Here is a 230,686-nt window from a genome sequence, read left to right on the forward strand (position 1 = left end):
TCCTACAGCTTCCACTTTAAAGGTATACAGTTTACCTTGTTTAAGGCCAGTAACCGTATAATGTGTTTCAGCGGTTGTCATTTCCGCATTAATTGGTGTAAATACAGCCCCATCAGGCTTAATGGCTTTTCCGTTTACATACACACGGTATCCGATGATCTTTTGGTTAATGGCGGCTGCCTTGTTCCAAGAAAGGGATACACTTGTACCATCCATCCCAATCTGAGCTTTTAGCCCGCTTGTAAAAGATGGAGCCCCTATAGCATACGGATCAGCTGTTTCGAGATTCAAAGGGGAGCCGTATTTTGTTTTATTGCCTGCAAGATCGACTGCCTCCACTTCTACTACATATTTGGTACCTGGCTGAAGTTCGGTTAACGTATAGTTGCTGGATTCAGCAAAGCCATGGAATTCTCCATTTGCGTACACATTATAGCCGGCAATACCGGTATCATCACTTGCTGATTCCCAGTCAAGCGACGCCCAAGTGAATCCAGGGTATACAACTTCTACTTCTTTGCCGCTGAACGTTTCATTTGCAGGTATGGTCGTGGTTGGTTCTTTAATCTTAGTATCACCTGGAAGTATTGGTGCCGTTACATCTGCTTCTCCCTTTGTCGTTATTTTCTTTTCAGGACCATCAGAAGTACGATTACCCATTGCATCCGTCGCTTCCACTTTGAATGTGTACTCTTTGCCAGGTGTTAAACCGTTAACGGTAAAGCTTGTGTTTTTGGTTGTTGTGTATCCTGTGTCCATTTTCTTTCCATCCTTATAAATGGTATACCCTGAAACTCCAACATTGTCAGAAGCTCCGTTCCATGTTAAGGTAACACTCTTTCCATCCTCTGACGATACAGCTTGTGCAGCGGCATTTTCTGACCATTGAGGTTTTTGTGCTGCATCATCAGGAGCTCCTGTTGTATTTTCAAAAACAAGTCCTGTAGAATTGGTAATTCTCCATGGGTTTCCACCATTATCTTTGACGTTTGTAAACGAAACATTTTTAAATTTGAAATCTTTGGCGTAATCCAGATTAGCGGAAAATACATGATCAAATTTAACATTTTCAAAGGTAATATTTTCGTGATAGACTTCCCCTACATCGTTATTTCCTTTTACCAGGATGGCTTGTTTCTTACTGCCCCCTTGATTGCGAACAGTGGTATTCTCAATCCGGATGTCCTTAAATTGAGAAATTTGCTGTGCCGGCTCATAAAGAATCGCGGCATTAGCATCTTCATAAGAAGAAGTGAATACAAACGGTCCATCCCCATCAATTCCTTCTAACGCATTATCCCTGAAAAGGATAGCCCTTGCTCCTCCGCCCATTGGTGTGTTCGTTTTGGCACGCAGTCCCACGTCTGTTTTATACATAATATTATCTTCCACTAAAAAGTTCTCAAACCAGCTGCCCGTATGGCTTCCAGTCACAACCCCGCCGTGGCCTTCGCGAATATAGTTATTGAAAATCCAAGCCTCTCCGGTAGGTTCTTCATCTGCAGCTGCCTGCCCCATACCTGCAGCAAAGTTAATCGCGTCATCTCCGGTATCCACAAAGTTATTGAAAACCATGATATGTTGCGAATCACCAAACTCAAACCCGTCAGCATTGTTGGCATCATATGTTTTGGCTGTTGTACCATTTACCACAATGTTTTTACTATGAAGGTTAACAATCCCGTGAAAGGAAGGATTAAGCTGCGTAATTCCTTCATAATACATTCCGTCCACTCCGCGTACTGTAATTAGATTAGAGCGGGTAGAATAGGCAGACTTTGCATTCATACCGTCTACCTGAGCTGCATATGTTTGAGCTGCTGCCAATATCCCATATGTTGAATCAGAAGCTGGATCTAATGGACTCATATGTCCATCTTGAACGGTTACATTACCTGTCACTTTTGTGTTACTGCCTGATAATAGGCGTGGAAGCTCATTTCCTGCTTCATCAATGGTGGGAGAATTAGGATCCATCTTCCATCCATTCCCATCAATTGTTCCTTTTCCTACGATACGAATATTCTTAAGGCTGCCGTAATCATAGGTATGGGCATTGATGAGAGAATAAGAACGTTCGTCTGTTGAATAGTCGTATACCCAGAAATTCCGGCTGTAATCTTCTGCATCTGGAGAACCTAGTAAATACCCATCAACCTGAAGCGTCATATCCGATTTAAGCCATATTTCTCCAGAAATAAATTTACCCTCTGGAATTAACACTTTCGCTCCAGGTGTAGCCGCATCAATGGCTGCCTGAATGGCTTTTGTATCCTTTGTGTCATCATTTGGTGTGGCACCAAAATCCACAATATTAAAAATCTCTGGTATAGCTGTTGTTTTTCCGGTAATTTTGTTAGATGGAGCCGATTCGATACCATCTGCATTTACGGAGGTTACATAGAATTCATAAGATTTATTTGGTTTAAGATTTTCAACGGTAAAATTATGAATAAGAATATCAACGTGGAAATTATCTTTATCAATATTTTTATAGAAATTATCTATATAAGCTTTTGCTGGGCCACCGTTATCCTTTAACGCACTCCCAATTTTCTTCCCATTCATATAGACATTAAAATCCACAATATCACGATAGTTCTCCGGCTTATCCCACACAAGGGTTATGCTGTCTTCATCATAAGCCAAGTTTGGAATCTGTAAGTTTACTGGCGATGCCGGTGCATTTGGAGCTGATAGGTTTTCAGCCAGCGCTGTTGCACCAAGTTGGCTGAATACTAGTAATGCTGCAAATATGATAGAGATACTGATTTTCAGACTCTTCAACTATGTTTCCACCTTTCTTATGTTTTTTTTGAACTTCCTCCCTTCTTGATATCCCATTATAGATGAGAACGCTTTCTTAGATAATATAATATTTTTAGATTTTTACATAAAATCTTTATGTATTTTTAGGTCATAGCATATTGGAAGCGCATCGAAAGTACTATCTCATTGGTAGTTACAATCCAATAATGAACACAGAAAGAACCCTCGAAGAAATCATGAATGAAGTTGGTTATCTAAATCATGGATTTTTTTATAGAATTTTCAGGAACGTTTTGGTTACTCACCTAAAGAATATCGGAGGGTGATTCAGGGGAATAAAGAATAGGAAATTATAACAGAAAAATAAGGTAAAGTTACAATAAATCATCCTGAAAAGGGCTGACTCTTAAAAAGTCGTTTTAAACGACCTTATGGGTCAGCCTCAGAAAAATATTCTGTTCAGCAAAACCTTTAAATAATGATTTATTTATTGGATAGCAAGTATTCGGCATCTCGGATGAGATAATCTGCATATTGTACAGAAATATGCTTGCCACTTTGAGCCTGAACTTCATTTAAAAATGCAGCCAAATTCTCCGCGTCCAGCTTGCTATCCAAACTATTAGCTGTGCCGTTACTATCTATCCATCCGGCTTCAGTAAAGATTGTAATCAATTCTTTTACGGATTGGATGCTTGTAGAAGTTTTGAACGTAACAACTTGATTTACCTTATTCCCAGCCAAATCGTATGCTGTTACGGTATACTCGTGCTGACCAAGCGGCAGATTATAAAGAGGAATTGTCTTCCCATCTTCTACGGTGTTTCCATCCAATGTTATTGTTGTTTTTGTTGTGTCAATGCCGGCCAAATTGTCTTTAAGCTCTATGACCGGATTCATATCCGCGGAATCGTTGTAACTATCACGCGCAACGCCACTCATATTGATAGTAGGAGCAGTGGCATCTAGATTAATAGAAACGTTTTGCTTGTTTTCCATATTTCCGGCATGATCCAATGAACGATAGCTAACATCATATTTTCCATCCTTATGAATTGTGATCGGTTCAGTGTATGTTTTCCAAGTGTTTCCATGATCCAAGCTATACTCCGTTTTAGCGGCACCCGATAGTTTGTCAGAAACGTTAAGACTCAACTTTACATCATGTATATACCACCCGTTCAGACCGTCCGGTTGTGCTGGGGTAACAGCTGCCGTAGTAACAGATGCCGTCTTATCAATCAGAACATGTTGATTATGAGCCTTTTCAATATTTCCTGCTTGATCAATAGAATAGAAGGATACTATATGATCCCCCTCGGAATCTATTGTAAAGGATGTTCCATTCACATAATCAGAGCCATCGATTGAATAGAAGGTTTCGGCAACACCACTCTCGTTATCGGAAGCGTCCAGTTTCACAGTTACGTCGTCTTTCGACCAATCTGTTGGAGCATTGGAGGTTGTGACTGGTACGGTATGATCAGCAGGTGCTGTTGTATCAGCTGATGTCACTTCAATACCGTCAACTACCAGTTTAATATCACTAAAGGTTATATCCGCATTACGTGCTACAAACATACCTACGTAAACATAATTTGGATCGATGCTTGTAAGTTTAAAATCAAACCCTCCAGTGATAGCTGCTTCATTTCCAAATTTAGTTGAATAGCCGTCTGAATTGCTTGTAATAGAAAGATTTACGGTGTCTCCTACAGATATTGGGTTAGCAGCTGTTCCACCTTGGGTAAGTACTCCACTCTTTCTTGCGAAACTATTCCAAAATCCTCCTGTCGCTGCCTTAGTGAGCTTTAAAGGTGCTGCTGCAACATAATCACCCATAGTAGTGTTTAGATAAGTATCGATATGCATTTCATCTCTGGCCATCAAACCAAAGGATACTTGATCATTCAAACTAAAGCCATTAATTTTCGCTTTAGCTGTTAGAGTAAATGTGCTGTTTGCAGGTACTTTATAGTAATACATGGCAAATCCATCGGTCCCACTGGCTATTTTCCCTTTATTATTTGCTACGGCGATATGCATATTTCCATCATTATCTGTTTCAAGGGTTTGATTTGCAGTGCTTGGATCACCGCCAACGTCACCAAATACTGTACCTTTCCAAATACCAGAATCTCTCCATAAAGTACTTTGCGGCAATTCACCGGTATACTCCGCTTCATGGTAGTTAGGATTTGAAACTAGTGTATCTGCTTTCGTCGGTGCTGCAGCATTGATCACATGTTCTGCAAGTCCGCTTACACCTAAATCTTTCATTGCCTTTGTTAGCAGGTATGCATTATACCTTCCGCCCCAGATATTGGTATGTGTATTATCCACACTTGCTGGTTTTGAAGAGGTCCAGGCATGGAGATACAGAGTTTCACTTGGACCCAGTTCGTCATATAGAGCTTTCGTTAAATTAGTCATATCAACTACCGGTATATTTAGCGCAATTCCCAAATCCCTTATGGCTTGCGGATAATCTCCGCCTGGAAACTCTCCGACAGTGTCTGTAATATGTAGATTGGAATTGCTCCAAACACCTGAATCCGTTCTTCTGACAATAGGAGTACAGAGGATTACTTGAGTTCCCGCCGCCTGAGCCGGTTTAATATAATTTTCATACAAGGAATTCGCAAATGATCCTTGATCTAAATAAGTTCCATTCGGATTTGTATATCTTTCCTGCTCTAGTTTTTCATCATTATGGCCAAACCCGATTAATAAATAATCCCCGCTCTTCATACCGCTGAGCAGCGTCTGATACTCAGGATCAGTTGTATAGCTTTTTGAACTTCTTCCCGACAAGGCAAGATTTTTTATGGTGAAGGAGCCATCGAGATAATTTCCAATTTGAGTGCCCCATCCATATCTTGGATAATAGTAATTATCCGTAAAAGAGCTTACGGTCGAATCCCCAACAATCCAAATGGTTGGAGTACCAGCAGTAGTTTTGGGTGATATTGTCTGGTCGTTAGATGTGTCACTGGCAAATGCAACAACAGCATTGTTAAATGCTAACGCCAAAAGCATGATGAAAGTCAGTAATGCACTAATCGGTTTCTTTGACTTAATTTTCATTGTTTAACCCCTCTCAACATTGAAGCTTATCACCCTTATATGAATAAATTAAATTACTCCAACGCATGGCTCTCTAAAGAAATACACGATTGAAGCGATTGTTAAAAATGACTGCATTCTTTCTTTCTTTCTTTCGCATATGTCAGCTCCCCCTTCATAAAAAAGGGGGAGCAAAATATGTCTGTTGAGCTAAACCTTTCATAAATGACTTATTTATTGGACAACAAGTATTCAGCATCTCGGATGAGACAATCTGCATATTGTACAGAAATATGCTTGCCACTTTGTGCCTGAACTTCATTTAAAAATGCAGCCAAATTCTCCGCTTCCAGCTTGCTATTCAAACTATTAGCTGTGCCGTTACTATCTATCCATCCGGCTTCCGTAAAGATTTGTAATCAATTCCTTTACGGATTGGATGCTTGTAGAAGTTTTGAACCTAACAACTTGATTTACCTTATTCCCAGCCAAATCGTATGCTGTTACGCTATACTCGTGCTGACCAAGCGGCAGAGTATACAGAGGAATTGTCTTCCCATTTTCTACGGTTTTTCCATCCAATGCTATTGTCGTTTTTGTTGTGTCAATTCCAGCCAAATTGTCTTTAAGCTCTATGACCGGATTGATATTCTCGAAATCGTTGTAACTATCATTCGAAACGCCACTCATATCGATAGTAGGTGCATTGGCATCTAGATTAATAGAAATGCTTTGCTTCTTTTCCATATTTCCGGCATGATCCAATGAACGATAGCTAACATCATATTTTCCATCTTTATTGATTGCGAACGGCTCAGTGTATGTTTTCCAAGTGTTCCCACCGTCCAAGCTATACTCCGTTTTGGCCGCACCCGATCGTTTGTCAGAAACGTTAAGACTCAACTTTACATCATATATATACCACCCGTTCAGACCGTCCGGTTGAGTTGGGGTGACAGCAGCCGTTGTAACAGGTGCCGTCTTATCAATCAGAACATGTTGATTATGAGCCTCTTCAATATTTCCTGCTTGATCAATAGAATAGATGGATACTATATGATCTCCCTCGGAACTTATTGTAAAGGATGTTCCATTCACATAATCAGACCCATCAATTGAATAGAAAGTTTCGGCGACATCACTCTCGTTATCGGAAGCGTCCAGTTTCACGGTTACGTCGCCTTTCGACCAATCTGTTGGAGCATTGGAGGTTGTGACTGGAGCGGTATGGTCCACAGGTGCTGCAGAAAGACGATCTATAACATCCTGCGTCTCACCCGTCCAATAATTATTTAGCTGACTTGTATAAACACCGCTTGCATCTGGGGTATATACATTTACTTTACTGTGTGCGTCCACTTCAAATTGTACGCTGTTCTTATTGTCTATACCGCCTACTCTTACTGGTGGAATAACATAGTTAGAGATGTTATATCCAAGGCCCCGTATTTCATTGGCAAGTAAACCGCCGTTATAAAAACCTCCAATTTTATTATTGTGAGTTGAATCTGCAGGATTCATGATTGCCTTTGCTAAAGGAGAGCTTCCATTACTTGCTGCAGGGTCATTCTTGTATGCTTTTTCAAAGGAATCTTTTGTTAAATCAAACAGATTAATCACTTTAACGCCCTGCTCCGTACCTAGCTGTTCAACGGCTCTTACATAAGCGTTATTGGAAGTTGTAATCGTTCCTGTTGTGGTATCCGTTGCATCATGATGAGGTTTTATGGTACCATCCGGATTAAAATATTGTCTTGAAACAGGAGTAACTAAAATAGGGGTTGCGCCTGCCTTTTTGGCTACATCAATATACTGCTGCAGATACCACTTAAAGGTACCGCTTGTATATGGATAATACTCTGCTCCGTACTGTGAAAGACTTGCCGGAGTTGCCTCTTTAACACCCGGAATGGAAGGATAAATACCATTTGCATCGGGTTCTCCCATGGAAACAAATCTGTCTAAGAGATATCCTGATTGATTTGATTCATCATTATGTCCAAACTGAACCAGTAAATAGTCACCAGCTTTAATGGTAGAAGCAATTTTATCAAGACTTCCCTCATTTATAAAACTTCTTGAGCTTCTGCCTCCGTTTGCATAGTTAACAACATTCACCTTATCCGAATTGAAAAAGCTCTGTAAATATTCTCCCCAGCCACCTGTATCTGAAGTTGGGCCGTATGTCTTAACCGTCGAGTCACCTGCTATATAAATATTTACACGCTGACCATCCGGAATTTCATTTCCTCCACCGCCGGATGTACCAACTCTCACCGGGTTGTCAAGCTTACTAGACATCGGAGTTCCCTTCAAAGGCGTAACAACAGCCTTGATATAATAGCCTGCATCGGCACTTGTCATTTTGTAAGTTTTTGAAATATACGCTGTTGTTGCATTGATCAATGTTTCAGTTCCATCCGGACTCACTCTGTACCACTGGATTAACGAACTGTCGTTTAGGTTATCATTTTTATTATCAAATTCATAACCTAGCCTAATGGTATTTCCGATGTAAGGCATATTGATGTCATCATCTGTTGTAAAGAAAGGAGCAATCTTAAATGTTGGAGCTGTATCACTGTCAGCTATAAAAGATGATGGTGTCCAACCTCCAAAATAATTGGCAACATTAATTGCGGCAGTTTGTGCCTCTGTTAAAACGGGTGCTCTTCTTTGGGATGTATCTACTGCTGAATGATTATACGTTGTATGGTATTCTGCAAAACGCGCATTTTCAGGTTGGCCACTCATATCCGTCCAGCCTTTGGGGTCTATGATAGAATCGCTCTGAAGCTTGGTATTTAAAAAGGTTACCCTTGCTCCTGCTCCCCAGGGTCTTCCGAAGAAACCTGAAGCCTGCATATTTTTACTGCCGGCTGTTACAGTACTGTTCCTAAATAGGTATCCATAGGATGCTGTATCCCTGGCTGCTGTTATATAACCACCTACAGCCTTATCACTGTAACCGGCGAAATTCAATGTAGCATTATCAAATACTGCATTTCCATCACCAAATATATAGTCCGTGTTACCCTCTATAAAAGAGTTTTTAAAATAACTGCTATTCGTACCGCTGCTACCGGTGTAAAGTGTGTCTTGGCTTCCAAGGAAACTACAATTAACAAACTCTGCTCGGTTTCCCTCGATAATCATAGCTGCAGCTCTTTCTGTCGCTGCTTTTGAAGTTACATCTGTAAAAGACTTTCTGTCTACATTTATTGGGCTTGCGGTTGGTATATTGGCAAGCTCTACACCATCTGCTAATTCCTCATCTGTCATGTATTTGTTGAAGGAATTTTCAAATACGATGTTTTGAGCTTTAAAGTCTGTTGCCGTACTAGTGAGATAGACAGTGCCTCCCCATTTACTGGCAATATTCTTGGAATACTTATCAAATGCATTTTCTGCATGATAGAAGCCGTCAGACCCCATGCTGTAATATTTATATCCAATACCGTAATACCAAGTAATTTTAACCTGTGTACTTGGATCGCTGGTTGGATTTGGATTAGAATTTACAAGTGTAATAAATGGAGTTTTTATTACAAGCTGTGACCTGTATACACCCGGCGCAATATGAATTGTTATTCTATGAGCTTCATCTGTTGGATTCATTCGGGCTGCTGTATCAAGAGCATCCTTAACAGTACTAAAATTATTGGTCTTCGAGCTGTCGCCAACATACAAATCTGGAACCCAAGCAAGAGGCTCTGGTGCAGTGTTGTTAACAAACAAAATATCCTTTGTGGTATCCTGCCCATTAATAACTACGTGAGAACTCGTGCTATAATTCTCGGAACAAACAGCTGTAACGTTATACGCACCATCTCTGAGGCTTACTTTGTACCCGCCATTTGAAACGGTCCCGGCATAAATGTATCCATCATCAACATTTGTAAATGTAATACTTGAAATTTTAGCTGTTGAGAATAATCCCTGGAATAAACCTGTTGCAGTGTGTACCGCTTTTTTAGCAACTGTAATATCCTGAACGGTGTCAGCGCTCACATTTATATAACCGCCATCCACAATTTCGTAATCGTTGACACCCGAAATAACGGCTGTATACGGTATGCCATCCTGAACATCAGCTTTAAATGTCTTATCATTTGTATTAACGTTAGCTGTAACCGGTGAGGCAAGGCTTCCCGCTGGAGGAGTAAATTTAATTTGTAATTTACTTACATCATAACCGCTGTCAAAGCCCTTAATATTGCCACTTATGTTGACAAGCTTGTTTGCTACAACATCAAAACTAGCACTTTTTCCCGCCAAAATATCGGAAGTCGATGTGCTTACGACCTTGGTTTCATCGGAAATTCTGTAACTGGCTATATTCTTTAAAGTGACTATAAAATCATAGCCCGTTGCCAGAACGGCATCAAAGGTATTGTCTGTCTTAACATTTACAGTTGTAGTATCGCCTGTTTTCTGATTCGTAAAATTTAGTGCATACCCTGCGGAAATATCACTGCCATTTAAATTCACAGATCCACTTAACTTAACTCCAGGAGTCCTCATCACTCTTTGGAAATAAGGTTTTCCACCTTTATCAGCTGAAACATAAATTTGATATGATCCGGAATATTGTGCTGTGAATTCAACCTTCTGTGCAGATGTAGTATAAGCGGCTGTACTATCCTGAACTTGTGTAGCATCCGGTTTTACGGTTACTGTTGTCCCGCTTACACTTACTGCTGCATGAACCAAGTGAATGGTTTCATCTCCATTGCTCGTTCCACCATAAACCGTAATTTTATCCCCGGCTACAACATTATCAAGGGTCAAAAACCTCCTCCCGGCACCACCCGTACCATTAGCGTAATAAACTCCGTTTGCATTATAACCGTCATCATAACTATACTTTTGAGTTCCCCAGAAACCAGAGGAATTAAGACCTACCGTAGAACCATCTGGCTCATAATAATATGACCTATCCGTTGTACTCGGATTGGCTAAGGTTAAATCCCCAAATGCAGTGGTTACAAACGTACCGGATTTTATTGTAGTTTTACTGTCAAGAACATCCGTTGTAATAATGTTGTTGTATAAATCTCCTGAAGTTTGGATTCCTCCAAAATCCCATATGTCAATTTTCCGGTCGTTGGATGTATCACTGGCAAATGCAACAACGTTGTTAAGTGCCGAGGTGAAAAGCATTATGAAAGTGAGTAAGGTGCTAATCGCTTTCCTTGACTTAATTTTCATTCTTGAACCCCTCTCAACTATTGAAGCTTCTTAGATAACTAGATTACTAATCATTAATAAAGTAAATTGTCTTACTCCTACGCATGTGTCAGTTCCCCGGTTAATTCATTTTGCGTCCTAGCTCATCTAGTGTTTTTTGTGCTAAATAAAAATTTATTCAGTTCTTGGCATCCATTTACCGAAGTATGCTTGTGGTGTATAGTTTATTGCTTGTTCATCAGTCAGTACGGTAACTTGCGGGTCAATATTTTGTGCGCCTGGGCCGTAGTTTTTGTATACAGAATAGCGAGCGTCTTGCCATCTAAAATAGGGGCTTGACCAGTCATGCCATTGTTGTGCGTTGATTGCTGCAGGCAATTCGGTATTACGGAAAGTTGTTTGGGCCACAGGGTTGATTGTTCCTGTATGTCTCCATGGGCGACCAAGATAAACGCTTCCTGCAGGCAAACTAGGATCGGCTTCAACTTTGCTGTTTGTAATCAAAAATCCGTGTTCCCGGGTCATTTCAGTATCAGCTGCTGTTATATAGCTTTTCGCCTTAACGTTAATCGTACAACGATCGAATACTGCAGTGGCAGAACCGAAAATGAAGTCGGTTGTACCCTCAATGTAATCGTCAACATAGTACTGTCTAGCTTTAAGTGATGGTTGTGGAACTCCCGGAGGGTTCACCGCTCTCTCTTTTATTGGAGACCATGACGGAACAGGATCACTGTACGAACTCGCGAACAGGGTGTCCTGTGTGCTGATGAACCGGTCATTTTGATATATGACTTGGTCTGAAACCGTCTTTACGGCAACTGCCTGTTTGTTCTTTAATGTCGTAGTTTTTGGGTCAAAGTCATTCTGGATTGTAATGTTCCGTGCTTGGAAATTGTCACCTGCAACAGTTAGAGTTGCACTGCCATCCGTATCATAAATGAGTCCGTTTGGCTGCAAAGTGTCATGTGCATGGTTTTCAACGATGACAACATCTTTCGGATCACCAGTGGAACCAACAAAGGAAATATTCGGTTTACTAGATGGAACCAAAACGGCACCACGGTACACACCAGGTTTAATCAAAATGGTGACGCGAGATCGTCCGTCCGGCTGTACAGCATTGACAGCATCCTGAACATTGGTAAAGTCACCTGTTCCATCCTTGGCGACAACCAATACCTTTCCTTCGACATGATTAACATCTGGTCCAATTGGATAAGCTGATCCTGTTGTTGCAGGAGCAGCAAAAACAGATGGAATGGCTAACGTTTGGGCCAGTATAATGGTACCCACAAAAGGGGCTAATTTTTTTCCGATTTTCATTTCCTATTCTCTCCCTCAAGTTTATATAAACATCTTATTGATTTCGCAAATCTTTTATTGAATCCTGAACAGTAGGTATGATGTCTTCGGCTGACAAGTTTGGAATATATCCTTTAGCAGCTAACCATTCATCTGCAAGAACAGTCCATAATTCCAGTGCACCACTCGCAGAACGTATGCCGAACCCGTGACCGCCTGTACGGAACTCATGCATTTCGGTATCGACTTGCGCTTGTTTTAGTGCGTTATAAAATGCAGTTGTAGCCTGAGTTGGCGCGGAAGTATCGTTACTAGCCTGCGCGATAAAGGTTGGAGGCGTATTAGCATTCACATGCAATTCGCTAGAAAACTGATCAATCAAATCCTGGCTTGGAGTACTGCCAAGTAACTTTTGCCTGGACGATACATTCGTGATTCCATTCTGCATAGAGGCAACAGGATAGCCGAGAATCATGAAATCCGGTCTTGCACTTAGCTGGTCAGCACTGTCCACAGGACTGTAAACTTGAGCCGAATATTTTTCACCCAATGTGGTTGCCAAATGCCCGCCAGCGGAAAAGCCTGCTATACCGACTTTAGTTGGATCAATGCCCCATTGGTCTGCATTTCCCCTAATAATTCTTATCGCCCTTTGGGCATCTTCGAGCGGTACATTATATCCATTAAGCCATCCTTCAGCTGGCAATCGATATTTCAGTACAAAAGCGGTGACACCGACTGAGTTAAGCCACTGTGCAACATCATATCCTTCTTTGTCGAAGGTTAAATGGTCATATGCACCACCTGGCATAACCAAAACAGCTGCTCCATTTGATTTTCCTTTGCTCGGGAAAAACGGGATGATACTTGGATTTAGAACACCGGTGATCGCGCGATCGTGGATTTGCGGGTCCTTGCTTCTTTCCGTAATTTTCTGCTTCAATTGTACACCATTATACCCAGGCGCATCCCCTGACCAAAGCCGGATTTCAGTTTGCGAAATTTCACTGTCCGGATACTTGTCCTTAATATTCGTGTCTGCTTTTGCCTGATTAGACGAGTAAAAAGCAGTTGCAGTTACCAGCAAAGCACTTGCCAGTGTAAGTGCGGTTTTTTTAAACCCCTTTAAGCCTGCCACTTGGACTCCTCCCTTTTTATTATTTCAACATCTTTAAATTGATGGCGTTAGCCATTGCTTGGTAACCAGCGTCATTCGGATGCAAAGAATCTCCTGAGTTATATTGAGGAAGGAAATATTCCGACTTAGCAGGATCCTGAGTCGCTTTGGCAAAATCAACAACACCATCAAATACACCGCTTGTACGAATCCAATTGTTTACAGCTTCCCGTGTTTGTTCAGCCTGCCGATTGTCGTACTTGGAACCTCCGATTGGAGTTAACGTTCCACCGAAAATACGCAATCCTTTTGCATGCACCCGATCAATAATTTGTTTCATTCCAGCTTCGACGGATTGAGGATCATAGTTTCCATGACCGATATCGTTAATTCCTAATAACATAATGACATCCTGTACCCCATCCTGGCTCAATACATCACGGTCTAACCGGTCAAGCGCCCTTTGATTGGCTCCGTAAATAGGGGAAGCATCCTGCCAAATTCGGTTGGCATTAATACCTTCGTCTAGTACAGACATGTTTAGAGTAGAATCTGGTTCAGTAATCCGGTTTGCCAAATAATCCGCCCATCTGTGGTTGGCATCAACAGTTGAATTGACACCATCTGTGATAGAATCTCCGAATGCGACGATCGATCCTTTGACGGATGGGTTGCTTAAAATCGATACGCCGTCTACCCAATACCAAGCACTCGTTGTCGTCGTTGAAGCGCTTGCAGTAATATCAGATGTATGGTCTCCTGTTGTGGAAAAAATATAGTTCGTCGACCGTGCTAACGGATGATATGTAACAGGTCCTGTTCCGTTCGGCATATAAATACTTATGGCAAGATCGTTGTCGGTGGTTACCTCAAATGGAAGAGGATCACTCCATACCTCCTGACCAGGCTGTACTATGACTGACGCTTGTCCACCATTAAATGTAACTTGGGTGTCTGAACCTGCTACGATGTCAGCCCCATTATCCTGTTGTGCCACATCGACCTTACCGAATGTTACCGGTTGGGTTCCAAATGTGTTCGACAGTCGAATTCGAATCTTTTCCCCTATTAAATGAGGGTGAACAATCATACGGATCGTCTGGTTGGTAAAGCCGGCTTTGGCCAGTCCGGAACCGTTAGAAGCTTGCGGGCTAGCAGCCCAAGCACCTACCCAATGAAATGGTCCCATTGGAAGTGAAGCTGGCAATACTGAAGCATTTGCTTTTCCTGTGGCGGCAAAAAACAAACCTGAAATCGCTGCCACTGATAATGCAGTGTGGATTCTTTTACGAAAAGATCGTTTCATTCTTACTCCCCCTTTGAAGAAGAAATATTTAGAGTTTTCTTGATTTTATAACACCGTCTCTTTCGAAAAATAACAACGTTATACTGCGCTCTAAGTTAGCGGGTTTTCAAAGCTTTTGAAAACATTTTATCCATAATATATTGGGGGGGAGCCCTCAGTAGAAATTATCTACTCTTGGGTCAACCCCTTTTTATTTGTCCTAAAGAAATGCGAATCTTATGTTCTGTTATTTCCCTGACTCATCGTGGGGTACCCGTACAATAACAGTAGTGACTGTCTGGTTTCCTGCCTTATCCAATGCTGTATACGTTATGCTATAGGTAAGATCAGCCTTTTTACTCGCTTTTTTAGCGAGTAATGTAAACGTCTTATCTAGCGTACCGTAAGTAGCATCTCCCACCAATTGTTCGGAAGCGTCATCAAGTTCACTTGGAATAATCGAGGACAGCACAACGGAATCAATCCCCGACAAACTGTCACTTGAATCAACGACCGCCGTTACTGAAACAGGTTTATTGTTGGCAGTCCTGAGTATCGATTGATCCAAATCGACCTGAAGCGAAGGTGCGGTTTTATCCCAATAGATCGAAACCGTTTTCTTCCCCTCTACATTACCTGCGTTATCAACACTCCAATAAGTGAGGCTATGAATGCCTTCCGCAGTAATTGTAACCGATTCGCCCGTTTGTGGAGCCCCGTTATCAATCGTGTAGTAAGTTGCTGCAACACCTGAATCCATATCCTTGGCCATAAAGTTCACCGTTACATCTTTATTGACCCAGCCATTCGGCGCATCGTCGGTGGTTACGGGTGCCGTCTTATCAATGTTATTGACGGTAGCAACAACACTTCCTGGATTCCCCGCCGCGTCTTCAAACGTAAAGGTAAAGCTTCCATTTTGGCTAAAAGTGTACTGACCTAGCCCATTATTGTTCGTTACCGTAACAGGCTCACTTGGTATAACAGTCACAATCACATCTTTGTTGGTCGGATTGACAGCACTATAGCTGATAGTGGCTGTAGGAGCAACGGTATCTGTTGGTTTTGTTGGTTCTGTTGGTTCTGTTGGTTCTGTTGGTTCTGTTGCGCCCTTATTGGCTACTTCCATATAAAATAGATTTGCAACATCAGCTTTCCTAATGGTATGTGAGCCAGGTACAAGAGGAACAGTTACAATGCCATCTGTCATTGCATAACTTATTCCATCTATGTTGACTTTTGATGTTTCTCCTGTATTAAACACTAAGGTTAAGGTTGAATCTAAAGTAGTCGTAAAGTCAATGCTGGTCGAACTCTCCATTTTTAAAGCTTGTGTTAGGGTTAGACCATTATAAACCACTGTTCCTTTACTTGTTGAAAGGTTCCCTTGAATCGTGAAGAAGTTGCTTTCTTTTCCATCTGTGGTAAAGTTTTGTACATTTACTACAGTTGAATCGGTTGGTTCTGTTGGTTCTGTTGAGCCGATTGGTTCTGTTGGATCTGATTGAATTGAATTACCCCCTATGGATACAAGTTGGGTTTTGTAATTTTTTATTTTAGACATTAGTGCTGAATTAAGGCTAGACGATTTATCATCAACCGCATCATCAAATTCCCATGTAAAGTCTCCATTATTTAGGCGGCCAGCTTCTGCAGTAACAATTTGTTCAACAAGGCTTACATCATCAATCTCAGATGCAGTTACGCCCAAATCGATGCGAGTATCAAAGTTATTATAAGTTGTTCCGCCTACTAAGGTTTTGTAAGAGCTTGGAACGGTTTCACTTCTTGACGAAGCTAAGTAAGCATCAAATGATGTTGCATTAGCTGGAGTTGTTCCCGCATCGGAATTAGCATAGATAAGACTTGCAGCATCCACAATCGTATTGTTGTATGCTTTAATCATTCCTCCATCTTCGCCCGAGAATGTACCTTCCCCTAAAGCGTCAGTCCCTTGCAAGGAACTCATCATTGGATATTTCGTATTTCTAAAATAGTTTGATTCTACAAAGGATGAACTTCCTGTTGTTACACCAACACCATATTTAGAGACTCCATCAAAGAAGTTATTGTACACATGAACAGTTCCTGTTCTTATTCGTGGATGACGAGAGTCTGAATGATCAAACCAGTTATGGTGGAAAGTTACAAAGAATTCTGATGATTCATTCAAACCGAGTAGAGAAGATTTTCCAGAATCCCAGTAGTGATTATAAGAGAGTGTAATATATGTGGATCCTCCTTTCAGGTCAGTGGAACCGTCACCTTTTGCTTGGTCGGCATCTCCTCCTGCAGTTCCATAGAAAATGTCATTATTATGAATCCAAACGTTAACATTGCCAGTATCCATAGAAATGCCATCATCTGGAAACAACGCCATACCCAAGTTTCTTACTTCTACATTACCGACATATCTAAGCAGGATTCCCCATCCATACGCATAAGTATCTTCCCCGATACCTTCTAATGTAATATTCATTTCCGAATAATTGGATTTACCTTTTACTTGAAGATATCCGCTGCTGTTAAGTTGTCCATACATGTCAGCATCTGTAATTTTTCCAATAAATCTGATTGCAAGCGGCGTTTTATCATAGCCTTTTTGTCTCAGGTTCAGAATATTACCTATACCCACACCTGTTGTTACAGCTCCTGAGCTGCTGGTTACCACATCATGAGTTACGGTTTGTGCATTCTTAGATGTTACATAAATAACTTGAGCGCCAGCCTTAAGTGTTCCATCATCATTATAAGCACCTGAACTTGTGCCGTAGGTTGAGTTTGATGCAAAGGCAAATCCTGATCTGTCATGTGCCGTTACGGGCAGCGTTTTAGAAACCATACTTACAATTGAATTATCTGACAGTACTGCGTCAACTTTCATAACATAATCTCCAGCTGCAAGCCCTAGAGCATCAGCTCTCCAATACGATCCGTAGCTTCGAATTAATTCAGTATCAATTTGTTTATATTGAGAATCTGATGCACTCGCAGGTTTAACATAAACGTTATATCCTGCCGCATCATCAACAGACGACCATTCTATATATGCAGTTTCATCCCAACCTCCACTGTTGATTATTGAAGGGCTAGCAGCATGTACCGTAGTGTTTGCGAATCCACCGAACCCGCCTGCTAGTAAAGATAGTACAAGAGAACATATAAAATAGATCCTTACTACTTTTTTTCCAACCATCTGTTCCTCCTTAGTCAATTTGTCCTAGGTATTTTGAAACCGCTTCCAATACACAGCTAGTTTAAATGCAGCAAACTATATAATTCTTAAACAAGTATCATATAGTGCTCCAACATCCCTTTTCACCCCCTACAACGAAAATCTTTATATTAAAAAGAGATAATGCATCTGACCTCAATACCTCTTTTAATAATCCATGTTTGAAATTACTAGATAAAAGAGCTTCTCCTCCTTTTGAGAAAAAGAAGAACATTTACCTTTGACACGTGAAAGAATGCAGGGAAATTTTATATGTACTAACATGTTAAGGAAATCAAACAGAATGGAGAAAAATTTTTCCAATATTTATAATAGTGGGAAATGTTCGATAAAGATATATAAAAATTTACTCTTTTTGTTTAATATTTTTAGGAAAAATATTATTTGACAGTCTTTCGAGCGTCAAATAGCCCACATCTGGTGATAAGATGTGGGCTGTGATAGCACTAGATCGAGGCTTTGCTAAAACTTCAGTTTGTTTGAAGTCCATAAATCGCCAAACACTTCAGACAGGGTCATCTTTTTGTTTAACCAGAATATACTTTTTGCCCATGCAAAAACACCTCCGACTTTAGTACTTAATTTCACTGTACCATTTCGAAGGTGTTTTATCGTGTCGCATTTTATTAGGTTAGTCATCCCGGGATAACGGCATTTTTCAAATTTCAAATACAATCTTGACCGAAAATTTTATCTTTTAGTCTATTATTTTTCTGTTGAAGAACCTTTCCATTTGGCATTTGTTAATATATCTGGAATTTTGTTAATATCCGAGGCGATTTTGTTAATATCTACTGGAATTTTGTTAATATCCTCGAATTTTTGTTCATATACCCCTAAAAATTGTTAATAAAGTATTAAAGCACTAAAGGATACCAAAATAATTAGCAGGAATCTTAATAATAATCCCCAAATGAAGTCATATTTTTACTAGAGACCATATTTTCCATCATGTTTATTTTTACAATTTAACTTTTTGTAAACGTAAGGCATTGAGTACAACCGATACTGAACTAAATGCCATTGCGGCACCTGCTAACCAAGGTGCAAGGAACCCAAGAGCAGCTACAGGAATACCTAGAGTATTGTAGGCAAGGGCCCAGAACAAATTCTGCTTAATATTACGGATCGTCTTCTTACTCATGTAGATGGCATCTGCAATACTATTTAAATCCCCGCGAATTAGTGTGATATCAGCCGCTTCCATTGCAACATCCGTACCAGTCCCAATAGCCATTCCAATATCAGCAATCGCAAGGGCTGGAGCATCGTTGATTCCATCACCAACCATGGCAACCTTTTTCCCTTCTGCCTGCAATTTCTTTATTTCATCGGCTTTACCTTCAGGAAGTACTTCAGCAATAACATGATCGATACCTACTTGTCCCGCTATTGCTTTTGCTGTCTGTTTATTATCCCCGGTAATCATGATTACCTCTATTCCCATTTCTTTAAGGCGGCATATGGCTGATTTAGACGTTTCTTTAATCGTATCTGCTACAGCAACCATTCCAGCATATTGGTTGTCTACCGCTACTAACATTGCTGTTTTCCCATCCTTCTCCAAATCATCCATTTGGTTATAAGCATCTTCTGCAGCAACATTATATTTACTCATTAATTTCCTTGTTCCAACTAGTAGTTCTTTTCCATCAACATTTGCTTTGATACCAAAACCAGGGATTGCTTCAAACTCAGTCGCGTCTTTAAAAGAAAGTCCTTTTTCCTTAATCCCCTGAACAATGGCTTGTGCTAGTGGATGTTCCGATTGTTTTTCGGCAGATCCAACTAATGATAAAAATTCATCTTCTACTTGATTTGGAACTGTGAATACGTCCGTTAAAACCGGTGTTCCGTTTGTAACCGTACCTGTCTTATCTACTACAACCGTAGAAATTTTGTGGGTCATTTCCAAATGCTCGCCGCCCTTAAACAGAATGCCATATTCCGCTGCACGGCCCGAACCTGCCATGATAGATGTTGGAGTGGCTAAACCTAATGCACAAGGACATGCTATAACAAGAACGGCGATCAATTTTTCTAGCGCTTCTGCGAAATCTCCAGGAGACACCCAAACATACCAAACGATAAAAGCTAGTACTGCAAGGGCCACTACAATAGGAACAAACACCCCAGAAATTCTATCAGCTAAACGTTGAATAGGTGCCTTAGAACCCTGTGCTTCTTCTACTACCTTAATAATTTGAGCTAAGGCTGTATCTCTGCCTACTTTGGTTGCCTTAATTAATAAGAAACCATTTTTATTAATCGTAGCTCCGATTACCTCATCACCAACGGCCTTATCAACCGGAACACTTTCACCCGTCAGCATTGATTCATCAATGGCCGAACGACCTTCTATTATCATTCCGTCTACCGGGATCTTTTCACCAGGCTTAATATGAACGATATCACCAACGGTTACTTCTTCAATTGGGATTTCCTGTTCTATCCCATCTCTTTCAACTATCGCTGTCTTTGCTTGGAGACCCATCAATTTTTTTATGGCTTCAGATGAGCGTCCTTTAGCCTTTGCTTCAAAAAGCTTTCCAAGAATAATCAGCGTAATAAGTATGGAACTAGTCTCATAGTAAAGTTCTACGGAATGGTTCATGCCTCCGATAGACAATATTGATAAATATAAACTGTAAAAATAAGCAGCAGACGTACCTAAAGCAACCAGAACATCCATATTGGCACTTTTATTTTTTAATGCTTTATAAGCTCCCGTATAAAACTGTTTCCCAATATAAAACTGCACCGGTGTAGCTAGGGCTAACTGCACCCAAGGATTCATAAACAGTTTCGGAACCCATATAAAGGAGGTGAATGAAAAGTGACCCACCATTGCCCATAATAGAGGGAATGAAAGGATGGCGGAAAAGATAAACTTCCTTGTTTGTTTTTCAATTTCCTTTTGTCGATGGTCACTCGTTTCTTTTCCATCTTCCTTTATTTGAGCACCATACCCTTGGTTTTCTATTCTGTTTATGATTTCACCTGTAGAAAGTACCGCACTATTGTACTCTACAGTTGCTTTTTCAAGGGCCAAATTGACATTTGCTTTTACGACCCCATCTAACTTATTTAAACCTTTTTCGATTCTGGCCGCGCAAGCTGCACAGGTCATTCCGGTTATGTCAAATTCCGTTTTTTCATACACCACATCGTAACCAAGATCTTTTATCTTTTTTTCAATGTCTGCAATATTGATTTGATCTGGGTCATATTTAACATTCGAACGCTCTAAAGCAAGATTCACATTTGCGGTTTGGACGCCTTCTAACTTATTAAGACCCTTTTCGATTCTTACCGCACAGGCAGCACAGGTCATACCTGAGATTTGTAAATTAGTTTCTTTCACATTTTGACTCATAAAGGCCAACTCCTTATACCCCATATGGGTATATTTTCGTTTGAAAAGAACGTGCTAGCAACTAGCACGTCATTTTCCTTATTTCACATCATAGCCTTGATCTTCGATAGTTTCTTTAATTTGCTCTAATGAAACTTCTTGATTATAAAATTCTATATCCACTTTAGCAGCCTTTAAATCGACCTTTACAGAGTTGATGCCCTTAAGAGCTCCAACACTTCCTTCTACTGCTTTTACACAATGACCGCAAGACATTCCTAGAACATTTAAAGTTACTTTTTCCATTTTAATACTCCCTCTCATCTATCAATTATTTTTTTATAAGTCTATGAATGGTAGTTAACAATTCATCTACAACTTCATGATCGCCCTCTTGAATTCTCTCGACCACACAACTTTTCATATGGCCTTCCAAAAGTATTTTCGCGACACTATTTAAAGCTGCCTGGGTGGCTGCAATTTGCGTAATCACATCATCACAATAAGTATCTTTTTCGATTAAACCTTTGATACCTCGAATCTGTCCCTCAATCCGATTTAATCTTGAAACAAGGTTTTGTTTCATTTTATCTGAATGATGACTTTTGCGCTCTGTTGTCATGAAACCACAGTGTTCATTAGAATGATTCAGGTTAACCGGCTCGAGATTATCCATTACCATCCCTCCTTTTATTTTAATTTACCATACCCCCCTACCCTATGTAAATAGGCGTACTAAAATATTTTTTATTTATCTATCCAACTTACAAAATTTGTCCATAAGTCCTTGTAATTGGTCAAAGTCGTTATTCTGACGGAACAAACCTTTTACAAAAGTAACTTTAACAGATAACTATAGAACTTTGCTTGAAAATAATCTTACAAAAATACTAAGTTCTATATAAGGCCTGCAAAACAAAACCAACGAACAAATATCGTTGGTTTTGTTTTATCTGTTTTTATAAAGACCAGTAGGTGATTGTATCAAAGATACCTAAGATTAACATTAGAGCTCCGGCAATTTTATGAATAACCATTCCAACCTTTCTTCCTTTTTTCAATACGACACCACTTCCGCCCAGATACCAAATAATTAAAATAACGACCAATAAGGGTATACCTGTTCCAACTGCAAAAATGGGGGGAAGAACAAACCCATAGGGGCTAGACAACACAACTGGCATCAATGTGACGAAAAATAATATAAACATAGTAGGACAGAATGCGAGTGAAAAACTAAATCCCAACATAAAAGTAGCAAATGGATTTTCATGTGTATAATCTTTTGATAGTTTTAATAAATTTAAGGTTCCCTTTAATTTAATGAATCCCAACATAAATAAACCAACGAAGATTAATAAAGGCCCGATCATTTTCCTAAGCCATGGAAAAAATAACGGCAGACTTTGTTCAAACCCTTTTCCTAGCAACCAAACCAATACACCTAATAACGAAAAGGATGCTATTTTCCCCAGTGTAAAATAAATAACATCCTTCCAAGCTACTTTCTTTTGAATGGAACGATTACCATAGAGTGTTACCGCACTAATATTCCCTGTAAGCTGGCAAGGCGCAAGTGCTCCTACTAGTCCCAGAATTAAAGCAAAGACAATAGGCCAGGATTCCAAGCTATTGGCCATACTAATAAATGGTTTACTTAGCACGGAACTTATTTGACTTAATAAACTGTACATATGATCACCTAACAGACTATTTTAATAGCTTAAGGTTACCATAAAAAATGGCAGAAAGTGTGGAGGTTTCCTGACAACTTATCTTAAACCTTACGATATTTACAGGAATTTGGCACTTTTCTCTCTTTTTTTAAACAATAAAAAAAGGGTTGCAACGCAGCCCTTTTCCTTGAACAACTATTTGCTTTTATTTAGCAGATAGTTCACTTTCTGTTACCCATTTATGATTTGTTACTTTCTGACCGCCAGTAGTTGATGTGTAATCAACCATATATACGGTTGTTTTTTCTGCTGAATCAATTGTTCCCGTTGCACCATTCATACCTTCCATGTGGTCTGCCTGTATCGTAACTTTTGTTCCAGGTTCTAAGGTTTTATCTCCGGCATCTTTGATTTCTTGTTGAATAACCCATTTGTGGTTTTTTACTGGATCTCCTCCAGTAGTTGGTGTATAGGTTACAGCATAGGCTATCGTATCATATGCACCAACAACAGTTGCTTTGGCACCGTTCATACCTTCCATATGATCTGATTTAAGAATGGCTTGGTCCCCGACTTTAAATTTTGGATTCTCTGCTACTTTTAATCCTGCAGGAACCTCACCTGAACCTGAATGATCCATATCATCCATGTCCATACTTTTATCAACCGAACTCGAATTCTTATCATCCATCTTCATGTTTTCATGATCCATATTTGAGCCTTTGTCAGAGCTTTTATCCGTACTATTACCTGAACAAGCAGCCAACATGAACATTAACACCAACGTGAAAATCCCTATAAACAGTCTTTTTGTTTTCATTTAACTCCTCCTTACATTTTATTACAAAATTCATCCTACTATAAAAGTTTGCAGAAAGTATGCATTTTGAGGAAAAAGTGAATGACTTTTTACTCTCAACTCACTGTTCAAAAAGCTCATAAAAAAATCCATCAAGTTCTTTTTGCCATCCTACAACAAAATTTATTCATACCATTTGAAACTAGCTTTAAAAATTTAAAAGTCTAGAATCCTAGTCGGAATCCAGACTTTCTTTATGGAAAAATATTAGACTGTTACTAAACGTAAAAATTAATCATTAAAGTAAATAATCTCTGAAAGAATCTTATGTCCTGAAATATTCTTAAACGCTTCTTTCGCTTCTCGTTCCGTTTTAAACTCATACATCGTTACGAATTTTCCCTTTGAGTATACCGTGATATTCCACATGGGAATTCCCTCCGTTAAACACAGATTAATATCAATCCTCTTTGTAGTTATATCTTTTTACAAAAGATGTCAATCATATCTTATAGTTACTAGAAATGAGGCAGTAAATTTAATAATAGTGCCATGACCAAACCAACTATTCCTATAATTGATTGGATAATGGTAATCGTTTTAAAGGTTTCACCCATTGACATACTAAATGATTCTTTTACTAACCAGAAGCCTGCATGATTAGCGTAGTTAAAGAATAATGAGCCAGCACCAATGGCTACTACCAGCAATTCCTTATTAATGCTCGGATCTGTTCCAACAAGTGGTGCCAACAAGCCTGTAGCTCCAACAATGCCAACAGTAGCAGACCCTGTCGTCACAGACAATAAAGCAGCAATCAGCCATCCGATGGCAATAGCAGAAAGTTTCATTCCGGTGGAAAGGTGGATGATTGCATCTCCGACATGGGAATTAACGAGTACCTTTGCAAAGGCACCCCCGCCGGCAATAATTAATAGAATACCTGCAATAGGTTTAAGACTTGCACCAAGTGAATCTCGAAGTTGTTTTGTATTTGCTCCCCTTCCATATCCCAATAAAATGATTCCTGCTATTAAACCAATTAACAAAGCAATAATGGGCTCTCCTATAAAACTTGTTATATTATTAAACAAAACTGATTTCTTAAATAATGTTTCTGCTACCGTACGGCTTAACATCATGAGCATCGGCAGCAAAATCACTATAAATGAAGCAACAGATGAAACGGGTGACTGCTCTACAGCTGCAGCCACTTCTGATTCTATTTCTGAAGACGCAGTATATTGATCTAGCAACAATTGGTCCGGACGAACGGTCATCCGTGGTGCTATAAATTTACCGTATACGGGGCCTGCTAGGATTGCTGCAGGAATGGCGCAGATAAGGCCATAAATCATGGTAATCCCCAAATTAGATTTAAACCCTGCAATAGCAACAAGCGGACCAGGATGGGGCGGTACCATTCCATGCATTGTTGCCAATGCAGCTACGACAGGTACCCCTATGAAAACAAATGCTGAACCTTTTATATTCCCTTGCTTCTCCACTTTGGCAGCAACAGAGAATACCAGTGGTAAAAGCATGATTAGCCCTACCTCAAAAAACATTGGGATTCCAATAATGAATGCCACCGCACCAATTAACCATGGTAAAGTTCGGTTAGTGGAATTCCTCAAGATTATTGAAGCAATTTTGTCCGTTGCTCCTGAATCGCCCAATAGTTTCCCTATCATCGCACCAAGTGCTACTTGTAGTCCAACCCCTCCCAGTGTCCCCCCGGCACCATCTTCAATTGAACTTACAATAGTTTTAGTATCAAGACCTGATGCAAACCCTACGCCAACAGACACCACTAAAAGTGCTAACATAGGATGGAAACGTAATTTTGAAACAATGAGAAAAACCAGTAACAAAATGCTGCATACAGCAACAACAAGCAATGAAATATCATGTTCAGTCATCAACTACACCTCTTATATAATCGTGATAAATTTTTATGAATGCGAGATTCATAATTTCCGAGCAAGAGAGCGCTCTCAATCCTCTCCAAAATTAAAGCAGATAACGCTTTCAAACCGTCGTTTGATTAAGCTATTAATATAAATGTACAGTGTAAAAAGAAAGATTTGAATATTATATAAATTAGTCGAATTAAAATAGTTAAATGATTATTTACATTTACTGTAAAAAGAACAAAGAACCATAGTAGACTGTATTAACCATAACCATGCATTTTTTTAGAAAAAAAAAGAGATTGGCTTTTTACCAATCTCCGGATCATCATTTCTTTTTCCATTTGTATTTTCGTTCCGGTCGCCCCACCGATCCATATTGGATATCGACTTCCATTTCATCAATCGATGAAAGATACTCTAAATATTTTCGGGCAGTTGAATCCGTGATTCCAAGGAGGACTGCTAATTCTTCAGCACTAACGCTCCCCGTTTCAATACGAAGTTTGTCCCGGACTCTCACTAGCGTAAATTTATCGATGCCTTTAGGAAGTTGTTTTTCCTGGGTTTGTTTAGGATTGGGATGGTCCGCTAAGGAGAAAAAGGTATCAATCTCCTTTTGATCCATCGTTTTTTTTATCTGAAGCTGCTCCATGGTTAGTTTATATCTGTTCAGCTCATCAGTGAATTTTTTCACATCAATCGGTTTGATTAAATAACTAAAAACTCCCCCGCGGATTGCCTCTGTTATTGTTTCCGCATCATTTGCCGCAGTTATTGGAATAATATCGATCCCTCGATACTTTATTCTGATTGCTCGTAATAAGTCGATGCCATTCATATCTGGCAGATAGATGTCTAACAGAATTAATTGGGGCTTAAAGTTTTGAAGATAGGCAAGTGCCTCTTTCCCTGAATTTGCAATGGCAGAAGCTTCAAAGCCTTCTATATTTTCGGTGAATTGCTTATAAATTTTGGCCCCGACCGGATCATCTTCAACAATCATGACTTGAATAGAGTTTCCTGCCATATACATCCTCCTTTTATTTTTTTGGAATCACAAGTGTAAATTTTGAACCGCCCAAAAAGCTTTTAGTAATATATACTTGTCCATTTAATTTAGCAAGGGAATTCTTGACTATGTTTAGACCAAGGCCGCGATTTTTCCCAGCTTTGGTGGTATATCCTTCCATAAAAATAGAGTTTTGTTTTTCATCTTGAATGCCTGGCCCGTTGTCTTGTATATCAAAAACAAGATCTCTGCCGATGTCAGTGAAGGACACAGTGACGATGGCCCCGGCTCTGTTTTTTTCTTTGGCTGCTTCCATCGCGTTATCAATAATATTGCCAAGAATAGATACAAGCAGCTTGGTATCCATTGAAACAGGTATATCAGATAAGCTGCTTTCCTCATCAATCTTTAAATCTACCTTTAACTCTTTTGAACGATTAATTTTACCTAGCAAGCAAGCGACAAGTAAAGGATCTTTAACCGCTGACATAAGAAATACGATCGTGCTTTGACGTTCTTCCACTTCACTTGAAATCAGTTCCCTTGCTTTATCGTATTCCTCAATGCTTAATAAACCATATATCGTGTTTAATTTGTTCAAAAATTCATGGTTCAGTGCCCTCATATTTTCAGAGTAAGATTTAATTTTTGATACCTCATCAAACAATTGCTCAATTTCAAACTCTGTTCGTATCGTTAACACGACTCCTGCAATGCAGTCCATTTGGGTAACCAGTGAAAAATCAATGACATACACTTGGTCACCGATAAAAATCTTTTTATTGACGCTCCCTTTTTTGGAATCAAAAACATCCTGAATCATTTCTCTTAAACGGCTGTTTTGTATAACATAATCAGTCAACGGGAAGTTTTGCATAAGCAATTCGCGGGTCCTTTTATTCATGGAAAGAACACGAAAATTTTTATCCACCGCAATAATTCCATCCCGAATCGATTCAAGTATCGCTTCCTTTTCTTTCAAAATATAGGAAATCTCCTCGGGTTCCAGACCAAACATTTTCCGTTTTATTCTCTTCGCAATGAAAAAAGAAGCTGCGACTCCGATTAGCAGCAACAATAAAGCGAGTCCAATAATTTCTTCTTTATAGGTAAAGATTCTTTTTTTTACATCCACCATTAGAAATCCGACTGAAGATACGCCAATTATGTTCCCTTTTTCATCCACAATTGGGGTTTTGGCTTTAATCGCAGGACCCGAGATCCCTTCGCCAAAATAGACAACGGATATATGCTGCTTAAAAACAGGCTCATTGCTCGTCCCCATTGATTTACCAATATATTTCGGATTGGGGTGGGAATAACGAATCCCCCATTTATTTCCGATAACGATATAACTTGCCCCTGTTAATTTTCTCATCTTTTCTGCAATTGGTTGGATTTCTTTAGAAGGGTTGTCACTTTTAAATGCACGGATAATCCTGTCATCCTCTGCAGCTAATTTTGCTACAGACATCGCTTCATGGCCGAGATACTGTGCGGAAAGATCGTCCATAATTCTCGTAAAAAAAATGGCTGCCAGAATGGAAGTAGCACAAATAACTATGGATATAAGCAGTACCATTTGGGTAAATAATTTCAATTTGATGTGTGGTAGTTTCATCAGTCTGTATCTCCAAAGTAAGAACGTTATATAGTCATAGTATATCAGATAGCATTTTACACGAAACGATTAATTTTTACTTGATTTTGGCAGCCGGCTTTTTTAGTTAGTTAGTATTTAGATTGGATTAATAGATTACAAATGCTATTTACTCTAGGGTTATTTTATGGTCTTTTATGTAGGGCATACATTCATCGTTATGCATATTCTGTTCCATATCAGTGTAAAAAAAAAGGGATACCCCACCGGCACCCTTTGATCACTTTTTTTCTATATTACATAATTACTTAGCTTACCGATCTTTTCTACTTCCACAGACACGAAGTCGCCTGTTTTCATTGGACAACTGCCAGAAGGGGAACCAGTAGCCAAAACATCACCTGGTTCAAGTGTCATAACTTTTGAAATCCAACTAATCAGAAAAGGTATGGAAAGTGACATCTGATTGGTATTACCCTCTTGAACGACTTTGCCGTTTAACTTAGTAACGATGCGTAAATTGGTTGGATCTATACCTTTCACAATCCACGGACCCAATGGGCCAAAAGTGTCAAAACCTTTTCCGCGTGTAAACTGGGGATCATTTTTTGTAAGATCTCTTGCAGTTACGTCATTAAATATAGTGCAGCCAAAAACATAATCCAATGCATCTTCTTCTTTTATATTTTTGCCTCGCTTGCCGATAACGAGTGCCACTTCCCCTTCCATCTCCACCTGATTTGTTAAATCACTTGACGGAAGAATAATATCCCCGCCATTAGGAATCAATGAAGATGTCGGTTTTAAAAACAAAAACGGCTCTTTCAGATTTGCCTTTCCCCCAGTCTCCATTGCGTGTTCCGCATATGTCCAGCCGAAATTAATCACCTTTGAGGGTGCTACAGGCTCCAAAATTTTCACATCACTAAAATTAACTTTTATTCCATCATAATATAATTCATTGTTTACAATTTCAGTAAAACTACTGGACAATTGTAAAATTTCATCATTCTCAACAATTCCATAATATATATTACCACTATGATTCTGATAACGAACGATCGTCTGTGTTTTTTGTAATAACCGCATTACCATATTCCAACTCCAACTACAAATTTAAATGGCATCTACCCGGTACTAGGAAGAATTCAATTCGCTACTAAATCGAAACATTGATCATTAAAGTAAACAATCTGTGTAAGAATTTTATATCCTTGAATAGTTTCGAAAAAATTTTTTGCTTCTTTTTCAGTGTTAAACTCATACATTCTTACACTTCTTCCATTTTTAAACACAGTGATATTCCACATATAAAAAATTCCTCACTTTATTACCATTTTTATGTTTGTAAGACAGTATTTCTATTCAAGATTGAACATAGGATGTTTTTCTTTACAACATAGTTAACATCAAATCTTAATTATATTTCCTGTGAAACTAACTCCCCTCACATGGCAAGGTTTGGATACATGAATTTCCCTAAGGATTTTCTTTATTCTATTCCCGCTCCCTCCGAGCTTGGGGCTATTCCTTTGTTCAGTCACTTTCATTTATAGAATTATAGATTGCTTACGATTAAGGATAATGCAATAATAGAAATAAATAAAATACCAATAAATTATATTTACCTATAAGAAATTTTTATATCGCATAAACAGGGTGTGAACAATGGAATACCGTGATTGGGAAATACTGAAAGTTCTTCATAGAGAAAAAAATTTAACAAAAGCTGCTAAGCTTTTGTTTATAACACAACCTGCATTAACCAATCGTTTAAAGCATATGCAAGAGGAATTAGGGACGACAATCGTAACGCGTGAAAGTCGGGGGATTCATTTTACCCCGCAAGGAGAGTACCTTGCCCATTGTGCTGAGGAGGCCCTTGCCCATTATCAAAAAATAAAAGAGAATCTTCTCCATATGGACAGTACAAAAGATAATGAAGTGGCAGGGATACTTAAATTGGGAGTATCCAATTTTTTCGCGAATTATAAACTGGCTCATATTTTGAAATTATTCAAAGAACAGTATCCTCATGTGGAATTCAAAGTGATCACAGGGTGGAGCAAAGATGTTTCTCAACTTGTGCATAACAATGAGGTTCATATTGGTTTTGTTCGGGGAGATTACAGTTGTCGGGGATTATTGAAACATCAATTATTTGAAGAAACAATTTGCGTCACCTCCAAAGAAGAAATTGTCATCGGTGATCTTCCTCATCTTCCAAGGATCGATTACAGAGGGGACTACTTATTAAAATCAGTAGTTGATAATTGGTGGGCCGAAAACTTCACACAACCGGCTTTTGTCAGTATAGAAGTCGATCAAGTGGATACTTGCAAAGAAATGGTTAAAAATGGATTAGGCTATGGTATTCTCTCTAGCAGGACACTTAACGGGATAGAGGATTTATATAAGATTGATTTAATTGATAATAAAGGAAATCCTATATTGCGACGAACATGGATTTATTATCATGAGAGGTCTTTGGAATTGAATGTGGTAAGAGCATTCGTACAATTTGTAAAAGATTTGGATTGGAAAGACATTTAAAATACTAGATTAAAGTTATTGGGCGGAATCATTGGCTTTTGTATATCGTTCTCCTTATAACTACTACAAAAGACCAAGCATTGCTTGGCCTTTTTGTATTAGGAATCCTCGAGTTATTCAATTTGGCGGGACTGCCTAGGAATTGAACCTAGCAGAGACGACAAGCGCCTCTCTAGCAGTTTTGAAGACTGAACTCCCTAATTGTAAATTAATTGCTGTTTTTTAAATTAGAACAATACCCTCCCAATCTACATCAAGTGCCCAAATCAAACAAAAATACCCGTTGGTTTAAGTACAATCCTTCACAATCTGTATGCAAAAGTACCTCCAAGTTAATCCCCTCTTATTCATCACTAAATTTAAATTGAACACTTTTAATAGGGAGATTTCTCTCAAGCAATCTCCCTATTTGTTGTTCTATCCCATGAGGTGTATTAGGCGGTTAAACCACCATTTTTTTCCTCCTGTTAGTCATTACTTACAGTAAGGTAATTTTGCATTTTTTAGATCTAGAAATTATCTGAATTCTTTGGCCAAAAATTCGGGGGAATGCTTCTTGCCTTCGTCCGTCCAGAAATTAGCAAGACCGATGATTAAAAGATAAAGGAGCCCCATTGCTGGGACTCCTTTTTAGGTCCATCACCAAATTCGGTGATTACATATTTGTTATGGATACGACACCTGCACTGATAGTGATTACTCTGGTTTTACCTGAGCTGTTCCATAAGTTTTTCGTTTTTACCTTGTTCATTGCGTCTGCTGTCGCAAATTCGAGAGTTTTGTCAACATTTTTGAATGGCTCCGCAGACACTATGAACTTGATGCCGGTCACATTGCTGTCGTCGCTTAAATCAATAGTTACTGTCTGCGAATCGGTATTGAACAATGCATTGAGCTGTTCTGCGTTTGGAGTAAATACTGCATTGCCGTTATCGTCGAGAGTGTAGTTGAGATTTGTCCCGTTAACGGCAACTTCGAAGTTGTTGTCGATGATTGTCAGTGGGACAGCCTTCGAAGCATGCAGGGTGGAACCGTTAAAAGCATCAACAACCATACTATATTGTCCGGATGCAGGAGCATGCGGGATCGTAATATTTGCGGTACCGTTGACAACTTGGAACTCATCGCTGCATTTTATTCCGTTCTTGGCTAAGTAAGCAACAACCTTGTAGTTACCTAGATCAGCGGCAGCAGCTTTAACCGTGATGTTGGCATGTAGACCAGCAACGATTGAGTTAGTGCCTGGCGTCGAGACAGACAGGTCATACAGTGAACGAGGCGCGAGTCCTTGTTTCACCAGATAGCCGCTCGGATCGAGAACAGCATAGTAAGCTTGTTTTGGAGCGTACATAGTGTCGAACAAAATAGGGCTAGATGTATTACGCCAACTCTGAGAGTCAGCTTTACCCCAAATGGTTACACGTTGGATGTGATCAGCATAAGCTTTGTAAATTTCAAACAGGTGAGCATAGTAGTTAGCCTGGGTTACCTGCTGCTCCTGAGTGAGTGTCGTGGAAGCCTGTCCGCCGTTCGATCTGTAGCCGGCATCTAGTTCCGACACACTGATCTTCACTCCAGCCTGTATGAAGCGTTTGATAGAAGTTTCGACCTGGGATGGATCCGGCCCAGAAGTATTATAATGAGACTGCATGCCTACACCTTCAATAAGCTTGCGGCTTGGGTCCGTGTTGCGCGAGTCAGTAAGCCATTTTGCATTAATATCTTCAACCATCTGCCCCATCGCTTCACGCTTCCAGGCATCGGTTTCGTTATAGTCGTTGTAATAAAGAGTCGCGTTCGGATCAGCCTGACGAGCGTAAATAAACGCGTCGTAAATATAGTCAGCACCGCTTTCGCCTTTGGTTGTGTCAGCACCGTTCGCATATGCCACATACCAAGGAGATTTTCTTGCTGCTGCTTTCCAATCCGTGATTGGGAGAGAGCCACCGTCAAGAGCTTCGTTGACAACGTCCCAAGAAATAACTTTACCCTTGAAATGTCCAGCGACATTGCTGATATAGTCCTGCAAGTTCTCGCGGGCTTCACTGCGTGAAAGCGGTGTTCCGTCCGTATTCTTGTTCAGCCAATTCGGTGATTGGTCGTGCCAAACTAATGTATGACCGTGAACTTGGATGTCGTTCTGCTGAGCCCAAGCGATGATCGAATCAGCGCCCGAATAGTTGTAAATGCCCTTCGCTGTGCTGAGCGAAAGCGGCTTCATGGCATTTTCAGGAGTCGTAACGTTATAGTAGGACTTGTACATGTTGGTTGTTTTTGTATCAAGCTGGGTTGGCTCGATGACATTACCAAACAGGAAGCTGCTCTTGTAAGTGTCTGCCAGTGATGGAATGTTCAGGTTCCATGTCGGGACTGGTTGGGGATCGCCAACCTGGCTGATTTCGATATGGTCGATATACCAAACGTCAGGGTGGTTAGCCGCATTATTGGTAACAAAGCGGAAGTCAACACTCGTAAGGTCCTCCGTCATGACAGGAGTGTTAATGTCAACAGTCTTCCATGTGTCCATCGCGATTGTTCCAGGATTTGCAGGAAGCTTGTACTGGTTGACGGCATACGCTCCATTTAACACTACCCCAGGTCCGGTAATCGTGGATTTGCCCTGGTTATCTGCTGAAGGAACATAGAACGATACTTTAATGTTGTAAACATATCCTGCCGGAAGGGACTGCGGTAATGCTAGATGAATTGCGTTGTTGGCAGCAGTGTAATCCGCACCAATATGTGTTCCTTTAAGCACATAATCGTCACCGGAACCAATGCTGCTGCCACTCTGCCAAGCAACCTGGGCCGCTGATGCCGCGGTAAACAAGGATTGATCCTTAGTTTGATCCGTTGGGTTGAAGTCATACGTATACATCGTTTTGACATCGGTGCTTGCGGCATATGCCGGGGCAATTGTCGAAACCGTATAGAGCGATCCTGATATAATGATAGTCGCAGTTAGCAGCGAAACTCTGCGTTTGATACTAAACTTCTTGTTCATAAGATGCCTCCTGTTTTAATAAATTTTAACTTCACCAGAATTTTCAGACTTTTTTTGCGGAGTAATTATATTAACCGCAATTTTGTTTATATACCCAACAAACTAAATATTTTTCTAAAGGTGGTGATAGATTCAGGTACATATGGTTATTAGACTTAATTCATTCCATTTTTAACTGCCAACTGTGTAAATTTCTGTTCACTTTGCCAATAGGTAATGAAAATAGAAATACTTGAAAAAAGGAAAATAAAGATAACGGGAAAATGTAAGGATAGAAAAAATAGCCCATAAAGACAAACCATGTTGATGAAGGTCAGATGAAATTTATATAAGGCAAGTTTCAAGGCATTGATCAGTAACTGTTTGCCTGTATAATAACCATTGACCATTAACGGAAACACATGTAAAACAACCGCTAAATAGAAAACCAACATTAAACAGAAAATCAAATATAAAAAGATCTTTATGTTTGAGTCAATTTTTGTGATGATATGGAAATCTCCATAAAGCAGCACACCAAATATGACAATAAAACAACCGGCAACCATGCTTTGTCTGAAATTTTCTTTAAATAATTGAATGTATGTAGTGATAATGGGCGGTTCTTTCTTTTTTATCCATTGTCTTGCAACACCAAAAGCAGCAGCCGTAGCGGGAAAAATGGTAATAATCGGTATACAGCTAATTAAAAATAAAAGGTTTAATAGGGTAAAGTGATAAATCCATGTACACGTGCGATATAACCAGCCGTCTATCTGTAACATCGTGATACACACCTTCTCTTATTTACTAATAAATTCTAAAATAGCATTATATATAAGTCTTAAAGTCGGTCTTTACCAGAATAACTCACGAACCTGCTTCGTATAGATTCCTTCTGGTTTTTCTACTAATCCATCAATATTTTTTTTTATAGGATTCATATTTTGCTTTATTGCAAAAGGAAACTGCCTCATAAAAGGCAGTTTCCAAACTGACAATGAGTTTATTATTTGTTATTTTGTGCCTTGTAATTCTTCACATATTCATCATTAACAGCCTGTCCGCCCTGAGTCATGTACTCTTTAACCAATGATTTGTACAAACTGCTTACTTCATTTGGCTTAGCAGCAATTAATTTTGCAAGCATCTGAGCAGAAAAATTCTTAAGTGAGGCATTGTATTTTGCATCGGCTGAATTCGGCGTTGAATAGTAATAAGGAGCATAGTAATCAACAGATCCAACCTTTAATGCATTCTCTACTTCACTTTCAAAACCAGGATATCCTGCCGAAACAGCTGCAACGTTCTTCTCTTTGTCACCAAGCTCGATACCATTTGAAAGAATATCATAGTCGAGGTTGTTTGCAACAGTCATCATCTTTTCGCCTGAATTTGTAGTTCCAGTCTGCTTTGGAACTCCATTGACCATGTTGTAATCTACACCTTCCTTACCATTCTGAAGGAAGAGGGTTACCTCTGGGTCAGACATCCAGTTAAGATATTTTATTGCAAGGTCAACGTTTTTACTTGATTTCGGTACAAGGATATACATACCATTAGGAGCATATCCTGGCTTAGGATGCTTACCTGCATCATTTGCCCAAGGATCAATAGGCACTAGTTCTGCACCAGGGACGTTCTTTTTAAGATTGACAAGGGTACCAGGAGCTGTCCTGTAAGGACCATCCCAGTTAGTGATAAATGCTCCAACTTTTCCATTGGAAAGATCTGCATCGAGCTGTTTTGAATCTTTGTCAGTAGCGAAACTCGGGCTAATCAAACCTGCATTATACATCTTGTTCATATATTGAACAGCTTGTTTAAATCCTGGTAAATTCCAGTTGTCCTGGTAACCTGGACTTGTCTGCAGCGTTGCAAACTGTTTTTCAGTCAGGTCTGATGGTTTAAAGGCTTCCGGAATGTTACCTACTCCTGGATAGGCTGGTTGAAGTGCATACCCAAAAGGAATGACTCCGCTCACATTTCCAGGATTCTTCTCTTTGAATGCAACCATAGTGTTATAGAACTCTTCTGCTGTTGTTGGAAGAGGAAGACCGAGTTTATCGAGCCAGTCTTTACGGATAAATGTATTCATGCCCAGTAGTACAGTTCTCTTACCTGGAATGGCATACTGCTTCCCGTTAAACTTACCATACTTTAATAAATCATCCCCAAGATACTTTGAGAGATGAGATCCATCCTGCTTAAGGGCTGAATTAAGGTCTGCCAATCCACCCTGCTGTACATAATTATAAACAGTACCCTGGTTGTAGGTGAAAACGATATCAGGGGCCTCACCTGATGCCATCAATACATTCAACTTGTCCACTTCCTGGGTTCTAGGAACTGGAACAAACTTAACGGTTGCATTATACTTCTTGCCGAATGTATCATTGATATACTTTGTCCAGTAGTTATTATTCAAATCCGGCTGACCGGGTTTTCCCCTGTCAAAAACTTCAACCGTCAATGTTCGATGCTCTTTTGTATTCCCTGATGACTTCTCTGTTGTACCACTTTGTTTGCCATTTGATGCTGAACTCTCACAACCGGCCAAAGAAGCAGCAAGTGCAACCGCAGTGACAGAAGCAAAGAAAGATTTTAGTATCTTCACCTTCATAAAATCCACTCCCTTAGTAAATTTTAATTATGAATATAAAGGCGCAAGTCAGATTAAAATGATTGATTTCATCCGCCTATATTAACCTTTGATTGCACCAATGGTAATGCCGGATACAAAGTATTTCTGGAGCCACGGGTACACAAGCAGAATCGGAACGGTACCAAACATAATGCTCGCCGCTTTCAGTGCCTCTGAAGGAAGATTTGTGTTGACATTCTCTCCCGCCATTTGTTGTGAAATATTGATCACATTGTACAGTTTAAGCTGGATGGTATACAGCTTTTCATCCGTAATATAGAAAAGAGCGTCCTGAAAATAATTCCACCTGAATACCGCGTATAATAAAGCGATGGTGGCAAGCGCCGGCTTGGAAAGAGGCAGCATGATCTTAAGCAGGATCTGCAGATCATTGCATCCATCCAGGTAGGCAGCTTCTTCTAGGCTTTCAGGTAGGTTCTCAAAGAACGATTTCAATATAATCATATTGAAAACACTCATTAAACTCGGTAGAATCAGTGACAATGAGGAGTTTAGTAGATTCAGATTTTTTACAAGCATATAATCCGGAATCAAACCACCGCTAAAATACATGGTAAACACCATCACTAACAAGAAAACATTTCTGCCCTTGAGCCTTTTTCTACTCAGTGCGTACGCTGCCAAAACGGTGACCGCCAATGAAAGGAGCGCATATACAAGGACCAGAATCACCGTGTAAAACAATGAGTACAGCATACTGCCATCAGCGAATACCACCTTGTAGGCTTCGATATTAAAGTCTATAGGGTATATAGTGACCAGTTGGGATACAATTGCCCGATTGGAACTAAGTGATTCAGATAGAACATAAAGAAAAGGAATCAGGCATATTAAAACCGCTATTAAAACAATCAATACAGCTGAATAGTCAAAAACTCTATTTTTCATTTTTTGTGACATTGTCAGTACCTCCTTACCATATTCCTTTCCCGCCTAATTTCTTAGTAATAAAATTGGAACCTAACAGAAATATTAAGCAAATAACGGATTGGAATAGACCTACGGCTGCACCAATTGAGAAATTTGCGGATTGAATACCTATACGGTAAACATAGGTGCTGATAACGTCAGCATAGTCCATAACAAGGTTGTTCTGCAGGTTGAATGGACGGTCGAAGTTAATGGCCATAATATGACCGAGCTGCAAAATCAGAAGGATTGCAATGGTCGGTCTTATCCCCGGCAATGTAACATGCCAGATTTTTTTTAGCCTTCCTGCTCCATCCACGTCGGCAGCTTCATACAGCTCTTTGTCAATCCCCGTCATAGCAGCAAGATACAAAATCGTCCCCCACCCAGTACTCTGCCATACTCCAACTAAAGAATAAGTTCCAATCCATGCAAATTTATTCGTTAGGAACGGTAATGCATCACCGCCCATACGGGTAATGAATGAATTGACCATTCCTGTAGGTGTAAGTAACTGAGCAACAATTCCGCCGATAATAACCCAGGAAAGGAAATGCGGCATATACAAGATGGTCTGACTGATCTTTTTAAACCTTTTAAATGCCAATTCATTGATCAGGATAGCTAAAATGATTGGTGCCGGAAATCCCACAATTAAATCCAAGGCATTGAGCATCAAGGTATTTCTAACAACCTCAAAGAATTGTGATGTGGCAAATATTTGCTTGAATGTTGCAAAATTATTCCAAGGACTCTCACTCAAACCCTGAAACATATTGTAATCCTTAAAGGCTATCAGGATTCCATACATGGATCCATATTTAAATATCAAAATATAGGCCACAGGGATAACCAACATGAGGTAGAGTAACAGATCACGTTTTAAATAATAAAGTAATCCCTTATTCGTTTTCAGTGGCTTTACCATGATATCGTTTTTATTCAGAGCAAGGTCACTATCCTTAACCTTCATACATTACCACCTCCGTTTTAACAAATCAGCTTGAGCGCTATGGAGTCTTTTTATAGATGAGCACTTTCTTCTCCCGTCGCAATTTGTGTCAAATACGACGATTGCTTATTTAACGAAGTCACTCCCATGTGCGACCTGCTCATACGTATGGTGTGCTGTCTCAATTTGCAAAGCCTGTTCTTGTGCTTCAATACATAATTCCGCAGCTCTGAAGGTATGCTCCTGTGTCATTGCATGCTCTGTTCCATTTAGGCAATCAAGGATAAATTCCCCAAAGAATGGATATCCGACCTTTCCAGATAATTGATAATGCTTTTCCCCTTGCTGGTTCACCAAATATAGATGATCTCCCTGTGAATCTCTTGCAATATCAATATACTTTCTCACTTCAATATAACCTTCTGTTCCTAAGATAGTGACACGGCCATCTCCCCATGTACCAAGACCATCCGGAGTAAACCAGTCGACACGGAAATAGAAGGTTGCACCGTTATCTGCGACTAGGGTTGCATCACCAAAATCTTGGAATTTTGGATATTGTTTAAAATGATAATTTCCTACCTTACTATGCAATACTTTTGCATCTTTGGCTCCAGCATAATGTAAAAATTGCTCAATTTGATGGCTGCCAATATCACAAAGAATACCGCCATAATATTCAGGATCAAAGAACCAATCGGGTCTGCTTTTCGGATTTGCGCGATGTGGGCCTGTCCCAATGACCTGAATGACACGCCCAATGGCACCTTCTTCAATTAATTGTCCTGCAAACATGGAACTTTCAGAGTGGAGGCGTTCACCATAGTAAATTCCCCATTTAAGTCCCGTTTCGGCTACCTTTTGTCTTGCTTGTTTCACCTGATTCAATTTTGTAAAAGCAGGCTTATCAGTAAAATAATGTTTTCCATGGTCAAGGGCACGAAGACCAAGCGGGCCGCGCTCTGAAGGGATATTCGCACTTGCAACCAGCTGAATATCTGGATTATTGAAAATCTCTTCTTCACAAGATGCTATTTTTGCCTGAGGATATTTAGTAATGAAATCATTTACCTTCTTAGGGTCCGGATCGTAAACTGCAGTGAGCTGAGCCCCTGCCTCAATTAAGCCGTTACACATCCCATAAATATGGCCATGATCTAAACCAATGGCGGCAAATTGAAACTCCCCTGGTTCCACGACGACTCGTTTAACCAAACCTTTTGGTGCATAATTCATTCCATCATTTCGATCCATATTACTCGCTCCTTTATATTTAAGATTGGAAGAAAAACAATTATTCGTATTTACCACCAGTAGAAATAACATTTTCGGTAAAATTAACAACATGGTTTTTCTTTTCATAAAAGTGGGTGGCGTTTTTCAATACTCCATCACTGGTATAGAACGGGCTGTTCTCATTTAATGGAAGCTTTACCGTTTCGCCAGTGCTTGCTGATTGGTAAATCGCTGTTATCAATTCAAGCGTTTGTCGACCTTGTATTCCATCCACTAATACTTGTTTTTTACCTTCAATGGCTGATAAAATATCTTCAATCTGTGCTGTATGACCGGTATATTCCAGGTCTGACAATTGGTCATATGCACGCTGAAGTTTTGCCTCCAGCTCTTCATCTTTTTCAGGGAAACCATTTTCTTTCGATTTTGATGCCGCGACTTTCCATGGAACAGATACCCTTGCATTTTTTCCTTGGAAGATCAATTGCTGCTCCTCTCCATGATGAACAACAGAACTTGTAATTTGCGCTAAACTTCCATTCGGATATCGGAAAATGGCAACCGATAAATCTTCTACTTCAGCATTATCATGTGATGTATTGCTTGTAATAGCTGTTACTTCTGAAGGCATTCCATTCATCCAATGAAAAATATCGATATGATGGACCGCATGGTTTAATGTACAGCCGCCGCCTTCTTTTTCATATGTACCTCTCCACCATAAATCATAGTAGCAGTAACCTCTCCACCAAAATGAATCCACCTGCGTATGTACAATTGGGCCCATTAGCTTTGTATCAAGGATTGCCTTAAGCTTCATCATTGGATCTGTAAACCGATTCTGAGAAACGATCGATAATATCTTGCCGCTTTGTTCCTGGGCCCGGTTCATGGCATCACATTCTTCTAATGATGAAGCCATGGGTTTCTCAACAAGAACATTTTTTCCTGCGTTTAAGAAGTCAATGGCAATTTCAGCATGTGTATATGGTGGTGTACAAACGGAAACCAAATCAATATCAGGTCGGTTTAGCATTTCATGGTAATCACTATAAATATCAGCGTTTAAGTTGAAATCCTTTACGGTCTTTTCAGCTTTTTCCGAATAAATATCGGATACAGCAACAATCTCACATCTGTCTGGAAATTGCAGGTACCCCTTGATATGTGCATTTGATATTGCACCAGTACCTATAATTGCGACTTTAATCATCCCGTTCCATCCCTTTCTGTTTTTAAATTTTTCCATTATAGAAATCAGGCTTTGCCTGTTACTACTGTAATAAGCTAAAAAATCCAGAAGTGAGTTTCATGAATGTTGTTCTTACTGCGCCTTGGCCACTAATAAGAAATTGTGTCTTTTTGTGTTTTTAGTTGTTCTTTCCCTAGCTGCCATTCCATCACCCCCCTAAAATTAAACCGCTTTCATTTTTGATTTTTAAAAAAAGGAACAAAATAATGTTATTCCTTTTCTCACATACTGGCGGAGCATCCTCTGTGTTTGCACGGTTCCATTCAATTATGCTACTTTCTCCATTCGAAATATTCAGAGTATTTTTTAATCAGAATATCTTGTTCAGATAGCATCAGCCTTAAGTGTTTAGACATAAGTATTTCTGCCTTTGTTTTATCCTTTTCACAGATAGCTTCAAAAATTTCTTTGTGGTGATCCATCACTACATCCCAATCAAAAACCTTGATATCGGTCAACCGCAACATTCGAAACCTATTTAAGTGTCCTGCCATGTCTTGTATCATCTTCCAGGTGCGTTCTTTCCCGGAACATACAAATTGAGCTTTGTGGAAAGCTTCATCTAATTCAAGGAATTTTTGGACTCCTTGGTTTCCTACCTTGATAGAGACAAGCTTTTCCTGCATTTTTAGGTTGACTTCTAAATTAAAAATCGTTTCATCTGTGGGATTTTCACAGCATAACCCGACATTTTTTGATTCAATGATTTCACGGACAAACCGTGCTTCTTCTGCACGATCCAAATTGATGAGTGAGACAAATGTTCCGCTCTGAGGGATGATCGTTAATAATTCTTCCTGGGCTAATTTTAAAAATGCTTCTCTGATTGGAGTTCGACTTACTTGTAAAAAGTCGGACATTAATTTTTCTGAGATTTTTGTACCAGGAATCAGTTTTAAATTTAAAATATCGGACTTTAGTGTTTCATAAGCAAATTCTTTGGCATTAACGAATGCACTTGGCATCGATTTTCCTCTTCTCATTGTTCCTTTTTCTAGTAATCCCCTTATTTAAGCAATAAGGAAATTAATTATCATACTACCATTCTAGTAGATTAATATACTAATATGGTAGATTTGTGTTTATTGTATCTCTTTTTGTAAAAATTTCAAGGAATTTTTTTCGACAATTAAGAAAATTCGTAAAATGGGTATCAACTTGACTTGAAATTTCTGAAAGTGGTTGATAAGGCTCCATTTCTAATCGATATTTTGCTTGCCAAGCCATCACAAACTCCATTAAGGTTAATCCTGTAATTTCCTTAAAAACATGAGACACGTAAGACTTGCTTAAATTTACTTCTTCAGCCAATCGGGCAGGAAACTAACTTTTTCAGAGAATCCTTCTATTTTCTTAAAACGTTCCAGAAACATCAAGAGTTAAATCTCTAACATTCTTTTTAAATGTAGAGTTATCTATTCTCTCTTTGAGCTTCTCATAGAACAAGTCTTCATCAAAAGGAATATCTACCCAACTATCAGTCCAAGCGGATAAATGCATTGCATTTGAAATGGTTAGACCCTTTATTCCCTCTACACCAGGAGCAATCAACTTGGTGTCATTTAAAATTGCACTAACCCAGTCCCTCATGATACCAATGTGCTGAGAATTTTCACCTGGTGTAGGAATTTCACATTTCCAACACTCAGGACTTCCAAAGCCGCCTTTATAATCTCTATTAAACTCTCTCTCCGATACACGCAGTCTCCAAAAACTTAACTTATCGTCTTCAATCACTATCTTCCCACGGTCACCAGTAACCTCTAACCGATTGGTTCCTGGTGCTTCCCCTGTGGTTGTTATAAACAGACCAGTAGCCCCATTCTCATACTCTACATAAGCTGTTACATCATCTTCGACTTCGATATCGTGATACTTTCCAAATGACATAAAGGCACGTACTCTTTTTGGCATTCCACAAATCCACTGCCACAAATCAAGTTGATGCGGATCTTGATTGAGAAGTACTCCACCACCTTCTCCTGACCATGTTGCTCTCCAATCCCCTGCATCGTAATAGCTTTGTGGCCGGTACCAATTAGTTATGATCCAGATGGACCTTTTAAGCTCGCCAAGTTCCCCCGATTCAATAAGCTCCTTAAGCTTTTTATACAATGGATTTGTCCTTTGGTTGTACATAATGGCAAATACCTTATCACTTTGTAACGCAACCTCATTCATCTCTCTTACAGCTTTTGTATAAACTCCCGCAGGTTTTTCAATAAGCGTATGATACCCGGAATTCAATGATTGTATGGCTAGACCAGGATGATCATAATGTGGAGTAACGATCATAACTGCATCAAAAGCTTTCGATTGAAAAAAGCTATCCGTATTGTCAAAGAGCTTAATACTGTCACCAAAGCTCTGTTTAGCCCATTCTAACCTTTCCGTTCTTATATCACATACAGCCGTAAGTTCTGCATTGGGAACCTTTCCTGCTATCAATTCTTGTGCATGGTTTGTACCCATACCTCCGATACCGATAATACCTACACGCACTTTGGTCATAGCGACTCCTCCTATTTATAGATTCAAATCATTTAATATTTTTTTCAATGCATGGACGGCAACCGCGAATCTTTTCGCTTCTCCCTCAGGTAAACCGTAACCAGGGGAATCTGGCTCAAGTAAAGAAAAGTCCGAATAACCCCATAAATGTGGCTCAAGAGATAAATAGCCTTCATAACCTTTACGATGTAATTCATTAAGAATCTCTACTACATCTCCATCTCCTTCCCCCGCCGGTACTACATGATGATCATTGGATATGGCGTCTTTGACATGAACATACACTATATGGTCCTGAAGCAATTCATAGGCATCTGGATAATTTTTTGCATTACATTGGACAAAATTTGCAAAGTCAAAGATCCCTTTAAAATAGTCACAATTCAACGTCTCCAGAAGATCCAAACATCTTTCTGGAGTATCGCCATAAATTCCTGATTCGTTTTCGTGAAGGAGAACCACTCCACTTCCTTCAGCAGCCTTTATAAAACTCCTCCACCTTTTGATAACTTCGTCCCTATAGTTTAATGGATCCTCTCCTTTGGGAATAAAAAAGCTAAACATCCTTATATACTTACATTCCATGATTTTAGCAATCTCTAAAGTATGCTTAAACAGCTCCAAATGGGGTTCAAAATCATCGGTAATTTTAATCTTTCCCAGCGGCGATCCAATTGCCGAAAGTTTAAAGCCTCTAGCATCAATCTTTTTCTTAATCTCTTTAACTTCTTCTAAAGTATAATGAACAAGTTGTTTGCCATTAACTCCTCTCATTTCAATAAACTTGATACCATGCTGGTCTAATACATCCATCTGAGTTTTTAAATCGGAATCAATTTCATCTGCAAATGCAGATAACACAAATTTACTCATAAAATAGTAACCTCTCTTGGGGGGCTGGTTTTTTATTCTCTAATTATTTATAATTTTATGACATCTCTAATTTTTAATCATGGTATTTCTTGCTTAACACATTGCAAATATTGCTTTTTCAATCGTTAATTTTCATATAAATTCTTGAAGAATTACAATATACTAAATAAAATATTGTTAAGAGGTGGATGTCATGGACAAACAAATCCTACAATACATAGGTAATAATTTCTTTATGAACCATGTGGTAACGGAATCCCCCATTGATGTGGCAACTCACATACATGACGGCTATGAATTGTTTTACTTTATTTCTGGAGATCTTACCTATTATATTGAAGGTCAGGCTTACAAGCTTTGTCCAAACGATTTGATTATAACGAACTCCCGAGAGCTTCATAGAATTATGTTTAACTCAAAGGCCTGCTATGAAAGAAAGTATATACATTTTAAACCTGAGTATATTTCTTCTTATCAAACTGATGGATATAACATGCTTTCATATTTAGAAAAAAGGAAGTTGGGTTATTTTAATCGAATACTAGCAAAAAATGTCCTTGAAGATGGAATAGATGAACTTTGGGGTAATATTGAAAAGGCTTCCCTGGAAAACACTCCGGAAAGCCCAATTCTGATTAAAACATTTTTTATACAAATGCTTATGACCATAAATAAAATCTTTTCAAAATATAATAATCCCGTTGTGAATAGTTATAAATATGATAAAAAAATAGTCACCATTTTAGATTTCATCAATAAAAACTTAAATGAAAAAATTACACTCGATTTGCTAGAACAAGAGTTTTTCGTAAACAAATATTACTTGTGTCATATATTTAAAATGAATACAGGTTTTACTGTTTTTGAGTATATAACGTATAAGAGAATTATGAGGGCAATGGAGCTACTTATGTCCGGAAATACAGCACTTGACGCAGCTCATGCTGTTGGATTTGGAGATTATTCAACCTTCTATAAAGCCTTTAAAAAAATTACTGGTTTTTCTCCTAATCAGTACAGTAGAAAGTAGTGTTAAGGCTAACCCTGTCCACTCATTATCGGATAGGGCTATATTTATTAAGTTTGTTTTAAGCTTCTTTAATGATTTTATACCCCTGCAACGTTAATCACGCTCTCTTTTCTTATCTTTTGCTGTCGTTAAACATAAAATGCTTATTATTCAAGACTATCAGTGGGGCAGATTAATCCATTATTTTAACCTACTTTTTTAATTGATATTATCAATTGTAACTTTAAAATTACCTTTCATACTTGCAAGCTTTTCAATACCAGATTCAATCTTCCCTAATTAATCAATCCATTTGCAAAACCAAAATCCCTATAAAATATAGCTATATTTCCCCAAGGAGCATAATACATAATATCTCCAATAGAAGCTTCGGTACCATCTGGAGAACCAGCAGTAGGCAATCTTTTGGGAAGTTCGCTAATCTTTTCCGTTCCCGCGTAGTCTTCAAGTGTTAACTTAAGAGGAAGAAGTGCTATAAAATCACTTGCTGCTTTACTGTCATTCAAAATAGCAGTATATACGTCTTCACCAACAGTTAATTTTATTTTCATTTATTTCACGCCTTTTATTTTACTGATTTTGTGGGACGAATTAGGATTTCGCTTACAGCAACAGATTCCGGTGTGCTGATTGCATAAGCAACTGCATCAGCAATATCGCTTGACTTTAATCCTAAACCTTCAATTTTAGCATTATTCTTGACCCGTTCACGATTTTCAGGCTCGTTAATCGTCGTATAAAGTTCTGTATCTACTAATCCTGGAGAGATAATGGTGCTTCGAATATTGTTTTCACGCTCTTCTTGGCGTAATCCCTCCATGATGGCTCGAACAGCAAATTTTGTCCCACAATATACAGCAGAACCAGGATAGACCACATGCCCTGCAATGGAGTCAGTCGCAATAATATGACCAGATTGCTGTTTTTTCATGACCGGCAAAACAGCAGCAATACCATTTAACACACCCATAATATTAATGTCTAACATTTGTTTCCATTCATCAAATCGTTTTTCTGAAAGTGGAGCAATTGGCATAACTCCAGCGTTGTTGTAAAGTACATCCACACGACCATATTTTTCGATTGCTAAATCTACAACAGCTTGAACTTCCTCATTGTTTGTTACATCTGCAACAGCGTATGATACCTTTTTTATAAATTATTGATAGCTTCATTTTCTTGATGGAATGCTTAAACGTTTACTCAACAAATCAACCAAAATTGTTGAGTATCTATAAAAGGTAACGCATCGATGTATTTGGCAATTAAAAAATGCTATAAACGGCAGTATCTTTTATGAATGTAAAAAGAGCCAAAATACGCAAGTAGTGCATAAAAACTTGCATATTCTAGGCTTTATATTTTTATTCCTTATTGTGCTAAAGCACCCAGTTACTTTAAGTGCAATCTCTCACAAAGTTAATATTTCAGTCGCTTCAAGTTCAATGTACGCACGATAGGTAAATTCGTTGTGCTTTTGAAATTGGGGAATATCCCCATTCAAAAGAATGGGGATATTTATTAAAACTAATATTTTAACAGCAATTATCATTTCCTAACATGACAAGTCCAGAACCCGAAGCAGTTTCCTGATAATCAAGGGTAATGGCTTCACTGTTAGCAAGAATATCTTTTTCAATTGCAACCTGGATTCCATTAATGGTTTCTACTACATCATTTTCCGAAGGCTCCTCCAGAGCCAATCCCATTTTGGGACCACTTCAGCCAACCCCAGCCATAAAGAGGCGAATTCCTTTGAGGTCATGTTGTTTCATGATTTCTTGGATAAATGTTTTTGCTGAGTCCGTAATTTGCATTGTTTTTTCACCTCCTTTATTTATTGGCTTTTAATGCTAATAACCTCATACTATTTAAAATGACAAGCAAAGCAGCTCCAGTGTCACTCATGACGGCAATCCATAGAGTGAGCCAACCAGGAAAAATCAGCACTAAGGCAATTACCTTAACAAGGATTGAAAACCAAATGTTTTGTTTAATGATTTGCATGGCTTTTCGGCTTAATTTCATCGTGTGTGGTAACTTTTCTAGATTATCTGCCATTAAAACAATATCGGCCGTTTCCATGGCTGTATCTGTTCCAGCACCACCCATGGCAATGCCAAGATCAGCTGTAGCAAGAGCAGGTGCATCGTTAATTCCATCTCCAACCATAGCAACAAGCTTTCCTTCATCTTGAAGCTGCTTAACAGCATTTACTTTATCTTCGGGAAGTAATTCGGCAAAATAGCGGTCAACTCCTGTTTGTTGAGCTATTTTCTTTGCTGTTCCTTCATTATCACCAGTCAGCATCACCACTTGTTCAATGCCAGCCTCTTTAAGTTCCTTTAAGGCTTTGACAGTGATTTCACGAACGGTATCCGAAACAGCGATTATTCCTAAAATTGTTGTTTTCGTTCCGACAATTACAAGAGTATTTCCTTCGTTTTGTAGCGTTTGAACTTGTTCTTTATAATTCCTAAGATCCATGCCTAACTCTTCAAATAATTTTGGATTTCCAGCAAAGAATTCGATGCCTTCAATTGTAGCTTGTGCCCCTTTACCAACAATGGCTTTAAACGATTCTCCGTTTCTTATCTCGATATTTCGATCCATTGCATAATTGCGGATGGCCAAAGCAATAGGATGTTTAGAATGTTCTTCAATCGTTCTTGCAACGCCAAGCATTTCTTCTTCTGTTCCTTCAAAAGTGATGACTTGGGACACTTTTGGTTTTCCTTCGGTTAGAGTCCCTGTTTTATCAAAAGCAATGGCTTTTAATGCTCCTGCTATTTCTAAGAACGAACCACCTTTAATGAGCACGCCATTTTTCGCTGCATTTCCTATACTAGATACAATTGCAACGGGTGTAGAGATAACAAGTGCACAAGGGCAAGCGACAACCAATAGTTCCAATCCTTTATAAATCCAATCTAACCATCCCCCAAAACCGAACAATGGTGGGAATACCATAATCAAAATGGCTAATGAAAAAACAATAGGTGTATAGATTCGTGCAAATCGATCAACAAAATCTTGTGTCGGAGCTTTTTTCTCTTGTGCTTCTTCGACCATATGAATAATTCTTGCAATCGCTGTATCCTCAACTAACTTGGTCACCTTAATTTCTAATGATCCACTTTCGTTGATGGTTCCTGCATAAACCGTATCCCCAATTTCTTTATCAACGGGAATGGATTCTCCAGTTATCGGTGCTTGATTAACGGTGGAGGATCCTTGAATCACTTCGCCATCCAACGGAATTTTTTCACCTGGCTTTACAACAATAATGTTTCCAATCGAGAGTTCTTCCACAGGTTTTCGGAATAACTCTTCATTTCGCTTCACCCATGCTTCTTGAGGGGCTAAATTGATCAAATTTCGAATGGAATTCCTTGTTTTATCTACTGATTTGTTCTGAAGCATGGTTCCAAAGGCAAACAGCCAAACAACAGTTGCCCCTTCGGACCACTGCCCAATCAGTGCAGCACCAATGGCAGCTGAAGCCATTAATACGTTCATATCAAGGGAACCACTTTTAATAGCATAAAAAGCATTTCTAGCTGGTTTGTAGCCACTAATGACAATTACTGTTGCAAATAATAGCGTTGTAATGATAGATGAGACTGATTCAGTAAACGAACCAAGAAATCCTAGTGCCAACAGAATACCAGAAATCGTAGTTAAGGAATCCTTTTTAGGTTCATTCGTTTGTGTATTTGTTTTTCGATTGGATATTAAAGAAGCTTGATACCCTACTTTGGAAACTTCTTTGAGCACTTCTTCAACATCCATCTCATGAGTAATTTGCATCTTACTAGTTGAGAAATTGACACTGACCTCTTTAACATTTGAAAGATTTTTCATATGTTTTTCGAGTGTTACCGCACAAGCTCCACAGTCCATTCCCTCAATTTTGAAAGTTTGCCCTTTCCCATTCTGTACAAGAGGCTCTACCGAAAAGCCAATTTTATTCATATGGCTCGGAATCGATTCAAGAACAGAATCATCTTCAATCGATATTTGCATTTTTCCAGTACTATAATTGACGTTTACCTGATTGATACCATTTACCTTACCCAAACTTTTTTCAATCGTCCGAGCACAGGCAGGGCAATCCATTCCCTGTACACGAAATTCATTGATTTTCCCTGTTAGGGGAGTAATGCTCTCAGTTCTTTCAGTTGGAACCTCTCCGCAACAGGCATCATCCTGGCAACACGAATCGGTCTTTGCGGGTGTTGGATTAATTAACATAATTGGAATACTTTTTTTAGAAGTAGATTCAATAGTTGAACAGCAAGCGTCAGTACACGCATCTTTTTCCTGCGGTTTCGATGAATTCAGAAGAGGAATCGGAATACTCTTTTTATTTGATTGCTCATGACTACATGAATCATCTGAACAGCAAGTCTTAGCAACTGACTCATTTGGAGCACAGCAAGCATCCGTACAAGCATCTTTTTTCATTGATTTTGTTGGATTCATGAGTGTAATAGGGATACTTTTTTTCCCTGGCTGCTCATGGTTGCATGAACCATCTGAACAGCAGGATGTATTTTCTTTTGGATTTGAAGTTTCTAATAGAGTTAGGGGAATGCTTTTTTTCTGTTTTTCAGCCATTACAGTTCATCCCCTCATTAGATAAGCATTGATCGTTTTTATCACAATCTGCAACCTGTTCTTCCACTTCTCCTAGAACCAAATCAAACATGCGGAGTAGCATTTTGACCTGTTCATCCCTAATGCTGTAGTACATGAACTTTCCTTCTTGTCGTCCAACAATAATCCCGCACCCTTTTAAACAAGCCAAGTGTTGTGAGATATTCGATTGATTTCCTTTTATATCTTCTACAATTTGAGAAACTGTCTTTTCTTGACTTTTAATCGATTCTAATATTTGTAGACGGGTTTTGTCCCCAAACCCTTTTATGAATTTTACTTTTAAATCCAATGCATCGAGTGCCATTTTTACTTCACCTCACCTAACGTATTAGTAAACACTAATATATACTATGTAATCATATTAGCGATTGCTAATATGTTAGTCAATTAATTTTACTTTCTTTTCCTATAAAATCCTTCCTTATGAATAATTTTATAAAAAATAGGCATAGATTTTTATCTATGCCTATCAATCGGTCATCCGAAAAACGTTTGAAACAGTAAATAAACATTTAAGCTAATAATGACGATTGCAACAATCCAAGCCAAAATTTTAAGCCATAATGGGTTGACGAACTCACCCATTTTCTTTTTATCGCTGGTAAATTTAATTAAAGGTACTACAGCGAACGAGAGTTGTAGGGATAATATTACTTGGCTCAAAATGAGAAGTTGAGCAGTTCCACTTTCTCCATAAAGAGCTGTTACAATAACAGCAGGGACAATAGCAATTAATCGTGTTATTAGTCTTCTTAGCCAAGCAGGGAGGCGGATATTTAAAAATCCCTCCATGACGATTTGGCCTGCCAATGTTCCCGTTAATGTTGAATTTTGACCAGAAGCCAGTAACGCCACTCCAAATAAGATGCTTCCTAGTGTGGTTCCAAGGATTGGGGTCAATAATCGGTATGCGTCATTAATTTCCGCAACATCTGTCATTCCTGCCTGGTGGAACGTGGCAGAGGAAACAATTAAGATAGCTGCATTGATAAATAATGCAAAGAACAGGGCTATAGTTGAATCCCAGGTTGCATATTTAATTGCCTGACGTTTACCCTTACTTGTTTGTGAAAATTTTCGAGTCTGAACAATGGAGGAGTGAAGGTATAAGTTATGCGGCATAACGGTTGCACCTAAAATCCCGATAGCAATATATAGCATTGTTGGATTACTAATGATCTCTGTGCTTGGAATAAATCCTCTTGCTATCCCTCCAAAATCGGGCTTAGAAAGAAAGATTTCGGTTGCAAAACACCCTCCAATCGTAATAATTAAGACGATTACTAACATTTCAATATAACGAAAGCCTTTATTTTGTAGGAGTAAGACCACTAAAACATCTAGAGCCGTGATGATAACACCATAAATCAACGGAATTCCAAACAAAAGATACAGTGCGATTGCGGAGCCAATTACTTCAGCTAAGTCACACGCTGCTATGGCCAACTCACACAATATCCATAATCCCATTGCTACTGGCTTACTGTAATGGTCACGGCACGCTTGAGCTAAATCCCTTCCTGTAACAATTCCCAACTTCCCTGACAGTGCTTGCAAGAGAATTGCCATCAAATTTGACAGCAAGATAACAGAGAGCAACGTGTATCCAAATAACGATCCCCCTGCAATGTCGGTTGCCCAGTTACCTGGGTCCATATAACCAACTGCAACTAAATATCCTGGACCTGCGAAGGCAAGGAATTTTTTTATCCAAGAACCCGATTTTGGAATCCGAAGGCTTCTATAAACTTCTGGTAATGTAGGCTGTGTACGTTTGTTTCTCCAACCTTTTTCCGCTGCCACAGTGCTTTTGACTTCTTCGCTCATGTTCATTCCCCTCCATTATTGGGAAATACTAATTTTTTTGCACTAGGTAAACTTTTTGGGTAAAAAAAATCACTCCTGGTTTTGGAGTTCATTATATGTCAGAGTTAAAAAAAGTTGATCAAAAAATATTGTATATCACAAATTTTTTTAAAAGGGGAGACTTTTAAAAAAACAATAAAAAGGGCTGAATAGTCTACCTTTTTTGTTATTTTTGGTCTTATATGGCTATGGACACTATTAAGACAAAATACATTGATATGATAAAACCTACAGCAAAAATTACACCAAGAATTGGCTTTACCTTCATAAAACTGATTAAAATCAGCACTAAAAATAGGATTGAAATCACAAATTGCAATACTGTCTGAAATGTTGGTACTAAATGCAACGGTAAAGCTGAAACGATCTCTTTCCCCAATAGTACTCTACCCACTTGGATGCACCTTCCGACTTTAAAGTAATCTGCCAGTTAGTGCAGTAAGCATCGCTTTAGAAAATATGAATAAATATTAGTGTGTATACAGGTTTACCCTTATGTAATGATTCATAAAGATTAATAAACATACTGCCAAAACATACATCAGTTAATTGCCAGAAACACGCATCGAATCATTTGATTCGATGCGTTAATTTATTACAATCTGTTATAGGTTTCATCATCGACAGGTTCTAACCATTCCGGCTTACCTGCAGTGATTGCAATGTGTACAAACCAGCTATCTTTTGTAGCGCCATGCCAATGTTTAACACCATCGTGAGTGACAATAACATCGCCCGCTTTTAAGAATTGAGCAGGTTTTCCTTCCTCTTGATACCAACCTTCGCCACCAGTTACTAGTAAAATTTGATATCCATCACGATGGATATGCCAGTTATTTCGGCATCCTGGTTCAAAAGTGACATTCCCAACACCGACGTTAACTTTAGGGTCAGACACTAATCCTTTAAGATAACTTTGTCCTACAAAAAATTGAGAAAAAGGATTTTTTTCGCCTGCTGGGAAAATAACACCACTTTTTAATTCTTCATGTTTTGCCATTTTTAATTCCTCCAACTGTTATTTTAATTTCCCGCCAAATACCGGGAAGAAACTATGCTCACCATAATTCTGGATATGCTCTACATTCTTCAAAGTCTCCATATCTGCATCTTGAATAGTAAAATCAAGCTCTGCATTGTTTCTCATGTGATCCGGATTTGCCGTCTTAGGAATGACTACAAGACCAAGCTGGATATCATAACGGAGGCAAAGCTGTGCAACAGATACTCCATACTTATCAGCTATTACGTTAACCTCTGCATGATCGAGAACTGCACCGTGTGCAATTGGTGAATATGCCTCTACTAGGATGTCATTCTTTTGGCAGAATTCAATTAGTTCCAAAGGAGTATTGCTCACATGTGCCAATATCTGATTTACCATAGGCTTGATCTGACAGTTTTGAAGAATATTCTCTATATCATCCTGAAGGAAATTAGAAAGACCGATCGCTTTTACCTTTCCTGTCTTATAAGCATTCTCCAAAGATTTCCATACTTCTTTGTTCTCTTCGAAGTAACGGTTCTCCTCACGGAACTCCGACCAAGGCTGTGGGCTGTGGATAATCAGAAGGTCGATGTAATCCAGTCCCAATTTTGCTAAAGACTCATCAATAGACTGCATAACTGCATCATAGGTCTTTGCTTCTGCAGCAACCTTAGTCGTAATGAAAAGTTCTTCCCTTGCGACACCGCAGGAACGGATTCCTTCGCCTACACCAGTTTCATTCATATAAGCCTGAGCAGTATCAATATGACGATATCCGATAGATACCGCTTCTACCACTGCCTGTGCTGCCTGTGCATCGTCTAGCAGCCAGGTACCAAGACCTAATTTAGGAATTACAACACCATTTGATAATTTGTAAGTTTCGTTAAACATACTCTTGTCTCCTTTACATTGTTCTCTTGTGAATCACATTTCTGCACTAGGAATTTCTTCAAGTGAAACACAGATGCTTGACTCTCCAGCGTTTACTTAATCCTTACCGTTTACCTTAATTTTCAGGAATAATTTCGTTAATGCAAGTTAATGCGTTTAGTGTTCTCGGAAAGCCCATATATGGGAGGCAGTGAGTGATGGCGGTGATTAATGTTTCCTTATCATTGCCTACATTTTTGTTCCCCAGCACATGTGACTTCACTTGGCTTTCACAACCGCCCAACGTACTGATAATACAGAGTGTCAACAACTCCCGTGTTTTCAAATCAAGTCCCGAACGGGTGTAAAAGTCTCCAAAGCAAAAAGAGGAAAGATAATCCTGCATATGCTTTTGATTTTCTGGAGCAGCCTCACGCATTTTTGTGATTGTCTCACCAAAAATCTCTACCTGTACGGACAGTCCCTTGTCAAAGCGATTTTCTTCTTCAACCTGCTTTTGGCTTTCTATTGGTAAAGCGATATTCTTCGCTTTGAAAACCTCATTGACTTCATTGATGGCGTTTAATGTTTTGGGAAATCCGATATATGGAGCACACTGGTAAACTGCCTCTTTAATTTCTACTGGTGTGAGCCCAACGTTTAGTGCCGCAGCAACATGTGCCTTGAGCTGAGGCAATGTCTGGTTGGTAGTAAGCACTACCAAGGTAATCAGCTCGCGTTGCTTGTCATCGAGATTACCTTGATAGAAAACTTCTCCAAAAATAAAACGGCTTAGAATATCCTGAAAATCGGGATCGGTAGCGTATGAGGCTGGTACTCCATTTCCAAATAGTTGTTTGTATTTTTCTTTGCTCTTTTCAATGCGGTCCATAAATAAGCCTCCTGTTTGAAGTTAATTTACTTTTATTATTACAAAAGTTAGCTGCAACATGATGCTGTCAAAATCAATATTGATTGATTAATCAACATCTGTTTATAATTATAAAAAAGCCCTTCATACTTTCAATGGTTAAATTAGCGTAATTCGTTGATTACTCAACAAATCAATTAAAATTGTTGATTATCTTTAGAAAGATTGGTGAAATTAGTGTGACTAAAGTAGATAGAAGAATAGCCAAAAGCCAGGTAGCTATAAAAAATGCTGTGATTGAACTGATGTCCGAAAAAAGTTTTGATGACATTACCATTCAGGATATTGCAGACAGAGCCGATGTTAATCGAGGGACAATTTATCTTCATTACACGGATAAATACGACCTCCTTGATAAGATGATTGAAGAACATATAGAAAATCTACGGGAACTATGCCAATCCGCATCTGAAATGACGTTCCAAGAAGGAAATTATGTCTGGTTTGAATACTTTGAGCGCAATTATTTATTCTTTTCAACGATGTTAGCGAGTAAAGGTGCCCCTTATTTTCGCAGTCGGTTTCTGGATTTGGTTATCGAAGAGTATAAAGATGAAGTGAATGTAACAGAAGGAACAAATAACGGTTTAAATGATGTAGTTATTCTTCAATTTTTTGGCTCAGCAATCATTGGGGCAGTGGAGTGGTGGTTCAAGAATGGAATGCCTTTGCCAGCTCGTGTTATGGCAGAACAAACGGGAGCATTATTAGATAGGAATCTACAATAATTCATTCGTTTTTCAAAAACGTAACCTGGATTCTTATCTATACAGGACCCAGGTTACATAAATGTTTTTCGCTAAATTATGCAAAGTTTTAATTTCAGTATTCCTAATAATGCCTTTAAAAAAATTAAATTAGTGAATATCTTTATGAAAGTTGATTTAAAATTATCAAAAGTAAATAGAAAAACTTCTTACATAGAATTAACGCACTGCTTATAATACAGGTGCGTTTCAATTAATGAACTGAGTTTTTATAGACACATCTTGCGTTATTCGCTGAAGGAAAATGTAACCTTCACACTACCTGAACCTAAGGCTTCCGTTAGACCTGTGGTGTTGTCAATGTGTCCGAGCTTTACATAGCTGTAGGAAGTATTGAATGTCTTATAAAAAAGAACAAGACAGTTGCTACCATAGAGCATTAAATCACCTACATTGATCCTACCTGGACTGGTTGACGTATTTTGCCGAAAATTAACAGCCAAATTATTATATTTTTCATTGCCATTAAGATCAGACATATCTACTGTTAGCGGAAGCTGTTTAACAAGCGCTTTAGCTGTATCGTTATCCTCAATAGTCGCCGTGAATGTCTTATTTCCAACTATGATATCTATCGTATTTTTCATTGTTGTTGTCTCCTTAGCGCTAACTGTTTGGCTTATATTATGTTCATCGGTTGAATAGTTTTTAGAAACATCAGATGTGTCAGATGATGTACTCCTATTGTTTGCTGCAGTATTACTGCATCCTGCAGAAGTAAAAATAACAGCAGAAATAAAAAATACTGAAAGGATTTTCTTCATCTATTCTGCTCCTCATGTCGTTAAGCCTTATACCAATTGCTCATTATTATTCCATTCCACTTATATATCTTTTGACATTTTAAATCCTGCATTTTTCGGCTACTAATCTTGATCTAAAGCAGATTTTCCACAATCTAGAAATTTAGTAAAAGAAAGTAGAGCAGGGAACATAAATCAACAATGAACAGGGAGTTCTTAAAAAATGTTGAATTTATTCCTTATCTAGAAAGTTGTTTAGTAGGACTCTGCATGTAGTTTCTTAGTAAAATAAATACCAGTCCTAATACCAACGATAATAATCCCACTAACACGACGTATTGTGTACCTAAATCTGAAATAAACAATCCACCTACAGCTGTACCAATGGTTGTTCCTAAGTTAACGGATGATAAAAATAATCCATTAGCGAAATCAGGAGCTTTTGGAGCTGCAGACGTAATCCAATATTGATTAATATTGGTTCCTATACCAGCCAATATTCCCCAACATAAAGTAATGATAGCCATAGGTAAAGTAAATTGTCCTAATAGGAATAATAGGATGTAAACGGCTCCCAATGCAAAAGGAAAAGATACTACAGTTTTGTTGGCATCTTTAGTAAGTAACTTCCCTGCCACAATGTTTCCAATAATATTTGCCCCCCCGAAAATGACTAACATTAAACTAATTGATTTCCCAGAGATATTCGTAACGGTTTTAAGATACTCAGCAAGATAACTATACACCCCAAATACAGCCGAATTAAGTAAAAGGACAGCAACAATGGAAAGCCAAGTAATTGGTTTTTTTAATACCGATAATTGAGCTCCGTAAGAAAGTTTTTCTTTAACAGGCATAGAAGGGAAAGATACTAATGTAGCAATAAATACTATAACGTTTACGATTGCGAAAAATGACATTGATATTTGAAATGAAATTGTGCTGGCAAGAAAACTTGCGATTGGTACTCCAAGTACCATACCTGCAGAAACTCCAATAAAAACTTTTGAAACAGCTTTTGGAGCTTCTTCTTTTCGAACTGAGTTAGCCGCCATTGTAAAAGCGGCTGAAAAATAGATTGGATGAAATATGGCTGGTATCACACGTGCAATTATTGCGATGGCAAAGTTCGACGTAAATATAGAGACAATGTTACCTAGAACGAAAATACCAAGTACAAGTAACATTGCTTTCTTTCGATTTACCCCCGAAAATAATAAAGGCATTGTTGGACCAGATCCAGCAACAACAAGGGCAAAAAGACTCACCAGCAATCCAGCTTTTGATACACTGACATGAAAGTGATCAGCAATGTAGGGTAATATCCCTATAACTCCCATTTCCGTATTTATGATGCCGAAAGCCCCTAAGGTCAATGTAAATATAAGTAAATTATTTCGCTTAGACAAAGAAGCAACTCCTATCTTAGTTGTATCTTATTAGACAACTTGTTTTGTTGGACGAATCAAGATTTCACTTACCGCAACAGTTTCAGGTGTGCTAATCGCATAAGCTATTGCATCTGCGACATCGCTTGCTTTCAGAGAAAGTCCTTCTTCACCCTTACTCATAAGATCCTTTACCCATTCTCGCTCTTTAGGCGTATTAATTGTTGTATAAAGTTCAGTAGTTACCGCCCCTGGTGAAATTATAGTGGAACGAAGATTATTTTCTCTTTCTTCCTGACGCAATCCCTCCATAATTGCTCTAACTGCAAACTTAGTCCCACAGTATACAGCAGATCCTGGATAAACAACATGTCCAGCTACGGAATCAGTTGCAATAATATGACCGGACTGTTGTTGCTTCATAACAGGTAATACAGCAGCAATTCCATTTAAAACACCCATAATATTGATGTCTAACATTTGTCGCCATTCATCAAAACGTTTTTCTGAAAGTGCTGCAGTTGGCATGACTCCTGCGTTGTTGTAAAGTACATCTACACGACCATATTTTTTTACTGCCAAATCAACAACTGCTTGAACTTCTTCTTTATTTGTTACATCTGCAATAGCATAGGTAATTTCAGTATTTGGTAATGATTCAACAAGAGCTTTCAAACGGTCTTCACGGCGAGCAGCAATGACTAGTTTTGCCCCTTCTTGCGCAAGTTTCTTGGTAGTAGCTTCACCAATCCCACTTGATGCGCCCATTATAATAACAACTTTTTCTTGAATAGTAGACATACTGGATAACATCCTTTCTTACTGTTTTTTCACTATGTTATTTATTTTAATGTGTTTTTTGTATATATCCTAATACTTATATCTTATTTCAAGATATGCCTGATGAGCATATCACAAACATATAAAATATTATAAAGAAGAAGTTTCAATTGGAATTAAGAGTGTTGAGATATTTCCTTGCTGTTGCAAGAGAGGGAAGCATGACGGACGCTGCTGATTTTTTGCATGTTACTCAGCCAACCTTGTCAAGACAATTAAAAGACCTTGAACGAGTTAGGTAAAAAACTATTCATTCGAAGTAGTCACAGCATCATTCTTACCGAAGAAGGAATGCTCCTATCAAAGAGAGCAGAAGAAATCGTTGATATGGTTGATAAATTAGAGGGAGAGTTTAGTTCCATGGAAGAAACAATAAGTGGTGATGTAGGTGGTGGGGAAACAGACGCAATGAGACAGATTGCACGGGTAGTACGGGGCTTACAGTTATGTTATCCAAATATCCGGTATCACCTTTACAGTGGAAACGAAGATCATGTGACTGAACGGCTTGACAAGGGATTGATTGACTTTGGCATTTTAATTCAACCAGCCGATTTAAGGAGAAAAAATGAAGATTTATGGTTTAAAGATTGAAGATATAAGTCATTCGATCGGATATAAAAATGTCTCTCTCAATTTATAAGAATTTTTAAAAGAGTTTATGGAGTATCTCCTAATCAATATAGAAAACAAGTTACAATTTTAATAAATAGCTAAATCACTCAACTTTCCCAATACTAATCGAAGATTCATTCAATAATTGTCCAGATTCCGTAATTATTAATCACCTGATAGGACTTATTAAGAAAGGGTATGCCTAAAATAATTGAGGCATACCCTTTTCTCGATTTAATAATTTATTAAGTTTATAGCGGAGCTTCTTTTCTAGTAACCTTAATGCATTCCTACGTGCCCTCCTAGGCATGGTGCTTAAACTATAGTCAAATGATTTCAATATCGAATTCCATATACTTGTTTAAATTATGACTTAGTGGACCGTCTTCCGTAATTAAGTAATCAAGTTCTGAAACGGGACCAACCAAATAATTGGAAATAGTATTAAGCTTACTTCTTGTTACCAAGGTGGCGATTTTATTGGAACTTTTAATCATCTGACGTTTAACATGAGACTCTTCTATATGAGGAATGCTGATACCAAAGTCAGGATGCAAGGAATACACTCCTAAAAAACAGAGATCAACTCTAATATTTTTAAGCACTTCAATGACATCTAATCCGACAGTGACAAAAGATTCCTTAAAAAAGGTTCCACCCAAAAGGATGATATCTGTATTGGGATGTTTTGATAATGCCAAACTAATAGATGGACTATTCGTAATAACAGTCCCTTTAAACTCCATTGGAATTTCTTGAGCCAGAAATAGATTGGTTGTACTTCCATCTATTAAAAGAACTTGTCCATCTTTAATCATCTTCACCGCTTTTAAGGCTAACTCTTTTTTTGCATCTATATTTTCTTCCGTTCTTTCAGAATAGGTTAAAGCGCTCGCAGATACAGGAAATGCCCCGCCGTGTACTCTTTTGATTAGACCTAATGAATCCATTTCTCTTAAATCTCGTCTAATGGTGTCCTCGGAAACATCCCATTTTATGCTTAATTCTTTCGCAACGACTTTCCCTTCTTTTTCAAGTATTTGTAAAATTTCGCTTTGTCGTTCTTTTCTAAGCATAACAGTGACCAGCCTCCGTGTTTTTGCATGTTTTTTCTTATATTATATATTTTTTTCTTGAATCCACCAATTTTTTTTAAAAAACCGGCAAAATTCTTCTTGTTTTTTCTTGTTTATGGAGATAAAATATTCTCAAATACGAAAAAACTAGCACAAAGACGCAAAAACAAGAAAACGATTGCCTAATCCTTACATTTAAAAATCACACGAAATAAAAGGAGGAAATAAAGATGAATAATAATATTGAAACACTAGCTGTAAATGCGATTCGCACCTTATCCATTGACGCGATCAATAGTGCAAATTCTGGTCATCCAGGCTTACCGATGGGGGCCGCTCCAATGGCCTATGCACTCTGGGCGCATCATCTAAATCATAATTCTGCAAATGCAAAATGGTTTAATCGAGATCGTTTTATTCTTTCTGCCGGACACGGATCTAGCTTGTTATATAGTTTGCTTCATTTAGCTGGGTACAATGTATCTTTAGAAGATTTAAAAAGTTTTAGAAAGCTTAATAGCAAAACACCTGGTCATCCCGAATTTGGTCACACAGAAGGTGTCGAAGCGACAACTGGTCCTCTAGGTCAAGGGATTGCAAATGCAGTAGGAATGGCGATGGCTGAAGCGCATTTAGCTGCAAAATTCAATCAGGATGGATACCCTGTAATTGACCATTATACATATGCTTTAGTGGGCGATGGAGATTTAATGGAAGGCGTCTCTTATGAGGCCATGTCTATGGCTGGCCATATGAAACTAGGAAAATTAATTGCATTATATGACTCCAATGATATTTCGTTGGACGGTGAATTAAACCTTTCCTTTTCAGAAGACATTCAAAAAAGAACAGAATCAGCTCATTGGCAATATTTACGAGTAGAAGATGGCAATGATGTAGCAGAAATCTCAAAAGCTATAACATTAGCTAAACAAAATATAAACCAACCAACCTTGATTGAAATTAGAACCACAATTGGTTATGGAAGTCCCAAAGTGGCAGGAACAAACAAGGCACATGGAAATCCACTTGGAGCAGAAGAAGCTCGTGCAACAAAAGAGGTATATGGCTGGCAATATGAAGAGGATTTCTTTGTACCGGAAGAAGTTAAAGCCCATTTTGAAGAACTAAAACAAAGAGGAATGGGTCAAGAACAACAATGGAATGCATTATTCCAGTCTTATCAAGAGACATATCCTGAATTAGCAAAAGAACTGCAACAAGCCATCACAGGAGAAGTTTTAATTAATGCGGAAGACATCCTGACATTTGATACAGGTAAAACAATCTCAACTCGTGTAGCCAGCGGAGAAGCTATTAACCATTTTGTCAAATCAGTTCCTTCTATTTTTGGAGGAAGTGCGGATCTTTCTCACTCCACAATGACAGATATAAAGGAAAACGCAGCATTCGCGGTAGAATCATTTAGAGGACGGAATATCTATTTTGGTGTCCGGGAACACGCAATGGGAGCGGCTGGAAATGGTTTGGCTCTTCATGGCGGGGTAAAGCCATTTGTTAGTACATTCTTTGTTTTCAATGATTATCTGAGACCGTCAATTCGTCTGGCAGCCTTGCAAAAGCTTCCGGTCACCTATGTATTTACACATGATTCGATTGCGGTTGGTGAGGATGGACCAACTCATGAACCAGTTGAGCAGCTAGCTTCTCTTCGTGCCATCCCGGGGCTAACCGTCATTCGCCCATCAGATGCAAATGAAACGGCAAGTGCTTGGGCTTATGCATTAAAACAAACAGACGGTCCTGTTGCGATGGTGCTGAGCCGTCAAAACCTGCCTGTATTCCAAGAAACACAAGCCAATTTAGACAACCTTTCAAAGGGAGCTTACGTATTAACGCAAACAAATGACCAGCCAGAGGTTATCTTGATCGCTACAGGTTCGGAGGTTTCATTAGCCATTAACGCAAAAGCTGAACTCGAAAGGGAAAATGTATCCGTTCGTGTTGTAGCTATGCCAAGCTGGGAATTGTTCGACCGCCAACCGAAAGAGTATAAAGACCTTATTCTGCCTGCTTCTGTAACAAAGCGTGTAGCACTAGAAATGGGTATCTCTCTTGGATGGGAGCGCTATGTAGGATTAGAGGGCAAAGTATTATCCATCGAAACATTCGGTGCTTCAGGTACAGGCGCTGCTGTTATGGAGCTATTTGGATTTACGACGGAAAATGTGGTTCGTACGGCTAAAAGTCTACTATAATCATAAAATGGAGGAAATATACGATGAAATTATTTATTGATACTGCTAATCTTGTAGATATTAAAAAGGCTTATAAAATCGGTGTTTTATCTGGTGTGACAACCAATCCTTCCCTAGTTGCAAAAGAAGGTGTAAAATTCGAAGACCGGATTGCAGAAATCTGTCAGGCAGTTCCACAGGTAGAATCTGTTTCCGCTGAAGTAACACCAGATGCTGTTACAGCTGACGAAATGATTGCTCAAGCTGAAGAGCTTATTAAAATTAACGGCGGAGATGAGAAAATTACAATCAAGCTTCCTATGACTTTAGAAGGTTTAGAGGCTTGCCGTTATCTAGCTGATAAAGGCGTTAAAACAAATGTCACACTGATCTTTACAGTAAACCAAGCACTATTAGCGGCTCGTGCAGGTGCAACTTATGTATCTCCATTTTTAGGACGCTTAGATGATATTTCCGAAGATGGCGTACAATTAGTAGCAAAAGTAGCTGAACTGTTCAATATTCATCATTTCGACACACAAATTATTGCAGCATCTGTTCGTCACCCGGATCATGTAACTCGTGTAGCAATGGCAGGTGCACATATTGCAACGATTCCGTTTTCAGTCATTGAGCAAATTTCAAAACATCCACTAACTAATCAAGGAATCGAAAAATTTGCTGCTGATTGGGAAAGTACTCTTAAAAACTAAGTTAAACAAAAAACACGACATGCTTATCCTAAAAGGTTCACTTAAATGGTTCACGAAGGCAAATTGACACATGAAATGGCATGCGAATTGACGCATGCCATTTTTGTTATAGTATCAAAGTTTTGATCGTTTAAAAGAAGATTTCGTAATGGATAACTCTCGCACCAAAATTATTGCCGTAACAGTATCCAAAAATCATCAACCTGTTTCATTTCCAATTCATTTAGGAGCATGTTTCCATAGCGAATGTCGTCGTACCATTTTTTATATTGCTTTAAATTTTCGCTTCGCTCATTTAATTTCAAGACTTCATGAGCGGTTAATGAGGCTCGCCATTTTTCTTGTTGCTTCACTTCTCCTGCTAAAAAACGATAAATGAAACGAATTTTTTCCTCCATCGTCATTTGCTCAAAATTTGGTTTGCGTTTTGTTAGTTTTCGGAATAATGCTTGAGCATTTTCTTTTACTTCCCTTTGAAATTTCTCCCTATCAAATAATGAAACCTTTTCATCTTCATACTCCAATACTACATCTTTACGATAACCGCTTTTTAGAATTCGAGTGAATAGGTGGATTATCCAAGAAAATAATCGTCGAACCATATTTCTGAATTTTTTTATTAATAACACTGCTATCAGGACAAAAAAAACAACGACAAATATAATACCAATAATCCAAAGGAGATGATCTAACCATTCCGGCATCGGGTTTGTATGGTTCTTGCCTATATTCAATGGCGGCCTTACTGACTGATTTGTTCCAACTTCCGAAGTTTTATTGGATTCTTCCCCACCAAATATAAGTCCTAAAACAGATTTTACAACAAAATACAAGGCCGATTTGATAGATTGAAAGTTAGAGATGAAAAAGATAATTAATAATATAATAAAAAGATAGATCCGGTTGAGACGTTTAACTTCACTTCCAACCTTTTTCTGTTTTTCTTTAGAAAATGATGCATGATGTAAGAGCTGTTCATTTGTCATGAAGACCATGACAGTAATAAATAGGAAACCTGCCGTACTAATCCAATTTTTGTACATAACGAGATGCTCATTAAACGCAAATATGATATAGCTCACAAAATACAAGGGTAAACAGACTACCCACATGAATTGATTTTGCACTGGCTGTTCCCCATCTTTTTCTGCATGTTGAATTCCTCGAAAAGCAACCACGAGACCGATTAAAAGTGTAATTATTTTTGCCCATATAGACTCAAAAAATAGGAAACTATATATCGTTACGATGACTGCTGCGCTTATGAAGGAAAGCGGGCGCCAATGATTAATTAAAAGACAACGAATAAGGAAAGTAATAAAGAATAGAAACAGTAACCCCAAAAACCACAGGAGGATCTCTTCCTGGTTCAGACAAAACGCAGCGAACAATAGGAACACCGGGAATACACCTAATCCTTCGACTATTCCGAAAATTAAAGTTGCAATGGAATGCTTTCCTTTAACCCGCATTTTCCACATCTGCCTTTCTTGCTTCATCTGCTAATGTCACAACATGCACTGCATTGCCTAATTGCTCTAATTTCTCCATTTGCCGCTCTACTTTTTCCGTTATTTGATAGGCAAATATAATGATATCTGTATTTGTCAGTCCGCTCTCAATATCTTCCTGTAAAAACGCTTGAAAATTACGGCTCCGGTCCATCTTCACCTTCGCAATGGTGTCCAAAATGAATTCTGCTTGTTGCCCATCACTTGACGGGCCAAGACGAACAGATGGCTTAACGAGTGCAATTGAATTGACAAAGGGTTCAACATAATAACCATTACAGCCAAATCCTGTGGCAACCCCCTGGTTGATGGTATAGCTTGCCAGTGATGCCGCATAAGACAGGGCCTTTTCGAATAGATCGAGCTTCTCCATCGGTAACCATATATCATCCGTTACATCAAAATTCACATAAATAAGTAAATGATGGTCAGCAGTAAAATCTTTCTTATTAATTTGAAAAGAATTTGTTCGTGCTGTTGCCTTCCAATTAATAGAATGAAATGGATCACCTTGTTGATATTCACGTACTCCTGCATATAAAAAGGGATCCTCTACGATCCAGCGTTTCACGGTTATCTCACCAAGCCAACTATGAGAGGGCAAAGGAATCTCTTCAATAGGTATTAGTTTCGGATAAACCGTTAAGGCAGTCATTGCGGTAATCGAATCAAATACTTCGTTAAATCCCAATGGGTCTCCTACTGTAACAGACACATTTTGAAGCGGATAATAGCCTCTTTTTCTTCCGACAAAGTGATGCCTGCGGGTTATTTTTTGATAGGGCCGTAAACTAAATAAAGTAGAATGATAGACTGGTCCTTGTTCTTCCATTTTCACCCTATCTTCATTTAGTAAGTTTGAATGGATCATGGTTTCTAATCTTAACCATGCAACAGGCAGTATTTTTCGGTTCATGATTTCGTAGACCATTACCACCTTTTCACCTTCAAAAACGGAGGTCTGCTCAAAATAACGATGGTAGGATATTCCTTTCAAACCCCATTTCTTATTAATCATTCCCTGTGCAAGAAAAATAAAGAGAAATACAACGATGACCCAGGCTATATTCATTTTGGAAGTAATTCCTTTTCCATCTCAGTTGGGACTTTTACATTCGCCAAAATATCGTCAATGATCGCATCCACTTCCCCTTGCTTCACGCCGATTCGTTTGGCTAACACAAGACGATGCCCTAAAACTGGCTTTGCCATTTTCTTAATATCATCCGGTATGATATAGGTCCTTCCCTGTAATAATGCATATACTTGGATAGCCTTTAACATCGCTTGACTTCCACGCGGACTGACCCCAAGCAAAATATTTTCATGATTTCTAGTTGCCTCTATAATATCCATTAAGTAGGAAAGCACGTCCTGACTAATCTTTACCTCATGATAAATGTTTTGCATCGCAACAATATCATCGACACTAACGACAGATTCTAACGTTTCTAATGGATTGTTCTGTTTAAATCGCATTAAAATATCCATACCTTCTTGTTTTGAAGGGTATCCCATATTGATTTTTAATAAAAATCTGTCCAGTTGTGCTTCAGGCAGCGGAAAGGTTCCCAAACTTTCTACTGGATTTTGTGTCGCGATAACTAAAAATGGATTGGTTAACTGATGGGTGTGTCCGTCAATCGTTACCTGACGCTCTTCCATACTTTCTAGTAAACTTGATTGTGTTCTAGGTGTGGCTCGATTAATTTCATCTGCTAAAAGAAAGTTTGTAAAAATAGGCCCTGGCCGAAATTCAAATTCGCCCTTTTGTTGACTAAAAAAATAAATTCCTGTAATATCTGATGGCAGCAAATCTGGGGTGAATTGGATTCGTTTAAAGGTCCCTGATACGGATTTCGCTAAAGATTTTGCCAGTAATGTTTTACCTGTACCAGGCACATCCTCCAATAACACATGTCCATTGGAAACAAGCGCGACAAGCAATAAATCAATTGTATTCCCTTGACCGACGACGACAAGATTAACATTTCTCTTTATTTTAGCCGTAACTTCCCTGATATCCGATAAATCCATTCTTATATACCCCTATTCATAGTTATTATTTAGTTACACTAGGTGGCTTCCCTTTGAAACTATTATAAGTAATAAATTAATAGAAAGATATTAAGACTCAACCAATTCTCTTCATTTTTTGTACAGTTATTACCAAAGAGAATAACCCATATCCTGCCACCAAATCCATTGTCGCAAAACTTACCGATCTCTTTTACATCTAATTTTTGATGATTCGCTTAGTCTGGAAGATTCTCTATGTATGATGTATGGGACTAAGAGCTTCTTTTTGTTGTTGTTTTTCGACTTTTGAGCAAAATATGTAGCCATAAAAAAGAGAACTAGTTAAAATTCTCACTAGCTCTCTCTCTTATTAGTTAATTATTCTTTTTCCACTCATCAAATTGCTTTTGCTTTTCAGCGATGATTTTATCAATGCATGCTGCTTTTAGTTTTTTATTAAATTCTGGTAAAGCCTTATTAGGGTCTAAGGCTCCGGCTTCAAGTGCAGCTTTGTACTGATTGATAACGTTTGTACAGAAATTCAAAAATAAACCATAAGCATTCGAAGAATCTTTGTGTTAAAATGAATAGTCTGGTGGATAGAAAGAGAGAGGAACATCTATGAATCAAATGCAAACTAAAATACCTAAAAATTTCTTTAAAAACATAATCGGCCTCATTAAAGGGAAAGTCTTTGTTATCAATGTACTTCCTGTGTTGGCAGGATATTTTTTATCTTCTCATATCAATCATCTTCCACTTGCTGAACATATTGCCTCTTTCTTTGTTACATTAATAGGAAGTGCCTTTGTCATTGCTGGTGCATTAATGTTGAATAATTGGTACGAAACCGATTTAGATAAACTAATGGAACGAACTAAAAATAGACCGAGTGCTACTGGCGAGTTCAGCAAGAAGTTTGTTTTAACATTAGGAGTTACAACAAGCATAATAGGATTTTTAATATTGCTTTTTACTAATGCCGAAGTGTTACTATTTTCATTCATTGGTTGGTTTTTTTATGTGGTCTTGTACACATTTTGGAGCAAACAAAAATACTCATGGAACACGATTATTGGTGCTGTATCAGGATGCGTAACACCTTTAATCGGTTGGTCTGTGTTATCTAGCAGTTTTCAACTTATCCCTATGATGATGGCACTCATCATATTCATTTGGCAAATGCCCCATACTTATGCTATCGCCATACGAAGATTTGATGATTACAAACGGGCAGGATTCGCCATGTTACCTGTTGTATCAGGCATCAAGAAAACGAAAATCCACCTTCTATTTTATCTTATCTGTTTGATTCCAATACCATTCTTCATGAAATCTCTTAGTATGTTTTTCATCGGATTTATGACACTATTAAATATCGGATGGATCATTTTATCTATAAGCGGATTCTCTACACAAAACGAGGATCATTGGGCGAAACGGATGTTTAGATACTCCGTTATTCATATGATGTTATTTCTTTTATCTATTATCGTGTTGTCAATTTAAAAAGAACCCTTGAGCCTGAGGGTTCTTTTTATTTCTTCACTCTACATCCTAAAGTTTGTTCATTGATCAAAAAATAAAAGATAGGTTTTACTAAACAAACTCCCTCTTTAATCTTTTTAAATTAATGATTTTAAATATTGACTGTATTACTAAAAGATATCAAACAGGCTTCCTATTAAGATAGGGAGCCTTAAGTAATTATTTAGTCAAATCTTGCTAGCAATGCCTCAGTTTTCTTAAATGTCATGAATTTATCAAACATTTCATCTAGAGTTAGTGCATCTAAATCTTTTTTGTTCTTCTTCCAGTGCTTTCTCCACACTTATACTTACGGACAGTTTTTTGCATAAAAATAGCCCCCTACGAATTTTTATAGGTGACTAAGAGTAAATCTCCTCCACAGTTTTGCTTAACAGTCTTCATCAGTCTAGTTAAAAGACACCGTTTAGACTGTAGGGGGAATTTTATTATAAACGTTCAAGAATGTGTCAATGGCGGGACTACGTGGGAATCGAACCCACCAGACCTGGCACGCAGGTCTCAAGCAGTTTTGAAGTTTGCTGGCACCTGTTTTTCTAGTATCTTCATGTACCTTCAATTACTGATAAAAAACCAAAATGGCCATATATATTACGAATTATTTCTGCTCCCCTTCAGAATAAGTTTCTTGGCAGTTGGCCGTAAGGAGTCAAAAATCTGTTTAACATCGAAAAATTGTTTTAATACATTGTTTTCTCCGGTTAATGCTTCTCGCATCCGTAAACCATCTACATCAATACGAGCTTGACGGAAGTAATCTGGACCTAATTGAGACCAGTAAGCCTTTGATGCGTCCACATTGGCATAGTAATTAAAGCCCTGGCTTTTCAAATAGTGATATTTATCATTGGAATACTGTTTCCAGTCTCCAATATCACTACCGAAAGCGAAAATAATCGTGTCTGTTGGTCCGACAATTGGTTCTACCTCTTTTTTCCATTTAGATGTATCTTTTTTTAAATGATCCAAAGATACTTCCTTTGCATTAAGATGTCCCCAAGTATGAGAGGCAAACCTCCATCCCTCTTTTTTCATCGCATTAGCTACTATTTCCGCTTGCTGCTGATCCTTTATGATATTTGGATTAGGCTCATCACTATTTGGACCATAGTCACTCTCTGAGGTTCGATATCCCAGTACTCCGTTATATCCGGTTAACGAGATGATTCCTTTGGCTCCCTTGTAAGAAAAATCCGGATGTATTTTAACAAAGTTATCTACGATAGGAACTAGATCATAAGCTCCTTGTACGGCTTGCCCCTTCTCATTTACATAGGTATTTGTGACATTTCCATTGGCATCAAGTGTTAAGTTTTTGGCAAATCCATCATTTTTCATATATTCATAATAGCTAACATCATCCTGTGATAATATCATTGGTTTTTTACCTGGCGGCAATTTAATGTCCTGGTTAACCATTTTCCCCTTTTTATCGAGTTTTGCAATGTCCTCAAGATTCAAAAGGACATATCCTCTCTCGTATAATTGATTTATAATTTTTTTAAATTCATTGGTAGTCACCATGTAATTTTCATAACCTTGAGTCATATCATCTCCATCAAATGCTTTGGATGGATCAACAATTAATGAGTGAAAAAATAAATGAGAGATCTGGCTATTGTCTGGCCATGTCACAAGATTTTTCATTTGTTTTTCGTATGTATCAATGGCACTTTGAATGTCTACATCCTTAGAAATATCTGATTGTTTTAATAGGGTTATAGATTTTTGGTAATCATATTGTTCAGCTGAAACCTTAGCTTGTGCTAACAGTTGCTCTTTTTGAGTTTTCTCTTCTTGTATCTTGTTAGGCTTCGAATTTTTGTCATGGTGTTCCTTTTGGCTAGAATGAGAATGTATTTTCGCTATATTTGTTGTTGATGTATGATCCTGACAGCCTACCATAAAAGCTATTATTAGCAAAATCGGTATCAGGGTAAGGGTAAAACATTTCTTCATTAAAGCTACTCCTCGTATTGTAGTATTCAGTGTACATCGCATAATCTCTTATACTATTAAACAACTTCCTTGTTTATTGAATATTTAATTTAATGACTTAATATTAGAAAATTTCATTCATCTACTGTATAAGGATTGACATTTCATTTACTACAATTGTAATCAAATGATAATTAGAGGGAGGTAAAAGTTTGGCTACTAGTGGCTACATACGTGATTTTGAATGAGTGCTATAAGTAATTATACAGCAAACAGCCAACAAACTAATGATTTAAATTGGCAATCAGTGAAGACAGTACACACTTCATCATTGCTAGGTAAAAAAAGCATGGGGTACCGCCAACATTTCAAAGTGTGAACGGTGCCCCAAAAAGTTTAAAAAAACCAAGCCTTTTCTAACTTATCATAAAAAGCTTTAAGTTCGTTTTTAAGTTGTTGAAAGAATTCAATCTCTTCATTATCCAGGACTTTGGTGCAACCATTTGCTTGGTCGATTTTCAATTGATAAGGTGCTACGTCTTTTAATAATGATATAAAGCGATTATATTCTTGAGTATCCAAAACTTTTTTAATGTTGTTGTCCATCCAAGTTAACACCTCTGTACGATACGTGTTCATTTTAAATAAACCCTTTTCGGCAATGTATTTTTCAGGAAACATAGAGAATGGAGCTTCTATTGAATAGCTTTTTAAGCTGAAATTGTCTATTTTGTATTTCTCCATTTCCTTTAAATGTTGCTTTTACGAAGTGTCGGGGCCGTTGCTTCATCTACACGTTTATTTGCCTAACCGGCCATAGTAGACTTCGCACCTCTATGTGAATAAACAGAGATATGATCCAGCCGCTGCGTTTTATGTGGACCTACGAATTTCAGCTCGTAATCCCCTAGATTGTATATCAGTATATCATCGCCACTATTTATTTTCACCGAGCTTGGTTTACCCAGAGATTTTTTAATTTCCTCGAAGCTGATTTGATTGAAAGCTTGGCTTTTATTTGACATAGAACCAAAATAGCGGAGGTCGTATACAACATCGCCCTGACCAATTCCGAATGCATACGTACCACTCCCTGCTCCTAGCGAATAGGTATCATAGGCGTAGGGGTCATTTGGTTGCCAATGTCGGCTAGGTTCACCCCAGGTTGCGTAAATATCATCGATAGTCGTCTTACCTGCGACAAAATTAGCTCCCTTTACCATCCCTTTCTTTGCCAGCGCAACGATATTATTAATTTGCTGTTCATGCCCCCTCGTACTGGAAGCCTGCGCTGTCGGTTGATTTGAACCAATTGTAACTGCGCCTCTCTGATTATCGTTACCCTTCGAAGAAGTTGGGACATCGCCCGATCCGGATTCTGTATTTGTTGCCGATCCATCTTTGGCGTCATTTCCCATCACCGCATCTCCAGATGGAGTATCACCTAAATTTTTATCAGCAGTTGTTGGTGTTGCATTTTTGGCCGTCGTGGTCGTGTCCACATGCGGTTTAGACACATTTTTATCCGTCGTGGTTGTGTCCACACGCGGTTTAGACACATTTTTATCCATTGCTGTTTTACCGTTAGTCAGCGCACATCCGCTTAAAACCACCATTAGGGTCATCCCGATAAGTGTCCAACTAAACGATTTTCGTTTAAAGTATTTAATCATAAGAATCCTTCTTTTTAACTGCTTCTTGGAACCCGATAATCCCGCTGTTCCAGGAATTTGCTTAAACCGCTTATATCTTTCCAGCATTGTAATAATCGTATGTCCGTATTCGGATACCTGCTTCGGATCAATGCGGGAAAGGGCCAAGGCATCTGCCGAAAGCTCCTGATCCTCCCTCATTTTGTATATTGCGTACCAAATTAGCGGGTTAAACCAATGTAATATCAACAGCAAATGCATTAGCCAATTCACGAAAATGTCGGCATGTCTCACATGCGAAAGTTCATGCAAATAAATATGATGTAGCCTCTCTTTCTGCAGTTCCCTGCTGTTGACAGGCAAAATCAAATGGGGTCGGAACAACCCGAAGAGTGTTGGCGTGGTCACAACCGTCGAAAAGCTTAAGCGAATGCGGCGTCTGATTCCCATTATTTGTTTGGATTGCATCAGTACCTGAATATCCGACGAAGCTGCCGGTTCAGCGAACTGTAGTAGCTTCATAGAAAAGTGAATGTTGACAAGCATAAAGTGCAGCAACAAAGCCATAGCTACAAAGAGCCAAATCCCTGTCAATACCTGCTTCACGCTCCAAGCCCTACCTACCGATGTAATGGCATCGGAGGTTTCTTTTTCTGGATGAACAACTACACGACCCTCAGGCGTTGAAGATGACGGGATCGTTTCATTCCCGGTTAAATGGATTGGAGATTTCACCTCGCTAGGCTGCGCGGCATGGATCTTGAAAAAGAGATTTTCAATGCTGAACTCGCTTTGCGGACCAAAAGGAAGCAGCAGTCTCAACATCAAAACCAACCATAAGGCATAATGCCACCCAGGCTTCACCTTGTTGTTCAAAACCGCTTTAATGATTAGAATGAGGATGATTATCACGCTTGCCAGCAACGTCGTTTTTAATACCCAATCAAAAAAAGCACTTATCAAGGGGCTAGTCAGCCATTCCATAGATTATTCCCCTTTCTTGGTATCTGACTTTTCATCCAGCAACTTTCTCAGATCCTCAATATCAGCAGAAGTCAGATCTTCCTCTTTCAAAAAGTTGACCAAAAACGGTTTTAACGAACCATTGTAAATCCGTTTCAAAAAGCTCTTGGTTTCCTCCTTTTGGTATTCTTCTTCGTTAATGAGTGGGAAATAGGAATATGGCCTGCTGTTCGGCTGATAGGCCACAGCCTTTTTGGCATAAAGCCTCGTTAGCAATGTCCGAACGGTCTTCGGATTCCAGTCCCTATGGGAAGCAAGAGCATCGATAACTTCATTCGATGTCATCGGCGAACCTTGCCACAAGACCTTCATGACCTCCCACTCCGCTTCCGAAATGACAGGTAATTTATTCAATTGGATTCCCCCTTCCTAGATTACATTTGTAATCCATAGATACAATATTACATAGGCAATATTGATTGTCAATCCTTTTTGCGTCTATTATTTTCTCTAAAAATGTTGCCTTATAATTCTGCTTGGACTTTCTAATAAATATGAATCGCCCATGAAAATACAATCATCCTCAAATAATTTACAATGGTAGAAATAATTTTTTAAAGAACTAGCTGATTCAAGCTTCACTTCAATGCGGAGATGCTTCGTTAATGGGTTCACGTAGTGTAAGCGACCTGTAAACTCGTGTATGAATCCATCATCCCATACGGTAAGCTTTACCGCAAAATTACTTTCCATTGCGTAGAATATCGGCGAATCAAACACCTCCGCTTCATGTTCGTCAACTATCCGCTTTGCTATGCGCTCAGTATCATGCCATAAATCCCGCTGAGTCTTCACCAATTCCGGCACTTGAAACGCAGCTTGCCACTTAACCATTCCGCGATCGCGTATTGTCATAACCAATCATATAGTATAAATACCAATGAGCGAGTGCTTTCAATCATTTGAAAGTCGATGCTTACGAAGTGAATCGTATTTTCCTCCGACGTTCCTAGATGCCAAAGTTGACATGGAAGCGTACTGATATAAAAATTATATATGCAAATCAACCTGGCTCATTTTTAATATAGGCTTTAGCAAAATTTCCCAATATTTTTTATTCATATCGAACCAATCTCAGCATGAGGTTGGTTCTTTTTGTATGGCTATAGAAGTATGTAACACTCTAGAAATCTATTTCTATTTTTGATGCTATCCCTCATTCTCTTGAATACTATTAAAAAGTTTATATTTTTTTCAAAAGCTATTGTAATTTTGTGAATTAAAAGGTTGGATTAGTTCTAGAATATAAAGTTTTTAAAGATTTTGACTCAGGATTATTAATAGTTTTAAAAGAGGTAAGGAGCAGATCAGATATCGGACAAGGGGAAGAAGTTCTTACAGAAAGTAATATTTAGTAATTGCAATATTTAGCTTATGTGCACAAAAGAGGTGACGAACGAATTCGCCACCTCTTTCATTATTTATACTGCTCTTTCACCTCAACTAAAACTCCAAGCGCTTTTGATGTGTCAAAATATTCATACGCCTCATAGCCCTTTTCGTGTTTAAAAAGAGAATCAAACCCTGTATATTTCATAGTTTCTTCGTCATCTTCTAAAGGTCCGTCTGACAACAAACAAATTGAGCAAATTGACGTGCCATGTTCTTTTAACCAATCTGCCCATGGGTCATTATTTCCTAGAGGCTGGATAATTTCAAACCAGAAATTATCGCTGAAAACACTCTCTACCTTCATTGGGGTATCAGTGATGTCCGCACCTTTATACTTCATAAAAGGTGTTCTTACCACTTTATGCTCTGTATTCTGCTCTGCAGGCTCTTTCCCTGTGCCCAGCAAAGTTTTATATGCAGAAACTGTTTTTTCTAAATCGTCTGTTACGACAATAACTTTAACTATATTCGTTGATGATAATGTCATTTTTTTTTCTCCTTTATATTAATCTATTAATCACTATTGGTTTATCTATTTGTGAAACCGCCGTCAGCAATAATTTCAGCACCTGTCACATAAGAAGATTCGTCGGACGCTAAGAACAATGCAACCGCAGCAATCTCGCTAGGCTGTCCGATATGCCCTATGGGAAGTTGCGAAACTATATTGTTTCGTCGTTCGTCATCGCCGTGCACAAAATCTGTAAACGCCTGTGTTTCCGTTGGACCAGGGCTTATAGCATTTGCTCTAATACCCTTTTCTGCAAGCTCTCCTGTGAACGAACGTGCCATGGACCTGACCGCTGCTTTCGCCGCATTATAGACAATGGCGTTTTTCCCACCCTGAAAACCTGCAATTGATGATATTAGAACAATTGAAGATTTATTAGACATGAAAGGAATTAACTTCTGCACCGTGAAAAAAGCTGAAAAAACATTAAGGTCCATGGTCAAATGAAACTCCTCAGGTGTTATTTCTGGAATCGGGTTTTGTGGCCCGTTACCAACAACTGGTATCACCGCCTTTAATTTGCGCCCAGTCCTTTTAACGGATTCCGCTATTTTTTCCAAATCTTTCACATCTGTCGCGTCAACTTTTAGAATGTCAACAACCTGACTGTTTCCCTCATATATTTTTTTTGCAGTTTCAACATTTCTCGTTGCCACAATCAAATCGGCACCTTCACTTATGAAACGTTCTGCGATTGCTCTGCCAATTCCATTCCCCGCACCCGTGACAACGCACAATTCTTTATCCAATAATTTACTCATAAAAACCTCCATTCCGCCGCTACCGCCTGCAGCGCAATTAGTAATGAATGAATGATGTGCGGTTTTCGCCATTTGGTTATTATTTTGAGGTGAAGATATACTACTGCACGGTGAGGTGAGTCGTAGACTGCTCTTCTCAGCTTAATTTGTATAAAAACCAAGTGTAAGAATCATCTTTCAAGCAATATTTAATCAAACTTCTCTTTCGCCCAGTGACCAATTTTCAGCACTGTTTTCAACAACACAAACTAAAATATCATCGCGCCTGATTCCAATGTCAACAGGCCTCTTTGTTAGTTCTTTATATGTTTTTTTCTTTTGCTCAAGTGAAAACATATTAACCATTGTAATTCTAATCAATATCAAATCTTGCCTATCGCGATTGTCATAGGTTGGCGAAAAAATAATCTCCCCTTCATCATGTGGTCTAAACACGTGGAAAAGATCGGTTGTATCTATACCCAGACCTGCAACAAGCGAATTATGAATGGCATTTGATATTTCTTTTCCCTTATCTTCAAACACTGACCTTTTTAAGTCAACTTGAATCAACGGCATAATGATCTCCTTCTTTTCACTATTATTCTGCTTTTGTTTCGATTACTTAAGAGCACCAGCACTCATGCCGTTTTCAAAATTCTTCTGCATGAACAAATAAACAATAATCTCAGGAATTGCAGTGAGCACAGCTGCCGCTAATATCTTCGTCTGGTCATTTGTAAACTCACCTTGGAAGTATTGTGGAAGCAGCGTTACCGTCTGCATATCTGGGCTTTGTAAGAACAAAAGTGGCAGGAGATATGTGTTCCATGAGTTGATGAGTGTCAAAACAATAATTGATGATGCAATTGGCTTTGTAAGCGGAAGGATGACATTCCAAAACATCGACAAAACACCCGCACCGTCAATTCTTGCTGCCTCCATTAACTCATTTGGGATTCCACTAACAAAATTTCTAGTAAGTAGAATAGTAAATGGCAGTTGCAATGCTGCCACAGGTAAAATTACAGCTACTAAGGTGTTAAATAAATGCAACTTTTGGAATGTTACAAACAACGGAGACAACAAAATTACCTCAGGTAAAGTTAACGCAACAAGAATCAACCAAAAGTACACTTCTTTTCCAAATATGTGTAATTTTGCAAACCCAAAGCCAGCTGTCATACTGAATATATAAACCAATAAAATTACGCCGGCTGATATGATGAGTGAATTTCTAAAAAAGATTGGAACTACACCCGTGTCCCAAACCGCCTTATAATTTAAAAAACCTGTTCCACCGAGAGAGCCAAGGAACATTTGAACAAGTGGAATCACATATGGAATCGTTAGTATCAGTAGAATGATTTGCAAAATGACTTTACTTTTTAAACTTCTAATTTCAAACATTTATATCTCATCTCCTTTATTACCTCTATTAACAAGTATTGCACCGCAGATTGCGAGTATAAGGAGCATTACTGATATGGCAGCTGCATAGCCAAGATTAGATTTCGTTATTCCCTGTGTATAAATATATGTGCCTAAAAATTCTGTTGCATGATTTGGCCCACCAGTTGTAATCAGATAAGGAATATCAAATGTTTTCAAAGCACCTATGATTCCAAGCATTCCAAGAGAAACTGTCGTGCCTTTACAGTTTGGCAATACCATGCTAAATAAAGTTCTAAAGTTTCCTGCTCCATCTAGGCGCGCCGCCTCAAGCATTTCTTTATCTATTTGGCTCATTGCCGCATAGTATAGAATAAAACTCATTCCTGTGAACTCCCAAATCGCAACAACCATGAGAACGAAAAGTGCCGAATTTGGTTTTGCCAACCAATCAACAGTTATGCCTAAATGAAGTGTGTCAAATATATTTTGCAGCATTCCCTGAGGCGAGAACAGCAATCTAAACACTGGCGCCATAGTCGCAGGTGCTAAGATTGTTGGTATAAAAATCAAACACTTGTGCAATGTCGCAAGCTTTACTTTTGTATGCAAAATTGCCGCAAGTATAAAACCTAAAAAGTTTTGAATTAAAAAAGAAATAATGAAAAAAACAATTGTGTTTTTTATAGCTTTCCAAAAAACCCAGTCAGAAAATGCCTCAGTATAATTACTTATCCCCGCTTTTTCCTGAATTGGATCAAGCCCATTCCAATCTAGAGTAGACAAATTGAATGTATAAAAGATTGAATAATATATAAGCCCTACAACAAAAGCAAATGCTGGAAGAATCCACAGAAGTCCGTTTATCTTCGTGGACCTCAATGGTTTAACCTTTTTGATCTTTTTGACGTTTTCCACGTTTATAACTTTGGTGTTTTCCATGTTTATACGTCTCCTCAACATTTAATGATAGGGGGCACTAGAAAAAATAGCCCCCTATCAAACTATTATTCCTTACTTACTATCAGCTTGAGTCTTTGCAAGTTGAGCAGCACCATCTTTAGGGGTGATAGTTCCTCCTGCCACGCCAGCCAATACATCTATCAATGCTTGGTTCATATCTGCATTTATTCCTCCAAAACGAGGGTTATCATCACTAGCCATTGCATTTTTAATAAATTCTTTGATTGGTTCGTTTTGTTTCTCAGGATTTACAAGTTTTACATTGTCCCAATTCGGAGATACTGATTTTAGATTAGGAACAAGGTTTAAGGAATCTGCAACCATCTGTTGACCACTCTTAGAGGTTGCAAGCCAAACAGCAAATGTAGTTGCGGCCTTAACATTCTTTGATGTTGCAGACACTGCGTCTGCATAGTCTGTATCGCCAAACATAGATCCTGTATGTCCTGTTCCTGCAATGTCAGGGAAATTAATTGGAACCATTGTGAACGGCTCTTTTGTTGAAGCTGCAGACGCAATATTAGCCTTCATCGTATCAGGCAAAGCGTTCATAGTATACCAAGACCCCATCATAACCATAGCAGCCTTTTGCGACATAAATAAATTGTTTGCTTCTGGATATTGTTTAATACCAAGAGCACCTTTTTGCATAATTCCGTCATCAAACAGCTCTTTCCATAGAGTTAATGCTTTGACAATTGAGCCATCAGTCCATTTAACTTGACCTCTTGTTGCTTTTGTGAACGTACCAGGGCTTACATTATCAGTGATTGCATGGAAAGTATCGATGTTAAATGCACCTTGACCTGCTCCCTGCACAAAACCTTCGATACCATTTGCTTTAAAAACTTTACAAGCCTTTATCCACTCATCTAAATTAGTAGGAATTTTTACATTATATTTATCAAAAAGATCTTTGTTTATCCAAATATTTCCTGCATATACAGTTCCGACACCCAATGCTTTCAACTTACCATTTATAGTCATTGTGGTGATTGATGACTTGTTGAGCTTGTCTTTATAATTAGCACCTAAAGCCTCTTTTACAGCAGGGGTCAAGTCAATTGCTTGCCCTCCATAAGTCTTAACGCCTCCATTTCCTGAACCCGGTGAAACCTGAAAAGAATCAACACCCTGGCCATTTGCCAAAGCCGGTCTGAGAGCCGCGTTATAATTATCTATTGATGTTTGTTTCCACGTAACTTTGATGTCTGGATATTTTTTGTTAAATTCCGCAACATATTTTTCGTTAACTGGGGAACCCGGCGTCCACCCCCACCAAACTACATTGCCTTTCGTTTTAGTTGAAGTATCTACTGTTGTCTTTTGAGTGCCACCACATCCTGCTAACATAGCTGTCATCATAACCATTGAAGCAACTAAGCCCACTGCAACTCTTCTTTTTTTCATTTTATTTTCTCCTCTCACTTGTTAACGCTTGCTATATAAACGCTTACATTAATGCCTTTATGTATGCGACACTATTTAAATATTCTTCATCTGTACTAAGATGCTCTATGATAAACGGCATATTTTCATCAAAGGATAATCCTCTTTTGATTAGGTGCTTGATATTTATCCCTCCGTTTCCAGCACTGGTTTCCCTAAAAAACAGCGTATAATCGTCCTCCATCTTGACATCTTTCAGATGGCAACTTTTTATATGCTCACCTAGTTTCTCGAAGCATTCGCTTATAAATTCCTCATTAAAGAAATACCTTCTTGGTGTGGTTATCCAGTTAAAAATGTCCATATGAACAGCAAATCTATCCCTGTCCACAGACTCAAGCAACTGTAGATATTCATCCGGTCCTGTCGGGAACATCCATGGCATTGGTTCGATTGTAAAATACGTGTTTTTAGGGTTTACCTCATCTATAATCTCCTGAATTGTCTTTACACCCAGTTCCCACGTTTCCTTTGTAAAATTATCTTTATAAGCACCATCCCAGCGAGAGCCTCTTGCACCTATTATATTCACACAACAGCGAGAACCTATCCTATCAGCAAGTTCAAGCTGCCCCACGGCGTACTTAATAGCCTTTAAACGTGCATCTTCATTTAAATCCAATGTATTGCGCCAAACTCCAACCTCTGCTATCACAAGGTTGTTTTTTTTTGCTTCTTTAACATACTCGTCAATAAGCGCATCATCATTTTCGAAAGAGAGCGGGAAATTTATAGTTCCAAGTCCTAAGGTTTTATGTTTCATAGCCCATTCCTTTGGACTGCTGTGATTTAATGATGAAGATGTCCCAAGTCCCATATTTAGTATCATGCCTTTCTATTTATAGCTAGTGTTAATATTACCTCTTGTAACTCTCGAGAAGTTCAATTACACATTTTAGATCCGGAGCATCCAGATAATTATATTCGCCGCCGCCATCACCATAAACACCTCTTTGAACCAGCTTTAAACCAGCAGCTTCAGCATTTGCAACAGCAATCTTTGAATCCTTAACTTGAAATGCAACGTGGTGAATGCCCTCCCCCTTCTCCTCAAGATAGTTTCTCCATGTTGAAGGTTCCTCGTTAGGCTGAATCAGTTCAAGCTGTAGTCCCGGACCAACCTCAAAGAAAGCCATCCAACAATATGCATTTGGAGCGGGTTCGCCGTTAAACTCTGTTCCTGTTACCGTATAGTCACCAATAGGTTGCGTCTCAGGGATGTCAACACCTAAAAATTCAGCCCACTTTTTCTTTGTTTCCTCAACATCTTTTACGATTAATCCAACCTGTGCCAATAAATTCGTTCCTAGTACTCCTGACATTTTATATCTCCTTTCAAGACTTTGCTCAATCAAATATTAGACTTCGTCCATATATCCACCTGGTTTTAAAGGCTCTGGCCTCTCACAGGTAGTGTTCATTTTGTTTTAGTATCATGCCTTTTTATTTATAGTTAGTGTTAATATTACTTCTTGTAACTCTCGAGAAGTTCAATTACACATTTTAGATCCGGAGCATCAAGATAATTATATTCGCCGCCGCCATCACCATAAACACCTCTTTGAACCAGCTTTAAACCAGCAGCTTCAGCATTTGCAACAGCAGTCTTTGAATCCTTAACTTGAAATGCAACGTGGTGAATGCCCTCGCCCTTCTCCTCAAGATAGTTTCTCCATGTTGAAGGTTCCTCGTTAGGCTGAATCAGTTCAAGCTGTAGTCCCGGACCAACGTCAAAGAAAGCCATCCAACAATATGCATTTGGAGCGGGTTCGCCGTTAAACTCTGTTCCTGTTACCGTATAGTCACCAATAGGTTGCGTCTCAGGGATGTCAACACCTAAAAATTTAGCCCACCTTTTCTTTGTTTCCTCAACATCTTTTACGATTAATCCAACCTGTGCCAATAAATTCGTTCCTAGTACTCCTGACATTTTATATCTCCTTTCAAGACTTTGCTCAATCAAATATTAAACTTCAACTCCGGATCCAAGTTTACCTATTTTAAATAATCTGAGAATATTGCTCCTTTCTTATTAAACTTCTATAAACAGAATATTATCAATTTTGCAAACAACTTACTCTTTAAAATTTGTGAATTACCTGTGCATATTTTCTTATAATTATTTTTATTGCAAATACTATGCCCATAAAAAAACGTTGATATTAAGGCATTTTGTCAATTTTATATGCGATCCTTCCTTTAAGCTTCTCAAATATTACTTTTTGACATCTTAAATGATATAATCATATACAAAAATTCACATATACATAGACCCTTATATAACAGTAAAGGAGATTATCGACCATGCTTATGAATAACTATTTCGAGAGGTTGAATTTTGATAGTGGGAAGAAATTTAATGTATCAAAGAAAATCGATATGAATTTTTCTGATACTATGCATTGGCATCCTTTTATTGAAATACTTGTAAGCCTTTATGATAATAATGAAGTAACGATTAATTTCACCAAACATGTCCTTAAAACTAATGACCTGGTCATAATCTACCCCGGTGACTTGCATTCGATTAATCATGTAGCTGAAAATGCTTTTATTCTCGTTCAGTTCCCTCTGGACTTACTGATGATTATGAGTGAAATTAATGCTAATTTTTCTGTATTTTCCCAGTATCATTACATTAAATATGACCCATCAAATATTGATGCCGATAAAATGATTTTTTTAATAAAAGAATTGGCCGAGCTTTATTATTCCGACACACCTTTTAATGAAGTGCTTATATATTCACTTCTTCTAGAGTTTTTTGCTAGGCTTGGACAATACTGCGTCAATGCTAAGAAAGAAGAATTCTCTGATGATCCGAACACAGAATATAAGTCTACTAAGCTAATTACAGAAGCTTGCCTTTACTTGTCACAAAACTGCACTAAATCCCTTACACTCGACGATATTTCTCATCACATAGGGGTTAGCAAATCCTATTTCTCGTATTTATTCAAAAAATATACGAATCTGACATTTATAGAATTTCTTACTACTGAGCGTATCAAGAGGTCAGAGTTTTTGCTTTTGGATCCAAAAGCACATATAATCGATATTGCATTTGACTCAGGATTTTTAAGCATATCTTCATTTAACCGTGCTTTTAAAAAAATAAAAGGGATTTCCCCTAGCGAATTTAGGAAAACGATGACTAATAACGCATTTTAGAGTCACCCATTATTATAGATACATATTTTTCAGTTAATGGTGCCTTTTACTAAACTTTTAAGGCAAATGTGCCATTCTGCTTCTCATAAATTTTTTTTCAAGGTTAAATCCTTGAAAATAGGCGCATTTACAGACTACGCAAAAAGTCTCAAAATCCCATCTCCGTGTATCATTTTGCTAATCTTGGAAAGTCTGTAGACAACAAGAAAACCTGTTTCTTCAAGATCATTCACCGCTCTCTGTACATCTCTACAATCGTACAACTAGCTAATTTTATGATTTTAGCAATTTCTTTTGTTGTATTGCCTTGGTTCCACAAATCACAAGCATTTTAACTAAACTATGACAAGTTGCTTCATGACATTTCAACCAATCAATGTGGTCTAAATTAAACACAGTGGCTAAACGACTTTTCTTGACGCTGTTTTTGATATATTCCATTTCCGATAATGAACAATCCAACACTACATAACATTCAATGTCGTTTTTCAAAGCAAGAGCTTTTTTTAATTCATCATTTTCCTGTTCTTCCTTAAGTGTGAGGTTGTTAAAATAACCAGTTCTTTCTTTAGAATGTTGTATACCGTGAGTTTCAATGATCATATTTTGAACGGGTATAGAAAAATCATATCTTTTGTTCCCACATAATTTTGGATTGGTATGAACTATATTTTTAGACCAATCAAATGTTTTTTGGTAGTCAAATTCAATATTTAATTGATTGAATAACTCTAAAATGAACTTTTCAGGATAGCTTACCTTGTCTGAACATCTCGGACATGAAAACCCTCGTTTAACTACGTTACTAACAATCATTTTTTTTCATAATCACAATGCTCACATTTAAAATCTTCATTTAAATTTCTTCCGGCTGTAATTTCATAACCACGTGTTGGTGCTTCAGCAATTTTGCAACATAAGGATGTGTTGTCCATAAAACGTTAAATCCTTTCAACACTCTTTTTCCTGAACAATAAGGACATTCGCGACCTCTTTTTCTATCTGTAACGCTCATCGAATATTCGCCTTTATATGTGGAACATACCTAAAGGAAAAGTTCGTTGCTCCCATGTGAAATATTTTTTGGATCCCGAACATTTTTTTCACTAAATTCGGATAACAAATATTCTTTCCTATTGTTTAATGCATGATATTCAAATGATTTTTCATATGGAGGATTTTCTTTTTTAATATTTGCATTTAAACCATGAACACATTCATGCATCTATTTAGCAGAAACCGTCATTGATACTATAACAGTAGATGTCACGGAGCCCATGGGCGGCTTACAATATGCTGAAGACTTCCTGCCGAAATGCAAGGACATAAGCGAATTCAAGCATCCATCGGACCACATGCACCCTATTCCAATACGATTGAAATACTCCAGCAAGTGGATGCTCTATCTAAAAAGTACGATGTGCCCTGGATGATGCATGTGAGTGAAATGGATTTTGAAATGGACAAATTTCGAAAAGAACGCCAAGCTTCGCCGATTGAATTTTTAGAAGAGATTGGTGTATTAAGTTCAAGACTTGTAGCCGCACACTGTATTCATTTGTCAGACCATGATATTGAGTTACTGAAGAAATATGATGTGAAGGTGGCTCATTGCATTGGTGCCAATACGAAATCGGCTAAAGGCGTCGCTCGTGTTCGTGATTTATTAGCTGCTGGTGTAACGGTTGGACTCGGTACAGATGGTCCCAGCAGCGGAAATACCCTAGATTTATTTAGCCAAATGCGGATGTTTGCCAATTTCCATAAAACTTATTTACAAAATCGCAGCGCATTTCCGGCAGAAGAGATTGTCAAGTTAGCGACCATTGGGGGAGCAAAAGTTTAGGCATGGAGGGGCAAATCCGCTCGATTGAGGCAGGGAAGCAAGCGGATGTTATTCTGGCAGAAACCGATTCCGTCAATATGTTTCCGATTTTTGATCCGTATTCTGCCATTGGTGTACTCCGCTAATGCCAGCAATGTCAATGATGTATTTATTGCAGGGAGGCAAGTCGTAGAGGAAAAAAAACTAGTGAATTTTGATGTGGCTCATTTGAGAGTGGAGCTTATGAAGCAATGGAGGAGTGCGGTTTCAGAAGGAAAGCTTTACAAGCAATGTCGGATAATGATGAGAGTATGTAAAACGGAATAACTGACGCTTATAATCCGTCAGCTAATATAAAAATTGATTGTTTACTCTAGAGTATGTTTCGGGTTATAATGAACTTTGTTCATCGGGGCAACTAAGTATATTCAATAAATGGTTGAACAATTTGTAAGTGAAATATAGGGGGATTCAAAAGATAAATGATTTATTCATCTTGTTCTGTTGAATGAACAATTTGATAAATAAAGGGCACGAATTAAAAAAACTATATTCCTAGAAAGGCGATGGACATTGAATACACATAGTGTTAAGAAACGAATACAGCTGGCAATACTTTTAGGATCACTTGGATTATTAGGACCTTTTACAATCGATACGTATTTACCCTCTTTTCCAACGATAGTAAAAGATTTTGATACTACCGCTTCACTGGTACAAATTAGTTTAACTTCCTGTTTATTGGGCCTGGGATTGGGTCAATTAATCATTGGTCCTTTAAGTGATGTAAAAGGTCGCCGACAACCTTTGCTAATCTTTATTAGTTTGTACTTACTTGCATCTCTAACATGCGCGTTGGCGCCCAATATCTATTTCCTTATTATTGCTCGGTTAGTCCAGGGCATAGCAGCCGCAGGTGGACTTGTGATCTCTCGAGCAATTGTTCGAGATCTCTTTAGTGGAAAGGAACTAACCAAGTTCTTTACGATGATGGTATTGGTGGGTAACCTTGGACCAATCGTTGCACCCGTTGCTGGAGGGGGAATCCTTGCATTTACCAATTGGCATGGAGTGTTCATTGTATTGGCTTGTATAGGTGCCGTGTTGCTTTTCACTGTTACTTTTAAATTAGAAGAAACACTCCCTAAAGAAAACCGTGTTCCCAGCAATTTACCTGAAATCATGAAGAATTTTGGCTCTTTATTCAGAGATCGCTCATTTTTAGGATACGCTCTAACTCAGGGTTTTACTGGTGCAGGAATCTTTGCCTATGTATCTGGTGTTCCGTTTGTCTATCAGAATATTTACGGAGTAACACCACAACAATTTAGTCTATTATTTGGGACAAATGGATTAGCATTTATTATTGGAAGTCAGTTGGTCGGCCGCTTGGCAGACACCATTCCAGAGCGGACTTTCTTAAAGATAGGCTTAGCAATGGCGAACTTAGCGGGTGCCGCATTACTCATTGCACTGCTCTTAAAAGCGCCTCTTTTCGCCGTCGTGATCCCAATATTCATTTTTACCTTTTCATTAAGTATTATTGGAACAACGTCTTTTACATTAGCCATTGAAAAGCAAGGGCATATTGCTGGTAGTGCCTCTGCATTATTAGGATTATTGCCATTTGTCCTTGGCTCACTTACGGCTCCACTCGTGGGGGTAGCAGGGACGAATTCAGGCATTCCTATGGGCATACTCATCTTATTCACAAGTTTACTAGCTTTCCTTTCCTATTATGGATTAGTAAGTAAGACTTCACTTCGGAAAACAGCCTCTAAATCATTTGTTGGGTTGTCTAAGCAAAAAAACTCTCAGGCTTCATAAATAAAACTGTAATTCTAAAATAGAAAAATAGAGGTATAATATTGAAATAGAATCGTAACGACATTTTCAAATTTTATGTTTTAAAAGCAACATTTCTATAACAATTTGTTTTTATAGAAATTGAAACATATATTGAGTTTTATAAAAGGTTCTTTTTTATAAGAGAGGGAAAAGGATATGCCATTAGAAATTGTACGAAATGATATAACAAAGATGCAAGTAGATGCTATAGTAAATGCGGCGAATACGGCATTAAAAAGTGGCGGCGGTGTATGTGGGTCGATCTTTCGTGCCGCCGGTGCCAAGCAGCTGCAAGAAGCTTGCGATAAAATTGGCGGATGTAAGGTAGGAGAAGCCGTTATAACAGAAGGGTTTAACCTAGAAGCAAAATTTATTATCCATACCCCAGGACCTATCTGGCAGTACGGGGAAAATAACGAAGCTGAATTATTAAAGGCATCCTATCTAAATTCTTTGGAACTGGCAAAGAAACATCATTGTGAGTCGATTGCTTTTATCTTTTCCATCTAATTTTTCTCTGCCCCTTGATATATTATAGAATTAATTGATTAGGAATTATTTTCTCGCAATCGTCGCAAATTTTAGTTAATTTTATTTTTGAACTTTTTGGTAAATCTTCAATTTTGACGAGTATCGTTGTATGCTTCCCTCTAATTTCAGGGATTACATAACCTAATTTGTCGTAATAGTCTAAATTCGTTCCGCCTAAAACAACCCAAACTTCTTTTTCAAGTATCGCCAATCTTTTTTCTCCTTACCTTTAGTAGCAATCGTTCCAATCCATCTATCAGTCGGATTTATTGGAGTCAAAGTGGTTAATCCAGTATTTTTCTTTCTCGTTTAGTTCCTCCAAATTATTGGTGCTATCTATTACGTAAAAACTTCAAAAAAATGCTTGCGAATTGCTTTGTGGAAAGCAGTATTATCTCTTATTTCAACATATCAGACTTATGTTGATTTATCCTTACATTCAATGAACTTTTTGTTTGTCCAATATACATCGCAAAGGGCATATAAGATTAACATTTTTTGTCGGGAGATTGCAATACTTTTCCAGAATATACCTAATTGATACCAATTCTGAACGTCGGCTCGCTAGGGCACAACCTAATAAAAGGGTGACTTTATTTCGTTCACCAATAAGAGACGAGGTGTCAATCCTATCGATAAAGGCCGGAATGACCTCTAGCATCAAAGCTTTTTTCGAATGTTGCCTAGTACCAATTTCTCTCTTAATTTCTTCCCTTCCTGGAATTTAAAATGGGCGTTCCATAACGGAACGCCTCCCTATCCCCATTGCGTGATTTTACCCCTTTTTCTTTTAATATCTTATCCTTCAAATAACCCCTACTTGCTGACCGTTTGGTGGTGTTGCTTGAAATATAAACCATACGTGGTCCGGGCGCATAAATAGTACTTAATGTGAATTTAGCACATATTGAAATTAGAATTTATTTTACAACCACAGAAAGAGTGTTTTTTTCCAAAGGGCATCTTCAATGTCACCAGCCGGTTCAAAATTATCCATGATTCCTGCGCTATTAACCAAGATGTCTAAAGTACTATATGTGTTTACAGTCATATCAAACAGATTTTGAATATCTTCTTTTGCAACGTTTGCTATTACGGCAATCGCTTCTCTTCCAGTAGAACTGTTCTCTTCTTTGCGTTATTTTATTCATAAAATAACTTATAAATTAACAATAAAAATAAAATATACAATATATCCATTAATAACAACAATTATAATTTATATGTGATTAATAACATATATATCAATATCTTATATTAGTTTCCAATTGAAACAGCAGCAATTTTAAATTCCTTAACAGAGGAAAAAGAACCTTTCTACAAAGAAAGGTTCCATACTCACTGTTACATCTATTAATTATCTTTCCTTACCAGTAGTGAACAGTACTCCACATGTGCGGAGTGTATATGGCAACTCATGGGGTGCTGGTAAAGGATACCATTGCAAACTCAGCAATTGAAACTGGATACGCAGCAACTAGTTCAATAATATTTTCTTTCATCTTGGGCCGGTAATACCCGCCTGCTTCTCTGTAAGCAAGATTCAGGTAGCTTAGAAATCTTATTTCGATTCCAGATAAAAATTTCAATGCTAAGTTAGTCATTAATCATTGTTATTTTATTTTCAAAAAGTCATTTACATTTTAACATCTTGAAATAGTTCAGTTAATTATTTCGCCCTTGTTTTTAGCTAAATTTTCATGCCATTCTCGTCGCTCCATAGTTGTCAATTTCGCCCATTCTATTACTTCACCAATAATTCTTAAAGGTTCATTTGAACGATAAGAACGTGTTAAGTTACCAGGAAATTTTTTGTCAGTAACATTTGGGTCGTTTTCAAATTCACCTGTTGGTTCTATTATATAAACTCGTTCTCTTCCTTCTCCTTTTGCTAAAGCTGCTGCAAGTCCTGCGCCATTGACATTAGCAGTGAAATAAATGTGGTTCATTTTAAGCCCAGGTTTGTAATTTGAATTTCCACCTGCTGTTAGTAAATCACTAACCTTCAAATCTGCCTTTGTCCCATGGTAAAATGGTCCTTCATCAGAAGATGCACCCTTAAATGAATTTGACAATTCATAATTTCTTTTTGCATTCTCAGTATCACACAACTCCTCATAACATTTGGCGATGTTTAAATATAACGTTGGGTATGCACTCTTCACATTATGATCATTTATTTTTAGTGCACACTGTAGAGATGTTTGCATCCATTTTAATTTGTCTGTAATACTCTTTTGTTGACGAGCTAAATGATACGCTGCAATAAATCTTTCATAGTCGTCCGTTGCTTCGTGCCATGCTTTATGAAATACCTTTACTGCATCTTCAATATTTCCACTATCCTCTAATCCCATTCCACTCATACAGAGTTTAATAACGACGTTATTTGGATCAAATTTTATATTCATCTAATTACCTCCAAATTAATTGATTGTTATTATGAGTACATCCGGAAATTCAACTTCTCAAAATCTTCTCCATTGGCTTGCCCTTTACCACATACTCTCTTACTGATAGCCCTAATGCAACTATATAATCCCCTAGTTCCTCTTTGTGACAAAAAATTACTTATTGGATAAAAAATTACTTATTGGATAAAAAATATCGTGTACCTCCATCCTGCTTATAAAATCACAAAGAACCTTTCTAAAAAGAAAAGTTCATACTCACTGTTACATCTATTAATTATCTTTCCTTACAAGTCGTGAACAGCACTCTATAAGTGCCGGGTGTATGCGGCAACAAATGGGGTACTGGTGAGTTACATAAGATAGGGTCAGGCACCACATAAAGACATTTGTCTATTTTCGGTGCCTGACACTTGAGCCTACTGGTATTCTATCTTAATGCATTCCAGCCGCTTGCGATGAACTAGTACTTGACTTAAGTAATCAAGTATCGATAAATGACATGAGGCCCTCATTTTATTGTCCAGGTTCAACCGGTTCTATATTTTCAGCATTATTTTCAGAGTTTGTCAACATGTTACTTCTTTCGTGATCTTGATTATTTTCGTTCAGCAAATTATTGAGACTTTTTTTTATTGGTATTTTACTGTTTGTAGACGTCTCGTTTGTAGTGTAGAAAGATTGAATCGTTTTTAAATCCTTTTTAGATGTTGCGGCAATAAATTCTCTATCCTCTAAGAAATACCTCATCTTTTCTACTAAATGATCCAACATAACATCTGCTTTTTCCATGCTAAGAATATACCTCCCTTGATTAAGGGGGTTAGAACCTGAGCGTGCTTGTGTAGTTGTAATAATTCTTGTAATTAGGAACCATGGGCTATATGATGTTCGCACCACTGTGTTTTCGCTTCGGGTTGAATCGGTAATTGCCATACCTACCGATAATTTGGACTCGGAATAGGTTCCATCTCCCTGGAATTGAATAAGTATGCTACTAAATTGTATTTCCCCCCAATATAAATGTGCTAAAGTATGAAGTGAGGCACCAAATGTCAAAAGGAGTACAGGAATAAATAAGCCAGCAAAATTAATTCCTTCAGCCCCGCCTTGTTTAATAATAAATAAGAGCAATGCAGATAAGGCAACAAGAAAATGTCCAACCACAGCTACGAATAATCTGACCTTCCCCAATAAAGGAGGATAAGGAATATCCTCAAAACGAGGCTGAGTTTCTTGAATGGTGTCTCCGTAAAAACTGCCTTTATTTATGCTGCCTTCTATGTTTAAACTTGGATTCAATTCCCGATAAACCCTATTTGGAATCTCTTTATATCGTAAATTTGCCATTTCCATATCTAATGCCCTAAAAAAGTCTTTAGGGTGCACATTTTCCTGCCAATGATTTCTGTATTCAGAGACCGCTGTAACAGGATTAGCCACTTCTGCTCTTAACCTTGAAAGTATTAAGACAGCCACAAGAGTTGCAGTACTTAGAATATAAAGTGATATAAGAGTAAAAGCGGGATTAAATGGAGCCTTCGGAAAGTTAATTCCTAGTCTTAGCAGTAATTCACCAAGAATTGGCACTAAAACGGCAAATATTATAGTCAAAGCTATACTTTTGTTATTACCATTATATAGATTTTTATGATTAATCTTTTTTCCATTGAAAGGGCCCTCTATCCACAGTGACAATAAAAATATACACAATCCAATGCCTAACCATTGAGAAAATGATGAGTCTGTCAATAATGTTAGCCCTATCGTCCCAGAAAATAGTGCTATGAGATATACAAGAAATCCAATAATTGAGTATCCTATATTTCGAATTAATAAATTCAAATAACTACGCATCGAATACGGCAGAAAAATGAATTTGGGATAAATGCTATAAACCACTCGTTCAAATAAAGTATTAGGTTCCTTGAATGTAATGTTTTTTCTTCCCATTATCATTTGTTCGAGTTCCTGGGAGCTGTAATAAGCATTTGGTTCTTCAGTATTCTGTTCACTTCGTGCCATATTTTTTGCTAAACTTGTTGGGACACCCCTTCCCACATAAAAACGGGAAATTTTTATAATGCCTTGGGCGATATAATTTATTCCACCGGTCAACAAAACTAGACTAACTACTAAATTAAACCATCCAGCGGCTAGCCCACTCTCTATAATTTGAGCTCGCAAAGTAAATATGGATACTATACCAATCAACAAAATTAGAGATCCACTAATTAAAAACAACAGTCCTTCCTGTTTATACGGGTTTTTTATTTCAAGTGAATCTGATCCATAATGGTACGACAATAGATTTCTCTCCTTTCAAAATAATAAACATAGTTTAATAATAAATTAACTAGGTCTAGAATAAAGAAGCCTTTAAAACTTAATACTTTCAATATATTTACTATAGTTGCAGTTACTTTTGTTACAGATTAGCGTAATGAGTCAGATTTTCTTAAATAAGCTGATACCACTTAATCTATTAAACGCAGCTGATAAGCTAACATAACAACGAGAAATTTCCGAAGACTTCATGCTTTGTTCGCAGTGACAGTGGTTATGTCGGCCGGGCTCTATATGATTTATGTGAAAAAGAATCGGTTTATTACGTCATTCGACTAAAATCTAATGCGCAATTACTGGACGATGGAGAACAACTATTAATAAGGTTAAAAATAATTTGGGATTTGACAAAAAGTATGATTTTTAAGGAGTAGTATAAACAAAATTATTAAATGCCTTGAGAGAGGAATTAATTATTTGACTCTAAAGTAGTATGCTCATATTCAAAAGCCAATTAAATTTACTTTTTATATTTACTAGGATTATGTTGCTTTGGTAATCGAATTATTTCCAAATATGCGCTTTCTTCTTTTAAATTTATATTTAAAATCCTGGCTTTGTATGACTAAGATATGCACATTAATGAAGTGAAGTGATTTGGGGTACATTGAAGTTTTGCGCAAAAAAAGGCGCAATAATAGGGGCACGGGGTCAGATTGATTGGGAATTTTCAATACAATTTTATAATTCCGTTACAAGACACATAAAAGGAACATAAAAGGCAACGCCCAAAGTAAAGTATACCCGTTGAAAAGGACATTTTTAAAAAGGTTATGCCACATTAAGGAGATGATTTCTGTATTCAACAGGGGTCATCTTCTTTAAATTCCATTGAAAGGTAGGGCTAGTATAGTGTACTCCTTGATCCGAGTGGATAGAGGCTCCTTCTGCAAACTTTACACGTCTATTTTTCTTTAACTTTACTAAAGTATCAGTACCTAAATCTAATGTTAGTGAATCTGATACATTATAGGCTAATATCTCATTTGTTGAACTATCCTTAATGGTCGACAAATATGCCTTTTGTCCATTTCTGTAATATAAATAAGTAATGTCAGTAAGCAATACTTTACCTGGAATACCTTGTTTGAAATTCCGGTTGAGTAAATTCGGTAGTACAGTGTGTTCTTTTGTTGCTTTTAACATCTTCTTATAAGGGTTGGCTCTTCTGATAGGGCATTCGATAGTGTATTTCTTCATAATTCTTCGGATTCGTTTCAAGTTATACTTAATATTAAACTGTCCTTTTAACGTCATCTTAATTTGTCTAGCACCTTTACTACGCCGTTTAAAATGAAAGGCCTTTAAAATGTTATCTTTTGAAATTAGGTCTTCTTTTTCACGACGATCTCTGTTTTCTTGAGATTTCAATGAAAAATAATTATAATAACCCGAGCGCGAAACTCCGGATAATTCGCATAGGAAACTCACCATATTTTTGAGATTATACTTTTTAATTACTGACCGTATAGGGAGAAATTTCTGTTCGGCTGATACTTTTACTCGGTTATCTCCAGCCCCCTTTCCATCATATCTAACTTTTAGTAATTCATTCTCGGCTTGCAACAGTTTAATTTGAGCTTCTAATTTTTCATTTTTTTCTTCTAGACTAAGCTCTCTTTGAATCGGTCTCCCTGAATGATCTTTGCGTGTATCTCGAAGTCCCAATACTCCAGATTTATTATAACCAGCACGCCATCTATAAGCTGCCCTATTTACCCTAACGATACCAATGATATCAACATCAAATCCATTCTCCTCAAAAATCTGCCGTGGTAATTTTCCACTCTGACTTTCAGCTATAAAAATCCTTTTAAAGCCATAAGTGTATGTAATTCCTTTTGTACTTACAGATTTAACATAAGGATTTTTAGAGAGTTTCTTTATTTCTTTATCAGTGAAAAGTTTATTGACATAAGATATTTCTCCAATACTCCGATTTTTAATCTATTATACAAAAAGTACCCGATAGGGGGGCTGTTGACAAAATGGGAAAGGAGTCGTACCTCCTTTCCCATTTTGTTTTGTTCTCATTTTTTAATGATTTTAATATCCTTTTTCTCCATCTTTTTTATACTAATTCATCACCTTTATCATTCTTTTTAAATTTAAAGCCAACGCCGAAAAGAGGCATTGTTCAAGAATTTTTTGAATGCCCCTCTTATAAGTTTTAAATAGGTTGTGTTTCGTCTTCATGGTTCCGAAGGAACCTTCACACCAAACTCTTCTTAGCTTTTGAACCATTTTGTATTCCGTTGTTTTTGCTCTTATTTTATTTGCTTCAAGCAATTCATGGGCTATTGGTCGTTCAATAGTTCTTTTTGTTGCTGTCTTCCCAAAGCATTCTTCTCTAAATGGACAGACTTTGCAGTCTTTTGCTTTTGCAGAATATACTTTTGAATACCGTTCACCGCTATGCTTTATATGACTAAAAGAAAGTATTTTTTGATTTTGACAGATGTACGTATCGTTTTTATTATCATATGTAAATTCCTTATAAGAAGTTGTATTATAAGCAGTGTTAGATTGAGTTGGAGTAATATATCCTGTGATTTCCAATGTTTCTAATCCATGATGAATGGGAGTGGTATAATATCCTCTATCTGCTCCAATATTTTTAATATTTAAATCAAATTTCTCTTGAATCACACTAAGTCTTTCGATAAATGGTTCACAATCATTTACGTTTCCAGCACTTGGATGAATATCAACTATGATTCCGTTTTTTGTATCAATGCTTGTATGGGCTAAGAAGTGAGGTCCAGATGGCTTTCCTGGGCGGTTTAATAACTCAGAGTCAGGATCAGTTTTAACGATGGAGGTTGTTTCGGTTGAGGGACCTTTTGATTTTCGTCCTCTTTTCTTTTTGCCTGATTCTATTCTTTTCTCCTCTAACTCTTTTTCATTTTTCTTCGCTTCTTCTTCAAGAGTATTTAAATATTGAGAAGGAGTCTTCTCTACTTTTACCTTTTCAACTTTACTCTTTGAAGCACTTGCCTTGATATGTGTTGAATCAGTAACTATTACTTCCCCAGTAACGATACCTTTCTCTATACAAAGTTCAATTAAATAATCAAAAACTTCTTGAAAAACTGTACTATCGTTAAATCTTCTTCGCCGATTCTGACTAAATATTGAATGGTCTGGAACAGGATCCGTTAAATCAAGACCTAAAAACCATCGATAAGCAATATTTAAATGAACTTCTTGTTCCAGCTGACGTTCAGAGTCAACATTAAATAAATAACCAATGAGTAACATTTTAAATAAAAGTACAGGATCAAGTGATTTCCTACCAAGTTTCGAATAATACTTTTCCATTTTGTCGTATATAAAGAAAAAATCAATTTTCTCATTGATTTGACGAAGTATTTGATTTGAAGGGACAAAAACATTTAAATCAATAAACTCTAGTTTACTTTGATACTCATCTTTACGACCCATGGCCATAATAATTCCCCCAATAAAAAAACCTGTATAGAATAAATTCTACACAGCTTTTAAAAAATCCTATTAGATTGTCAACAGCCCCATAGGGCAGACCTTTTTTAGTGTCTACTTTATCGGGTATAGTTTATAATTTTCGAGACTTTTTTATCAATTATGAATGAGTAAAATTTTTTTTAGACACACACATTTTTGAAGACTGGACTTTTATTTTATGATATCAATGCCTTCCGGGGTGGATATCCCTTCATAAACTGCATAAATTGCCTCGTTAATCATCGGAACAAGAACCCGGTTTACAGCAAAACCCGGAAAGTCTTTGATGGAAACAGGCACCTTTTTCATGCTTTTAGCCAGGTCTTGAATGATTGAAAATGTTACTCTAGATGTAGCCAACCACCGTTTTATAGAAACGACTTCTCTTGTTATGGTAGGAATCCAAATTCAAGCCCGTTCCTCCCCCAATTCCTTTACATAAAGGACATAAACTCCTCTCTCTTCATCGATTTCAGTCGAAGTGACTTCCTTCTGTCCAATACCTAAAACATCCACAACATCCTTTAAAAGAAAACGAATAATGTTATAATGCGTTTCGCAAGGGATATAGGTGATCAATTTATAATTCTCTTCTTCACGATATCTACGAATCTCAATATATAGTCCTTTACCGCGAAACCCTCTTTCATCTGCTACCGGGTTGTCCCAATCGTTCCCCATTCGGATATCACATTCTTTTTCAATCATAGCGATCATTTCATCGGGTATCTTTCTTGTTATGTATACTTTAGGTTTCATTGAGATTTTCCTAATGGGTAAAAGGTCATCCACAAGTTTATAAAAAAAATTCATCTATACTAAAAGGTCGTTTATCCCTATTTGTTTAAATTGCCTCTTTCTCTAACAAACCTACTAATTGTAACCTCTTTCCTTACCAACAGGATTTGTAACCATTTTTCCATCTCTTAATGTTCCCACCTTTTTCTCCTTATGTCGTCTTTGGAATATTAGCGGATTATTATGGCAGATTATCCAAGAAACTCCCCTTTTTTTTAATTAAACTTAAGATATGTCTCAAGTAACAATTTTAGGAGGGATAAAATGGTTAGTTTAGTAGACAGTAATGTCTTTCCAAAAGAAACGATCGAGTTTTACCGTGAGAACGGCTTTGTTCAAATCGATAATGTATTATCCACGGAAGAGCTGAACGAACTTAGGATTCATACGGAAGAAGTCATGAATATACACAATGGTTTATCCATTCAAACTGATCAGAAAGGAGGTGCTTATTATAGAGTTCTAAACCAAAGAGTAAATACTTGGCGTGACCATGGAGGGATGGCTAAATTTGTATTCAACCCACGGTTTGCGAACTTAGCACTGCAATTAAGCGGTTCAAATGGCATCCGACTGTTCCACGATCAAGCATTATTAAAAATGCCTGGTGATTCGAAACCAACCCCATGGCACCAGGATTTTCCCTATTGGCCCATGAATAAGGAGGCCGCTGAAAAAACAATATCCATTTGGATTGCATTGGATGATGTGAACGAACAAAATGGATGTATGATGTTTTTACCTAAATCCCACAAGGTCGGACAACTGAAACCGATTAACCTGGCAGAGCCTGAGGATCTATTCGAATACGCAAAAGAATCGGGATTGCATGATAAAAAGCCTGTAGTTGTTAGGATGAAAGCCGGTAGCTGCACGTTTCATAATGGTTTAACCTTTCATTATGCCTTTGCCAATCAAACAAACAAACCACGGAGAGCTTTTGTGATGATATTCATGCCTGATGGTACTACTTACAACGGTAAACAGCATCCAATCACTTCTGAATTGGATTTAAATAAAGATCAACCACTCTTGGGAGGATTATTCCCTTTATTATCCAAATGAAAGATTTCAGAACCATTTAATGCATTAATAATTGTATGAATTGAGTAGGGTGGCCATTGCTGACCACCCTACTTTATAGCAGTCTAACCCTCATAGTTATTTTGTATCTCATTTAATTTTTTTAAGTGTTACCCAAGAAACGCCATAACCTCAAGCTGGATTGACAGCTTGAGGGGTATTTTTGTCAACTCTTAGATTTATCTATTCATTAACATCCTCCATTAAGAGATTGATTATTTTTTCAGCAATGGTTTGATGAAATTCACGATCAGGATGGTTGATTCCATTGACTAATCTGGCGTGAATATCTTCTCCTGACTCTACTAATTTTTCAAATTCTGCATATACATCCACTACTGGGATGTTCTCTTCCTTCGCAAAGCTCCGTAAAACCTCAACATAATCTTGCAGATAGCCTGCTTCTGCGGTTTTAAAAAAGAATGGTAGGTGCGGATAGTCTGCTTTGTGAACATTTGGGTTATCTTTCGTGATCATCATATTAGGTGTAAGCACCAATAGATCGGCATCCGTGTTTTCACGAACCAGTTTTACTAATTCTCTTAAAGCATTAATATAGTTTTCTAATCCTTCTTTACCTGCATGGGCATCATTCACCCCAAAACCAACGGAAACGAGATCAGGAAGAAACTGAAGAATATCACGATTCCATCTGCACCTGGATTGTTCCGCCGTTTCACCCGACACCCCTGCATTTATTACATTGAGAATGGTATTTGGATACCTTTTGACAAGTTCTTTTTTTACAATCTGGTGATATACAGTGTCCTGTTCAACCGTCTTATATTCCATACACCCTTGAGTTACACTGTCCCCGAATGCCACATAAATGACTGGACGTGCTTCCACGTTCTGCTGTTTTTCCTTTAAACGAGTATGAAATCGGTTAAAGTTACTCAAACGGATCCTCCTTCTCATCTGGATTATGGTAGTTTCTTGGCCAACTAAATGCCTTCAACTTTTTCAGAAATTCCTGAGATAGAAGATGTCCATCCGATATACGGGTATTTGCCCTCAGATGTTCGAGTGTCATCATTCCTGGAATCACACAGCTGACTGCAGGGTTGGACAAACAAAATCTTAGTGCCACCTCAGCCAATGTCTGATACTGGTCTCCATTCCCCTCTTTAATAAAGGATTTTAGCTTTTCTACCTTCTCATAGGTACGTCGAAACCTTCCCCCCTTAAAATAATGTTTACGTATATCATTTTGAGCAAAGGTTTCGTAGGTCTTTTCTGTCCAGTTTCCAATGAGTGAGCTCTCATCGAATGGGACTCGTGCGATAACGGCGACATCATTTTCCATACAGGCTGGAAATAGTTCATTCGCCGGCCTTTGTTCAAAAATATTATATACCACCTGTTCAGATGCAATCTTTCCCGTTGAGGCAATCTGAATGCCATCATGCGGGCGATAGTCGCGGATGGATATTCCGATTTCACGGATTTTCCCTTCTTTTTTCAACTTTAGAAGTGTGTCATACCATTCCGTTTCCTCGACTCCTTTTGGGAACCAGCCGTGCAGCTGATACAAATCAATCGCGTCCACTTGCAGCCGCTTTAAACTGGCCTCACATTGCTCACGGATATAGGGTGCCGGGTACCTGCTTTGCATGTCCGGATCATCTTCATTTGGATGCGGCCAACTAACAGGCTGAACCTTCGTTGCTATATATATATGCTGGCCAGTCCAACTTTTTAGCGCTTCTCCAATGACTTTTTCAGAATGGCCTTTTCCATACATCTGTGCGGTATCCACGAAATTGATCCCCATATCCCATGCTGCATGCAGCACGGAAATGGATTCCTGGTCGTTTACGGGTCCCCAGTCCCCGCCAATTGCCCATGCACCGAACCCAATTTCCGAAACATTCCAATTGGTTTTTCCAAATCTTCTATATTCCATAAACACATTCTCCTTATCTATTAATGCAAATATTAAAGACGGTCAAAATTTAGATCTTTGAATTCAATCTTTCCACAGAAGGTAAAGTGTGAGATGCTCTTTCTCTCATCATCCGATATTTTTGCGAGCTCGGGATTTCCTTGTAATCTGCCCAAACCATTTACATCTTGATCCATCCAACGGTCTAAGACGGAACGAATTAGTTCAGGCAGGGATTTTTGTTCGCCTGTTTTATTTTGGTGCATCACAGGTATCCATTTCTTTCCGAACCTTACATGCGAACGCTCATCCACGATATCAATTTCTGTTGTCATGCCGGATATAAGGTCCCCCTTTTCATAGTAAGAATCCATAGACTTTTTCTTTCTCGAAAAGGAGCAAGTTTCTCCAATCATCGTCAATTCTGCATAATAATTTTCGAGCTCTTTAATGGCATCTTCTCCATAAGGAATCGAAAACTGGGTTGTATCGTATCCCATTTGTTTCAGTCTTCTGACTCCCATTTGGTGGTGTCTCGTTTCATCCCAAATGTGTCTACTGTAGTCACAATAAAATTCGAATGGCATATTTGATAGACCATTGTAGACATAACACATCGGATCGACCACTTGAATTTCTGTCATATAATGCCACATAAACAATTTCAAACTGCCTTCCACTTCTGCTGGCGGTATGAAAGTTTCTGTTGTCTTCACATTTATTGGTTTAGCCCGTTTTTTAGGAGCCGGCCCAAGAGGGCTTTGTACGGGGGTTATCGGCTTCTCACCCACTGTTGTCAATCGTTCATCAATCCCACCCAAATATTGCAAATAAGCCTTTACATATATGCGGAATTCATCCACACTTTTCAAGACTTCTTGTGAGGTTACCGACTGATGGACGAGTTCTTTTGCCCATAAAGTATGCTTCCGTTTTTTCGGGATAATTTCTTCAAAAATCTCAATCGTAGGTGCATCAAAAATAGGATCGAGCCCTTCCAAATATCGTTCATACGCGTCGATGGCCGCTTTATTGACCTCTAAAAACCAACCCGCCAGAAAAGCAGGGAGTGTATCTGCTTGCGCTGTATCCTGAATCAGCGCTTCCAGTGATTCAGAGGGAATCGTTATTTTCGTATTTCCTGATAGCTCTTCTTTGCGGCAGCGAAGCCGATCGGCAATATTCATTTGCTGCCACATTATTTTTGTCATATCGCACTTCCATTCTAAATCTGCTGCAGCCGGTACCCATCCTGCAATCACCCTGGAAGATGCCCATTCAAAAAATACAAACCGATTTAGGAGTTGGATTTGATCTGACACCCTCATCCAGTAATTACCTAGTTGATAGCGAAAACTTTCGGATTGAAAAGTCTCAATAGCAAAAGCGTTTGTCACCTTGTAAAACCCCTTTTCACATTTTTTTGTATAAACTAATTTTACGAAAGAGTCCTTTTACTTTCTTGGTTGATTTTTCAAAATAGTCTGCTAATCTTATTTATAAAAAACGATTCTTTAAACAGAAAAAGAGTGGAGAGATTTTAAAATGCTTTATTACAAAGATGAGCAATGGTTAGAAAGCAAAGATTTCCCTTTTTATTGTGCTCCGTATACTTTTTTTGAAGGGGATGAAATCCCGCTTCACTATCATCACTTTGTAGAAATGGTATACGTTTCCGAAGGAAATTGCCTCCACTTTTATAAAGGGGAGCACTATCGGATTAAACAGGGGGACATTTTTATTATTCAACCTGGGGTACCTCATGCCTATAAAGCCGATACTGGCCATGCAGTAGTCTATAATATCCTATTTCAACCCTTGATTCTTGAGTCTGAACTGCATGCCTTATCCAAAGTTCATTCTTTTATAGACTTTTTCTACATAGAGCCGTTTTTCCGCAAATATAGCGATTTTCAAACCCATCTTTCTTTAGGGCCGCAGGAGCAGCTGGAAGTCATGATGCACCTGCATAAGCTTGAGCAGGAATTCTCTAGTAAATCAATGGGATACACCATTAACATCAAAAGCAGAATGCTAGAATTATTCGTGACATTAAGCCGGTTTTACTCTACTCGTTCGAAACAACAATGGGCACCTATTTTAGATGAAAGGAAATTATTTGAGGAAATAGCCGATTTTATCAAACTTCATTTCGCACAATCATTAAGCTTAGAACAGGTGAGCGCTCGGTGCGGCATGAGTGTCTCGTCCTTTTCAGCGAAATTCAAGAGTTATTTTAACAAAACATTCGTTGAATACCGCAACGGGGTTCGAATCGGTATCGCAAAGGATTTACTGATCAGTACAGATGAAAAGATATCCACAATCGCAGGGACGGTTGGATTTGACGATTTGAGCTTTTTTAATAGAATGTTTCGCAGAGAGACAGAATTAAGCCCAAAACAGTATAGAACTAAATATAAAGAAGAGTTTAATAGTTTATACAAGTAAGTGTTTACATTTTTAATTAGCGATGCTTTTCTCGTAAACGACAAATAGTCCACACCTTTTAAGGAGCCGGGAATCAACAGCTTTTTTTGTTGATACCGGCAATTTTTTTGTTTAACAGGGTACTATTTATCAAATAATCATCTGGATTTTTCATGCAAGATGGGATATTCAGGCGTTGATGCACTTAAACTTGTAATTCTTATATTAATAAAAAAAGGCCACACTCTTCTATCAAAAATATAGTGCAAAAGTACATTTTTCTTTCGCATTATATGTTTGTAAAAAGAAGAGAACAGCCTAATAAAGATACCCAAAATCGAAAAATTAAATCAACTGAGGAAATATTGTGTGATAAAAATTTTTATGGATGATCAGAGATTCTGTACATTGCAACACCATGTGCCGGAACTAAAGCACTAATTGAACCATTTGTTTCAGTTGTTGTATGTGCCCATAAATCACGAAGACGATAGTTCTTTGCTTGGGGCAGACCTAATTCGTCAACATTTGTTGATATTGTGGCAGGATTGTCCCCCTCATTAAATAATGCCACAGCTAAGTCACCATTGACTAATGGCTTCATCCAAACTTCCTGTCCTTGCGATTTTTCGCTCACTATAGTCCCCTGTTTCACAAGTGGATCCTGATCCACATTGATTACATCGTGATTATTTAGTATTTCTAAAGTTTTAGTATCAAAGTTTCGTGGATCCATACTAAAAATAAGGGAAGGCCTCCATTATCGACCACATACTAAACTGAGATTGCTGTTCAGTCCACGTTAGTTGCGAATCATTTCCAACCAATAATAAGTCAGGGTCGTTAAAATGTCCTGAGCCAGTTGCAGAAGCAAAGTTCGAATTTTTATCCAAATATTCAACTTTGCCACCGCACCAATCTCCATTCCACAAGACCTATCCATCCATTTCTTGCATATAACCGCCTGTTCTTCACATATTAGCAACGCCTGGATGTGGAGTATGGTCAGAAGAATGTATACTATAGAAAATATGTCGTCCAGTTGCAGCTAAAGCATCTCTCATCTGAACATACGCTGGGCCAAATGGTGTCATCCATCCATCGTACTTCAAAAAGTCTGCTCCCCATGACGCAATAGTATTAGCATCCTGCACAGTGTGGCCTTGTGATGTAAATAACTCCTCAGTTGGTTGTAGGTAAATTCCGAACTTTAATCCTTTACTATGAATATAATCGCTTATTGGCTTCATTCAATCTGGGTGCATTTGAGTATTGACTCTTAGATCTCCATTTTGATCACGAGGATTTGAGTAATCCCACCAACCACCATCAATATTTAAATAATTGTAACCTGCTGCTTTTAGGCCATTACTGACCATTGCATCAGCAACTTCTTTAATTGTTTTAGCATCATAATCTGGACCAAAGGCGTTGTATGTATTAAAACCCATTGGCGGAACCTGGGCATTCGATCCCAAAAACCCCAGTGATTTACCCTATTTGACATAACTTACCTGCTACATTTGAATATTCCCATTCTCTAGGCAGAAAAATTTTGGCAACTAGTATTATTAACCACCGAAAACAACCACCCTCTTAGGTTTTGACGTTTGGAAAAAGCATTTATGGTCCAAACGGATTCAATGCTCTAAAACCTTTGTTTATTTTATTTCTATTAACTTTGTATTTAATAAAAAATAAATAGGAAGTACCTCTGAAATCAGGTTCATTTTATAGTATAGTACTCTCAGATTTTCTTGAAAGGCCACTTCCTTTTTTACTAGTCAATCTTCTTTGGTGACTCCTTCAACACAAAAGGAGAATTAGTTGGAATTTTCCATCCAACTTTTTATCGAACCTCTAAGTTATCTGTCTCCAGATATAAGTATATTTATTGGCATTCTCCTTGATCTTCGCCTCTATAGTGTTATTTAAGTGAACCTGCAGTCATACCGGCTACAATCTTTTTGTTAAAGATAATAAATAAAATAAGCGGCGGAACCGAAATTAATAAAATATCTGTAAACAACAGGTTCCATTGGGTATTGTACATGCTGGAAAAATTATAAAGGGTAAGCTGCAATGTCGCATTTTCGGACCCCGGGAAAAAATACAATGGATTGACAAAGTCGTTATAAATGCCTACTGCAGTCAGAACAATGACCGTGGCTGAAACGGGTTTTAATAGCGGCAATATAATGGTGAAAAACAATCGGAATCTACCGCAGCCGTCAATCAAGGCCGCTTCATCAATTTGTTTAGGGATCGTCGCCATAAAACTTTTATACAGCAAGATCGTAAATGGCAAACTGAGAGCCACTTCCACAAGCACAATTCCCGGCATCGTTTTAAACAGGCCAATTCCATTTAACACCCAAATGGTCGGAACAACCGCTGGCGGGATGATCAAACCTGCAAGAATTAAGAAATTCATAAAGCCACTTGCTTTCGACACTTTTCTTTGTAATACGTACCCCGCCATTGCGCCAACAAGGATTAAGATAATAATAGAAAATGCGGTGATAAGAATACTATTAACAAATGCACGGATGACGACACCGTTATCAGCTGACAAAACTTCGTTTATATTGGCTAACAACTGAAAAGATTTTGGGAAATGCATGGTCAACACTGCAGATTCTTGCGTGCTTTTTGCCGCATTGACAAAAACAAAATACAATGGAATGCCGAAAATCACCAGTGTTAAAAATACTGCAACCAACTCAGTTATGAGTTTTCCAAGACGTTTTCCAACTGGTGCCTTATTATCGGCATAAACAACCGGCTGAACAGCCGTCTGTTCGGTAACCTGGCTCATTATAAATCCACCTCTCTCTTATTCAAGAATGCATATAGAGGGAATGCAAGCACTGAAACGACGATGAATAAAATCACGTTTCCTGCAGTTGATAAACCATAGAAGCCGCCCTGATACTGCTTATAAATAATGGAAGCAATCAAGTCTGTGCTGAATCCAGGCCCGCCTTTTGTCATCGACCAAATTAAATCGAATGAGCGCAATCCCCCGATAAAGGCAAGGATGATGACAGAGTTCATAGCCGGACGGCTTAACGGCAGCACAATATTCCAAAAACGATGGAAAGCATTGCCTCCGTCCATCATTAACGCTTCGTAATACTCTTCGGGAATGGACATAATCCCGGCAATAAAAATGACCGTTGCAATCCCTACCCCCTTCCAAACATCAACGAGTGCCACTGACAATAAGGCGATATGGGTATTTCCCAGCCAATCCGGACCGGCAATTCCTAATGCCTTTAGTGCCAAATTAAATAAACCTTGTGTAGGATGCATCATCACCACAAATGCATAACCGACGGCAATCGTACTCAAAAGAGTCGGAAAGAACACCATGGAACGAATAAATCCAACGCCCCTTAGCTTCGAAGATAAAAATACACCGAGCAAAAGGCCAAAAATAACTTTTAACGAACAGGTTACCACAGCGTAAATAAGGGTGTTTTTAAACCCAATGTTTAATGAAGGATCTGTCAAAAAGGATTTAAAGTTTTGGAAACCGATAAATTGCCAGTCTGTTAGTGTCCACCTGGTCATACTAAAAAAGAATGACACGATTGTAGGCAATAAGAAGAAGACGAAATAAATGATCCCTGCGGGGATTAAAAAAGAATACGAGTACGTCCGGTTTATTATCCTGTTCACTATGCTTAATCTCCTTCCATTTCAAAAAATTGGCCCTGCTGAAAACTTTCACAGAGCCAATTTCTATTTTAGATTTACCAGCCTTTAAGACCGAGCTGTGTGGCTTGTTTTTCGACATCCACATCATACAGTTGGGCACCTTTTTTAGGGGAAGCCATTCCACTTCCTACCTCAGTGGTGATCTGTGGCAAGCTAGGTCCTTTTATTGGGCTGAGGAATTCAAGGGCCAGCTGTGTTTTTCCTGAATCAAAATATGGAAGCATATCCTTGACTGCCGGCATAATATTATCAGGCATCTTCGTATTTTTGATCACTAGCGGACCTTCCGGATTCATATGGGCTAGATAAGTTTTTACTCCCTCTGGGGAGACGAAATAGGAGATCCACTTTTTCGCCGCATCGACATTTTTGCCATCTTTATAAACATAAACAGCGCCAGGCATCCAAACAGTTATTCCGTTTTGATCTGGACTATCACCCGGCTGCGGGAAAAACCCGATGTCATTTAATTTATCTGGATAATTCTTGGCAATGGCAATAAGCGCGGATGAAAGCATTGGATACTGGACGCCGGTACCGTCAGCAAGCATTTGTAAACCTTGTTCATACGTGGTTGAGAGAAAATCCTTGTTCAAATACCCCTTTTTGTATACGTCCGCTAATTTCTCAAAACTTCTTAATGCGGCAGGCGTGGTTGCAATTTTTGCCTTATTGGCAGTGTAGTCATCGGCGAAAGCTGGATCCTGCGCGATTACATTAAAGTTATCCGCAAGGTAAATAAGCTGTGTCGTCCAGTCTGTTTTATAGGTGCCAATTACTGCTGTTTTACCTGCTGCTTTTATTTTTTCATTATTAGCCATCAATTGAGCCCAGGTTTTCGGAACAGATAGTCCTAGTTCGGCATAAACCTTTTTGTTATACAACCAGCCGCCTGCCGATGTATTTCCTGCCGGAATCCCATATACTTTGCCGTCGACCTTGACCGTTTTCTTGAAAATATCCATGACATTATTCATAAATGGCTCATTCGTTAAGTCGACAAAATTCTTCGCTGGATTAAGCGCTTGCAAAAGAGATCCTGAATTGTATACAAGCAAATCATCCATATCTCCCGTAGACAATTTTGTTTTGACAAGATTGTCACCTTCCGAGCCAGATGGGTACAAGTCAAGTTCCGTTTTAATGTGGTACTTCTTTTCAATGTCAGCAGAAACCGCCTTGATTCCATCCAGTACGGTTGTATTGCCAACATAAAGCTTTAATGTGGTTTCTTGTAAATTTGAAGCGCTTCCATTTGTGTTGCTGCTGCAGGCTGCTAAAATACCCGCAGTTAGAGCAGCGCTGGATAAAACGGCTAAAATCTTTTTTCGTTTAAACATTTTTTTCCTCCTTCATCCCCTTAAATAATTAAATTATAAATTTTTCAATTAATTACCATACTAATTAGAAATTTCCGTTAATTTAACTTAAACCTCTCCCTTCGGCTAAATCTTAATCTATGATGAAATAAAATTCTGTTAGCTACTTTGTGTCACCAGGAAGTCAATCAGCTCCCGTCTTGGATTGGATACCCATTCTTCCCAGGTCAGACCGTATTCGGATAAAATCTTCTTTATCCGTCTTTTAAATGGCAGCCCTTCTTCTCTTAGTACGACTTCCATAGGGTCCTCTTCGCCATTCAGTTTGGCGGCTATCCATTTATTCAACATTGTTTCAAATTGATCTTTTAAATCCGGAAGTGATTCTGCTAAATTTATTTCTTCATTCGGATCGGCCAAAAGATCATACAGCTCAAATGGCTGCCGTGTAAACAGGCCAGGGTCATATGTCTTAATGAATTTATACCTTTCTGTACGGATTCCTCTACTAGCCTGCCAAGCACATTCACTTAAATAGATTTCCGAGTGAAGCTGGCCGCTTTTTCCTTTGATTAAGGGCCACAGGCTTTTTCCATCGAGACCGTCCGGCAAACCTAGTCCAGCGGATTCCAATATAGTTGGCATCAGGTCCACATGCTGGACTAACTCTTTAACACGAACCCCTTTTGGAAGTACCCCCGGCCATCGGATGATTATTGGTATATGGACCGTTGTCTCATAAAGTCCGCAATGATCCCAGTAGATATCATGCTCGGTCAAACTTTCACCATGATCACCAAATAGGATTAACATGGTATCATCCTTAATTCCTTGTTTAAGTAAAAATTCGTCCAGCTCTCTTAGCCTATCATCCAAGTAGCGAATCTCGGCATCATATAAAGCGTCCATGTAATTTGTGTCCGTAATCTTCCCCAGTAGGTCAAAATGATGAAATTTGAAGAAAGGATATGCCAGATGATTAAAAGCTGGCTCCATGCTTTTATTTGCCGGATCGTAAGGGTCCCTTTCAGAACCATAGAAAGGAGGGATATAGCTCTTGGGCGGCAAATAAGGGGTATGTGTGTCCCAATAATGAAGGAATAGAAAAAAGTCTTCGTCTTTATGTTCTTTAATCCATGGTTTTGCTAAACGGTTAACTGTCTCTCCGTCTATCCATCTGGTTTTCCCTATTGTGTTTGTATAATATTGATAACCTCTGGCGAACCATTCTTTTAAATGATATAAATTATCCACAGCCCCCGTAGTAAAACCAGCTTTTCTAAGGATATTCGGAAGCCATTCATGATCTTTCGATAAGTGGGAGGACTTAGAACCGTGGGAAACAACCCCGGTTGTTAAACCAACTTTTCCTGTAAAAATGCTAGTATGGGCAACCTCTGTAGGTATATCAGATGCGTAAGCATTTTCAAACAAAACACCATCCTTTGCGATCTGATCTACATATGGGCTGGTGGGAAGCTGATAGCCATAACAGCCAAGTCTTTTTGCGCGAAGCGTATCCAATGAAACAAATATGATTTTCAAATTCTACCACCCTTATATATTTATGGAATTATCAAGACTACTTTTTTTCATTTTACTGTTTATGAAAATAAAAATCATAGTCAATCGGGACATAATGATGGTCTATTAAGTCATGCCTGGTTTGATAGAATCAGCACTTTGGTCTCAGTTAATAGTTCAATTACTCTATTTGGCTTTTAAATCGTAATCCAAGATAGAAAATTCACTGGATAGCATGTCTTCGCAAAGTGCCCGTACACATCTCCGCTTTATATTTACCAGGAGAACATCCAACAACCCTGCGAAATAATTTACTAAAGAAAGCAGGATCGTCATATCCGACTCTCATGGCCACACTAATTACTTTCTCATCTGAGGAATACAGCAAATACTTTGCCTTTTCAATTCTGATTCGCTGGAGCATTTCGACCACTGTCTCATCAGTTTCTTGTTTAAATAACCTGTTTAGGTGGCGTGGACTTATATTAAATAGATGACAAAGGTCTGGAATAGAAATCTTTTGGTCAAAATGTCTTTCTAAATAACCGCATATACGCTGAACGAGGACCTTTCTTTCAGAATCTGCATTAAAGGAAATACCGGCAAATGCCTTTTTGTCGTTATATATTCTTGATAATAAGATAAGCAGTTCCACTAGCTGCAAGCGGATTAAGATGGAATAGCTGGAGTTTGCCGTCTCAAATTCATGGGTTATTTTTTCAAGCAAATCAAGAAAACGAATGGCATAATTGCCCTGTAAATTAAGCCCATGGTGGAAGCGTTCATTGCTATTTAGGAAAGGATGAATATAAAAATAGTCCATGGACTGGGATACACCTAATTCTTTTAACCATGACCCTTGAATAAGACTCGGCAAGAACAAACAATTAATGATTTCAATTGTTTTGCCTGCCTCCACACGGAATGTATGGGCTTCACCAGGATTGATAATAAATACATCATTTGTATGAATTTTATAGGACTCGCCTTCAAAAATGTGGTCGGCTTCACCTTGTACAACATAGACTAATTCAACGAATTCATGTGTATGGACTGGGGGAGTATTTGAGTGGTCATGCATGTAACGTCCTATGTAAAAAGGAAATTCTTTCTCTTTCATATACTCACTACTATGCAGTTTCATATTAGCCATTTACTCTCCTTCTCTTAAAGGTATGAAAAAGGGTGACACAGCTCGTTCTTTTAACATCAAGTCTTCTGCCAAATTTAATGAAGCGAATCAATCTATTATTCTACTATTTTGGAGAAATAATAACTTTAATTTTCGGCGAATTAATAATAAACTTAATATTCCAAAAAATGAAAATGCCATATTACTCATATTTAGAGCTTCCTCCCGCCTAACAGTTGTAATTTCATCCATTCATTGCCTACTAATCCATCTTGGTCCTTGATTAATTGCCAATAAAGCATTTCTCTTAATTCTTTTAAAATACTGGAATAACCCGGGTCATAGATTCGATTTTCAAGCTCGGCGGGATCGGCTTCCAAGTCATATAATTCATCTATATCAGTTGTATTCCAAATATACTTCCAGCCCCGGTTCCGAACCATTCGTTGTGTATATAAACCGAATTGCTGTCCATTATAAGTTGAAACAACATAGTTCCTCCAATCCTCATCCATATCTCGATCCAATAATTTCACAAGCGATCTGCCGATGAAAAAATCTGGAATGTCTACATTTAACCATTGGAGTATGGTTGGCGGAAGATCAAGAAAGTTGTAAACGAAATTGTGACAAATTGCGTTTCCCCCTATCCTTTTCCCCCACCTGATAATGAGCGGAACTTTAATTACCTCATCATAAAGAACATAATGCTTGTCCATCATCCGATGTGCTCCGCACAAATCCCCATGATCGCTTGTATAAATGACCATGGTATTTTCCGACAGAGCTAAACTATCCAAGCATGATAAGATTTGGCCGATTGCGTCATCCAATTGACTTATGATTCCATAGTACCTTGCAGCAATGGGAGCCCAGTCTTCCCAAGAGTAATTTTCAACGCCCCAACTATACAATTGTTGTTTTTGGATGTATGGTTTATTCTTGAATGATTCATTAAAATTTCCCCAGACTGGGATATCCTCCGGAGAATACATTTCAGAAAAAGGCTGTGAGGGCCGGCATGGCAAATGTGGTTCCGAGAAATTGACCCGAATATGCCATGGTTCATTTGAATTGGATAGCTCCTCAATCATGGCTATGGTCTTTTTGGCTGTCCAATGGGTCTTGGAATCCTCAACAGGAATTGGGTTCGGTTCACCAAAATATGAGTTGATAAACCGGACATTGGGATAGCGCTCTTTCAGAAATTGATCATACTCTTTCTCGTCAACATATTGGCCAAAACCATAGATTGTTGGGGGATGTTGGGGATGGACTCCCCATTTCCCGATATAGCCGGAGCGATAGTTTAATTTTTTCAACTCCCTTGGCCATGAATATTCAGATGGATCCAATGCCGGAATTATTAACCCGTTATTAAAATTCCACAAACATCCAATGGCCTCAGGCCGCCTGCCATTCATAAACGACTGTCTTGCAGGACCGCATACAGGCAAGTGTGCATATGCATTCGAAAACCAAACACCTTCAGACGCCAATCGGTCGATATTAGGCGTTCGAACTGGATACTCTCCACTGTAACCAATACAGTCATAACGCTGCTGATCAACGGTTATCATTAATATATTGGGCTTTTCCCCCATCTTCATCACCCTCAAACTACATCAATCCTGTTTGCCTTTGGCACTTCTATGACAGCACCATTTTCCTGATGGGAAAGAATGGCCGCTTCGATTACCTCTTGCGCGGCTAATGCGTCTGCACCGGACCCCATTATTTGGCTTGGCGGTACATTGTTTTTTATTTCGCTGATGAATTTGTTTATCCGTTCTTTAAACGTATCATTAAAACCGTTCATTCCCCTTAAGATTGAATTTCGAACAACAGTTATTTCATTCTTTTTATGCGGATAATACGTCATACTCTCATAAACATTATCAATAACAAATCGGCCTTTATTCCCTCCGACTTCACAGTATTCAATCGGATAGTCATTATCCATATCATAGCTCCCGGTCAAGTGTCCGACGGCTCCTGATTCGAATTCAAGATTGATGGAAGCGGTTGACCATACCGTTCTTCCCGGTGCCCGTGTCATAAATGTCTGAACCCTGTGAATGTTTCCAGCAAAATAACGCATGACATCAATGGAATGGGGGTGAAGTGCCCTCAAATGAACCCATGGGCTTGACTCAATCGGATTGCCTATCGTTAATTTCATATTAATGAAAAGCAGGGTGCCCAAGTCTCCGTTATTGATCAACTCTTTTGCCTTGTAAGCAACTGGAACAAACCGATGGTTCAGGTTGCAAGCCAAACGAATGCCCTTTTTTCCTGCGAATTCTACCAATTCCCTGGCTTCTTCAATTGTATTGGAAAGTGGTTTTTCCACCAAAACATCCTTGCCCGCTTCCATGGCAATCATCGCTGGCTCATAATGATGAGACCCTTTTTCCTGGCCACCGGTGGCAATACTGACGACATCTATTTCCTCATTCTCCAACATCGTTCTAATATCTGTATAGGCTTTAACACCGAAATCCTTTGCAACTGCAACGGCCAAATCCCGGTTTAAATCACAGACGGCAACCAATTGGACGTCCTTATTTTCCTGATAGCTTCGGCAATGGTTTCTCCCAATATTATTAACGCCGACGACTGCTGCTTTTAGCATCTTGCATCACCCTTTTCATATGATAAATGCTTCGAGGGAAAAGCCCCCGAAGCACATACGTTTTATTTTCCTGAAAAATCTGTTTTTTTTACAGATATTTGTTCATCCTACTTCTTTTCCTGAAGCTGACGCGCAGTATTAAGGGAACCAATGTACAGCGACTCATAGGCTTCTTCCGCCGTTTCAAAAGGCCCCCGTTCAAGCCCGTGCCAGCTTAAATTCGTGTAGATGGGATTTGTACGGTTTACTTCCTTTTCCCGTTTGGCGATATATGCTTCCATTCTCCCCAACAAGAGATTAACAATCTCAGGTTCTTCCTCGGCCACGTTATGAAGTTCTTGCGGGTCTTTTACCAGATTATATAATTCAAGCTCTGGTTTAAAATGGAAGTCAGGCTCAAGGGCACGAATCAATTTCCATTCAGGCGTCCGCCAGCCGTGCTTGCGCATCCAAGTGCACTCCGTGATGTAAAACTCCGACACTCGTTCCAATTCCTCTTTCCTTCCTTGAATGACAGGGAAAAGATTTCTTCCATCAAATGAATTAGTTGTATCGATACCCGTCAATGCAAGAATGGTCGGCGTGACATCCTTAATCAGTGAAATATCGGAAATACGTCTCCCCTCAGGCAATTTTCCCGGATATTTTAAAATTAACGGGACGACTAAATTGTGTTCATATAAACTGTGATGATCATACCAGCATTGGTGTTCATTTAACGTTTCACCGTGGTCGGAAGTAATAATGATTATAGTTTCTTCCTCAATGCCGAGCGATTCAACGGTGGCCAAAATGTTTTGGATACACGCATCCATATATGCCAAAGCACCATCATATTGGGCATCTACATAATTGGAATCGGTACAGTCTTCTGGAATCCATGAGCTCAAGAAATCGGCAAACGGTTTAAAATTATACATCTCATGCAACGAATCATTGCCAGGGTCTTTTTCATCCCCATCATAGAACATCCGTTCATACGGTTTTGGAGGCAAATAAGGAGAATGGGGGTCCATATGTCTTAAAAACAATAAAAACGGCTCATCCTCTTCTGCAAGTCTTTTCAATTCGGGAATGGCTACATCATTTAAGTTTTCCGCCTTTGGACACCTGTTGGTTTCGTCAGGTTTCCAGGCTTCGTAGTCAATATACTTGTGAAACCCACGGGACGACGGGTTTCCCGTAAATCCTACGCAGGTCGTATTATATCCGTTCTCTCCAAGAATCTCGGCAAGTGTCTTCACATGATCGCCAAGCGGTCCTTTATGCCTTAAAGCCACCACATCAGTTCCAAAACAATCCATGCCGGTTAACATGGAAGCATAGCCAGGCGTGGTGGGAATGCTTGGACTGAAATGGTTCTCAAACAGCACGCCTTTCTCCGCCAATTTATCGATATGAGGAGTCGTTAAGCGATGATAGCCATAGGAACTCATCCGGTCCCGTCTTAGGCTGTCAATACCAAAAAGAATGACATTGGGTTTTTTGTTCATGGAAACTATCCTTTCTGTACAAGGTTTTGCGATCTGGCACTAAGCGCTTTCAGACACGCATTTAAATAACCGTAGCTTTCCGCAGCAATAATGGAAACTTCAGCCAAAGAATGCTGTTTCGCCCCAATTACTTCCAAAACAACTGGACCGGAGTAATTTCCTTCAACCATTGCTTGACAATAACCGAATAAGTCAATGTCCCCGCGTCCGCATGCCTGATTTTGGATTTCTCCCGGACCTTTTAGACGTCCTCTGCAATCACGGATATGGATATGTTTGACACGATTCAATATTTTAGGAAGTTCTTCCTCCGGATTCTCATTGCCACGGAAAATATGGCTTGGATCCATATCAATCCCAAAGGCTGGCGAAGAAATTTCCTCCATTGCTCTAATTGTGGTTGGTGTATTGTAAATCGCATTCCCCACATGTGCTTTTACACAAAGTGTAACACCATATTTTTCGGCTAGCTTGGACCTATGGTAAAGAGTTTCAATGGATTGTTGGAGGTCTGCCTCTACGCCCGACTTACCTCCTGGTCCCACATTTATAACGGGAATTCCAAGCTCAACGGCAGCCTCGAATGCTTTGGTCAATCGGTCCTCATCAAGGGAAGCCACTTCCATCGATAAAAGTTTCAGCCCATTTTGTTCCGCTATGGAACGGATTTCAGCTGCCTGCTCTTCCCACCGGTCCAATTCAAGATGCTCACACATGCCTTTTATTGCTGCTATTTCTACTCCATCATACCCGGCCAAAGCAATATGTCTTGCGGCTGTTGCAAAATCAAAATCCTTAAACAGTACGGAGTTAACACCAAGTTTAATCATTTTATTTTATTCCTCCTGTAATCGGCTCCAAATTTTTCACTTCTACAATGGTTCCTGTTTCCCATGATTTAATAGCTGCTTCGATAATCAACTGTGCTTTTAGCGCATCTTCACCTGAGCCGTTCACCTGGTCATAAGAGACACCGGAAAGAAGCTGGTCGACAAATGAATTGATCCGGCTTTTAAATGTTTCATTGAAGGAACGCATGCCGCCAAGATAGCTGTACGATTCTGTTTCAATCGATTGGCGGGGATTAAACGTTAAATGTTCACAGGCATCCTCAAGGACAAACCGCCCTTTTGAACCCACTACTTCACATCGCTCAAGGCCATATCCAGGACCTGCATCATAGCTTCCGATTAAATTGCCAATTGCTCCGTTCTCGAATTCAAGAATAATTTGTGTATTGGACCAAATAGAGCGCCCTTCCCCTTTCATCATGAATGCTGCTACCCTTTTGACATCGCCGCAGAAATAACGGATGACATCAAAGGAATGTGGATGCAATGCACGTAAATGGAACCAAGGAGAGCTTTCAACAGGATTGTTAATCCACATTTTCATATTAATCATATGAAGCTTGCCTAATCGATCGCTTTCTATCCATTCTCTGGCTCTTTCAGCTGCAGGAGTAAAGCGGTGGTTGAGATTAATGGCATAAGGAATACGTTTTTCCCTTGCAAACTCCACCAGTTGTTTTCCTTCTTCAATATTGTTAGAGATTGGCTTCTCACCTAGCACCGGAATGCCAGCTTGCAATAATTCCATCGTAGGGGCAAAATGTTCACCGCCATTTTCTTCTCCCTTTGTGCATACGCTTACAATATCGAGCTGAATTCCACTTTCCAACATCTCTTTCACACTGTAAAAGGCTTTCCCGCCAAATTTTTCAGCGGCTTGATCTGCTTTGGCCTTCACGATATCACAAACTGCCACTATATCGGTCTTCGGATTTTCCTTATACACAGATGCATGGATGCTACCGATATTTCCAACACCGACAATCCCTACTTTTAATGTCATGGGTTTTCCTCCAATTTTAAAGTAAAATATTTTGTGGGAATCTCTTGGTCTATTTAAATATTATTGGAATTTTGTAAAAATATCATTGTCCATTCAGCCATATAAATGGGCAATTCCGCCGTATTAAACTAGCAATTAAAAAAACTAAGGACACAATGCTAAAAATGGGCCAGATAAGTAAATCAAAAAGCCTGTCAATAATGACAGACCCTATTCACAATGGTTATTTTAAATAAAAAACTTCTTTCAATGGTGTAATAGGTTCTGCTTCGTTAAAATCAAAGGAACCTTGTACCATTTTCGAAGTAATCGCATTCCAGCGATTGCAAGCATCACTTTTAGCAATGTAGTTAAACGCTGCCTCTACATCATCGCACTCAAAGCAATAAAAAAATTGGGCGCCATTTTGAAAAATAGAATAATTTCTAATTCCGGCTCTGCTATGTTCTTCAAGTATTTCCGGCCAGGCATCCAGATGCATTCTTACATATTCCTCCAAGCATTCCTCTTTAATTTGCCAGGTCCATGCAAACTTATTGCTCTTTTCCATACTCCCATCTCCCTCTTAAACAATTAATAAAAGAGGTGACGCAAAGTTCCGTAATATACAGTCTTTTATGTCGACCTCTTCCTATAACTAATAATCCATCTTACTTTGCTGCACTTGCCAATTCCAATTCAAGCTCATTCAGTTTTCCAATCATTTCTTCCAACTGATCAGAAGTGAGCTTTACCATAGGCTGCTCCAGCACTTCTTTAAGCGATAATTTTCTCATGCTTGCAAGAACACCGGTTTTGTTGGAAATACCCGGAACATATGCTTCGGCAATCTCAACAGTCTTCTCCGTCATTAACAGGTCAAGAACTCTCGTATTTTCCGAGTATACTTTGTTAAGACCTCTTTCATTAGGATAAACAAAACCATAGGATCCGGATCCAAGTTCAAGGATAACATCACTTCCTGCTTGGAAGAAATCAAGGATTCCTTCCTGGCTGGCTATGGTCAAGTTGCCTTCTCTTACATCTTGTAATTTCGCATAAGGCAATACCACCTGTGCAGTGGTATTCACAGGAATTTCAACTTTCAGAGTCACTTCCGTATTCGTAATCTCCCATGAAGAAGAAATGCGTCCATACATTGAATCATGGGCTGCACGCACATGGGTTAATTCCCTGCCGCCAATTCTTGGTTGAATACGAATTCGTTTATAAGCTGGCTTGGATTCGTCCATGTCTAAACCTGCCAGAACCCGATACATCCAGTCCCCAATGGCACCATATGCATAGTGATTGTACGAGTTCATGTCATCGCTCCAAAACGACCCGTCCGGCTTAATTCCATCCCAATGCTCCCAAATGGTGGTCGCTCCTTTTGTGACCGAGTAAAGCCATGATGGGTACGTTTCTTGTAAGAGAAGTTTAACAGCCGTTTCATGGTATCCATTCTTTGAAAGAACAAAACATAGGTACGGCGTTCCAACAAACCCTGTTGTAAGGTGATAATCTTCATCCAATACGAGCTCATTTAAATCATGGGCAACGCGTTCCCGAACTTTTCCTTCGACAAGGTCAAACATAAGGGCAAGGACATGGGCTGTTTGAGTCGGAACGGCCAAACGTCCATTCTTAGTCACAAACTCATTTGTAAATTCCTCAATAATATGTTCCACTAATCTTCCATATGTTTGGGCATCTTCTGTTTTGTTCAGAATAGTCGCTGTGTCGCGGAGAAGCCGTGTCGAATACGCATAATAGGCAGTGGCAACTAAATCATTCGGTGTGGCACCGTAGTAGCTGTCCTCTTTTGAATCCAGTCCAAGCCAATCCCCGAAATGGAAGCCAGTGTTCCAAAGGTATTCATTATTGCCTTGGGCGCGGATATATTCCACCCATGCTTTCATGCTCTCATATTGTTCTTCCAGCAATCTATCATCACCATAGCAGAGATACACGGTCCAAGGGCAAATTACCGCTGCATCTCCCCATGCTGCTGAAGAGTCACCATCAACAACTTGTGGTATAACAAAAGGTACCCCGCCATTTGGACGCTGATCAGCTTTTAAATCCCGCAGCCATTTTGTGAAAAATTGTCCGCCTTGATAGTTGAAAAGTGCCGTTCTGATAAATACTTGCGCATCGCCTGTCCAGCCGAGACGTTCGTCACGTTGCGGGCAATCTGTCGGGACATCGACAAAATTCCCGCGCTGCCCCCATACAATATTTCGCTGCAGTTGGTTTACCATGTAATTGGAAGTCTCAAATTCGCCAATTGGATCCATTTCGGAATGAATCACTTCACCGACAAAATTTTCGAGTGGAAGACCGTTCTCTTGTCCCGGATAACCTTCCACCTTCACATAACGAAATCCTTGGAAGGTAAAATGCGGTGCATATGTTTCCTCGCCGGTTCCTTCGGTAATATATTTAACTGTTTGTTTTGCTGAGCGAAGGTTCCCAAAGTAAATATTTCCATCTTTATCAAGCACTTCTGCATATTTCAAGACAATTTCAGTTCCCTTAGGAGCATCCACTGTGAAACGGATTCTGCCTACCATGTTTTGTCCCATATCAAGTACAGTATCACCTGAAGGCGTAACGAATACAGAAATAGGATGGATTGTTTCTGTCACACGTGTTGGATTATTTTCCTGGACAACAAGGTGAGCCTCAGGTCTATTGAGAACAACGGTGCTCTTCCAATTAGAGTCTTCGAATCCTACTTCACTCCACCCAGTTTGTTCCAGCCTGGCATCATAAATTTCGCCATGATAAATTTCGGAATACAAAATCGGGCCTGTCGCAGACTTCCATGAAGGGTCTGTGACAATCGTTTCCTCTGCACCGTTATCATACAGGACATGAAGTTGCAGAAGGGCTGCACGGTTATCGCCATAAAGGTTTCTATTCCCTTCCCAAGCAAGATCACCTTTGTACCAGCCATCAGCCAACATAACACCGATAGCATTAAAACCGTTTTCCAGTAAGGATGTAACATCATATGTTTGATATTGAATACGTTTTTGATAACTTGTCCATCCAGGAGAAAGCAGTTGGTTCCCAACTCTTTGCCCATTTAAAAATAACTCATAAAGACCGACCCCTGTTGCATAAATCCGTGCTGAAGCAATTCCAGGTTTCAGTTCAAACTCTTTCCGAAGCAAAAAAGCAGGTGAAGCCTGTGCTTCAATCTCCTCAGAATTAGGAGTAATCCAGCTTGCTTTCCATTCATTTTCTTGTATTAGGGCGGTTTCCCACCAGGCAATATTGCTCCAATCAGATTCCCGACCAACATTGTCCCAAACTTTAACCCGGTAAAAGTACCTGTTTTTTGAGATTAGCTCCGGACCATTATATTCAATATGCAGAGATTGATCTGATTCGGTATATCGGGAATCCCAAAGGGGTGATTCAAAGCTATCTGTGGATACTTGGACTTGGTAAGCTGACTGCAGTGTCCCTCGCTTATCAGACTGAATTTTCCAGCTGATTCTTGGTTTCTTTACATCAATTCCAAGCGGATTTGTGCGATACTCACACGTGACAGCTGATACCTTCAACTCATTCATCTATATTCTTCCTCTCTATCTATAAAATTTTAAAAATCCACCCTAAAAAAGAAAAAATATCAATCTACGAAACAGTGATTCCATTCAACTGAACTCTTGCGTTGTCAGGTGCAATTATTTGCACTTCAACTTCATCTGGAAGCGTAATTTGACTAATAAAAGTTAATAAAAATAGATCAATAGGAACGTAAGGTTCGTTTGCCTGATGGCCAATAAAATGTACCACTCTGCCATGTTTTTCACCAGCAGTCGCCATGAAATGTACCGCTTGCTGCCAACGCATTTACCTATAGGATAATTCAATGATTTTGAAATATGAAAGAGCCTAATCCCTCCATGTCTTTACCGAGGAATTAAGCTTATAATCTTCCATAAACGAGTCTGAAATAGCCTTATTTCTGCAGCAATGCTAATTAACTCGTTCAGTAATTCTCTGGCTTGTTTTTATTAAAAACTAATTGCCGGGCAGTTGGATGCCGCGCCAGCCGCTTACATCGCATTGCCCATATACATTATCACCAACAGCAACCACCGTGCCGTCCGATTTAAGACCAATGGTATGAATATAACCCGCCGCGAACTCCACAATATCGTACCAGCGCAATTGAGCCACTTAGGAATTCAGCTCCACGCAATTTACCTCTAATACCCACTCTATTAAGGGTCCTATAAATTGTGCAACTTAACCCCTATTTACGTCATCTTTCTAAAACCTACTAATATATTGCCAACCTTTCAAGCTCTTACACGGAGTGGAGTTAGCAATAACCCACCAGACCTGATATGCAGTTCTCATGTAGTTTTAAGACTCCAACCCGAATTGTGAATCAATCATCGTTAGTAAAATCAGAAGAATACCCGATCGATAATTAATTTGAAACTAATGAAGATTCTTCTTGAAAATAAACGGCTTTCCCTGTTTTAGCAGATTCATAGATTGCCTCTAATATTTGTGTTACCACAAATGCTTGTTCAGGCGTTGTAACAGGCTCTGTGTCATTTATGATATTATCAATCCAAAGCCGTGCCTCAAGATCGGTATCTGATTCTGATTTGCCATCATAAAAGGCCACACCGCCAGCTTCAAGTTCAATGGTGTTTGTGTATAGCTTACCGAAACTTTCTCCATTTATTCTAAGTCCTTTTTTCATATCCGCTCCACCTTCTGTTCCGCATAGGGAGCATTTTGCTTCATCAACATCTAATGAATTTAACGCCCAGCTTGCTTCAAGAACAATTGTGGCCCCATTTTCCATGGTGATAAAACCAAAAGCAGAATCCTCTACGGTGAATTTTTCAGGGTCCCAAGGTCCCCATGCATTTGCTGCATTTTTCTTTTGGCCCAATTTATGAAAAGTCGTGCCCGATACAGATTTAGGCTTATAGTTATTCATCATCCACAAAGTCAAGTCAAGGGCATGTGTACCAATATCAATTAATGGGCCACCGCCTTGCTTTTCTTCATCTAAAAATACACCCCAAGTAGGCACTGCGCGGCGGCGTATGGCATGGGCCTTCCCATAATAAATTTCTCCCAAATCCCCACGTTCACATACTTTATGTAAATACTGGCTATCTTGGCGGAAACGATTGTTATACCCGATGGTTAGTTTTTTACCAGACCGCTTGGCTGCCTCAAGCATTGCCCGTGCTTCAGCAGAAGTTTTCGCCATTGGTTTTTCACACATAACATGTTTGCCAGAATCAAGTGCTGCCACGGATATCTCCGAATGGGAGTCATTTGGAGTAAGGACATGAACAACCTCAATTTCTCGATCCTGAAGCAGCTCTCGATAATCATCATACACCTTTGCATCTTTAACACCATATTTAGATGCGGCTTTTTCCGCTCTTTCATTCAGAATGTCACAAAAAGCCACCAATTCCACATGTTTTAACTTAGATAAGCTTGGCATATGCTTTCCATTTGCAATACCGCCACAACCGATAATTCCTACTTTTACTGTTCTTGTCATTTTATTTCCTCCCAGTGTGATTATTTAAAATAAAGAGCAAGATGTTCCTTTGCTTTGCTAATTCCTTGCTGTTCCTTCTCTAACGACCCCCAATAACGATGATTTTCAAGTTCGATGCTAATTGGACCCTGATAACCAATCTTTTCTAAACGTACGGCCACTTTTGCCCAGTCCACGTCTCCTTGTCCAGGGATAGTATATCTCCAAGGTCCTTCGGAAAAATCGTAGTGGACGTCAAAGGCAGCAGCAATGTTACCGTATTCATATTGTTCGTCAAATAAAATCTCAGTGTCTTTGCCATGACAGTAATTGACTCTGTCTCCAAATTCACTCAAAACTCTTAAATAATCAATTCCAAGCCTTACTAAGTGAGACGGATCATAATTGATTCCAAAATGTTTGGAAGGAATCACATTGAACATAGCTCTTAACATTTCAGGAGTGCATCCTAAGGTTGGATAATAGGGAGCAGGTCCTGGCCATCCTTCCAAGGCGATAAAAATGTTTTCTTGTTCGGCATGCTGCACGATAGCAGGAAACGTCTCTTTCCAAATTTCAAATGCCTGCTTTCTCGGCATGGTGATATCATCTGGAACTAGGCACATAAACAATACTTTTCCGCCAAGCTCAGAAACTTCGGACATTTGCGTCTTCAGAGCCTCCACAGCTTCTTGACGACTGTTCTCATTTTCACTTAAAAACTTTGTCCTCCCAACTGCTCCTACCCCATCAATCGAACCGACTTCCAGTCCGGCATTTTCAAGAATTGATTTAATCTCTTGATTATAAAAAGGAACATCAATGACATCCAAACCAATACTGACAGCAAATTTTGTTACCGCCTCCATTCCATCTGCACCTATTTTTGGCGGTATTCTCATTCCTATTTTTTTTGTCATCTAAATACCTCCTATTAATTTATTAAATATATATCGAGCACCCCCAGACCACACACGGTGGTCTCAAGTAGTTTGCTTCTCCCGTTTAAGAAGATTCATAGAAAATCTCTAGAGTTCTAATAACAACATCTGCTAGTTCAGGCAACACTACATAATCCGTATCATTAATAACGGCTTCAATCCATGTCTTGCTTCCAGATGAGCACCACTCTCAGCTTCCCCTTTAAACAAGTAACACCTTTGATATTTTGTATATAAGCGGTTATCTTTTTTCACCGTTGAAACGCAACCATTCTTCCATATCAGCTCCGCAGAGGGTATATTTAGCTTCTTTTTTGTCAAGTGTGTCAGTGACCAACTAGTTCTACTTTGATAATGATTCTCTTATTCTCATAGGGTCTAATATTAAAAGAAATTTATTTATTTTTAACTGACTACAAGATGATGTATGATTGGTAACCCCTCGGAGAAAGATTGAATAGAACCATCAGGCAATACCAGATCCACAGGTATGTTTGCAGGTCCGTGTATCTCAATGTGAAATTGGTTTTCACGATCCAGTTCCCAGCCAACATTCACTTCCCCCATAGGTGTACAAACTGTTCCTTTTGCCCATCTTAAATGTCCGAGCTTTGGTGCAATCCTTATCCGCTTAAAACCAGGCAAACCTGGTTGAACACCCAATATTTCGTGTGAAAACTCATAAAGAGGTACCGCACCCCAACCATGACAATCACTACTTTGGCCCACTGGATCTTCCACCCATGTTGTCAGGTTCAAATCTACTAGATTTCGCCAAACATCCCAAAGTTGAAAAGATCTATCATACAAACCTACTTTTCCAAGTGCCCGAAATAGAAAATAAGACATACAATAAGATACTTTTGAAAGCTCTTGATCCTCTAAGGTTTTCTCCATTAAGATTTGCCCATGCTTTTGATCAATTACATCTGCCAAAATACTCCAAATTTGAACATGCTGACTGTATTCTTCAACTTTTGGTCCATCTTGAAACAGTTCTTTTTCCGTATCCCAACATTGTTCCAACACAGCAGTATTTATTGAAGTTGAACGGCTTCTATATTCCTTTGCAGCGTCTTGCCAACCAATTTGTTCAACCAATTCAGCTGCTTTTTGCAAAGCGACCGAATACATAAGACTATAAATTGTAATTGCCCCTTGCAACTTAGCAGTTGGAACACCAGCTAATTGATCCCACTCTTGCACCCAATCAACAAAAGACCAATATCCTTCAGGCATTTTACCAACGAGACCTGTCTCATTTATTCTTCGATCAAACCATCCTAACACAGCATCTATTGTGGAACGATACCGTTTGATAAGCTCCGAATCTCCGTAAAACATGTAGTGTTCATAAACCATCAGAATCCAGTAAAGGGAAAAGCCTGGAATCACCTGTGGATCTGCTGAAGGAAATCTGCTTTGCAGCATCCCGGAAGGCAATAATGAACTATGAAACTCATGGATTGTTTTCCTTGCCAGACGGTCATCTCCGCTGATCGCATAAGTAAACAACATTTCCAAATATGAATCCATAGTATATTGGAGCTGCTCACGAAAAGGGCAGTCTTCATACGTTTCATGCATACATCGTTTTAGTGTTCGTATGCTTATATCCCACAAAGGATGTAATGATGGGTCCGAACTTTCAAATTGTCCGTAAACCTCCAATGGATAGCCTGTTTCATCATAATTGAACCGATGTATTGTGATAGGGGTATTACCTGTTTCAATTTCCAACCGAACAAAACGAAATGTACGGAACCAAAATGGTTCATAAACTTCCCGTTGTCCGTGTTCTTCTTGACCGATACCAGAAACGTGATATACATCATTTGCACCTAGAAGTTTCCCATTTTGATAATCGTCACGAATTCCTTTTATTCGTTTGCCTGTAGCATCAGGTTCCTGTTCATAACACTCCGAACAGAGAATGCGAATGACACTCCCTTTCCCTCCAGATACTTCCAAATGAACATATCCGGTAGTCAATTCGCCCGCATCCAATTCAAGAACCACTTTACTGTTTGCATTAATAAGTAACTCATTATTCTCTTCTTCCACTAGCACATTTTTAATGGATTTTGCTGAAAGAAAACCTTCATCTGAAATTCGAACGACATTGCGAAATTGCTTCTTGTTCTCGTACAAAAAGGGAATGTTCCTTGGCGCTAATTGCCAAGGCTTTAAGATTCCATATTTTGAGTCCAGAATGTCGCTGATAACAACTGCGGAATTCCAGTCATTATCGTCATATGAAACCTGCTCCCAACGATGTGGAACTTTCGAACCGTCAACATTTTCCACACCACCGAGAAACATAGTTCCCCAATCCGCTACATATTTTAAACTTTCATCCCGCAAATACTTCCATTGTTTGTCCGTATCCACTCTTTCAATAATAGTATCATCTAGTGATTGTAAGCTACCTTCCAACAGAAACCCACCTGAAACAGACCGGAATATCGATACAGGTCCGGATTGGCCCATAACAAAAGGTTCATGTTTAGCAAAATGCACAACCCTTGCAGCCAAAACATTTTTCCCCGGTTGTAGCAGATGGGAAACAACTACCGTTTCAAAATAATGTGTAAATTGATTTCCTTTACAAGGGCCGTTTGAAACTGATTGGCCATTCAAAAACAACCGATATCTGCTGTCTGCTGTCACGTGAAGAATAAGTCTGCAATTCTCACCTTCCGGAACAATAAATTCCCGGCGGAAGCGAATGATTTCATGTTGACCTAGACTGGAATTGGATTCACGGTCACCCCAGATCCACTTCGCAGTTTTGAATTCTACATCGTTCATTCATGTCACACTCTTTTCCTTATTGTATACAATCAGCCCTTAATAGCTCCGGACGTCATTCCTTGGATAAACATTTTCATTGTAAATAGGAATAAAATAAGTAGAGGCAACGATGCGATTACGTATCCGGCAAACATTGGTCCATATAGTGTTTGTGAAACAAATTGACTTTGGAACTGAATCAACCCCACTGTGATAGGAAATTTTGTAGGATCGCTAATTAGTACTAATGGCATTAAATAGTCATTCCATATACCCAACAAATTCCAAATCGCCATTGTTCCAATCATTGATTTTGACAATGGAAGGGCAATTTGCAAAAATGCTCTCAGTTCTGAACACCCGTCAATTCGACCTGCTTCAAATAACTCTTCTGACAAAGATGCAAACGATTGTCGTAAGACAAAAATTGTGAACGCTTGACCACCCGCTGCATATGCCAGTATAAGACCTCCATACGAATCGAGAAGCCCAAATTTCTTTATTTCGAGAAACAATGGGATCAACGTCAGCAACCCAGGAATCATCAACAGTGCCAACACCGTCATATATAAGAAATTTTTTCCAAAAAACCGCAAACGTGCAAAAGCATAAGCTGCCACCGAACTGGTTACAGTGATAATTGCCACACTGACAACAGAAATAAAAATAGAATTCCAAATGTTTTTGCTGATACTCTGCCAAGCCACAACATAATTTTCAAAATGAAATGGAAACGTAAATCCGAAAAAGTGACTATAAAACTGGCCATTTGTTTTAAACGATGTTGCCAACATATAAATAAAAGGATAGAGCGATAAAAAAAGCAGCACTATTAAGAAAAGATGACTCGTCCATTCCTTCCGCAACGTCTTAACCATATATCAACCCTCCTACCATTATGCTTCGAATTCCGTACTTGGACGGATAAATTTCACCTGAATCCATGTTAAGAACAGTACCAAGACAAAGATAATCGTTGCTACGGCCATTCCTAAGCCAAACTTCCCATTCTGAAAAGCAAGAAAATACATATACAAACTTGGCACATACGTCGAATAACCTGGTCCTCCGTTGGTCATTACCAAAGGCATCGTGACGTTCTGCAGTAAATTGATCACTGTCAATATCAAAAGAAGTTTGACCTGGCCCAAGACTAATGGCATTTCAATTTGGAAAAACCTGCGAATTTTTTTCACGCCATCCAAATGTGCTGATTCAAAAACACTCTCAGAAATATTTTGCAAGCCAGCAAAATATATAAGCAAATTAAAGGCAGAAACAAACGGGAAACCTACAAACATTAAGGAGTACAGCGCGATTTGCGGATCCCCCAGCCAGTTGTGAATCAATCCTTTTAGGCCAAAAGTCTTTAAAATTGCATTTAAAACACCAACGTTTGGATCATAAATAAAATTCCAAATCATTAAACCCACAATCCCAGGCACGACCATCGGAATTACAAACATGACGCGATAAAAATATTGAAGTCGCTTGCTTTTAATATGATAAATAACCACTGCAACAATCAAAGGGACAATCAACTCGAAAATAATTTTGACTGCCGACCATAAAGTAACGTTTCTCATGGAAATCCAAAATACTTTATCATGGAAAATCTCAGAAAAGTTTTGAAAACCGATAAACTCAGGTGGGTTGAATCCATCCCAGTTTGTAAATGAATATATAAGCGCTTGCAATGCAGGATAATACATAAACAACAGTAAGAGTATAAATGCAGGTAGCAGCATTCCATATCCGGATTTCCAATTATTTTTCTTTTTCTTCTTTTTTGTTGTGTTTACAGGTACATTTTGACGTATTCCTTCAACCACCTTTTCCATGTCTTCACCTCATTAAAAAATTAGGATAAAAGCGAGCCAAAAATTTAGCCCGCTTTTTATTCAATTACTTATTCAAATATTCAGAAAGATCCCAATTATTCTTTTTGATAAGATCGTCTGCAGCTTTATCCATTTGAGCCTGCGCTTCCTTCGCAAAATCATCTAAAGATATTTGATTCAAAAGATAGCTTTGGTATGCTCGGAAAATGGCATCCTGTTCATCTTTGTTAATAACAAGACCACCGAATACACTTTTCAATGGTTTATTTGCCAAATCTCCCAGATTTTCTAACCCAGCTGCAGGTTTCGTTCCTACAACTGTCGGTACAAATTGTCCAATTTCATTTACAATTGCTTGATTATTTTCCGGTGTTGTGATGAATTGCAGCCAGTCTACAGCGGCCTTTTCTTTCGCTGGAGTCATTGTATTATCCGCTTTTTGTGTTGCAATCCCATATTGGAACGCAGCACTCGGGCCTCCGATTGATCCAGATGAATCAAAATTTGTGGCATACTGGCTCGTTTTTGAGTCGGGGTAAGGATTTTTAAACGATCCCCAATTAAATTTAGGATCAGCACTCTCAATCTGTTGAGCCGCCCACGATCCATCAAAATACATACCGACATTTCCTTTCAAGAACGCCAACATTGGGCCTTGTCCGTTTGAATCCGCTCCTGTATAATCTTTCTGCCAATAATGTGAGAAGTCCTTAAGAATTGGCCACATTGCCATCCATTTTTTACTTTTAGGGCCAAGCTCACCTTTTTTGATAGCGATTATCTGATCCTTTTCAGTGATTGAGGGATTTCCCGTATAACGAAGAGAGTCATAATCATTCCCATAGAAGTTTGTATAGAACAATCTGGACAGCCAGGTCAAATGGTCAATTCCGGTATAGGTAGCCGCAGAATCCCATGCAAACGGTGTGATTCCTGCTTGCTTCAATTTCTTACATGCATCAATAAATTCTGACCATGTGGTTGGCAATTTAGTTATTCCTGCTTTTTGGAAGGCATCTTTGTTATAAAATGTGGCCGTTCCCACATAATCCCCGTTTACGATATAATTACTGCCGTCCGATGCCTGTGTTTCAGACATGATCTGTTTATTTAAAATGTCCCCCCAATTCTTCCCAGATACATATGGATCGGGTTTAGACAAATATGGTTTTAAATTGACGAGCGTTCCTTTAGGCAAACCGGAATTCGCAAAATCCCATTGTTCCCAAATAATATCAGGCAATTGACCACCAGACGATTTCGTACGGACCCAAGTATCATAATCTTGTGATCCTGGAAGGCTTTGTATAAATTTAATTGTTATACCAGGGTGTTTCTTATGATACTCTTCAGCTAACTTCTTCAATTGCGTTGCGGGTTTTGTCTTAACAGCACTCGGTTGTTGCGCTTCCTGTGGTCCATATGCCTGCGCATACATGGTGATTGTACCTTTAAAGTCCTTTTTTTGGTCAGAAGAAGTAGTTTGCGAGGTGGTGCTGCACCCCCCCAAAGTAATTCCTCCGGCAACCATCAACGTGGATGTGATTGTACCTAATTTCCCCCAACTTTTTTTCACTTGAATCCCTCCTCGTTCTAATACAATCAGAAAACGTTTTCATAAGTACTTGCAGCAATTTATATTTCACAATAGATTGCTTCTATTTGTTATAAACTTAATATATATTAGTTAAATAATTTTGTAGGTATAATGATTTTCCTTTTAGGTAGACTTATTTTCTTTTTTAATTTTCTTTGGAATTATTTAAATGGATTAGTTACTTATAAAATGGTATCTACCAGAACCGACTTGTACCTTTACATACTGTGTAGAGTACTCGATAGTATCAAGCCCATTTATTTCATTAATCTGTTGACCGCTTTCTGTTATAACTGCACGACTCAAAAGTGGAATTTCCACCACAGCATGAGTATGAACGGGAATTAAAATATGCAGATTAAAATCCCCTGACGCTGATAAACTCCATTCAACTTCCACTTTACCAGTCGGGATGTCCTGATCCGCCTTTACCCATTCTATTCCATCCGCAATATATGGTTTAATCGTCAATAAATGTTCGTTCATCCCTTCATAGTCAATTTGAATCCCTGCTAATGTGGAATAAAACCATTCTTCAATATGCCCCATCATAAAGTGGTTTTGTGACATTCCGACTGTCGGACCGTCCCAGAACTCAGTCAAACTGGTGGCACCATGTTTCACCTGATATTCATAATAAGGTGCGGCTGATTGCTTTAACATTTGCACAATGACATCTGAGCGTCCCTTTTTGGTTAAACCTAATAGAGCGAACCGATGCCCAACTTCTCCGCTTGTCACTTCATATCCTCGTTCTGCCAGGTCATGAATGAGCGCTGAGAGGGCAATTTCTTCCGTTTCAGAGGTTGTTAATCCAAGAGATAATGGTATAGCATTGGAGGTTTGCGACCCACTCGCATAATAGCCAGCATCAGGATTAAAGAATTCACGATTGAATGCGGTGCGAATCTGATTTGACAATGATTTGTATTTTTCCATTTCCTCTTGTTTCCCGAGTTCCTCCGAGATTCTCGAAAGCAAGACACAATCGTAATAATATAGGGCAGTTGCAGTCACAGGAATCGGAGTATGATGCGGAAATCCTGGATTAGGACCAATATCTCCCCAATCCCCAAGGCCATGCCGAACAATATGATTAATAGAATTAGATTGCAAATATTCTACATACCTTTTCATAGAATCATAATGTTGCTCTAGCACTTGAAGATTTTTTCCATACCAGTTATAAAAATACCATGGTGCTATTATTATAGCGCTTCCCCATTCTGGTGAATCCCGAAAACCGTTCTCAAACACAACATATTCTGGTGCGATATCAGGAACAAGCCCATTCTCCAGCTGTGCTTCCTGCATATCCTTAAAAATCTTGACAAGAAGAGCTGATAGGTCGTAGTTATACCAAATCGATGGCCCCATAAGATGAACTTCTTCCAACCAGCCAAGTTTTTCCCGGTGCGGGCAATCAGTTAATACACTTTTTGTATTGCTGAGAATGGCCCTCGTAATAATAGAATGAATGCGGTTCCACTTTTGCTTTGAACAATGGAAGTGTCCAGATACCTGAAGTTCGGGATAAATCATATGTCCTTCCACGTGTTGCATGACAGGAAGAGTTGATGTGTTATCACTTGCATTCTCGGGAGCATTTACTTCAACCTGTAAATACCGCAATCCATAATAGGAAAATCGGGGATGCCAAGTTTCTGTATCCGCTCCTTGCAAGGTATAGGAAAAGGAAACGGGAGAACCCGTCCAATTCTGATTTACAAGACCCTGATCATCCAAAAGTTCACCTGGAATAAGTTTAAGGTTTGAACCAGTTGGGCCCTTTGCCTGGACCAAAGGCCAACCGGAGAAATTCTGTCCAAAATCATATACATGTATTCCTGGAACCGGTTCAGTTATACCTACAACCGGAAATACTTCCATCACTTTGTTTTGTGGAAACGAACTCCATCGAAGCTTTCCTTTAGGTGACTTAACCTCGCATGCAATTTCCCAACCTTCGGTGGGCGCAAATTTCGGCATATCCCATCCGGGCTGTTCCAGCCTGGCATCATAATCTTCCCCGCCATATACACAAGAGAATGTAATAGGGCTCGGTCCGATCATCCAATGGTCGCCACTAACAACTCGCTCTATATGTCCATCCGCCAATTCTACTTCAATTTGGACGATAGCTTTAGGAAGTCCGAAACCATCTTTGTACTTCAAATACCTATCTCCCTCGATGTTATAGAAACCGTTTCCTAACATAAGTCCAACTGCATTTTCACCTTGCGTTAACATCGTTGAGATGTCATACGTTGTATACAAGCAACTGTTATCATAATCTGTCCAACCCGGCTCCATAACGTATTCCCCAACCTTTTGACCATTGACCCGAAATTCATATTGACCCAACCCGCACACATATGCAAATGCACGAACAACCGGACCACACAAGGCAAATTCATGCCGTAAAAGCGGCATAGTAGTTGATGCAGAACTTCGAAATGATTTCCATCGTTCTCGGTGAGATTCAGTCAAACCAATCCATTTTGCTGTCCACTCTTCCTCTTTTAGATATCCCATACACCAAAAAGCTGTTTCACTAAAATTACTCGACCTATCTTCTCCATCCCAAATCTGTACTTTCCAATAGTATTTGGTGTTTGATTGCAAAGGCTTCCCTTCGTAAGAAATAAAGGTATGTTTTGTCGAAATCACCTTTCCACTATCCCACATATCAGGTTTTACTTCTGATAAATGGTCCAGTTCAGACGCTACTATAATTCGATAGGCAGTTTGTCTTTGTCCGCGCAACGACTCATCTTGTATTTGAAATCCCCAACCAAACTTTGGGGATTGTTCTTGAACACCTAAAGGATTTATTAAATGTTCAACTCGTAAATTTCTTACTTGAATTGGGCTTACTAACAGCATTTTTTATTCACCCAATTTCTCGATAGTAAAATCATTCATAAGTCCATATGAAATTACATCGTATTCATTTGCCGGTCTCTGGCCAAAATGCGGTGCCTTTTTCCAGTTTCCGGGCCAAGCGGTTCCTCTCGGCTTTTCCGGATCATGATGTGGTCCAAGAAGATTTTTGAAGCTTCCGCAAACTCTAACAACAATCTCATTATCGCCTTGATGAAGGGAACTTGTAATGTCCACCATTTCATTTTTCCGAATAATCATGCCGCTAAATTCACCATTGACTTGAACGGATGCAACAGTTCCTTCCCATTCCGATAGTCTTACGATATAAGTGCCCGTTACATCATCGATTGTTATCCGGCGTTTATAAAGAACAGCACCACTATAAAAAGGAAGACCCTGATTTAACCAGGAACCGATGTTCATTGTGGACTCAGGCGCTAAAATCCAACTGCCTTCTTGCACTTCTACCCCAAAAGAGCCTTTAAGATAGACAGGTTCAATTTCAAGTAAAACATGAAATGGTTTCGCCGTTAACGTAATGGTATTTATCCCCGTATGAACAAAGGAAGCTATATCTGCAACCCCCGTATGATGATCCAGCCAACCAGCAGCTTTACCTGACCAATCAACTGATTGCCCGTTTACATCTAATGTGTAATATTCCGCACGTTCAACGATTAATTCTAATGAAGTCGGAATAAAGGTATCCAATGTCTGAAAATAATATGTGACTGTAAAACCACTTTCAGCAGGGAAAGGCCCCCGATCCAAAAGACGTCTTTTATATTGAACGCTATTATCCCATGGATTCTTGTCAAATCCGTGATGTTGATACACTAATTGGGATGCATAAATGGTATTGACTTGTTTGTATTCCTTATTTCCAACAACAACATCACAGTAGTCGATCATATAGGTATTGTCACTTTCTTTATCAATCTCTGAAGCATCGCTATCCAATACAACAGTCGTTACTTTGCTTTTTTCCCGACTTACTATTGGTACCGATGTTGTATCAGTTTTTAGTTTGTTGACCTTTAAAAGTATAGACTCACTGCTAGATAACTCTATATTTGAAACAACTTTACCGTTTTCACACTTAAACGGCAGACTTTGTACATCCCCATTCCAAGGGTTCCAATTTTCTAAATGGTACCCGTCAATCCGAAATTCAAAGGCTACTGTTTGATTGCTACTATTAACCAGAAAATAAAGTTCTGTACCATCTCCTAGTTCTCTGCGTAAATGACCGATGCCACTTGGTAATTGATTCGGTTCGTTAATTTCCAAAAGTGGTGATGATAATGCCCCAGTCAATTGGCTCTCAAGATCCTCTAGACTGAGAACTTGAATCCAATTCGGATGATTAATTAAATTTTCGCATGCAGACGATAGCTTTCCTTCCACACGTCTCGGTGCTTTTCCCATCGCCACAATTTTTCCACCAGTTTCCAGAAACGTTGTCAGTAGGTCATAGGTTGATTGCTTGATAGTTTTAGCAAAACCTGGAACAATGACAAGATCATAGCTTCTGGAATGAACAGTGATAGAAGAACCTTCTACAGCACCGTGTCTATCCATGATAAACTCATCGCCAAGATCATAATCCCATTGATAATCACTCAAATGCTGGATGAGAGAAAGGTATTTCAATATTTCAGGGTCTTTCCGTCCAATATTGGGCCGCATAAGATCCCATCCTTGATCAGAACCTACTTTTTCCAAAAATGCTGACGTTGTTGGATGAAGCAACAAAATCCGGTTTTTCGTTTGTCCTTGTGAAAGTGCATAAGAAACCCTTGCAAGATACTCATTTAAATATTTGTATTCACCCCACCACGGTTGTCTCCAATCGAAAGATTGAGGATGATCTCGCTTTCGAGCTCCTACGATCGTTGAATAGGTCAAGTGTTGGTTGATAAAGTTAACTCCGTTGACTAATAACCAATCACCAATCCTTTTGTAATCCTCAAATGTGGAATCCCATCCCCCGGCACCATATGTTTCACACAAAACGCGTTCACGTTCAAATTGATTCGCTACACTTTGAACTTCCCGAATACTAAGGAGGAGTGCTTCTGGGCCATCTTTAAGCAGATTCGTCAATAACATATCAATCGCGGGCCAATGCATATATTCATAAAATGACATCACTGCGGGAGAAGCCATTCCACCCCATGGATACGGCCATTGATGTTCCATATAATGTCCGGTATACGAGATTCCGTGTTCTTCGCACCATTTGGAGATTGGTTCCGTAAAATTATTCGCCCATAATTCTCGAACAGTGCAATAGTAGTCATATCTAACTTTTAATCCATCTTCTTGAAAAGAAGATGGATCTACATCAAGGAACAAACAGGGCAGACAATCTTTTAAGTCATACCCATTTCGACGCTCAAACTCATTGGCAAACCAATAACTGAAAGGAAGGGAGGACGAACCAGCAACGTATACATTTCCGGATGCAACTGCAGGTTCATCCGTAAAAATGGCTGGAATAGACGTTCCGAATGAATCCCCAAACCTTTTTGCATATTTTTCATATGTTGTTTCAATGAAATATTTCGCTACTTCTGGACGCATTAAGTCGACATACGCAAATCCACCTAGCCAGGAACTTGTCGCAGCCCCTGCAATTTCGAATACTAGGAAATGATCGCCATATTCCATCCATGCGCTTGGTGAAATTTCCGTCACATCATTTGTTACCTTGTAGTTTTGCGAATCCCCATGTTTTTCAAAAGCAAATGCTTTAACATAGTCCCCCAAGTTATAATTCCGTTCTCTAATCGAAGTAATATCCATCTGTTTATAAACAATAGAATTTGCCAGGCAGTCCGGCAGCTGGGCGGAAACATGACCGCCGGCAAATCCAGAGGGGTAAGAATTTTCATCATAAATATAAAGTTTTAAACCCAGCTCTTCTGCAATCTCCAAAGCGTACTTCCATCTCGCAAACCATTCTTCTGACAAATATTCCGTTACCAATCCTGGGCGCGGATGAACAAATGCTCCTCCAAACCCTTGTTCTTCCAATTCCCTTAATTGATGAAAAATTTGCTCTTCGCTCATTTCGTCATTCCATACCCACAATGGGGCTGTTCCATAAATGCTTGGAGGATTCAAAAAAAGGTCCTTTTCTATCATTTCGATATCATTCCTTCCATCAATCGACTTGTTTCGATTCATATTTTTATAAAGTGACGTGTGAACATTGCAACATTTGCCCAACCTTTTGAAATAACGATGCATTATGGCCGATAGACATGGCGCAATGATGTGTTGGCGCATGCAAAAACCACTGTTCCATATATTCGTCCGGATGTTTTTTGAATTTGACAGGTGTTTGAGTGTTTCCAATTCTCATAATTGGCCCATTTGTTGATTCGCCTTCACTAATGATAAACTTAAGATTCCCGTCCCCCGTCTGTGTGACATTCAGCGTTGTGATTGGACCCATTCGAACCTTAGCTTCAACAGAAACGCCTGTCCCCTGTTTGCCGTGATAAAGTCCCATACCACGTAAAATTGGTTTACCTTCGGATATGGCAATATGAAAGGGTCCATCATGTCCAAGTAAAATCGTTTCATCCTCATAGTCTACGACCACTATTTCAGAGAAACTTCCTCCTATGCCTAAAATATCGCTTATTTTCATTCCTACGGCTGTCTTTAGGTCGCCTTCACCCGAACAAGGGATTCCTCGAGCTGTCAATAATGAGTGTCCAATGATAAACCCGGCCTGCAACTTTTCATAATCGCTTTCTGGAGCACCATGATAGTAATAAGTAAGGGCGTCAAGGTCGTGTTCCAGCACTAACTTCTCTTGTGCAGCAGCTACTTTGCAGGACCACATGATTTGTTCATCAGTCGGCTTTTTAGCAATTGGGTCTGATGGCGAATCCCCGCTAATTTCAAACATCGCATACACTTCTTCTAATTTTCTCTTGACATCCAATGAAGTTACATCTTTTAAATGACGATTTAAATCACACATTTCTAATATTTGCACATGTATACCAGTCTGTGCTTGAATCATGGTAAAATCGCTGTACATATCCAACATGCCACTGTATGTATTTCCTAAAAACCCAAACCGGCTATGTCTCAATGTCCGTTTTACAGAAGCGGCTCGAATCCACTCTTCAATTTGTTTCCATGCACGAATGGCCTCTATTCTTTCATTCGTCTTTTCGTTTGTAAGGGAAATTGGGGGAGTTTCATCTAAACCGAGAAGACCGTTTATAACTTTAAATTCAATATCCCCACGATTAAATGCGTTGGCTATTTCCGGAACAGGGCAAGCACCGCAATGCGCCAACCATTCACCAGTCATTGTCTTTTCATAATTAATTCTCTCAGTCGGCTGCAAGTTTAGCACCACGACAGGCGCTTTACATATTTGGTGTATCGGAAGTACTGTAGAACTGGTTGAATATGTGGCGCTGTGACAAAAAATAATGTCCACATTTTTTTCATTAAACCATTCTCCAGCCTTTCTTCCCTCAATCTCTGTATCTACTAGACCATAATTAAAAACTTCACCAAATTCCTCCATACGCTTTTCTATAAATCTTCCATAATGAAGCAACCTTTCTTTCAATCCATCAAATTGATTCCAATATGCCTGCAACCCAATAGAATATAACCCCACTCTAGCTTTTTTAGCTTCTTTAATTGGAGAAAACATCGACATTCGAATCACCCCTTTGCTAATTCAACTTATATATATATCTATATATTAAGAATTGTTAGAAAATTTGTCAATATGCTTTTTACTCTGATCCCTTTAACTCTATATTGTTTTTTTCTTTAATTTCCTTTAGTATTTTATAATATCAGCCTGAAATTTAAATAAAATGAACTATAATTAATATATATATGTATATAGATTTAGTTATGAAAAAGAAGGGATGCTATTTCATTGACTTTAAACCCAAATAAATTTGTGCCTACATACTATCAAATTAAGAATGAAATTATAAAAAGGATTGAATCAGGTGTCTTCAAGCCGCAGGACCCGTTACCGGGGCGTTGGAAGCTAGTTGAGGAGTTTAAAACAAGTTGGGGAACGTTGAATCGGGCCATAAGCGAACTGATCATTGAAGGCGTTTTGTATGCTGAAAAAGGAAAAGGAACATTTGTGACCGATTTTCCAAAACTGCAAGGAAATAATAAAATAAAAGCCTTTATTTGCAATCCTAAACTGAGTGTGTATTTTTCTCTGATGAAAATGATGGAGGGGATTCGAGAGGCTGCTCATAAATATCATTACACTATAGAATACTCTGATATCCCCCAATCTTTTGTTTATACCGATATAGACCAAAGCATTATTATTACGCCTACACTTACTGATTTGCCGAATTTACGACAAGCATGGAACGAAGGGCAGAGGTTCGTCGTATTGGGATCCGACTTTCCAGGAGAAGCTTTCCCTTGTATTAATGCTGACACACGCAATGGGACATTTCAAGGTGTTCAGTCGTTAATCAAACAAGGACACACGAACATTGGGCTATTCGGTGTTCAATACAACTTTCCAAATTATCACAGGGAAATGGAAGGTTATCGAGATGCTATGTATGCAAATGATCTCCCAATAAAAGGGGATTGGATCGTTTCAAGAGAAGATGACCAGTCAGCAACGAACAGACTATTCTTAAATTGGATAAATGACCATATGGACTGCACAGCGTTATTAGTGGCTGATTATACCTCTACTATCGCTGTATTGAGTGGAATAAAAACAATGGGCAAAGCAATTCCCGAATTTTTGTCTATTGTTGCCATGGACGAAATACCTACAGGAGACTTTCTGGAAACACCCCTAACTACCATTATTCAGCCATTTACTGAAATGGGGAAAAAAGCAGTAATTCATATTATTCAAAAACCAGAACAGTTTTCAATTGAATTGTTGCCTTGTGAAATCAAAACACGTGCATCCATCAAGTCTTTACTAATTTCAAAATAACAATAAATATTTATCATTAATTCGAATTTTTTTCCTGTCCAACTCTATACGCTTTATCCATATCCTGTAGTAACATATCGATTGAGTAATCTCCCGATAATACGAACTGGATATCTTTTTGCATCACTTCTTGAACACCAGCGGGCCAATTTTGGTCAAGAAAGTTGTAGGAACCTTGTCTTAAGGCTGGTTCCATTTCCTTTGCCGCTGGATCTAAATCAGCATTTACATTCTTAAAAGTGGAAAAGGCCTCCTCGTTATCCAAAAAAATTTTTATGATATCTGGCCTTGCCCAAAAATCCAGATATTCCTTAGCCTCAACTGGATGTTTAGTATTTGCTGAAATCCCCATCATCGTTGAAACAGCTGCGGATACCCTTATCTCTTTTTTGTTATTAGCATAGGGCAAAGGAAACATCCCTAATTGAATGTTAGGATTCAATTGTTTAATTGGCGCTATAATCCAATTTCCATTAACGACCATTGCTGCTTTTCCTTCGGCTACCAATTGTGTTGTTTGATCATAAGTTGTATTTAATACATCGGGATTGAAATCTCCATTCTTCTCAAGCGCAAAATAATCTCTCAACATTCTCTCCCAGTGGGAATTAGAGAATTGGATCTTTCCATTCAACATGAGCTGATCAAAATTTGGATCTTTGCTATATATGTCGGATGGAGCCATTGCGTATGGAATTAATTGGTTAACCCATAAATCCTTTCCTCCCAAGGCAATCGGTATTATTCCGGCATGTTTTATTTTCTGACATGCCTCTAGAAATTGTTCCCATGTGTTTGGAATGGCCAACCCCAGTTTCGAAAATATTTCCTTGTTATAAACAACACCTATTACATTTAAATCCATTGGCAAAGCATACACCTTATGATTAGCAGATGAAATAGATTTCGATTCTGATATTAAATTGGCAACCCACGGATGATCGGATAAATCCATGAGGTAACCAGCTTCTACTAGTTGGTCCATCTTCTTACCAGGAAAAATGCCGAATATATCAGGTGCATCTCCGGATGCAAGTCTCGTCAGAAGGTTTGATTCGTAAAGATCGGTAGAGGCATTAATGTATTGAATTGTAATATTCGGATACTCCTCCTGAAATTGTTTGTTAATTTTATCAACAACAACTCCTGAATCATTACCAATCCAATGAAAAACTTTTAAAGTAATTTGTTTTTCCTGAACATCATTCTTAGGCATGTAAACACTTTTTATTTCTCTAACAAACTCAACCGTCAGTAGTCCTAACAAAACAATGATTATTAAGACAATAAATCCCCTTTTTTGTACCTCCATAACGTTTTCCCCTATCTTTTTTGCAAACATAGTGTAAAAAGGAATTGATCATACTTATCTAAAATTTTACCAGCCTATTTAATTGGCCTTTTTTTTGGAATTCTGAGGGAGTTACTCCCGTTGCTTTTTTGAATTGCTGACTAAAATATTTAGGGTCCTCATAGCCGACAAGAGCGCTTACATCCGAGAGCTTATATAGTCCCTTCTGGAGAATTTCTTTCGCTTTTGTTAAGCGGATTTCTGTTAGATACTGTGAAAAGTTGAGACCTGTTTCTGCTTTAAACAGTCTGGATAAATATCCGATACTTATATGATAGGTTGTTGAAAATTCTTGTAGAGAAATGCCTGTATTATAGTTTTTATTTATATATTCAATCATGGAATGTACGATATGTTTGGGTGAATACTGTTCCATTTGATTTGATTTTGTTAATGAAACAAGTTTTTCAAGCATCCAATCAGAAATCTCATGGTAATGGGTAACCTGCTTTAATAACTTATGAATTTCATCTGAAAAGCAAATTTTATTTTGTTGCAAACAAAGATTTAAATGAAATTGAAATCCATAAAATAAATCGGTAATAAACTCCGTTAACTGGTAGATCGTTATTTTCGATTTCTCCAGATTTTCAATAATATGTTGCACTTCCTCCCGAACCTTGGATACATCTCCATTTCTCATATACTGTTCCAAAATTCGCACCTGATTCCAGACTTCTTGGAGATCCATCTGTATCACCTGAACTCCAGGCTCAACAAATGTTGAATATTGCAACCTCATCTGCCGCTCTAAATGTGTTTGTAAGGTTTTGAAAGTATCATGGATAGGTTCGCCGCAAGGTTTGACAGAATATGTGGCATGTATAATCTCTTCTGAATTTACAAACATTTCAAATAATTTTTCGACTTCTTTTTTTATATCCTGTGGTGATATTGATCCATCTATTGGAAATAAAATCACCTTAGTATGCGGATCAGTTTCTAAAACGATTTCATCAGGAAATGATGTAAAGGTATCAAAGCTTTTTCTAATAGAATGGAATGAAGCCTCAATATCACTCCATGAACGCAAACCTTCCTGATTGCCGCAGATTATCAAAATCATTCCCCAAGTCTGGTTTAGAAAATCTAATTCCGCCTGTATTGGATTCTCAGCAACATCTAAAAGAATGCGAGATATTCTCCATTTTCTTAAATTATTCTTTTTTTGGACCAACTCATAAATCGATTCTAGTATACGGTCAATCGAATCATATAATTGTTCTGGCATTACCGGCTTTAACAAATAATCCTTAATCCCAATTTTCAGCCCTTTACGCGCATATGTAAATTCATCGTACCCACTTAAGACAATCCCTTGTACATCCGGATTCTTTTTTTTCAACTCTTCAATTAATTGCAAACCGTCAATACCTGGCATTCGGATATCAGTAATGACGAGGTCCGGTTTTAATCTGTTGGACTCACTTAATGCATCGTCTCCGGAAGGAAAAGAAAAAACTTGATGTTTGTTTTTGTATTTACCTAACATATCAATCAATTCCTCTAATGCCCAAGGTTCATCTTCAACTATGAAAATATTCATATGTACGCTCCTTATGGTTATTAATCTGAAACACATGGCATTTTAATATGAACAACCGTTCCTTCTCCTGGCGAACTATCGATGAATAGACCATACGGCTCACCATACATCAATCGAATTCTTCGATGTATATTAATAATTCCAATTCCCACATTGGCTGTTGGTACATTGTTGTATAGTTCCAATTCCTGAAGATCCGTACGAATTGCAGTTAATGTTTCTTTATCAATACCAAAGCCGTTGTCAATCACTTTAATTTCCAATATTCCTTGATAGCATTCTGCACGGATTTCAATTACACCGCCAGATTTTTTACTTTCTAGACCGTGGATAACTGCATTTTCAACAAGGGGTTGGATTGTTAGTTTTACAACTTTCATCTGTAACAAATGCTCAGGTATTTCACAGTAAAATTTAAATCTTTCTCGGAATCGTATATGCTGAATTTTCATGTAATTCTGGACATGGTTTAGTTCTACCTTTAGGGGTACAGGGCTATCCCAATCTTTCATACTATAACGAAACAGTTCTGCGAGTGACCCTGCCATATCAGATACTTCATTTATTCCTTTTCTCCTGCCAATCGCCCGCATAATGTTAAGTGTATTGAAAAGAAAATGCGGGTTTATTTGCGCCTGCAAAGCAAGGAGCTTTGCATCCTTTTCACGAATTTGTAATTCATAAACTTGGCTCAATAAATGTTCAAGGCTATCTAGCATATTATTAAAAACATTGCTTAGCAATCCAACCTCATTCTGATAAATGGTTTCTTTGAAACGCACTTTCATATTTCCAGATTCAACTTGTTTCATGACATGTATTACTTGTCGCATCGGATGAGTGATTCGGGTGGATACTAAATAAGTAATGATAGAAATAATAATTATGGAAATTAAAACAAGCAATAGAGTAATATTGCGAATATGATTTAACTTTGAAACCATTGAATCTGTTGGAATTAATGCTAATATAGTCCAGTTTGTCACTTTTGATTTAAGAAATGCATATAAAAATTTTTGCCCGTGTATTTGAACCTCACCGGAAGATCTTCCCTTTGAATAAAGATTTGGTATGGAAAAATCGATTTTTCGGCTCATCGCTTTTCCATTCGTATCATATATGATCTGCCCCGATTTATCGATAATCAAAGCATGAAGGTTTGTATTTGATTGTTCCGGTAATATCAGAATATTTTTCATCACATCAATATTCAGATCCATTTTCAAGTATCCAAGCAGTTTACCTGTTGGTATATCATTTATAGAACGTACCAAAGAAAAGACCTGTGTATTTGAATGAAAAACAGTTGTTTCCGGTCCAGTTGGCCAAAGAAATAGCGGAGGTTCTTTATTAGTTATGATACTTGAATACCAGGGCTCATCTGACCATTGATATCCAACTTTCGGACCTTTCCCTTTATTTACATAGTAAAATGGCCCATCTTTTGAAAAAAGATAAATACCCTGAATTCCTGGCCAAGGTGAAGATAAATTGCTCAAATAGAATTTCAAATCATAAATATCCCGTTGATATTCCAAACCCTTTCCATCAGGATTTCTAAGAACTCTTTGAACCAACGGGTAACCAAATATATCTAATGACAGACGTTCCATATCTTCAACGTAAAAATCAATATTTTGTGTCATCTGTGCAATCGTGCTGTTTGTCAGTGACAATGATTGACGTTCAATTTCTTGTGTATTATTCACATAAAACAGATTTCCAATTATTGTAATTGTTACTAAGAAAACAGATAAAAAGCTCACCATTAATTTTGTGTGTAAACCCCAACTTTGCCAATTGAATAACACCTTTTTTATCATTGAGTTCAATCGAGTGAACCCCCTATTAAATCTTTGTTTCATAGACTCTTAATTAACCATAATTGTTTAATCCTTAACTAAATTAAAATTTTTATTGATTATCACCTGAAAACGCTTACTGTCCTGTTTTCATAATATCATATAGAATTCTTTTGGCCACCTAGTTAGATTAGAATACATTTTACAACAATCTTACGACTGCTGGTTAGAATCCTATTACAGGCGTGAGTGGTTTCAAGCAGTTTTCTTAGCTTCTCAAAATAAGATATAAGTAGAATTTCAGGCACAACCTAGTTTCTTTAAAGGAAAGGGGACATTTGTCCCCAAATGATAATGGCCCATAAAATAAACAACACTTAAATCCTAGTCTACTAAATTTGTATAAGTTTCATTGATCCCTCATATCCGTCTGGAGATTTGAAAATAACCTCAATCTCTTTAGGAGCATATACTTCCACATGCAGATTTAGCCCATCGGTAACCTTCCAATTCACACTTATACTTCCTGAATTAATTAGTGGAACTGTTCCTCTAGCCCAAGTAAGATCTCCAGGATGCGGTTCTATGATCACTTTAGTCCAGCCAGGTGACGCTCCTCTTACACCAAGTATATATGCTCCCAAGAAATACGCAGGTGCTGCAGACCATGCATGACAGTGACTTCGTGTAAGCATATTGGGATTCGCACGATTTTCACTAAAATTAGGATACATTTCCCAACATGTGGTCGCATCATAATCAATCATAACTCCATAATTCCGACGAATATCGTTTAACAGAGTTGTCATATCACCTAACTTTGTCAATGCCTCATAATAAAAGAACGACATAAACGGACTGCCAATTTGTACAAAACTTCCTGGAGGATTGATTAAATATCTTTCCAGTATTGATTTTCGTTCACCATTTGCAGCCCCACACAAGTAAGCGCATACTTGTGTTTGCATACTGAATATTGAGGATTCACTGCCATCTGTATGAATACAATCCAGGTACGCTTGCTTTTCATTTGACCATAAATATTGATTAATCGCAGACTTTAAGTTTTCTGCTGTATTAAAATAGAACTCCGCTTTTTGATGATCGCCCAATTCTTCCGCTATTTGCGAAGAAATGTTAAGGGTTTTTAATAAAAATAAATTTTGGTGTGTGACAATCCCGTCGTTCGGCTGATCAATCGGGGCCCAATCCAATAAATTCCACCCCTTAATATACAGCAATCCTGTTTCATTCAATTTCTCTAAATAATGTTTTAATGTATATTCAATTTCCGGCCAAATGCCTTTTAAAAATTCTGTATCCCCTGTCGTCTGGTAATATTCCTGGCATGCGATCGCCCAGAAAAATGTCCAGTTCGGAATCACACTGCTCCACCCGCTCGGAACTTGATCTGCAAATAATGGCGTCTGGAATTTGGATCCTGGAACAAGATTCAAACATCTTTTCACGATCTCTGGAGCACCGAATACATAATAATTGACCAATGCCTCGTTACGGCTATCCCCCACCCAAAATACTTGTTCATACGAAGGACAATCAACAAACGTATCTTCCATACATAATCGGGTTGTATGTTTGGAAATTTCCCAAACCTTATCCAATTTAGCATCCGAACTTTGAAAACGACCTACCTCCGCTACTGGATAATTGCTTTGAATGACATGTATTGTATTAACTGCCGCAGGTCTAGCAGCGTTTCGGACTGTTACCATCAAATAACGAAATCCTCGCCGGACTGGGGAGGTATATTCTTGCACACCTTCTGAACAAACATATCGAATCGTATTATCCAATCCAAACGTATCTTGTCTCCAGCCATCGCGCATATATTCAAAACCGTAAAAATCGAGAATAGTACCTTCTTGAGCATCCACCTCAAACGATATATAACCCGACTGCTCTTTTCCAAAATCAAGAATAAATTCTGTATCCGAATTCTCAAATCTAGGAATGATTGTTGCATCAACACTTGGTATTACCATATTTTGAAAAGATGCTGGTATTGAAACACGTTCTTCCTTCTTCCACACACACATAGTGAATATATCATTCTGACTCACCAGTGATTTCGGAATCGGCTGAATCCATTGTGAAAATTTCTTTAATTCCTCAACATTCGATATATTTCCGGCTTCTTTGTATTCTGCTGATTCGAGTTGAATGCTGCGTTTATGTTGATGATCAATATACTCCACCACGTCAAAAGGACCGATTGTTATGAATTCTGACTCATCATTCCCTTGTTGAACAGGCGAAATTAATTCGAACGAAGAATCGCAATCTATTCCCATGTGAAATCCGGTTCCATGATCTGTACCTGTTACATCCATCATGAAGAAATGGTCGCCAGATGACAATTCAACATCCAAATACCGTTCAGGTTGTTCACCATAAAATTGATCAGGCGTGTAAACGGTTTCATTAATTCGACATGATCCAAAATTGAATGAACCTACTGGAAAGCCCAATGAAAGTTTACCAGGACTAGACAAACGTATAACGGTTGCGATATATCCAACATAGCCTACCGGATTTGCATGATTTACACTATCTGGCATCATATGATTGCGTATGTCAATGGCTGTGCTGAACGAGATTGGCTTTACCTTACTCATTTGCTCTACTCGGACAGGCTGAATTGGTTCTTCCGTCAAAAACGGGATATCCCTCGGAACTACTTCTGTCCAAGGGGCCATACCAACAGAACCTATGACTATGGCATTTTGCCAAGAATCATCTTGATAGAAGGTCTTATTCCAATTTGTGTCCCAATATCTTGCATCAATTTGTTCAGCATAACCTTGTTGACATGACATTCTCGGTGATCGTGAATCTTGCCCATCGTAACGGGCAACTTTCCAGCTATGATCCGTTTCAATTATCGCAGTTTGACCGTCATTATATGTAATGTCGAATTGTGCCAAAAGACCACCACGACCACGTAAATAATAAAAATTGGAAACGCCAAAATGAAGTACAAGCACAGCAATTGTATTATTCTGTCCAGTCTTTAACCAACGCTTAATTGAATATGTATCATAAAATTGTTCAAATGGCCATGATCGAACCGGACCTCTTCCGACCCGTTCCCCATTAACGAATACTACATATCTTGAATCCGCCGTAATTCGTAACTCTGATTCCTGGACTCCATTTTCTTTTACAAAAAATGTTTTACGAAAACACCACCATTCATTTCTAGGGCTTTCTTCTCGATCATTCCAAATCCACTTTGCATCCCAATTCATTTGCTCTTTCTGTACCATCAATTGCACCTCCTATAATGGTTATTAAATTTTGCGAAAACTACTAATCTTCCAAAAATTATAGCATAAAACAAACTTAGAACAGTATAATTTGTGTTAATTTGCATATGAAATTGTTACAAAATGTAGGCGCTAGACTTATAACTGTTTTTGTTGAAAAAGAAATAATTGATATAAATCCGCGATTATGTTGTTTTAATCATGCTGAAAAATATTCTTTCTGAGAGTGGACCTTGATGTCAGTAAAATTCTATAATCAAGATATTACGATCAATTGCAATACAGTTTAATAGTTTATAAGTATTGCTTCCTAATTGATATTAATGATAATTTTTCATTATATAACAAAAAATAAAGAGGAGAAGTTTATGGCAGAAACAAGAACAAAAAACACATCTTCCTCAAAAAAAAAGAAAAGGATAACACCTTTTCTAAAAAATTTAAATTTCCTTCGTTTGCTTAAGGTTATCTTTCTCATTGCCCTATCCCTACTAGTTGTCTATCTCTATTATTTACATACAAAAGGAACTTTTATTTCCAATATGGCCTTACTGTGGAAATTACATAGGAAGATTATTTTGATTATATTCGGGTTTGTAACATACAGTTTGGGTGTTTTTTACTTGGGTTTTATGAAAGGGAGAAAGGGATAAAAGTGGTTGACAAAAATAGCCCCCTACGGATTTTTATAGGTGACTAAGAGTATTTCTCCTTCACAGTTTCACTTAACAGTCTTCAACAGTCTAGTCAAAAAAACCGTTTAGACAGTGGAGAGGAATTTTATTAAAAACGTTCAAGAATGTTGCAATGGCGGGACTGCGTGGGAATCGCCGCCTTCTAATGCCGGATTCTTGGTAAAGCCTAATAATCGGTCCTTTCCAACGACCTGATATATTTGACTGCATTGTTCCGTTGTTCTTGTATCATTCCATAATATTGAATTCCGCAGCACCTTGTTATTTTCATCCAATAATACAAGTCCCTGCATTTGTCGAAAAACTAATCCCTTCAATGTCCTCTATAGTTCCTTGGAATTCTTGGGTAAGTTGAGCCAACCCTTTGGCAGTTTTTTCATACAAATGTTGAGGATTCTATTGACCTAACCTGATTTTTCCAAAATTAATGGATATTCCTTACTGATTTCCTGGCATACTTCTCCTTTTTGATTTACAAGTAAAATTTTCACTGCGCTTGTCCCAAGGTCAACCCCAATGACGTATTTCATTAACATCACTCATTTTGTAAATATCATCTTATTTATTTTTCTTACAAAAGAGTGCTGAAGAAATTACTACCAGCACATTTTACGTTCTTTTTACTGCACAATTATTAGACAATCACGTGGATTGAAACTTTTTATTTTAATTCTGGTATTCTATTAATTCTTGGGTCTGTAAATATATCACTTTCATCTGTACTTCTTGTCGAGAATTCAGAAACTACCGCACCTTCGCTTCCTGCTTTAAACCAATGAAGTGTATTAGGATAAATGGTATATTGCTCCCCTGGCTGTAAAATGATTTCATTGAATGCGGTATAGTACTCTTCATCCCCTTGCGACGGATTCATTGTACGATTTTTTGTTTCTTCTCCTTCTAAATATAGATATACTTTTCCATAACGACATCTAAACGTCTCTTCTTTTCCTTCATCAAAATCCCTTTTTGGATGCTTGTGTTCTGGACAAGTTTGATATGGCAGCAACACCAGTTCTTTCGCGCAAACCAGATCGGTGTTTACATATGTAATCAATTGCAATCCTGTATCATCAATTTTATTTAGTCCAAAGTCAGCCACCTCTAAACCATTTTTCTCTTCTTCTGTCAAAATGATATTGGCCTTCTCGAACAATTCTAAAGACTTGGCTTTAATTCGTTCATAATCTTGTAGAGTCATGCCTAATTCCTCCTTGGACGGATGATTATAATAAAATCTATAAAACTATTGCCCTTAATTTCCTACAAATTGATTCTTGTTTGAAAATATCTCCATTGCTCGTTTTACATCTTTTTTGATAGCGGCTTTTGCAGCTACAGCAAAGTCATGATAGAAAAGATTATTATGATTATCTATAAAATCTTTTACAGCTAGTGCACCTGCGTTTGCAGCATAACTATAGTAATTTATTTTTCTTACACCGGAATTAATGACGGCTACATAGTCTTCTTTGCTTAATCCGGAACCGCCATGCATCACAACTGGTCTTTTAATATTCTCGGAAATCAAATTTAGTCGTTCTACATCAAGATTTGGCTCTTTGATATACATTCCATGAACGGTTCCAAAGGAGGCAGCCAATGCATCTATTTCTGTTTTCTCAACAAAATCTTTTGCAACTTGCGGGTCTGTATAATAATCCACTAATTCTCCTTCAATAAGATGCTCATCCCCTTGGGATTCTTCACCGCCAATACCGGATGAAGTCATCATTCCAAGCTCCGCTTCGACTGAGACGTTATAATCATGAGCATATTTAACGACTTCCTCCACCGTTCCGATATTTTCTTCATAGCTCATATGCGAAGCATCGATCATAACGGAGCTAAAACCGATGCTAATTGCCTTTTTGACATTTTCGAGATTTGATCCATGATCAAGGTGTACAGCTACTGGAACAGTTGCTTTTTTAGCAAATTCCACGAGTATCGGACCCATGATTTCAAGCGGGGTAATTTCAAAGTGTACTTCTGCATGTGCCAAAATTATCGGAACCTGTAATTCTTCTGCTGCTTCAATCACAGCCCTTGCAGATTCCAACGTTGGGCAGTTAAACGCACCAACTGCGTAATTTCCCTCTTCCGCTTTAGCTAAAATTTCTTTTAATGTAACGAGCATAATAAAATTCCTCCTTAAAGTTCTATTGGTTCTCTTTTTGGAAATTCCTTATACATGTTAACAAGTTGTTCATAGCTTTTAACTCCGGACGTGCTATCATCGGAAGATAATGAAGAGGCTGCAGCTGCGGTGCCTAATTTCATAGATTCCGGAAGGTCCAACCCTTTTAATGCTCCGTATAATACTCCGGTCACATAAGCATCCCCTGCACCTACTGTTCCTTTGATCCAGTGCCGGTCCAGCAATAGGGAAGGTATGCTATAGGTGATGGTTCCGTCGTATCCAAAACTGCTTTCCGGAGTGTGGATAACAACCCAGTCTTTAACTCCTGATTCCTTCAATTTAAAAAGAGTCTTTTTTATATTGGTAATGATTAATGCACCGAATGGATCTCTTAAACTGATACCCACACTTTTGCCTGCTTCCAGTTCATTGATTACACAGTAGTTTGTATACTTTAAAGCTGGCGGGACTAGTTTTTCATACCTGTTACTATTTTCACTGACAATATCAATCGATGTTTTAATGCCCAAATCTTGTGCTTGCTTCAAGATCCTTGCCATCCTAGTCCCATACTCACGATCCTCTTGATCTAATGATTCTAATAATAGAATGTAGGCTATATGGAGGATCTTCGAGTTCAATTTTTCCAATTCAATCGTTTTCTCATCAAATAAACTTGAATTGCCTCGGTAGGTAAAAAAGGTCCTAGTATGGTCATTTTCATCTTGAATAACATCCGTAAAGGGAGTATCTCCGATTACTTTCAGATGGCTCATATCGATACTTTTATAGTTTCCTAGTTTGTCTTTAAGAAAATGACCTTTATCATCGTCACCAAGGAGTGCTATGATCTCAATCGGCAGGCTGGGATCCATTTTTGCTAACGTTATTGCGCAGTTGGAGACTGCCCCTCCATTTGACCTTGAAATGCTTCGAATTGTTGTCAACTCGGATTTGTTGGGATACTTTTCAATTTTCTTAATTTCATCTACAGCAATCGTACCCGCAAATGCAATTCCCTTATTCAATTGATCACCCTCTTGACCATCATAGTCCTAGAACGATTGCCTATTGATTGCTTCGTTTCATCAAAGGGCTATGAAATGATAGACTATGCTCTTCTTTTTTTAATGACATCCGCATAAACAGCTACTAATATGACAATCCCTTTCACGATATATTGCCAAAACGAACTAACTCCCATCAGGTTTAGCCCATTACTGAGTACGCCAATAATTAGAGCACCGATTACAGTGCCACCAATCCTGCCGGTACCGCCTGTCATACTCGTTCCGCCTAGGACAACTGCGGCAATCGCGTCAAGTTCTGCTCCAGTACCAGAGGTAGGCTGCCCGGAGAACATACGGGAGGCCAGGACGATACCTGCTACAGCTGCCATTAACCCACTGAATGTATAAGCAAAGAACTTTACTTTTTTGATATTAATACCGGCAAATTTAGCCGCTTCCGCGTTTCCGCCGACAGCATACATATAACGGCCTAGCTTGGTTTTATTCATGATTAGATAACACACGACTAATAGAATAATTAAATATAATACCGGCATAGGTAATACTCCGCCAATATAACCGGAACCAATGGAGTTAAAGGATTCTGACATTACCCTGATTGGTTTACCATCAGTGAGTACATATGCGGCCCCCCGCGCGATATTCATCGTTGCAAGAGTGACAATGAAAGGAGGAATGACCGTAGTAGCGGAAACATAACCATTCACAGCACCAATTAACATTCCCACTAAAAGACCCACAGCCACTGCGATAATAACAGGTGTTCCAAATAAGGCAATTAGTCCGGTTGTCACCACTCCTACTACGGCCATTATGGATCCAACCGAAAGGTCAATTCCTCCAATTATAATGATCATAGTCATGGCTAAAGCCAAATATAGATTTGTTGATGTTTGTCTTAATATATTTAGCAAGTTATTGGAATTTAGAAAGTTGGGATTGACGAAAGATATTACGATGCATAGGATTAGTAATCCGATGATGATTCCCATATTATTTCGAACAAAGTTTTTTATCCCACCCCCGACATTTAGAGCGGAATGGGCTTTCTTGTTTATATCGATAGACACTTGAGACATGTCAATTACCCCCAGTCGCGTAATGCATAATTGTTTCTTGGTTAAAACAATCTTTATTTAATATCGTTTGGATTTTACCTTTGCACATGACGGCAACTCTATCACTCATATTGATCACTTCAGGCAGTTCAGAGGAAATCATAATAATAGAAACTCCCTCTTTGACTAATTGGTTCATGATCGAATATATTTCTGCTTTTGCCCCAACATCAACACCTCTAGTAGGTTCATCCAATATCAAAACCTGCGGTTTGGTGGCCAGCCATCTCGAAATTAAAACCTTTTGCTGATTTCCGCCACTTAAATTCTTTACTTGTTGATCCGGACTTGGTGTCTTGATCGATAACCCCCGTATATAGTTCTTTGTCTCACTTTTTTCATATTTAGAATTAACCCTAAAGAATTTAATGAATTCATCTAATATCTTGATTGTTAAATTGTATTGAACCGATTGGCTCAGGAATAATCCTTCTTCTTTACGATTTTCTGTCACATAAGCAATTTTATTTTTTATAGCATCATTTGGATTTTTAATCGTTACTTTATTTCCTTTTACAAATATTGCGCCCTGTTCGAAAGAATCCAGGCCAAATATACACTTCATCAGTTCTGATCTGCCGGCGCCTACTAATCCAGAAAAACCTAAAATTTCACCTTTCCTGAGTTCAAAACTGGCATTTTCTACGACGCCTTTTTTTGTTAAATTAGTAACTTTTAAGACACATTCATCTGATGCTGAAAAGTCCCTGACATAGTAATTGGTTAGTTCCCTGCCTACCATCATGGAAATTAATTTTTCATTTGTGGTATCTTTTGTTACTACACTGCCTATATAAGTACCATCACGCATGACAGTGATTCTATCAGTGATTTCAAATAATTCATTCATTCTATGGGAGATATAGACCATTCCAACGCCTTGCTTTTTTAAATTTCTAATCGTTTTAAATAAGAATTCCACCTCTTTATCCGTCAATGACGAGGTTGGTTCATCCATTACAATGATTTTTGAATTAAAAGAAACAGCTTTGATGATTTCAATCATTTGCTGTTGAGCCACATTTAATTTATTGATCACTGTATCTGCAGTTAATCCCAAGTCAAAATCGTTTAAAAATTTTTGAGCATTCTCATACATGTTTTTTTGATCAATAAACCCCGTTTTTGTAAGCGGTTCACGACCTAAGTAGATATTTTCGGCTATCGATAAATAAGGAACTAAACTGATTTCTTGATGAATAATGCTGATGCCATATTTTTGCGCATCTTTTACACCGTTGATCTGAACTTCATTCCCATTTATAAAGATTTTCCCTTCGTTTATGCTATAGATGCCACTCAATATTTTCATTAGTGTTGATTTACCTGCACCATTTTCCCCTAGAAGTGCATGAACTTCGCCGATTTCCAGTTCAAAATCAACGCCCTTTAAAGCATAAACTCCAGGAAACCGCTTAGTTACACCTTTCATTTCCAACAGTCTACCGCCCATATTTTCCACCTCGTTCAATTAGAAAGGGTGACCGATAAGTGAATCCTAGCCCAATCTACTACAAAATATAGTTGTTTCTTCTTGTATTTCCTATACTTGTATTAAGAAAGCTGACACTTATGTGTTGAGTCACCCATTAATCTAAAGCATTATTTACTGCTGCTTACTGCCATCCATCTGTACCGTATTTATCTACATTATCTTTGTTGATTAAGAATGTCTCTACTGGATTTCTCTTTTCAAACTTTTTACCTTTTAACACTTTATATGCTACATCAACTGATCTTTGTCCAATTGAAATTGGTGATTGTGCACCTGTTCCAACAAGTGGTCCGCCTTCTTTAATTGCTGCTTTGGCATCAGGAGAACCATCTACACCATAAATGGCAATGTTGGTTTTATTCGCGGCTTTTGCTGCTGCTAAAGCACCTAATGCAGTTGGATCATTTCCACCCATGATTGCAACAATATCAGGGTGAGCTTGAAGGATATCTTCAGTGATGCCAAGAGCTGTTTGTAGATCCCCTTTAGCATCTTGCTGTGCTACAATTTTAAAATTTTTCCCTTTAATTGCTTCCATGAACCCTGCGATTCTATCATTGATAGAATTCATTGTCGGGCTGTCAAGGACTGCAATCTTTCCGCCGTTTGGAAATCTTTTGATAAGATCTTGGCCATCCACTCTTCCTGCATTTTTGTTATCAGAACCAACGTAAGCGGTCACATATTTAAAGTCTTTAACTTCTGTATCATAGTTGATGATCGGTATATTGGCTTCTTCCAGCATCACTAATGCAGGTCTAATTCCTTCCCAATCCACTGGATTTAAGTAGATTGCATCAATTCCCTGAGCAATCATGTCTTCAATTTGATTAATTTGAAGCTCCACGTTCATTGCTGGATTCGTGGTAATTAGCTTGTCGCCATTTGCCTCTACCTTTTCGCGGATGGATTTTTCAAGCACTTGGAAGAATGGATTGTTCTGTGTCATGGATGTGTAACCAAAAACGTAATGATCTTTAGATTTTTTTCCAGCCGAACCACTGGATTGTTCGTTTTTGTTACATGCAACTAACGCAAAAGTCAGCAATGCAACTAAGAAAATTGACACTAATTTTTTCATTGGTATGCCCCCTCTTTTTAATGTTGATATTTTTTTGAGCCGGGATGTAAGCCCTTTCCCTAAAGACATCTTACCAAGGTCATCCAAACCTGTCTTTTTAATAAATTAACAATTTTTATAAAAATTTAACTTTTATAAAAGCGCTTACGTTCTTCTAATAAAATTTAAACACAAAACAAAAAGGGAAGCACGCTGTTGCTAGCAGGTGCTCGCCCTTTTGAAGATCATTGGACTTTGCAGTCCAATTTTTATTCCTTTTATTTTTTGGCTCTGCTAAATATGGCTGTTGATTGGAGCGAAAGGCGCTTAAATCGATTTTAGCTGCTCGTAATCGTCATGGATAGCTGCTGTGTAGCACCTTTTCGATATTGATTTGGAGAAACACCTACAACTTTTTTAAAGGCAGTGCTAAAATAATGCTGGGATTCATACCCGACTTGTTCTGCAATTTCATATACTTGCAAATTGGTAGAATTCAGCAGCTTTATCGCTTTTTTTATTCTCATATCAGTAACCAAACCTGTAAAGGATATTCCCAATCCTTGTTTAATCATCCGGCTTAAATATACGGATGAAACTTGTAATTGTTGGGCAATTGATTCCAGGGTCAGCTCAGGATTCGAATATTGTTGACGTATGTATTTCTTTGCGCGTCTTACAATCGGAGAAATTTGCGAATCCTCATGAACCTTCGTTTTACAACTTTCGTAAACAGCAGGAATCACATCAAAATCTCCTGGAATGGATTCTGAATAAAGAGTCGGGGACAACTGTAAATAGGATTCGATACTCATTTCTATTTTTGAAAAAGATTCTTCTTGAACCTGTCCCCACAATAGGATAAAAAGCAGCCCAGATTGATCACTAAAAACCAGCTTTTGCTGTTCTTCCAACACTTCTAAAATAATGTTTTTTATCCCAAATAGAAATAGTTCCTTATCCGTCCCTTGAATTAGAGGCTGATTCATCTCCAATTCCTTACTGCGAACGACCACCATCAAATGAGGCACTTTTTCCGGGAGCCTCCAAAATTGCAACTGCTCTTTAATTTCATTAGCTGTCAGATTTCCTTCAACCCAATTTCGACAAAACTGTTCTTTAATCAACAATGTATTTTGCGAAATGTGACTTGAGGCAATTTCTAAATACTTTCTTTCAGCTGTAATGGTCTGTAGTTTACTTGCTGCTTCTTTAAGAACTTCAGTTAAACTTTCTGGTTTGATTGGCTTTAAAATATAATCCTCCACTTGTAACCGTAAAGCTTCCTGTGCATAGCTAAATTCATCATAGCCTGAAATGATCACGACTCTGCATTTAGGAAGGCTTGCCCGGATATTTTTAATTAAACTCAGTCCATTCATAATTGGCATGTTCAAATCGGCTAATAGAATATCCACTTCATATTTCAGCGCCAATTCTAATGCCTCCTCACCATCTTCAGCTTCCGCTGCTACTTCCATCCCAATTTTATTCCAGTCGATTGAATACCGGATTCCTTCTCGAATATTTGGCTCGTCATCTGCAATTAATACTTTTAAAAGTTGCTTCAAGCATAACACCCCATTAGATTAGGATCTATATTTATCAATTCAAAGGAAGAAGAATATTAACGGTTGTACCTTTTCCTTTTAAACTATCAATGTATAAACCATATGGATCCCCATGCGATAGCTTAATTCTTGCTTGAACATTCATAACCCCATAACCAATAGTTTTTATTTTCTTCGTTTCTTCCAAACTATTAAAGTTAACGGCTAGATTTTCACGTAGTGCAGCTAATCTTTCCTCTTCGATGCCCACTCCGTCGTCCTTTACACAAAGAGCTAAATTTTGTTCATGTCCTTCCGCGGTAATCGAAATATGGCCTGGGCCCCGCCTTTCTTTAATGCCGTGATAGATGGCATTTTCAACGATTGGCTGCAATACAAGCTTTATGACTGATATATTAGCAAGTTTTGGGTCGATCGAAATACTATAATTCAATTTATCTTTATATCTTGCTTTTTGGATTTTTAAATAACTCTCAATATGCTCTATTTCATTTGCCAATGGAATCAGGTCATTACCCTTGCTTAAACCAATCCGAAAAAGCTGTGATAAGGAATCCACGACTTCAGCTACATCCAATGCCCCTTTTTTCCGCGCCATCCAATTTATGGTGTCAAGCGTATTGTATAAAAAATGAGGTTTGATATGGGATTGCAGTGCCCGTAATTCCGCTTCCCGCTTTTGCCTTCCCTGAATTTCGGTAAGGGAGATTAGTTTGTTAATTTGGTCCAGCATGGTGTTAAAACTGCGCCCCAGCATCCCAATTTCATCTGTACGTTTGCCCTTATAGCGAATTGATAAATCCCCTGACTCAGCTTGATTCATAAAAGTATTTAATTGATTAATGGGCCTTGACATTGAAAAAGATAAATAATATGACGCACCAATTCCAAACGCAAAAACGATAAATAAAAAACTAATTACGTAAAAGTTAATTTGCTGTACCTCCATAACCGATTCATTTGTTGGAAATACCCCGATTGTCGTCCAATTCGAAAATTGGGACTTTCTATAGATGAATTGCATGTTTTTCCCTTCGATCTTTTTGGAGAATGTGCCTGATGAACCTTTTTTAAACCAACCTAGCTGTATCTTATCGACTAAAGAATCTTGAGGTGAATAGATGACATCCCCCTCATCATCTATGACCATTAAATAACCTGTTTTCCCTAATTTTATATCTTCAATTATTTCAGATATCACCCGCAATTTTAAATCTATTAAGATGACACCAGTCACCGTCTGCGTATCGGGATCCAGGATTGCCCGAACGCCAGAAACAATTTCACTATTCTTATAATTCACATGAGTTCTGACACTTCTATCCGCCGGATGGCCAATAATCTTAAAAATACCATTATTCTCAATTGCTTCCCGATACCAATCTTCCTTTATTAATGATTTAATATTACGAGTATACATCTCATTGCTGATATATTTACCTTCATCATTTATCACAAGGATCCCCGCAATTTCAGGGTTAACGGTTGTAAACCCTTGCAAAAATTGCTGCATTTGGTACTGACTATTTGTGGCTTCAGCATCCTGGAGAAAATGGATGATATCCGGATTGAATGAGACAAGATAGGAGATATCCTGCATATTTTCCACGTACGATTCTAACGATTTGTTTGCCAGTCCAATTAATTGTAGTGTATGCTTCGTTGCCTGTTTTTCCATGATTTTATCTACGGCCATACTAATCAACGAGCCAAAACCGATGGAAGGTAAAATGCTGATTATGAGCAATAAAGCTATTATTTTATAACGAATTGGTAAATCATTTATTTCTAAAGAGGTTATTTTTTTCAACATCATCACTCAATTCCAAGGCTGCCTATTTTGCATAATAGTTTTCTACATTTTTTCTAGACACTACCGTAATGCCCGTATCCATTTTTGGAAGAATATCGTGTGCATAAGGATCATTTGGAAGTTTAATCAGTTCATGTTTAACATGGAACAAATATTGCAAAGACCAATAACCCATGTTCCAGGTTCCCTGAGCAACGGTAGCCGTTATCGTTCCGTCCTTTACCATGTCAAGCGTTTGTTTATCAGTATCAAAAGCAATTATTTTAACTTGAGGAACTTTATTTAAGAGAATCGCAGCCTCCCCCACCCCAACGCCTCCATTTGCTTCGGTTACAAAAATTCCTTTTAAATCCGGATATTGCTTTAAAATATCAGTGGCAACTTGTTTTGACACCAATTGATTCCCTTTACCGTCTTTAACAGCGACCACTTTAATGTTAGGGTATTGCCCTTCAATTGTCTCTTGGAACCCATTCAATCGGTCGATTTGATTTTGTTGATTTGATAGAGTGATGACGGCTACCTTACCCTTATAATTGAGCATATCCGCCATTTCATGGGCTGCTGTTACCCCTGCATTATAATTATTTGTTCCTATATAGGAATAGGCATTGCTTTTGGGGGCATCAGAATCAAATAGTACCACCGGAATACCAGCATTAATGGCTTTATAGATCGTTACATCCAGTGCATCCGGGTGTATGGCGGAAATCGCAATGCCTGATGGTTTTTTTGCAATTACCTGCTCAAGAACCGTGATTTGTTCTTTAACATCATATTGGGCTGCACCACGATATTCAACGGAAACGTTAAGTGTCTGTGATGCATCCTCAAATCCTTTCAATATATTTTTCCAGTAATCTGCCCCTGCTTGGAATGTAACCATGACATATTTCTCATCAATGTCTCCGTGCATCCCTTTTGGGTTTCCCTCAAGACTTGCGTTTGCCTCACGAGATTGAAAATTTATTAAATATACTAGAAAGGCAACGATTAATAAAGCATAAACAAATAAAAGCTTTTTCACTTGAAACCCCTCTCAATGCTGAATGATAAATCTATTCATTATATAGACGAACAGGCATCCTATACTATACTATACTATACTATACGCTAACCTAAATCTCTTATCTGTGAATAGGGATACATCGGATATTTATCTATATAACTTTATAACTTTAGTATAGTTTAAATTATAGCAATTTGTTAATTTCAGCTTCTAAAACATCTCTAGTTAATTTCCTAAAATCTTATGTTTATCTGTGACAGTATCTTCGTATAGAGCCTTTTTTAATTTACTTTCTCCTATAGATCTGTATTTTGTTTTAACACCATAAGCTTTTTCTACAGGATACTTCATTTCGTTCTTTCCTATTTTGTACTTTACAATCTTCTCTACATCCAAACCCAAGTCATTTGCTAATAACATAGCATAGATTAAAACATCAGCTAGTTCATCCTTAATATTTTCCAAATTGACTTAAACTGCTTCTTCACTGATTTTCCATTGAAAGTTTTCAAGAAGTTAGCTTGCTTCAAGTGAAAGAGATACAGCTAGATCTTTAGGGTTGTGGAATTGCTGCCAACTACGATCATCTCTAAATTCAATCACTTTTTCAGTTAGTTCTCTGATTTCCATATTTACACCTAGTTTCTTTTATCGTTTGATAAAATGTTGCATAAGTTTCAATTGTAATTAATCCATTTAGCCGCTTAACTATAACTGCATCATTCTCCTTTACTTTACGTAGTCAAATTTAGCGGTTGTTATAATAATACTATACACCATTTTTATCCATCTATTTAATCTTTAATAATACAATAGTAATGCAAGTTTGTTTTACTAACTCACACTCTATACTATTTAACTCCAGTAACTTTCTTTTCATAAATTTTCAATTTTTTCTCCTGTTGAATGCTCACTCTCTCACACCAACAACTGTTTTGTTACACACAAAAAGGGACGTTCCGCACTCATTCATGGGACGTCCTTTCACATTACAGAAAATACGAGGAAGACGAAGACTCATCTTCGTCACCAATTTGCCACATCTTGCTATTAACGAACACTTAAAAAGATCATTTATTGTTAAAGATACACTATGGGCCTACCTATTATCTCTGAGTATTTATTAATATAATGAGTATTAAAAAAATAATAATGAATTATACAATACAATCAGAAATAACAACAATTATATAATATAAGAGATTAATAGCATATATATCGAAATATATATTATTATTTTTCGAATAAATTAATATTCCTATAGCCAGCTAACTTGGATAGATCAACTTAAATTGATTACAAGGTTTAAAATCCTTCGTAAATACAAAAGTCTCGTAAATATTTTTCGAAACTTTTCTTGACCTATTATAAATCCTAGCTATTACTGGGATTAGTGCTTTTTTGAAACTTTTCAATCTAAATACAATACTTTCCACAACAGTCCGTTGAGTCGGATAGTTGGGAAGGGAAGGAATCTTTGGACGGTTCCCTTGTCCAATACGAACTGTACGACTAGTTAAACGTCATAACTCCAAATCAAGATCGGTTAACTTTAAGTTTGATAGTTCATCCACCCTCAAACCAGAGGGTTAAAGGGTGGAATATTTACAACATAAAAAACCATCCAGACTGGATGGCACTTTCGTACAGAGTTCATGTTATTTGAACCGGCTACACTTAACTGGACAATAAAATTAAGGTCAAGTAGACCAACCACCCAATTTGGGCATACTGCAAGATAGTCATAAGAAATCCATGCCAGAAACTTTATGTGGAGAGGCGGGTATGCTAGCCTTGTCGGCGGGCCAGGTCTGTTTAATAGCTGGCTTCCTAGGCGGGAAAGCATGCCCGTAGAGGCTCCATGTCAAGTTTCGGTATTATCCCACTATTTTGGTAGTCTACGACATCTTTATTCAGTTAAGGAGAGACTTAGAAATGAGAGAAAGAAGAACCTATACTTCAGAATTTAAATCTCAAATGGTCAAGTTATATGAAAGTGGTAAATCAAGAAGAGATATTATTAATGAATATGATTTAACGCCTTCGGCATTAGACAAATGGGTTAAACAAAGCCAAACATCTGGTTCATTTCAGGAGAAAGAAAATAGAACACCAGAAGATACAGAGTTAATCAAACTCCGAAAAGAAAACCAACGTTTACTGATGGAAAATGATATTTTAAAGCAAGCTGCGCTGATACTAGGACGAAAGTAAATGTGATCAAACATAATCGGCACAAATACTCGATATCAGCAATGTGCGACGTCCTTCAACTTTCAAGAAGCACCTATTATTATGAAGCAAAAGAACAATCTAAAGCAGAGGATGAACTTACGGTAACCATAATAGATATATTTCATAAAAGCCGTCAGAACTATGGAACCCGTAAAATTAAACATGAATTAAAAAAGCTTGGTATAATCGCATCCAGGCGACGAATCGGCAGAATTATGAAAGAAAATGGGCTTGTATCTAAATATACAGTTGCACAGTTTAAACCACATGTAGTAGATAAGTGTAATGAATCAAAAGTAGAAAATGTACTGAAAAGAGAATTTGTTCAACAAAAGGAATTAAAAGTTGTAGTAAGTGATTTAACATATGTAAGAGTCGGAGATCGATGGCATTACATATGTTTATTTGTCGATCTTTATAATCGGGAGATAGTAGGAAATAGCGTCGGCCCAAATAAAGATGCACAATTAGTCTATCGGGCTTTATCAACTATTAAAGCAAATTTAAATAAAATTAAGTTGTTTCATACAGATCGAGGAAATGAATTTAAAAACAAGATAATTGATGAAGCACTCGACACTTTTAAAATTAAGCGGTCATTAAGCATGAAGGGATGTCCGTATGATAATGCGGTAGCTGAAGCTACATTCAAGATTATCAAGACAGAGTTTGTAAAAGGGATGTATTTCGAAACTTTAGAACAGTTAAAATTAGAATTGGTTGATTATGTTCATTGGTTCAATTACATAAGAATTCACGGGACACTTGGATATTTAAGCCCAATTGATTATAAAAAAGAGCACCTTAAAAAAATTGTCTAGTTTAGTGTTGACATACCAATAATAATCAACAAAAATATGAGGTGTATGAATTAGTAATACTTTTTTGGTCTTGTAAATAACCGAGGAGGAAAAACTGGAGTAAATATTCTTGAGGAGCTTTGCATTTTAACTGAGGAGCAGCCACCACCTCATTTAAACTCTTACGGAAGTAAGAATCCCTCCAAAGTGGAAGGCTCGAAGGAGCTTTTCCTCCCTTGCTGTTACTTGAGGAGGAGACTTCCAGAACAAGCTGGAGGAGTGGAAATCAAATGAGAATACAATCTGGAATACAGTTTAGAGCTTGCTTCTGTGGGACAAAGAGAAAAATATATGAGCTGGCTTATTAGCTCAACTCATAAGGACAACTTCTTTATTCATTTTAGACTAACTAATAACTGCAACCGCAATGACCAAACTTTACAATTGGTAAACCACACGAGTTGCAAATTAACTTTTTTGCCTCTTGTACTGCCCTTCCTCTCTCTTGTTCTCTTCTTTGTTCTTCCTCAAGTCTTTTTTTCTTGTGCTCTTCTTGAAGAACAGCAACCACCTTCTCAGCTTTCTGACGTGTCATGAAGAAATGAACCCCATAGGTTCTCTTAAATCCCTTTGCTGGATAATAAAGACTCTCAGAAGTAATCATTGCTTCTTTTGGGTTTAAAAAGCGAGTAACTTTTCCTTCATATACATAGTTATTTTCTATGATGAAAACTGGTTGACCAACTTTAAAATCAGTTAACAATTAACTCACCTTCCAGTAATTCACTATACTAATAGAATTAGAATATCACTAAATTATGGAATGGACTAGGTAGAATTACATAAAAACATTTGGCTTTTGAGAGGGAGCTCCAGAGGTGGACTCTTGGGGGTAACTAAGAAAATTTTCTTCTATTATTATAGTTTCTGCAAATGGCACTATCCGTGTGTGAAACACCCCCCTCCCCTCAGATTTTTGACAACCTTTATAACAAGAGCCGCCATTATTTGTTAGCTGAGGAGGACAACTCAATACAGTTCTCTTTAATAAGCAAAAATAAAAATTTTTTTTGAGTTCTCTTATGAGCTGGGTCTCTTGCTCTCTCCCTTGGTCTCTCCGTTACCCCAGTGTTTACCTTTGAGCTGGTGTCTTATGGTTCTCCTCCAGTAATAGCTCCAGAGCTGGCTCTCTTATGCACTCTCTTTTGAGCTGGCTTATTATTCCCCACGCTGTTGCAAGACCAGAGAAAGCCTCCAGAGCTTTCTCCATTAGAGGACTCCAAAGGTTAGTACGAGGGGTTGATAAATCAAATAACCGAGGAAAAGAGAGGTGTCAGAATAAGAGAGCTGCCTCGTTATTTACTGAGGAAGCCAACCCCAAGAGGTACAACTCAGCTACTAACAAAAAGAAAAGAGCCAACTCTTATGAGCCAGCTCCTTCTCGTTCTCGTATTTTTCTGTATAGTGTAGCAACACTTACTCCAGTCATTTCAGCTATTTCTTTAGTGCTGTACTCCTTGGAGTCATAAAGCTTTAATGCTCGCTTAACCTTGAGCTGGCTCTTCTTGGGTCTTCCTCCATTCTTTCCTCTGGCTCTTGCACTCTCAAGCCCAGCTTTAATCCGTTCACTAATTATGTCTCTTTCCATTTCAGCAAGGACAGCAAGCATTTTAAACATTGCTTTTCCAATGGCTGTTGAGGTGTCAATGCTATCCCTCAAGCTCACCAGCTCCACTCCTCTATCCTCCAGCTCCTCAGCTATCTCAAGCATATGCTTTGTACTTCTGGCAATTCTATCGAGCTTGTAGACTATAAGAGTGTCTCCTTTGCGTAAAACTTTGAATAACTCCATGAGCTGGGGTCTGTCTGCCACGGTTCCGCTCATTTTTTCTTGGAACACCTTCTCAGCTCCAGCTTGTGTGAGAGCGTCAATTTGCAAATCAAGAGACTGCTCTTTAGTGCTTACCCTTGCATAGCCAAATTTCATAAGTGCTCCTCCTCGGTTATTCTTTTTGAGGAAACCTTATCAAAAAGGGGTAATAGAGTCAATAATGATAATTTGATTATAATAAAGAGTTTTGAGAAAGAAAATTTCTTGAAGTTATGCTCTGGAGGTAGCTTCTCGTTTGCTCTATCAATAACGAACGTTTATGAGAAAGCTTATGAGCCATTTCATTAAATGCTCTTGGTGTCTTGGGTTGTTCTTTACTGAGAAGGCACTTTAAAGGAGGTCTCATGAGGGCTCTCAGAGGGTCTCTTAACCATGAGAAGGCTTTGCTTTGGCGGCTTATGAAGAGGTTAGAGAGGTGCTTTAGAGCGGTCTCCAAAGACAAAAAAGAGGAGCTTTCAATTAAATTAGCTCCCTAAATCCGTGAAATATATAGCATTGTCGCTGAGCTGCCTACTCAATTGTTATTTTATAAAAATATAGAGCTGGTTAGTTTTAACTCAAAAGTGACCGTATCGAGGGGAGTGTAAGAGTGTTTTGAGCTACCTCAAGAGGTAAACCCAAGAGTCCAACTCAAAAACTCTCCCTCCTCACTAACCCATTAACAAGTTAAATCTTATTAGCTGAGCTCCAGCTCAAGGGAACAACTCAAGAGCATAAATCTAATTAGACAGCTCTATCTTATTTTTTATGTTATTCGATTAAAGTAGCTTATTTAGACAGCTCTTTTTTTCAATTGGTCTTGTCTATTTTACTAACTATTTTAGTTTCCAGAACAAGCCCAGCTCCAGAGCTTAACCTCACTAAGAGTACCTTCCAAACCCATTCTCAGACCCCTTCCTGTTCGATTTCCCACCTACCTCATAGAACGGGCAAAGAGGACAATAGACAGCTCTAAGGGAGTCCAAGCAATTTTTAGTTTCCCATTTGGTGAGATTCTTATTTCATAAGAGCTAAGGAGGTGGTGATAATCTATTCTCAATAATTCTTGACTCATGAGGTGGCGTAGAAAGTTTAATAAATAAAATCCTCATACAAGTCAGATTGAATTACCTTGTCTTGATTTAATCCGTATTTAGTAACCATTTCAGTCACCTTATCTACTACCTCTTGAGAGCTCCTTGGAGAGACATAAATTTTGTCAATCAGTTTATCAAGCTCACAAGAAACCAGAGTTCCCGTCTTATGTGAAAACTTATAAGACTGCTCTTCAAGCTCTTCCATTTTTTCCTCCCACGCTGAATAATGAATACCTTGTCTTTCAAAAACCTTCTCCAAATACCATTCATCAATCCTACTCGCAATAATCATTAACCTGAGCTCGTTCTCGTGGGAAAATGACTTCCTTTTATAAAACAAGGTGTCGTAAATGTTTCTGCTTGTCATTTCCATTTTAAAGTCAATATATTGTAATCTACCAGAAAACACTCTGTATCTTAAATCTGTAATGGAATTATATAGATTATTATAATTCGTTTTAATAGCTACTCCATCTTTTCCACCAAGATATAAGTCCCACATAGCAGCTGACTCAAACTTGTTGATATGCCAGCAACAAATAGCGGAAAACCCTTGAACCTTCTTCATGTATTCTCTTGATGTGATAAAAGGGAGTTCCCCCTCAGCCTCATATTGCTCAATATCCCAGTGTGAATAGCTTCCCTCAAGATTGTCTTCAAAAGCACTAGGTTTAGCAAAGAACAAAGCTTCGTTTTTTAACAATGATTCAAGCTTATCTAAACCCATGTACTTCCAAACAGTAGGATTATCTTTAACTTTATAATGCTCGCTGTAATCATATACAGACTCAAACTCCATAGCGTGAAAATAAGCTTTTCCTTTATTGTCAACACCGGTTTATTTTTCCCCATTTACAACGGTCAAAAATTCCCCAATTTCAGCGTTCAACCTTAAATAGGTTGAACGCCTGCCCGTTGTTTTTCTCTTAATCTATATGATTGTCCTTTAATATTAAACGTTGTAGAGTGATGCAATAAACGGTCGAGGACAGCAGTTGCTAAAACGTCATCTCCAAATATCTTTCCCCATTCAACGTAGGATTTATTGGATGTAATAATGACCGATCCATGCTCATATCTTTTGAAATGATCTGAAACAATAAATTTGCACTAAGGTCATCAAATGGAAAGTATCCCATTTCATCAATAATTAAAACATCGGGCTTTGATAATTTATTTACCAAGCGACAAGTAGTTCCTCGCTGCTCTGCCTTTTTACATGACAGAATAAAATCATCGCATCTTGTATAATAGGCTGTATTTCCTTGTTCTAGTGCTTCTATTGTTAAACCGATTGCTAGATGAGTCTTTCCAACACCTGGAGGGCCCAAGAGTAATATATTCTCGCCATTTTGTATGAAGCGGCAAGTCATTGCTTCTTTAATTCTACGTTCGCTTATACTTGATTGAAACTCAAAATCAAAATCCTCAATTTTTTTATAGAATGGCAGTTTTGATTTTTTTAGCCTTCTATCTAGATTTTTCCTTTCTTTATTTTCAATTTCTTGTAATAACACCGTGTTAAGAAAGTCAGAATATGATACATTATTCTTAGAGGCATCTTCCAAAATGCCTTCTATTAAATTTGAGGTTATATCAAAACCTACACTTTTAAGACGTTCAGTTAAAAGGTCAGTGTTCATTCATATTCACCAGCCTTTGACTGTTCTTCATAAACCAGAAGGGAACGCTGTTCCACTTTTGGACCAGAGAGAGGATTGTGACCGGTCGCCAAACCTTTAGTTGTCACTTTCGTCTCTTCTTTTTCGTTCTCTTTATAATGTTTAAGTTGTGCAATTGATTGGGTAATCCCTTTGATTATCGGATGTGTGGCAATGCAATCAAGTTCGTAGTAAACCTCAATATGATGCTCTAAGGTCTCTTTAATTTTTACTTCTGATCCTTTATATCGGAAGGGGACAGAATAAAGTTTGTTATCGTAAGAGATAAATCCCTGTGGGTCAACTGTTGTAGTTGTCCACTTATTCATAGGGAATAAAGGTCGTTGGTTCCAATTTAGTAATTTCTCTTGCTCCACTTCAAAACGATCAAAGGGGGCTTCTTTAGTAGTTTGATTTGGTTTTTTATTAGCTATTTTATTCAGCCATTCTAGTAGACTCTCATTCATCTTTATCAAGGAAGGCTCCAATTTCCGCTGCATAAAGTTCTTCTTCATATATCCGACTGCACTTTCCACTTTACCTTTAGATTGAGGTCGTGCTGGTTTACAAGCTTTTGGAACAATACCATAGTAAGCTAAAAATTCCTCAAATTTGCGATTAAACCGAATTTCTGTTGGACTATGTTTTATCACTACAGTTTTCATATTATCGTAAAGAATCTGAGAAGGAACACCATTAAAATACGAGAAAGCATTCATGTGACACTTCATCAGTTGTTCCATATTCATAGAGGTTGTGATCTCCATGTATTTCATTCTCGAATACCCAAGAACAATGACAAAAACATAAAGTTTTTTCCTCTTACCATCGACCTCATGCTCTCCGAGTTCGCCCCAATCCATTTGAGCTTGCTTACCTGGAGGAGTTTCAAAACGAATACTTGATTGTTTATTTGGTTTTGCCCGGTAGGGGCTTATAAACTCCCTTAGGATAGTGATTTGACCATCATAGCCCATTGCTTGAATCTCTTCTAACAAAACAACACAATTTGTTGTTCCTTCTTTCAATCGCTTTAACAAATAATCTTTGTATGCATCTAATTTACTTACCTTACTTTTTTTACTCCCCGATCTTTTAGGAAGCTGATTTTGATTTATGTACTTCCTAATAGTTTTTCTATCAAACCCGGTTTCTTCTGCAATTGCAGTTTGAGTCCATCCTTTCTGGTGTAACTCTCTAATCATAAAAAATTCCCCATCCTTTAACATATTGCCTCTCCACTCAAAAAGATTTTTGATGTATCGAGACAATTATCCGTTATTTTTGGGGAATTTTTAACCGTTTATATTGGGGATTTTAACACCGTTTTTTACATTATACTGTAAATCCATTTTTACCTCTCTCCCCTATTCATTTAATCTTTAGTTAAAGGTAGGGTCCCCATTGTCTTTTAATGACTTAACCGTATTAATTTCACTTTCTAATCGAGTTAAATATGCTTTGGCTTTATTCAACATATTCTCATTACGAAAGGTTGCCCAGCCATTCTTTTTCTTAGCGAGAACGTCTGTTATTTCTTCATTTAATTCTTTGAATTCTTTTTTTTCTTCAATTTCCCCTACCGCCAACCCTACCAAACTTCTAAACATTTCTTTTTCTCTTTGTCTAGAATAATTAAAATCATAAATCAAAGCTTTTGAAAACTCTCTATAAAAATTAAATAAAGTGATTAAGTCAACATTTTCCACTTGCTCAAGAAACTTATATACTTCTGGGTCAGCCTGCTCAACAAGGTATTGCTCTTGTGCGTATTCGTCCTCTGAAAGGTTTGGCTTTTGACTTTCGAGTTCATCTCTTTTTTGCTTTGCTTTTTCCATCTCCCCAATGTATTTTTCCAACTCCAACTTTAAGCGAACCAATGCTGGTAGCTGATTAATTGTTTTATTGTATTTTTCTTTTGCCAAATCAAGTTTTAACTGCTTTTGAATTTGCGAGTTGGCAATGATATAAGCAACCAGAGCACTTAAAACCCCTCCAGTGTAGTTTCCCCAGAAAGAAAGCCACTCGTCACCGTCTCCATACGTCCAAGGTGTACTAAACTGGAAAATAGTAAAATTCAAAACTACTGGAGCAAGTAAAAATGCTACAACAGTAATCCAAAAACGTTTGCTTTTTATGTTAATCAAGAAACTTCCCCCTAAATGTTTTTATTCCGTAATTATAACCCAAAAAGACAAATTCTGACTATTATTCACTATTTTCGACCTACAACAATTTACCTTTGTTTACTCTTCTATTTGTTCTTATATTAATAAAAAAGCTCTCCATAAAGGAAAGCTTACTTAAAGACGTTCTTAAGTGGACTGAAAACATTATGCTGACGCTTAATGTCCAAGTTAGTCATTTGAATGTATTTTCTAGTCATACTCATATCAGAGTGACCAAGAATTTTCTGTAAGCTGAAAGGGTCTCCTCCATTCATGATATAGAGTAATGCTCCAGTATGACGCATAACATGAGGACGGACAGCTTTCTTTATCCTTGCCGCCTCAGCCACCTCATGGAGTCTTGTCCTCCAAGTGTTTGAAATCATTCCTCTACCGTCATAAGTTAAGAAAAGAAGGTCTTCTCCAAAGTCCTCAGACTCATTCATGTACTCCTTGAGTAGTTTCATGGTCTTACTAGAGAGTGGTACTTCACGAGCTTTTCTAGTTTTCGTATTCATTGCCTCCAGCTTAATTACTCCAGCCTTAAAGTCAACATTGCTGCGTTTCATTGCGAGGAGCTCAGAAATACGAACCATTGAGTCAAGTAGAACCATGACCATTACTTTATCTCTGAAACCAACATAAGTTGACTCATCAAAAGCATTTAACAGAGTCTTTATTTCCGCAACAGTTAAAGCCTCAATAGTGTCTTCCGCTGTTTTCATTGGTTTAAACTTCTCATGAATTGGAGTTTCAATGAGCTCCTCAAGATAGCACCAGCGTAAGAAAGCTCTCATTGTTCTTATACGAATATTAACCGTTGTGGGTTGTAATCCCTTCTCATTTAACATGAAATCAACCCACTCAAGAAACACCTCAAGTGTCATTTCCTCGCTTGATAAGTCTCCCTCAAGATAGTCAAGTAACCATTGAAAATGAATCTTATACTCTTCAATAGTCCGAGGAGCTAGACCCTCAGATTGTTTAAACCACATGAACCGCTCGAACATTTCTGACATAGTGAACGTCTCAGTTACCTTTCTGACTGGGCTAACTCTTCCGTGTTTTCTGACACCTTTACGCATACAAAAAAACCTCCAAATATAGTTATTTGAAGGCTCTGAACACACACAGTTTCGACTTCTCAGTTTCACACAGACTCGTTCAAAATGAGCAAAAGACTGTGGAGGTAAGAAATTATGTAAATGATTGAAAATCTTATTTTGGCGGGACTGCGTGGGAATCGAACCCACCAGACCTGGCACGCAGGTCTCAAGCAGTTTTGAAGACTGTGGAGGACACCAGTACCCCATTCAGCCCCATATGTCTGTATATAAAAACTAAGGTATTCATAGTCATTAAACATACTTTTTACCTTTTAAAAAAAATCACTTTCTTGATATCATATTACAATGGAAAATAGTATTAATCAATAACTTTGACCCAATTGTCATTTTTTCGACAAGCAATTTCAATTCCCTTATGACAATTTTACTATTGGATTAAAGCCAAACTTGTGACGAATTCTTGTCATCCGCCCCAGAAAAAGACTATAATAGATAATAATATCGTTATTGTAGGTGAATAGCATGCTTCAAGGTTGGTTTCTATGGTTTATCCTTTTTTGGGTAGTCTTTTTAATAGGTTCCTTTTCAATTGGCGGCTTCTTTATGTTCCGAAAGTTTCTGAAAAAGATGCCAAAGGAAGATGGCAAATCCGTCATGGATTGGGAAGAACATTATGTAAATGAATCCCTTCACCTCTGGGGACCTGAAGAAAAGGCCCTGCTCAATGATCTTGTCAGTCCCGTGCCGGAACTATTCCGTGATGTAGCAAAACATAAAATTGCAGGAAAAATTGGTGAGCTGGCTGTAAAAGAAAATGCCTCCAAAATAACAGAAGAACTCGTTATTCGCGGCTATATTCAAGCTACTCCAAAACGGGATCATAAGTTTCTACGTAAAAAACTCTTTCAAAATCAAATAGATGTTACTCCTTATGAACATCTATTTTAACCGCCCTAACAAGGCGGTTTTTTTCTCTTTTACATATAAAAACACTGACCCCCCGGAGGAATCAGTGTTGATCATTTACATCATTTCAATTACTATTATGAAGTTCGCGGTAGAGTTTCATATAAGAACGGTACATTGCCACACGCCAAGGCACAATCATGCTGAAAGCCAACAGGAAGAACATTCCGCTTAACTGTCCGATATCAATCGTAGTACTCAAAATTGCTTTTAGAATCAGCCGAAGAATTAACAACCCGACAAGGATGTAGATAAAGGCTTTCGACCGTTTTAAATAAATATCATGATCTCGAATTTCAAATTTTGACGTTTTAATCAGTAAAATCGAAAACAGCATGCCAACAATAATTGCCTCACCAATTTCCATTGGCGTTAAGCGAAACTCCGGTACCACATACATTAATGCCCCAGTCGACATAAAGAATGGCGGCAGGATAATTTTTTTTGCATTGGTCGGTTTCTTTGCAGCTTTCATCCGAACAAACAGAGCAAGAGAGCCCATAATAACAGCTCCGATTGAAGAAACAACTACGTAATTCATTGGATTCATTCATCCCTTATCTTTATCTAATTATTTACTCAATCATTATATATCAAATGATGAATTTTGAGAAAAAATAATCACTGTTTTTACCTTTAAAATATTTAAAAGTTCAAGGAAATCCATGCAATAGATGGAAAGATCCAAATAACTTCCAAACTAGGAAATTCTTAAAAACCAGTAAAGCCGCCAAACATTCCTTGAAAAAGGATAATAATTTTCGTCATCCAGTCAAAGAAAAGGACAATTCCCATGACGATCATGATATAACCGCCAATTTTCATTATCTTTCCGCTGTGCTTCTTGATCCACTTCAACCGGCCGACGAAGAACGATAGGATTAAAAATGGAATTGCAAAGCCTAGAGAATAGGCAATCATATATAACACGCCTGAACCAGGATTGGATGCAGCTAAGAGAATGACGGATGAAAGGATCGGTCCTGTACAAGGCGTCCACCCAGCAGCAAATGCCATCCCAATTAATACGGATCCTATATAACCTGATGGCCTGTTTTTGAATTCAAAGCGGCGATCCCTCATCATAAATTCCGGTTTAAACACACCGACAATCATTAAGCCAAATAAAACAATAAAGATTCCGCCCAACTGACGAATCAGATCTTTATAGGATAAGAAGAAGCTGCCAAGAAATGAGGTTCCAAAACCAATCGCGATAAATATAATCGAAAAACCTAACAAGAAAAATAAGGTATGCAGCAAGCTTCGTTTTTGCAGCATGGCATTTTCATCTTTTAGTTCTCCCACGGACATTCCTGTTATGTATGAAAGAAAGGCTGGGTAAAGCGGCAAACAACAAGGAGAAATAAAGCTTAAAAAGCCGGCCCCTAATGCGATAAATATATTTACATCAGACATATATTAACACTCCCACTATAGTCGATACCTCTTCATTCTAACAAATATGCTCTCCAAAAGATAATGGTTAACGTGAATATTTTGTGTCTCGGTGTTAACACGTCAAAAAAAAGTAACTTTTTCAAATAGAAATAAATAAATTGGATTTTTTCTTACAAATCTCTTTGAAGTAATTTACAATATAGGTTATACTAGTAAAACAATGCCCTTTTTAATGGCTATAGACTCTACTTTTTTACTAAAAAATTTTAGGAGTTACTCCGGAAAGGACTTCGGCCGTGCTGAAACAAGATCTTATTACTATGATAGAAACAAAGCGAGCTGAATTAATTCAAGTCGCCACGACAAACGGCTTGACATCCTCCGTTGCAATTCGTTACAGCCAGGAACTTGATAAACTATTAAACGAATATAATAAAATATATATTAAAAAAGTTCCAACAACTGCAATATAAAGGAAAGCCTGGCATTCATGCCAGGCCTTTTTCTATTAATTCACTGCATCCTCCAACCGCTCTAACGCTCCGTTTTGCAACAGGAACATCTTATGATAGAGTCCGCCCAGGGCAAGCAGTTCTTGATGCGTGCCCCGCTCAACAATCTCCCCTTGGTGCAAGACCAGAATTAAATCGGCATCTTGGATCGTTGACAACCGATGTGCAATGGCGATCGTTGTTCGACCTTTTCGCATCTTTGCTAACGCAGTTTGGATCATTTCTTCCGTTTCGGTATCAATATTGGCCGTCGCTTCATCAAGGACCAATATTTTCGGATTAGCGGCGATCGTCCGTGCGAAGGCAATCAATTGCCGCTGACCGCTTGAAAAAGTAGATCCCCTTTCAACCACCTTATGCTGATAGCCATCTTCTAATCTTTCAATAAACGGATGGGCTTGCACAAACTTCGCTGCCTCTTCAATTTGTTCATCTGATAGACCATGATTATGAAGGCGGATATTATCTTTTACCGTTCCAAAAAATAGGAACGGATCCTGGAGAACAAGACCCATTTTATTCCGTAACTCGGCTTTTGTGTAAGCACGAATCGATTCCCCGTCGATTAAGATCTCCCCACGTTCAAACTCATAAAAACGCATCATCAAATTAATAATTGAGCTCTTTCCGCTGCCTGTATGCCCTACAAGTGCAACCGTTTCACCAGGATGGGCTGTAAAGCTGATATTTTTTAACACATCTCTTTCACCGTCATAGGAGAAGCTGACATTTTTAAACTCAATCCTCCCTTCCTCAATCGACGTGCTCTTTTTCAGCTGTTGGGCAGGGGCGAGTTCCTCTTCGTCTAATAATTTAAAGACGCGCGAGCCAGCAACGATGGCCTGCTGGTATAACGAAAGCCTCATCATCATTTGATTGATCGGTTCAAAGAAACGGTCTAAATAATTGATAAACGCATAGATTACACCGATTTCTATACTTTGCTCGAAGGAAGTGATTCCAAAGTAGCTTAAGACAAGAATCAGGGCAAAGATATAGATAAGGTCAATCGCGGGTCTTAACAGTAAGCCATCAATCTTAATATTTTTCATTCCAGCATTATAGTGCTGCTCATTGATGTCACCAAATTCTTGGCGGAGGCGTTTTTCTTGGCGAAAAACTTGAATGATCGACATTCCTGAAAGCGATTCGGCCAACTTTGCATTTAATTGACTCAATCTCTCCCGCATATCGAGGTAAAAACGGGAGCTCATTTTTCTGTATAAATTCATGACAAACAATAAGATCGGCAAAATAATCACACATAACAAGGCAAGCTTTACATTTAAGAAAAACATCGCAATAAAGATACCTGTCAGTAAGAATCCACTTTGAATAAAAGTAGCGATCACCGTTACAAACATATCCTTGATCGCTTCCGTATCATTGGTGACCCTTGAGACAATACTCCCTGCCGGTGTTTTATCAAAATATCTTAGCCCAAGTGACTGTACTTTGGAAAAGACATCAATCCGAAGCTGTTGGATTATATAGAGAGCAATCTCTTGAAATTTAACTAACTGAAAGAACATGAGAATAGCTTTAACAACTTGAATTCCCATATAAACGGACCCAAGAATCAATAAAGGCTGAAACTTAAACTTTCCTGGTGTTAAATAATCATCAATAAAGACTTTCACAATTAACGGAAGAACTATATCGCCAATGGTGGTAAGCAACAGCAGGACAAAGGCGAAGGTAATGATTTTTTTGTGCGGCTTTGTATAGGAAAGAAGACGGTATAAGACCTTTCGTTGTTCACGTTCTGACAATTGTGTTTTCTCATCCATATTAACGTCCCCCATGTTCGACCAGCTCTTCTAACTGCTGGTGTAAATACATTTCCTTATACCATCCGTCTTGTTGCATTAGGTCTTCATGCTTCCCTCTCTCCACGATTTTTCCATCATCAAGAACTAGAATAAGATTGGCATGCTGAATTGCACTTAACCGATGCGAGGTAATCATTGTCGTCTTCCCTTCCCGATTTTGTCGTAAGGAAGAAAGGATGGCTTCCTCTGTTTTCGCATCGACCGCGGACAACGAATCGTCCAGCACCAATAGCTCCGGATTCATCAGCAGGGCGCGGGCAATTGAAATCCGTTGTTTTTGTCCGCCTGATAAAGAGACACCCCGTTCCCCGACAACCGTTTGATAGCCATCGGTAAATTGAAGAATGTCTTCATGAATATTCGCTAGTTTTGCTGCCTTTTCGATCTCTTCCCTTGAAATATTCGGGTTTGTAAAAGCAATATTCTCGGCAACGGTCGCAGAAAACAGAAAATGATCCTGGGGAACATAGCCAATGGCTTCCCGAAGTTTTTCGAGCTTATACGTCTGAAGCGTTTTCCCGCCAAACAGAATATCACCCTGATAGCCCTCAAATTCACGGATGAGAAGCTTGAGCAGCGTTGTTTTTCCAGCACCCGTTTTCCCGACAATTCCGAGTGTCTCACCTTTCTTTAGTGAAAAGAAGATGTCTTTTAAAATCGGGTTTGTGTCGCCAGGATAGGTAAATTCATTTATCATGTAATCAATATCACCGATTGGCATCACGTCTAACGCATCTTGATCATCTGTAATTTCTACCTTTTCTCTTAAGAGCGCAGCGACACGGTCATAGGAAGCACGACCTCGTTCCACGATATTAAACAGCCAGCCAAATGCCAGCATCGGCCAAATTAGAAGACCTAGATAGGTAGTAAACGAGATTAAATCACCGATCGTTAACTCCCCATTAAGAACATATTTTGCCCCAAAAGCAATTGATAGAAAAAAGGAGATACCAACAATGATGGAGATGGTAGGGTCATAGAGAGAATCGATTTTGGCTACGACAATATTTTTTTGCACGACATCTTCTGATTGTTTGCGGAAATCCTCAATATCCTCTTGCTCTTGGCCGAATGTCTTAATCACTTTAATTCCGGTGATGCTTTCTTGTGTTTTATCATTTAAAGAGGAAAAGGCTTCTTGTGCTTTATGAAAACTTTTATGCAGCATCGTGCCAAACCAACTGGTCAGCAGCGCCATAAACGGCATCGGAATTAAACATATTAACGTCAGTTTCCAGCTGATGGTAAAGGCCATGGCAAGAATTACAAAGCCGCCGGTAGAAAGTGAATCGACAAGGGTTAACACTCCTGAGCCGGCCGTTTGCTGAATTGCGGATAGGTCATTGGTTGCGTGGGCCATAAGGTCCCCAATCCGGCTTTTTTGGTAGAAGGAAGGGGACATCTTCGTAAAATGGCTATATAAGCGATCACGGAGGATCCTGCTAAGCTTGACGGATGAGCCAAAGATCATAATCCGCCAATAATATCGTAGAACATACATCGTTAGTCCCACTGCAATTAGTACTACGACCCATTTCACCAGCATGACGGTTGTGATCGTTCCTTCATGAATCTGGTCGGCGATGATTCCAATTACTTTAGGAGGAATTAACTGCAGGACAGCCACAAATAATAAAATGAACATCCCTGATAGATACGCTTTTTTCTCTTGTTTAAAAAACCAGCCTAACTCTAAAAATACTTTCAACTAAACACCCCCAAAATACATAACGAGCCCTTTGTTATATGGTTATTTCTTCGAACACCGAGGTACCTATTTTATCAAATTTTTACAAAATAATAAATACTTTGAAATCAACCACTAGCGCTAAAAAAAAGCACCCACATCAATATGAGTACTTGTCCGTTTGAATTTCGATTCGCATCATGGCATTTATCCCTAGTGCCAACGTCGATTTATACTTATTTTGTTAAATATAAAAATAAATTAGGTTATTCCTGGATTGTATGCTACAATGGGTCTACCATTTGATTTACTTTTTTACATGTGCCCTGCTCATTCGTGAGCAGGGCTCCTTGTTTTTTTTAAAAAAAATAAATAAAAAAAACAGACTCTGTAAAGAGTCTGTTTTCATTTACTTTTAATTAAGCTTTACGAACGTTAGCTGCTTGAGCTCCACGTTGGCCTTGCTCAACGTCAAAAGTAACTGCTTGACCTTCGTCTAAAGATTTGAAACCTTCGCCTTGGATTGCTGAGAAATGAACGAATACGTCTTCTCCGCCTTCACGCTCGATGAATCCGAAACCTTTTTCTGCATTAAACCATTTTACTTTACCGTTTTCCATTTTGTTTCCTCCTGCTGTGTGCTTTGCACACAATGTGTTACTATCCTTGCACTCAGTGATCATCAAGACGAAAAGTTTAATCTTATACTATCCTTTACACCGAACAAAAATAATTCTTCTTTATAATAACATAGTTTATAAAAGTATGCAAGGCTTCCAATATGTGTATCTGAAATCTTTTTACGACAGTAATTTTTAGGCAAGGATTTTTCGCCTTTGACTTCATAAAAAAACCACCTTCCCGGTGTTTTCATCAGAAAAAGTGGTTTTTGGATTAAAATATGAAGGGGTAAGTAATAAAATGATAAAGAATAACCATTAGACTCCCGATCTTCCTAATTACTTACATCCAGTGATGAACCCTTATGGATAAGGATTTTACATGAGTGCTTGTCCGATTTATTTAGATTGCTGCTTGTTCATTGCTGCCATCATTTGGTTGATCTTCTTTTGCGAAGGTTTCATTCCCATTTGCATCATCATCATTTTTAACATTTGTTCATTGATTGGCGGATTTTTCTTTAAATAGCTCATCATATATCGGCGAGCAATGAAAAATCCTAGTGCTACACCAGCTGCTAATGCTAGTATACCAACTAGAAAAATTAACATTAAATTTCCTCCTTCATGTTGTCTATCATACAGTGTACTAAATTAATCGGAAGAAAACAATATTTCTCATTTTAATTAGACAAATTTTCTTTCTTTAATTGGTTTTAGCCAGCCAACGCGCTCATGTTCAAGATCAATCGCTAAGAAGGAAGATTCACATTTTCTAAGTACTTCAAAAAAGGCAGTCTCCGCTTCATAGGTACCTTCTGCTTCCACGGTGATTAATTCTTGAAAGACTTCTAACCTTGCCGTGCTTAGTTTTCCGCTTAAGAAAATCGTATATGCACCATGATCCGCTTTAAAACCCTTCATTTTTCCGAGCTGTTTTTGGAGCAGATTGTGGATTTTTAGAACCTCGACCCGTTTCGTAATATATGAAATTTGTTTTTGTGTAATAAATTTAAGTTCGCCGTCAGATGTTTGATGTTCTTGAAAAAGCTGAAAAAATATACGCTCTCGTCCGAAGTAATGGGCGGCAAATTCATCTTCTATTAAGTAAAGCTGATATTTTCTCACCACTGTTCTCTCCTTCGTTGAAACCCTTTTTTCTATTATAAAAAAGCATGAACAAAACGTTTGTCTTACGGCGGCAAAAACTTTCACTACTTTTGTCGATTATCATGTTACAAACTACTATTTCGGTAGAATTTATGAATTTTCCTCTAAAAAATGCCATTGTTCAAAATATTGTAATAACTATTTCTACTATATATACCCGTAAAAAAGGGCATTGGCTCCTTTCAGTGTGTAATTGGTCCAAAAATAGTAATTTATGGACCATAATTTCTATATTTATGGCTAATTTTAATCATAGGTTGAAAATCCTAGCATATTTGCAAAAAAAAAGAGAACGGAATCTCCGTTCTCCTTCTAATTTATCTGATTTATTTTTGTAAAAGAGCCTTAACACGTGCAACAACATGATTAACGTTAAAGCCGTATTCTTCCATAATTTTTTCACCTGGTGCTGATGCTCCAAATTGGTCAATTGCCAAGACATCGCCTTCGTCACCTGTATATTTGTGCCAGCCGAGTGAAGCACCCATTTCAATCCCAAGACGCTTTTTCACACTTCTTGGAAGAACAGAATCTTTATATTCTTGAGATTGTTGTTCAAAACGATCCCATGAAGGCATGCTGACAACCGAAACATGAACACCTTCACCTGCAAGGACTTTTTGTGCTTCAACCGCTAGACTTACTTCAGAGCCAGTTGCCAAAATTAAAGCATCTGCCGTTTCTTTTTCAGCAGGAGAAACGACATACGCACCCTTTGAAACTCCTTCATATGCATTTGTATCTGTACCTTTTAATGTAGGTAAATCTTGACGAGTCAAGATAAGTGCCGTTGGTTTATTAGTTGATTCAACCGCAAGCTTCCAAGCTGCTGCTGTTTCATTGCCGTCTGCCGGACGGATGATGGATAGGCCTGGCATTGCGCGCAGTGCTGCAAGCTGCTCAACAGGTTCGTGTGTTGGGCCGTCTTCCCCAACAGCGATACTATCATGCGTAAATACATAGGTAACAGGTAGTCCCATTATCGAAGCTAAACGAATCGCTGGACGAAGGTAATCAGAGAATACGAAGAATGTACCGCCAAATACTTTTACTCCACCGTGAAGGGCAATACCATTCATCGCTGCGCCCATGGCAAATTCACGAACGCCGAACCAGAAATTACGGCCTTCATAACTGCCTGGCATATAATCGGCTGAACCTTTGATCATTGTTTTATTTGAACCAGCAAGGTCTGCTGAACCGCCAATGAAGATTGGTAGATTTTTAGCAATACCATTTAGGGCTTCACCAGAAGAGGCACGGCTTGCTAGACTCTTACCTTCTTGGTAGACAGGGATATCCTTGTCCCAGCCTTCAGGAAGTTCATTGTTTAACGCTTGTTCAAGCTGAGCAGCTAATTCTGGATATTCATTTTTATATTGTGCGAACGTGTCGTTCCATTCTTTTTCCTTTTTCTCACCGTTTTCACCAATGAGTTTTTGGAAGTTGTCGTACACTTCTTGCGGAACATGGAAATCTTGTTCAAAAGTCCACTTATACGCTTCTTTTGTAAGCTTTAACTCGCTCTCACCTAGTGGAGCACCGTGCACACCTGAAGTACCGGCACGGTTTGGCGAGCCATATCCGATAACGGTTCTAACTTCAATCATTGTAGGACGGTCAAGGTCGTTTCTTGCTTCTTCAAGTGCTTTGGCGATTTCTTCAAGATTATTGCCGTCTTCAACACGTAGGTATTGCCAGCCATAAGCTTCAAAACGGCCTTTTACACTTTCAGAGAAAGACTTGTTTAGCTCTCCATCAAGAGAAATATCATTAGAATCATATAGAACGACTAAACGGCCTAGTTTTAAATGTCCTGCAAGTGAAGCTGCTTCTGCAGAAACACCCTCCATAAGGTCTCCATCACCACAAACACTGTATGTAAAATGGTTCACAATTTCATAGTTGTCTTTATTATAAACACTAGCAACATGGCGTTCTGCCATAGCCATTCCGACAGCCATTGCAATCCCTTGTCCAAGTGGTCCTGTAGTTGCTTCTACGCCTTCTGTGTGGCGATACTCAGGGTGCCCTGGTGTCTTACTGCCCCACTGACGGAATTGTTTCATGTCTTCCATACTTAAATTATAGCCGGATAAGTGGAGCATGCTGTATAACAATGCAGAACCATGGCCTGCAGATAAGACGAAACGATCACGGTTGAACCAGTGAGGATTCTTTGGATTATGGTTCATGAATCTTGTCCATAATGTATAAGTCATCGGAGCAGCACCCATTGGCATACCGGGATGCCCTGAGTTTGCTTTCTCAATCGCATCGATCGATAGCGTACGAATAGATGTTACAGATAAATCATCAATAGTATTAAACATGAATTACATCCTTTCTTGAACACGGATAATAAATACATCCCTTATATTATCTTGCATTGTCTATTAATTCAACTAATAAACAATAATAAGAATGAAAATTTGCCCATTATTTTTATTTTTGACTCCATTTAGATAAAGGTAAATTATCGTAAAATAAAAATACCCCGCCTTTCATTGGCGAGGTAAGAAAATGCAGAAGAGTTGTACCCTTCCTATATGGTTAATGAAGTGGCCGGTTCTTTCTAGCCTTTAATTTTTCAGGTGTTACATCATTACCTTCAGGATCAATAAATTTTGTATTCGTTAAAGTATCGAGCATATTTGCCCGGAAAGTAGCCAAGTATTCACTTCTTAATTTGGATTGTTCTTTTGCTTCTAGCTCTGTTAACCCTGACGATTTTGCTTTTCTGGCCAGTTCATTAATGCGAGCCATTTTTTCTTTTGAAAGCATTCTCACCCATCCTTTCTATCAAATAAAGACACTTGATTTTACTAAAAAAAACCCTTTATGACAAGTAAAGGGCTACTGTTTCTGTGATTCTATATATTCCTGGTATCTTCGATGTACGGTTGCTTTTGAAACATTATACCCAAATCCTCTAAGGGTGGCGGCGATTTCAGCAAACGTCAGTTCATTGTCCCGCAGTCGGATAATTTGTTCAATTGGAACGTCGATTTTCTCCCTGCCGGAGGATTGACCAAGATTTTTTAAGTTTTTTTCCGGCTTATATCCTTGGACTACAGCTCGTTTCATGCCTCGTTTTATTTTTACATTATGCAGCTTACGCTGATATTCTTCTACAATGCTGACTATTTTTAATACCATAGAATCTGATTCAGACAGTTGTAATTCACCATTATGAGAAATACTATAAAGTTGAATTCCTTCTTTTATAATACAGTGCAGGAGAGCAATTTTAGCATTCCCTCTTCCAAGTCGTGTTTCATCCTGAATTAACAATGCCTGAACCTGTGGTTCCTTTATTCGCTCCAATACCTCTAGAATTCCATCTCTTTCAAAATCATAACCACTTGCTTGTTCTTTGATGATGGAATCAATTTCGAATCCACAATGGTTCGCTAGCTGGATTAATTCTTCTTCCTGGCGTTTTAAAGATGTTTCCTGTGTTTCTTTATTGGTACTGACACGACAGTATATAATGGCTTTCATTCTATTTCCTTTCTATTCCTTTGGTGCACTTGCAAGTTGTGTTGGATTGGAAGATTCGTTTTTACTTACCGGAATTACAATTTCTTCACCAGGATAGATTTGATCCTTGATATTTTCATTATGTTTTTTGACCCAGCTTACGAATTCCTTGTGTGATAGAGAATGCTGACCCTCAAATTGATCAGAAATCTTCCATAGTGTATCTCCTTCAGAAATAGTTACTTTTACATATTGTTCATCAGAATGATGGTTTAATAATAAGACGAAAGCTAATGTGCAGCTTAAAAGAATAAGAGTAATAGCATACGAGTATTGGTTCCATAATTTTTTCATGTTTCGCACCTCTTATAAGAATATATGTTCTCTTTTGAATTGATTTCATTATAATCCGAACATTTGTTTGCTGTCAACCATTTTCTCGAACTTATGTTTGTATAGCAGGATACAACATGCTATAATAAAGACAACATTAACCAGGCGAGGTGCATTTTATCATGGTAAAGATATCAAAACGACAGCAAGATATCCTGGAATTTATCAAGGACGAGGTCAAAAGTAAGGGGTATCCACCTTCTGTTAGGGAAATCGGTGAAGCAGTGGGACTTGCATCCAGTTCTACGGTTCACGGTCACCTTGCACGCTTAGAGAGTAAAGGCCTAATTAGAAGAGACCCTACTAAACCAAGAGCGATCGAAATACTAGATGCGGATGAAGCGGCACAGATTCCTAGAAATAAAGTGGTCAATGTTCCTGTAGTCGGTAAGGTAACGGCAGGTATGCCGATCACAGCAATCGAGAATGTCGAAGAATATTTTCCACTTCCTGAAAGCCTGGCTCCTGCAGATGAGCAGGTGTTTATGCTAGAAATCATGGGTGAAAGTATGATAGAGGCAGGCATTCTTGATGGAGATTATGTAATTGTCAAGCAGCAGCAGACTGCAAATAATGGGGAAATTGTCGTCGCGATGACTGAGGATGATGAAGCAACCTGTAAGAGATTCTTTAAGGAGAAAGATTACATTCGCTTGCAGCCGGAAAATTCTTCGATGGATCCGATCATTTTACGAAATGTTTCAATATTAGGGAAAGTGATTGGGGTTTATCGTCATATTCATTAAAACCAAGAGAGCTGATTTCAGTTCTCTTTTCTGTTTGACTTGCATGCTTTACCTAACATAAAAAAGCCTTGCCGCCGGAGCGCCAAGGCCTTTTCATGTTTTTAGTATGTGCTCATGTATTGATCGCGTTCCCATTGGTGAACGACGGTTCTAAACATATCCCACTCGATTTCTTTTGCTTCAACGAAGTGTTCGAAGATGTGCTCTCCTAAACCAGAAACAATTACTTCATTAGCACTTAATTGATCAATTGCTTGCGCAAGTGTTGCTGGAAGATCGATGATGCCTTCTTCGATTCTCTCTTCCTTGCTCATTACATAGATGTTGCGGTCTACTGGAGCTGGAGGAGTTAATTTATTTTTAATTCCGTCTAAACCTGCTTTTAATAGAACAGCCATTGCAAGGTATGGATTTGCTGCTGGGTCCACACTACGTACTTCTACACGTGTGCTTAAGCCGCGAGATGCAGGAATACGGATAAGTGGTGAACGGTTTCTAGCAGACCATGCTACATAACAAGGTGCTTCGTAACCAGGTACTAGACGCTTATAAGAGTTTACAGTTGGGTTCGTTACCGCTGTAAATGCTGGAGCGTGCTTAAGGATACCAGCGATGAATTGACGAGCTGTATCACTTAATTCAAGATTTCCAGTTGGCTCAAAGAATGCATTTTGGCCGTCTTTGAATAATGAAAGGTTACAGTGCATACCTGATCCATTTACACCGAATAATGGTTTTGGCATAAAGGTAGCGTGTAAGCCGTGTTTACGAGCAATTGTTTTTACAACAAGCTTGAACGTTTGAATTTGGTCACAAGCCGTTAATGCATCAGCATATTTAAAATCGATTTCGTGTTGTCCAGGAGCTACCTCGTGGTGGGAAGCTTCAATTTCAAAGCCCATTTCTTCTAGCTCAAGAACGATATCACGACGGCAGTTTTCACCTAAGTCAGTTGGAGCTAAGTCAAAGTATCCGCCTTGGTCGTTAAGTTCTAAAGTTGGTTCGCCTTTTTGGTCTAATTTGAATAAGAAGAATTCTGGCTCAGGTCCAAGATTGAAGTTAGTGAATCCGAGTTCTTCCATTTCTTTTAATACTCTTCTTAAGTTATTACGAGGGTCACCTTCAAAAGGCTTGCCTTCTGGAGTATAGATATCACAGATTAAACGAGCCACTTTTCCTTTTTCAGCAGTCCAAGGGAAAATTACCCATGTGCTAAGGTCTGGATATAAAAGCATATCAGATTCTTCGATACGAACAAATCCTTCAATGGAAGAACCGTCAAACATCATTTTGTTATCAAGTGCCTTTTCCAATTGGCTAATTGGAATCTCAACATTTTTAATGGTTCCAAGAATGTCGGTAAATTGAAGTCGAATAAATTTTACGTTCTCCTCTTTCGCCATCCGTTGGATGTCTTCTCTTGAATACTTTGCCATTTTAATTCCCCCTATTTTAAAAAAGAATGATTAACTTTAATGGAAAAATCGAGACATATCGCCTTGGCGTAATGTAAATCGATTGTTTCTGCCTGTATGCATTAATTCATTGCGGAGAAGCTTTCTAAGTTGTTCATCTGTTAAATCTTGTTTGGCTTTTTCAGTTTGTTTCTCTACTATATTTGATTGCTGCTGCTCCTTGACCATGAACAATTGCTTGATCCCAGCCATGTTCACACCTTGGTCAATTAAGTCTTTTATTTCTAATAGTCTATCAATATCATTTAGACTAAATAGACGTCTGTTTCCCTCGGTTCTTGCTGGAGAAATCAATTGGTGTTCTTCATAATAGCGGATTTGCCTTGCGGTTAACTCTGTTAACTGCATGACGGTCCCGATAGGAAACAATGGCATGGAACGACGAATTTCTTTTCCACTCACCAAATTTCTCCTCCCTTACTGGTAAATCATAATGCTATTATATTTCGTGTAAGAAAAGATGTCAATGTTATGTAAGATTTTCTTACACGATTTTTAAAGAATATTTTGAACAACTTGTATTTTTCTGTTTTTTATATTGTCCTATCAAAGGCTTATTAATCCTTTATCCACTAATTGGTCAATGGCTAAACAGATCGCCATTTTAACGTGGGCATACGTTAAACCGCCCTGGACATAGGCCACATACGGAGGCCTTAGCGGGCCATCTGCTGTTAATTCAATACTGGCTCCTTGGATAAACGTTCCTGCAGCCATAATTACATCATCTTCATAGCCAGGCATATAACTTGGATATGGTGTAACATAGGAGTTAATCGGCGACGCAAATTGAATGGCCTGACAGAAAGAAACCATTTTATCACGGTCATCAAATTGTACAGACTGAATGAGGTCCGTTCTTTTGGCATCCCATTTAGGTGAGGAATTCATCCCCAATTGCTCCAGCATAGCGGCCGTAAACACTGCCCCCTTTAATGCCTGACCGACCACATGCGGCGCGAGAAAGAAACCTTGATACATTTCTTGAAGGCTATAAAGGGAAGCACCAGCCTCGGCCCCAATCCCAGGAGATGTCATTCGGTAAGAACAGGCCTCTACCCATTGTTTTTTTCCAACGATGTACCCGCCTGTTTTCGCAAGTCCGCCCCCAGGATTTTTAATTAATGAGCCGGCCATTAAATCTGCCCCAACATGACATGGTTCTTGATCCTCTACGAATTCACCATAGCAATTATCAACGAAAACGACAAGATCAGGTTTTATTTCTTTGACAAAGGAGATCATTTGACCGATTTCCTCTACCGTGAACGATGGTCTGGTGGCATACCCTTTTGAGCGCTGAATTCCAATCATTTTGGTGTTTGGCTTTATTTTTCCAGCAACTTCATCCCAATTAATCGCCCCCTCTTCTGTTAGGGCGACACTGTCGTATGAAATGCCAAATTCCTTTAAGGAGCCTACCCCATTACCGCGAATCCCAACGATTTCTTCTAGCGTATCATAAGGTTTCCCGGTGATATAAAGCAGTTCATCCCCTGGTCTTAGCACCCCGAATAAGGCAATGGAAATCGCATGTGTACCGGAAATAATCTGCGGGCGGACAAGCCCAGCTTCTCCGCCAAACACATCTGCATAAATTAATTCCAAGGTATCTCTGCCAATATCATCATAGCCGTAGCCAGTAGACGGGATAAAGTGAGAATCACTAACCCGGTGCTTTTGATAGCTTTGCAAAACCCTAAATTGGTTATTCTCCATTTTTTCATCTATGTCTTTATGCACTTCAGCAATTTGCTGTTCCACTTTTTTAACAAGGGAGTGAAGCTTTTCCCCATTTTGCAACTGTTGAAACATGTTGTTACTCCAATCTATATCGTGAATTTCTGTAATTGTCCGGAGATTTGATGATCCGCGAGTGTGTACCCTTTACAACGGTAAAATTGGCCTTCCTCATCAAAAACAAGTTCTCGGAGGATGGTTTCATTTTTCAATTGTGAAAGCAGCTTCCCTTCCGTAGAAGGAATTCGTACTTCGTAAGACTCCATCATCCCCATGACAACTCTTTCGATTTGTTCCTTTAAAGCGTGACGGTCCTTTTCATCAAAGGCACTAATGAAGCTGGTGGTCGTATCCGCTGTGGGAACAAAATCCGGATGTTGAATATCTCTTTTATTATACACGGTTATTTGCGGGATATCTTTTACTTCTAAGTCATCAAGTAACTTTTTCACCGTCTTTTCATGCTGGTAATAGTCTGGATTTGACATATCGACCACATGAAGTAGCAAATCGGCTTCCTTTACTTCCTCAAGGGTAGAGCGGAATGCTGCTATCAGAGTAGTTGGCAGGTCTTGAATAAAGCCTACTGTATCCGTTATTAAGGCTAAGAAGCCACTTGGTAAAATCAATTTGCGTGTCATCGGATCTAGTGTGGCAAACAATTGATTCTCTTCATAAGACTCCGCTTCGGATAACCGATTAAAAAGTGTCGATTTGCCTGCATTTGTATAACCGACGATAGCAACTTGAAAAGTTTTATTTTTCTTTCTGCGCTCACGGTATCTGTCACGGTGCTGAACTATAACGGAAAGCTGACTCTTAATATCATCGATTCTGCGGCGGATGTGTCGTCGATCTGATTCAAGTTTTGTTTCCCCTGGCCCTCTAGTTCCGATTCCGGCACCAAGTCTTGATAGTGCTATACCTTGTCCGGCCAAGCGGGGAAGTATGTATTGCAGCTGTGCCAGCTCAACCTGCAGCTTTCCTTCTTTTGAACGCGCTCTTTGCGCAAAGATATCTAAAATGAGTTGGGTTCGGTCAATAATCCGTGCTTCAATTTCTGAGCCCAGATTTCTTTTTTGGCTTGGTGAAAGTTCGTCATTGAAGATGACGATGTCTGCTTCGAGCTCTTCCACGAGTGCTTTCAGTTCTTCTACTTTACCCTTACCAATATAGGTTGCGGGATGGATGCGGTCTCGTTTTTGAATTACTGAAGCAATGACCTCTCCTTGAGCGGTTTCGGTTAGAGCTCCTAACTCTTCCATCGAATAGTCAAAACGTGAATCCTCATCTCCATTTGTTTGACAGCCAACGAGAACAACCTTTTCCTTCGTTTCCTTTTGTTCCACAGGCACCCTTCCTTCCTTAACTATTCCTTATCTTTCATCATAACAAAAAAACTTAGTAATCACTAATTTCCCCCAACCTTTTCGATATTAAAATAATGATTGTAATTTCCCCGCATCGTGATAAAATTTTATTGTTCGTTGAGATCGGTTTTTATATTTACCATTATGTTTTTTGTGACCATATACAGAGGGGAAATCAACTATGACATGGGAAGTATTAAGTATGATCGGAACCATTGCTTTTGCTGTCAGCGGTGCAATTGTGGCAATGGAAGAAGATTATGATATATTAGGAGTTTATATCTTAGGAATTGTTACAGCGTTTGGCGGCGGCGCAATACGAAATCTGTTAATTGGCGTACCTGTGTCAGCGTTATGGGGACAAGGATTATTTTTTCAAATTGCCTTGTTGTCGATTACAGCGGTGTTTTTATTTCCGACTAACCTGCTCCGGCATTGGCAAAGATGGGGCAACCTTTTTGATGCCATTGGCCTGTCCGCTTTTGCGATTCAAGGTGCGATCTATGCCGAGAAAATGAACCACCCTTTAAGTGCTGTCATTGTTGCAGCTGTTTTAACCGGGATTGGCGGGGGGATTATCCGTGATCTGCTTGCCGGAAGGAAACCGATTGTGTTGAGAGCGGAAATTTATGCTGTTTGGGCTATCCTGGCGGGTCTAATCATTGGCCTTGAGATTGCTGTTGAGTCATGGCAATTATATACCCTATTTGTGATCGTAACCGGTCTGCGAGTGCTGTCTTATACCTTTGATTGGAAGCTTCCTTCCCGACATCTTGGCGTTTCCCAAAAAATCCAAAATCAAAAACAAATCGGCGGATAATGATTCCGCCGTTTTTTTATTTAAACCGTCCCATTCCAAGTCTGCGCCGACAAACGGGCATTTCCGCTTTTGCAATTAATCTTCCTCAAATATTAAATCATTACTTCTAAGGGTCATTAATTCATGTTTGTCATAGCTATTTAGCATCAACAGTCTCATTGCCTGTGCCCGCACTGATTTTTCGATTACGTTGCGGACATACCTTCCGTTTGAAAAACTATTAGGATTTAAAACAGCCTTTACCCAAATCAAATGGTCTTTTAATTTTTTCTCGGCCTCATGGCTTAGCGTATACTCTCTATCTTTTAACATCCTTCCAGCAATATCCATCAGCTGTTCGATATTATAATCGGGAAAATCAATCACCAAGGGGAACCGTGAATGAAGACCAGGATTTAATGTTAAAAAATGATCCATTTCTCTCGAATACCCGGCAAGAATTAAGATAAACTCATGCTGCTTATCCTCCATATGTTTAACCAGCGTGTCGATTGCTTCTTTGCCAAAATCCTTTTCACCGCCGCGCCCTAGTGAGTAAGCTTCATCAATAAATAAGATTCCTCCCTGAGCTTTCTTCACTAAATCCCTCGTTTTTTGGGCAGTATGGCCAATATACTCACCGACGAGGTCGGCCCGTTCCGCCTCAATTAAGTGGCCTTTGGAGAGTACATTCATCTTTTGAAAAAGCTTGCCAATTAACCTGGCAACTGTTGTTTTCCCTGTTCCAGGGTTCCCTTTAAACATCATATGGAGGGACTGCTTTCTAGCCTTCAGCCCCATTTCCTCGCGCTTCTTGTTCACATAAATCCAAGCATAAATTTCTTTAATCATGCGCTTCATTTCTTCCATGCCAACCAGTGCCCCGAGCTCCTCTTCAATTTCTTTTAGTGCGGTATGCTCTGGGGGAATGACCTTTGGAACAACTTGAAAATCGGGTACCTCTTTTCTTATCGTAGTTCTTTCATGCGAGTTGAGAACCACCCTTATTTGGCCGTTACTTTTCGTTCGAAATGGTTGATCCAAAGCTATCACCTCTCATTCTGCAGACAGTATACGTAAGGTAGCATGATTTAAGCTACTCAGAAGTGTTTTAGGTTAGGCATAATCCTTCCCTCTATGTGTATTCACAACCCTGGCAATTCATTAAAGAAGATTTCCTTTATTTTGAGAAATAAAAAAAGAGCCCAAGGCATGAGGGCTCCATTTTGATGATCGTTTATTGATTATCCAATTCAAGCTGGACATTGCGCTGCGGTGCAAAAGTGGAAATAGCGTGCTTAAATACCAATTGCTGTTTACCCTCTGATTCAAATAATACGGTAAAATTATCAAAGCCCTTAATTTGGCCTCTTAATTGGAACCCATTTAGAAGGAACACCGTCACATTGGTGTTGTCTTTACGGCACTGGTTCAAAAATTGATCTTGAATATTAATTGTTGTTTTCATTAGTATATCCTCCTCTTTTATCTCTACTAATATGTATTCGATTTTACTTGAAGCTTTCCTTCAACATATTGTGAAATTTCCGCTATTTTTTTTGCGAAATTGTTCACATATGTCATATCAAACCATTGTACATCCATTTTGTTACGAAACCAAGTCAACTGCCTTTTTGCATATCTCCTTGAGTTTTGTTTTAGCTGTTCAACCGCTTCCTCCCAAGGTACGCTGCCATCTAAATAGTCATAAATTTCTTTATACCCGATCGCTTGAATCGACTGGCAATTACGTAAGCCTTGGTTGTATAAGGATTTTACCTCCTCTAGCAGTCCTTGATCAACCATTATATCTACTCTTTGGTTAATGCGGTCGTAAAGCTTTTCCCGTTCCATCGATAATCCGACAAGTGCCGTGTCATACAGCAGATCTGGCTGCTGTTTCCTCTGAAAATCCTGCATGGTTTTACCTGTCAAATGGAATATCTCAAGTGCCCGGATGACCCTTCTCACATTATTGGGATGGATTTGTGCGGCACTCTCTGGGTCAACCGCCTGTAATTCTTTGTACAATGCTTCATTTCCAATTTGCTTTGCTCGTTCCTCTAATTTAAGCCGAAAAGCTTCATCACCAGGTACATCTGAAAATTGATAGTCATAAATGACGGACTGAATGTATAACCCTGTCCCGCCAACAATGATGGGAAGCTTTCCCCTTTTGGCAATCTCATTTATTTTAGCACGAACTAGGAGTTGAAATTCTGCAACTGAAAAACTTTCTTCCGGCTCCTTGATATCAATTAAATGGTGCGGGATACCCTGCATTTCTTCTTTCGTTATTTTTGCCGTCCCGATATCCATACCACGATAAATTTGCATGGAGTCACCTGAGATAATTTCACCGTCGTAACGTTTGGCCATTTCGATGCTCAGATTTGTTTTTCCCACTGCGGTAGGACCAATGATAACTAATAATTTTTGATTGGAATCCACTATTTTCTCACTGCCTTATGCTTTTTTTCAGTGATGGCGGCTGTTTCACTGCTGCCATCCTTACATGTTAACACAATTTTGAAAAGCAGTAGAACATCAAACAAGTATATACAAAAAATTTGTTTCTTATGCGTTTATCGTAAAATGAAATTTTTATATCAGAATACTTCAAAATATGACAAAAAAATATATAAGGTTACAAATCGATAACGGTTCATTTACAAAAAGCTTTTTACCCCCATATTCATGTTAGTCTTAAACGTAGCATTTAATGTATTTAAAAATTTAGGAATAGGTGAATAAGAATGCTTTCTAATTTTGATATTGGGATTGATTTAGGAACCGCTAATATATTGGTATATAGCAAGAGTAAAGGAATTGTACTTAACGAGCCATCGGTTGTGGTAATAGATACAGAGACAAAGAATGTAATTGCTGTTGGGATCGAAGCGAAAGAGATGATCGGTAAGACACCGGAGAAAATTATCGCCATCCGTCCATTAAAAGATGGGGTTATCGCTGATTTTGATGTTACTACCGAAATGCTTAAACACGTGATGAGGAAGGCTTCTAAGAAATTAGGTTTCGCCATTCGCAAGCCGAATGTGGTCGTTTGTATTCCGTCGGGTTCCACTAGTGTTGAGCGCAGAGCGATCCAGGATGCGGTACGAAATGCTGGCGCCAAAAAGATATCACTGATTGAAGAACCTGTTGCTGCGGCCATTGGGGCAGGTATGCCTGTTGATGAGCCAGTTGCCAATGTGGTAGTCGATATCGGCGGTGGTAATACAGAAGTGGCGATTATTTCCTTTGGTGGTGTAGTGGCCTGCCATTCTATTAAAATAGGCGGCGATCGTTTGGATGACGATATTATTCAACATGTCCGCAAAGTATACAATGTATTAATTGGGGAAAGAACGGCTGAGAATATTAAAATGGAAATTGGTTATGCTCTGATTGACCATGAAGAAAAGTTTATGGATGTGCGCGGCCGGGATCTTGTAACTGGCTTACCAAAAACTGTTAAACTATCATCTTATGAAATTCGTAATGCTATTAGAGAATCCTTGTTGCATATTATGGAGGCTATTCGTGCAACACTCGAGGATTGCCCAGCTGAGTTAAGTGGTGATATCGTCGATCGAGGTGTGATTCTGACTGGCGGCGGATCGTTGTTAAATGGAATGGAAGCATGGTTGAGTGAGGAAATTTTTGTTCCGGTTCAGCTGGCATCAAGTCCATTGGAATCTGTGGCTGTTGGGACTGGACAGGCGCTTCAGTTTATTAATAAGATTCATGTTGGTGTAAAATAGGGTATTTTAAAAGGCTGCAGAATTTTTTCCTGCAGCCTTTTTTTAATTTAATAGTTTAGTGACCGGTTGCTATCTTTTTTGCCTACTAGCGGCAGAATTCTTTTTTATTGTGACCGGCTGTTCTCTTTTTCAGAGTCCGCGGGGACTATTATCTTTTATTGTGACCGGCTGCTCTCTTTTTCGGATTCCACGGGCACTATTATCTTTTATTGTGACCGGCTGTTCTCTTTTTTAGAGTCCACGGGCACTATTATCTTTTATTGTGACCGGCTGCTCTCTTTTTCAGAGTCCGCGGGCACTATTATCTTTTATTGTGACCGGCGGTTCTCTTTTTCAATGTCCACGGGCACTATTCTTTTTTATTGTGACCGTTCTACCTCTTTTACAGGTCTCACGGTCACAATAGAATACTACATCACCCGTTTAAACATCTTCTCCATCTCATAGATAGAATAATGAACAATAATCGGTCTGCCATGCGGACAGGTAAACGGGTCTGATGCTTTGCGCAGATCATCAAGAAGTGCCTGAATTTCATCGTTGCGCAAATGGCGGTTTGCTTTGATCGAGGCTTTACAGCTCATCATGATCGCCGCCTCTTCCCGAAGCTTCTTAATATCTACCTTTTTCATCAATAATACCTGTTCAATCATATCCTCAATAATCTGCTTCTCTTCCCCTTTAGGAAACCATTGCGGATGGGACCGGACAATAAAACTATTTAAACCGAATTCCTCGAGGAACACCCCTACTTTTTCTAGTTCACTAAGATTCTCTGTTATTTTTACATATTCATCTGTTGAATACTCCAATGTAATAGGTACGAGCAATTCCTGCAGCTCGGACTGAACCTGTCCTACTTTTTCCCGGAAATACTCATATTTCAACCGTTCCTGTGCGGCGTGCTGGTCGATAATATATAAGCCATTTTCATTCTGTGCAAAAATATACGTCCCATGCATTTGACCGATTGGATATAGACGCGGAATCCTGCTTTTGACTTCATCGTGTTCAGCGGGTGCAACGTACTCTGCCTGCGGTTGGAAATCACTTGGTTCGCTTTCTGGAGCTGAAGCATGATCGAAATACTCCTGTTCAAACGGTTCCTCATTCGGTTCAAAAGAAGTTTCGAAAGAACTCTCAGACTCCGATACCTCCTGCTTAACAGGAATCGAATCAAATCTTGGAACCGGAATAGTGGTTGTTTCTTGAACGGTTTGTGCAAATACCGGACGCTCCCACGGAGTTTCTATCTTTTTGCTGGTAAATGTCGTCCCTTCATCCAAAACGAACGCTGTTTGCTCTGATTTGGGTTCTTCTTTTTTCACAGGTGTGTAGGCAGTTGGAATCAAGATTTTCGATTTAAAGGTATCCTTTATTATCGTTGTGACCAGCTCATTGAGTTCGGCTTCCTTACTGATGCGGACCTCCATTTTTGATGGATGCACATTGACATCAACCAAGAGAGGATCCATCTCAATATTAAGAAGCACAATCGGATAACGTCCAATCGGAAGCAAGGTATGATAACCTTCCTGAATCGCTCTGGCCAATGCGTAATTTTTAATAAAACGACCATTAATCATCGTTGAAATATAGTTCCTTGACGCCCTCGTTACTTCCGGCATCGATGCAAAACCGCTTATCGTATAATCTAGTGATTTACCGGAAACCGGGACAAGCTGTTTTGCAATAGCCATACCATAAATCGCAGCTAACACTTGGCGGACATCGCCGTTTCCATTCGTTTGCAGCAGTTTCCGCTCATTATGAATTAACCGAAATGCAACCTCAGGATGGGAAAGCGCCAATCGGTTCACAACATCCGTAATGTTGCCAAGCTCTGTATGAATGGTTTTCATATATTTCAAACGAGCAGGCGTATTGTAGAATAGATCGGTAATCGTGAGATCGGTGCCGCGTCGAGCCGATGCTTTTTCAAAAACTTCGACCTTGCCGCCCTCAATCACTACTCTGTTTCCGGCACCTTCTCCGGTGGAAGTCTTCATCTCCAGTCTGGAAACCGAGGCGATACTCGGCAGGGCTTCCCCACGGAATCCGAGCGTCCGAATCCGGAACAAATCATTTTCATTTTTGATCTTACTAGTGGCATGGCGCTGGAAGGCGATTAATACGTCCTCTTCCTCGATCCCATAGCCGTTGTCCGTGATGCGGATTTTAGCCAGCCCGGCCTCTTCGATTTCAATTTCAATCACCGTACTGCCGGCATCAATCGCATTTTCAACCAGTTCTTTCACGACAGAGGCAGGGCGTTCGACAACCTCTCCAGCCGCAATTTTATTTGATAAAATTTCATCTAATTGGATAATCTTGCCCATCAATAAAGCCCCCTTACTTTAACTTTTTCTGGAGCTCATACAGCAGGTTGATCGCTTGAAGCGGCGTCACATCTAATAAATCTATTTCTTTAATCTTATCTAAAACTCGCTTTTCTTTAGGAGTAGGCTCCGCTTTTTTCGGTGATGACGGCTCATCGAAAAAGGATAACTGGGCCGGCTGCTCCACAGGTTTTTCAACGTCTGGGACGGGTTGCACAGACGATTTTTTCACTGGAGCCGGCTGAGCATCAGTCTGTTCCAGTTCCGCTAAAATTTCACTCGCCCGTTTGATTAACTCCGACGGAAGTTCCGCTAGCTGAGCTACATGAATACCGTAACTTTTATCAGCTGGACCTTCTTTAATTTTATGAAGGAACACAACCTTGCCGTTATGTTCAATTGCACTAACATGAATATTTTTTAACTTTGAAAGTTCTTCTTCTAAGACGGTTAGCTCATGATAATGGGTTGAAAATAAGGTTTTCGCTCCAATCCGCTCATGAATGTATTCAATAATCGCCTGGGCAAGGGCCATCCCATCATAGGTGGATGTTCCCCGGCCAATTTCATCGAATAAAATTAAACTATTTTGCGTTGCATTCGCAATCGCATTTTTTGCCTCAAGCATTTCGACCATAAAGGTACTTTGTCCGGAAATCAAATCGTCCGCTGCACCAATTCGTGTAAACACTTGGTCAAAAATCGGTAAAACCGCTTCTGAGGCTGGAACATAGCAGCCGATTTGCCCCAATATAGCGATCAAGGCGATTTGCCGCATATACGTACTTTTACCAGACATATTCGGTCCTGTAATCAGAAGAACTTCACGGTCGCTGTCCATAATGCAGTCGTTTGGCACATATTCCTGTGTGTTCAACACTTTTTCAACAACCGGATGACGGCCATCCTTCAGTACTACCCGGCGCTCATTCGAAAATTGCGGTTTGACATAGCGGCGTTCTTCGCTGACTTGAGCGAAACATTGTAATACGTCAAGTTCACTGACAGCTTTGGCTAACGCCTGCAAACGCGGAATTTGTTCTTTGACCATTTCGCGGATTCCGGTGAATAAATCATACTCCAGCTCCCCGCATTTTTCTTCCGCTTGTAAAATTAGTGCCTCTTTTTCTTTTAATTCAGGTGTAATAAAGCGTTCAGCATTCGTTAACGTCTGTTTCCGCTCATATTGACCTTCGGTTAAAAGGTGCAGGTTGGCACGGGTAACCTCGATATAATAGCCAAACACACGGTTATAGCCAACCTTTAACGACTTAATTCCAGTTTTCTCACGTTCTTCCCGCTCTAGCTGGGCAATCCACGTTTTTCCGTTTCGGCTGGCATCACGATATTGATCAAGCTGATCATGATAGCCGTCGCGAATGATATTTCCTTCTTTTAAGGAAAGCGGTGGATTATCTACTATTGCCTGTTCAAGGAGATCGGTTACCTCTTCACAGGGGTCAAGCTTTTCAGCAATTTCATTCATTTGCTCATTTTGCATTCCGAAAAGGATTTGTTTTAAAAAAGGTACCTGCATTAAGGAACGCTTTAGTTGGACTAAATCGCGGGCATTTACATTGCCAAACGCCACCCGTCCGGCTAATCTCTCTAAATCATAGACTTCCTTTAAGTTTTCACGCAGCTCCTGACGCTCAAAATAATGCTGGATTAACACATCCACCAAATTATGACGCTGCTCAATCTCTGATTGTTGAATCAACGGCCGATCAATCCAGTGCTTCAGCATCCGTCCGCCCATGGCAGTTTTTGTTTCATCAAGCAACCATAACAACGAGCCTCTTTTTCCTTTTGAACGAATTGTTTCGGTTAATTCGAGATTTCGTTTTGAGTAATAATCAATTTTCATATATTGCTGAATTTGATAGGTCGTTACCGGCTGCAGATGGTCTAGACTTCGCTTCTGCGAGCGGAATAAATAATGAAACAGCCTTGCTGCCGTTTGCTTTAATTTTTCCTGATTCAGATCCTTAAGCAGGTGGGCAAAGTTCATTTCTATTGAACTATTATCCTCTATCGAAATCGCCAGCACATCGCGTTCACGCATTTTCTTTTGTAGTTCCCCATCAAAATTGCTGGCAACGACGACTTCTTTCGCACTTAAGACAGCCAATTCGTTGAGAACTTCATCAAAATTAGTAGAAAGAAGGGTTACCCGGCTTTCACCTGTTGAGATATCGTTGTAAGCAAAACCATAGGTTTGGTCGTCAAAGGCTGTAATGGAGGCCAGATAGTTGTTCTCTTTATCCGTTAACCCTTTTCCATCCATTACGGTACCAGGGGTGATTAACTGAACGACTTCCCGTTTTACCATGCCTTTTGTTTGTCTTGGGTCTTCCATTTGCTCACAAATGGCTACCTTAAAGCCTTTGGAAATCAGCTGTTCAATATAGTTAGGAGCGGAATGGTATGGTACTCCGCACATCGGAATTCGATCTTCACTGCCGCCCTCGCGGCTTGTTAGGGTGATTTCTAGTTCCTGTGATGCTTTGATGGCATCATCAAAAAACATTTCATAAAAGTCGCCTAAGCGAAAAAATAAAAAGGCATCTTGATAATCTGCCTTAATTGTTAGATATTGTTGTATCATCGGCGTATAACCAGCCATAATGACCTCCAGGGTATTAATCTTTTATTTTAAGGGGGTTCCCTCTTGATTGGGTATTTTTTAAGAACCACTCGCTGTCCTTAGAAGCGTGTTCATGTGGACATGGTTTATGCTTTTCTTGCTTTTTATGTCCTCATGACGGCTTCATGTGGACATGGTTGGTGCTTTTCTTGCTTTTCTTGTCCTCATGACGTGTTCATGCGGACATGGTTGGTGCTTTTCTTGCTTTTCTTGTCCTCATGACAGCTTCATGCGGACATGGTTGGTGCTTTTCTTGCTTAGTCTGTCATTATGACGGCTTCATGCGGATATGGTTGGTGCTTTTCTTGCTTTTTCTGTCCTCATGACGGCTTCATATGGACATGGTTGGCTCTTTTCCTGCTTTTCTTGTCCTCATGATAGCTTCATGCGGACATAGTTGGTGCTTTTCTTGCTTTTCTTGTCCTCATAACGAATTCATGAAGACCTGTTTGGCTCTTACTTTTTACATTTTCGATTTTCTTCGACAAACTATTATATCATATCCTGATGGTGTCAGGCACCCGTTGAATATTTGCCAAATTAATAGAATAAATGGTTCTTACATTCGACTATTTCCGTAAGCATAACATGGTATGATTCAAATTAAGGGGTGATTATGTATGGGGTGGTTTGGCCGAAGCTATAAAAACTTTGATTTTGAAATGTTTTCCGTAAGCCATTTTATCGTTATTGCCCTTTTAGTCATTGGTGCAACATGCTTATTTTTGTACAGAGATAAACTGAGGCCTAAAAACTTAAGACCTTGGGAGATTGGAGCAGCCATTTCGCTAATTATAATAGAAGCAACCTATCATGTTTGGATGTTGATCAATGGCAGTTGGCATGTTAGTCATGCGATCCCACTAGAACTATGCAGTATTAGCCTCATATTAACAGTGATACTCTTGCTATCTAAAAAGAAGATCATCTACGAAATTTTGTTATTTACAGCTTTGTTGGGTGCATCACAGGCGATTTTTACTCCGTTACTAAATTATGATTTCCCACATTTTCGATTTTTTCATTTCTTTTATACACACTTAATGAGTATTTTGGTTCCACTCTATTTTACTTGGGTGAAAGGATATCGGCCAACGATTTGGTCAGTTTTGAAGTTATTTATCTTTTTAAATGTCCTGATGCCGATTATTATGCTCATTAATAAATTGGTTGGGGGGAATTATATGTTCTTAAGCTACAAACCAAACAGCACGAGCTTGTTAGATGTTCTCGGCCCCTACCCGTGGTATATCTTATCATTGGAAGGTTTATTAATTTCATTAAGCTTAATTGTTTGGGCCCTATTTCGTGAAAAAGCAGCAAGACAAACGGAGGTGGAGAGGAACTTCCCTTTGCCTTAACCGATCTTTTTATTGACCTTTTCTAATTTAATTATTATAATAAATAACGTTCCTAATAAATGTCCCGATAGCTCAGCACGTTTGAGTACGCTTCGGTGATTTTGCTACAGCGTACTGCTCGAGCCGCTTCTTGATTAATCTTTCTAAGATAAGGACGGGTTATATTCGTTATTTGAAGGAAACAAAGTACATTCTTTTCAATTTGTCCCGATAGCTCAGCAGGATAGAGCAACAGTTTCCTAAACTGTAGGTCGGAGGTTCGAATCCTCTTCGGGACGTACTTTTAAGAATACGCTATGTTATCGTATTTGTTACCGTTCAATCATACGGGACAATTACGTGACATAGCGTTTTTTTTTCTTTGTCTGTAGGACGTGATTTTTATGACTGTGGGACAGATTTTTGTAGCTGTAGGACGCCTCGGTAAAACTCTAGGAGGTATTAAGAAACCCATGAAACGTAAATTTATCGGTGAAAGAGGTCCTAAAGCTTCGTCACAGGACCGACAGACTAGTGATGTCCTATATACCATTGAGGAAGCATTACAACTCTTTTTACGAGCTAAAACACTGAAGGCGTCAGACCAGGAACAATAAAAGGGTATCACGAGATTTTCCGTTATTTTCGTCAATGGTTAGATAAAGACATCTCAAATATCGATGAAATTTCTGCAGACATAATTCGTAATTACATTAATTATCTAAGAACGGAAAGAACTCCTTATGCTGAGGATCCTAAACGTAAGCGTAGTGGAAAGGGATTATCTGTTTATACAATTAACATTCGTATTCGTGGTCTAAGTACGTTGTTTCGCTTTCTTTTTAATGAGGGTATTATTCCGATTAATCCCATGAAGAATATAGCGCAAGTGCGGGATGATGCCCACGAAGAGGTTCCAGGCATACCCGACAGTCAGATTGATGCTATTCTCGCCTCTTATGATGACAGACAGTTCGCTCAGTGGCGTGATAAAACGCTCATACTATTGTTGCTGGATACAGGTCTTCGAATCAATGAAGCATTATCCTTAACATCGGATCAAGTAAATTTCAAGGAATCATCAATTACCGTATCTTCCCAAATAGCTAAAAATCGAAAGTCCCGAGATATTCCTATTAGTCGTGAGGTTGCGAAAAGATTGCGACAACTTTTAGACGAGACACAACAATATTTTGGAGAAGACTGTAAAATTTTCATGAACGCTTATGGTGAAGACTTTACTGCAGATGCCTTTAGGAGAAGATTAAATCGGCTGAAGAAAAAGCTAAACATAACAACACTGCACCCACATATGTTTCGACATACTTTCGCTAGAAACTATGTGTTAAATGGTGGAGATATTTTTACGCTACAACGGATATTAGACCATGCGGACATACAGACAACCCGCAAATACGTTCAAATGGATAATGAACATATTCGTGAGCAGCATAATAAATTTTCCCCATTACGTAACATTATAAAAAGGAATGGTATTCGTATATAAAAAAAGGCCGTCCAAATTGGGCGGCTTTAACTTTTTATTATTATTTAATCCACTCAACAAAACTTGGAAGACGTAATAAGCCTGCCTTCGTTAAGTTACGATATTTGACACGACACTTTACAGGCTCAATAAACGCAAAGTCATTTTCTTCACGAATTACCGGCTTTCCATAAACTTGCGTTCGAACCAATGCAGGTATACCAAGTTCCATAACGCCAGCGTAACGGCCATCATCGTATGTTAACAGTAATCCGCTCTCCTTAGGCTGCTTACGATAGCCAACGACATATACATCTAAGTATTGATAGTTAATTACCTTCAGCCATGAATTTGAACGTTTACCGACTTCATAACGTGAGTCCTTACGTTTTAATACGATACCTTCGAGGGCTTGCTCCTTAATAGCGTCGAAATACGCTTCACCATGCCCCTCAATGAACTGCGTCTTAGCAATCATCGTATTATCCTCCGGCACTATCTCTGTAAGTACTTCTTTACGTTTAAGTAACGGTAAGTTTGTGATACGTTTACCTTTGTGCTGGATCACGTCAAAAGCGACGAAGATTATCGGTGTTTTATCCTTAGAACTCATAAAACGACTCATTACGGCTTCAAAGTCAGGCTTGCCATATTTATCACTAACAATTAGTTCACCATCAAGCACGGTACCTGGCGGAATGTTGAAATTGTGAATTTCGGGGAATTTCGATGTGATTTCGTTATTGTGTCGTGAATACAAACGTGCTTTTCCTGCCTCATCGACAGAATATATTAAACGAATGCCGTCAAGTTTTAGTTCTGTAATGTAATCATCGGAATCGAACGGTTGATCCGCTTTATGCAATAGCATTGGCGAAATAAACATATAAACACCTCGCCTACTATCCTATCAGATATGAACTGTAAAATTAATGGAAACTAATGGTGCATACTTATTCTTTCCTCATAAATAAACGTGATAAGGACCAGCCACCACTATAAAATCATTTTTTTCTATTTCTTAAAATATAGAAAAGCGAGCCATTATGACTCGCCTGAATTGAAATACCAATTTCTTATTGCTTAAGAAACACGTTCTTCATTAGTTATTTGTATTGTTATTTTTGCAATATATACATTTGAAGGACTAATTGCCTCATCTAACATATAATCCCCTATATTAGTAAAGAGAGTTTGAAATACCTCCTGAGCTCTTTGTTTAGTTTTAAAAGTATTAGCCTGAAATAAATCACTGGTCAAATGAATTGAGCCCTCTCCTAATGTATTATAACGTACATAATCATTTCCGTGTTTTAAAACGTAAAACTCTTGTTCCATAGTAGACATCTCCTTTTATTCCATATTTCCATTTAAAATATATACATAATGTTACAAAAAATACAAATTTTTTAACCTAATAAAATATCAAAGGAACATCAATCTTTTAGTCAATATTATAAGTGTTTTGTGTTCACCAATTTGTCGAAAGGGATATACGTCCATTTATCAAATTCTTCCGTAAAGAGAGGAGGTGTATGATGACAAAATTAATTACCTTCGATAGAGCAAAGGCCGAAATTAAACGAGTGCAGCATTATGTCGATTTAGTAGAATCTTACGAAGCAGATACGTTGGATCGAACAATAATTAAGGAATACGCAATTACGAATAGCATCGAAAAGGTAAAAAAAAAATTGAATATTGACAAGGTATACGTAACATCTGTAATAAACCGTAAGGGATCCGATGAACTCCATAAATTGGTTAAATCAGGGTATATGTTACGAACTAGACATAGCAGGAACCAATAAAACACCTCATGCAGTGCTTTTCTATCATTAATTCTACATAAAAAAGGTATAGACAGCAAAAATTACCAATGGTATCCTACTAATGTATTAAATACACCACCTTTGGAGTGAAGAAGATGCTAGAAACAAGTAAAATAATTAGTCTAATTTTACGTGCTTCAGCTGGACCGATTAAAAGGCGTGCTGAAAGAAATGAAATTGTTATTAGTATACTAAAGCAACTTAAACTTGACCCTACTCATCCCCCCGCTGATTTTGATTCTGTATATGCTTATACACTTGTAGAGTTTGGAGTAGGTCACCCTAAAATAATCCTTGAATTTTTTCGTAATACAATAGTAAAAGAAACATTTCAAAAAGCCTTTATTGAGGCAAATCCTTCCTACTTTTTGCAGGAAAGTCAAGAATTTCTCGAATGGCATGACCTTGGTGGAGAATTTAAAAAAATAGATGTAGATCCTCGAAAGGAGTTTGCAGCTTTTTCAGCTGTCTTTAGTACAATTGTAGCTAAAACACGTACACCTGCAGATGTCCAAAGAGATCATATGCTTTCAAAAATCCAAAATGATTTACATAATAATGTAACTGAAATTTTAGCATCGTTAAAACCATTGGATACATTGGACAGAATTTGGGAAGAAATTAAAAATATCACTAATTTTTCACACAGACAGTTTTCACCAATCACAACCAGTGATAAACTCAAGGTTTACATTAGCTCTTTGGCTTCAGAATTTAGGGATATTAATGAGCTTTTAATTAGTAACTTAAAAGAACGGGGCACTGAGGTACAAGTATTTAATGACGATAATGGTGCCATGCCGATAAGTAAAGATGAAAAATACAAATTAGAGTTGAATGACTGCGATATCTATATAGGATTATTTGGGGAAAAATATAGTCAACAAGTGGTGGATGAATATCATTTTGCGAGAACATTACGAAAACCATGTTTTATCTACGTTCGTGATAAAGGAATATCAAGAGATGTAGAATTGGAAAACTTTTTAGAAAAAGAAATATTCAATATAAATAAAGGCGTTACCAGCATATTTTTTGAAAAAGCCTTACAACTACCTAGCCAAGTTACCGAGGATATTATGATGTGGTTAGTTAGACAACATAGGGAAATGACTGCTGAAATAAATCAAGCAAATCTTTCAGAAGATGAAATTAAAAAACTAAAAGAGCAAGTTAAGAGGTTACAAGCTTCTAGTAACAAAGAGTTACCATCTGGAACTGAAATTGACTTTTTCTCAAATCAAATGAGAGTATGGTTTGAAGCAATTGGATATCGAATTGAAAGTATCGAAATCGAAGAAAAAGAGTATTTCGACTGGATAATAAACGTACCAAAACGAAGAGGATACGATAGGATACTTGTTCGTGGAATTATTGGCGAAATTGAAGCCAGTCATGTTAGAAATCTAAACGACAGTTTGGAAAACAAAGATGAAGGATGGTTAGTTTCTTCTCGTCGGGTGAGTCAAATTGCTAAAAAAATGGTTACCCAGCGAGAATATTCTAAAATCTTATGTTTTACTTTTGATGAATTGTTAGACGAACATGCCGATTTCTCTGGATATTTAGATTGGCTTGAAAATGAAATAAATCAGAGAAAAATAAATACAAACTATGTCCCATTAGCATGTATCAAAGAGGAATTTGATCCTAATTCTAAAGAAAAAATTGGGGAAAGTTTATACAATAAAGAAAATGGATGGATTGAAGGATATATTGACCGTTGGCTTGATGATCCTGCTAAAAAACATATTTCTATTTTGGGAGAGTTTGGTACAGGTAAGACCTGGTTAACCATGCATTATGCAAGTCAAATGCTAGAAAGATATCGTACTGCAAAGAATAGAGGTATTAGCCGCCCACGTATACCTTTAGTTATTTCTTTAAGAGATTATGCAAAAGCAGTTTCTGTCGAATCACTATTTTCAGAGTTCTTTTTTAGAAAACATCAAGTCCCCCTTCCTCATTACCAGGCTTTTCAAGTTTTAAATAGAATGGGAAAATTCATATTGATATTTGATGGATTCGATGAGATGGCGTCAAAGGTAGATAGACAAAAAATGATTAATAATTTCTGGGAATTAGCGAAAACAGCTGTCCCTTCAGCTAAAATTATTCTTACTTGCCGAACAGAACATTTCCCGGACGCAATGGAGGGAAGAAGCCTGTTAAATGCTGAGCTCAAAGCTTCTACTTCTGCTTTAACTGGGGAACCCCCGCAATTTGAGGTACTTCAGTTACAAAGATTTGATGAAGAACAAATTAGACAGGTGTTATCAAAAAAGACTAATAAAAGTATTGTTGACAAGATAATGGATAACAAAGAACTGCTTGATCTAGTTTCTAGACCAGTAATGACTGAGTTTGTTTTAGAAGCATTACCGGATATTGAGGATGGAAAATCAATTGATTTATCCAGGGTATATCTTTATGCAATTGAAAGAAAGCTGAATCGAGATATTAAAGCAGAAAGAACCTTTACTTCATTAGCGGATAAACTATACTTTATGTCTGAGTTATCTTGGGAAATGCTAAGTAAAGATCAAATGAGTCTTAATTATAAAATGTTCCCTGAACGTATTAGGAAATTATTTGGTCCAGTGGTTCAGGAACAAAAGGATTTAGACCATTGGCATTATGATATGATGGGGCAAACTCTACTTATCCGAAATTCTGATGGTGATTACACGCCTGCACATCGTTCTTTGTTAGAGTTCTTTGTAGCTTACAAATTTATTGCACAACTCGGACTTTTAGAAGATGATTTTTATGATTGCGCTCGAGAATCTTCTTTTATTGATGTTAACCAACCGCCAGTCAATTATAGATGGTCAGAATATTTCCAAAGAGAGACAGTTGATAGGCAAATTAAACTTATTCCCCCACTGCAAACATTTAATATTGAAAGTATTGATGTATTATTAAATGGATTTGGAAAAACAATCCTTACAAAAGCAGTTATAGATCTAATGGTAAATATGATAAATAAGGAAGAATCTAAAAAAGTTCTTTTAGAATTAATCCAATTTACTAAAGGAAAAAATAAAGCAGAATGTGGTTATTTAGGAAGCAATGCAGCAATGTTACTACTATCGTTACAAAAAGATGCTTTAAAGGGCGAAGACCTCTCAAATACGGACCTATCTGGAATGCACATACCAGATGTTGAAAATGCATCTGAAGTAGATTTTAGTGATACTTGTTTTGAAAATGCTAATCTATCAAATTGTAACTTAGAATTTGTAACTATGAGAGGGGCATCTCTAAAAAATTGTAACATGATTAATACAACAGTCCTTAGGTGGAAGGGTTGGATTACCCAATTAGATGCAGAGAAAGAAAAGAAACTTAATATTTACTACAACGATTCTTTTCCTTTATTACCGAATGTTCCAGAATTACCATTTGATATAAAAGATGGTGAAATTGTAATCGCACTAAGCAAAGAATCAGAATTTATATGGCATTATCGCTTTGAAAGTGATTATATTGTTGATATAAAACTTGTAGGAGATTGTTTTCATGTACTAACTATTGAAGGGCAATTGGTAGGGTTAGACTTATCAACTGGCCAACCGCATACTGTGGAAAAGAGTACCATTTATAAGTGGGAAGATGCCGATGTTTCAGGTGTTATGGGATTGGACGATGATGAAATCCGCTACGGACTGAAATTATTAAAAGCTAAAAATGTAGCAACACACGAATTTAATACAAAAACAAAAAGAATTTTTACTTTATCAAAAGCGGGAAAATCCAATTAATAAGGTTAAAGTCTATGGTGTGAGCCATAGGCTTTTTTATTTAATTAACCCTTTGGTCTGGTGAACCGGTGGCATCCTCACGTTTATAAGCTATTATACTTCCGTTTCTTCTTCGTTTAAGAATAGGTTGACAACATAACTTTATCTTTTTATCATAAAAAATGACCGCCATTTAGACGATCATCATATTAAAGTTTAAACAAAGAATTAAAACCTTACTGAATGGTCCTTGCTGGCTCTTAATCCAACTATCTTTACCATAGATCAACGAATTGTGAACTTGAGATAGCGGTACTTTTGGTACTGCCTTTTGAGTTAAAGAAATTACCATTCCATATTTTCTAATCTGTCATCCAACTCCAAACTATAAGAAATAAACTCATCTAACCTTTCATCAGACTCCACCGCTTTTTGATATTCTTTAATAGTTAACTCATCATAGCTTATGTCTAGTCCGGATAAAATAATTTTTCTGGGTCTTTTCCACTGATTAGAAGTATTAAGATATCCCTCAAACTCATCTATGACTTTACAAATATATTCAAAATTCATATCAGAAATTGAAAGAAATGAATAATCGACTTTTTTATCAAATTTAGACATTTGTACTGGTATTGCCCCTAGAATTCCAAAATGCACATAAAAGGATCCATTATTCTTCTCAAACTCTCCATGAGCAGATTTGTTACGAAAACTTTCTTTAATTAACTTTAACATACGAAAATGGTTTGCTAAATCTCTATTTTCCGAAGGGTTAAATATTATATTGAATTTTTCTGACCAGTCTTTAGAAATAAAATCTGAAAGCTTTTCATTCTCCATATAGCACCCACAAAAAGGCAGTAATAGCACCATTAAATGCTCTTGATAACTAAAATAAGCATCTATCATGGCCTGGGCATTATAAGAACCTTCAATTAAGTACTTCCCCTCAGCATTTCTTATACGTAAAAATTCAGATAATGGGTCTATCGTTCTTTTCTTTCTTGGTTCTGCTCGTGTAAACAATTCTTCTGCATTGTCACGAAAGTATCTATATCTCCTCAAGATTAAAGATGACTGATTTTCCAAAGTAACTTTCCCCTCGTTAACCATTGCCTCAATTAAGGGAGCCCATAGCCTATCGGCTATCTTAACAGAACTATTTAATCTTCTTAATAACTCTTGTGCTACCGTTTTATCCTTGGTTAAAAGCGTTAAGCTAAAACCACGTTTACTAACCCTAAAGAAACAATTATAGTCTTTAAAATTAAAAGGAATTATCCAGAGAATTTTTTCCATCGGACGATATTCATAAGGAATTCCCTTTAAATAAACTAAGGTAATAAAAACCATATAATTTAAGGGAAACTTTATACCCAAAAGCTTTTCAACATTCCACTCGGTATAGTATGAACTTTCCTCTTTCTCATCTTCATGTTTTTTTATATTCGAAAAATCCCTCGTCGCCATTTCAAAACTTCTCCATTGGCCCGGATTGTTCTCTTTTATATATTTAATAATTTTTTCTTCCATTTTTATAATCCTCACCAACATAGTAGGTTTAATATTTAATTTTGCCTTATTATCCAACAAAAATAGTAATCTGATGCAATGTAACTAACGTGTTTGATTATTTAAACAAACCCCTAGATTTCTGATTTTGAAAAACATTTTGTGGATCCCTTTGGCTATTTGTGCGGGATGGCTTTCCAGAAACGAGTGCACCTTCCCCTTCCAACACGTTAGGTTTCGAGATTCGACTTTCATGCGTGCGTTACACCAGGCATATTGCGATATGAAATGCCCCCTTTGTTCGTGATAGGGTACCCCCTGTCCTAACAACTATATTTCCAAATAACATACCCTTGAAGTTTCAAAACTTTAATCTTACCGTGAATATCTATGGATGTTACTGAAGCTGATAAGCTTTGATTACATCACCGAGCCGATAGGCGAAGGTTATTACGTCATATACTTTCTCTTAAGACCTATACGCCTCTAACCCTTGATAAGACTGGTTTTCTCAAGGATTTTAGCACGGCCTTCTTGCTAAATTTATTAGTCATAGTCATACCCTTAATTGAATCGATTAAAATCAGCCGTTGTAATTCGTCATGGTTCCTGACTCCACGTCCATAGCGTCCATCATCAGGCACATGACAGCTCAACACCTTCCCCATCATTTTAATACGGTTCCCCCGATTAATCTATTGATCCATACTCATACTTCTATATTTTGTTTACCGAACAGTTTGTCTACATTATCGAATGTTTTGTCTAGGGAACATAAAAAATGACCGCCATTTAGACGATCATCGTTTATTAAACTAAAGCACACAGTTAGCTTAAAAGGGTTGAATCTTTCACTCTTTCTCCAACCCCTTGCATCTCCTTTTTACCAATAAAACGTAAAGATTGTTTATTTTTATTATAAGGTTTTTATATATTACTGATCTATCTTATCAATAGCGATACCAGGAATAGATATCTTCCCTCCAATCGTAGAATCGTAACTGATTAAACCAGTCGATGTTCCATAAATAGTAATCATATCATCCTCTAAAACTCTGGATGAAACAGTGGAAGCATCAAATGCTCCAAATAGAATAGTATCGTAATTATCATTTACAGCTAGTCTAATTTGAGTTTCACCATCACCTTCAATGACTTGAACCACTTTACCACGGAATTTCACTTTTTCAGCAGTATATTTATCAGGTGTTCTTGCTAACTGATCGTATGTAATTCCTGTATTGTAGCCTAGCTTTGCTTTCGCTTCTTCGGCAGCTTTTGCTTTGGCTTCTGCATCGGCTTTAGCTTTCGTTTCCACCTCTTGCTTTGCCTTTTCTGATGCTAAACGTTTTTCTTCTACAGCTTTTGCTTCTGCCTCCTTTTGCTTCCGCTCTTCATCTTTCAATTTAAAAAATGGAGCTGCTTCATCTACTTTCGATTGTAGATCTTTGTTTTTCGTTTCTAAACCTGCTACTGTTTCAGTTTTAGTTGAAAGTTCTGTCTTTAATTTGACCACTTTTGCATTCGCACTATCTAGTTGCTCCTGTGAAGGACCGCCGGATGCTCCAATTATCAATGCAATCAATGCAGTTAGCACATACCTCCATCTCTTTTTTAAAAATCCTGAAACCTTCATTTTGTAAGTCCCCCTAATATATTTGTATTAGACAACAGTTTAATTTTACCAAATTAATAGAAAAAAAGGACTAATAATAAGTATTTTCTAGGAAAAAAGTACTTTGATCTAAACTAACCCGCCACGTTAATTTTAAAACACCCCGAGATTTCTGATTCCGTTTAAAATTTTTCGAACGATTTTGCTAGTTCACTCTCCAACTCGCCAAGGTTTTGAAATTTCCCCATAATATGTTCGTTACACTAGGCATAGTTCGATATGGCATCAATGGATTGTTCGTGATATGGTACCCGTTTTACCCCATTGATCCATTCTTCTTAGTTCCTCTTCTCGGTTTACCAAACGTTTGAAACCCAATCTAAGTTGCACACAAAAAAATGACCGCCATTTTTGACGATCATCGTTTTTAAAGTAATGCCGTTACTTGAATAAGAAAAAGCTTTACTCGTATTTATGAAGTAAAACCCCCTTTTCATTCAATAATTTGAAATATATATCAGGGTTAGTTACATACCCCGTTTCAGGTACTTATTTAATCTCCAATATTTCCTTCATATACTTTTTAAATGCATCATTTTTCCAGAATCCCAGCCGAATCCCGTCAATTCCTCTAGTCATCAGAATATAGTAAATATTCAACACAAATAAGGTAAACTCTTGTGCATTTTCCGGGCTTTCATCGTTTTTGGAGAACTTCCCGTTTACATTATGAAAATTCTCTGGATTGCCGAATAACCGGCCCTTTGCGTCTACTTGAAGATCATTGCCGACTAAAACGCCGACTTTATTCAAATCGATTCCCTGAACTGCAAAGACGGAGCCAATTTGGTCCTCAGCATCAGCATCCTCTGAATAAATCCAATTTTCTTGAGTGGAATTCCATCTTCGTTTGATATTTCCTTCATGCCAATGAGTGATTGACGGGTCTTTGCCATCAGCCTGCTTCCAAGGTTCAACTAATCCACCTAGCACACGGTTTATATGTTCAGGATTGAAATTTCTATCTTCTTCTACCCAGTCAATCAAATTCTTTAAAGGTTCTGTTTCGAAATATCCAAAATAAGCATCCGCATCAGAATCATGAAACACGGCTCTGTTAAAATCCGGGTTAAAATTCGTTTGTTCTAATAGACCTGTATCCTTATACAAAAGATATTTTATGCCATTTACGAAATCTTCTGATGTATAGTTCTTTCCTGCTGAAGCTTGGATTCTAAATTGCGTTGTTAAGTATCTCTTTTCAAAGTCTTGGGTTGCTTCATTGAATTGCGCACGTGTCATATTGGCAGGGCGAATAGCTTGCAATACGTCATACATTAATACGATTTGACGGCCTAATTTTTTTAAAGCATCCAAGTGGTTCTCATCCTGGGCAAATCTTGCCTTATACACTTTGTTGAAAGATGCCATTTGCTTGGAAAATCTTCTAGAAAGCTTATGAGATTCGTCAACAATTACAACATCATAATTTTCATCGGCATTAATCAGCTGTGTCGAGGTAGCAAGTGTTAGGTTACTGTTGTTCATTCCATATACTCTAAAGATATCCTTTGCCGTTTTAATCCAATTAGGCTGCAAAACGACTGCTATTCGCTGATTAGGGTTTTCTTTCAACAGCTTAGCTACCAAATGAGTCAGCAATACGGTTTTGCCAGTCCCTGCATCGCCATTAATCACAAAGCTTTTATCAGGATTCGATTCAATCTCCTTAAGAAAGTCCATTTGCTGGATTGTTAATTCTTTGATAGGGCTATATTTGACCAGTGCTCCATTGCGCAACTCCTCTAAAGTCGGTGTGCTTACCCATCCATTAGGGTATAGCTCTTTATCCCAAAAAGGCAAAATGACTTCTGAAGCAACCTTTTCTCGGTCTCGGTAGTCATTGACGCTGTTGCCATTGGTCCGATTAATAATCTCATCATTATCATATTGAACCAGCTGCTTTTTAGATTTTGGATTGTCGGCCAAAAAGTAGGTTATCAGCTTGCTTTCGACATCATCTAAGGCTGAACCGTTGAAATAGGATGAAATAAGAATAATTACTTGTTCGAAATCTGCTATATTAAATTTTTCCTCTTGACCATTGTAATGCTGCTTATTCCGCTCAGTAAAGTGTTTCGTTTGTCCAATGTAAATCTTTTTCGATTTCGTTCCTTTGTAGATATAAACGACATTGCCATTTCTGAGAATACTTTGTTCAGGATGGCGAAGTTTATTGAAACCTTCCAATTCTCCATTTTTCACTTTCAATGTTATACAGTTGTACTTAGCCACTGCTTAATCCACCTCATCCAATTCATTATATTTCTTTTTTTGACCAAAGCTTTTGGGAACTGGATATTTTCGGGCATTTTTAATCAATTTTTCAGCGATGATTTCATCAATATCAAATCCTAGATTATCGGCCATCATATAAGAGTAAATCAGCACATCTGCCAGTTCTTCTTTGAGTCGCTCAGGATTTTCCTTGGATTCCTCTGGTGTTTTCCATTGAAATAATTCCAATAATTCATTTGCTTCTAAAGAGATGGAAATGGCCAGATCTTTTTCATTATGAAATTGCCGCCAGTTGCGCTCATCTCTAAATTGATTAATCCGCTGCATTGATTCACTCATATTAATTTCCTTTCATACCTTCCAGAATATGTTTCCTTTTCTCTGGATTATTGAACCAGATATAGGTTTCTTTTCTAGCAATCCTTCCAAATTTATGTACATATTTAGTTTATGTTACGAACCTTCCTTCTTCAACTATCCTGCCCGTTAGCCCTCCATGAAGCACAGCTTCACCACAAAGGAAGGAATTTTAAACATTTCTTCCATGGTAGTTCAACAAGAAAAAAATGACCGCCACAGCGATCATCAGCCTGAACATAAGTACTTTAAGTACAATGGTTCACACTCTCCTCTTGTAAAACAGAATAAATTACATTGTTTAATCAGTTTTTTATTTATTCCTTACCAGTAAATTGTCTAATTACCCTTCCTATTTTGTCTGAATTCATATGAAGTATTTTATGAATTGCTTTAATATATCTATAATAGGCGTATATTAGTTCTAACCCTTCAATAATATTCATATTCAAGCTTTCCCGATTAATAGCAAGCTCTTTTCTTATACTTTCCTCGTCTATACTCATAAAATGTTGATAATATTTTACATTAGGCATTTTATCAAACCCTTTTTTTGTAAACAGCAATCTCTCATAATCCTCTAAATCATTAACTGACATCTCGGTTATACTTATAAATTCTCTTAACTCATATCGATAATTTGCAAACCATAAAGCAAACATCCTATCCTCCGAATCATTCATTACTTCTAGAATTTTAATCAAATGATTTAATGTTGTAATATCATTAAATAAATAATAATCATCATGGTCGACTATTCTTAAACTTGTAAACAATTTTTGGTACTCTGTAGGAAGTGTGTTAAATTTTTTTAAAGTCCAAAACTCATAAATTGAATCATAACAATCCAAAGCATAATCTAAATTCTTTGACCCTTTAACAACGATATCAAAAACTGGTTTTTCAAGTTTCCTAAATAATTGAACAACTTCTTCTAATTTCTTTTTATTTGCTTGAGCGATTGCCCTTCTTGTAACACCATACCTACTCACAAAGTACCATAAAAAAATTATTAAAATAAATACAACAAATGAGGATAATTTCGGAAAAACGTTATTCCAAAGTAAAATAAATAAATTGTACCATTGGTGTTTTATTGTTTCTATACCAACAGGTATGTAAGAGTAATACAATGTAAAAATTGTCAATGCAGCTGCTAATATCGAACCATTAGATTTTAATAAGAAGAAAGGAAAAAGGGAAAAAGATTTTATCCTCTCAGTTAATGTGGGAGCTGTAAGATAGCGTAAAAGATTGCGATTATCCCAATAAATCCCAGTTCTAATCGTTCCCATTCTAAGGTAATAATAAAACTTATTAAAACCATAATTAAATCGTATTAACTTTATAAGTATCCTTTTTTTCCTAATAAACCGTACTGTTAACTCCGTATAAATAGAATTTACAACTTTATTTAGACTTGAGAGAACTATGGTCCAAAATAGTGTAATGATAAAAAGTTCAATAAGATATATTGCATACAGTCCAAACAATTTCTTTGACCATTGCAGGCTGGAATTAAACCCTTTTATTATAGAAGCAATTTCTATAGGGGAATGAATAACCAACAACCATATCAACACAAAAAAGAATAGGCAAATTACAACAAGGTTAAATATTAGAGTATCCTCCATTTTCCTCATAAACTTTTTTAACATCCTCTCATCTTAAAACCGTTAAATACATTTTCTGTATACCCCAGAAAAATCTGTCCTATGTTATACTGCCACGATATTTAAGTGTAATTTTTCACAATCTCATTTGATCGTCGATATAAAGTACAATGATCATCCTTCAAAAAGAAGAAATATGATTATTAGAAAAATACCTTCAAAAGATACGGAACAAAAAAAGAAGTAGGGAAAGCCCTACTTCTTACCAATGCATTTACTTTATGGATATCAAAATCAGGCAGTTAATACCAATAACGCAAACTCGACTCTTTACGTTTAATACTGCGAAACGGGTTTTCCCCAGTACCTTCCAATGAGAAAATGTATTCATCAACCTCATTGCCCAAAATATCACTATCATCATAAATAAAGCATCTTAGCGTATCCCTGTTAATTTCTATACTTTCTTCACTTTCAATATGGTTTAAAATACGGTCCCGCAAAGCGGAATTGATTGAATTAATCAAGCCAACCCCTTCATGGTCATCTCTATCCCGCAAATGAAGGATATTCTCCTCTTGATCATAAGCATAGTAAAAAACAGCTTTTTTTAAAGTATCATAGCCTTTTAAAGTTCCCTCAATAGTTAGTTGACGCTCCATAATTAACACTCCTCGTCAGACCTTAGGTAATTTTGATTACTTCAATTACTAAAAATTATTCGATGTGATATCCAATTATGACAAGCCCTCACTTAAAGTGGGAAACCCCATATTCCCGAAAAATAACATTTAGAATATTTTCCATTTATATTCCCGTTCCTTCTAAAACTAAACTGCCCGTTAGTGGAACAAGAACATTGCTATTACTGCGTCTTCTGCTCGAATAGCGAACAAAATAATTAACTTAGCAAGTCTAAATTTTCGACCTTTCAACATATAATGGAATAAATAAATATTTGAAATTATAAAGAGAGGAATACACCAATGAGCGAAATAAAACTTCTTTTATCGAAAGAAATCGGTCGACTAATTGATGATATTTATAAATGTAACAACGAAACTTTTAGGGAAATGATTTTAATAGATATAATTTTATTAAATGACGCTATTATGCATGATGATATGGATTTTTAGTTTTCAATTATGTCGCTATATGGGTCAAATACGAAGTTAATAAACAAGTTCTTCTTCGAGTAACCTGCCCGTTCGTATTATAAGGTTAGCCAGAATGCTAAATATTTCTGGTTGACCATTTTTTATATGGTTTTATTATAACAGTAGCCAGGGTAGAACGTCCCTGCCCGTGGGACTTTGATCCCGTCAAGTAAACCGTTCGCCCCCTACTGGTAGAAACATGTTTGAGGCTGGTTGGGACTGAGATCTCGTATAACAAGCGAAGCTATGATACTACTAGGAGGAATTAGGGGTTACTGGCAAGTTCAATTTTTAGGAGGAGATTTAGAATGAATCCAGTCGTTAGTCTGGATATATCAAAAGGAAAAAGTGAAGTTCAGGCTTTTTTAGACAAGGGAAAACCTTACGGTAAAAGCTTTAGTATCAACCATGATCTTGATGGGCTAGGTCATTACTTGAGTTTCTGGAAAGTATAAAAGATAAAGCTGGTATTCAACCTCCAGTAGTTTTAGAAGCTACAGGACATTACCATACACCAGTTGTTCAGTTTCTAGAGCAACATCAATATTTATTAATCATCGTAAATCCATTGATCTCTCACAGAGCCAAAAGTGCTAGTTTACGAAAAGTTAAAACGGATGCCATCGATGCCTATCGTCTTTGTGAGCTTTACTATAAAGAGGATTTAGAGCCGTACAAAAAACGTGGAATTCTACTCTTAAACCTTCGTAATCTCACAAGGCAACATGAGAATATAACGGGGATGTATGTTCAAACTAAACTGCAATTTCAAGCTGTTCTAGATCAAATATTCCCTGAATATCAAGGTGTTTTTGGGGACTTATATTCTGTTGTGTCGTTGCTTACTCTGCAAGCATACCCAGCATCTGAAGATATTTTAGCTGTTAGTGAAGTAATATTAACTAATAAAATCAAGGAATTATGTAAAAGTCGTTCAATAAGATGGGCAAAAGAAAAAGCTCAACAACTTAAGAAAGCAGCAACAAAGAATCCGTTTCAAAAGACACTATATCATAGTCATTTACTGAGTCTTAGTATGTATATTAATATGCTTCTTCAATACAAAGAGCATCTATCAGAGTTGGAGGCTGAGATAGATACTCTCGCAAAGGAAATTGAAGAATATAAGATTATCCAATCTATCCCTGGTATCGGTGAAAAAATCGCTGCAACGATAATTTCTGAAATTGGAGAGATAGATCGGTTTAATCACCCAAAAAAGCTTGTCGCATTCGCTGGAGTGGATCCAGAGGTATTTGAATCAGGTAAATTTAAAGCTACTCTCGTTCGTATTACAAAACGTGGATCAAGCAGGTTACGGCACGCCTTATATATGGCTGTTCGCTCTGGGATTCGTGATTGTCGTAAACAGAAAACAACTGATGAAATTATCCCAAGAAACAAGAGATTAAGAGCGTTTTACGATAAGAAGCGTGAGGAAGGCAAACTTTATAAAGTCGCCGTTATTGCTTGTGTAAATAAGCTCTTACATTGGATTTATGCCATATTAAAAAACAGAACTACTTTCCAGGATATAGCCTAATTAAGATTTTCAGTTAAATAAGACAAAACCTTCCAATCATCAGTTAGTGGAAGGTTATTTGCATGCATATTTTTAGTATATCATGGCTAAATTTTATTTTTTATTGAAAAATATTGACAAACTATTAGCTGGTTTAGTTTAACATCCCCCCGATATTTCCGATTCTGAAAAAATTTTTTTGATGGATTTGGATATTTCAGCCGACTGATTTTACGGAAACAGAGGCATCTCTCCTTTCCAACTCGCCAAGGTTTCGAAATTTGCCCCTAAATGTACGTTACACCAGGCATAGTTCGATTTTGCATCAGGGCTTTGTTCATGATAGGGTAGCCCCCTCGTCCAAAAAGAAAGACCGCTATAAACGCTAGAAACGGTCTATCGTGCTGATTCAAATGTTAGCTGCTGCTTTCATTATAGTCCTGTTTAAGTGGATGATGATGGTGATGGTGGTGCTCGTGATGAACGACTACGAAGTCTTCATGTCGGCAGAACATTGTCGGTTCTGAGACATCCAGTGAACTACCATCAGACGAGAATCCGCCTGTGACGCTGACTAGAATTTCGTCTCCTGATTTTTCTACATCTCCGCTTACCGTTACGATCAAAGCACGTGGGTCGCCTGCTGCTGTGACAGCACTGTCTGCGATCGGAATGGGAGTGAACACAGGTACAGCAAACCCCCCAGCCGTGTTTGGAGGCAAGGTCATAGGGTTCGGAGGAAACAGCACTGCTAAAGGAGACGGAGGATAAACCGGACCTAGAGGCCAAATAACTTGGTCGATTCGTACCGTGGCAGTTAGCGTCCGATTTGTCTGGTTACTGAGCTTCACAATTACAATATTGCAGGGATTAGGTGGATGATGAGTAAAGATAGGAATGAGAAAAGGTCCCGTACGTAAAGTCGCTATAAAAAACACATCCTTTCGAAATTTATAATTTTTCAATCAATATAGTAAATGCAAAAAGTAATGGATTTGAAAGGGACAAGTTATGGAGTTAACTGGAGTTAATAAACACATTTTCTGGGGTTGCTCTTGCGTACTTGGTCGTTGAGGATTCGGGGTTTTGTTTCCATGTGTGCGTTTCGCCAGGCATCGTGCAATATGACATGGGGGGCAATTTTGTAATAGGGTAGCCCCCATATAAAATAAAAAAGCGAACCAACTATCGGCTCGCCTGCTCTTTTACACCATTTAATAAATTTGTTAGTTGATCCATCGTAAGCCAAGGTCTTTTACGATGTAACATTCGGTGACAGTTTGAACATACAAGAGCAATATCTTCAACCATTGTTTGCTTTGTTTCGTCCATTTCTGAAATAGGCTTTGTATGATGTCCCTCGATGTAGCCCTCGCCAACTTCGCCATAATGCTCCTTAAAATCGAAACCACAAGCCTGACAGAATAATTTTCCGTGTAATTGCAAAAAACGTTCCTTTGCTAGTTTGATGACTTTAGGATTTCTTTCTCGTGCCAAATGCTGTTTTAACTTAACTTTACCTTCTGGAAATCCTTCGTCATCTTCCGTACAACCGATAGCATCTAATTCATTTAATTTTTTAAACGTGTTGTCCAGATTTGTGTAGCCATATTCTAAAATCGAAGCTACCTCTTGCTCCGTTATTCCCATTCCAGACATAGTACTATTCGCAAATTTAACGTTGGTATTGCTTAAATTAATTGGATTATCAAACACTTTAAAGTCTGTTAAGATAATGCAGCCTATCTCTCCTGTATGGGAATCTGCACCAAACATTTCACTCATTCGACTATCAAAACTTTGCTTATCTTCATCACCGTTACCATTACGGTATTTATCCCACGCTTCCTCTACCGTTAAAACCTCATATCTTACATATGCAGCATAACCTAATACAGCCCTTTCTCCTCTTACACGTCTATCATTTTTTACTAGAAAGAAGAAAGGCTCTCCTTCATGTAATGAATTAAAATTATTTGTGTTTTTCCTCCAAAAATTGATTTCGTTAATGCCATCAATCTCAGATAAATATGTAAACCAATCTCTTGAGGTTATCCCTATGTAGCCTCTCATATTTGTTCCTCCATTTTCACTTAAGTTATGTATCACTGTAAAAGATTGTATCATCTATTAGTATATATACGTATTTACCTGAGTTAAAGTTTCGAGATTTCACGTACATGTTTGCGTTACACCAGGCACATCAGAAATGGCATGGTGGCAATGTCTGTGATACCTTGCTCATTCGTTTTTTATCCATTATTCATGCGTCCCCTCTTTTGGTTACAACATGTTTAACGGTGTTATATAACATCCTATTCATTTGCACTATTCCTCCAACATCTCGATACTTCTAAAAGATTTTCTGTTGGAAATTTTGATTGTGACAAAATAAAAAGACCGCCTATGTGACGATCCATGCTTTTGTAAAGCACCCGTGAGTTCAAGAGTTGTCAACTGTTTCCTTCATTTTGCTTGTCATTTCCATCATTAATATATAAAATATTATTTTTTGTAAGTGATAACTGATTTGTTTTACTTTTGGTATCAAAAAGATCCTCGGCATTAAGTTTTTCTGTTTTGGCAGCAACTTCAGATTCAGTTTGCTTCTTTAATTTATCAAGTTTTTCTTCCATCTCTTTAAGCTTTTCAGCATATGATTCAGCTTCTTTTTTATAAAATTCTGCTTCATATGTGTGCTTTTTCTTTTCTTCAGGATCGAAAGCGGCCTCAGCCTTTTCGTAGCTTTCTTCTGCCTTTTTCTCCTTTTCCCTAGCCATTCCTAGAATCCATTCCATAATAAACGTTGCAAATCTTGCAAATAAAAATTCAAGGAGCTCTTTAGCGTACTTTCCTAGTAGACTCCTAATGACAGGCCAAGCTGTTTGAACAAACCACTTAATAATTATTTCCCTCATTATGTATCTCTCCCTTATTTACCTTTCTATTAAATTATCCCTCTTTTCCTTTTATTGTCAATAAAAATAAAAACTGAATTTCACTGGAAGATTAACTGAAAAATAAATCGAGGTAGCGATTATCACCTTTACCAAAAGTAACCAGATAGTTCGCCGCTATTTTATACAATGAGTCCACGGGAATTTTGCCAGCAAGAAAATCATTAGAAGCGTTTAAATATAAGTTGAGCTCCCAATTTCCTTTAACCGGGTAAAACTACACTCACGTTAAACAATGCCCATGAGGCTTATAGAACTGAAAAAAATTTTAAAAACGAATTTGGCTATACAGACTAATCGATGTTATAGAAATGGGGCGTTCGGATCATCTGATGCCTCGAGATTTGACGTACATGTTTACGCTACACTAGGCACATTGCGATATACATACTGCATCAATTCAAGATACGGTAGCACCCCTTACGTTGATTATCAGAACAAAATAAAAAGCGAACCATCTATAGGCTCGCCTGTTTATCTTCATATTCTTTTACCAACTTATAGAACGTTGTGCGTTTCATTTCCGCTCTTCTCATCGCTTCAGTGGCAGTGATCCGTTCTGCTTTCCACTCTTTATATACCTTTTTGAAAACATCTGTTATCTCTGCTTTTGGTCTACCGAACTGTGTACCATTTTGAATTGCAGCATCGATACCTTCTCTTTGACGCTTTCTGATCCGCTCTCTTTCCTCCTCTGCTAGCCACGAAAGAATCTGCAACACCAGATCAGATATAAACGTCCCAAGGCTATCCTGGTATTTCGATGTATCCAATAAGGGCATATCTAAAACAACAATATCGGCTTTAATATTCTTTGTAATATCAGTCCATTCGTTTAAAATTTCCTCCTTATTACGGCCAAAACGATCTAACGAGTGAATATATAGAACGTCTCCCGCACGTAAATGGTGCTTTAGTGATTGATACTGTTCACGTTTGAAATCTTTTCCACTTTGCTTATCGACAAATATGTCCCTATCGATAATACCGACTTCTTTCATTGACTGCAGCTGACGTGCCTCGTTCTGATCCCTACTACTTACACGAATGTATCCAAATTTCCTATTCTCCATTTTACGTTCACCCCTCGATACCTGTATATATTTTCCTTTAGTATATCGAATGTGTTCGTAAATGTATATAGTATAAACGAATATTCGTAAATTCACTTTTAGACTTTTACGAACAAGGGTAAAAACGGAAGAATGCGAGTTTGACAGCTGTTTCAAAAGTGTTCGTATTTGTATACTTTTTCGGAGATTAAATATTTTTTTTGGTACACATAATGTGTCTAGAATAATAGTCTTTCAAAATGAGAAACATGAAAATGTTCAATTTTAAGGAGGAGATCAAATGTTAGTACTTCCACAACGTATCACAATTAAATGGTATCGTACAAAACGAAAATATTTTGAATCCTTGGGCTATGTATTTACTGCATATGGGGAAGAGTTTGAAATTAGTGCAGAGCACCTTCCTCACGGGTCAGACGTTGAAGTAAAGGTAAAATGTGATTATTGCCCAAAAGTTAAACCCAGACCGTTTAAAGTCTATTACAAAGCAATGCAGGGTATGATTAAAAAAAATGCTTGTGAAGATTGCAAAATCAAAAAAGGCCAGGAACATAACATGAAAGTATATGGAACGTTGTCTACATTATCGCTTCAAGACGTTCAAGAAAAAATTAATAAAACAAACATAGAAAAATACGGGACCAAATATCCTCTTTTAAGCGAGGATATTAAGAAGAAATCCCTGGAAACTATGTTAATTAAGTATGGGGTTCCACATCCAGTCCAGAACCCAGAGATCTTTGAAAAAATGAAACAAACGAATTTAGAACGGCATGGTGTTGAGTTCCCTTATCAAAATGAGGAAATACTTCAGAAACTGAAAGATGGATTCCAAGAAAAGCTTGGGGTAGACTTTCCATTGCAGCATCCAGGAACAAGGGAAAAGATTGCTCAAAACAACATTGAAAAGTATGGCGTTGAGAATCCCTTAATGCTGGAAGAGATCCAAGAAAAAAGAAAGCAAGCATTTCGTGAGAAACATGGCGTAGATACGCCCTTCCAAGTGGAGGAATTTCGTCAAAAAGCCTTGCATACCATGGAGGAACGTCACGGTGTCCAATATTCCGGTCAATCGGAAACACTTATGGAAAAGGTAAGACAAACTAACATTGAAAAATATGGGGTGGAATATTGGATGCAAACAGAAGAGTTTAGAGAAATGTCTAAACAAACGAATAACGAAAGATATGGGACCGATAATCCAATGCAGAACGATGTTGTAAAACAAAAGGTAATAGAGTCGATGTTGAAAAACGGAAGTATTCCTACTAGCAGTCAACAGTTATATATCAATCAATTAATAGGAGGCGAGTTAAACCATCCCGTAAGTGGGTATCCGTTAGATATTGCCTTTATCAATGAAAAGATTTATGTGGAATACAACGGAGGTGGACATGATTACGGAGTTAAAGTCGGGGCATTAACAAGAGAAGCATTTGTAGCGAAGACTATTAAACGTTATAAAACCTTGAAAGCAGCTGGTTGGAAGTTGATCGAGATTAATAGTAAAAATGATTTACTTCCGTCTGACGAAACCATTGTTTCCTTAATTTTCCAAGCAAAAGAATACTTACAACAAGGACTTAATTGGATTGCTATAGAATTAGATGAAAGTATAATTCGTGGTAAGGAATTTGAAAATAAATTAGATTTAGGTGTATTAAGAAGAATATAAATTCCGAATAACCACTCATGTCATACTGTCAAGTGTTTTTACTTTACAATAAACAATATAATACCTTCCAATCGCTGGAATATCAACGTTTTTGAACAGTTGATCGTTAGACCCCCGAGGTTTCCAGGAACGCCATTTTCGGTCAAGCTACATCAAGTGGATTATGATCTAAACCGTGTTATATACCTAATAATCATACTCCAAACGTTAATGATCCATCTTTTACGGTAACATAGGTATTGAAGCATGTAACGAAATTCCGTTTGGTCGTGTTTACGTATGATCGTTTAATCTTGAGAACGTAATAAACTTCGCTGACGCTCAGTTGAAACCTGCTTAGCAGTCTTCTAATAAACATAACGTTTATAATTTTAATGTTACTGAAGCTGATAGGCTTTGGTTACATTACTGAGCCGTCAGGAGAAGGTTATTACGTCTATACTTTCTCTTAAGACCAACACGTCTTGAACCCTTGATACGACTTGGTTTTCGAGCGAATTTAGCACGGTCCACTTGCTAAACAGCTAATAAGTAGACATTGGGTTACACGTTACTATACTTAAATGTGAATCGTATTCTTCCACTCCCAAAGATATAATGTAATCAGCAGCTAAGTCGACATTAGAAAATTCATCGGTTCTCAGACTATGATTGTCGACTCCTATCTCCCAGACACCGTCAGAATACGTAAATAGAATCTCATCTTCTTGCTCGTTTTTGTCGATTATTAGATAGTAAACACTTTCGTTACGAGATTCTAACAATCTTTTACGCCATTTGTAATGTGCTAAATCTATTACCATAAAACTACCTTCCCTCAACGGCTAATTCCAATAACTACTCTTTTTATACATTATTTAATGTAATCTGCATACGAGAAAATAGCCCGAGCTGTACGCCCAGGCCATTAAAAACATATTTGTCGAATAAAGTTCACAATTCGTTATTTAACCATTTCTTCAGTAATTCACGCATTCTACGACTTGGCACATAGATATGGACGGGTTTACCCTCTCTTACGGCAGATCGGAATATCCACTGTAATAAATCGGATAAAGCTAATAAGTCTTCATCGACTTTAACATTGTGCTGTTCAAAAAAATGTTCCTCAATTGGATGGATAAACCGATTTAAACAAAATGCCAATACGTCCTTATGTCTATATTTGTTGGTAGCACGCAAATTAAACGGAATAAAACAGGCTTGTCCAACGTCCACCTTAGAGGTATTTTCAGGCTCTTCTTTCCTAAAACCATTCCCTTCTATTTTTTTCTTATAATCTTTGAAAGTTGTCCAAAGTATCTTATCAGCAGGAGCCTTATGGATATTCCTTAAAAAATTGTATAAATTGTTTTTTAAGCACTTCACTAGTACTTTGTTCTCGCTATTTATAAACCAACTTTTTGACAATGTGTTATCAATGTGACCAATTTCATTTAAATTCCCTTCATATATATGAATGAGGTTCTTTAAGTAGGATCTGTCTTCAGGAACATCGGAGGATGGCCACAGCTCGTATCTATTATCTTGTTTAACAACCAGATAATAATCGTATTGAACATTGTGTAAGTCGTAATAATACTTTTGCAATTGCCCGTCGAACATATATGTCATTATATAAACCCTATCAAACAGATTAAAAATCTTGACCGGAAAGTTCCAAACAAATGCAATATTGTTTACTAGGTACAAGTTTCCTGCAATAGCATAATCTCGAACAGTGCTAAACGTTGTGTCAAACTTTGGGTGTTCTTTCCAAATAACTCTGTCGCTTTCATCAACCTCAATCGCTCCACCGTTCAGCATCATTTGTATATCGCCCTTTCGAACAGGTATCTGAGAAATAACCGACATGACTTCATCCATAATTAATGTGTAATTAGACCAACTTAGTAATTCAATTAATTCGTGGTCTGCCATAGCAAATAAGGCGTGTGTCGTTACTATGTCCTCACCATTCTCTATTAGCCTTTTTAACGACTCTAATTTGGTACCTGATCCGTGCTTAGCGTCAGGTTCTTTAAAATCTCTACCAGTGACTTCTTGCTTTATGCGTTGGACTTCGTCAAGGAACGGTGTTACAAAGATAAACTTTTGATTAATTTCCGCCTCCCTCATAAGTTGAATGGCATAACTAGTTTTGCCTGTGCCCATCATACTATCAATCACCTTAATCATATACAAATCTCCTCTCGCTAATTGTAGAAATATAATAGACGGCTCTCAAAGAGAAACCGTCAGTTTGACTCGTAATCTATAAAATTTCTCTGTCAATAATTAAATATAAAGGTGGATATTTCTTTGCTTCCTTTTCTGCAATTCGTTTAGCTCTATCCGAATACATTTGAATTGTTTCAATATCCTTTGATTTACAAAGGTGTTTACTTATCGTTTTAGGAGTTACCCCTAAATACCCAGCTATTTCTACTTCGTTCCAACCGATGTCCTGGAAACATTTTGCTTCTAAAATTTTTTCATACGATAATTTCCTCAAATGCGTCCCATCCTCGACCATATCCAACTGATTATCTTTAATTGATCCTGTTTTTAAGTGGTTAGGATTGCAACAAGCCCGGTTACCGCAGATCTTATGTCGGATGATCAAACCATCGGGAATGGAACCGTAAGTAAATTTGTATGCTATACGATGGGCCTTCTCTTTTTTTCTGTCAAACCAAAACCGTCCATATCCATAACGATCTTTCGTACCCAACCATTCCCAACATTCATGAGGATTTTCCATATTATTTACCTTCGCCAAAAATCGTTCTTCAACAGTGGGCTTCCACTTCTCTATTCCCTTTAAGGCTTTTATGACTTGATACTTGGACACTCCGTATTCCTCTGCTAATTGTTTGTAAGAACATTTCTCGTTGGCATACCGATTCCTTGCCTGATGAATTTGCTCCATCGTTAGACCTTTTTCACTCATGTTATCTACTCCCTAAATTTATTTTCGGATAAAAGTGACGGTTCCTGATAACCTACCGCACTATCATAGAACCGCTAAATTAATTAGTTATTTACCATTCGATATCTTCTTGTCGACAATATTCCATTAATTTTTCTATACCTTCCCATGTAATGCACTCTTCACCATCATCAACTATAAGGTGTTCCTGGGTTAATCCTGCTTCCTCACATATTTCTTTAAAATTGACTTCAGTTACTTTTCGGATTTGGTTTTCCATTATTTTCTGCCTCCTGGTTTGTTATTTAGTAGTTCTTTACCACTTGATATTTTGTTTTCGACAATATTCCATTAATTTTTCTATACCTTCCCATGTAATGCACTCTTCACCATCATCAACTATAAGGTGTTCCTGGGTTAATCCTGCTTCCTCACATATTTCTTTAAAATTGACTTCAGTTACTTTTCGGATTTGGTTTTCCATTATTTTCTGCCTCCTGGTTTGTTATTTAGTAGTTCTTTACCACTTGATATTTTGTTTTCGACAATATTCCATTAATTTTTCTATACCTTCCCATGTAATGCACTCTTCACCATCATCAACTATAAGGTGTTCCTGGGTTAATCCTGCTTCCTCACATATTTCTTTAAAATTGACTTCAGTTACTTTTCGGATTTGGTTTTCCATTATTTTCTGCCTCCTGGTTTGTTATTTAGTAGTTCTTTACCACTTGATATTTTGTTTTCGACAATATTCCGTTAATTTTTCTATACCTTCCCATGTAATGCACTCTTCACCACCATCAACTATAAAGTGTTCCTGGGTTAATCCTGCTTCCTCACATATTTCTTTAAAATTGACTTCAGTTACTTTTCGGATTTGGTTTTCCATTATTTTCTGCCTCCTAAATGTTTTTGGTAGATTAATAGATTCCTAAAAAATACATTTACTTTGATTCCGCTATAATCGATTGTAAATATTGAATATCGATCAACACGGCATCCGTTATTCCTACCGCTCGTTTAAACTTCTTGGCGAATTCGGGTGTAACTCTGTTAGTACCGCTCTCTACCTCAGATACCGAACCAGGACTTACCCCCATCCGCTTAGTTAATTCAAATTGTGTTAAGTTCATATAAGCTCTAACGATTCTGACTGTTGCAGATGTTACCATTTGTTGTATTCACCTCCTTGGTTGCTTTCATAGTGATAGTCTGGTCTATGTCTCTGTTTGTGTGAAAAAAGATGCAAAAAAAATACGGAAATTTTAAATTAAAAAGTAAAACCGATTAACTCGACATTAAAATACCTCCTTAACTGTCCTCACTTATACAGTCCGGTCGATATCAAAAAAAATAACGCATAAAATAAAAAAAATTTTAATGATTTGAAATCGAATTAATTAACACCTCTTTTCTGCCTTTCACACATATAGTCTTTCTATATATCATTTAGTCTCGTAAAAAATAAAAATATTTTTGACCGCCTTCACATATACAGTCCGGCCCAATTCGTCTTTCGTAACGTTAAAATATAAATTTTTTTAACTTTTGGGTGACAAATTCACAATACATACGTAATTATTCGAAGGTAACAGACAACTTCAGCCGAATTAATGAACATATAAGGATGAGGTGATACAATATGAGTGGTAAAATTATTCAAAGAGGAAAAATTACAGTAATGACGTTTAAGAGAACAGATGGGAGATTCGAGGCGATTATTTCCGATCACAAACAGAAGAGAACAGTAAAAAGACAAGGTGATACCGAAAAATCTGCGTTACTGAAAGCGATCGCAGCAATTAAAAATTAGCGGTATACAAAAACGAAAAGCCCCGGTAATATACCGAGGCCTTTTTTGCTTCTTGAATTGATTTATAATCCGCTATTATTTAAACACATTTTGCTTTAAAAGTTCATATTCTTCTTGTGTAAGTTTCACATATTTTTTTCTCCTTATATGTACAAACGTCTCTTTCACTCGTTGAGACTTCATAAGATAAGTTCCCCAAAGAAGAAGAGAGAGGACTCCTCCTATGGTTTTCTCAAAATAGACGGTATTTTCAGAGAAAACTGATAATAATTCCAACGTCCATAGGATTATGAGTTCCGGAATGTTTAAATAAATATAGGCTTTTGGAAACTCCTTGTGTTTGGTAAATAATAAATAAGCTAAGTAGAGATTCATAAGAAGAAGGATGACCATACTTGTAAAAGAATAGATGAGTTGCACATAGATAATGTTTGCTTCGTCCTTTGAATAACTGGATAAGTCGTTCACATCAAAAGTAATAAAGGATTCAAAGTAACTAAATATAAAAGTTAATTCAATTAAGATGCTGACAATAATCCAAAATGCAAAGAGATACAGCCAACCTCCAATAGGTTTTCCCTTTTCCATCATTCCACCTCTCTCTTTGTAAAAAAGATTAACAAACTATTTAAAGAATCAATTCTTCATTTTATATAAAAAATCCTTCTCACACTAAACTACTTCATTAGATTAATAAGGAAAAAGAAAAACGCCAACCCGAGTAAGGCTGACGCTAACTTATGTCCAATTAACAAACGACTTTCACTCCGACAACGCTATCGAATCCCACACGCTCGAAATCTCCAGTCTTTAGTTCAATACGCAGCTCATGTGTAATAGGATCAACGTAGTGAATGTGGCCAGTTATATCTGAAGTAAATCCGTCATGCCATACCGTGAGTTTTACAGCATAGTCGTATTCTGCAGCATAAGATATGCGCAGGTCGAACTCTTCCGTTTGATTTTCGTCTAATATTGGCTTTGGCTGCAGTTCCTGATCCTTAAACATATCACGCTGCATCTCGAATGCTAACGGTAAGAACGACGCAGGCTGCCATTTTAATTTACCACGGTCTCGGATCGTCATAACGGTCATCTCCTTCACACTTATTATACACGAACAAACATTCCCTTCGGTAAAAATTTATTTCATTCTATATTTATTTTGTGATAAATAAAAAAAAAGGACCTATTTGGTCCGTCTGTAAATAAAATAAAACTTAGTCATTTCCATAATCCGCTTCATAATCTGGATGATCTTCGACCTCTTTCATAAATTCAGTTTCCATATTAGCAAGTTCAATCTCCTTGAACTCATTTAGCTTTAGATCGCAATAAGAGCATCTAAACTTAGTAACTTCATAAATCTCAATAAAATAATTAAGCCAGGGATTATCTGGATCCGATCCTTTGTATTCTCTGTCAATTGGTTCTCCCTCAACCACTCCATCGTTCCCACAGGAAGGACAATCCACAATATCTTCCCATTCATCCAGATCATATATTATTTCTCTTATTTCTTGTCTTGGTTCTCGGTTGTAAGAATCTCTGCATCTACTTATCCTAGCTTCAATTAGTCCTTTTAAATAATGGGTTTGGTCATCAATTAATATCGTTGCTCTCTCGGCCTCATCTTCACCTAAGAAGTCAATTAATGTTTTGCCGTGAAATTCAAGTAAAATTTGGCAAACCTCCCAAAAGCGAGGCAACCATGTTTCTAAGTCAACACCCGTAAAAGGGAGTAATGCGGAATGTAATTCAGAGTTTCTTCTGTTTGCTAATGTCATGCAAAAGTCTTTCATTTGTGTATTAAACCTTGGTACATTTATTGTATTACTTAACCTCTCAAACACCGTTTTAGCGGTGATTGTTTTAAATTCATCTGATCTTAAATCTTTAGAATCAATATGTCCACATGCAACGAGGAAACCTTTAGGTTTATTAGGATCAACTACTAAGGATGGATGTACAAATGCAAGTGTCGCCTTAGCTAAAAGCTCGAGCGAAATACTAGACCATAATTGAAATTCATCAAAATCCCCTTCATCTCTTCTCTTTACTGCTTTATCCATAAAAACCTTAGATTTATTAAACAACTCTTGATAACCTATTGCCATACATTTGCCCTCCTAAGATATATTTAAACGGTATAAAAGCCTATCATCATCTTTTGATTCTGCTGTACCTCTTCCATGTAACATTCTCCAATTATCTATTATTAAAAGGTCTCCAGCTGCCCAATTAATTTCAATGGTTTGTTGCTGTGCTAATATTTGTATATATTCATTTAAGACTATGGAACTCTCTCTAGTAGCCGGTATCATACAATTTTGATCAAAACGAAGCCTATACCCACTTTCATCACTTTTTTCTAACATGTTACTTAAAAAACTATATCTTCCATTTTTTATTTTAAAAATTGCAGATTCTAATTTAGATTTACTAATTGAACTATTAATAGGTTCAAACCCATCTACAAGTAAGGTTGGCCTTTTTCCAGACCCAGGATTTTTTGCATATAAAATAATATATCTAACCGGAACCTTTCTATAGGCGGTGTCAGTATGTAAGGGGAAACTTTTAGTACCATATATAGAACTTAAGGAATTCTTCTTAGCTTGTTTTTCTTCAATTGGACATAGTTCATCTATTAACTCACCATTGATTCGTGAAGGTACAGGTTGGCCAAGAAGATCCCCTATCCTAAGAATTTCTGGCTTCGAGACTAAATTTATTCTTTTTTTTACCCAACCTTCAATTTTTAGTATTTCAATTTCTAATGAAGATAACATTTTCACACCTCCTACATAATTCATTAATTTGGTTTGTACAAAATTCTACCATTTATCCTTATACTTCTTCAATGAAAGTGGTTAACTTACCAATATATGAAATAAATTATTCATATTCATATTTTTTCGTATTCTTGCCATAAATAAAAACGCCACCGTTAGGGTGACGTAACTGTTTCACTATAGGTATTTCCGTAGGTTCTCCGCTACTTCTTCTTTATCCAAGTGTAAGTACTGTGTTGTCACTGCGAGATTACTATGACCAAGCGCTTTTGATATTTCAGCAATGTTTGCGCCCTTGTTCAATAAAGACTTAGCAAATCCACGTCTGAGCGCATGCGGATTAATATTACGTAACCCAAATTCTTTAGAATACTTATTTAATCGCTTCTGAATGTTATTATGCGTAGGACTATTGGAAATGACCCCGCCTTGTTTCGTGATAAACACGTATTTATTTTGGACACCGTATACTTGCCTTATCGCATCATTCTGGCGTACTAGCACGCTTAGTAAACGGTGCAGAGTATCATCAAATGGTAGTAGTAGCTGATCGTGATTTTTCATGAAAGCCCCGTCAAGTCTTAGTTATTACTCGTTGAAGTTAATATGCCTATTTTCTAGGTGAACGATTGTATTTACATGAATAACTGAAGCGACTCTTAACTTTTTTAATAATGCTTTAGTTCGATTTCATCGCAATCTAAAGCAACAACAATACTTTCCTTTACCCTCCCTTTATTAATTTCTATTGTATATTCATAATTACAAACTCTCCCAAAAACCCTTTCTTCTCCTTCTGGATCAAAAAATATATTCATTACCGCCTTTTGTTTGCACAATTCATATATTAGTGATAGGTCATCAAATTCTTTTTCAAAAAAAATACGATTGTCGTCCTTCTCTATAAACTTTACTAGCACCGTTAACACCTCCATTTTTGGTACTATTATCCCCTGATTTTATAACACATAAAATAGCCCCAGTCAGTTTAATAATAAATGCCACCGATTTAAGGTAACGTAATAGTTAACCTGAATTTGATGGAAGTTTTTGGGTGGTGAATATACACCACGCTGATTATGTACGTCCATGATTTCCATTTTGAACGTACAGACCCTACCCTACCTGTTCAGGAGAGAATTGCCGAGTATCCGTTACAAACTAAACGAATTGACCCATTAAGAAAATAAATAGCGCAACAGTATGACCAATATATACGTATTGCCATTTACTTCTTAAAAAGAAAATTGTTGACAATTCGTTGATTACTAGGGAAAATAGTGTATGTAGGTTATTAAATAAAAAGCCGTAGGACAAACGGTTACACTGTCGGTCATAAATATCGCTTCAATCCCGTCATGACAATACGTTGACATATCGATGACATATCGTATAGTTTCCTAAACTGTAGGTCGGAGGTTCGAATCCTCTTCGGGACGTACAAAAAAACCTTGTTAAATCAACCTTCGGCTGGTTTTAACAAGGTTTTTTTTTGCCATAATTTGAATATGGTATCAGCGCTTTTTAGACTTGCGGAATTTTGCTCATATCCATATACAACGCATTCCACCGATGTCCGTCCGGATCCGCAAAACCGCAGCCATACATCCAGCCACCTTTTTCGCCTGGCTTACCGAAGACAGTGCCGCCGGCCCGTTCGGCTTTCATGGCAAGCTCATCAACCTCTTCCCTAGAGTTCGCCCCTAAAGAGAATAACACCTCTGTGCCCTGCCACGAATCCCCCTCCGCCTTTCCAAGAAAACCGCGGAACGTTGATTCCGGGAAAAGCATCAAAACAACCTGATTATCTCCAACGATAAAACTCACCGAACCATCTTGACTTACGTACTGCTCATTCAATCGAAAACCAATCTCAGTATAAAACGCCTTTGCCCGTTCTGGTTCTCGGACTGGAAGGTTCAACCATACTTCTCTCGACATATCTAACCCCCCCTGTTATAGAAAACAGCGTTCACTCACTCTTATATAATTCAATGCTTATCCTATTCTTCCCTTCTTGATTGGAAATAAAATCCTTGTGCGAATTACCCTCATCCCCTTCCATCTAAATTTAATATAGGGCCGTTTCACATTTCTGTTTTATACATACTTTGTAAATAACCAACGCACCAGTCCTATTCACTAATCTCTAAATACATATGCTTTTAAAAAGAGGACCAAAGTGGAAAAAACAAAGAAATGAAAAGGGGTTACATTCATGATCAACGTTTTATTTGTATGCCTGGGGAATATCTGCCGTTCACCAATGGCTGAAGCTTTGTTCCGCGCTTTAGTCAAAAAAGAAAAGTTGTCAAAAAAAATTGCCGTTGATTCCGCTGCAACCAGTTCATGGCAAATCGGCTTCCCTCCGCACAAAGGAACACTTGCGATTCTCAAGAAATACCATATCTCTTCTAATGGGCTTGTTGGACGCCAATTAAAGAAAGAGGACTTTTTGAGATTCGACTATATTATCGGGATGGACAATAGCAACATAAAAAATATTTATAAGATCACCGGCAAACCTAATCATCCCAAAATCTTCAGGCTGCTCGACCTGACCAGATACAAAAAAGATATCCCCGATCCATTTTTCACAGGAGACTTTGAACAAACCTATCGTCTTATTTCAGCCGGCTGCCGAGCATTACTCCATAAAATACGCAACGAACAAAACTTATAACAATGGGGGAATCTATCTTAACGAATGCTCAAAATTTGAACTGCTTTTTGTTATGAACCTCCCAGTTTGAAAAACAAAGAAAGCAATGCCCTAAAGCATTGCCCTCGTTTAGAATACATTCTTCAAATGTCCTAAATAATCATAACGGGCGGTCCCAAAAACGTCCCTGTGCCATTCCCTCTATAAATGGAGTAATATCCGCTTGAGCTTGGGATAAATTATATACACCTGGTGCATCTAAATGTACACGACTTCGTTCGAGCGCTTTGTTATCTGAAAGTGCCACTGCCAATGGTTTAAAGTGTTTAAAGGTCGTTTCAATAAATTCCAGTGCACACGGCTCGACTTCAGAACTGCTACTAATTAATATCGCTGCATCAAAAAGACTCGAATCTGCCGTATCAAACGTATCGGTTACTTTTAGTACAGGACTAATCGTATACACTTTCTTTGCTACAATACTATAATTTATATTATATTGGGCCAGCGTTCGAACCCAATCCGTTAATTTCTCATCATCGGGCTCACCATTTAACAAGATGGCTGCACATTTAGTAGACGGTTGGCTTACGGTTTTTGCCATACTTAGAGCCGGAGACTTTTTATCCGATTTTACTTCAAGATTTTCCTCAGGCAGCTCCGCGCCAATATTGTCAGCGACTTCTTCGGCTACTTGCCGGTCGATATGATTTAAAAGTGCCACTGCGTTATTTTTAACCATATCCGATTTACATTTCCCTAGCTCGAAACTCAGGGCATCTTTTAAGTGCTGTTGTTCAAATGGAGCAAGACTGTTGTAGAATAACTTCGCTTGAGAGTAGAAATCTAGAAAACTTTCACTTCGGCCCCTAATTTTACGCCCCTCGATTTTTTCCTGATAGGATTCATAGCCTCCCAGTTCAACTGGCGCCGGTTCAGGCTGATTGGCATTTAAACCGTTGCGGTGGTAGCTTGTTTGCCCTTGATGAATCGTCATTTGGTGCATGCCATCGCGTTGATTGTTATGAAATGGGCAGACAGGTTGATTGATCGGAATCTGATGGAAGTTTGGACCTCCCAGGCGGGTAAGCTGTGTATCTGTATAGGAAAATAAACGGCCTTGTAAAAGTGGATCGTTTGAAAAATCAATGCCCGGGACTACATGACCGGGGTGAAAAGCGACTTGTTCTGTTTCTGCAAAGAAGTTGTGGACATTACGGTTCAAGGTCATTTTACCAACGATTTTTACGGGTACATCCTCTTCCGGCCATAATTTGGTTGGATCTAAAATGTCAAAATCAAAATTGAATTCATCTTTTTCAGGGATGATTTGCAGACCTAGCTCCCATTCCGGGAAATCCCCTTTTTCAATTGATTCATATAAGTCTTGACGGTGGAAGTCTGGATTTTTACCTGCAATCCGCTGTGCTTCATCCCAGACGAGGGAATGAATGCCTAGGACAGGCTTCCAATGGAATTTTACAAAATGGGCTTCCCCATCCGCATTGATCAGTCGGAAAGTATGTACACCAAAACCCTCCATCATTCGTAAGCTGCGCGGAATGGCACGGTCACTCATCGCCCACATCACCATATGGGCTGATTCGTGATTTTGGCCAATAAAATCCCAAAAGGTATCGTGCGCGCTCGCACCTTGTGGAATTTCCGTATTCGGTTCAGGTTTAAGAGCATGTACAAAGTCAGGGAACTTAATCGCATCTTGAATAAAGAAAACAGGGATATTATTACCGACTAAATCAAAGTTGCCTTCATCCGTATAAAATTTGGTGGCAAATCCGCGGACGTCACGTACGGTATCGGCAGATCCTCTTGAGCCTTGGACCGTTGAGAAGCGGACAAAAACCGGAGTCGTTTTAGCTGTGTCTGTGAGAAAGTCAGCCTTGGTATATTCAACCAAAGATTCATAGAGTTGAAAGATTCCATGGGCCCCAACGCCACGGGCATGAACAACCCGTTCAGGGATCCGTTCATGGTCAAAATGGGTCATCTTTTCTCGAAAATGGAAGTCCTCCATCAATGTTGGCCCTCTTAATCCAGCCTTTAAAGAAAACTCGTCCTCCGCCACCTTTAGACCTTGGTTAGTGGTCAATGGTGCCTTTTTTTCATTATCAATTGAAAATTTCTCTAATTGAACGGCCTTCTTATTTTCCATCGTGATCCTCCTCACAAAAATATGTACTAAAAAATGCTAGGACAGGTAAATGAATACCCCCTCATTCGGTACCCATTTTGCAGGAAAGTGAAACGTGTCGTGATCATTGGATATAACAAAGCATTCGGGAAAACGAACAACAAGAACTGCCATATTCTATTTTTTACCGAAAAAATATGACAAAAGTAGCATTTTTTTATATTTTTTTTACTAGAAGAGCAGTATCATAGAATTGAAATAATTATT

195 protein-coding genes, 2 tRNA genes and 13 pseudogenes (1 of these 210 running past the window's edge) are annotated in these 230,686 nt (G+C 38.2%); 36 read left to right on the plus strand and 174 right to left on the minus strand.

Features of this window, described 5'->3' with window-relative positions:
* The 19 genes and pseudogenes from ACZ9EE_RS06290 to ACZ9EE_RS06380 form a co-directional block, all read right to left on the minus strand.
* Positions 1 to 2,787, minus strand: the 5' portion of a protein-coding gene (locus ACZ9EE_RS06290; protein ID WP_476025806.1) for a fibronectin type III domain-containing protein. It extends 156 nt beyond the left edge of the window; the window shows 2,787 of its 2,943 coding nt (coding positions 1-2,787); its start codon is at positions 2,785 to 2,787; its stop codon lies off the left edge, out of view.
* Positions 2,788 to 3,252: 465 nt separating this feature from the next.
* Positions 3,253 to 5,856 carry an OmpL47-type beta-barrel domain-containing protein gene (locus ACZ9EE_RS06295; RefSeq protein WP_476025807.1) on the minus strand — a complete coding sequence of 868 codons (2,604 nt, stop codon included), beginning with the start codon at positions 5,854 to 5,856 and terminating at the stop codon, positions 3,253 to 3,255.
* Between the two features lie 209 nt (positions 5,857 to 6,065).
* Positions 6,066 to 6,200 carry a hypothetical protein gene (locus tag ACZ9EE_RS06300; RefSeq protein ID WP_476025808.1) on the minus strand — a complete coding sequence of 45 codons (135 nt, stop codon included), beginning with the start codon at positions 6,198 to 6,200 and terminating at the stop codon, positions 6,066 to 6,068.
* 19 nt (positions 6,201 to 6,219) lie between these two features.
* Entirely contained in the window at positions 6,220 to 11,046 is a 4,827-nt protein-coding gene (locus tag ACZ9EE_RS06305; protein WP_476025809.1) for a pectinesterase family protein, read from the minus strand.
* 153 nt (positions 11,047 to 11,199) lie between these two features.
* Positions 11,200 to 12,351 (minus strand): pectinesterase family protein, encoded by a 1,152-nt coding sequence (locus ACZ9EE_RS06310; RefSeq protein WP_476025810.1) that lies wholly within the window; start codon positions 12,349 to 12,351, stop codon positions 11,200 to 11,202.
* A 34-nt stretch (positions 12,352 to 12,385) separates the two neighbouring features.
* Entirely contained in the window at positions 12,386 to 13,468 is a 1,083-nt protein-coding gene (locus ACZ9EE_RS06315) for an alpha/beta hydrolase (protein ID WP_476025811.1), read from the minus strand.
* Between the two features lie 19 nt (positions 13,469 to 13,487).
* The gene (locus ACZ9EE_RS06320; protein ID WP_476025812.1) at positions 13,488 to 14,753 is read right to left on the minus strand and encodes an SGNH/GDSL hydrolase family protein; all 1,266 of its coding nucleotides are present in this window, start codon (positions 14,751 to 14,753) and stop codon (positions 13,488 to 13,490) included.
* 226 nt (positions 14,754 to 14,979) lie between these two features.
* Entirely contained in the window at positions 14,980 to 15,861 is an 882-nt protein-coding gene (locus ACZ9EE_RS06325; protein WP_476032876.1) for an OmpL47-type beta-barrel domain-containing protein, read from the minus strand.
* A pseudogene (locus ACZ9EE_RS06330) lies at positions 15,853 to 17,928 on the minus strand (pectate lyase family protein); the annotation flags it as partial. The pseudogene ACZ9EE_RS06330 and the gene ACZ9EE_RS06325, both read right to left, overlap by 9 nt.
* Before the next feature lie 1,000 nt (positions 17,929 to 18,928).
* Positions 18,929 to 21,343, minus strand: coding sequence for a heavy metal translocating P-type ATPase (locus tag ACZ9EE_RS06335; RefSeq protein WP_476025813.1), 2,415 nt, complete (start codon positions 21,341 to 21,343; stop codon positions 18,929 to 18,931).
* 78 nt (positions 21,344 to 21,421) lie between these two features.
* Positions 21,422 to 21,628 (minus strand): copper chaperone CopZ, encoded by a 207-nt coding sequence (gene copZ / locus ACZ9EE_RS06340; protein ID WP_476025814.1) that lies wholly within the window; start codon positions 21,626 to 21,628, stop codon positions 21,422 to 21,424.
* A gap of 25 nt (positions 21,629 to 21,653) precedes the next feature.
* Positions 21,654 to 21,998 (minus strand): metal-sensitive transcriptional regulator, encoded by a 345-nt coding sequence (locus ACZ9EE_RS06345; protein ID WP_476025815.1) that lies wholly within the window; start codon positions 21,996 to 21,998, stop codon positions 21,654 to 21,656.
* A 283-nt stretch (positions 21,999 to 22,281) separates the two neighbouring features.
* Positions 22,282 to 23,016, minus strand: a complete 735-nt coding sequence (locus ACZ9EE_RS06350) for an urease accessory protein UreH domain-containing protein (protein ID WP_476025816.1) — start codon at positions 23,014 to 23,016, stop codon at positions 22,282 to 22,284.
* 187 nt (positions 23,017 to 23,203) lie between these two features.
* Positions 23,204 to 23,818, minus strand: coding sequence for a YdhK family protein (locus ACZ9EE_RS06355; RefSeq protein WP_476025817.1), 615 nt, complete (start codon positions 23,816 to 23,818; stop codon positions 23,204 to 23,206).
* A 270-nt stretch (positions 23,819 to 24,088) separates the two neighbouring features.
* Entirely contained in the window at positions 24,089 to 24,226 is a 138-nt protein-coding gene (locus ACZ9EE_RS06360; RefSeq protein WP_476025818.1) for a hypothetical protein, read from the minus strand.
* 89 nt (positions 24,227 to 24,315) lie between these two features.
* Entirely contained in the window at positions 24,316 to 25,719 is a 1,404-nt protein-coding gene (locus ACZ9EE_RS06365) for a GntT/GntP/DsdX family permease (RefSeq protein WP_476025819.1), read from the minus strand.
* 319 nt (positions 25,720 to 26,038) lie between these two features.
* The gene (locus ACZ9EE_RS06370; RefSeq protein ID WP_476025820.1) at positions 26,039 to 26,740 is read right to left on the minus strand and encodes a response regulator; all 702 of its coding nucleotides are present in this window, start codon (positions 26,738 to 26,740) and stop codon (positions 26,039 to 26,041) included.
* A 13-nt stretch (positions 26,741 to 26,753) separates the two neighbouring features.
* Positions 26,754 to 28,343: an ATP-binding protein gene (locus tag ACZ9EE_RS06375; RefSeq protein ID WP_476025821.1), complete on the minus strand. Its 1,590-nt coding sequence runs from the start codon at positions 28,341 to 28,343 to the stop codon at positions 26,754 to 26,756.
* A 270-nt stretch (positions 28,344 to 28,613) separates the two neighbouring features.
* Positions 28,614 to 29,417: a fumarylacetoacetate hydrolase family protein gene (locus ACZ9EE_RS06380; RefSeq protein WP_476025822.1), complete on the minus strand. Its 804-nt coding sequence runs from the start codon at positions 29,415 to 29,417 to the stop codon at positions 28,614 to 28,616.
* Between the two features lie 573 nt (positions 29,418 to 29,990).
* Between ACZ9EE_RS06380 and ACZ9EE_RS06385 the strand changes: the two genes are divergently transcribed.
* Positions 29,991 to 30,875, plus strand: a complete 885-nt coding sequence (locus ACZ9EE_RS06385; protein WP_476025823.1) for a LysR family transcriptional regulator — start codon at positions 29,991 to 29,993, stop codon at positions 30,873 to 30,875.
* Positions 30,876 to 31,530: 655 nt separating this feature from the next.
* Here ACZ9EE_RS06385 and ACZ9EE_RS06390 read toward each other — a convergent pair.
* From ACZ9EE_RS06390 to ACZ9EE_RS06440, 11 genes are all read right to left on the minus strand, one after another.
* Positions 31,531 to 33,879: an endo-1,4-beta-xylanase gene (locus ACZ9EE_RS06390; protein WP_476025824.1), complete on the minus strand. Its 2,349-nt coding sequence runs from the start codon at positions 33,877 to 33,879 to the stop codon at positions 31,531 to 31,533.
* Positions 33,880 to 34,034: 155 nt separating this feature from the next.
* A complete protein-coding gene (locus tag ACZ9EE_RS06395; RefSeq protein ID WP_476025825.1) occupies positions 34,035 to 34,643 on the minus strand; it encodes a YesL family protein in 609 nt (202 codons plus the stop codon).
* A 224-nt stretch (positions 34,644 to 34,867) separates the two neighbouring features.
* Positions 34,868 to 36,481, minus strand: a complete 1,614-nt coding sequence (locus tag ACZ9EE_RS06400; RefSeq protein ID WP_476025826.1) for an extracellular solute-binding protein — start codon at positions 36,479 to 36,481, stop codon at positions 34,868 to 34,870.
* Between the two features lie 81 nt (positions 36,482 to 36,562).
* Complete coding sequence (locus ACZ9EE_RS06405; RefSeq protein WP_476025827.1) at positions 36,563 to 37,423, minus strand: carbohydrate ABC transporter permease; 861 nt, start codon at positions 37,421 to 37,423, stop codon at positions 36,563 to 36,565.
* Between the two features lie 13 nt (positions 37,424 to 37,436).
* Positions 37,437 to 38,405, minus strand: coding sequence for an ABC transporter permease (locus tag ACZ9EE_RS06410; RefSeq protein WP_476025828.1), 969 nt, complete (start codon positions 38,403 to 38,405; stop codon positions 37,437 to 37,439).
* Between the two features lie 105 nt (positions 38,406 to 38,510).
* Positions 38,511 to 39,638, minus strand: coding sequence for a Gfo/Idh/MocA family protein (locus ACZ9EE_RS06415; RefSeq protein WP_476025829.1), 1,128 nt, complete (start codon positions 39,636 to 39,638; stop codon positions 38,511 to 38,513).
* A 40-nt stretch (positions 39,639 to 39,678) separates the two neighbouring features.
* Positions 39,679 to 40,833, minus strand: coding sequence for a Gfo/Idh/MocA family protein (locus ACZ9EE_RS06420; protein WP_476025830.1), 1,155 nt, complete (start codon positions 40,831 to 40,833; stop codon positions 39,679 to 39,681).
* Between the two features lie 311 nt (positions 40,834 to 41,144).
* Positions 41,145 to 41,837, minus strand: a complete 693-nt coding sequence (locus tag ACZ9EE_RS06425; protein WP_476025831.1) for a GntR family transcriptional regulator — start codon at positions 41,835 to 41,837, stop codon at positions 41,145 to 41,147.
* A 97-nt stretch (positions 41,838 to 41,934) separates the two neighbouring features.
* Positions 41,935 to 42,183 (minus strand): helix-turn-helix domain-containing protein, encoded by a 249-nt coding sequence (locus ACZ9EE_RS06430; RefSeq protein WP_476025832.1) that lies wholly within the window; start codon positions 42,181 to 42,183, stop codon positions 41,935 to 41,937.
* Between the two features lie 42 nt (positions 42,184 to 42,225).
* On the minus strand, positions 42,226 to 43,383 hold the full coding sequence (locus tag ACZ9EE_RS06435; protein ID WP_476025833.1) for a Gfo/Idh/MocA family protein: 1,158 nt from the start codon (positions 43,381 to 43,383) through the stop codon (positions 42,226 to 42,228).
* Positions 43,384 to 43,398: 15 nt separating this feature from the next.
* Positions 43,399 to 44,256, minus strand: a complete 858-nt coding sequence (locus ACZ9EE_RS06440; RefSeq protein WP_476025834.1) for a sugar phosphate isomerase/epimerase family protein — start codon at positions 44,254 to 44,256, stop codon at positions 43,399 to 43,401.
* A gap of 193 nt (positions 44,257 to 44,449) precedes the next feature.
* On the opposite strand from ACZ9EE_RS06440, the gene ACZ9EE_RS06445 reads away from it, so the two are divergent.
* Entirely contained in the window at positions 44,450 to 45,286 is an 837-nt protein-coding gene (locus tag ACZ9EE_RS06445) for a helix-turn-helix domain-containing protein (RefSeq protein WP_476025835.1), read from the plus strand.
* A gap of 275 nt (positions 45,287 to 45,561) precedes the next feature.
* On the opposite strand, the gene ACZ9EE_RS06450 is transcribed toward ACZ9EE_RS06445, so the two are convergent.
* The 10 genes from ACZ9EE_RS06450 to ACZ9EE_RS06495 all read right to left on the minus strand — a co-directional run bounded on the left by ACZ9EE_RS06450 (position 45,562) and on the right by ACZ9EE_RS06495 (position 54,567).
* Positions 45,562 to 45,837: a cyclophilin-like fold protein gene (locus ACZ9EE_RS06450; protein ID WP_476025836.1), complete on the minus strand. Its 276-nt coding sequence runs from the start codon at positions 45,835 to 45,837 to the stop codon at positions 45,562 to 45,564.
* 14 nt (positions 45,838 to 45,851) lie between these two features.
* Positions 45,852 to 46,442, minus strand: coding sequence for an SDR family oxidoreductase (locus tag ACZ9EE_RS06455; RefSeq protein ID WP_476032878.1), 591 nt, complete (start codon positions 46,440 to 46,442; stop codon positions 45,852 to 45,854).
* A 379-nt stretch (positions 46,443 to 46,821) separates the two neighbouring features.
* Positions 46,822 to 47,103 (minus strand): iron-sulfur cluster biosynthesis family protein, encoded by a 282-nt coding sequence (locus ACZ9EE_RS06460; protein ID WP_476025837.1) that lies wholly within the window; start codon positions 47,101 to 47,103, stop codon positions 46,822 to 46,824.
* Between the two features lie 16 nt (positions 47,104 to 47,119).
* Positions 47,120 to 49,906, minus strand: a complete 2,787-nt coding sequence (locus ACZ9EE_RS06465) for a heavy metal translocating P-type ATPase (RefSeq protein ID WP_476025838.1) — start codon at positions 49,904 to 49,906, stop codon at positions 47,120 to 47,122.
* Positions 49,899 to 50,252, minus strand: coding sequence for an ArsR/SmtB family transcription factor (locus ACZ9EE_RS06470; RefSeq protein WP_476025839.1), 354 nt, complete (start codon positions 50,250 to 50,252; stop codon positions 49,899 to 49,901). The genes ACZ9EE_RS06465 and ACZ9EE_RS06470 overlap by 8 nt, the downstream gene beginning before the upstream one ends.
* A 173-nt stretch (positions 50,253 to 50,425) precedes the next feature.
* Positions 50,426 to 51,775 (minus strand): Nramp family divalent metal transporter, encoded by a 1,350-nt coding sequence (locus ACZ9EE_RS06475; RefSeq protein ID WP_476025840.1) that lies wholly within the window; start codon positions 51,773 to 51,775, stop codon positions 50,426 to 50,428.
* Between the two features lie 217 nt (positions 51,776 to 51,992).
* Entirely contained in the window at positions 51,993 to 52,208 is a 216-nt protein-coding gene (locus ACZ9EE_RS06480; RefSeq protein ID WP_476025841.1) for a hypothetical protein, read from the minus strand.
* Between the two features lie 201 nt (positions 52,209 to 52,409).
* Positions 52,410 to 52,814 (minus strand): cupin domain-containing protein, encoded by a 405-nt coding sequence (locus ACZ9EE_RS06485; protein WP_476025842.1) that lies wholly within the window; start codon positions 52,812 to 52,814, stop codon positions 52,410 to 52,412.
* 18 nt (positions 52,815 to 52,832) lie between these two features.
* Positions 52,833 to 53,696 (minus strand): aldo/keto reductase, encoded by an 864-nt coding sequence (locus ACZ9EE_RS06490; protein WP_476025843.1) that lies wholly within the window; start codon positions 53,694 to 53,696, stop codon positions 52,833 to 52,835.
* Positions 53,697 to 53,811: 115 nt separating this feature from the next.
* Positions 53,812 to 54,567, minus strand: a complete 756-nt coding sequence (locus tag ACZ9EE_RS06495; protein ID WP_476025844.1) for a carboxymuconolactone decarboxylase family protein — start codon at positions 54,565 to 54,567, stop codon at positions 53,812 to 53,814.
* A 218-nt stretch (positions 54,568 to 54,785) separates the two neighbouring features.
* Here ACZ9EE_RS06495 and ACZ9EE_RS06500 point away from each other — a divergent pair, with 218 nt between their 5' ends.
* Complete coding sequence (locus tag ACZ9EE_RS06500) at positions 54,786 to 55,334, plus strand: TetR/AcrR family transcriptional regulator (RefSeq protein ID WP_476025845.1); 549 nt, start codon at positions 54,786 to 54,788, stop codon at positions 55,332 to 55,334.
* Positions 55,335 to 55,600: 266 nt separating this feature from the next.
* Here ACZ9EE_RS06500 and ACZ9EE_RS06505 read toward each other — a convergent pair whose 3' ends face one another.
* From ACZ9EE_RS06505 to ACZ9EE_RS06515, 3 genes are all read right to left on the minus strand, one after another.
* A complete protein-coding gene (locus tag ACZ9EE_RS06505) occupies positions 55,601 to 56,137 on the minus strand; it encodes a cyclophilin-like fold protein (RefSeq protein WP_476025846.1) in 537 nt (178 codons plus the stop codon).
* Between the two features lie 218 nt (positions 56,138 to 56,355).
* Positions 56,356 to 57,525, minus strand: coding sequence for an MFS transporter (locus tag ACZ9EE_RS06510; RefSeq protein WP_476025847.1), 1,170 nt, complete (start codon positions 57,523 to 57,525; stop codon positions 56,356 to 56,358).
* A 30-nt stretch (positions 57,526 to 57,555) separates the two neighbouring features.
* Positions 57,556 to 58,305 (minus strand): SDR family oxidoreductase, encoded by a 750-nt coding sequence (locus tag ACZ9EE_RS06515; protein ID WP_476025848.1) that lies wholly within the window; start codon positions 58,303 to 58,305, stop codon positions 57,556 to 57,558.
* A gap of 149 nt (positions 58,306 to 58,454) precedes the next feature.
* Here ACZ9EE_RS06515 and ACZ9EE_RS06520 point away from each other — a divergent pair.
* Both ACZ9EE_RS06520 and ACZ9EE_RS06525 read left to right on the plus strand, forming a co-directional pair.
* Positions 58,455 to 58,926, plus strand: a pseudogene (locus tag ACZ9EE_RS06520) (LysR family transcriptional regulator); the annotation flags it as partial.
* Positions 58,927 to 58,977: 51 nt separating this feature from the next.
* Positions 58,978 to 59,061 (plus strand): annotated as a pseudogene (locus tag ACZ9EE_RS06525) (AraC family transcriptional regulator); the annotation flags it as partial.
* A gap of 224 nt (positions 59,062 to 59,285) precedes the next feature.
* Here ACZ9EE_RS06525 and ACZ9EE_RS06530 read toward each other — a convergent pair.
* Positions 59,286 to 60,035: a DeoR/GlpR family DNA-binding transcription regulator gene (locus ACZ9EE_RS06530; RefSeq protein ID WP_476025849.1), complete on the minus strand. Its 750-nt coding sequence runs from the start codon at positions 60,033 to 60,035 to the stop codon at positions 59,286 to 59,288.
* Positions 60,036 to 60,265: 230 nt separating this feature from the next.
* Here ACZ9EE_RS06530 and tkt (ACZ9EE_RS06535) point away from each other — a divergent pair, with 230 nt between their 5' ends.
* On the plus strand, positions 60,266 to 62,254 hold the full coding sequence (gene tkt, locus ACZ9EE_RS06535; protein WP_476025850.1) for a transketolase: 1,989 nt from the start codon (positions 60,266 to 60,268) through the stop codon (positions 62,252 to 62,254).
* A gap of 23 nt (positions 62,255 to 62,277) precedes the next feature.
* Positions 62,278 to 62,946, plus strand: a complete 669-nt coding sequence (gene fsa / locus ACZ9EE_RS06540) for a fructose-6-phosphate aldolase (protein WP_476025851.1) — start codon at positions 62,278 to 62,280, stop codon at positions 62,944 to 62,946.
* Between the two features lie 170 nt (positions 62,947 to 63,116).
* Here the strand turns inward: fsa and ACZ9EE_RS06545 are convergent, their stop codons facing one another.
* The 4 genes from ACZ9EE_RS06545 to ACZ9EE_RS06560 form a co-directional block, all read right to left on the minus strand.
* Positions 63,117 to 64,445 carry a hypothetical protein gene (locus ACZ9EE_RS06545; protein ID WP_476025852.1) on the minus strand — a complete coding sequence of 443 codons (1,329 nt, stop codon included), beginning with the start codon at positions 64,443 to 64,445 and terminating at the stop codon, positions 63,117 to 63,119.
* Entirely contained in the window at positions 64,408 to 65,529 is a 1,122-nt protein-coding gene (locus ACZ9EE_RS06550; protein ID WP_476025853.1) for a DUF58 domain-containing protein, read from the minus strand. The genes ACZ9EE_RS06545 and ACZ9EE_RS06550 overlap by 38 nt, the downstream gene beginning before the upstream one ends.
* Positions 65,526 to 66,494 carry an AAA family ATPase gene (locus ACZ9EE_RS06555; protein ID WP_476025854.1) on the minus strand — a complete coding sequence of 323 codons (969 nt, stop codon included), beginning with the start codon at positions 66,492 to 66,494 and terminating at the stop codon, positions 65,526 to 65,528. Before ACZ9EE_RS06555 ends, ACZ9EE_RS06550 begins: the two co-directional genes overlap by 4 nt.
* A gap of 356 nt (positions 66,495 to 66,850) precedes the next feature.
* Positions 66,851 to 67,021, minus strand: coding sequence for a DUF3502 domain-containing protein (locus ACZ9EE_RS06560; RefSeq protein ID WP_476025855.1), 171 nt, complete (start codon positions 67,019 to 67,021; stop codon positions 66,851 to 66,853).
* A gap of 76 nt (positions 67,022 to 67,097) precedes the next feature.
* Here ACZ9EE_RS06560 and cyoE point away from each other — a divergent pair, with 76 nt between their 5' ends.
* A complete protein-coding gene (cyoE, locus tag ACZ9EE_RS06565) occupies positions 67,098 to 67,985 on the plus strand; it encodes a heme o synthase (protein ID WP_476025856.1) in 888 nt (295 codons plus the stop codon).
* Positions 67,986 to 68,615: 630 nt separating this feature from the next.
* Here the strand turns inward: cyoE and ACZ9EE_RS06570 are convergent.
* From ACZ9EE_RS06570 to ACZ9EE_RS06635, 14 genes are all read right to left on the minus strand, one after another.
* Positions 68,616 to 69,983 (minus strand): polysaccharide deacetylase family protein, encoded by a 1,368-nt coding sequence (locus ACZ9EE_RS06570; protein WP_476025857.1) that lies wholly within the window; start codon positions 69,981 to 69,983, stop codon positions 68,616 to 68,618.
* Between the two features lie 375 nt (positions 69,984 to 70,358).
* Entirely contained in the window at positions 70,359 to 70,706 is a 348-nt protein-coding gene (locus ACZ9EE_RS06575) for a hypothetical protein (RefSeq protein WP_476025858.1), read from the minus strand.
* Between the two features lie 62 nt (positions 70,707 to 70,768).
* Positions 70,769 to 72,598 carry a M56 family metallopeptidase gene (locus ACZ9EE_RS06580; protein WP_476025859.1) on the minus strand — a complete coding sequence of 610 codons (1,830 nt, stop codon included), beginning with the start codon at positions 72,596 to 72,598 and terminating at the stop codon, positions 70,769 to 70,771.
* A 3-nt stretch (positions 72,599 to 72,601) separates the two neighbouring features.
* Positions 72,602 to 72,991, minus strand: coding sequence for a BlaI/MecI/CopY family transcriptional regulator (locus tag ACZ9EE_RS06585; RefSeq protein WP_476025860.1), 390 nt, complete (start codon positions 72,989 to 72,991; stop codon positions 72,602 to 72,604).
* A gap of 96 nt (positions 72,992 to 73,087) precedes the next feature.
* Positions 73,088 to 73,492: a YolD-like family protein gene (locus ACZ9EE_RS06590; RefSeq protein ID WP_476025861.1), complete on the minus strand. Its 405-nt coding sequence runs from the start codon at positions 73,490 to 73,492 to the stop codon at positions 73,088 to 73,090.
* Between the two features lie 562 nt (positions 73,493 to 74,054).
* Positions 74,055 to 74,516, minus strand: coding sequence for a VOC family protein (locus tag ACZ9EE_RS06595; RefSeq protein WP_476025862.1), 462 nt, complete (start codon positions 74,514 to 74,516; stop codon positions 74,055 to 74,057).
* Positions 74,517 to 74,557: 41 nt separating this feature from the next.
* Entirely contained in the window at positions 74,558 to 75,373 is an 816-nt protein-coding gene (locus ACZ9EE_RS06600) for an SDR family NAD(P)-dependent oxidoreductase (protein WP_476025863.1), read from the minus strand.
* Between the two features lie 120 nt (positions 75,374 to 75,493).
* Complete coding sequence (locus ACZ9EE_RS06605; protein WP_476025864.1) at positions 75,494 to 75,859, minus strand: tautomerase family protein; 366 nt, start codon at positions 75,857 to 75,859, stop codon at positions 75,494 to 75,496.
* 42 nt (positions 75,860 to 75,901) lie between these two features.
* Positions 75,902 to 76,690, minus strand: coding sequence for a carbohydrate ABC transporter permease (locus ACZ9EE_RS06610; RefSeq protein WP_476025865.1), 789 nt, complete (start codon positions 76,688 to 76,690; stop codon positions 75,902 to 75,904).
* Complete coding sequence (locus tag ACZ9EE_RS06615) at positions 76,691 to 77,614, minus strand: carbohydrate ABC transporter permease (protein WP_476025866.1); 924 nt, start codon at positions 77,612 to 77,614, stop codon at positions 76,691 to 76,693. It abuts the gene before it with no gap.
* A gap of 72 nt (positions 77,615 to 77,686) precedes the next feature.
* Positions 77,687 to 79,045 carry an ABC transporter substrate-binding protein gene (locus ACZ9EE_RS06620; protein ID WP_476025867.1) on the minus strand — a complete coding sequence of 453 codons (1,359 nt, stop codon included), beginning with the start codon at positions 79,043 to 79,045 and terminating at the stop codon, positions 77,687 to 77,689.
* A gap of 43 nt (positions 79,046 to 79,088) precedes the next feature.
* Complete coding sequence (locus tag ACZ9EE_RS06625; protein WP_476025868.1) at positions 79,089 to 79,913, minus strand: sugar phosphate isomerase/epimerase family protein; 825 nt, start codon at positions 79,911 to 79,913, stop codon at positions 79,089 to 79,091.
* A gap of 28 nt (positions 79,914 to 79,941) precedes the next feature.
* On the minus strand, positions 79,942 to 80,406 hold the full coding sequence (locus tag ACZ9EE_RS06630; RefSeq protein ID WP_476025869.1) for a VOC family protein: 465 nt from the start codon (positions 80,404 to 80,406) through the stop codon (positions 79,942 to 79,944).
* Between the two features lie 143 nt (positions 80,407 to 80,549).
* Complete coding sequence (locus ACZ9EE_RS06635) at positions 80,550 to 81,014, minus strand: VOC family protein (protein WP_476025870.1); 465 nt, start codon at positions 81,012 to 81,014, stop codon at positions 80,550 to 80,552.
* 449 nt (positions 81,015 to 81,463) lie between these two features.
* Here ACZ9EE_RS06635 and ACZ9EE_RS06640 point away from each other — a divergent pair, with 449 nt between their 5' ends.
* Positions 81,464 to 82,255: a helix-turn-helix domain-containing protein gene (locus ACZ9EE_RS06640; RefSeq protein WP_476025871.1), complete on the plus strand. Its 792-nt coding sequence runs from the start codon at positions 81,464 to 81,466 to the stop codon at positions 82,253 to 82,255.
* 273 nt (positions 82,256 to 82,528) lie between these two features.
* On the opposite strand, the gene ACZ9EE_RS06645 is transcribed toward ACZ9EE_RS06640, so the two are convergent.
* Positions 82,529 to 83,071 carry a hypothetical protein gene (locus ACZ9EE_RS06645; RefSeq protein ID WP_476025872.1) on the minus strand — a complete coding sequence of 181 codons (543 nt, stop codon included), beginning with the start codon at positions 83,069 to 83,071 and terminating at the stop codon, positions 82,529 to 82,531.
* Between the two features lie 40 nt (positions 83,072 to 83,111).
* Positions 83,112 to 83,270 (minus strand): hypothetical protein, encoded by a 159-nt coding sequence (locus ACZ9EE_RS06650; protein WP_476025873.1) that lies wholly within the window; start codon positions 83,268 to 83,270, stop codon positions 83,112 to 83,114.
* Between the two features lie 300 nt (positions 83,271 to 83,570).
* Here ACZ9EE_RS06650 and ACZ9EE_RS06655 point away from each other — a divergent pair, with 300 nt between their 5' ends.
* The 4 genes from ACZ9EE_RS06655 to ACZ9EE_RS06670 all read left to right on the plus strand — a co-directional run bounded on the left by ACZ9EE_RS06655 (position 83,571) and on the right by ACZ9EE_RS06670 (position 86,438).
* Entirely contained in the window at positions 83,571 to 84,101 is a 531-nt protein-coding gene (locus ACZ9EE_RS06655; protein ID WP_476025874.1) for an amidohydrolase family protein, read from the plus strand.
* A 2-nt stretch (positions 84,102 to 84,103) separates the two neighbouring features.
* Positions 84,104 to 84,226, plus strand: a complete 123-nt coding sequence (locus tag ACZ9EE_RS06660; protein WP_476025875.1) for a hypothetical protein — start codon at positions 84,104 to 84,106, stop codon at positions 84,224 to 84,226.
* Positions 84,227 to 84,653: 427 nt separating this feature from the next.
* Entirely contained in the window at positions 84,654 to 85,907 is a 1,254-nt protein-coding gene (locus ACZ9EE_RS06665; protein ID WP_476025876.1) for a multidrug effflux MFS transporter, read from the plus strand.
* Positions 85,908 to 86,084: 177 nt separating this feature from the next.
* Positions 86,085 to 86,438 (plus strand): macro domain-containing protein, encoded by a 354-nt coding sequence (locus ACZ9EE_RS06670; protein ID WP_476025877.1) that lies wholly within the window; start codon positions 86,085 to 86,087, stop codon positions 86,436 to 86,438.
* A gap of 22 nt (positions 86,439 to 86,460) precedes the next feature.
* Here ACZ9EE_RS06670 and ACZ9EE_RS06675 read toward each other — a convergent pair whose 3' ends face one another.
* The 5 genes and pseudogenes from ACZ9EE_RS06675 to ACZ9EE_RS06695 all read right to left on the minus strand — a co-directional run bounded on the left by ACZ9EE_RS06675 (position 86,461) and on the right by ACZ9EE_RS06695 (position 91,177).
* Positions 86,461 to 86,670, minus strand: a complete 210-nt coding sequence (locus ACZ9EE_RS06675; RefSeq protein ID WP_476025878.1) for a hypothetical protein — start codon at positions 86,668 to 86,670, stop codon at positions 86,461 to 86,463.
* 735 nt (positions 86,671 to 87,405) lie between these two features.
* Positions 87,406 to 87,573, minus strand: a pseudogene (locus ACZ9EE_RS06680) (3-ketoacyl-ACP reductase); the annotation flags it as partial.
* A gap of 301 nt (positions 87,574 to 87,874) precedes the next feature.
* A complete protein-coding gene (locus tag ACZ9EE_RS06685; RefSeq protein WP_476033182.1) occupies positions 87,875 to 88,063 on the minus strand; it encodes a hypothetical protein in 189 nt (62 codons plus the stop codon).
* A 57-nt stretch (positions 88,064 to 88,120) separates the two neighbouring features.
* Positions 88,121 to 88,534 (minus strand): NAD(+)--rifampin ADP-ribosyltransferase, encoded by a 414-nt coding sequence (arr, locus tag ACZ9EE_RS06690; protein ID WP_476032880.1) that lies wholly within the window; start codon positions 88,532 to 88,534, stop codon positions 88,121 to 88,123.
* An 852-nt stretch (positions 88,535 to 89,386) separates the two neighbouring features.
* Positions 89,387 to 91,177 (minus strand): hypothetical protein, encoded by a 1,791-nt coding sequence (locus ACZ9EE_RS06695; protein ID WP_476025879.1) that lies wholly within the window; start codon positions 91,175 to 91,177, stop codon positions 89,387 to 89,389.
* A 200-nt stretch (positions 91,178 to 91,377) separates the two neighbouring features.
* Between ACZ9EE_RS06695 and ACZ9EE_RS06700 the strand changes: the two are divergent.
* Positions 91,378 to 91,533, plus strand: a pseudogene (locus ACZ9EE_RS06700) (transposase); the annotation flags it as partial.
* Positions 91,534 to 91,987: 454 nt separating this feature from the next.
* Here the strand turns inward: ACZ9EE_RS06700 and ACZ9EE_RS06705 are convergent.
* The 4 genes from ACZ9EE_RS06705 to ACZ9EE_RS06720 all read right to left on the minus strand — a co-directional run bounded on the left by ACZ9EE_RS06705 (position 91,988) and on the right by ACZ9EE_RS06720 (position 95,458).
* Positions 91,988 to 93,163 carry an IS3 family transposase gene (locus ACZ9EE_RS06705; RefSeq protein WP_476032882.1) on the minus strand — a complete coding sequence of 392 codons (1,176 nt, stop codon included), beginning with the start codon at positions 93,161 to 93,163 and terminating at the stop codon, positions 91,988 to 91,990.
* A gap of 129 nt (positions 93,164 to 93,292) precedes the next feature.
* Entirely contained in the window at positions 93,293 to 94,666 is a 1,374-nt protein-coding gene (locus tag ACZ9EE_RS06710; protein ID WP_476025880.1) for an IS1182 family transposase, read from the minus strand.
* Positions 94,667 to 94,870: 204 nt separating this feature from the next.
* Positions 94,871 to 95,059: a 3-hydroxyacyl-CoA dehydrogenase family protein gene (locus tag ACZ9EE_RS06715; protein ID WP_476025881.1), complete on the minus strand. Its 189-nt coding sequence runs from the start codon at positions 95,057 to 95,059 to the stop codon at positions 94,871 to 94,873.
* 48 nt (positions 95,060 to 95,107) lie between these two features.
* Positions 95,108 to 95,458: a hypothetical protein gene (locus ACZ9EE_RS06720; RefSeq protein ID WP_476025882.1), complete on the minus strand. Its 351-nt coding sequence runs from the start codon at positions 95,456 to 95,458 to the stop codon at positions 95,108 to 95,110.
* Between the two features lie 303 nt (positions 95,459 to 95,761).
* Here ACZ9EE_RS06720 and ACZ9EE_RS06725 point away from each other — a divergent pair, with 303 nt between their 5' ends.
* Positions 95,762 to 96,562 carry a phytanoyl-CoA dioxygenase family protein gene (locus ACZ9EE_RS06725; protein WP_476025883.1) on the plus strand — a complete coding sequence of 267 codons (801 nt, stop codon included), beginning with the start codon at positions 95,762 to 95,764 and terminating at the stop codon, positions 96,560 to 96,562.
* A 201-nt stretch (positions 96,563 to 96,763) separates the two neighbouring features.
* Here ACZ9EE_RS06725 and ACZ9EE_RS06730 read toward each other — a convergent pair whose 3' ends face one another.
* From ACZ9EE_RS06730 to ACZ9EE_RS06740, 3 genes are read right to left on the minus strand one after another with little or no spacing between them, the layout of a single operon-like run.
* Positions 96,764 to 97,480, minus strand: a complete 717-nt coding sequence (locus tag ACZ9EE_RS06730) for an SGNH/GDSL hydrolase family protein (RefSeq protein WP_476025884.1) — start codon at positions 97,478 to 97,480, stop codon at positions 96,764 to 96,766.
* The gene (locus ACZ9EE_RS06735) at positions 97,473 to 98,486 is read right to left on the minus strand and encodes an aldo/keto reductase (RefSeq protein ID WP_476025885.1); all 1,014 of its coding nucleotides are present in this window, start codon (positions 98,484 to 98,486) and stop codon (positions 97,473 to 97,475) included. The genes ACZ9EE_RS06730 and ACZ9EE_RS06735 overlap by 8 nt, the downstream gene beginning before the upstream one ends.
* 32 nt (positions 98,487 to 98,518) lie before the next feature.
* Positions 98,519 to 99,862 carry a DUF455 family protein gene (locus ACZ9EE_RS06740; RefSeq protein ID WP_476025886.1) on the minus strand — a complete coding sequence of 448 codons (1,344 nt, stop codon included), beginning with the start codon at positions 99,860 to 99,862 and terminating at the stop codon, positions 98,519 to 98,521.
* A 148-nt stretch (positions 99,863 to 100,010) separates the two neighbouring features.
* On the opposite strand from ACZ9EE_RS06740, the gene ACZ9EE_RS06745 reads away from it, so the two are divergent.
* Complete coding sequence (locus ACZ9EE_RS06745; protein ID WP_476025887.1) at positions 100,011 to 100,916, plus strand: helix-turn-helix domain-containing protein; 906 nt, start codon at positions 100,011 to 100,013, stop codon at positions 100,914 to 100,916.
* 361 nt (positions 100,917 to 101,277) lie between these two features.
* Here ACZ9EE_RS06745 and ACZ9EE_RS06750 read toward each other — a convergent pair whose 3' ends face one another.
* From ACZ9EE_RS06750 to ACZ9EE_RS06875, 26 genes and pseudogenes are all read right to left on the minus strand, one after another.
* Positions 101,278 to 101,631 (minus strand): hypothetical protein, encoded by a 354-nt coding sequence (locus ACZ9EE_RS06750; protein WP_476025888.1) that lies wholly within the window; start codon positions 101,629 to 101,631, stop codon positions 101,278 to 101,280.
* 1 nt (position 101,632) lies between these two features.
* Positions 101,633 to 102,346, minus strand: a pseudogene (locus tag ACZ9EE_RS06755) (glycoside hydrolase family 27 protein).
* Between the two features lie 476 nt (positions 102,347 to 102,822).
* Positions 102,823 to 103,713, minus strand: coding sequence for a carbohydrate ABC transporter permease (locus tag ACZ9EE_RS06760; RefSeq protein ID WP_476025889.1), 891 nt, complete (start codon positions 103,711 to 103,713; stop codon positions 102,823 to 102,825).
* A complete protein-coding gene (locus ACZ9EE_RS06765) occupies positions 103,713 to 104,579 on the minus strand; it encodes a carbohydrate ABC transporter permease (RefSeq protein WP_476025890.1) in 867 nt (288 codons plus the stop codon). The genes ACZ9EE_RS06760 and ACZ9EE_RS06765 overlap by 1 nt, the downstream gene beginning before the upstream one ends.
* Before the next feature lie 74 nt (positions 104,580 to 104,653).
* The gene (locus tag ACZ9EE_RS06770) at positions 104,654 to 105,958 is read right to left on the minus strand and encodes an ABC transporter substrate-binding protein (RefSeq protein WP_476025891.1); all 1,305 of its coding nucleotides are present in this window, start codon (positions 105,956 to 105,958) and stop codon (positions 104,654 to 104,656) included.
* Positions 105,959 to 106,096: 138 nt separating this feature from the next.
* On the minus strand, positions 106,097 to 107,482 hold the full coding sequence (locus tag ACZ9EE_RS06775; protein ID WP_476025892.1) for a sulfatase family protein: 1,386 nt from the start codon (positions 107,480 to 107,482) through the stop codon (positions 106,097 to 106,099).
* 202 nt (positions 107,483 to 107,684) lie between these two features.
* Positions 107,685 to 108,614, minus strand: a complete 930-nt coding sequence (locus ACZ9EE_RS06780) for a helix-turn-helix domain-containing protein (RefSeq protein ID WP_476025893.1) — start codon at positions 108,612 to 108,614, stop codon at positions 107,685 to 107,687.
* 191 nt (positions 108,615 to 108,805) lie between these two features.
* Positions 108,806 to 110,197 carry a sulfatase family protein gene (locus tag ACZ9EE_RS06785; protein WP_476025894.1) on the minus strand — a complete coding sequence of 464 codons (1,392 nt, stop codon included), beginning with the start codon at positions 110,195 to 110,197 and terminating at the stop codon, positions 108,806 to 108,808.
* 11 nt (positions 110,198 to 110,208) lie between these two features.
* Entirely contained in the window at positions 110,209 to 111,228 is a 1,020-nt protein-coding gene (locus tag ACZ9EE_RS06790; protein ID WP_476025895.1) for a Gfo/Idh/MocA family protein, read from the minus strand.
* 107 nt (positions 111,229 to 111,335) lie between these two features.
* Complete coding sequence (locus ACZ9EE_RS06795; RefSeq protein ID WP_476025896.1) at positions 111,336 to 112,721, minus strand: sulfatase family protein; 1,386 nt, start codon at positions 112,719 to 112,721, stop codon at positions 111,336 to 111,338.
* A 5-nt stretch (positions 112,722 to 112,726) separates the two neighbouring features.
* A complete protein-coding gene (locus ACZ9EE_RS06800) occupies positions 112,727 to 113,551 on the minus strand; it encodes a sugar phosphate isomerase/epimerase family protein (RefSeq protein WP_476025897.1) in 825 nt (274 codons plus the stop codon).
* A 1-nt stretch (position 113,552) separates the two neighbouring features.
* Entirely contained in the window at positions 113,553 to 114,575 is a 1,023-nt protein-coding gene (locus ACZ9EE_RS06805; RefSeq protein ID WP_476025898.1) for a Gfo/Idh/MocA family protein, read from the minus strand.
* A gap of 223 nt (positions 114,576 to 114,798) precedes the next feature.
* Positions 114,799 to 115,125: an L-rhamnose mutarotase gene (locus ACZ9EE_RS06810; RefSeq protein WP_476025899.1), complete on the minus strand. Its 327-nt coding sequence runs from the start codon at positions 115,123 to 115,125 to the stop codon at positions 114,799 to 114,801.
* A gap of 100 nt (positions 115,126 to 115,225) precedes the next feature.
* Entirely contained in the window at positions 115,226 to 118,141 is a 2,916-nt protein-coding gene (locus ACZ9EE_RS06815; RefSeq protein ID WP_476025900.1) for a family 78 glycoside hydrolase catalytic domain, read from the minus strand.
* 64 nt (positions 118,142 to 118,205) lie between these two features.
* Positions 118,206 to 118,397, minus strand: coding sequence for a hypothetical protein (locus tag ACZ9EE_RS06820; RefSeq protein ID WP_476025901.1), 192 nt, complete (start codon positions 118,395 to 118,397; stop codon positions 118,206 to 118,208).
* Positions 118,398 to 118,595: 198 nt separating this feature from the next.
* Positions 118,596 to 118,739 (minus strand): annotated as a pseudogene (locus tag ACZ9EE_RS06825) (RCC1-like domain-containing protein); the annotation flags it as partial.
* A 271-nt stretch (positions 118,740 to 119,010) separates the two neighbouring features.
* Positions 119,011 to 120,117: a Gfo/Idh/MocA family protein gene (locus ACZ9EE_RS06830; RefSeq protein ID WP_476025902.1), complete on the minus strand. Its 1,107-nt coding sequence runs from the start codon at positions 120,115 to 120,117 to the stop codon at positions 119,011 to 119,013.
* 20 nt (positions 120,118 to 120,137) lie between these two features.
* The gene (locus ACZ9EE_RS06835) at positions 120,138 to 121,016 is read right to left on the minus strand and encodes a sugar phosphate isomerase/epimerase family protein (protein WP_476025903.1); all 879 of its coding nucleotides are present in this window, start codon (positions 121,014 to 121,016) and stop codon (positions 120,138 to 120,140) included.
* A 147-nt stretch (positions 121,017 to 121,163) separates the two neighbouring features.
* Entirely contained in the window at positions 121,164 to 121,292 is a 129-nt protein-coding gene (locus tag ACZ9EE_RS06840) for a hypothetical protein (protein ID WP_476025904.1), read from the minus strand.
* Between the two features lie 150 nt (positions 121,293 to 121,442).
* On the minus strand, positions 121,443 to 123,848 hold the full coding sequence (locus ACZ9EE_RS06845) for an alpha-L-rhamnosidase-related protein (protein ID WP_476025905.1): 2,406 nt from the start codon (positions 123,846 to 123,848) through the stop codon (positions 121,443 to 121,445).
* A 32-nt stretch (positions 123,849 to 123,880) separates the two neighbouring features.
* Entirely contained in the window at positions 123,881 to 124,708 is an 828-nt protein-coding gene (locus ACZ9EE_RS06850) for a carbohydrate ABC transporter permease (RefSeq protein WP_476025906.1), read from the minus strand.
* Positions 124,709 to 124,726: 18 nt separating this feature from the next.
* On the minus strand, positions 124,727 to 125,671 hold the full coding sequence (locus ACZ9EE_RS06855; RefSeq protein ID WP_476025907.1) for a carbohydrate ABC transporter permease: 945 nt from the start codon (positions 125,669 to 125,671) through the stop codon (positions 124,727 to 124,729).
* Positions 125,672 to 125,735: 64 nt separating this feature from the next.
* Positions 125,736 to 127,247, minus strand: a complete 1,512-nt coding sequence (locus ACZ9EE_RS06860) for an ABC transporter substrate-binding protein (protein WP_476025908.1) — start codon at positions 127,245 to 127,247, stop codon at positions 125,736 to 125,738.
* 195 nt (positions 127,248 to 127,442) lie between these two features.
* The gene (locus tag ACZ9EE_RS06865) at positions 127,443 to 130,154 is read right to left on the minus strand and encodes a family 78 glycoside hydrolase catalytic domain (RefSeq protein ID WP_476025909.1); all 2,712 of its coding nucleotides are present in this window, start codon (positions 130,152 to 130,154) and stop codon (positions 127,443 to 127,445) included.
* A 3-nt stretch (positions 130,155 to 130,157) separates the two neighbouring features.
* Positions 130,158 to 133,346 carry a glycosyl hydrolase gene (locus ACZ9EE_RS06870; protein ID WP_476025910.1) on the minus strand — a complete coding sequence of 1,063 codons (3,189 nt, stop codon included), beginning with the start codon at positions 133,344 to 133,346 and terminating at the stop codon, positions 130,158 to 130,160.
* Between the two features lie 4 nt (positions 133,347 to 133,350).
* The gene (locus ACZ9EE_RS06875; RefSeq protein ID WP_476025911.1) at positions 133,351 to 134,853 is read right to left on the minus strand and encodes a hypothetical protein; all 1,503 of its coding nucleotides are present in this window, start codon (positions 134,851 to 134,853) and stop codon (positions 133,351 to 133,353) included.
* Positions 134,854 to 135,105: 252 nt separating this feature from the next.
* On the opposite strand from ACZ9EE_RS06875, the gene ACZ9EE_RS06880 reads away from it, so the two are divergent.
* Positions 135,106 to 136,134 carry a GntR family transcriptional regulator gene (locus ACZ9EE_RS06880; RefSeq protein WP_476025912.1) on the plus strand — a complete coding sequence of 343 codons (1,029 nt, stop codon included), beginning with the start codon at positions 135,106 to 135,108 and terminating at the stop codon, positions 136,132 to 136,134.
* 16 nt (positions 136,135 to 136,150) lie between these two features.
* On the opposite strand, the gene ACZ9EE_RS06885 is transcribed toward ACZ9EE_RS06880, so the two are convergent.
* From ACZ9EE_RS06885 to ACZ9EE_RS06955, 15 genes and pseudogenes are all read right to left on the minus strand, one after another.
* Positions 136,151 to 137,446: an ABC transporter substrate-binding protein gene (locus tag ACZ9EE_RS06885; RefSeq protein WP_476025913.1), complete on the minus strand. Its 1,296-nt coding sequence runs from the start codon at positions 137,444 to 137,446 to the stop codon at positions 136,151 to 136,153.
* 58 nt (positions 137,447 to 137,504) lie between these two features.
* Positions 137,505 to 139,031 carry a response regulator transcription factor gene (locus tag ACZ9EE_RS06890; RefSeq protein ID WP_476025914.1) on the minus strand — a complete coding sequence of 509 codons (1,527 nt, stop codon included), beginning with the start codon at positions 139,029 to 139,031 and terminating at the stop codon, positions 137,505 to 137,507.
* Between the two features lie 20 nt (positions 139,032 to 139,051).
* Entirely contained in the window at positions 139,052 to 140,896 is a 1,845-nt protein-coding gene (locus ACZ9EE_RS06895) for a sensor histidine kinase (protein WP_476025915.1), read from the minus strand.
* 329 nt (positions 140,897 to 141,225) lie between these two features.
* Positions 141,226 to 144,120, minus strand: coding sequence for a family 78 glycoside hydrolase catalytic domain (locus ACZ9EE_RS06900; RefSeq protein WP_476025916.1), 2,895 nt, complete (start codon positions 144,118 to 144,120; stop codon positions 141,226 to 141,228).
* An 832-nt stretch (positions 144,121 to 144,952) separates the two neighbouring features.
* Positions 144,953 to 145,345 (minus strand): annotated as a pseudogene (locus ACZ9EE_RS06905) (FGGY family carbohydrate kinase); the annotation flags it as partial.
* A gap of 131 nt (positions 145,346 to 145,476) precedes the next feature.
* A complete protein-coding gene (locus ACZ9EE_RS06910) occupies positions 145,477 to 146,016 on the minus strand; it encodes a D-lyxose/D-mannose family sugar isomerase (protein WP_476025917.1) in 540 nt (179 codons plus the stop codon).
* Positions 146,017 to 146,070: 54 nt separating this feature from the next.
* Complete coding sequence (locus ACZ9EE_RS06915; protein WP_476025918.1) at positions 146,071 to 146,955, minus strand: class II fructose-bisphosphate aldolase; 885 nt, start codon at positions 146,953 to 146,955, stop codon at positions 146,071 to 146,073.
* A 14-nt stretch (positions 146,956 to 146,969) separates the two neighbouring features.
* Positions 146,970 to 147,986 (minus strand): carbohydrate kinase family protein, encoded by a 1,017-nt coding sequence (locus tag ACZ9EE_RS06920; protein ID WP_476025919.1) that lies wholly within the window; start codon positions 147,984 to 147,986, stop codon positions 146,970 to 146,972.
* 83 nt (positions 147,987 to 148,069) lie between these two features.
* Complete coding sequence (locus tag ACZ9EE_RS06925; protein ID WP_476025920.1) at positions 148,070 to 149,068, minus strand: ABC transporter permease; 999 nt, start codon at positions 149,066 to 149,068, stop codon at positions 148,070 to 148,072.
* A gap of 1 nt (position 149,069) precedes the next feature.
* Entirely contained in the window at positions 149,070 to 150,560 is a 1,491-nt protein-coding gene (locus ACZ9EE_RS06930; protein ID WP_476032884.1) for a sugar ABC transporter ATP-binding protein, read from the minus strand.
* A 163-nt stretch (positions 150,561 to 150,723) separates the two neighbouring features.
* Positions 150,724 to 151,683: a substrate-binding domain-containing protein gene (locus tag ACZ9EE_RS06935; RefSeq protein ID WP_476025921.1), complete on the minus strand. Its 960-nt coding sequence runs from the start codon at positions 151,681 to 151,683 to the stop codon at positions 150,724 to 150,726.
* 317 nt (positions 151,684 to 152,000) lie between these two features.
* On the minus strand, positions 152,001 to 153,233 hold the full coding sequence (locus ACZ9EE_RS06940) for a response regulator transcription factor (RefSeq protein WP_476025922.1): 1,233 nt from the start codon (positions 153,231 to 153,233) through the stop codon (positions 152,001 to 152,003).
* Positions 153,234 to 153,267: 34 nt separating this feature from the next.
* The gene (locus ACZ9EE_RS06945; protein WP_476025923.1) at positions 153,268 to 155,049 is read right to left on the minus strand and encodes a sensor histidine kinase; all 1,782 of its coding nucleotides are present in this window, start codon (positions 155,047 to 155,049) and stop codon (positions 153,268 to 153,270) included.
* 19 nt (positions 155,050 to 155,068) lie between these two features.
* Positions 155,069 to 156,073, minus strand: coding sequence for a substrate-binding domain-containing protein (locus ACZ9EE_RS06950; protein ID WP_476025924.1), 1,005 nt, complete (start codon positions 156,071 to 156,073; stop codon positions 155,069 to 155,071).
* A 279-nt stretch (positions 156,074 to 156,352) separates the two neighbouring features.
* Positions 156,353 to 156,685: pseudogene (locus ACZ9EE_RS06955) on the minus strand (MazG-like family protein); the annotation flags it as partial.
* A 1,305-nt stretch (positions 156,686 to 157,990) separates the two neighbouring features.
* On the opposite strand from ACZ9EE_RS06955, the gene ACZ9EE_RS06960 reads away from it, so the two are divergent.
* A protein-coding gene (locus ACZ9EE_RS06960) for an IS3 family transposase (RefSeq protein ID WP_476025925.1) occupies positions 157,991 to 159,111 on the plus strand; the annotation gives its coding sequence in 2 pieces (ribosomal slippage) (positions 157,991 to 158,234 and positions 158,234 to 159,111; 1,122 coding nt in all).
* 388 nt (positions 159,112 to 159,499) lie between these two features.
* Here the strand turns inward: ACZ9EE_RS06960 and ACZ9EE_RS06965 are convergent.
* The 9 genes and pseudogenes from ACZ9EE_RS06965 to ACZ9EE_RS07005 all read right to left on the minus strand — a co-directional run bounded on the left by ACZ9EE_RS06965 (position 159,500) and on the right by ACZ9EE_RS07005 (position 167,207).
* Complete coding sequence (locus ACZ9EE_RS06965) at positions 159,500 to 159,853, minus strand: hypothetical protein (RefSeq protein ID WP_476025926.1); 354 nt, start codon at positions 159,851 to 159,853, stop codon at positions 159,500 to 159,502.
* A 369-nt stretch (positions 159,854 to 160,222) separates the two neighbouring features.
* Positions 160,223 to 160,360 (minus strand): hypothetical protein, encoded by a 138-nt coding sequence (locus tag ACZ9EE_RS06970; protein WP_476025927.1) that lies wholly within the window; start codon positions 160,358 to 160,360, stop codon positions 160,223 to 160,225.
* Positions 160,361 to 160,513: 153 nt separating this feature from the next.
* The gene (locus ACZ9EE_RS06975; RefSeq protein WP_476025928.1) at positions 160,514 to 161,077 is read right to left on the minus strand and encodes a recombinase family protein; all 564 of its coding nucleotides are present in this window, start codon (positions 161,075 to 161,077) and stop codon (positions 160,514 to 160,516) included.
* Between the two features lie 975 nt (positions 161,078 to 162,052).
* Complete coding sequence (locus tag ACZ9EE_RS06980) at positions 162,053 to 162,856, minus strand: DUF2971 domain-containing protein (protein WP_476025929.1); 804 nt, start codon at positions 162,854 to 162,856, stop codon at positions 162,053 to 162,055.
* A 92-nt stretch (positions 162,857 to 162,948) separates the two neighbouring features.
* Positions 162,949 to 163,700, minus strand: a pseudogene (gene istB, locus ACZ9EE_RS06985) (IS21-like element helper ATPase IstB).
* A complete protein-coding gene (gene istA, locus ACZ9EE_RS06990; RefSeq protein WP_476025930.1) occupies positions 163,697 to 164,947 on the minus strand; it encodes an IS21 family transposase in 1,251 nt (416 codons plus the stop codon). The pseudogene istB and the gene istA overlap by 4 nt, the downstream one beginning before the upstream one ends.
* Before the next feature lie 153 nt (positions 164,948 to 165,100).
* Entirely contained in the window at positions 165,101 to 165,865 is a 765-nt protein-coding gene (locus tag ACZ9EE_RS06995; protein WP_476025931.1) for a hypothetical protein, read from the minus strand.
* Positions 165,866 to 166,017: 152 nt separating this feature from the next.
* Positions 166,018 to 166,971 carry a tyrosine-type recombinase/integrase gene (locus ACZ9EE_RS07000; RefSeq protein WP_476025932.1) on the minus strand — a complete coding sequence of 318 codons (954 nt, stop codon included), beginning with the start codon at positions 166,969 to 166,971 and terminating at the stop codon, positions 166,018 to 166,020.
* Positions 166,972 to 167,110: 139 nt separating this feature from the next.
* A tRNA-Sec gene (locus ACZ9EE_RS07005) sits at positions 167,111 to 167,207 on the minus strand.
* Between the two features lie 268 nt (positions 167,208 to 167,475).
* On the opposite strand from ACZ9EE_RS07005, the gene ACZ9EE_RS07010 reads away from it, so the two are divergent.
* Positions 167,476 to 167,901, plus strand: a complete 426-nt coding sequence (locus tag ACZ9EE_RS07010; RefSeq protein ID WP_215040895.1) for a DUF2621 domain-containing protein — start codon at positions 167,476 to 167,478, stop codon at positions 167,899 to 167,901.
* Between the two features lie 85 nt (positions 167,902 to 167,986).
* Here ACZ9EE_RS07010 and ACZ9EE_RS07015 read toward each other — a convergent pair whose 3' ends face one another.
* Positions 167,987 to 168,460: a CcdC family protein gene (locus ACZ9EE_RS07015; RefSeq protein WP_476025933.1), complete on the minus strand. Its 474-nt coding sequence runs from the start codon at positions 168,458 to 168,460 to the stop codon at positions 167,987 to 167,989.
* 170 nt (positions 168,461 to 168,630) lie between these two features.
* On the minus strand, positions 168,631 to 169,338 hold the full coding sequence (locus ACZ9EE_RS07020; RefSeq protein ID WP_335499775.1) for a cytochrome c biogenesis CcdA family protein: 708 nt from the start codon (positions 169,336 to 169,338) through the stop codon (positions 168,631 to 168,633).
* Between the two features lie 302 nt (positions 169,339 to 169,640).
* Between ACZ9EE_RS07020 and ACZ9EE_RS07025 the strand changes: the two genes are divergently transcribed.
* Complete coding sequence (locus ACZ9EE_RS07025; RefSeq protein WP_335500119.1) at positions 169,641 to 169,793, plus strand: aspartyl-phosphate phosphatase Spo0E family protein; 153 nt, start codon at positions 169,641 to 169,643, stop codon at positions 169,791 to 169,793.
* 35 nt (positions 169,794 to 169,828) lie between these two features.
* Here the strand turns inward: ACZ9EE_RS07025 and ACZ9EE_RS07030 are convergent, their stop codons facing one another.
* From ACZ9EE_RS07030 to yneA, 9 genes are all read right to left on the minus strand, one after another.
* A complete protein-coding gene (locus ACZ9EE_RS07030) occupies positions 169,829 to 171,622 on the minus strand; it encodes an ABC transporter ATP-binding protein (protein ID WP_476025934.1) in 1,794 nt (597 codons plus the stop codon).
* Between the two features lies 1 nt (position 171,623).
* Positions 171,624 to 173,375, minus strand: a complete 1,752-nt coding sequence (locus ACZ9EE_RS07035; RefSeq protein WP_476025935.1) for an ABC transporter transmembrane domain-containing protein — start codon at positions 173,373 to 173,375, stop codon at positions 171,624 to 171,626.
* Between the two features lie 398 nt (positions 173,376 to 173,773).
* The gene (locus ACZ9EE_RS07040; protein WP_098532719.1) at positions 173,774 to 173,974 is read right to left on the minus strand and encodes a cold-shock protein; all 201 of its coding nucleotides are present in this window, start codon (positions 173,972 to 173,974) and stop codon (positions 173,774 to 173,776) included.
* Positions 173,975 to 174,373: 399 nt separating this feature from the next.
* Positions 174,374 to 174,586 (minus strand): YneF family protein, encoded by a 213-nt coding sequence (locus ACZ9EE_RS07045; RefSeq protein ID WP_476025936.1) that lies wholly within the window; start codon positions 174,584 to 174,586, stop codon positions 174,374 to 174,376.
* 75 nt (positions 174,587 to 174,661) lie between these two features.
* Positions 174,662 to 175,102, minus strand: a complete 441-nt coding sequence (sirA, locus tag ACZ9EE_RS07050; protein WP_476025937.1) for a sporulation inhibitor of replication protein SirA — start codon at positions 175,100 to 175,102, stop codon at positions 174,662 to 174,664.
* 368 nt (positions 175,103 to 175,470) lie between these two features.
* Positions 175,471 to 177,477 carry a transketolase gene (gene tkt, locus ACZ9EE_RS07055; protein ID WP_476025938.1) on the minus strand — a complete coding sequence of 669 codons (2,007 nt, stop codon included), beginning with the start codon at positions 177,475 to 177,477 and terminating at the stop codon, positions 175,471 to 175,473.
* Positions 177,478 to 177,697: 220 nt separating this feature from the next.
* On the minus strand, positions 177,698 to 177,928 hold the full coding sequence (locus tag ACZ9EE_RS07060) for a DUF896 domain-containing protein (protein ID WP_098528585.1): 231 nt from the start codon (positions 177,926 to 177,928) through the stop codon (positions 177,698 to 177,700).
* A gap of 72 nt (positions 177,929 to 178,000) precedes the next feature.
* Positions 178,001 to 178,648, minus strand: coding sequence for a YneB family resolvase-like protein (locus tag ACZ9EE_RS07065; protein ID WP_476025939.1), 648 nt, complete (start codon positions 178,646 to 178,648; stop codon positions 178,001 to 178,003).
* A gap of 12 nt (positions 178,649 to 178,660) precedes the next feature.
* On the minus strand, positions 178,661 to 178,981 hold the full coding sequence (yneA, locus tag ACZ9EE_RS07070) for a cell division suppressor protein YneA (RefSeq protein WP_476025940.1): 321 nt from the start codon (positions 178,979 to 178,981) through the stop codon (positions 178,661 to 178,663).
* A gap of 161 nt (positions 178,982 to 179,142) precedes the next feature.
* Between yneA and lexA the strand changes: the two genes are divergently transcribed.
* Positions 179,143 to 179,766, plus strand: a complete 624-nt coding sequence (gene lexA / locus ACZ9EE_RS07075) for a transcriptional repressor LexA (RefSeq protein WP_476025941.1) — start codon at positions 179,143 to 179,145, stop codon at positions 179,764 to 179,766.
* A gap of 101 nt (positions 179,767 to 179,867) precedes the next feature.
* On the opposite strand, the gene glnA is transcribed toward lexA, so the two are convergent.
* The 4 genes from glnA to hflX form a co-directional block, all read right to left on the minus strand.
* Positions 179,868 to 181,202 (minus strand): type I glutamate--ammonia ligase, encoded by a 1,335-nt coding sequence (glnA, locus tag ACZ9EE_RS07080; protein WP_476025942.1) that lies wholly within the window; start codon positions 181,200 to 181,202, stop codon positions 179,868 to 179,870.
* A gap of 36 nt (positions 181,203 to 181,238) precedes the next feature.
* Positions 181,239 to 181,616 carry a MerR family transcriptional regulator gene (locus ACZ9EE_RS07085; protein WP_476032886.1) on the minus strand — a complete coding sequence of 126 codons (378 nt, stop codon included), beginning with the start codon at positions 181,614 to 181,616 and terminating at the stop codon, positions 181,239 to 181,241.
* A gap of 171 nt (positions 181,617 to 181,787) precedes the next feature.
* Positions 181,788 to 183,056, minus strand: a complete 1,269-nt coding sequence (locus ACZ9EE_RS07090; RefSeq protein WP_476025943.1) for a methionine gamma-lyase family protein — start codon at positions 183,054 to 183,056, stop codon at positions 181,788 to 181,790.
* Between the two features lie 14 nt (positions 183,057 to 183,070).
* Positions 183,071 to 184,330 (minus strand): GTPase HflX, encoded by a 1,260-nt coding sequence (hflX, locus tag ACZ9EE_RS07095; protein WP_476025944.1) that lies wholly within the window; start codon positions 184,328 to 184,330, stop codon positions 183,071 to 183,073.
* Positions 184,331 to 184,532: 202 nt separating this feature from the next.
* Between hflX and ACZ9EE_RS07100 the strand changes: the two genes are divergently transcribed.
* Positions 184,533 to 185,171, plus strand: coding sequence for a trimeric intracellular cation channel family protein (locus tag ACZ9EE_RS07100; protein WP_476025945.1), 639 nt, complete (start codon positions 184,533 to 184,535; stop codon positions 185,169 to 185,171).
* Positions 185,172 to 185,246: 75 nt separating this feature from the next.
* On the opposite strand, the gene spoVK is transcribed toward ACZ9EE_RS07100, so the two are convergent.
* The 3 genes from spoVK to miaA all read right to left on the minus strand — a co-directional run bounded on the left by spoVK (position 185,247) and on the right by miaA (position 187,601).
* A complete protein-coding gene (gene spoVK / locus ACZ9EE_RS07105; protein WP_476025946.1) occupies positions 185,247 to 186,194 on the minus strand; it encodes a stage V sporulation protein K in 948 nt (315 codons plus the stop codon).
* A 193-nt stretch (positions 186,195 to 186,387) separates the two neighbouring features.
* The gene (gene hfq / locus ACZ9EE_RS07110; RefSeq protein WP_215040877.1) at positions 186,388 to 186,618 is read right to left on the minus strand and encodes an RNA chaperone Hfq; all 231 of its coding nucleotides are present in this window, start codon (positions 186,616 to 186,618) and stop codon (positions 186,388 to 186,390) included.
* A gap of 26 nt (positions 186,619 to 186,644) precedes the next feature.
* The gene (gene miaA, locus ACZ9EE_RS07115; RefSeq protein ID WP_476025947.1) at positions 186,645 to 187,601 is read right to left on the minus strand and encodes a tRNA (adenosine(37)-N6)-dimethylallyltransferase MiaA; all 957 of its coding nucleotides are present in this window, start codon (positions 187,599 to 187,601) and stop codon (positions 186,645 to 186,647) included.
* Positions 187,602 to 187,906: 305 nt separating this feature from the next.
* Between miaA and mreBH the strand changes: the two genes are divergently transcribed.
* A complete protein-coding gene (mreBH, locus tag ACZ9EE_RS07120; protein ID WP_476025948.1) occupies positions 187,907 to 188,914 on the plus strand; it encodes a rod-share determining protein MreBH in 1,008 nt (335 codons plus the stop codon).
* Between the two features lie 410 nt (positions 188,915 to 189,324).
* On the opposite strand, the gene mutL is transcribed toward mreBH, so the two are convergent.
* Both mutL and mutS read right to left on the minus strand, forming a co-directional pair.
* Positions 189,325 to 191,253 (minus strand): DNA mismatch repair endonuclease MutL, encoded by a 1,929-nt coding sequence (mutL, locus tag ACZ9EE_RS07125; protein ID WP_476025949.1) that lies wholly within the window; start codon positions 191,251 to 191,253, stop codon positions 189,325 to 189,327.
* Positions 191,254 to 191,266: 13 nt separating this feature from the next.
* Positions 191,267 to 193,879 (minus strand): DNA mismatch repair protein MutS, encoded by a 2,613-nt coding sequence (gene mutS, locus ACZ9EE_RS07130; protein ID WP_476025950.1) that lies wholly within the window; start codon positions 193,877 to 193,879, stop codon positions 191,267 to 191,269.
* 641 nt (positions 193,880 to 194,520) lie between these two features.
* On the opposite strand from mutS, the gene ACZ9EE_RS07135 reads away from it, so the two are divergent.
* The 5 genes and pseudogenes from ACZ9EE_RS07135 (at position 194,521) to ACZ9EE_RS07155 (ending at position 196,747) form a co-directional block, all read left to right on the plus strand.
* On the plus strand, positions 194,521 to 195,261 hold the full coding sequence (locus ACZ9EE_RS07135) for a YwaF family protein (protein WP_476025951.1): 741 nt from the start codon (positions 194,521 to 194,523) through the stop codon (positions 195,259 to 195,261).
* A 204-nt stretch (positions 195,262 to 195,465) separates the two neighbouring features.
* Positions 195,466 to 195,539: transfer RNA gene (locus ACZ9EE_RS07140), tRNA-Arg, on the plus strand.
* 174 nt (positions 195,540 to 195,713) lie between these two features.
* The gene (locus tag ACZ9EE_RS07145; protein WP_476025952.1) at positions 195,714 to 195,857 is read left to right on the plus strand and encodes a hypothetical protein; all 144 of its coding nucleotides are present in this window, start codon (positions 195,714 to 195,716) and stop codon (positions 195,855 to 195,857) included.
* Between the two features lie 14 nt (positions 195,858 to 195,871).
* A pseudogene (locus tag ACZ9EE_RS07150) lies at positions 195,872 to 196,057 on the plus strand (tyrosine-type recombinase/integrase); the annotation flags it as partial.
* A gap of 54 nt (positions 196,058 to 196,111) precedes the next feature.
* On the plus strand, positions 196,112 to 196,747 hold the full coding sequence (locus ACZ9EE_RS07155; protein WP_476025953.1) for a tyrosine-type recombinase/integrase: 636 nt from the start codon (positions 196,112 to 196,114) through the stop codon (positions 196,745 to 196,747).
* 40 nt (positions 196,748 to 196,787) lie between these two features.
* Here the strand turns inward: ACZ9EE_RS07155 and ACZ9EE_RS07160 are convergent, their stop codons facing one another.
* Positions 196,788 to 197,612, minus strand: a complete 825-nt coding sequence (locus ACZ9EE_RS07160; protein ID WP_476025954.1) for an ATP-dependent DNA ligase — start codon at positions 197,610 to 197,612, stop codon at positions 196,788 to 196,790.
* A gap of 197 nt (positions 197,613 to 197,809) precedes the next feature.
* Entirely contained in the window at positions 197,810 to 198,064 is a 255-nt protein-coding gene (locus ACZ9EE_RS07165; RefSeq protein WP_476025955.1) for a hypothetical protein, read from the minus strand.
* A gap of 200 nt (positions 198,065 to 198,264) precedes the next feature.
* Here ACZ9EE_RS07165 and ACZ9EE_RS07170 point away from each other — a divergent pair, with 200 nt between their 5' ends.
* Together ACZ9EE_RS07170 and ACZ9EE_RS07175 are read left to right on the plus strand one after the other, a co-directional pair.
* The gene (locus ACZ9EE_RS07170; RefSeq protein WP_476025956.1) at positions 198,265 to 198,537 is read left to right on the plus strand and encodes a hypothetical protein; all 273 of its coding nucleotides are present in this window, start codon (positions 198,265 to 198,267) and stop codon (positions 198,535 to 198,537) included.
* Between the two features lie 116 nt (positions 198,538 to 198,653).
* Entirely contained in the window at positions 198,654 to 202,322 is a 3,669-nt protein-coding gene (locus ACZ9EE_RS07175; RefSeq protein WP_476025957.1) for an NACHT domain-containing protein, read from the plus strand.
* Positions 202,323 to 202,646: 324 nt separating this feature from the next.
* Here ACZ9EE_RS07175 and ACZ9EE_RS07180 read toward each other — a convergent pair whose 3' ends face one another.
* From ACZ9EE_RS07180 to ACZ9EE_RS07195, 4 genes are all read right to left on the minus strand, one after another.
* The gene (locus ACZ9EE_RS07180) at positions 202,647 to 203,837 is read right to left on the minus strand and encodes a hypothetical protein (protein WP_476025958.1); all 1,191 of its coding nucleotides are present in this window, start codon (positions 203,835 to 203,837) and stop codon (positions 202,647 to 202,649) included.
* A 913-nt stretch (positions 203,838 to 204,750) separates the two neighbouring features.
* Positions 204,751 to 205,452, minus strand: a complete 702-nt coding sequence (locus tag ACZ9EE_RS07185; RefSeq protein WP_476025959.1) for a toxin regulator — start codon at positions 205,450 to 205,452, stop codon at positions 204,751 to 204,753.
* Positions 205,453 to 205,980: 528 nt separating this feature from the next.
* Entirely contained in the window at positions 205,981 to 207,726 is a 1,746-nt protein-coding gene (locus ACZ9EE_RS07190; protein WP_476025960.1) for a DNA/RNA helicase domain-containing protein, read from the minus strand.
* A 3-nt stretch (positions 207,727 to 207,729) separates the two neighbouring features.
* On the minus strand, positions 207,730 to 208,068 hold the full coding sequence (locus tag ACZ9EE_RS07195) for a nucleotide pyrophosphohydrolase (RefSeq protein WP_476025961.1): 339 nt from the start codon (positions 208,066 to 208,068) through the stop codon (positions 207,730 to 207,732).
* Positions 208,069 to 208,273: 205 nt separating this feature from the next.
* Here ACZ9EE_RS07195 and ACZ9EE_RS07200 point away from each other — a divergent pair, with 205 nt between their 5' ends.
* Positions 208,274 to 208,420: a hypothetical protein gene (locus ACZ9EE_RS07200; RefSeq protein ID WP_476025962.1), complete on the plus strand. Its 147-nt coding sequence runs from the start codon at positions 208,274 to 208,276 to the stop codon at positions 208,418 to 208,420.
* Here ACZ9EE_RS07200 and ACZ9EE_RS07205 read toward each other — a convergent pair.
* Positions 208,404 to 209,381, minus strand: coding sequence for a hypothetical protein (locus tag ACZ9EE_RS07205; RefSeq protein WP_476025963.1), 978 nt, complete (start codon positions 209,379 to 209,381; stop codon positions 208,404 to 208,406). The two genes, ACZ9EE_RS07200 and ACZ9EE_RS07205, sit on opposite strands and share 17 nt — an antisense overlap.
* A gap of 620 nt (positions 209,382 to 210,001) precedes the next feature.
* Entirely contained in the window at positions 210,002 to 210,361 is a 360-nt protein-coding gene (locus ACZ9EE_RS07210) for a hypothetical protein (protein ID WP_476025964.1), read from the minus strand.
* Between the two features lie 324 nt (positions 210,362 to 210,685).
* Here ACZ9EE_RS07210 and ACZ9EE_RS07215 point away from each other — a divergent pair, with 324 nt between their 5' ends.
* The gene (locus tag ACZ9EE_RS07215; protein ID WP_476025965.1) at positions 210,686 to 210,835 is read left to right on the plus strand and encodes a hypothetical protein; all 150 of its coding nucleotides are present in this window, start codon (positions 210,686 to 210,688) and stop codon (positions 210,833 to 210,835) included.
* Between the two features lie 329 nt (positions 210,836 to 211,164).
* Positions 211,165 to 212,399: pseudogene (locus ACZ9EE_RS07220) on the plus strand (IS110 family RNA-guided transposase).
* A gap of 395 nt (positions 212,400 to 212,794) precedes the next feature.
* Here ACZ9EE_RS07220 and ACZ9EE_RS07225 read toward each other — a convergent pair.
* The 4 genes from ACZ9EE_RS07225 to ACZ9EE_RS07240 form a co-directional block, all read right to left on the minus strand.
* Complete coding sequence (locus ACZ9EE_RS07225) at positions 212,795 to 213,106, minus strand: hypothetical protein (RefSeq protein ID WP_476025966.1); 312 nt, start codon at positions 213,104 to 213,106, stop codon at positions 212,795 to 212,797.
* A gap of 457 nt (positions 213,107 to 213,563) precedes the next feature.
* The gene (locus tag ACZ9EE_RS07230) at positions 213,564 to 214,451 is read right to left on the minus strand and encodes an HNH endonuclease (RefSeq protein ID WP_476025967.1); all 888 of its coding nucleotides are present in this window, start codon (positions 214,449 to 214,451) and stop codon (positions 213,564 to 213,566) included.
* A gap of 380 nt (positions 214,452 to 214,831) precedes the next feature.
* On the minus strand, positions 214,832 to 215,296 hold the full coding sequence (locus tag ACZ9EE_RS07235; RefSeq protein WP_476025968.1) for a hypothetical protein: 465 nt from the start codon (positions 215,294 to 215,296) through the stop codon (positions 214,832 to 214,834).
* Positions 215,297 to 215,793: 497 nt separating this feature from the next.
* On the minus strand, positions 215,794 to 216,408 hold the full coding sequence (locus ACZ9EE_RS07240) for a recombinase family protein (protein WP_476025969.1): 615 nt from the start codon (positions 216,406 to 216,408) through the stop codon (positions 215,794 to 215,796).
* A gap of 280 nt (positions 216,409 to 216,688) precedes the next feature.
* Between ACZ9EE_RS07240 and ACZ9EE_RS07245 the strand changes: the two genes are divergently transcribed.
* Positions 216,689 to 218,083 carry a DUF7487 domain-containing protein gene (locus ACZ9EE_RS07245; RefSeq protein WP_476025970.1) on the plus strand — a complete coding sequence of 465 codons (1,395 nt, stop codon included), beginning with the start codon at positions 216,689 to 216,691 and terminating at the stop codon, positions 218,081 to 218,083.
* Between the two features lie 524 nt (positions 218,084 to 218,607).
* Here the strand turns inward: ACZ9EE_RS07245 and ACZ9EE_RS07250 are convergent.
* From ACZ9EE_RS07250 to ACZ9EE_RS07285, 8 genes are all read right to left on the minus strand, one after another.
* Positions 218,608 to 218,847: a hypothetical protein gene (locus ACZ9EE_RS07250; protein ID WP_476025971.1), complete on the minus strand. Its 240-nt coding sequence runs from the start codon at positions 218,845 to 218,847 to the stop codon at positions 218,608 to 218,610.
* Between the two features lie 169 nt (positions 218,848 to 219,016).
* A complete protein-coding gene (locus tag ACZ9EE_RS07255; protein ID WP_476025972.1) occupies positions 219,017 to 220,261 on the minus strand; it encodes a DEAD/DEAH box helicase family protein in 1,245 nt (414 codons plus the stop codon).
* Positions 220,262 to 220,337: 76 nt separating this feature from the next.
* Positions 220,338 to 221,015 (minus strand): HNH endonuclease signature motif containing protein, encoded by a 678-nt coding sequence (locus tag ACZ9EE_RS07260; protein WP_476025973.1) that lies wholly within the window; start codon positions 221,013 to 221,015, stop codon positions 220,338 to 220,340.
* Between the two features lie 91 nt (positions 221,016 to 221,106).
* Entirely contained in the window at positions 221,107 to 221,274 is a 168-nt protein-coding gene (locus ACZ9EE_RS07265) for a hypothetical protein (protein ID WP_476025974.1), read from the minus strand.
* A 36-nt stretch (positions 221,275 to 221,310) separates the two neighbouring features.
* Positions 221,311 to 221,478, minus strand: a complete 168-nt coding sequence (locus ACZ9EE_RS07270) for a hypothetical protein (RefSeq protein ID WP_476025975.1) — start codon at positions 221,476 to 221,478, stop codon at positions 221,311 to 221,313.
* Positions 221,479 to 221,514: 36 nt separating this feature from the next.
* Positions 221,515 to 221,682 carry a hypothetical protein gene (locus ACZ9EE_RS07275; RefSeq protein ID WP_476025975.1) on the minus strand — a complete coding sequence of 56 codons (168 nt, stop codon included), beginning with the start codon at positions 221,680 to 221,682 and terminating at the stop codon, positions 221,515 to 221,517.
* A 36-nt stretch (positions 221,683 to 221,718) separates the two neighbouring features.
* Positions 221,719 to 221,886: a hypothetical protein gene (locus tag ACZ9EE_RS07280; protein ID WP_476025976.1), complete on the minus strand. Its 168-nt coding sequence runs from the start codon at positions 221,884 to 221,886 to the stop codon at positions 221,719 to 221,721.
* Between the two features lie 55 nt (positions 221,887 to 221,941).
* A complete protein-coding gene (locus ACZ9EE_RS07285; RefSeq protein WP_476025977.1) occupies positions 221,942 to 222,169 on the minus strand; it encodes a helix-turn-helix transcriptional regulator in 228 nt (75 codons plus the stop codon).
* 470 nt (positions 222,170 to 222,639) lie between these two features.
* Here ACZ9EE_RS07285 and ACZ9EE_RS07290 point away from each other — a divergent pair, with 470 nt between their 5' ends.
* Positions 222,640 to 222,810 carry a hypothetical protein gene (locus ACZ9EE_RS07290; protein ID WP_476025978.1) on the plus strand — a complete coding sequence of 57 codons (171 nt, stop codon included), beginning with the start codon at positions 222,640 to 222,642 and terminating at the stop codon, positions 222,808 to 222,810.
* A 75-nt stretch (positions 222,811 to 222,885) separates the two neighbouring features.
* Here ACZ9EE_RS07290 and ACZ9EE_RS07295 read toward each other — a convergent pair whose 3' ends face one another.
* The 7 genes and pseudogenes from ACZ9EE_RS07295 to ACZ9EE_RS07325 all read right to left on the minus strand — a co-directional run bounded on the left by ACZ9EE_RS07295 (position 222,886) and on the right by ACZ9EE_RS07325 (position 227,546).
* Positions 222,886 to 223,401 carry a DUF2569 domain-containing protein gene (locus ACZ9EE_RS07295; RefSeq protein ID WP_476025979.1) on the minus strand — a complete coding sequence of 172 codons (516 nt, stop codon included), beginning with the start codon at positions 223,399 to 223,401 and terminating at the stop codon, positions 222,886 to 222,888.
* A 157-nt stretch (positions 223,402 to 223,558) separates the two neighbouring features.
* Positions 223,559 to 223,897, minus strand: a complete 339-nt coding sequence (locus ACZ9EE_RS07300) for a YolD-like family protein (protein WP_476025980.1) — start codon at positions 223,895 to 223,897, stop codon at positions 223,559 to 223,561.
* Positions 223,898 to 224,030: 133 nt separating this feature from the next.
* Complete coding sequence (locus tag ACZ9EE_RS07305) at positions 224,031 to 224,927, minus strand: hypothetical protein (RefSeq protein WP_476025981.1); 897 nt, start codon at positions 224,925 to 224,927, stop codon at positions 224,031 to 224,033.
* Between the two features lie 12 nt (positions 224,928 to 224,939).
* Entirely contained in the window at positions 224,940 to 225,602 is a 663-nt protein-coding gene (locus tag ACZ9EE_RS07310) for a TauD/TfdA family dioxygenase (protein ID WP_476025982.1), read from the minus strand.
* Between the two features lie 180 nt (positions 225,603 to 225,782).
* A pseudogene (locus ACZ9EE_RS07315) lies at positions 225,783 to 226,190 on the minus strand (site-specific integrase); the annotation flags it as partial.
* 83 nt (positions 226,191 to 226,273) lie between these two features.
* Positions 226,274 to 226,525: a hypothetical protein gene (locus ACZ9EE_RS07320; protein ID WP_476025983.1), complete on the minus strand. Its 252-nt coding sequence runs from the start codon at positions 226,523 to 226,525 to the stop codon at positions 226,274 to 226,276.
* Positions 226,526 to 227,129: 604 nt separating this feature from the next.
* The gene (locus ACZ9EE_RS07325; RefSeq protein WP_476025984.1) at positions 227,130 to 227,546 is read right to left on the minus strand and encodes a VOC family protein; all 417 of its coding nucleotides are present in this window, start codon (positions 227,544 to 227,546) and stop codon (positions 227,130 to 227,132) included.
* A gap of 277 nt (positions 227,547 to 227,823) precedes the next feature.
* Between ACZ9EE_RS07325 and ACZ9EE_RS07330 the strand changes: the two genes are divergently transcribed.
* Positions 227,824 to 228,288, plus strand: coding sequence for a low molecular weight protein-tyrosine-phosphatase (locus tag ACZ9EE_RS07330; RefSeq protein WP_476025985.1), 465 nt, complete (start codon positions 227,824 to 227,826; stop codon positions 228,286 to 228,288).
* A 139-nt stretch (positions 228,289 to 228,427) separates the two neighbouring features.
* On the opposite strand, the gene ACZ9EE_RS07335 is transcribed toward ACZ9EE_RS07330, so the two are convergent.
* Positions 228,428 to 230,440 (minus strand): catalase, encoded by a 2,013-nt coding sequence (locus ACZ9EE_RS07335; RefSeq protein ID WP_476025986.1) that lies wholly within the window; start codon positions 230,438 to 230,440, stop codon positions 228,428 to 228,430.
* Positions 230,441 to 230,686: the final 246 nt, after the last annotated feature.

This window comes from Bacillus sp. URHA0034, from assembly GCF_056280405.1.

Excerpts from the sequence above, each read along its gene's own strand:
- ACZ9EE_RS06295 (WP_476025807.1), bottom strand. The coding sequence starts at position 5,856 with ATGAAAATTAAGTCAAAGAAACCGATTAGTGCATTACTGACTTTCATC.
- ACZ9EE_RS06305 (WP_476025809.1), bottom strand. The coding sequence starts at position 11,046 with ATGAAAATTAAGTCAAGGAAAGCGATTAGCACCTTACTCACTTTCATA.
- ACZ9EE_RS06310 (WP_476025810.1), bottom strand. The coding sequence starts at position 12,351 with ATGAAAATCGGAAAAAAATTAGCCCCTTTTGTGGGTACCATTATACTG.
- ACZ9EE_RS06320 (WP_476025812.1), bottom strand. The coding sequence starts at position 14,753 with ATGAAACGATCTTTTCGTAAAAGAATCCACACTGCATTATCAGTGGCA.
- ACZ9EE_RS06325 (WP_476032876.1), bottom strand. The coding sequence starts at position 15,861 with ATGGAAGTAGCCAATAAGGGCGCAACAGAACCAACAGAACCAACAGAA.
- ACZ9EE_RS06335 (WP_476025813.1), bottom strand. The coding sequence starts at position 21,343 with ATGAGTCAAAATGTGAAAGAAACTAATTTACAAATCTCAGGTATGACC.
- copZ (WP_476025814.1), bottom strand. The coding sequence starts at position 21,628 with ATGGAAAAAGTAACTTTAAATGTTCTAGGAATGTCTTGCGGTCATTGT.
- ACZ9EE_RS06345 (WP_476025815.1), bottom strand. The coding sequence starts at position 21,998 with ATGGATAATCTCGAGCCGGTTAACCTGAATCATTCTAATGAACACTGT.
- ACZ9EE_RS06350 (WP_476025816.1), bottom strand. The coding sequence starts at position 23,016 with ATGTACAGTTTATTAAGTCAAATAAGTTCCGTGCTAAGTAAACCATTT.
- ACZ9EE_RS06355 (WP_476025817.1), bottom strand. The coding sequence starts at position 23,818 with ATGAAAACAAAAAGACTGTTTATAGGGATTTTCACGTTGGTGTTAATG.
- ACZ9EE_RS06360 (WP_476025818.1), bottom strand. The coding sequence starts at position 24,226 with ATGTGGAATATCACGGTATACTCAAAGGGAAAATTCGTAACGATGTAT.
- ACZ9EE_RS06365 (WP_476025819.1), bottom strand. The coding sequence starts at position 25,719 with ATGACTGAACATGATATTTCATTGCTTGTTGTTGCTGTATGCAGCATT.
- ACZ9EE_RS06370 (WP_476025820.1), bottom strand. The coding sequence starts at position 26,740 with ATGGCAGGAAACTCTATTCAAGTCATGATTGTTGAAGATGATCCGGTC.
- ACZ9EE_RS06375 (WP_476025821.1), bottom strand. The coding sequence starts at position 28,343 with ATGAAACTACCACACATCAAATTGAAATTATTTACCCAAATGGTACTG.
- ACZ9EE_RS06380 (WP_476025822.1), bottom strand. The coding sequence starts at position 29,417 with ATGGTAATGCGGTTATTACAAAAAACACAGACGATCGTTCGTTATCAG.
- ACZ9EE_RS06385 (WP_476025823.1), top strand. The coding sequence starts at position 29,991 with ATGGAATACCGTGATTGGGAAATACTGAAAGTTCTTCATAGAGAAAAA.
- ACZ9EE_RS06390 (WP_476025824.1), bottom strand. The coding sequence starts at position 33,879 with ATGAACAAGAAGTTTAGTATCAAACGCAGAGTTTCGCTGCTAACTGCG.
- ACZ9EE_RS06395 (WP_476025825.1), bottom strand. The coding sequence starts at position 34,643 with ATGTTACAGATAGACGGCTGGTTATATCGCACGTGTACATGGATTTAT.
- ACZ9EE_RS06400 (WP_476025826.1), bottom strand. The coding sequence starts at position 36,481 with ATGAAGGTGAAGATACTAAAATCTTTCTTTGCTTCTGTCACTGCGGTT.
- ACZ9EE_RS06405 (WP_476025827.1), bottom strand. The coding sequence starts at position 37,423 with ATGTCACAAAAAATGAAAAATAGAGTTTTTGACTATTCAGCTGTATTG.
- ACZ9EE_RS06410 (WP_476025828.1), bottom strand. The coding sequence starts at position 38,405 with ATGAAGGTTAAGGATAGTGACCTTGCTCTGAATAAAAACGATATCATG.
- ACZ9EE_RS06415 (WP_476025829.1), bottom strand. The coding sequence starts at position 39,638 with ATGGATCGAAATGATGGAATGAATTATGCACCAAAAGGTTTGGTTAAA.
- ACZ9EE_RS06420 (WP_476025830.1), bottom strand. The coding sequence starts at position 40,833 with ATGATTAAAGTCGCAATTATAGGTACTGGTGCAATATCAAATGCACAT.
- ACZ9EE_RS06425 (WP_476025831.1), bottom strand. The coding sequence starts at position 41,837 with ATGCCAAGTGCATTCGTTAATGCCAAAGAATTTGCTTATGAAACACTA.
- ACZ9EE_RS06435 (WP_476025833.1), bottom strand. The coding sequence starts at position 43,383 with ATGACCAAAGTGCGTGTAGGTATTATCGGTATCGGAGGTATGGGTACA.
- ACZ9EE_RS06440 (WP_476025834.1), bottom strand. The coding sequence starts at position 44,256 with ATGAGTAAATTTGTGTTATCTGCATTTGCAGATGAAATTGATTCCGAT.
- ACZ9EE_RS06445 (WP_476025835.1), top strand. The coding sequence starts at position 44,450 with ATGGACAAACAAATCCTACAATACATAGGTAATAATTTCTTTATGAAC.
- ACZ9EE_RS06450 (WP_476025836.1), bottom strand. The coding sequence starts at position 45,837 with ATGAAAATAAAATTAACTGTTGGTGAAGACGTATATACTGCTATTTTG.
- ACZ9EE_RS06465 (WP_476025838.1), bottom strand. The coding sequence starts at position 49,906 with ATGGCTGAAAAACAGAAAAAAAGCATTCCCCTAACTCTATTAGAAACT.
- ACZ9EE_RS06470 (WP_476025839.1), bottom strand. The coding sequence starts at position 50,252 with ATGGCACTCGATGCATTGGATTTAAAAGTAAAATTCATAAAAGGGTTT.
- ACZ9EE_RS06475 (WP_476025840.1), bottom strand. The coding sequence starts at position 51,775 with ATGAGCGAAGAAGTCAAAAGCACTGTGGCAGCGGAAAAAGGTTGGAGA.
- ACZ9EE_RS06485 (WP_476025842.1), bottom strand. The coding sequence starts at position 52,814 with ATGGCAAAACATGAAGAATTAAAAAGTGGTGTTATTTTCCCAGCAGGC.
- ACZ9EE_RS06490 (WP_476025843.1), bottom strand. The coding sequence starts at position 53,696 with ATGTTTAACGAAACTTACAAATTATCAAATGGTGTTGTAATTCCTAAA.
- ACZ9EE_RS06495 (WP_476025844.1), bottom strand. The coding sequence starts at position 54,567 with ATGGACCGCATTGAAAAGAGCAAAGAAAAATACAAACAACTATTTGGA.
- ACZ9EE_RS06505 (WP_476025846.1), bottom strand. The coding sequence starts at position 56,137 with ATGAAGAAAATCCTTTCAGTATTTTTTATTTCTGCTGTTATTTTTACT.
- ACZ9EE_RS06515 (WP_476025848.1), bottom strand. The coding sequence starts at position 58,305 with ATGTCTACTATTCAAGAAAAAGTTGTTATTATAATGGGCGCATCAAGT.
- ACZ9EE_RS06530 (WP_476025849.1), bottom strand. The coding sequence starts at position 60,035 with ATGCTTAGAAAAGAACGACAAAGCGAAATTTTACAAATACTTGAAAAA.
- tkt (WP_476025850.1), top strand. The coding sequence starts at position 60,266 with ATGAATAATAATATTGAAACACTAGCTGTAAATGCGATTCGCACCTTA.
- fsa (WP_476025851.1), top strand. The coding sequence starts at position 62,278 with ATGAAATTATTTATTGATACTGCTAATCTTGTAGATATTAAAAAGGCT.
- ACZ9EE_RS06545 (WP_476025852.1), bottom strand. The coding sequence starts at position 64,445 with ATGAAGCAAGAAAGGCAGATGTGGAAAATGCGGGTTAAAGGAAAGCAT.
- ACZ9EE_RS06550 (WP_476025853.1), bottom strand. The coding sequence starts at position 65,529 with ATGAATATAGCCTGGGTCATCGTTGTATTTCTCTTTATTTTTCTTGCA.
- ACZ9EE_RS06555 (WP_476025854.1), bottom strand. The coding sequence starts at position 66,494 with ATGGATTTATCGGATATCAGGGAAGTTACGGCTAAAATAAAGAGAAAT.
- cyoE (WP_476025856.1), top strand. The coding sequence starts at position 67,098 with ATGAATCAAATGCAAACTAAAATACCTAAAAATTTCTTTAAAAACATA.
- ACZ9EE_RS06570 (WP_476025857.1), bottom strand. The coding sequence starts at position 69,983 with ATGAAGAAATGTTTTACCCTTACCCTGATACCGATTTTGCTAATAATA.
- ACZ9EE_RS06575 (WP_476025858.1), bottom strand. The coding sequence starts at position 70,706 with ATGGAGAAATACAAAATAGACAATTTCAGCTTAAAAAGCTATTCAATA.
- ACZ9EE_RS06580 (WP_476025859.1), bottom strand. The coding sequence starts at position 72,598 with ATGGAATGGCTGACTAGCCCCTTGATAAGTGCTTTTTTTGATTGGGTA.
- ACZ9EE_RS06590 (WP_476025861.1), bottom strand. The coding sequence starts at position 73,492 with ATGACAATACGCGATCGCGGAATGGTTAAGTGGCAAGCTGCGTTTCAA.
- ACZ9EE_RS06595 (WP_476025862.1), bottom strand. The coding sequence starts at position 74,516 with ATGACATTATCATCAACGAATATAGTTAAAGTTATTGTCGTAACAGAC.
- ACZ9EE_RS06600 (WP_476025863.1), bottom strand. The coding sequence starts at position 75,373 with ATGGCGAAAACCGCACATCATTCATTCATTACTAATTGCGCTGCAGGC.
- ACZ9EE_RS06605 (WP_476025864.1), bottom strand. The coding sequence starts at position 75,859 with ATGCCGTTGATTCAAGTTGACTTAAAAAGGTCAGTGTTTGAAGATAAG.
- ACZ9EE_RS06610 (WP_476025865.1), bottom strand. The coding sequence starts at position 76,690 with ATGTTTGAAATTAGAAGTTTAAAAAGTAAAGTCATTTTGCAAATCATT.
- ACZ9EE_RS06615 (WP_476025866.1), bottom strand. The coding sequence starts at position 77,614 with ATGGAAAACACCAAAGTTATAAACGTGGAAAACGTCAAAAAGATCAAA.
- ACZ9EE_RS06620 (WP_476025867.1), bottom strand. The coding sequence starts at position 79,045 with ATGAAAAAAAGAAGAGTTGCAGTGGGCTTAGTTGCTTCAATGGTTATG.
- ACZ9EE_RS06625 (WP_476025868.1), bottom strand. The coding sequence starts at position 79,913 with ATGATACTAAATATGGGACTTGGGACATCTTCATCATTAAATCACAGC.
- ACZ9EE_RS06630 (WP_476025869.1), bottom strand. The coding sequence starts at position 80,406 with ATGTCAGGAGTACTAGGAACGAATTTATTGGCACAGGTTGGATTAATC.
- ACZ9EE_RS06635 (WP_476025870.1), bottom strand. The coding sequence starts at position 81,014 with ATGTCAGGAGTACTAGGAACGAATTTATTGGCACAGGTTGGATTAATC.
- ACZ9EE_RS06640 (WP_476025871.1), top strand. The coding sequence starts at position 81,464 with ATGAATTTTTCTGATACTATGCATTGGCATCCTTTTATTGAAATACTT.
- ACZ9EE_RS06645 (WP_476025872.1), bottom strand. The coding sequence starts at position 83,071 with ATGATTGTTAGTAACGTAGTTAAACGAGGGTTTTCATGTCCGAGATGT.
- ACZ9EE_RS06650 (WP_476025873.1), bottom strand. The coding sequence starts at position 83,270 with ATGAGCGTTACAGATAGAAAAAGAGGTCGCGAATGTCCTTATTGTTCA.
- ACZ9EE_RS06655 (WP_476025874.1), top strand. The coding sequence starts at position 83,571 with ATGCAAGGACATAAGCGAATTCAAGCATCCATCGGACCACATGCACCC.
- ACZ9EE_RS06660 (WP_476025875.1), top strand. The coding sequence starts at position 84,104 with ATGGAGGGGCAAATCCGCTCGATTGAGGCAGGGAAGCAAGCGGATGTT.
- ACZ9EE_RS06670 (WP_476025877.1), top strand. The coding sequence starts at position 86,085 with ATGCCATTAGAAATTGTACGAAATGATATAACAAAGATGCAAGTAGAT.
- ACZ9EE_RS06685 (WP_476033182.1), bottom strand. The coding sequence starts at position 88,063 with ATGACTAACTTAGCATTGAAATTTTTATCTGGAATCGAAATAAGATTT.
- ACZ9EE_RS06710 (WP_476025880.1), bottom strand. The coding sequence starts at position 94,666 with ATGGCCATGGGTCGTAAAGATGAGTATCAAAGTAAACTAGAGTTTATT.
- ACZ9EE_RS06720 (WP_476025882.1), bottom strand. The coding sequence starts at position 95,458 with ATGAAACCTAAAGTATACATAACAAGAAAGATACCCGATGAAATGATC.
- ACZ9EE_RS06725 (WP_476025883.1), top strand. The coding sequence starts at position 95,762 with ATGGTTAGTTTAGTAGACAGTAATGTCTTTCCAAAAGAAACGATCGAG.
- ACZ9EE_RS06735 (WP_476025885.1), bottom strand. The coding sequence starts at position 98,486 with ATGGAATATAGAAGATTTGGAAAAACCAATTGGAATGTTTCGGAAATT.
- ACZ9EE_RS06745 (WP_476025887.1), top strand. The coding sequence starts at position 100,011 with ATGCTTTATTACAAAGATGAGCAATGGTTAGAAAGCAAAGATTTCCCT.
- ACZ9EE_RS06750 (WP_476025888.1), bottom strand. The coding sequence starts at position 101,631 with ATGGATCCACGAAACTTTGATACTAAAACTTTAGAAATACTAAATAAT.
- ACZ9EE_RS06760 (WP_476025889.1), bottom strand. The coding sequence starts at position 103,713 with ATGAGCCAGGTTACCGAACAGACGGCTGTTCAGCCGGTTGTTTATGCC.
- ACZ9EE_RS06770 (WP_476025891.1), bottom strand. The coding sequence starts at position 105,958 with ATGTTTAAACGAAAAAAGATTTTAGCCGTTTTATCCAGCGCTGCTCTA.
- ACZ9EE_RS06780 (WP_476025893.1), bottom strand. The coding sequence starts at position 108,614 with ATGGCTAATATGAAACTGCATAGTAGTGAGTATATGAAAGAGAAAGAA.
- ACZ9EE_RS06785 (WP_476025894.1), bottom strand. The coding sequence starts at position 110,197 with ATGGGGGAAAAGCCCAATATATTAATGATAACCGTTGATCAGCAGCGT.
- ACZ9EE_RS06790 (WP_476025895.1), bottom strand. The coding sequence starts at position 111,228 with ATGCTAAAAGCAGCAGTCGTCGGCGTTAATAATATTGGGAGAAACCAT.
- ACZ9EE_RS06795 (WP_476025896.1), bottom strand. The coding sequence starts at position 112,721 with ATGAACAAAAAACCCAATGTCATTCTTTTTGGTATTGACAGCCTAAGA.
- ACZ9EE_RS06800 (WP_476025897.1), bottom strand. The coding sequence starts at position 113,551 with ATGATTAAACTTGGTGTTAACTCCGTACTGTTTAAGGATTTTGATTTT.
- ACZ9EE_RS06805 (WP_476025898.1), bottom strand. The coding sequence starts at position 114,575 with ATGACATTAAAAGTAGGGATTGTCGGTGTTGGAAATATCGGTAGCATC.
- ACZ9EE_RS06810 (WP_476025899.1), bottom strand. The coding sequence starts at position 115,125 with ATGGAAAAGAGCAATAAGTTTGCATGGACCTGGCAAATTAAAGAGGAA.
- ACZ9EE_RS06815 (WP_476025900.1), bottom strand. The coding sequence starts at position 118,141 with ATGAATGAGTTGAAGGTATCAGCTGTCACGTGTGAGTATCGCACAAAT.
- ACZ9EE_RS06820 (WP_476025901.1), bottom strand. The coding sequence starts at position 118,397 with ATGGCGACTGCTGGTGAAAAACATGGCAGAGTGGTACATTTTATTGGC.
- ACZ9EE_RS06830 (WP_476025902.1), bottom strand. The coding sequence starts at position 120,117 with ATGACAAGAACAGTAAAAGTAGGAATTATCGGTTGTGGCGGTATTGCA.
- ACZ9EE_RS06835 (WP_476025903.1), bottom strand. The coding sequence starts at position 121,016 with ATGACAAAAAAAATAGGAATGAGAATACCGCCAAAAATAGGTGCAGAT.
- ACZ9EE_RS06845 (WP_476025905.1), bottom strand. The coding sequence starts at position 123,848 with ATGAACGATGTAGAATTCAAAACTGCGAAGTGGATCTGGGGTGACCGT.
- ACZ9EE_RS06850 (WP_476025906.1), bottom strand. The coding sequence starts at position 124,708 with ATGGTTAAGACGTTGCGGAAGGAATGGACGAGTCATCTTTTCTTAATA.
- ACZ9EE_RS06855 (WP_476025907.1), bottom strand. The coding sequence starts at position 125,671 with ATGGAAAAGGTGGTTGAAGGAATACGTCAAAATGTACCTGTAAACACA.
- ACZ9EE_RS06865 (WP_476025909.1), bottom strand. The coding sequence starts at position 130,154 with ATGCTGTTAGTAAGCCCAATTCAAGTAAGAAATTTACGAGTTGAACAT.
- ACZ9EE_RS06870 (WP_476025910.1), bottom strand. The coding sequence starts at position 133,346 with ATGAATCGAAACAAGTCGATTGATGGAAGGAATGATATCGAAATGATA.
- ACZ9EE_RS06875 (WP_476025911.1), bottom strand. The coding sequence starts at position 134,853 with ATGTCGATGTTTTCTCCAATTAAAGAAGCTAAAAAAGCTAGAGTGGGG.
- ACZ9EE_RS06885 (WP_476025913.1), bottom strand. The coding sequence starts at position 137,446 with ATGGAGGTACAAAAAAGGGGATTTATTGTCTTAATAATCATTGTTTTG.
- ACZ9EE_RS06890 (WP_476025914.1), bottom strand. The coding sequence starts at position 139,031 with ATGAATATTTTCATAGTTGAAGATGAACCTTGGGCATTAGAGGAATTG.
- ACZ9EE_RS06895 (WP_476025915.1), bottom strand. The coding sequence starts at position 140,896 with ATGAAACAAAGATTTAATAGGGGGTTCACTCGATTGAACTCAATGATA.
- ACZ9EE_RS06900 (WP_476025916.1), bottom strand. The coding sequence starts at position 144,120 with ATGGTACAGAAAGAGCAAATGAATTGGGATGCAAAGTGGATTTGGAAT.
- ACZ9EE_RS06910 (WP_476025917.1), bottom strand. The coding sequence starts at position 146,016 with ATGACTCTACAAGATTATGAACGAATTAAAGCCAAGTCTTTAGAATTG.
- ACZ9EE_RS06915 (WP_476025918.1), bottom strand. The coding sequence starts at position 146,955 with ATGCTCGTTACATTAAAAGAAATTTTAGCTAAAGCGGAAGAGGGAAAT.
- ACZ9EE_RS06925 (WP_476025920.1), bottom strand. The coding sequence starts at position 149,068 with ATGTCTCAAGTGTCTATCGATATAAACAAGAAAGCCCATTCCGCTCTA.
- ACZ9EE_RS06930 (WP_476032884.1), bottom strand. The coding sequence starts at position 150,560 with ATGGGCGGTAGACTGTTGGAAATGAAAGGTGTAACTAAGCGGTTTCCT.
- ACZ9EE_RS06935 (WP_476025921.1), bottom strand. The coding sequence starts at position 151,683 with ATGAAAAAATTAGTGTCAATTTTCTTAGTTGCATTGCTGACTTTTGCG.
- ACZ9EE_RS06945 (WP_476025923.1), bottom strand. The coding sequence starts at position 155,049 with ATGATGTTGAAAAAAATAACCTCTTTAGAAATAAATGATTTACCAATT.
- ACZ9EE_RS06970 (WP_476025927.1), bottom strand. The coding sequence starts at position 160,360 with ATGGAGAAAGCTCTGGAGGCTTTCTCTGGTCTTGCAACAGCGTGGGGA.
- ACZ9EE_RS06975 (WP_476025928.1), bottom strand. The coding sequence starts at position 161,077 with ATGAAATTTGGCTATGCAAGGGTAAGCACTAAAGAGCAGTCTCTTGAT.
- ACZ9EE_RS06980 (WP_476025929.1), bottom strand. The coding sequence starts at position 162,856 with ATGGAGTTTGAGTCTGTATATGATTACAGCGAGCATTATAAAGTTAAA.
- istA (WP_476025930.1), bottom strand. The coding sequence starts at position 164,947 with ATGTTAAAGGATGGGGAATTTTTTATGATTAGAGAGTTACACCAGAAA.
- ACZ9EE_RS07000 (WP_476025932.1), bottom strand. The coding sequence starts at position 166,971 with ATGCGTAAAGGTGTCAGAAAACACGGAAGAGTTAGCCCAGTCAGAAAG.
- ACZ9EE_RS07010 (WP_215040895.1), top strand. The coding sequence starts at position 167,476 with ATGCTTCAAGGTTGGTTTCTATGGTTTATCCTTTTTTGGGTAGTCTTT.
- ACZ9EE_RS07015 (WP_476025933.1), bottom strand. The coding sequence starts at position 168,460 with ATGAATTACGTAGTTGTTTCTTCAATCGGAGCTGTTATTATGGGCTCT.
- ACZ9EE_RS07020 (WP_335499775.1), bottom strand. The coding sequence starts at position 169,338 with ATGTCTGATGTAAATATATTTATCGCATTAGGGGCCGGCTTTTTAAGC.
- ACZ9EE_RS07025 (WP_335500119.1), top strand. The coding sequence starts at position 169,641 with ATGATAGAAACAAAGCGAGCTGAATTAATTCAAGTCGCCACGACAAAC.
- ACZ9EE_RS07030 (WP_476025934.1), bottom strand. The coding sequence starts at position 171,622 with ATGGATGAGAAAACACAATTGTCAGAACGTGAACAACGAAAGGTCTTA.
- ACZ9EE_RS07040 (WP_098532719.1), bottom strand. The coding sequence starts at position 173,974 with ATGGAAAACGGTAAAGTAAAATGGTTTAATGCAGAAAAAGGTTTCGGA.
- ACZ9EE_RS07045 (WP_476025936.1), bottom strand. The coding sequence starts at position 174,586 with ATGTTAATTTTTCTAGTTGGTATACTAGCATTAGCAGCTGGTGTAGCA.
- tkt (WP_476025938.1), bottom strand. The coding sequence starts at position 177,477 with ATGTTTAATACTATTGATGATTTATCTGTAACATCTATTCGTACGCTA.
- ACZ9EE_RS07060 (WP_098528585.1), bottom strand. The coding sequence starts at position 177,928 with ATGCTTTCAAAAGAAAAAATGGCTCGCATTAATGAACTGGCCAGAAAA.
- ACZ9EE_RS07065 (WP_476025939.1), bottom strand. The coding sequence starts at position 178,648 with ATGAAAGCCATTATATACTGTCGTGTCAGTACCAATAAAGAAACACAG.
- yneA (WP_476025940.1), bottom strand. The coding sequence starts at position 178,981 with ATGAAAAAATTATGGAACCAATACTCGTATGCTATTACTCTTATTCTT.
- lexA (WP_476025941.1), top strand. The coding sequence starts at position 179,143 with ATGGTAAAGATATCAAAACGACAGCAAGATATCCTGGAATTTATCAAG.
- glnA (WP_476025942.1), bottom strand. The coding sequence starts at position 181,202 with ATGGCAAAGTATTCAAGAGAAGACATCCAACGGATGGCGAAAGAGGAG.
- ACZ9EE_RS07085 (WP_476032886.1), bottom strand. The coding sequence starts at position 181,616 with ATGCCATTGTTTCCTATCGGGACCGTCATGCAGTTAACAGAGTTAACC.
- ACZ9EE_RS07090 (WP_476025943.1), bottom strand. The coding sequence starts at position 183,056 with ATGTTTCAACAGTTGCAAAATGGGGAAAAGCTTCACTCCCTTGTTAAA.
- ACZ9EE_RS07100 (WP_476025945.1), top strand. The coding sequence starts at position 184,533 with ATGACATGGGAAGTATTAAGTATGATCGGAACCATTGCTTTTGCTGTC.
- hfq (WP_215040877.1), bottom strand. The coding sequence starts at position 186,618 with ATGAAAACAACAATTAATATTCAAGATCAATTTTTGAACCAGTGCCGT.
- mreBH (WP_476025948.1), top strand. The coding sequence starts at position 187,907 with ATGCTTTCTAATTTTGATATTGGGATTGATTTAGGAACCGCTAATATA.
- mutL (WP_476025949.1), bottom strand. The coding sequence starts at position 191,253 with ATGGGCAAGATTATCCAATTAGATGAAATTTTATCAAATAAAATTGCG.
- mutS (WP_476025950.1), bottom strand. The coding sequence starts at position 193,879 with ATGGCTGGTTATACGCCGATGATACAACAATATCTAACAATTAAGGCA.
- ACZ9EE_RS07135 (WP_476025951.1), top strand. The coding sequence starts at position 194,521 with ATGGGGTGGTTTGGCCGAAGCTATAAAAACTTTGATTTTGAAATGTTT.
- ACZ9EE_RS07145 (WP_476025952.1), top strand. The coding sequence starts at position 195,714 with ATGAAACGTAAATTTATCGGTGAAAGAGGTCCTAAAGCTTCGTCACAG.
- ACZ9EE_RS07155 (WP_476025953.1), top strand. The coding sequence starts at position 196,112 with ATGAAGAATATAGCGCAAGTGCGGGATGATGCCCACGAAGAGGTTCCA.
- ACZ9EE_RS07160 (WP_476025954.1), bottom strand. The coding sequence starts at position 197,612 with ATGTTTATTTCGCCAATGCTATTGCATAAAGCGGATCAACCGTTCGAT.
- ACZ9EE_RS07165 (WP_476025955.1), bottom strand. The coding sequence starts at position 198,064 with ATGGAACAAGAGTTTTACGTTTTAAAACACGGAAATGATTATGTACGT.
- ACZ9EE_RS07170 (WP_476025956.1), top strand. The coding sequence starts at position 198,265 with ATGACAAAATTAATTACCTTCGATAGAGCAAAGGCCGAAATTAAACGA.
- ACZ9EE_RS07175 (WP_476025957.1), top strand. The coding sequence starts at position 198,654 with ATGCTAGAAACAAGTAAAATAATTAGTCTAATTTTACGTGCTTCAGCT.
- ACZ9EE_RS07180 (WP_476025958.1), bottom strand. The coding sequence starts at position 203,837 with ATGGAAGAAAAAATTATTAAATATATAAAAGAGAACAATCCGGGCCAA.
- ACZ9EE_RS07185 (WP_476025959.1), bottom strand. The coding sequence starts at position 205,452 with ATGAAGGTTTCAGGATTTTTAAAAAAGAGATGGAGGTATGTGCTAACT.
- ACZ9EE_RS07195 (WP_476025961.1), bottom strand. The coding sequence starts at position 208,068 with ATGAGTGAATCAATGCAGCGGATTAATCAATTTAGAGATGAGCGCAAC.
- ACZ9EE_RS07200 (WP_476025962.1), top strand. The coding sequence starts at position 208,274 with ATGGTAGTTCAACAAGAAAAAAATGACCGCCACAGCGATCATCAGCCT.
- ACZ9EE_RS07205 (WP_476025963.1), bottom strand. The coding sequence starts at position 209,381 with ATGGGAACGATTAGAACTGGGATTTATTGGGATAATCGCAATCTTTTA.
- ACZ9EE_RS07210 (WP_476025964.1), bottom strand. The coding sequence starts at position 210,361 with ATGGAGCGTCAACTAACTATTGAGGGAACTTTAAAAGGCTATGATACT.
- ACZ9EE_RS07215 (WP_476025965.1), top strand. The coding sequence starts at position 210,686 with ATGAGCGAAATAAAACTTCTTTTATCGAAAGAAATCGGTCGACTAATT.
- ACZ9EE_RS07225 (WP_476025966.1), bottom strand. The coding sequence starts at position 213,106 with ATGACCTTGCCTCCAAACACGGCTGGGGGGTTTGCTGTACCTGTGTTC.
- ACZ9EE_RS07230 (WP_476025967.1), bottom strand. The coding sequence starts at position 214,451 with ATGAGAGGCTACATAGGGATAACCTCAAGAGATTGGTTTACATATTTA.
- ACZ9EE_RS07235 (WP_476025968.1), bottom strand. The coding sequence starts at position 215,296 with ATGAGGGAAATAATTATTAAGTGGTTTGTTCAAACAGCTTGGCCTGTC.
- ACZ9EE_RS07240 (WP_476025969.1), bottom strand. The coding sequence starts at position 216,408 with ATGGAGAATAGGAAATTTGGATACATTCGTGTAAGTAGTAGGGATCAG.
- ACZ9EE_RS07245 (WP_476025970.1), top strand. The coding sequence starts at position 216,689 with ATGTTAGTACTTCCACAACGTATCACAATTAAATGGTATCGTACAAAA.
- ACZ9EE_RS07255 (WP_476025972.1), bottom strand. The coding sequence starts at position 220,261 with ATGATTAAGGTGATTGATAGTATGATGGGCACAGGCAAAACTAGTTAT.
- ACZ9EE_RS07260 (WP_476025973.1), bottom strand. The coding sequence starts at position 221,015 with ATGAGTGAAAAAGGTCTAACGATGGAGCAAATTCATCAGGCAAGGAAT.
- ACZ9EE_RS07265 (WP_476025974.1), bottom strand. The coding sequence starts at position 221,274 with ATGGAAAACCAAATCCGAAAAGTAACTGAAGTCAATTTTAAAGAAATA.
- ACZ9EE_RS07270 (WP_476025975.1), bottom strand. The coding sequence starts at position 221,478 with ATGGAAAACCAAATCCGAAAAGTAACTGAAGTCAATTTTAAAGAAATA.
- ACZ9EE_RS07275 (WP_476025975.1), bottom strand. The coding sequence starts at position 221,682 with ATGGAAAACCAAATCCGAAAAGTAACTGAAGTCAATTTTAAAGAAATA.
- ACZ9EE_RS07280 (WP_476025976.1), bottom strand. The coding sequence starts at position 221,886 with ATGGAAAACCAAATCCGAAAAGTAACTGAAGTCAATTTTAAAGAAATA.
- ACZ9EE_RS07285 (WP_476025977.1), bottom strand. The coding sequence starts at position 222,169 with ATGGTAACATCTGCAACAGTCAGAATCGTTAGAGCTTATATGAACTTA.
- ACZ9EE_RS07290 (WP_476025978.1), top strand. The coding sequence starts at position 222,640 with ATGAGTGGTAAAATTATTCAAAGAGGAAAAATTACAGTAATGACGTTT.
- ACZ9EE_RS07295 (WP_476025979.1), bottom strand. The coding sequence starts at position 223,401 with ATGATGGAAAAGGGAAAACCTATTGGAGGTTGGCTGTATCTCTTTGCA.
- ACZ9EE_RS07300 (WP_476025980.1), bottom strand. The coding sequence starts at position 223,897 with ATGACGATCCGAGACCGTGGTAAATTAAAATGGCAGCCTGCGTCGTTC.
- ACZ9EE_RS07305 (WP_476025981.1), bottom strand. The coding sequence starts at position 224,927 with ATGGCAATAGGTTATCAAGAGTTGTTTAATAAATCTAAGGTTTTTATG.
- ACZ9EE_RS07310 (WP_476025982.1), bottom strand. The coding sequence starts at position 225,602 with ATGTTATCTTCATTAGAAATTGAAATACTAAAAATTGAAGGTTGGGTA.
- ACZ9EE_RS07325 (WP_476025984.1), bottom strand. The coding sequence starts at position 227,546 with ATGTCGAGAGAAGTATGGTTGAACCTTCCAGTCCGAGAACCAGAACGG.
- ACZ9EE_RS07330 (WP_476025985.1), top strand. The coding sequence starts at position 227,824 with ATGATCAACGTTTTATTTGTATGCCTGGGGAATATCTGCCGTTCACCA.
- ACZ9EE_RS07335 (WP_476025986.1), bottom strand. The coding sequence starts at position 230,440 with ATGGAAAATAAGAAGGCCGTTCAATTAGAGAAATTTTCAATTGATAAT.